Here is a 230,686-nt window from a genome sequence, read left to right as displayed (position 1 = left end):
GCAGGCTTAAAACACGATTTTGAGAGTGGCGTGGAAGCCTCGCTTTCCTATGACCGTGCACTGACGGAGTTCGGTGAAGTGAGCGGTGGTCAATACTATAACGGCTATACATTTAAGCTAAATTATCCCAGTAGCTTTGGCCTATATGGTATTGAGGCGCGCTATATAGAATACGAACGTGATGCTGATGGCTTAGTAGCTGGCCCGAGCGCTATCGATAGTCTGTTGTGCACGATTCCCTTGGTTTGCGAGTTGACAGGTGGTTTGGGCTTAAGTATTGGCGGAGGGACAACTGAGCAGGTCGGGTTGCGTTTGGTTGCTGAGGCAACGACGATTGCTCTTACCGGTGAACAGGTGGTCAGTAGTGATGCGCTGCATCGTTTCACGGTCTCTCAGCGTTTGGAAAAAGTAGATAGCGTGATTGATATAGAGGGGTTCGGCAACGTACTTGATGAGCCCCAAACAAGCCTGGAACTTGGCCTAAAATATAATCAGTTAATTCGTCTGTTTGGCGTGGGCAGTCAAATCACCGCTCAGGGTTTCGTCGAGGCTGGCTTAGAGTCAGATGCTGGAACGCTAAGCACAGATACCCGTGAAGGTGTGGTCGCTACTGGCCGTCGGACCGGTGAGTATTTGTTGTTTAAACCTCGCTTCGGCCTCAAAATGGCGGTGAGTGATTGGGTCACACTGAAGGCAGACGTCATCGCGCAATTCTCGAATGACGAGCAACTGCCCCTGCAGCAACAGTTTTTCTTGGGGGGCGCGGCGGGGCTAAACGCGTATTTGCCCGGTGTATTGGTAGGTGATTCAGGTAGTTATACTAAGTTAGCCTTTGAAAGTAATGGCTTGCCATTATTTGGCATGACCGTTACGCCGGCAGTCTATGTGGAGCATGGCCAAGCATGGTTCGAAAATGCCGCTGGTGAGGCCGGCAATACGCGCGCAATTGCCGATGCTGGACTTAGTGTAAAGGCTGAGCTAGGTAAATATTTTGTCACTGAAATAGTCGCTGCCAAGCCGGTTTATGATGACAATTTGGATGAGGATTCCTTGTCGCAGCTTGAAGTTGATTTTTACTGGCGTCTATCCCTCACTTTCTAAATCTGATTTTTTAATCAGTCCGTGTTTAGAGCTGCTTTCGTAAACCGCTTTTTACGTGTCTCTCTGGTATCTGCGGTCATGGGATTTTGATGGGATACTTTTCCCATACTTACTATCCGCATATTAATTGAGGCTTGCTTATGGCTGTCCAACCACTGGTAGGGAGTAGGTGAATTGCGCTTGAAAGCGCAATTTAAAAACTAATCGTCTAGGCGGGGAATGTAGCATAGATGCTCGCGGTAAATTTGATTATCGTTGAATTCCAAAGCCATCATATTTGATTTTTTATGGCGAATACTTCTTTTGTGTTTGATCTTGAGTATTTGCGTTTTGATGGTATATCTCGGCAAGCAGGTCGCCGACGCGTTCAATCGTTTTAATTTAGAAGCCTAGCGCATCCCGTTCCCTCCATTACGTAAACATCGCACTACAAGGCGACAGTACCCCAAATTCAGCACTCACATCCAAGCTCCTAATATTCGAGGTGTTCATTTGATGCTAACCGCCAGATTCTAACATTTCTCAGAAAACATCATTCCGGCTGTCTCAATTATTGCACTGTTAACAATGTGGGGCGCAGGCATAAAAATGCGCTATTATTGCGGCTTGTTTGTATCGACGTTGCTGGGCAGGGTAATTAGTGAATGTGTAAACGCTTGTTTATGCTATAAAATCAGACACTGTCGATGTTGGATGTCATAGTTATTTTCACGGGTGATGCCTTTGTAAGATCTTGTTGCCGGCATCGTCCAGCGGAATATAAAGAGGTGAGGGTGTGGCAAGGAAAATAAAATCAGCGGAGGACAATACTTTGGTCAAAACACGGGCAAAACGCATGTCGCCAGAGGCGCGGCGTCAACAAATCTTGATGTGTGCGGTCGACGTGTTTGCTAAGCAGGGTATTGAAAAAGCAACTCATGCCGATATCGCCAAACTTGCCGGCGTTGCTAGTCCTACCGTATTCCACTATTTTCCTACTATTGACGATCTTCAGTCGGAAGTGATTAAAGAAGTGCGCCGCTTTTTACTAGAGGGCTTTGTTATAGTCCGCACAGATGTGGAGGCCCCCGTGCATCTGCGTGTTGAAGACATGCTGTCTTCATTTGCCAAGTCGGTCGATACGGATAGGAATTATGTAACAATTTGGCTCGAGTGGAGCGGCTCCACCAAGGGACCTATTTGGGAGCTATACAAAGAGTTTTACACTGCCACGATAGTTGCATTGCGCAAGCTACTTCTGGAAGGACGCGCTGATAATTCCATCAAACCTAGCCTGCAAGCCTCAGACGCAGCGCGTATTATCTTGGGCATGGCGCATACCATCGCTCATATGCGCTTTTGCGGAGCGACGTCAAAAACTGCTCAAAAAACGATTAATTCATTTGTCGCTGAATACATAGCACCTTGAATTTTCGCTTGAGGTAATTCCTGTAATAAATTGATTTTTTAATGGACGCTTATAAGGACGTATTGATGAAGCAAAGTATTCGCAGCCGGCTCCTGAATTTTGTACTGAGGCTAATCCGGCGTCCTATAAGAAACCACGGACAACTGATGGCACTTCGGCGACGTTTTGCAAAGCTTGACGAACGTCTTGTGGGAAATGCGGAGAGGCTTTGCCGTATCAGTCAGGTAGATTTATCTCACTGCCAGACAGATGTTTTACAAACTATCGATTTTAGCGATGATCCTATCAAGGCAAAACACGTTTTGTTATTTCATGGTGGCGCTTACTGCTTGCGTTCGCCAAATACTTATCGGTCGATGCTGGCAGGTATCTGTAACAACCTTGGTGCCATCGGTGTGCTGCCAGACTATCGTTTGGCTCCTGAGCACCCGCATCCAGCGGCCATAGAAGATTGTTTCGAGAGTTACAAAATGCTGCTAGATAAGGGAGTGGCAGCCGATCATATCGCTTTGTTGGGTGATTCAGCAGGTGGCGGGCTGGTATTATCGATTCTTGCCAAAATAAGGGAAGAAAATTTACCCATGCCGACGTCGGCGAGTCTATTTTCACCCGCTGGGGATTGGACTTTGTCGGGGGCGTCCCTTTTTCAAAATGAGGGTCGAGATCCCATGTTCCGTTTAAGTTCGTTTTTGTTTTTTCGGAGTTTATATCTAGACGGACACAATACCACTGACCCTGCTGTGTCGCCCTTACTTGCGTCTTTTAGTGGCTACCCGCCGATGTACTTCACTGCGAGCGAGACCGAGTTGCTGAGAGATGTGGCGATTGTGGGCGCCGAAAAAGCGCGGGAAGCAGGGGTTACAGTAGAAATTGATATTTGGCCTGGGCAATGTCATGACATGCAGCTGATGTCGATTTTGCCTGAAAGCAAAGTTGCACTAAACAAATTGTGCGAGTTTATTGCCAAACATTGGTAGGCGTTTGCCTTATTTAAAAGGCTAATAGGGCTCTTAGGAGCCCGATTGATCGTCACTATCGAATTTTCGCAAAACAAGCGCGCACCTCATTTACAAAAATTTCTGCTTGCTCAAAAGCGGCGAAATGGCCGCCTTTTTCAACATTGTTCCAGTGAATCAAGTTTTGATAAAGTCGCTCAACCCACTGGCGTGCAGGTCTGAATAATTCCTTCGGAAATATTGAAACACCACAAGGCATGGTGATGGGTTCTGCAAGTAGACTGTGGAAGCTTTCCCAGTAGAGTCTGGCAGACGACGCGCCACTGTTTGTGAGCCAGTAGATACTGATGTCGTCGAGCATTTGATCTCTGGAAAGTGCATCCTCAGGCCGGCCTTTGTTGTCTGTCCAGCCATGAAATTTCTCATATATCCACGCTGCTTGTGCGACGGGAGAGTCCGCTAGACCATAGCCTAATGATTGCGGCCGAGATTTTTGAATCATTGCGTAGCCGGAGTCATTGTCGAAATAATGCTTAACATCCGCCAATGCATTTTTGTCGCGCTCTGTCAGCGAAGCCATATCATCGGCGGTTGGCTGTGCTAATGCCATATTGATATGGATTGCTAGGCATTCAGGTGGTTCTATACGAGCGATAGCGGTGGTGACACCGGATCCCCAGTCTCCGCCTTGGGCAACATATTTGGAGTAACCCAAGCGAGCCATAAGCGTGATCCACGCCTGTGCAATGCGTTCTAGTCCCCAGCCTGTCGCGCTGGGTTTACCAGAGAACCCGTAGCCCGGTAGGGAGGGAATCACCAAGTGAAACGCATCTTTGGCACTGCCGCCGTGGGCAGTGGGGTTTGTCAGTGGGCCAATCACCCGCATAAACTCGAGTACGGAACCGGGCCAACCGTGGGTCATGAGCATGGGCAGAGCATTGTCGTGGGGCGAGCGAATATGCAAGAAGTGTATGTCTAATCCGTCTATTTCGGTGGTGAACTGGGGGTGGGCATTTAATTCCTGCTCACATCGGCGCCAGTCATAGCTGTGCTGCCAGTATTGGCATAGCGATTTTACTGCGCTTAACGGTGCTCCTTGGCTCCAATCATCGACGGTCTCAGCGTCGGGCCAGCGGGTGTTGGCAAGTCTGGCCTTTAGGTCGTCTAGTTGTGACTGAGGAATGTCAACTCGAAATGGTTTAATGGCTCGATCCATAGCTAAAGCTCGTCATTGGGACTGGAGATTTCTGTTTTTAGTTAGCTTGTTTATAAGTTATTTAAGCACATCTCACTTGTTATTTGGACTTTGCTTCGGCCGGAAATGCATTGCGGCATCACTCAACTACATCTCTCGGTTAGCGGCCATAGTGTCTTCTATTGCACGGCATACTTGAAGATACTTGCCATTTGTACGGCAGAGCGATCTATTATTAGGCAGGGAGCTCTCATTGCGCTGATGCTATGGGCAAATGGCTGCAGGGCAGAGCGAGCGACATTTTTTACATACCGATAGCGGGGGACTATTCGCTTATATTTGCTGGGATATAGCTGGTTATGTTGGTGTCGTGACAAGACAATCTGAATCTATTTTGCTAGTGAATGGTGCAATGTTTGCCCTCAATGTGGTCACTGCATTCAGGGGAAGTCAAAAAGTGTGAACTGCGGCACGCTTTTGTATAGGTATAAACCCGTACCATCGCAGCTCAGGATAAGCGTCAGTTAATTAAAGTTTAAGACGCTAAATGATAAAAACATTCTACAAGAGCGCGCATATATGATGAACTCACCTTTTAAGAAGACCCTTATGGCTTCGCTGATGGCCACCGCAGGTGCGGTGCAAGCGGGTCCATTTGCGGTCGTTATCTCTCCGCTTGCCGGTGCGGTGGCGGGTACCCCTTTAGACGCAGTCGTTATTCAGTTCGTTGAGATTGATAACCAACTTGGCGCGCTGTCTGGTGGTGGTATTCCTGGCTTGGATTCACTGCCAGGTTTGGATGCATTGCCAATCCCCGGTCTTGACGCTCTGCCAATTCCAGGTGCCGGTGGCGGCGGCGCGGGCGGACTGCCCGGTCTAGACGCATTGCCGATTCCTGGTTTGGATTCCTTGGCTGGCGGTGGATTACCTGGTTTAGACGCATTGCCAATCCCCGGCCTTGACGCACTGCCAATTCCTGGCTTAGGTGGCGGCGGCGCAGGCGGCGGAGTTCCCGGTCTAGATGCATTGCCAATTCCAGGTCTTGATGCTCTGCCGATTCCAGGCTTAAGTGGCGGCGGCGGTGGTGCTCCGGGTGTAGAACAATTAAGCCAATTAACACTCACAGTCGACACGGCATTGAATGATGTTGTTGGTGCGAACGGAGTTACTGACAAAGTAACCGATTTAGTTGTCGCGTTTTCGACTGCTGATATCGACACAATCAATGCAGGGTCATTCTTTGTTGGTGATCAGCTTCGTGCTACTGTCGACCATTTGACTTCTAACCTGACCGCACTCGGTGGCGGCGCTCCTATCCCTGGCTTGGACGCATTGCCTGGTCTAGATATATTGGGCGGTTTGCCAATTCCCGGCGGCGCTGACGGTGGAATTCCAAGCTTTGGCGGCTTACCGATTCCAGGTTTAGACGCACTGCCAATCCCAGGTCTTGATATGCTTGCTGCTGGTGGGCTTCCAGGCTTAGACGCATTGCCAATCCCCGGTTTAGATGCTCTGCCAATTCCTGGTGCTGGCGGCGGTGCGGCTGGTGTTCCTGGTTTAGATGCACTTCCATTTGATTTGGCGGCTGGTGCAGAGAAGCTAGGTCAACTGACCTTCGCAGTGGATACCGCGCTGGATGATCTTGGCGGCTTTGACGGTGTAACTGATAAGTTGACCGATGTTATCGATCTGTTGCCAACTGCTGATCAAGATGCGATTCAGGCTGCTGCGATGTTGATTCCTGGTCAGTTCGAGGTGTTAGCTGGCCATTTGCAGGAAAACTTGATGGCGCTGGCTGACGGCGGACTTCCAGGTCTTGACGCTCTGCCAATTCCTGGCCTAGACGCGCTGCCAATCCCAGGTGCTGGCGGCGGTGCCGGTGGCTTGCCAGGCTTGGATGCGCTTCCAATCCCAGGTCTTGATGCACTGCCAGGTTTGGATGCACTTCCAATCCCAGGTCTTGATGCACTGCCACTACCTATCTAAATGAAGGTGTGGGTTTTCCCCACAATCTCAGATAGCTTAAAGGGCCAGACCGGCAACGGTCTGGCCCTTTTTAGTTTTGCCAAACTTACATTATTCTTTATTAGTGATTTAATGTAAGTTTTACTTATTTGCTCGTAGAAACAAAATAATAAAACGGGAACAAAGCTCTGCGTCAATTCCAATCGCGTTTAACGTTTTTATAATATGTGAAGTCGATGCTTGAATCCTGGCGTTTGAATAAGGAAATAGGTATGTCGTGGCTAAAGTATATGAGTGTAATCCCGCTATTGTTCATTTTTGGCTGCGATGAAGCGTCTCAACTCGATGGTATTAGTGGTTATGTCGAAGCTGAGTATATTTACATTAGCGCTCTAGAGTCAGGTTGGATAGTTGCCAGCAGCGTAAATCAGGGCGATGTTGTTGAAACAGGTCAAGTACTCTTCGAGCTTGATAAAGATCGGCAGCGCTTTGATTTAGATGAAGTGAAAATGCGAGCTGCGCAGGCAGAGGCGCACTACCGTGATTTAGCCACCGGCGCCCGGCCTGACGAAATTAATCGCTTAGATGCACAGCGTAAAGAGGCAGTCGCTGCAAGATCCTTAGCCGATGTGGAGAGGCGTCGTATAGAGTCGCTGCGCAAAAAAGGGCTTACTGCACAGGCGACGGTAGATAAAGCGATTACGGAGTTTAATGCCGCCGACGCGCGGCTCGATAATATTGACGCCCAAATCCGACTCGCGAAATTGGCATCCCGCGAAAACGCTGTGTCGGCCGCACTGGCAGCATTTAAAACGACCCAGGCAAACGTTGATCGCGCACAGTGGCGTTTGGAACAGCGGACGGTGCTTGCGCCTCGAGCTGGCCGTGTTGAACAGGTCTATTTTCGCAAAGGTGAACAAATATCGGCAGGTTCACCTGCCTTAGCCTTACTTCCGAACGATGCCTTAAAAGTACGCTTTTTTGTGCCGCAAAGTGAGTTACCTCGTTTTTCTGCGGGAGTCCAGTTGAGCATAAAGCAGGACGGCGTAGCTGAGCCAGTGAGTGCCACAGTTACCTATGTTGCCAGCCAAACAGAATACACTCCGCCGGTGATTTACAGCGTTGCGTCGCGACAAAAGCTGGTTTTTCTTATTGAAGCTAGATTGCCCTCAGCAAGTGGCTTGCATGCAGGCCAGCCGGTCGATGTGTTTTTGCAGGCAGCGAGTCATGACTGAGCTGGCTATCGATGTGAGCGGTTTGAGTAAGCACTTTGGCAATAAAATAGCGGTAAACAAAGTAGATTTACATCTGCCTAAAGGACAAGTCTGGGGATTTCTTGGCCCGAATGGTTCAGGTAAAACCACCACCATAAGAATGCTTTGCGGACTCCTCAAGGCGACCGAGGGGGAGGGGAACTGTCTAGGGCTTGATTTGCGCAAAGACGCCGAGTTAATTCGTCGCCACACTGGGTATATGACGCAGAGATTCTCGTTTTGGAACGAGTTAACTGTGCGCGAAAATCTTGAGTTCGTGGCCAGAATTTACGAGCTTAAAAATCGTCGTCGCTCTGTTAACGATACATTAGAGGTTTTGGGTTTAGCGCATCGCCAGCATCAATTGGCAGACGCCTTGTCTGGTGGTTGGAAGCAGCGTTTGGCCTTGGCTGCAGTTACGATGCATAAACCAGAATTACTTCTTTTAGATGAGCCTACAGCTGGTGTAGACCCTCAGGCCCGCCGCGATTTTTGGGATCAAATTCACCGGCTGTCAAATAACGGTATGACAGTATTGGTGTCTACGCACTATATGGATGAGGCGGAGCGCTGTGATCACATTGTGTATCTTGCCCATGGCAACTTAATTACCGAAGGCACCGTGCCCGACATTATCGATCAATCTGGTCTGATCAGTTTCCGTGCTGAGGGGGTGGGTGTAAGGGCTTTAGAACCGCGAATTAAAAAATTGCCAGGGGTTGAGTATGCCGCCTATTTTGCCGCCGGTTTACATATTTGCGGGCACGATCGATCGCTGCTGGAGCGGGCGGTGAATTCTGTCGCGATGGATGGCTATCACTGGCAGGAAATTCGTCCGAGCTTAGAAGATGTATTTATTGCCTTGATGGAGCAGACCGGCGCTGATCGGCGGAGTCACACATGAACAGTAAGCGACATCGTAAAAGCCTAAATTTCGCTAGAATAAATGCCGTGTTTATAAAAGAACTTATCCAGATGCGGCGTGATCGACTGACATTTGCGGTGATGTTAGCAATTCCAATTTTGGAGCTGGTGCTATTTGGTTATGCGATAAATACGGATCCAAAACACTTGCCTACCGCGGTGCACGCTGAAGAATTTACACCACAAGTGCGCAGCCTTATTGCGGGTTTAGTTAATTCTGAATATTTCGATGTAAGTACCAATATATCCGATGCGAGAGACGGGGAGCATTTACTTGCCAGCGGTGAGGTGGTATTTGTCATCGAAATTCCCAGCGGATTTACCGAGCGGCTTATCCGCGGAGAACGACCTCAGTTGCTGGTCGCGGCCGATGCAAGTGATCCGGTTGCTGCGTCAAACGCCCTTGCTCGCATGAATACCATCGTAAATAGAGCGCTAATCAAGGATTTTACTGGGGCGCTATCCTATTTAAAGTCGGAGCTTGGATCCGTTGATTTAGTGCTTCACCCGAGATACAACCCCGAGGGTATCACCCAATACAATATTGTCCCCGGTTTGCTCGGCGTTATTTTAACAATGACCTTGGTGATGATTACCGGTGTGGCCATGACGCGGGAAACCGAGCGCGGTACCATGGAAAACCTCCTCGCTATGCCGGGATCACCGTTTGAAGTGATGGTTGGTAAAATCCTACCTTTCTTAGGTGTCGGCGCAGTGCAGACAGTCATAGTGTTATTAGTGGCACATTGGCTATTTGCGGTTCCGTTCGTAGGTAGTATCAGTCTGTTGTTAGTGAGTGTGGCGCTGTTTATTGTTGCCAATTTGGCACTCGGTTTTACTTTTTCAACCATTGCAAAAACGCAAATTCAGGCTATGCAATTAACGGTGTTTTTCTTTTTGCCATCGATGCTGTTGTCGGGTTTTATGTTCCCATTTCGCGGTATGCCCATGTGGGCGCAGGTGATTGGAGAGGTGCTGCCCTTAACGCATTTTTTGCGGGTAGTGCGGGGCATTATGTTAAAAGGCGCGCAGTTTAATGATTTGAGAATCGATTTAGCCGCAATTGCAGCATTTATGGTTGTGGTGGTATTTATCGCCATGCTTCGCTACAAACGCACCCTCGATTAAGTCTCAATTTCTTTGAAAATTGCACCTAGTGCCGTGTAGAGTGGGGCGAGTAATAAACCAGTGCTGCCTACTTTCAGGAATTATAAATTAAGAGTGGAAGCGCTCATCAGGAGTAGCTTATGAACGACGCATTGAGAATTCTACATCGCGCCGCGCCGGTCATGCCGGTCGCGCACTTCCAAAACTTGGATCACGCACAGGCCTGCGCTGAACTGTTTGCCGAAGCGAAAGTGCCTACAGTAGAAGTTACCTTGCGCCACCCTCAGGCGTGGCAAATGGTGAAAATATTTAAAGACATCATGCCCTTCGCCAAAATTGGCGTGGGAACAGTGGTGAATCGGCGGCAAATGTTGCGCGCAGCTGATGAAGCGGATTTTGTCATTAGCCCTGGGTTTTCCGCTGAGTTATCAATTTTAGCGAGAAAAACCCTTACCCCTTACATTCCCGGTATTGCGACAGCCAGCGAATTAATGGCCGCTATGAATGAAGAACATAGGGTGTTTAAGTGCTTTCCCGCGGCTGCCATTGGCGGTGTGGCACTAATAAAAGCTTTGTCGGCGCCTTTTCCTGATGTTACTTTTTGTCCAACTGGCGGTATTTCTCCATCCAATTATCAGGAGTATTTGGCTTTAGAGTCGGTGGCCTGTGTTGGTGGCAGCTGGATTGTTCCCAGCGAAGACGCCTTGAATAAAGACCTCGCCGGATTCTTGGCGATGCTTAAAGATCTTTATGCAAGCTAGTAGGTCAATTTAGGAAGGTGGCAGCACCTTCCTCTGCTGTGCCGACATTGGCGCGCAGTCCGGCGAAAAGGTCGCGGCCGTAATTGTCACTTGCCGGTGCTGGGTGAAAGTCAGCCGCCTCGCGTTGCGACAATTCTTCTACTGACAGTAATATCTCTAGTGTCTCTTTTTCCGCATCTAGAATAAGCATGTCGCCATTTTGAATTTTTGCGATTGGGCCACCAGCTAAGGCTTCAGGGTAGAGGTGGATCGCTGCCGGAATTTTACCCGAGGCGCCAGACATACGACCATCTGTGACCAGAGCCACTTTAAATCCGCGCTCCTGCAAAATGCCAAGGTAAGGTGTCAGTTTGTGTAGCTCTGGCATTCCGTTGGCCTTAGGCCCTTGGAAACGCACTACAGCAACAAAATCTCGCTCTAGCTCACCCTTATCAAAGGCGAGTTTTAAATCTTCTTGATTCTCAAATACCAGGGCGGGGGCCTCAATATATCGATGTTCAGGCTTTACAGCTGACACTTTGATAATACTTCGGCCAAGTTTGCCCGTCAGTAATTTCATCCCACCGTGTGGATCAAAGGGTTTATTGGCTGGGCGCAGAACGTCTAAATCAGCACTGGCGGTTGGGCTTTCTTGCCAGTTAATTGCGCCGCCGTTTAGGCTTGGTGCTTGGCTATAACATTGTAAGCCCTTACCCCACACCGTGTTGACGTCGGCATGTAGCAGGCCAGCAGCAATTAATTCTGCGATCACATATCCCGTGCCGCCGGCGGCGTGAAAATGATTCACGTCGGCTTTGCCGTTTGGATAAATTCGACACAGTAGGGGAGTGGCATCAGACAGCTCGGCATAATCCTGCCAGTCGATAATGATGCCGGCTGCCCTTGCAATCGCGATCCAGTGAATACTGTGATTGGTTGAGCCCCCTGTGGCTAATAATGTGACGATAGCGTTCACCAAACTCCGTTCATCGACAACGTCGCATAGGGGCGTGTAATTCGGTGTTAAGGCGGTGATTTTGCATACTTGTTGGGCGGCAGCGCGGGTAAGTTCTTGTCTTAAAGCACCATTGGGCGGGACAAACGCCGTGCCTGGCACATGCAGTCCCATGGCTTCCATCAGCATTTGATTACTATTTGCCGTACCGTAAAACGTGCACGTCCCCTCTCCATGGTAGGCGCTGGCCTCAGCCTCTAATAATTCTTCACGGCCCACTTTGCCTTCGGCATACAGTTGTCGAATGTTGGCTTTGTCGTCATTGCTTAGTCCCGTGGACATTGGGCCTGCAGGTACCATTATCAGTGGTAAATGACCAAAACTGAGGGCGCCCATTAATAACCCTGGGACAATTTTGTCACATACACCTAAGCAAAGGACGCCATCAAACATATTGTGGGTCAGCGCGATGGCGGTACTCATTGCGATTGTGTCGCGACTAAACAGACTTAATTCCATACCCTCAGCACCTTGGGTGACGCCGTCACACATCGCCGGTGTGCCGCCCGCAAATTGCGCGGTGCAGCCGAGCTCGGTAACCGCTTTGCGGATAATGTCTGGGTAGTTTTCCAGTGGTTTATGGGCCGACAGCATATCGTTGTAGGCGCTGACAATGCCGATATTAGCAGCCTCTTCAAGGCGGATACGCTGTTTATCGTCTTGGCTACAGGCAGCAAAGCCATGTGCTAAATTGCTGCATGAGAGCTGTCCGCGCTGCGTCCCCTTGCGGCGCATGCTTTGGCATTTATCTAGATAGGCTTTGCGGCTAGCGACACTGCGCAGGCGAATACGCTCGGTAACCTTAGCAACAATCGGATGTAAGGGTATTTGCTTGGTAGATGTCATTATGGGGCCCAGTAAATATCGACTGGCACTTGCTGCTGGTGCAAGACCATAGAAATTGGATAATCGGCGTTTTGAGCCAAGGCTTCTTCAAGAACATCGCGCTTGGCTTTGCCGCTAATGTGTATAACTATTTTTTCGCTGTTAAAGACCGCTGACGGAGATAACGTAATTCTGGGGTAGGGCGCGGCGCCAGGATGCACGGCAAAGCAATGCTGGGTGTGCGCTGAGCACAGCTGTTGATATTCGGGGGCATCGTGAAACCATGAGGCGGTGTGGCCGTCGTCACCCATACCAAGGTGCACAATGCTTAGCGGCCAATTTAATTCATCGAGTTGTTCTTCAAGAATAAACTGGCCATCAACCGCGTTATCGGCCTCGTTCTTCAATGGAAGATAATGACACGCAGTGGCTTCCTTTAGCAGCGTACTCCGCAACATGGCGTCATTGCTATTGCTGTGGTCAAGAGCTACCCAGCGTTCGTCCACTAGCAATGCGTGTACGGCTGACCAATCTAGCTCCTCTTTACCTAGTAGGCTCAGCATATTTTTCGGTGTTGACCCACCCGATACCGCCAAGCTCGCATGCCCGTGATTGTGTATGGCAGTGCGCAGCGTATTGGCAATATCGCGGCTAAGTAGCTGGTCCATTTCTTCGCGATTTGGCAGCAAAATTAATTTTGGTTTTTTATTCATGCCAGCTCCTACCATATTTTTCAGGCAGGGCGAGGGACGCATTTGGCCCCATCGTTCCTGCCGAGTAAGGCTTGGTTTTTATACCGGCGTTGTGCCAAGCATCAATAATACTGTCTACCCAGGCCCAGCAGGCTTCGACTTCATCGCGTCGCATAAACAGTGTTTGATCGCCTTCCAGTACATCCAACAGCAATCGTTCGTAGGCTTCATGTGCATGTAATTCATCGTGTAGGTCGGCGTCTAGGTTTAACTCCACCTGTTCTAATTTTAATTGTCTGCCGAGCCCTGGCTTTTTATTCACCTTGTACAGGGTAATGTTTTCCTCTGGTTGTAAGCGTATAACTAATTTATTCGGCAGGTCGTTGGGGTCTCCCTCAAACAGGCTGAATGGATGCTTTTTTAACTCGACAATAATTTCTGAGTAACGCCGCGCTAAACGTTTGCCGGTGCGGAGATAGAAGGGCGTGCCCTCCCATCGCCAGTTGTGAACATCGGCTTGCAAGGCAACAAATGTCTCGGTGTTGTTACTATCTTCAAATCCTGTTTCATCTAAAAATGCCGCTACTGGAGAGGCGTTGACTGCGCCTGCAGTATATTGCCCCCGCACGGTTTTAGCTTTTACATTGTCAGCGGTGATCGGTCGCAGTGCCTGGAGTACTTTTACCTTTTCATCGCGAATGGTATCCGCCCGCAAATTGGCGGGAGGTTCCATGGCAACTAAGCAGAGCAATTGCAGAATGTGGTTTTGCACCATATCTCGCAGCGCACCAGTTTTAGCATAGAAGTCACCGCGGCCCTCAACACCAATATCTTCTGCGACGGTAATTTGAATATTGTCGATATACTGGCTATTCCAGAGCGGGCCAAAGAGGGCGTTGCCGAAACGGAGTACCAGTAAGTTTTGAACGGTTTCTTTGCCTAAGTAGTGATCGATCCGAAAGATGTTCCTCTCAGGGAAGACCTGCAAGACTTCGTGATTAATCTCTGTGCAACTTGCGAGATCGTTGCCAAGGGGTTTTTCCAATACGACCCTTGATTCTGCGCTGACTACACCGATGCTGTGTAAATTACGACAAATGCTGTTGTATAGTGTGGAGGAAGTCGCCAGATAGAAAACGGCCTTGCTATCGGGGTGCCTGTGAATCGCCTCCGCTAAGCTGTGGTAATCCTTTAGGCTGTTTACGTCTAGGCTGATGAAATGTAGCTTGGCAGAGAATATTTGCCAGTGCTGCTCATCCCAAAAATGGGGAGGCAGAAATTCACGCATTTTCTCTTTCACTGCGGCGCGGTATTCTTCGTCGCTGCTTTCGCCACGGCCGAGGGCGATGATGGCGCGCACATCATCTATTAAACCTTCGCGCTGCAGTTTATATAGGGCGGGCTGCAGTTTTCTCAAAGCGAGATCGCCGGTACCGCCAAAGATAATAAGTTGTGAAGATTGAGTGTTGCTCATCGCCATTCTCTATATACGTAAAATGAGGCTGGTGACAAATTTTCTACATTGAATACCGGAGGGCTGTGGCAGTATTTGTTAGAAAATTTGCCTTAGCGTTGTTTGAGCATAGAGGTTTTAGAAAAATTTTAATACCACTGTTCGGTATTTTTTAAGCAGTAGTTGAATATGGGGTTGTGCTAAAAACACGGCGATTCACTAGCAATGGTTAGGGGCAATTTATGGCTATACGAATAGCACAAAGTAGCGACAGCATACAGGCAGGCCCGCTGATATATTCATCGGGGCCAGTCGCTTTTGAATATATATTCAGTCGCAAGCACGGTCCGACGATTGGCGATTTCTTGGTTGCCGAGTTTGCGCACGGTGCAACAATGTTTAGTCACCGCCACCACCATGTATATGAACTTGAAGGTGATGTGGTTGGCAGTATAGCTAGTTTCGATGCGTCCAGTCACGGCGGCACATTTTTGGCGAACGCGCGCGCTATTTTTCGTCACTATGGTTTGCGCGGTATTGTCAAAGGACTGATTTTTGAGCTTCGGCTAGTAAAGGCTCCGCGTAAAGCTTGTTTATACCTTTGTCATATCGCGGTTCGTGAGGATTGTCGCGGCAAAGGCGTTGCTGCGCAAATGATCAACTTTATGGCGGCTAAAGCGCGCGGTGGACATTACCGCTATCTCAGCTTGGATGTGGCCGAGCAAAACAGCAATGCGCTGCGCTTGTATGAGCAGATGGGATTTAAAGTGCGGGTAAGAAATAAGAGCTATAACAAAATTCTGGACAATCATCTGTACATGGAGCTAGATCTCGACGCGGATTAACGCCAAGTAAAATGCGGTATTGCTAAGCTTTGCCCAGAGCCTGTTTGGGGGCGGCATACTGTGCCGCGCCCTTGGCGCTGTATAGAGGCGTGTCACCGTGTGCGCTGCTGCCGAGAATTTCAAGGGCGCGCTGTTTATAGCGAGCTTGCACGGCGATGTCTGCGCCGGTCTGATTATTTAACATTTGGCAGCGAGACAATATGGCAAGTGTCTCTTGCCAGTCAGGTGCACTGCTGTGCTGAGCAGCGCTACTCGATTCTTCGAGTAACTGGCGACGGCGCAGGGCGAGCTGATCCAGTGTTTGAACTAAGTCCATTTTTTGAATGGCAATGGCTTCAATTTGTTCAGCGGAGTTAGCTAGTTTCAAGCTGGCTGCCTCGCTAATTAACAACGATTCTAATGCGCTGGCATTATCGTGAATATGTTGAAGTACATCGCTAAGTTCATTCATCGTTATTAGGCGCCTGTTAGAGTTTCCATATTTACCAAGGCTTCCGCGACTTTTTGGGCGTCGATATTAAATTCGCCGTTGCGAATAGCCGTTTTAATGGCATCTACTTTTTGGCGATCAATGCCGTCGCTGCTATTCACTTCCACGCGGGTGCGCTCCATTAGCGGCGTTTCCGCTATAGATGGCTGATTGCTGGTTACGTTTGCCGCAGTATTTGGCGCTACACTTTCTGATTTACTGCCGCCAGTGCGTCCGCCCTCTAGCTTGCGGAGCTGGCTCAGTGAAGAGCCGTCTAATCGGTCGACCATGTCAGAATCCTCTCATTTAATAGGCTTACGCTACGTATATCGGCAGCCGTGCCAAAAACTTTAGTTAAGCAATACAACATTTTCTGACGCTACCACACCCTCAAGTTGCTTACCCGAATTGAGGTTTTTAACCATTATTCGCGAGCCCAGGGCGCCATTTTGCAGTGCAATTCCCATCATGCTGACGCTTACCGGTCCCGTGTTGCTATTTAACTGTACGCGCTGGCCTTTATTCACGATGCTGCTGGCAGTGACCATATTTGGGGTAAGCACTGCGCCTTGGGCAATACTGCGTCTGCTAGTGTAGCCACCACGATCGCCAAGTGATTGTAAGTAACCATAGCCCAGCGCCGAGATATCGCGCTGGCTCCAGCTTATGTCGCGCTCGCTAATAGTGGTGTTGGGCGCAATAGGGTGACGGGCAACCATCACATTGGCAAAGGCCTCAACCGTCACTGGCAAGTAAATCTTCCATGGCTTGTTGCCATTGCATCGCACGCCAACGGTGGTCCGGCGTTTAATCTTTGCGCCAGTTGATAAAAAAGCCTCAAGTTTGGCCGGGCACTGGGCGAGCTTGGTTCGTGGATCTAACGTTTGCACCGTTATCTTGGTCTTCATTTTCTGCCACGGGTGACGCGCTGCAATATAGGCGCGCGCCGTCTCCGCGATTCGCGCGTGATTCTCGTTCGCGGCGGCGAAAAGCGGCTGACTAGTGAACATCAGTAGAATGTTCGCTAGTAAAAAATAAATGTATTTTCCTTTTTTATTCATAGCCATAAAACACGTCAAAGTTTTGTCGTTTTCCAAAAACTTGCAATGCCTATGCCAGTGTTGTGGTTTTTTTGTGCTTGATAGATAGGGGTTTATACGGAGGATGCCGGCTGCCGGAATTTTGCCTATGCGGGAAAAAGAGCGCCGTTTTTTTGGCAAAGCCGAGTTGTGCAGATTTTAACACTTTGTATTTTAAAGGAAAAAAAATATGGCACGAGCCTTGCCTTGTTCGTTAGTGCGCGGCGTAAAAAGCCGGCAAATGGCAGGCCTACAAACTATATCGACAGCCGCCATAAAAACTTTAGAAAAAGCAGGTTAAAAAAATGTCTATAAATTTTGATAAAGCGCTAGGGATACATGAGCAAGCATTGCAGGTGCGCGATAAGCGCAATGAAGTGCTGGCTACCAATATAGCAAACGCCGATACCCCCGGCTACAAAGCGCAAGACATAGATTTTAAAGCGGTTTTATCGCAATCGGCAGCGAGTGGTAATTCGATGCAGTTAGCAATGCGGACGACAAATAGCGGGCACATGCAAGGTATGGGCGCCGCGACTGACGGTTTGCCAATGGATCTTCAATACCGTGTTCCCACCCAGCCATCGGAAGATGGGAACACGGTTGACACCCATTTAGAACAAGCAGAGTTCGCGGACAACGCGATGCGCTACCAAGCCACGCTGTCGTTCTTGAGCAGCCGCTTTAGTGGCATGAAGTCTGTATTACAAGGAGGACGATAAGTCATGGCTAATCCTTTGAGTGTCGCCGCATCAGCGATGAATGCGCAAATGCTTAGATTGAATACGGTCGCCAGTAATATGGCGAACGCCGAAACTGTCAGTGGCAGCGAAGATACCGCTTACCGCTCTCGGCAACCCATTTTCTCTACCGTTATGAATCAGCAGCGCGAAGTTGCCGGTGTTGCAGTGACGGGTATCGTACAAAGTGACGCGGCGGTGGCAAAACGCTACGAACCTGGTCATCCCCAGGCGGATGCGGATGGCTACATCTACAGTTCCAATGTCAACACGATGGAAGAAATGGCAAACATGATGTCGGCGTCAAGGGCTTATCAAAACAACGCGGAAGTTTTCTCTACCACTAAAACTCTCATGCTGCGCGCTTTGCAGCTCGGTCAGCAGTAGGACGTAAATTATGGAACTTCGCACAATAGAAGACCTGCAACGACAGACTGCGGCAAGCAAGGCCAAGAAAGATGCGTCGTCGCTGGATCAGAATGATTTTATGAAGCTAATGCTTCAGCAATTAAAAAGTCAGGATCCGTTTAAGCCCACCGACAACACCGAGTTTATTAGCCAAATGGCGCAGCTAACCTCGGTTAGTGGCATCAGCGAAATGAACACAAATTTAGCGGGTTTAACTCAGTCTTTATATTCCGCGCAACTGCTAGATGCGTCGTCGTTGATCGGCAAAGACGTGCTGGTAGAAACGGATGTCGCTGCGCTGCCGTCAAGTGGCAATGTACAGGGGCAAGTTAATTTGGCGACCAGTACCACCGCTTTAGATATCGATATTCTGGCGCCGACGGGTGAGGTTATTGGCAAAGTTCCCTTGGGGCCGCAGCGCGCAGGCACTGTTGCCTTTGAATGGAATGGCGTCGGTTTGAATGGTGAGCGTATGCCGCCGGGCACATACCAAATTCGCGCTAATTATTTAAATGGCAATACCTTGGAAGCCGTGTCTACCGAAATGCGCAGCGAAGTGCTGAGTGTGAAGGTGCCGGCATCGGGTGGAACACCACAGGTGCAAGTCCAGGGTTTGGGTAGCGTTAGCATGTCGCAAATTATAGAAATTAGCTGAGCGGTAATAGCATCGTTTCGCAAATAACAGAAGTCATTAGACCAGGAGTAAGCCCATGAGCTTTCGCATTGCACTGAGTGGATTAAACGCCGCATCGGCACACCTTGATGTCACCGCGAACAATATTGCCAACGTCAATACCGCTGGTTTTAAAGGTTCGCGAGCGGCATTCGCTGACGTTTATGCAACGTCAAATAATGACGTCACCAAGACTACGCCAGGGGCAGGTGTTCGCTTGAATACCATTACTCAGGAGTTCTCGCAGGGCAATATCGACTTTACCGATAATAATTTAGATCTCGCGATTTCTGGCGAAGGCTTTTTCACCATGAAAGGGACTAGCGGCGTGACTTACACTCGTGCAGGTTCCTTCAGTGTCGATCGCGACGGTTTCGTCGTTAACAATAATTTAGAGCGCCTGCAGGTGTTTCCGCCTTCTGGTGACGGTAACTTCTCGACTGGCTCTTTGAGTGATTTGCAATTACAGGTTTCTGAAAATGCACCGAAAAGCACAGAGCGCGCCCAGATTGGCGTAAATTTGCCGGCCAATGCTCCTACGCCTGCCGCGACTCCCTTCGACCCGAGTTTGCCCACCAGCTACAACCACGCGACCTCGATGACGGTATACGATTCCTTGGGTACCCAACACACGGCGACCTTGTACTTTGTTAAAGATGCTGCCGCCAACACCTGGAACCAACAATTGTATGTTGATAACAACGCGGTAGGCGGGTTTAACACGGTTAGCTTCAGTAATGCCGGTGAGCTTCAGACGCCAGCATCAGGACTTATTACCTATCCGTCCTATGATCCAGGTACTGGCGCAGCTGCCATGGACCTGAGCTTCGACTTCACCGCCTCTACGCAATACGGCAAAGAGTTTGGGGTAAACAACTTACAGCAAGATGGTTTTACCACAGGGCGCTTAACCGGTATTGAAGTTGATAACACCGGTATTGTCTCTGCGCGTTTCACCAACGGTCAGTCTAAGCAATTGGGCAAAGTCGCAATGGCGAGCTTTTCTAATCCCAATGGTTTGCAGCAGCAAGGCGATACTTCCTGGGCAGAAACGTTTGCCTCCGGCAGCCCGCGAGTTGGTGAGGCCGGGTCATCAAACTTTGGTCTGCTGCAGTCTGGCGCCTTGGAAAGCTCCAACGTCGACCTGACGTCACAGCTGGTTGAGATGATCACTGCGCAGCGCAACTTCCAGGCGAATACGCAAATGATCTCGACCGCAGATGCGATGACACAAGCCATTATCAACATCCGATAGTCGCTAAACGACGCGAACTGAGCGGGAGGATTTATGGATAAGTTACTTTTTGTAGGCATGATGGGTGCTAAAAACACCCAGCAAGCGCAAGCCGTGAACGCCAATAACCTGGCGAACGTCAGCACGGCTGGCTTTCGTGGTGACTTTCAAAATTTACTTTCCCGCCAGGTCGAGGGTCCAGGTTTGGCCACCCGCTTTAATCCCGTGTTAGAAGGGCAGGCGAGTGATTTTTCAACCGGTGTAGTGACAACCACCGGCCGAGATTTAGACGTATCTATTCGCGGTGATAAAGGCTGGTTTGCGGTGCAGGCCAGCGATGGTACAGAAGCCTATAGCCGCCGCGGTGATTTTCGTATTAGCGCGGACGGCATGCTTTTGAATGGCGCCGGTCAGCCGGTGATGGGTGATGGTGGCCCCGTTGCAATTCCAGAGCATGAAAGTTTAATGATAGGCGACGACGGCACGGTATCGATTGTACCGCTTGGCCAAGGCGCTGAGTCAGTGGCCACGGTCGACAGAATTCGTCTGGTAGACGCGGCACCGGCCGACCTTGAAAAAGGTGATGATGGTTTGATGCGTATGCGCAATGGCGGCGTCGCGGAGACCTCTGCAGAGATTCGAATTAGCTCAGGCAGTTTGGAATCATCAAACGTCAATACCGTCGATGCCATGGTAACCATGATCGCATTGGCTAGACAGTTTGAAATGCAAGTAAAGGTCATGAGTGCCGCTGACTCAATGGCAGAAACAGGCAGCCGTTTGCTGCGTTTGGAATAACAGGTACTAGAGGTAGTTATTATGAATTCATCACTTTGGGTTGCTAAAACCGGTCTTGATGCGCAGCAAACTAAAATGCAGGTTGTGAGTAACAACTTAGCTAACGCGAACACCACGGGCTTTAAACGTGACCGTGCGTCGTTCGAAGATTTGCTTTACCAGAATATGCGCCAAGTGGGCGGCCAAACCTCGCAGTCAACGCGCTCGCCAAGTGGCATGCATGTGGGTACTGGGGTGAGGGTGGTGTCTACTGAAAAGATCTTTCAACAAGGCACGATGACGCAAACTAATAACTCCATGGATGTGGCCATTAATGGGCGCGGTTTTTTCCAAATACAAATGCCCGACGGCACCGCAGCCTACACCCGTGATGGTTCATTTCAACTGGATGACCAGGGCCAAATCGTGACCAATACCGGCAATATTGTCGATCCGGGTATCACCGTGCCACAGGGTGCATTGAGCGTCACCGTCGGCTCAGATGGGGTGATCAGCGCGGTATTAGCTGGCAATGCTTCGCCGGTGCAATTGGGCAGCTTCCAGCTCGCGGACTTTGTTAACGCCTCTGGCTTGCAGGCCCGCGGTGAGAACCTATACATGGAGTCCGCCTCAAGCGGCGCACCGCAAACCGGCACGCCAGGCCTTAGTGGTCTAGGTACTATCCAGCAAGGCGCTTTAGAGGGCTCGAATGTTAACGTGGTGGAAGAGCTGGTGAATATGATTGAGACCCAGCGTGCCTATGAAATGAATTCAAAGGCCATAGCCACTAGTGACCAGATGATGCAGTACGTAAACAATAATTTGTAAGAGCGTATCTCTAGGTCATTTTCGAATGGACTGAAGGGATAGTCTTTATTTATAGACATCGCGGAATACTGATATGAGCGAAACGATAGCAATAAACATACAGCACTTAAGCGCCTTGATGATGGTGGCGGTAGTTAGTCTTGTGTCTGCCTGCTCCTCTGCGCCGGCGCGCGACCAAAGTGCTGATTATGAATCTGCGGCACCCGCTGCAGCCGTTGATGACGGCAGCAATATGGGGTCGATCTATCGTTCTGGTTACGGCATGAGTTTGTTTTTGGACCGTCGCGCTCGACAAGTCGGCGACATCATCACCGTGACCCTTGAAGAGAAGACCGATGCGTCTAAATCTTCCAGCACAGCTACCGGTAAAGAGAGCAATATTTCGGTGCCAACCGTGACCTTGTTAGGTCGTGGCGTCACCCACAACGGTGTACCGATTCTTTCCTCCGGCGTGTCATCCGACCAGGATTTTGCGGGTAAGGGCACCAGCAGTCAAAGCAATAGCTTGACGGGCAGTATTACCGTCACCGTGTCTGAAGTACTGCGTAATGGCAGTTTGCGCGTGCGGGGCGAGAAGTGGGTAACGATTAACCAGGGTGAAGAGTTTATCCGCATAAAAGGCATTGTTCGCCCTGAAGATATCGGCGCCGACAATGCAGTGCCATCCTACAAGGTGGCCGATGCGCGTATTACCTACAGCGGCAAAGGCGCCTTGGCAGATGCAAATTCTATGGGCTGGCTGGGACGGGTGTTCCAGTCCGTACTGTCGCCCTTTTGAGGTACACCGTCATGTCGGCATTTATTAAACTAACATCTCTTCGCAACGCATTGATCGCGATCACGGTTGTGCTGTCTTGTCAGATTCCTGCCGCACAGGCTGAGCGCGTAAAAGACCTGGTGAATGTGGCTGGTGTGCGTGAGAACCAGTTAGTGGGTTACGGCTTAGTGGTTGGCTTAAGTGGTACTGGTGACCAAACCAGTCAAGCGCCATTTACCATTCAAAGTATTCGCAATATGTTGACCGGCTTTGGTGTCCGTGTGCCAGACAATGTTAATCCGCAGCTAAAGAACGTAGCGGCCGTGACCGTGCACGCGAGTTTACCCGCGTTTGCCAAACCGGGTCAGACAATTGATGTCACTGTGTCGTCGATCGGCAACGCCGCCAGCTTGCGTGGCGGCAGCCTGCTAATGGCGCCAATGATGGGCGCTGACGGTCAGGTTTACGCGGTGGCGCAGGGTAGTCTTTTAGTCGGTGGTTTAGGTGTTTCTGGCGCAGACGGCTCGCGGGTTACCGTGAATATACCCAGTGCTGGGCGTATACCAAACGGTGCGATTGTCGAGCGCCCAGCGCCGAGTATGATGTCAGCTAACGGTGAGATTATGCTGAATTTGAAAAAATCCGACTTCACCACGGCGCGACGCCTGGCGGAAGAAATAAACGCGAAATTCGGTGAAGGAACCGCCAGCGCCATGGATTCAGCGACGGTAAAAGTACAGGGCCCAAGCAACGCGGATCGCAGTGTTACTTTTATCTCGATGCTTGAAAGCCTGGAAATTACGCCATCCGAAGCGGGCGCGCGTGTGGTCGTTAATTCGCGCACTGGCACCATCGTTATAGGTGGCAATGTGCGGGTTATGCCAGCGGCGGTAAGTCACGGCTCCCTGACGGTATCGATCTCCGAGAGCGTTGAGGTGTCTCAACCTGGCGCATTCTCCCGCGGCGGCGAAACCGTAGCAGCGCAAAAATCAGATATCAACGTACAAGAGAGCGGTTCGCGGATGTTCTTGCTCGATGCAGGCGTCACCCTCGAAGACATCGTTAAGGCAATTAACAATGTTGGCGCTTCGCCAAGCGATTTGGTGGCCATTCTTGAAGCTTTAGATCAGGCCGGCGCACTGCGTGCCGAGCTGCTGGTTATTTGACGTTATATAAAGGCGACGGTGAAATACCATGGACGTTAAGGCAGCGAGTAACTATCACGACTTCTCCGGTTTGGCGTCGCTACGCCGCGATGCTGAGTTATCGCCGGAAGAGGCAGTAAAGCCAGTTGCCAAACAGTTCGAAGCCTTATTCTTGCAAATGATGCTAAAGAGTATGCGCGCCGGCGTTCAGGAAAGCGGATTGTTTAGTGATAGCAGCGTGGGTATGTACGAAGAAATGCTCGATAGCCAGTTGTCGGTAACGCTGTCAGATCAAGGTGGCATTGGTATGGCAGAGGCCATTGTGACCCAATTAGTTGGTCCGGCAGAGCAAGCTCCACAGGCGCTCAGCGGAGAGGGCGCGGCGCTGCGTAGTCGTTTGCAACAGCTCGGTGGTATTGAGAAAAGTATTCAGGATTTTAGTCTGACGGCCGATAAGTCGTTCAGTAAATAAGGGGTAAATCATGGGTGATATGCTAGGTAATGCTTTGTCGGGACTGGTGTCTTACCAGCGCGCCTTGGCAACCACCAGTCACAATATTGCCAACGCCGACACTGAAGGATACAGCCGCCAGAAAGTGGATTTTGCTACCCGTGTGCCTTCCCAGTCCGGAAATTTAACTATTGGCTCCGGTGTCAAAGTGTCGTCGGTAAGCCGTGTTTACAGTAGTTTTACAGTGGATCAGCTACGCAGCTCACAATCTGCTTTCGCGCAGGCCGATGCCTATTACCAATTGACGACCCAGGTAGATAACGCACTGGCAGATACCGAACTTGGTCTGAGTGCGTCTTTATCCCGCTTTTATAATAGCCTGCAGGACGTTGCCGACAATCCTTCATCTATCTCTGCCAGGCAATTGATGTTGGCTGAGGCGCAGGGCTTGGGTGATCGCTTTGCAGATATGTCTTCGCAAATGGACACCTTGGATCGCGAAGTGAATACCCGCATAAATGCGTCGATAAGTGACATTAATGATCTCAGTAAGCAGATAGCTGATATCAATTTAATGATCAGTAAAACACAGGGGCAGTTCGGTACAGATGCCAATGATTTGCTCGATCAACGCGATCAGGCGCTGCTAGAGTTGAATGAACTCATTGGCACGACGTCAGTAGAGCAAGCCGACGGCAGCGTCAGCGTATTTATCGGTAATGGCGAAGCGCTGGTATTAGGTGAACGCGCAATTACGATGCGCGCGGTGACTAACCCCTTCGAGCCTGGGCGCACTGAAATCGCAATGGATGTCGGCGGCAGTACGGCGGTGATTAGCGGCAGTTTGCGCGGCGGTAGTTTGGGTGGAACCTTAAGTTTCCGTGATGGTGTACTCAATGACACGCACAATGAACTCGGTCGAATTACCATCGCAATCGCAGATACGCTAAATTCTATTAATAGCGGCGGTATGGATTTAAAAGGCGCTCAGGGTGGCGCGATATTTTCAGTACCAGATCCTGACGTCTTCCGTAGTAGAAATAATAGCAGCGCTGCGGAAATAACGGCTCAAATAACCGATGTATCTGCGCTCAATGGCAGCAATACCTTGATTCGTTTAGATGGCAGCGGTTGGCGCTTCTTTGACGAAAGTAGTGGTGCCGAATTGACTGGTGTGACCGGCAGCGGCAGCGTGGCAGATCCTTTTGTGGTCGGCGGCGTATCGTTAAGCTTAACGTCGGCGGCCGCAGTGGGAGATCAGTTTTTATTGCGTCCAACACGAGGCGCAGCTGAGAACTTAAAAGTGGTGATGACTGATCCTGCCGGCATTGCCGCAGCAGCAGCAACGCGCAGTACAGCCGATCTTAATAATATTGGCTCAGGTAAAATTTCAGAAACCGATGTGCTTGATAGCAGCCATCCCAACTTGATGGATACGGTCGATATACAGTTTTTATCGGCAACGACCTATCAAATAAACGGTGCCGGTAGCTTTAGCTATGCATCGGGTTCAGACATCACTATCAACGGCAATAAAGTCGTGATAACCGGATCACCACAAGCGGGCGATAGCTTCACGATCGGTGCCAACACAAATGCCCTGGGCGACAACCGCAACCTTTTAAAAATGGCGGAGGCAGAAAGTAGCAAGGTACTTAATGGCGGTAGCGCGAGTATTCAAGATACCGTGAATGGTTTGGTTGGGAATATTGCTGTAGCAACTCGCAGTGCGCAGATTAACCAACAATCTCAAGAAAATTTGCTTAATCAAACTCGCAGTAACCAACAGGCAATATCGGGTGTGAATTTAGACGAAGAGGCGGCTAACTTATTGAAGTTTCAACAGGCCTATCAAGCCGCCGCCCAGGCCGCCGGCGTCGCCAATGATTTGTTTCAGGCCCTGATGGGGGCATTTCGTTAAGTCGTTTTGACACGGCGCGTCTGCACGGCATAGCGTTGTAGCTAAAGAGAGTAATTCGATGAGAATTTCGACAAGTCAAATGTATACCAACAGTGTGAACAGCATGCTGAACCAGCAATCGAAGCTGGCGGCGACGCAGCAGCAGTTGTCGACTGGCAAGCGTATTCTCACTCCATCCGATGACCCGGTCGGTGCGGTGCGGAGTTTGGAGCTAAGCCGCGCGCAGGAACAAACCGAACAATATATGCGCAATTCGGAATTACTAGACAGTCGCCTGCGTCTTGAAGAAAGCGTGGTCGGCAGCAGCATCGACGTCGTCCAGCGAATCCGTGAGCTGACAGTCCAGGCGAATAATGATTCCCAGAGTAACGAATCCCGCCTATCCATAGCCTCTGAGCTGCGCCAGCAATTAGATAATTTACTGGCCTATGCCAATACTAAAGACAGTAGCGGCCATTTCATTTTTGCGGGATACCAGGAGGGCAGTGCACCATTCTCAAAAACCGCTAATGGCTATAGCTACAACGGTGACGATGGCCAGCGCCAATTACAGATTGGACCCTCTCGTCGTATGGCAGATGGTGATCCTGGCTCAGATGTGTATATGGGTATTCTCAATGGTAATGGCCAATTTATCGCCAGTGCCGCTGATGGTAATACCGGAACCGGCATTATTAATGCTGGCAGCGTTGCAAACGTCCAAGCATTCAACTACGACACCGTGAGTGTTCGTTTTAATAGCGAAACCCAATACGATATTTTGGATAGTGGTGGTGCGGTTATCGATTCCGGCGACTACCTCAGTGGTGGCGACATCCAGGTCGCGGGTATGTCGGTAAATATAAAAGGCACGCCGGCAGCCGGAGATGAATTCACGCTTGCGCCCTCAAAGCGGCAAGACCTGTTTTCTATGGTCGAGGCGCTAGCGCTGTCTCTAGAAACGCCACGTAAAAACCCGACTGAAAGAGCCGATCAGCACAATGAAATAAACACTGCCCTTAGCAGTTTTGACCGTGCGATTGACCATCTTATACAGAAGCAGTCCAGTATTGGCGCGAGAATGGAGTCCTTGCAGCGTCAAATCGATATAAATTCAGGTGCCAGTTTGCAAATATCTGAAAATCTGAGTTTGATTAACGATTTAGACTACGCGGAAGCAATCTCGAGATTTAGCCAGCAGCAGGCGGCATTGCAGGCTGCCCAACAGGCATTTGCTAAGACCCAGGGCTTGTCGTTATTTAATTACATCTAAACCATCGATGCTGGTTCGAAGGATTCGAGCTGGCATCAAATACTTCCCTTCCTTTGTACTCTTCCTCAAGCAACTTTTAATAGCACTTTAATTTTAGTTTTAAAATCTTAGGTCGATATTACTAAAGCGTGCGATTTTTCCGGCGAAAACCGCATAAATCCTTGATTTACGAAGGGCATTACGGATCCAAGTGCGTACATCTACTTACTAAATAAACTTAAAGATCTCCCTGAAATCTCCGTTATATGGGGTGAAAGCAAAATACAGCCATTTAGGCTGGTGCTTAATCAAAGACACTTAGTCTTTATACCGCATAGAGTGGAAAGGAGATTTACCATGGCCCTAAGTATCAACACCAATGTTGCGTCACTGAATGCACAGCGTAACCTGCAAAAGTCGCAAGAAACATTGAACACTTCATTGCAGCGCCTTTCTACTGGCCTGCGTATTAATAGCGCAAAAGATGACGCTGCTGGTTTGGCGATCACTACACGCTTCACAACCCAAATTAACGGTTTGAACCAAGCGGTTCGTAATGCCAACGACGGTATCTCACTAGCCCAAACTGGTGAAGCGGCCATCGACGAAATTACTAACAACTTACAGCGTATTCGCGAGCTAGCGGTTCAGTCAGCTAACTCAACATACTCTGCCTCTGACCGCGCGGCACTGGACTCAGAAGTACAGCAACGTCTAGCTGAGATCGACCGTATCGGCAGCCAAACTTCCTTTAACGGAACCAAGCTTCTCGACGGTAGCTTCGGTAGCGCAAGCTTCCAGGTAGGTGCTAACGTCGGTGAAACCATCAGCGTTAACTTAGCCACTGGTGTTAAATCTAACCAGATTGGTCAAATTGCTAGCGCAACTGGTACAGCTACAGCAGCAGCGCTTCCTGCCAATACTTTGAGTATTGCGGTGGGAGATGGTGATGCAGTTGTAATCGACGCGTCTACAGCAGGTAATGGCGCTGGCCAAACCGCAGCGAGCGCATTCGCTAAAGCCGATGCAATTAACTCAGCCGGTGTATTTGGCTTGAGCGCAACGGCAAGCAACGAGAGCACGCTAGCCTTTACCGATATTGGTGGCTCAGCGACTGACACCTACGCGCTAACCATCAACGGTGTAGACGTGTTCGACGCAGCCACTGACGTATCTACCGCTGTTGATATCAACTCCTTTGTTAACACAGTTAACCAGAAATCGGTTGAAACTGGTGTAACGGCGTCGGTATCGGGTACAGATGTTATCTTCACCTCCGCAGATGGTCGTGAAATTGCCCTTGACGAAACTAGTACAGTTGGCGGTGTAGGTGACGACACAAGCTACGGCTCGGTGACCTTGTCATCTTCAGACACCATCACCGTTGTAGGCGGCACTACCATCGGGATAGCTGACGGCACCGTTGCGAAAGACACAACGACTTTGTCTTCGGTATCAGTATCTTCGGTAGCGAACTCGAATGACGCGATACAGCGTATCGACTCAGCGCTTAGTTCGGTCAGTACACTGCGCAGCGAGTTCGGTGCAGTTCAAAACCGCTTTGAATCAACGATCACTAACTTGCAGACAATCTCTGAAAACCTGTCTGCATCACGTGGCCGGATTCTAGACGCTGACTTCGCTGCTGAAACGGCAAACCTGACTAAAGCGCAAATCCTGCAACAGGCTGGCACCGCCATCCTAGCCCAGGCTAACTCGCTTCCACAGGCTGCCTTAAGTCTGCTGCAATAAGCAACAACCCGATGACCTCCCGCGCTCAGTGAGCGCGGGATTTTCGGCCCGGAAAGGGAGTTAAAGGGAGAGACTTAAGGGCCAATAGGCCCTATTCGTGTTTTCCGAATAGCTGTTTGAAAGGGTGAAAGGTTACGTTATGGATACTAGTTTACATACCCAAGCAGTCGCGAGCAGCTTAGTCAAAGCGCCTGTTAGAACCGCGAACAGTGCGATGACTGTTGGTCAGGTAGCGGCCGCGTCTAATCAGTTTCAGGGCGGCAGTTCTTTGCCCAAGGGTGCAGATGTCGGCGCCAAATTGCCGCTCTCTGCTGCTAATAAGCCGACCGCAGATAAAAGTTCCGAGGCGAATCAGCCTGAACAGTTGAGTCGTATGGCGGCTGCCTTGGTGACGGAATTGAGCTCGCCGGGCAATATAGAGCGTACCGAACAAGCGGTAGCAAAGCTCAATGAAATACTTAAAGATCGCGAGCGAGACCTAGAGTTTTCGATAGATGAAGACACTGGACGTACAGTCTTAAAAGTAATTCACGCTGAGTCTGGCGAAGTCATTCGGCAGATACCACCGGAGGAGCTTCTCAATATTGCGCGGGTTTTTATTGAGGGGACGGGCAGCTTAATTGAAGACCAAGCCTGATTGGCGTGATATCTGCATTGTAAAGCCGAATCGGACATGCAGATTTGAGCTTAAGGCTTTTTAAACACAGAGCAGCTTATATTGCATGTTAGTAAGTACATGTGATTATAGCGAAGCGGCAGTATCTCTTCATAATATATTGTTGCTAAAAGCGGGTAGGTAAATGATATGGCATCTTTAACCGCATCGGGAATTGGTTCAGGGCTCGATATTAATAGTATCGTCTCACAGCTTGTTGCTGCCGAACGCAGCCCAGTGGAAACAAGATTAAACTCCAAGGAATCATTAATTCAGGCGCGTCTATCGGCGTTTGGATCCCTTAAATCTGCCCTAACAAACTTCAAAGCTAGCCTCAGTACACTTAAAAACCCTGAAAGCTTTACCAAACGTAGTGCGACCGTTGGCGATCCCACGGTGTTTTCCGCAACGACCACCGCAACAGCAGCGCCTGGCACCTATTCAGTTAAAGTAGAACAATTGGCGACAAGCCATAAAATAGCGTCGCAAGCGTATACCGATAGCACCACCAGTGTCGGCAGTGGGGAGTTAAACTTCACTATCAATGGTGAATCATTTTCAGTCGCTGTCGCCGAGGGGGCGGATAGCCTGGCGGAAATACGTGACGCGGTGAATTCCTCAGCGGCTAACAGTGGTGTAAGCGCGTCAATTATTAATGATCAAGACGGCGCCCACCTGGTTTTTTCTGCAACAAGAACCGGTGTTGAGAATGCCATTAATATTTCTGTCACCGCCGGAGCTAATGGTGACTTGAGCCAGCTCGCATACGATACCAATCTAGGTTCACAACTTAGTTCAATGGTTGAGAAAGCAGAGGCCTTAGATTCCATTGTCATCGTTGACGGTTTCACCAAAACCAGTGCAGATACCAAAATTGAAGGCATGATCGAGGGCGTAAGTTTAGACCTGAAAAAAGCGCTGCCAGGTGAAAGCTTTAGCCTTAAAGTGCAAGTAGATACTAAATCGGTTAAGAGTGCGATCGAGGGTTTTGTAAACAATTATAATACCCTGATGACCACCATAAACGACCTGACTGCCTACAACCCGGAATCTAAAACCGCGGGATTATTGCAGGGCGATTCAGCAACGCGCAGTGTAGCCAATCAATTGCGCCAAGAAATGGGAACGATAGTGAGCGGCTTGGGGACTGAGCTCGACTCGCTAGCGGAAATAGGCATCACCACCGGTGATAAAAACAAATTGGTTATCGACACTACAGTGTTTGCTGATGTCGTAGCCGATGATTTTGATAAATTAAGCGGAATATTTTCTAGCGAATCCGGCTATGCAGTTCGTCTCGATAGCTTAATTGGCGACCTCACCGCAAGCGGCGGTATTTTGACGAATCGCACCGACGGCCTTACCAGTCAAGTCAAGCGGATTAATGAGCAACGAGAAGCCTTGAATGCCCGTATCGTTGGAATCGAAGCTCGCTACCAAGCTCAGTTTAGCGCACTAGATAGCCTGCTGGGGCAGCTTAATTCAACCGGCGACTTTCTCACTCAGCAGCTGGCAAACTTGCCCGGTACCGTGTTTAAAAATGGTAAGTAGAAGGCTTTTATACGTATAAATACCTCGATAAAAGACTAAAGAAATCCGCTGAAAAGTCGTCAATTAGGATAAGCAAAGGGGCTTATCAAGAGGAAAGATTATGAGTTATTCAGCAGGTAGAGCGACTCAAGCATACGCATCAGTAGGGGCCCAATCCAGGGTGTCGGCAGCGAGTCCACACCGCTTAATTCAACTGTTAATGGATGGTGCGCTTGATCGGCTTGCAATTGCCAAAGGTCATATGCAGCGCCATGAAGTGCCTCAGAAGATAAATGCAGTAAACCGCACTATGTCGATAATCGACGGCTTGCGAATGAGCTTAGATCATAATATTGACGCTAAAATGAGCGATAACTTAGAGAGCTTATACGACTATATGAATCGTCGTCTCTTATTGGCAAACATCAATAACGACGTCACCGGTTTAGACGAAGTCTCCTCCTTATTGCGTGAATTGAAAGAAGCATGGGATGCCATTCCCGACGGTTTACAGAACACTGGCAAGGGCGAGAGTTTAGCGGCGCTCACAATGTAACGGTATTTCTTTTAGGTGTAGGTTTTTGCTCTGTCCGCGGTGCGCAGACTGCGGGTGGGGCATCTCTAAGGTGACTAATGAATAATATAAAAAATATAAGCACTGCATTGACCGCTAGACAGCAAAGCCTACAGGCGCTTGTGGAGCTTACCGAGTATATAAGAGAGCTGGCAGAGAGCAATGACTGGCTGGCCGCGCTTAGCGAACAGCGACGGCGCCGAGTGCTTATGGATGAGTTTTTTGCAACGCCTTGCTCCCCTGCAGAGAGCAGTGACGTTGCCAGTGCAATAGAAAATATTCTAGCCGTCGATCAGCTTGTGAGTGAAATGCTGTATCGCCAACGTGGTAGTTTGGCTCACGAGGCCAATCAGTCCTGCCGCAATATCCGCAATGTTGGTCGCTATTTAAGCAATAGCTAAAAGAGGCATGCACAAGCTACTCACTTAGTTTGTGTAGTATCGCGTTATAGAACCTAGGACATTCACGTATTCTCTTCCCTCCCGTAAATTCTGCACAATAGTCCTATTGACGATGTGGCGAGATTTCCTCATCGTTATCTAAGCCGTCACAACAAACGAATACTTAGTTACAACTGTTGTGCGCTACTTTCATTGAATGAGTGAGATTTCAATGCAACAGAATAAAAAATTAATCTCAGATGGCTATGATTTAATTGCCAAAAAGTCCCTGGAGTCAAAAGCAATGCGCGATCTTGATGAGTTGATTTCTCAGGTATCGAGCTTTGACACTTTAGTACTTATTCGCGGCGAATCTGGTAGCGGCAAAGAAGTCGTAGCCCGTCGTATTCATGAAGCATCTTCACGGGCAGCAAAAGCATTTATCCCGGTTAACTGCGGTGCAATTCCGGCTGACTTATTAGAAAGTGAGCTGTTTGGTCACGAAAAGGGGGCTTTCACTGGCGCTATTGCTACACGCCAGGGGCGTTTTGAGCTCGCAGAGGGCGGCACCCTGTTTCTGGATGAAATCGGCGATATGAGCCTACCTATGCAGGTTAAGCTACTGCGGGTATTGCAAGAGCGCTGCTTTGAGCGGGTTGGAAGCAACGAAACCAAAAAATGCAATGTCCGTATATTGGCTGCGACTCACCGCAACCTTGAACAAATGGTCGAGGCGGGCACCTTCCGTCAGGATTTATTTTATCGTTTAGATGTATTCCCCATCGAGGTACCGGCGCTAAGAGAGCACACCGAAGACGTGGCAACATTGATGTCGATCTTTATGGAAAAATTAGAAGCCAAAGGTATGCGTACGCCGCGCTTCTCTTCAAGCGCGATGCGCGCCCTAAAATTGTATGGCTGGCCTGGCAATATTCGCGAGCTCGAGAACTTAATGGAGCGCCTAGCCATTACTCATGCTGGCAAACTGATAGGTATGAATGATCTCCCTAAGCAGTTTCGAACCATGGGAATGATTGATCTAACGGTTGAAGATGAGCGCGAAGATCAAGACGTCTTAATTACGTCACTGATGTCACGCCCCTGCGAGGCGGATTTCGAAGTGGCGCTGTCGGTGGGCGACAGCAGCAAGCCGCCGCTGCCTGCTGAAGGTATTGACCTAAAATCCTATCTACAGGATATCGAACAGTGGTTTATCACTGAAGCACTGCGCAAGGAAGAGGGCGTAATAACCCGCGCAGCACAGCTGCTTGGTTTACAGCGCACTACGCTGGCAGAAAAAATGAAGAAGCTTGGCGTGTTGTAAGCTATCTCCCGAGAATAGTAGCTTAAGACACTTCAATTCTGACCCGACTGAAACGTGCTTTCCGTTCGCTTAACTTTGATTGCGCAGTAATACTATTGCTGGTGCTTAATTTCTTAGCGCTACCCCATAAACTCCACTTTTCGATAGTAAGTCATGGGCTAGAAGTCAGCCTTTGATTAATTTCCCGCCATGCCTTCACCTATTACGGTCACAATGTGCTTTCCGAAGCAGGTTCAGCTTCACCTCGATATTTGATTTACGTTGACAATCCGCTCGATTTGCATAATATGACCCATTGTGGGTCATAAGTCGCTTTTTGAATGCGCTTGCTGACAATGACTCTTTTAAATGATTTTCTCGATTTAGCCTATGGAAGATCAAACAGGAACAAGGGATACATGTCGCAAACGTCATACCAGCCCCATTACTCAACGACCAGTGATTCACGTGTTATTCAAACTCGCGAAGCGATTTACAGTGCATTTCTGCTGTTGCTTGATAGCAAGCCGTTAGATGAGATCACGATCAGAGAGATCGCCGTCAGTGCGGGAATTGGCTATAAAACCTTTTTCCGCCATTACACTGGTAAGGCGGAATTACTCAACGCTATTGCTGCCGATGAGATTAAGCGACTTATTGTTCTGTCTGTTGGTGTGATGAATGCGGCTAACTCGAAAGAGGGGGCGCGCGCCCTTTGTCGCTACGTGGCAGACAATGACGCTACTTGGTCGACACTGCTAAATGGCGGTGCAGCGCACACGATGCGGGATGAATTTGTGCGCCTGTCGCGTGAAGTGGCCGCAGGAAAAAAACAAGAATTGAATTTGGCGGTGGCCGATATTGGGGTTCGACTTTCAGCGGTTGGTACCCTAGAAATGTTGTCGTGGTGGCTTAGTGAAGAAAAGCGTATTAGCGTGGATGAACTAGCCGAGCTTTATAATAAGCTCGTAATTGCTCCTATTATGGATGCCTATTCAAGCTAGGCAGATTCACCTTAAAAAAGCTTAGTTAAGTTATCAATAAAAATAAGTAATACAAAATGAGGTATCAGAATGAAAGTACAACCGGCGGCATTTTTGCGCACGACCCTGCCACTAGATTTTAGCAAAATGGCAGATTTGGATAGCGGGCGATACCACTCTGTTTGGCTGCCGGATCATATGGTCAGTTTTTGGCCAGACTCTATCTGGACGCCAGAGTTTACCGATCTTGCTACCATCTCTCCGTCACCACACCGTCATCTTGATGCCATGGCAGTGGCAGGTGCGACAGCGGCGTTGACCAAAAATGTGCCTATTGCAACGAGTGTTGTCGACACCGTACGACGTCACCCGTCCATGCTTGCACAAACCGCACTGACCTTAGATCACTTATCAAATGGCCGATTCATTCTTGGTTTGGGTAGCGGAGAATTAGAAAATACGGTGCCTTATGGTTTTGACTTTTCTAAACCCGTTGGTCGATTTGAAGAGGCAGTACAGGTAATTCGTTTGTTATGGGAAAGCGAGGGCCTGCTGGATTATGACGGTAAGTTTTTTAAACTTCAGCATGCTCGCATGGATACTGAACTATTCAATGGTCGTTGCCCGCCAATTTGGATAGGTGCAAGTGGCCCTCGCATGCTGGATATTGTAGGGCGCTTTGCAGACGGCTGGTGGCCAGCAGGGGCGTGGACACCAGAGGATTACGCCGCCAAGCTTGCGGTAATTCGCCAGTCTGCAGAACGGGCTGGTCGGGACCCCATGGCAATAGTTCCGGCATTTATCATTACCTGTTTGATTGGCGATGACGATGAGCTGGCAGAAATCTTGGCTGCGCCCCTAATTAAATCCTTGCTCTTGCAAATATCCGCTGCAGAATTGCACAAGCTCGGCCACTCCCACCCAATGGGTGATTCCTGGCGAGGGTTCCAAGATATTGATCCCGCGACGCTAACACGCGAACGGGTGCTCGATTTTCTCGATAAAGTCGATCCAAAGGCGATTTTAGCGATGGTGCCCCACGGCACACCGAAGGAGGTCGCCGCTATAGTTAAATCATACTGTGATGCCGGACTTCGCGTACCTAAAATTCTCGATTACGGCGGTATGGCTGGGCTTAAATTTGGCGCATTGTCTGCGCAGAAAGTTCGCGAAGCGGAAGATGAACTACTTAGATTAACGGGGCAGTAGGCCATGACCATGGTTTTAGATAGCGCTGCCTTGCTGGCTGCTGCGCAGGAAATTACCGGGCTGAGTGATTGGGGTGACGACAGTTTCTGCGAGCGGGTCGATCAAGTTGTGGGAATAATCCGCGACGCCAACTTGGACGAAGCCGGCGTAAAATTAGCTGCGGATAATATCCACTGGCTACTCACTGATCGTCTGCGTTTTTTTGCTGATCATCGCAATTACAAGCTAGATGAAGAGCGCATTGAGCGGCCAATGTTTGTCACTGGCGAGCCTCGTTCTGGCACAACATTGCTGCACGCGCTACTTTCGGTAGACCCCGACGCGCGCGCCCTCCGTTTTTGGGAGTTAATGCACCCGTCACCACCTCCTGGCTTAGCGACAGAAACAGATCCGCGCCGAGCTCAGGCGGATTCAGAATGGCGGGAAATTAATACTCGTCTTCCGACCTGGTTACATAGTCACCCATATAACGACATGTTAGGTAACGGACTACCTGAAGACGAACGCACGTGGGCATTCGACTTTCGGGTGCTGACACCCACCGCGTGGTGGCGAGTGCCAATGGGTATGGTAGTCGGGGGGCTGAAGGCAGATCCGGCGGCCCAGTATCGTTTGCACAAAATGATGTTGCAGGCGATTCAGCACGGTAGACCCAAGAAACCCTGGGTACTTAAGGGCTTTCACGCGCCGCGTTTTTCCGCCTTTTTTGACTGTTATCCAGATGCAACGGTGCTTTATATTCATCGCGATCCGGTTCAGAGTATTGCATCACGTATAAAGATGGCGGCGGACTTAACAGAGGGGCTGACCGGCAGCGTTGACTTGGCGGCGCAATCGCGCCTACATACTCGACTAGGTCGCGCTGGATTTCAGGCAATTCTCGATAACCCAATGATCGACGATCCCCGTATTCACCACGTTCGCTATCAAGATTTTGTCAAAGACCAAATCGGCACCATACGAGGTTTTTACGAATTTTCTGGTTATTCACTTAGTGCCAAAGCCGAGTCTGCAATGCGTGATTACTTGAAGAATAATAAAGGCGATCGACACGGAAAATTTGTGTATTCCACCGATTTGATCGATGGTGACGTTGCACAATTGCACGATGAATTTGCAGCTTATCGCAATCGTTTTGGTATCGATATCGAGGATCGCAGCTAGTATTGCGATTGCTGAGACTTTTGGGAGACCGCCATTTCATGCATGAACGCTTATCAATACACCAGATGTGTTTTGCGGATATGCCTGTTGGTGACTACATACGCCACTGCCATGAACTAGGCGCGCAGCGTGTAGGTTTCATCAGCCCAGCTTTGCAAGTCGCAGATAATGTCACTACGGCGATCGAGGTAATAGCCGATACGGGGCTGACAGTGCAGAGTATTGCTCATGTGTTTCGCAGTGGTCATCTCACACCTGACAAGCAAATCTGGCAGCAAGATCGCGACAAATTATTCCAATTGATTGATATTGCCGCAGAGCTGCGGGCGGATTCAATTTATTTGTTGACCGGCGGCCACGGCGATCTTGAGTGGAGTAGTGCCGCAGATTGTTTTAGTAGCGCTATTGCGCCCTGCGCAGAGCGCGCGAAGTCCTGTGGCATAAAATTAGCGATAGAAAACGCCTCAAGTCTGTACGCTGATTTACATATAGCTCATTCATTAGCTGATACGGTTACTCTCGCTGAAATGGCCAATATCGGTGTCTGTGTTGAATTGTTTTTTTGCTGGGCAGAAGCAAACTTGCCTGTGCTATTGCAGCGAGCCATGCCGCGCTGTCATTTGGTTCAATTATCCGATTACTGTTACGGTGACCGCTCCCTGCCGGCACGCGCCGTGCCTGGTGATGGTGTAATCCCTATAAAGGCGCTAATCGCAGAAATACTTAAGGCGGGTTACTCGGGTGGTTTCGATATAGAACTCTTGGGTCCGCGCATTATTGATGAGGGCGCTTCGCAGGCGGTAGCGCGAAGTGCCAAACATTTGACCTGCTTGCTAAACGACCTGTTAATTCGGTAAACAACGTAATGGAGAGTGGCTAGTGGCAATTGGTGATTGTGCAGATGATCAAGACCTTCGAGCGGCGTGGTCAGTCTTTTGTCAGCAACTTCAAGCAGCCGGCGATTTGACGTTTAAGGATCACAATCCAGCAAACGCAATACAGCGCGCTGATGCCTTTCGCTTTCTTACCCAAAATCTCGGCCAAGCGTTTGACTTAGCTCTTGAAACTCGAGATAGCAAATACCCGATGTTGCATGCGTTTTGCACGCCCAGCAGAAAACTCGGCGGTGACGCCGCGGATTTAACGTATCAGCAAGCGTGGATTGACGGGGAGCAGGTGTACAAAGTCAGTGGCCAGATTGGCAGCGCGCGCTTCTTAAATTTTACCCTCCAGGGGCAACGTCCTGAAATTCAGCCAAACACAGGGTGGCCCAGTCTCCACGAACCGTTTGGCGATATCCCGGAGGTGAACCTATTTGGCCGCGACTTGCAGTTAAACGATGACGGCAGCTTTGTATTATTTATCGGTGGTGAACGACAGGGCCCAAATTGGCTGCCGACCACCTCGGCGACGAGGAAATTATTTATTCGTCAGGGCTTTGACAGCTGGGACGAGACGCCAACAACATTGTCAATCGAACGCCTCGATATGGATGCACCTAGACCCTTGCCGACGCCGCAGCGAATGATTGAATCGATGCAGTGGGCGGGGGATTTTTTGTCTGGAATGATGCGGGACTGGCCGGATCATCCCTATCAATACAGCGGTGGCATTGTCGATCCAGGCTGTATAAATGCGTTTCCGCCAGATCAATCTGCCAATACCCTAGACGATAAAAAGCGCGGCCGATTGGCTGCCCACATGTGCTGGGCGATTGCGGAAGACGAGGCATTGATTGTCGAATTTGATACTCACGATGGCTTTTGGATGGTGTCGCTTGGTGGTGCGTTTATGAACAGCATGGACTTTCTGTATCGCCCGATAAGCTACACGCCAGCGCGAACTAAGGTAGATAGTGATAACAAAGTCCGTTTGATTTTAAGCAGTACAGACCCAAGTTATCACAATTGGCTTGATACACAGGGCTTTGCTGCGGGCAATTTGACGTACCGGAATCTACTTAGTCAGGCGACTACCACGTTCGCTACTAAGCTAGTTAAGAAATCGGAACTGGCTAGTGTTTTACCCGTAGAGAGTTGCGTGGTATCAAGCACGCAAAGAACCGAGGAGCTGTTAGCGCGTTTTAGGGGAGTTCAGCAGCGCTATTTCGGGTGATTCAGCTTTACCTCATGGTCTGTAATCTTTCGGAAAGACACTGCATTCTTGTAAATCATGAACCAAGTGATGCCTTAATTTGTATTGGCTCATTTTAAAATATCCGTTTTAGTTCCCGCCGGATGTTTATACGTATAGACAAATTAGATACTAAAATAATTATAAATTCCGCTAAAATTTATGCCAAAAAACACCCGCCAAAAAACCGTCGTATTTTCTATTAAAGCAAATAAGTTATTGTATTTATTAGTAAAAATATAATGGCATGAGCATTGCTTTAGTCTCTGCAGGTAACTGATGTAGGTCTACGACGATGACAAATGATAAACACAAAAATAAATCTTTTCAGAATAATGGCGATATGCATCAGAGCCGTTGTTTGGAATCCTGTCGTCAAGAATTAGCCTATGCGTCAAGCCGACTTGTTGCTGAGCTTTCAATAGCGAAAAGCCTATCTGCGCATAACAAAATGGAAATGGGAGGTCGTGCTAATGGCTGATTTAATAGTCGCCGATAAGGCCTCGATTGCTGTCAAGGAACTGGCGACTCGCGTTGCCAGAACGGATGCGACGGTATTGATTAGTGGTCAGAGTGGCGCGGGTAAGGAAGTTTACGCGCGCTTTATTCACAGCCAGTCTCGCCGCGCCGAGGCGCCTTTTGTCGCCTTAAACTGTGCGGCAATTCCAGAGAATATGTTAGAAGCCATGTTGTTTGGCTACGAGAAGGGCGCTTTTACAGGTGCGATCAATAGTCACACTGGTAAGTTTGAGCAGGCTCAGGGCGGCACACTGTTGTTGGACGAAATTTCCGAGATGGATCTTGGCTTGCAGAGCAAACTGTTGCGGGTATTACAGGAGCGCGAGCTTGAGCGCTTGGGTAGCCGCAAGACCTTAAAGCTCGATGTGCGGGTTATTGCGACTAGCAACCGCGACGTGCGCTGTGCGGTTCGCGAGGGCGAATTCAGAGAAGATTTGTTCTATCGTTTAAACGTTTTTCCCTTGTTGGTGCCCAGTTTGGCGGAACGTCGCCGCGACATTCTGCCCTTGGCCCATCACTTCTTAAGTCGCGATAGCAGTGTCCGTGATCCCGCTGCGATACTGACAGACGAAGCAATTCAAAAACTATTTGCCTACGCTTGGCCAGGTAATGTCAGGGAGCTTGATAACGTCATTCAGCGTGGCCTGATTCTTCGCCAGCAAGAAATGATTAGTGAACGAGATATACAGTTTGAAACAGGTTTGAGCTTTATCAGTGATTTTGATGAGCGCTTTGAATTAGCTAGTCGCAACATCGCTGATCTTCCGTCTTGCGAAACTAACGGTGTGTTAGATGGGTATATGCGTGATCAGGAGCGTCGTGTGATTAGCGATGCATTGCGCGCAGGTCGCTCAAAGAAGGAAGCGGCGGAGATCCTTGGAATCAGCCCACGCACCTTGCGCTATAAATTGGCGCGTCTGCGTGAACAAAGTTATATCGCCGGTTAAGGAGCCTCGACATGTCAGATATGAGAGTAGATACGATTCTTAACCAAATTCGCTCAATCCGCGATCAAGCCGGTATAGCCAAGCCTGAGTTTGATCCGAGTAATTTGGGCGCGATTAATGTTGGCGCTGCGCCGAAGGTCGATTTTGGTTCTATGCTTAAGCAGTCTATCGAAGCCGTCAATGAGACTCAGAAAACGGCTGGTGCGGCAGCAGCAGCGTTTGAGCGTGGTGATCAAGACGTTAGCTTGACCCAGGTGATGGTCAATATGCAAAAGTCTGAAGTGAGTTTTAAGGCGCTTGTTGAAGTGCGGAATAAGTTTGTGGATGCCTATCAAGAAGTGATGAGGATGTCGATGTAATGACAGTTCTAAGCTTAACAGTGTCGGTGGAGAATCAGTATGGCCGAAGCTAAGGGAAACATGCCCGCAAACTTGCTTGCGCAAATGGCGGGAAACGATGTCCTGCGTCAACTACTTATACTGGTGGGTATTGCCGCCAGTGTTGCCGTTGGGGTCGCGGCGGTGATGTGGTCGCAGGGCGGTGACTACCGCACTTTGTACGCCAATGTAGAGCCTCAGCGCGCTGCTGGGGTAGTGGACGCCCTAAACGCTGCGGGTATCCCTTATAAGATTCAGGACAATACCGGCTCTATTATGGTGCCTTCGACGCAGTTGCACGATGCGCGTATCAAACTGGCTGGACAAGGCGTTATGCGCGATGGATCGGGTATGGCGATGCTAGAGCAAGAGCAGGGCTTTGGCGTTAGCGAATTCATGCAGTCAAAGAAATTCCACTACGCGCTAGAGCAAGAGCTGGCGCGCACCATTGAAAGTATGCATCAGGTCCGCAAAGCGCGTGCGCATTTGGCAATTCCAAAGCAGTCTGTCTTTGTGCGTGATCGCAAAGCCGCCAGTGCGTCAATTATGCTAGATGTATTTCCCGGCAGCGTGATCGATAAACAAAACGTCGCCGCCATTGTAAATCTGGTGGCGTCCAGCATCACCGGTTTATCACCTGAGCAGGTAACGGTGGTTGATCAGCAAGGTCAGCAGCTGTCTTACCAGGGTGAGAAAGATGATCTGGGTCTTAGTTCGCGTCAATTTACTTACCGTCAGCGGATTGAAGAAGCCTACCAGCAAAATATTCAAGAGTTGTTGGGGCCGCTGGCAGATGCCGGTCAAGTGCGAGTAAAGGTAGCGGCGGATATTGATTTTTCTAGCGCTGAAGAGAGTCGTGAGACCTGGAACCCTGAAAGCAAAGTGGTTCGCAGCGAGCAAATTAACGAGCAGATGGATGGCAGTAACGTTAACGCTAACGCCAGCGGTATACCGGGCGCATTGAGCAATCAACCGCCAAGCAGCGGTGGTGTGGAAGAAGCGGCTAAAGCTGATACAGGTAATCGCTCCATTGTGCGTAACTATGAGATCGAACGTATTCTAAACCACTCGTCTACACCGACGGGTATGGTGCGTCGTCTTTCCGTAGCCGTCGTGGTGGCTAATCATCAGCGCACAAATGACGAGGGCGAAACCGTCACGGTAGAGGTGTCACCGACAGAGCTTGAAAAATTGAATTTACTGGTGCGTGACGCCATCGGTTTTGATGCCGCTCGCGGTGATCGTGTGACTGTTGTGTCGGCAGACTTTAGGCCAGTAGAGACAATGGAAATGGACATGACCGCACCGGGCTTTTGGGAGCAGCCATGGTTCGCTAACTTAATTAAGCAGTCACTAATTGGTGTTGGTGTGCTGTTTATTATCTTCGCCATATTGCGCCCAGGTATGCGTACCTTAATGCAGGCACAGGTTAGCGGAGCGCACTCAGCACAGCGCTCTATAGCCAACGGCGGTGACGGCAGCTTAAGCGGTGAGGTATTGCATCCTGCTATTGCTGCGCTAGGTGCGCCTCCAATAGCCGGTCGTATGGGCTTTGAAGACAAGATGACAGAGGTGCGCTCGGTAGTGGATGAAAATCCGCAACGGGTTGCTCAAGTAATGAAAAAATGGGTGGCGGAAGAAAATGGCAAATCCTGAGATGGCAATGAATTCTGGTAGCAAAGGCAGCGAGAAGGCCGCACTATTTTTATTGATGCTTGGTGAAGAGCAGGCTTCTAAAGTACTGAAGTTCGTTGAACCTTATGAGGTAGAGCGAATCGGCACGGCCATGGCCTCAATTCGTAGCGTAGACAATCGCCTGGCGGAAGCTGTCGTCGATGAGTTTAGAACCTCTTTACACCAAGAAACCTCGCTGGGTGTCGGTGTGCAGGGTTATGTGCGGAAGTTGTTCACCTCAACGCTCGGTGATCAAAAAGGCACGACCATGGCTGACCGTGTACTTGGCGACGAAGAAACCCAGGAAATGAGTTCACTGCGCTGGTTAGAGCCAGAAGCCTTGCTGCACATGATGCAAGATGAGCATCCTCAGATTATCGCCATAACAATGGCGCATATGGATCAGGCGCAAGCTGTGGCGGTTTTAAAACAAATGCCGCCTGCTCTTCAAGACGATATTGTATTGCGCATTGCGAATATGCAAACCATTCCCCAGTCCGCTATGCGCCAGTTGCAAACGGTTCTTAAGAAGAAATTATCGGTTACCGCCACATTTAAAAATCGCAAAATCGATGGTGCCATGACCGTTGCCGGCATTATGAACGGTCTTGATCCAGATTCAGAAACCCGTATTTTAGAAGCGGTTGCCAAGGAAAACCAAACTCTGTCGGAGCGTATTCAAGACCTGATGTTTGTGTTCGGCAACCTCGTAAATATTCCGGATAAGGGTATCCAACTACTGTTGCGTGAAGTGGGTTCAGACGTATTACCTCTGGCATTGAAAGGTGCCGACGAACAGGTGCGCGAGAAAATTCTGGGCAATATGTCGAAACGCGCACGAGAGATGTTGCTTGAAGATATGGACTCTCGTGGCCCCATGAAACTGAGCGATGTAGAAGCGGCTCAGAAAGATATTTTGGCGGTGGCGAGAAAGCTCGCGGATGCAGGCCAAATTGATTTGGGTCGCGGCGGCGACGACTACGTTTAGAGCGAATGCCAAGCATAGGCTTGTATATGCCTAAATATAGTCTGCCACGTTAAGTGAATTCGAACGAACTGGCCAAGGGAAAATAGAATGTCAGATGTTTTTCAGGTATTTAGCCCTCGGGTTATCAACGACAGTGCTGCCCCACAGGCGCCTGTTGTTGATTGCACACCTGAAAAACCGGCCTATCAAAGCTGGGTGCCACCTGTGGTGAGTGGCGCAGTGGCAAATACCAGCAAGTCTAAAAGTGAATCTACAGCGAAAGTTGAGCTTGCCAATGAGCTGGAACTTGCCCGCGAAAGCGCAAAAAAGCAGGGCTATCAACAGGGTTTGGCCGAAGGCCAAGCCGAGGCGAAGCGAATCTTGGCAGAGCAAAGCCAGCAATTGCAGTTAGCGATGGCTGCATTGCGCGAGCCGCAAAAATGGGTAGATGGCGAGTTAGAGCGCGAGTTGTTCAACATGACATTGTCTGTGGCCCGTCAGCTATTGCGCCATGAATTGAGCGTTCGGCCTGAGTTAATTGAAAACCTGGTTCATCAAGCGGTCGAAGCCTTGCCGATCAGCAGTGGCGATTTAAATATTTACCTCAATCCCGCCGATGTCGATGTGCTTCGCCAGCTTGCTGAAGAGCGGGGTGAGGCCTTGGATTCTGCGTGGATACTGCTGGAAGACCCAACGGTAAGTCGCGGTGGATGCCGCATTAGTAATGATTGCTCACGTATTGATGAAGAATTAGAAACTCGTATTCAGCGAATTAGCGCAGAAATGCTCGGTGAACAGGGAATGAGTTTGCCGGAGCTTGATCACTAGCGCGGCAAATAGCCAGCGCCAAAACGAAGGATTAACTATGACTACATCGCCACACAGTGAACTGAGCGGAAAGTTCGCCCAGTATCGTCAGCGCTTAAGCGGTGCTGATCGCCCTGTGGTGGAAGGTCAGTTAAAACGCGTTGTAGGCACCATGTTAGAAGCGGTCGGCTGCAAGGCCCCCGTCGGTGGATATTGCTTGGTCGAGGCAGCAGATGGCGAATGGCTGGAAACCGAAGTGGTGGGTTTTGCCACCGATAAAATACTCTTAATGCCGACTGGCGAATTGCGTGGCGTAATGCCCAATGCCCGCGTCATACCCATCGAAAAAGGCTCAGATTTTCCAGTCGGTGACGGCCTGCTTGGCCGCGTGTTAGACGGTGCGGCCAGACCTTTAGACGGCAAAGGCCCGCTGAATTGCACTGAGACCCGGTCTATCTCTGGTGTACCGATAAACCCCTTGCTACGCCAGCCAATACGCGAACCTCTCGATGTCGGAGTGCGTTCAATCAACGCATTGTTAACCGTTGGCCGTGGTCAGCGTTTGGGCTTATTTGCAGGCAGCGGCGTAGGGAAGAGCGTTCTATTAGGCATGATGACGCGGTTTACGGAAGCCGATGTGGTGGTAGTTGGCTTGATTGGTGAGCGTGGCCGAGAAGTTAAAGAATTTATCGATAGCATATTGGGTACCGAAGACATGAAGCGTGCGGTAGTCATAGCGACTCCCGCAGATCACCCGCCATTGATGCGAATGCGAGGCGCGTGGCTGGCAACATCTATTGCTGAGCACTTTCGTGATCAGGGTAAGCAGGTGTTACTACTTATGGATTCTCTTACCCGTTTCGCTCAAGCTCAACGTGAGGTCGCGCTTGCTACGGGCGAGCCGCCAGCGACAAAGGGGTATCCGCCGTCTGTGTTTGCGCGGCTACCTGCCTTAGTCGAACGAGCGGGTAATGGCGCGGCAGGCGGTGGATCAATTACCGCGTTTTATACCGTACTTGCAGAGGGTGACGACCAGAATGATCCGATTGTCGATTCCGCAAGAGCGATACTAGATGGACATGTGGTGTTGTCGCGGGCGCTTGCAGATGCAGGACATTTTCCAGCGATAGATATTGAAAGATCAGTGAGTCGTGCAATGAACGACGTAACCGATAAAAGCCATCAGGATCAGGTTAGGTATTTTCGGCAAATGTATTCGCTGTATCAGCAGAACAAAGATTTAATCACTATTGGCGCCTATCAGCGCGGAAGTGATGCTCGATTAGATGAAGCAGTGTCGGCGTGGCCGAGAATGGTCAAGTTTTTACAGCAGGCTTATGACGAGTCAGAGCGTTTTGATAGTTCATTAGACCAGCTAAGTGTGTTGCTAGACGATTAGCGATTAAGAAAGTAAATAACAAATTCTGTTGTGATGTCCTGAGAGGGCTGAGAATGAAAAAGTCAAAGCGCATGCAAACGGTTAATAGCCTTGCCGAGCGCAATGAGCGTGAACAAGCAGATAAGTTCTCTAGCAGCCAGCGCCACTGCGAAGCACAAAAAAATAAACTCGACGAGTTAAAACAATACTACCAGGAATATGCCGACGCCAGTCGCAAAGTGACGGGTGAGTTTTTAGACTTGCGCCGTTTGCAGGAATCCCGTGCTTTCATGGCTAAGCTGTCTGGCGCGATCGCGCAGCAACGTGAAATTCTCCGCAAGGCAGAGCTCGCCATGAACGCCGATCGTAAACACTGGATGGATAGCCGTCGTCGTGCCATGAGTATGCAAAAGCTCACCGAGCGCTATGTTAAACAAGAATTATATCAAGCAGAAACGACTGAACAACGAGTGGCTGATGACCTAAGTAGCCAGCGATTTGTTTGGTCAATGCGTCAAAGCAACGCAATGGCATAAACATTGCGTATAACAATTGACATTAGTTATTAACTGAAGCGCTATTAACGCGACAGACTAGCGGCATAGAAAACGGTTTATATAGTACTCATTACGCCATAGATATTGAGTTTTAATATTTAATTAGGCAGAAGTTAGTTACATTTATTGACGTAACAAACAGGTCATACACCATGCAGAACAGTATTAGTTTAGCGTCACCTAAAATGGACGGCAGCGCCAAAGCCGGCGTGCAGAATAGCCCTGTAAATGCAGGTTCTGTGGGCGGTCGTGGGGTAGGTGAAACACCGGCGGCAACGCCGTTTAATCTGCTGCTAGGCACGGCGCAAGGTGTGGTGCCCAGTGATAATTTTATGAGTGGCGGGGCATCACAAGTTGATGGCGATGATCCACTCAGCGGCGATATTGATATCTTCTCTGACTCCTTGACGAATATTGGTTTCAGCGGAAAACTGCTGCCGAAAAGCGGAACAGAATTGCCGGTTACTGATCTAGAATCCCTTGAAAATACCGATACACAATTACTGTCTGAAGAAGGCGAAGTCTTAGTAACTTGGCAGCAAACACAGATAGATTGGTCGAGACAAGCAGGCGCTCATGGAACAAATAATGCCAACGCGTCAAATGTCGCCGCTAGTGTGGCAGGGCTTTCGCTGGACGCTAGCGAAGGTCAACTAGCCAACGACAATGAACTCGCAGAGACGATACTTGCAAAAGGCGAGAAGCTTGCTGACGGCAAAGCAAGCCCCAATTCACTACCGAATACCGTAAGCGATTTAGCGAAACCTACAACGGGGTTTGCCAATGCAATGCAGCTTAGCTCTGCTGCAAGTGCTGCACCGCAAGTAAAGTCCGCACTTCAATCAGTTGATCTCAATGCTGAGTCTAGCTCTGGTCTTGAACTATCGGCGGCGCCACAAAGCCGCTCGGCAGAGAGCAGTGCCGCACGGGCGCCTGTCGCCTTAAGTCTTAGCCAAAACGCCTTAACCGACCCGGCCTGGAGCCAGGCGATGTCCGCTAAAATTTCGTGGATGGCGGGTAACGGTGTTCACACCGCGACCATGCAACTTCACCCCGCAGAGTTAGGCAGCATCCATATTCAGCTATCGGTGCAAGGTGATACGACTTCAGTGCAAATTCAAGCCCAGAATAGAGACACCTCTGAGTTAATGGAAAAAATGATGCCGCGCTTGCATAGCGGTATGGAAAACCAAGGTTTGCGCTTAGAAGAAGTAAAAGTGAGCCATAACCCAAACTTGAACGACAATAGTGCGGGGAATAACGGCCAACAGTTTGCCGGTCAATCCGCCGGTGATCGATCTGGCGCTGCCAATGGACGCGGCAATGGCGGTGATGCCGGATCTAGCCAACAAGGTTTAAATGGTGAAGATAACGGTGTTTCATCGGGTGAGTTAAATGCTGAAGTCATATTGCAAAATAGCGGCGTAGACTATTACGCCTAGCGGTTTTTCAAGGTGCTTTGCGATCAGTAGATTTTAGCTAAACATAGTTTCAACAAAAGCCCTCGTTTAACTCAATCGAAAAGAGAAAAGCGGGTGCTTTTTGTTGGGAGTGTTTAGAGCGCGGAATGCAGAATGCTGGATGCAGAACGCAGAACGCAGAACGCAGAACGCAGAACCCAAAACCCAAAACCCAAAACCCAAACTCGAACTCTAACCTCGCTCAGTCATACTCGACTCTGATCGAGTATCCAGATGAGCGCTAGCGAATGCCTTTAACGTCCGACGCCAGACACCTGACGTCTGACGTTAAGAGGTCTGACCTCTGAAGCCAGAAGTACGTCATCCCCGACCCCGATCGGGGATCCATGTGAGCGTAAGCGAATGCCTCTAACGTCAGACGCCAGACACCTGACGTCTGACGTTAAGTGGTCTGACGTCTGAAGCCAGAAGCACGTCATCCCCGAACCCGATCGGGGATCCATGTGAGCGTAAGCGAATGCCTTTAACGTCCGACGCCAGACACCTGACGTCTGACGTTAATAGGTCGGACCTCTGAAGCCAGAATTACGTCATCCCCGAACCCGATCGGAGATCCATGAAAGCGCTAGCGAATGCATTTTTAGATAATGTAATTCGCATTCGCACGTGCAGGTATTTTCTAAGATTAAAACTTAAACGCCATATTCGCATACGCCTGCCTCGGTTATTACTAATGGCCTGAAATCCCTGTGTTGTTACAGTGGCTCAGGGTTTAAGGAAGTTCGCCATTTTTTTGTCAATCCACTGTAACTTTTTTGTAAGTCATTGATATTTAATGTTGTTTTTGATTGGCATAAGGCTTGCTCTAATCACGTAGGAATGCTGATTTTGTGGCGGTATAGGAATTGGGAACAGGTATGAATAAAAAAATTATTATGATTGCGGTGCAGGTCTTGGTGTTAGTGGCCGCAGTGGGTGGTACCTGGTTTTTTATGCACGAGCCTGCGCCGGAGCCGGTTGCCGTTGGCGCCGATGGTAAACCAGCGGCGGCAGAAATGGATCAGAAAAAAGAACCTGAGTACTACAGCTTGTCACCGTCCTTTGTGGTGAATTTGCAGAATGAGCGCGGCATTCGTTTCTTGATGATCGAAATCGATTTAATGACACGCAAAGACGATGTCTTTTCAAAGGTTGAGCAGTACGAACCCCGTATTCGCAATGATTTACTGATGTTGTTTAGCAAACTCGATAGAGAGGCTATTGCGACTGCTGAGCAACGTCAAACACTGCAGAACGAGGCTTTGGCGACCATCAATGGTGTGCTTAAGGCGGAGTCGGGTAAGCCGGGTGTTGAGGCCGTTTATTTTACCAAGTTTGTAGTTCAGTGAGGCTAGCGACGTGAGCGATATTCTCGATCCAGAAGAACTAGAAGCCTTGATGGCGGGCGAGGATGAAAATGATCCCAGCCGCGCTAAATATAATTTAGCGAGACAGGACTATGCGATTCAGCGTTTGATCCCAGCCTTGTCTTTGATCCAAGCCCAGTTTGCCACCGCTACCCGCGATCGTATGCGTGAGTTCGTCTCTACGGTTGAGGGTGTTCGAGTAGACAAAATTACGGTGATGAAATTTGACGAGATGCTGAATACGCTGCCTGCACCTTGCAGTATTTCAGTGATTCGCGGTTTACCCATGAACGCCAATATTCTTTTGGCCTTCGAGTCCGATTTAGTTTTTCAAATGGTCGATCGCTACTTTGGCGGCTCGGGCAGCTCGCAAAAAGGGCAGCGAGAACAACTGTCAGTTTCTGAGTTTAGTTTTATGGAAATGCTAAGTTCGGCCTTATTAAGCGATGTTGGCAGTGCGTGGAAATCGGTTATCAAAACCGAGCCAACCATCGCTGCTCAGGTTAGCGACCCACGTATGTTGGACACTATTGGTGAGGCCGACTCGCTGGTGGCAACTCGCTTTGTCGTTAGCGTCGGAGAGTTTTCCGGCGGGCTTTGGTCGATAGTGCCGTGGAGTGCAATCGACGCAGTACGAGATAGTTTAAGTGATCCCGCTAAGCCGGCCACCAAAGCGTCTAGCGCTGATTGGCGAGATCGTCTGTGTGAAGGCCTGGAAATGGCCCCAATTGAATTGGTGGCGATTTTGGCGCAAACCCGAATGAGTTTAAAACGGGTTTCCTTATTAAAGGTAGGCGATGTGATTGACATCCCCTCTGCCGAAGACGTGGTGTTAATGATCGACGACACGCCATTTATGCACGGTCGGTTTGGCAGTAATGAAGATAAGTTGGCCGTACGCTTGACCGGTAGGTCTGAAACGAATCGACATCAGCACTGAGGATTGACTATGACTGATTCAATAAATGAAGAGCATGGAAACGGTGGCGATGCTACTAATCCCAACACAATGGCCGCCAGCGCGGAGCATAAAAGCGTGAGTGAAAACAATGCAGCACAATCAACATCGGCAACAAAAGGAAACGGGCGCATGAGCAAGGATATGAGTCTGGACATGATTATGGATGTCAACGTCAGCGTTGCCGTTGAAGTGGGCCGAACCAAAATGAGCATCCGCGATTTACGTGATTTAAATCAGGGTGCAATTATTGAACTAGACCGCGCTGCGGGAACCCCATTAGACGTGCTGGTGAATGGCACTTTGGTGGCACGCGGCGAAATCGTGGTAGTGAAAGATAAATACGGCATCATGCTGACTGAGGTAGTTGGTCAGGATGAGCGCGAGCGCCACTAATGAGTAAGCTCGGGACGCACATTCAAGCAGGATGCATGGCGCTATTACTAAGCGTTGCCGGACTGCCATTTTACGCTTATGCGCAAGACGCGCCAGCAGCACCGGCGGCTGCTAAGATGCCAGTTGGTCCTTCCTTCGACGTGACCGGCATGATCGGCAGTTTGCTGTTTGTCATATTATGTATTGTCGGCTTGATGTGGATTTTGCGTCGCACACGTTTAGTTGGTGCTACCGGTCAGAGTGGTGTGAGCTTGGTATCGCAGATACCGCTAAGCATGAAAGAAAAACTATTAGTTGTTCAGGTAGGCGATGAGAAGCTATTGCTAGGTTGCACAAGTACATCTATCAATACGCTGCACACCTGGGCGTCGGCGGCGGATGAGAGCAATGCAAAAATGCCGGAATCGGCATTTGCTAAATTGATGGCAAAGCGCCAGATCGTGACGAAAACATCAAGGTCTTCGCGCGATGGGGAGCAGCAATGAGACTTACTCGCTTTGTAATCTTGATTTGCTTGTGCGCCATGCCTATGTTCGCCAATGCGGCATCCTTGTCATTGCCTGCGGTAACGTCTGTGCCAACACCCGCCGGCGGCCAGGAATATACGGTCTCCTTGCAGCTTTTAGCCGTAATGACGGCGCTGACCTTGCTCCCCGCTATATTGCTGGGTATGACGGCGTTTACCCGCATTATGATTGTCCTGTCGATTCTTCGTCAGGCACTGGGCACGGGCCAAACCCCGTCTAACCAAATTCTATTGAGTCTGTCTCTGTTTCTGACGCTATTTATCATGCACCCAGTTGCCGAGATTGCCTATAACGATGCAATAAAGCCTTATATCGCGGAAGAACTCACATTTGATAAAGCACTCGAAAAAGGCTTTCAGCCGTTTCGCGAATTTATGCTGCGGCAAACCCGTGAAGAAGATATTGGTCGATTTGCAGAGATAGCCGGCATGGCACAAATCGATAAGCCGGAGGATGTGCCGTTTACTATTCTGGTGGCCTCGTTTCTTACAAGCGAACTAAAAACTGCGTTTCAAATTGGCTTCCTGCTCTTTATCCCCTTTGTGGTAATCGATCTTGTGGTAGCCAGTGTATTGATGTCCATGGGTATGATGATGTTGTCGCCCATGATGATTTCGCTACCGTTTAAAATTATGTTGTTTGTCTTGGTTGATGGCTGGAGTCTGGTGATGGGATCATTGGCCGCGAGTTTTTATCAATGACGACATTGACCGCAATATCACGTAATGAGGTCGCGCAATGAACGCCGATACGGTAATCGAGATTGGCCGCCAAGCGATGAACCTTACCGTGCTGCTAGCAGCGCCACTGCTGCTGTCTGCGCTTGCGGCGGGCCTGATGATTGGTATGTTTCAGGCCGCAACCCAAATTCAGGATATGACCTTAAGCTTCATCCCTAAGCTGGTTGTGTTAATCGTTGTACTCGGTGTGACTGGCCCGTGGATGCTGGGTCAACTGATTGACTACACCCGTCAATTATTTGCCATGATTCCAAGCTTGGTTGGCTAGCATGAGTATCATCGCGCCTACTGCAGACCAGCTCAGCGTAATGCTTGCGTCTGCCTGGCTGCCGTTTATGCGGGTGGGTGGGGCGATGATTACTGCCCCCTTATTTAGCGCAGCGTATATTCCCGCCCGCGCACGTATTCTGCTATCCGTCTTCATTACCGCCATTATTTTACCCTTGCTACCGCCCGCGCCGGTGATGAACTTGGTTGGCTATCAGGCGATATTACTGGCTGCCAATGAATTGCTGATTGGCGTGTGTATCGGTTTCATTATTCAACTGGTGTTTGACGCCATTATCCTTGCTGGCCAGATTATCGCCATGGGTATGGGGCTCGGTTTTGCGATGATGGTTGACCCCCAGCGTGGCGCGCAGGTGCCGGTGCTCTCGCAGTTCCTACTTATATTTACCATGCTGATCTTTGTGGCCATGAACGGCCATATCGATTTTTTGGCCTTGCTGGCACGGAGTTTTGAATATTGGCCAGTGGCGGGTGACGGAGTGTCTCCGGGGCAGCTCAACGTGATATGGCTGCGCGGTGGGGAACTATTTACCGGTGCGATTCAAGTAGCGATTCCTGCGGTAGTGGCCTTACTTGTTGTGCAGTTAGCGGTAGGTATTATTAGCCGGGCAGCGCCAACTTTGAACTTGTTTGCGGTGGGTTTCCCTATCGCGATGCTAATTGGTTTTCTGGTGGTAGATCGCTTGCTGCCAAATTTACTTCCCATTTTAACGTCTATGTTGGGCGACGCATTTATTGCCGCCGAACTGTTTCTCGGAGCCTGATGTATGGCTGAGAACGAAGACGGTCAAGAACGCACCGAAGAGGCGTCGGCTAAGAAATTAGCCGACGCCAAAAAGAAAGGGCAGGTAGCGCGCTCTAAAGAATTGACCACAATGATGGTAACAGTGGGTGGGGCGGCGATGTTGCTGTTTACCGGAGGTGGCCTCGCCGTCGCGCTTAAAGATTTGCTGGCCCACAGTTTGTCGCCGGAATTTTTACTGGTGGAACAAAAATCCCTTATTGTGTCCCGTCTTTATCAAACCCTTGTAAGTGGACTGCTTACCATTTGGCCCTTACTAGCGATTGCGCTAGTGGCGGTCATGGTGTCATCGACTATTTTGGGCGGCTGGACCTTTAGCTTGAGCGTAAAGCCTGAGCGTATGGATCCTATAAAAGGCATCGGCAAGATTTTTTCTCTGCGCAGCCTCGGTGAGCTGGCTAAATCGATAATGAAAATGGTATTTATAGGTGTGGCAGCGGTGTGGTTACTGTCGGGAATGGCCGATGATATTTTGGGATTAAGTTTACAAGCCCCCAAAGACGCGATTATCCATAGTGCTGAATTGCTGGTGTGGTTCTTTTTTGTGGTGAGTTTGCCGCTGGTGGCGATAGCCGCGATCGATGTGCCATGGCAGGTATGGAATTTTAATAAAGAACTGAAAATGACTCGTCAAGAAGTGCGGGATGAGCACAAAGAGTCTGACGGTCGCCCAGAGGTCAAAGCCAAATTGCGAGAAATGCAGCAGGCCGCTGCAAATAACCGCATGATGGAAAAAGTCCCGACTGCCGATGTCATCATTACCAACCCCACCCATTTTGCGGTGGCGTTGAAGTACGATGAGGCACGCATGGCGGCGCCTATGTTGTTGGCGAAAGGCGCCGATAATATTGCCGCTAAAATTCGTGAACTCGCCGCTGAACACGATATTCCAATTGTGGAATCGCCCCGTTTAGCGAGGGCCGTATTCGCGAGTACCGATCTAGACGCCGAAATTCCTGGTGGTCTATATCTTGCCGTAGCGCAGATCTTAACCTACATCTACCAGCTGCGTAGCTGGGAAACCATGGGCGGCGACTACCCAGAAACACCACAACCTGACATTGCAGACGAGTACTTAGGTAATCTGCTGTAGTCCTCTCATCCAGAGTCCGTATTTACCCCTACGATTCTTGGCCCCCTTGTTGCAACTCTTGGCTATAACGACAGAAAATTGGCGCAGAATTTATGTGCCTTAGCTGTCAAAAAGACACACGCAAGACCTTATAGCTAAGAGACGTTAGTATGGCGACACAATCCATAGCAATGCCGGTATGGCTTCAAAAGACCGCAGACAGCGGCATTGGAGTATTGCTGTTGCTCGTGGCGTGTTTGGGCATGTTGGTTATCCCCATGCCGCCGTTTCTTCTCGATTTATTATTCACCTTTAACATCACTTTATCGCTGGTCATTATTCTGGCGGTTATTTATGTTGAACGTCCCATCGATTTCTCGGTTTTCCCAACCGTATTACTCTTAGCGACACTGCTGCGTTTAGCACTGAACGTGGCATCTACTCGCGTGGTGTTACTTGAAGGTCACAATGGCCCAGGCGCGGCGGGTAAGGTTATCGAGTCCTTTGGCGAATTTGTTATTGGCGGAAACTACGTCGTTGGTATCGTGGTATTTATTATCCTGGTTGTTATCAACTTTGTGGTGGTAACCAAGGGTGCCGGTCGTGTATCTGAAGTGACGGCGCGGTTTACCTTGGATGCCATGCCCGGCAAACAAATGGCGATAGACTCAGATCTAAACGCCGGTTTGCTGAATCAAGAAGAAGCCAGCCGGCGTCGTGAAGAAGTGCGGACCGAGGCAGATTTCTACGGCTCCATGGACGGTGCCAGCAAGTTTGTTCGCGGTGACGCGGTCGCTGGCATAATGATTTTGTTTATCAACATTATCGGCGGCCTTGGCGTCGGTATGACCCAGCATGGGTTGAGCTTCTCGCAGGCGATGCATAACTATACCTTGCTGACCATCGGTGACGGCCTGGTGGCGCAGTTGCCATCTTTGCTGCTGTCTACTGCGGTTGCGATTATTGTGACGCGGATTTCTCGCTCACAAAACATGGGTAAGCAAATTGTTGGACAAATGTTTGCCAACCCCAATGTGCTTTATATGTCGGCAACCCTATTGGGCTTAATCGGCATCATTCCCGGCATGCCAAATCTTGTATTTTTAATGCTCGCCGGTGCTTGTGCTGGCAGCGGATGGTGGATGCAGAATCAGAAAAAACACGCTCAAGAACTTGTCGACGAAGATGAGAATATCGAAGAGATTCCCGTTGCGCGTGAGCCCAGCGAATTAAATTGGGATGAAGTGACACCGATGGATGTGGTGAGCCTAGAAGTCGGCTACCGCTTAATCCCACTGGTTGACCGCAACCAAGGTGGTGAGTTGATTGCGCGAATTACCGGCGTGCGTAAAAAGCTGTCAAAGGACTTAGGCTTTCTTATTCAGCCAGTGCATATCCGCGACAACCTTGAGCTGTCTCCCAGCAGCTACCGTATTCAACTGCTGGGCGACACCATTGCCCAGGGTGATATTCAGGCCGGCAAAGAATTGGCGATTAATCCAGGCGGCGCGCAGGGACAGTTGCGTGGCTCGCCAACCAAAGATCCCGCTTTCGGTATGGATGCCGTCTGGATCGATTCTAGCCAACGCGATCAAGCGCAAACCATGGGCTACACCGTGGTTGATCCCTGTACGGTTATTGCCACGCATCTCAGCCAAATTATTAAGCAGCACGCCCACGAATTACTCGGCCACGAAGAGGTTCAACAGCTCTTGGATCGTCTTGCCAAGACCGATCCCCGTCTGGTTGAAAACGTGGTGCCCAAGCAATTGCCGCTCAGCATTGTGGTACGGGTTTTACAGAACCTGCTGAAAGAAGGTGTATCAATTCGCAGTATTCGTCTTATCGCCGAAAGTTTGGCGGAGCAAGCGCCGCGTAGCAAAAATCCTGACGAATTATTGGAGGGGGTTCGCGTCGCTTTAGGACGAATGATTGTTCAGGAAATCAATGGCTTAGAAGAAGATTTGCCAGTTTCCGCACTCGACCCAGATCTGGAACAGTTGTTGCAAGACATGCTCAGAGGCAACGCGGGCGCCGCCGGATTAGAACCTGGAATCGCTGAGCGTTTACAGAATGAATTGGCGGATTACAGTCAACGCCAAGAGTTAGCAGGGCAACCTGCGGTAGTACTGGTGTCACCGTCAATACGTTCATGGGTGTCACGTTTTACTCGCCGCAGTGTACCGGGATTAGCGGTGCTGTCGTACAACGAAGTACCTGACAGCAAGCAAGTGAGATTACTGTCTACAATCGGTCAGCAAGGGCGCCTTAATTAGGGTGTTCGCAGTAAAAAAAGATCGCGAGTAGTCATGTTAAATATGACATTTCAAAATAATTGAAATGTGTTGGGAGAAACATATGCAAGTTAAAAAATATCAAGCAGCGGATACACAACAAGCCATGAGATTGGTGCGTGCCGCCCACGGTCCCGACGCCGTTATATTAGACTGTCGTAGCGTCGCGGGCGGTGTCGAGGTGGTCGTAAGCCTTGAAGGCATGCTTGAAACAGCGATGGCAGCGCCACAAGCGCCATCATTTGCCACCCCTCAGCAAACCCGTAGTACGCCGGTAGAGCGTGAACCCACCGCGCTTGACGCCTTATTCAATCGCCGCAAAAAGGCGGAAGAGGAAATTAGTCAAACCGTTCAGGCCGCCGCTAGTGACAGTAAAAGACCGGCTGCCGCAGAACCCCAAATGGTGTGGTCGCAGAATGAAGAGCTGCTTACCATGAAGCAGGAAATGGCCTCGATGAAATCGATGCTAATGGATCAACTAAAGGGTCATAACTGGCAGCAAGCAAGCCATCAGGCGCCAGAGTATCAAGAATTGAATAGTTTTCTATCGGCGATCGATATCGATCCGTCGCTGGGTAAACGACTAAGCGCTGAAATCCCCGCGGATGAGAGCGTCACGGTTCAGCGTGAAATGCTTAAAATGTTGCTGAGCAAAAAGCTATCGGTCAACGCGCCGCCCACCTCCGGCGCAATTTGTTTGGTCGGTCCACAGGGCGCGGGTAAAACCACCACCATCGCCAAAATAGCCGCCCAATATGTGCTGACTCACGGTCGCAGTGGCATCGCGATATTAACTACGGATACCGCCAGAGTCGGCGCACAGGAACAATTGCGCGCTTACGGCCGGATATTACAAGTGCCGGTGCATGTTGCCTCAAATGCGGAAGAGGCGGTAAAAACCTACCGCCTCCTATGTAAAAAGAATTTAGTGTTAATAGACACGGCAGGTATTTCTTTCCGAGATAAACAGGGCATTAGCGAGCTGCAAGCTCTGTTAGCTGGTATGCAGGATGTACAAGTTTTTCTAACCTTGCCAGCCGATGCCGAAAATTACGTGCAAAGCGAAATTATTGACGCTTACTCATCATTAAATGCACAGGGTGCGGTGTTGAGTCGTATCGACGAGGCCATGCGATTGGGCGGTGCGGTATCTAACTTGATCCAACATCGTTTGCCGCTTGTGTGGTGTGCCAATGGTCCCCGTGTTCCACAGAATTTGTCAGCAGCCGATGCCGGTAAATTAATCAATATGGCCGTGCGTATGGCAAAAGCCTTTGAAGTTCGTCGCAATGGTCAGCACAGTGCACCGGAAGAACAGGTAGCTGCGGAGTCAGTGCCTGCGGCAGTTGCCGCGTCGGCTGCCCCTCGGCGCGGATCAGCGCTAAATGTGCGGGTGTAGGCTAGACTGAGTTTAGAGGTTAGTGATATTGCGTAGATCAATTACAGAGCGACAGATTTACCATAGAAAAACGATAGTTTGAGAGTCCGCGTGCCAGTCCGGAGCGGAAAAAAATGTATCGAGAGAGCGATAAAAACAATGAATGCGGTAAAAGTCATAGCAGTCAGCAGTGGTAAAGGCGGTGTAGGTAAAACCAATGTATCAGTAAACTTGGCTTGCCAATTAGCGAGACGAGGTAATCGAGTATTGCTGATGGACGCCGACTTAGGTCTCGCCAATGTCGATATCATGCTGGGCCTCAAGCCCAAATGGAATTTATCCCACGTGCTTGATGGCAAGTGCTCAATCGAAGACATTTTGCTTCCCGGGCCCGACGGTATCTCAATTATTCCCGCCGCCTCTGGTATCAAAAAGATGGCTGAGTTGGGCAATGATCAACACGCGGCGATTGTTCGCTCGCTAAGCGCGCTTAGCGGAGATTACGACGTGATGATCGTCGACACCGCTGCGGGCATCTCAGACAGCGTTATTACATTTAGCCGCGCAAGCCAATATGTCTTGGTGGTGGTAACAGACGAACTAACATCAATGGCCGACGCCTACGCATTGATTAAAGTCATGAATCGCGACGCCGGCATCAAGCGCTTTAAAGTATTGCGCAATATGGTGAATAGCTACGATCAAGCCCGCGACGGCTTTGAGCGCTTAAACGAAGTTACCCAGCGCTTCTTAGACGTGACCTTGGAATACGCTGGCTTTATTCCCCGCGATCCCTACTTAATTAAAGCCGATACTCGCCAAAAAGCCGTCAGTGATTTGTACCCTGGCGCTGAGTCTTCATTGGCCTTCCGGCGTTTAGCTGAAACCGTTGATAAATGGCCAATGCCCACTGGCCCCAGTGGCAATATCGAATTCTTTGTCGACCGGATGTTTCCCCAGGAAGAAACCGCAGGAGCCGCGATGTGAACGGGCATTCCGCCTACCTAAATGTGCAATACGGCAGCCGCGAAGAGCTGGTGACCCGTCATGCGCCTTTGGTTAAGCGAATCGCCTATCACCTCGTGAGCCGCTTACCGGCCAGTGTAGAAGTCGATGACCTTATCCAGGCTGGCATGATTGGTCTGCTGGAAGCGGGAAGTAATTATCAAATGGATAAAGGCGCGAGTTTCGAAACCTTCGCCAGTATTCGTATTCGTGGCGCCATGATTGATCAAATGCGCCACAGCGGCTGGGCGCCGCGTTCGGTTACTCGCCAGCTGCGGGAAATGAGCGAAGCAGTCCGCAAAGTAGAAAGTCGGCTGGGGCGGGAAGCCAGTGGCAATGAAATCGCCGAGGAAATGTCGATTTCCCTAGAGGAATACCATGAGCTTTTGCGCGATACCAGCTCGGTGCGTCTGTTTAGCCTAGATCAAATGAGCGAAGGCGAGCACGACACCATTGAAGTCGGCGGCGGTGATGACCGCTACGCGCCGCTCGAAAATGTATTAGAAGACGATTTTCACAGCGCGTTGGCCAGTCAGATAAATGCCTTGCCAGAGCGAGAGAAATTAGTGATGGCGCTGTACTACGAGAATGGCCTAAACCTAAAGGAAATAGGTGAAGTTATGGAAGTCAGCGAATCACGGGTGTGCCAAATCCACAGCCAAGCCATCGTCCGCCTAAAAGGCAGACTAAGCGAGTGGACTGCGGCATAGAGCTTATAAATGGCGCTGCGAACGGCGAGCTAAGACATAACAGGAAGAAACCAAAATGACGACTTATGACTATCTTGAATTCCCCATGAAGTTTATTGAATGGTGTCAGAATTTATCTGAGGCGTCACTGCTGGGTTTGGTGCTCAGCTTAGTGGGCATTGGCCTGTTAATGTATATGCGTAAAGCGCGCCGTAGCGATCAGGCGAGTAATGAAGCGATACAAACCCAAAACGCAGATGCGGTAGTGATCGCACTTGAACGCAAAATTGAACTCCAGAATTCCGCCATGGCAATACTCGGCGAGCGGGTTTCTGCGCTGGAAGAATATTTAGAAATGCTGGGTGAGCGCCAACAACGCAGCGACGCAGACAAAAAAGACAGGCGTTTCTATCAACAAGTGAGCGTAATGGCCGGGCAGGGCATGGCTGCGCCGGAATTAGCCCAGCGCTGCGGTATTTCTGCCAGCGAAGCGGATTTGATTATGGCCTTGTCTAAGAAAGCGCATTGAGGGTGCGCTGAGCATCTGCGGTGCTATTTTTTTAATTATATTTCTTTTGGTAGCGATTTTTTCGCCCAGCTGGGCGAAATGATAGCTGTATAACGGACTATTGTTTTACTCTGCCCCCGAACTTATGATCGCCATAGTCCGACGGATCAACCGCCACTCAGCGCTTGAAAAATAAATAGAGTTCCGTCTTCGGGCACGCGATCTGAAAGCGTTTTTCGGTCAATCACAATGCTGTCGTTAATGCTTAAATTAACATGGCGGCGCAGGGCGCCGCGCTCATCTAAAATATAGTGACTAAAGCCCGGAGCCATCGACTCTACTGCGTGGATAACATTCGCCACTGATCCGCCGGGCACAGTGATTTTTTGATCCTGCAACTGCGGAAAGAATCGAAATAAATGGCGGGTCATTTCAACGCTAGCCATGGCGATTAAGCAAATCTCACGGAATAGACCGGTGGCAAATTATTGGCGATACATTGCCAGTGCTCGCCACGGTCCTCAGACACATAGACGTTGCCGGTCGTGCTGGCAAAGCACACCGCATCACCGGCCACGTCGAGTCCGTGCCGTAATACAATGTCGTAGGCATTTTGCTGAGGCAGCCCATCACGAAAGGTTTGCCAAGACTCGCCGCCATCTGTCGTTCGCGCCACAAATAAGCCACCATCGATTGCCATGCGTTCGGAGTCGGCGACGGCGGGTACCACCCACGCGGTGCGTCCGTCTTTATCATCCGCCGCAATGGGGAAGCCGAAATGCACGCCCATATCGGGCATGCTGACTTTTTTCCATTGCTTAGCACCATCTGCGCTGTAAAAAACCCCGCAGTGGTTTTGTTGCCAAAGATGATCTGGCTGACCCTTGCAGCGGGCAATAAAGTGAGGGTCGTGTCCCCATTCCGGTTCCGGGTTTGGCATATAGTCGTTGGTCATGCCGCAATTGCGGCCCAGCCATGTTTTGCCACCGTCGCTGGTTTCAATCACGCCAGCTGACGATGCGGCCACATGGATGTGGTCGGGATTGCGAGTGTCGATACTGATAGAATGGATTCCCGGTTCGAAAACCCCATAATCAATACTGGCGGGCGTACCACCCCACTGATTGTCACTGCTGGCATCTCCCGCAAACAAATCGCCACCGCGACTCTCATGGTTCCATAGTGGCCGGTTTAACTCCCAGCTGTCACCGCCGTCGTCACTGATAAATAAGCCGCCGGGAATCGTGCCAGCATAGATTCTGCCCGGCTGTTCATCGCTACCAAACGCGAGATTCCAGATCTTGTAGACCGTTGCATCGGCGTAGGATGGCTCACCGACCGGGGCTTCGGGATCAAAATCCGGCGTTGGCAATACCTGCGCGATATAGCGGGCTCCATCGGGGTAATTCACCGTGAGTACGTCTTCCCACGTTATACCGCCATCGCGAGACCGCGACAGCTTTGGCCCCCAGTGACCGTGATCAAGCGACGCCCACATTGTGCCGTCGCGCGGATCACGAGCGGCGTAGCAAACCGGAATACCGGGATGATTGATCGCCCGCGCCTGCCACGTGCCGTTAATGCGATCAATGATAACGGTGCCTTTGCGGGTGCCCAACATAATCAGATTTGACATATAACTGGCTCCCTAATCAGGGGATCAGAATTCGATGGAAAATTCGTGTTAAGAGCTAGGAGTTTAGCCCTGTACAGCGAATTGGCAAGGTGGTGGACCTTTATGGTATTAGAATTTCCCGCCTTGATTCGGGCAATAAAACCATTTTTGGGAGTCGCTTTCCGACGCGTGTGTCTCATTATTCTTCCTCGCTAATGGATGTCATGACATACCCTGGTCGAACGGCGTTGGCGCAATTCGACACGAGGTTTTATATTTTTGTGAGGGCAGGGTGTAGGGCTCTATTAGCCAGATTTGGATTGCCTCGCTATTTGAGCTTACGGCATGCAGTCAGGTGGTGGGCTTAGGTCTTGTTGCTTGCCACAAATTGGCCTGCGGCATAAAAGGATCTGGGGCCAATCATTAGCGACAAAAGCAAGATTCGGCCCCGATCTGCGTGGCTACGCTTTTAAAATCAAGCGCATATTAGTTTTTGTTTATTGCCCAAATACCAGGACCTTTTGTCGCAATATAGAGAAATGCAAAGCAATAAAAGGCGGTTATTTCACCACCATTGGCGATCGGAAATGGGTGGTTTAGGCCATGTACCAACCAGTATCCAACAGCCATAGTGCCGCTGGCGATAAAGGCAGCATATCGAGAATAGAAGCCAACAATGATTAAGGCGCCAGCAAGGAGCTCAATAATCGCCGCGCTTGTCGTCATCGCATTTAATGGGTAAGGGAACGCAATGGGAAATCCAAATAGCTTTTGTGTGCCATGACAAAGGAAAAGAAACCCTGTGACGATCCTGAAGGCAGCGTAGCTATAGTCTGAGTATTTGTTTAAAAAGCTCATATTATTATCCTTTTTTTGTGGTGAGAAAACGGCTTTTGGCTGACAGATAAACGTAAGTGTTCATAAGCGTGGGTGAACCCAGCTATATGCTGTCACGATCTGGCGGCGGCAGCTAGAGGGCGAACGGGAGCCCAACCATCGTCATTCTTCCGGCAAGTATCTAGTCACCTCACTCCGGGGTATTAGGCGGTTCAGCTATTGTTTCGCAAACCTGCCTGGCTTTTTTTGCGCTACTTATTTACTCAGTAAAACGAGCGCCCCTTGATGGGGCGGAACTCCGCCATTGCCAGAAATTATGTTGCGATCAACAACGAGGTTGCGCGTGTGATGTGCTTATTTCTCAGATTGGTTCTAGCGTCCTGTTAATGCATACAGTCGAGACCGCCCAATTCCAGCCAGTCCCCATATCTGATATAGTCGCATCCGAAAACCTAAGGGGTGGCTGCGGCCTGAGATGCGGCGGACTTGATTAAGTCTGTACTGCAAACCCTTGAACCTGATCCGGTTAATACCGGCGTAGGAATAGGTGCAGTTTCACATCCTCTTCTAGCGCGTGCCGGGTCTCTTATTTTGTTATTTATGAGAGAACCATGAATCCTTTATTTACCTCAAAACCCACTCTTTGGTCTGTTGGCGTTGCCTGCTTAGTCACAGCGAGCGCTGCTCATGCCGCCAGTTCTGATGTCGCCAAACGAGCCATTACACCTGAAGAGGTGGTGGTGACCAGCCAGTTTAGAGATAGCAGTTTGCTGGATTTGGCCGCGACGGTTAGCGTGTTTGATGCTGCCACGATTGAGGCGCGGGGCGCCAATAATATTGAGCAGCTATTAAACCTCGCTCCCAATGTGAATTTTTCTAGCGGCGCCTCGCGCGGGCGTTTCTTTCAGATCCGCGGTATTGGCGAGCGCAGCCAGTTTATTGATCCGGTGAGTCCGTCTGTGGGTTTGATCATCGATGGTATTGATTTTAGTGGTTTGGGCTTGGCTGCTAGCACACTGGATATTGGCCAAGTAGAGGTGTTGCGCGGCCCACAGGGAACGGCCTACGGCGCTAACGCCTTGGCCGGTTTGATCAGTATGAGCAGCAATGCGCCGAGCGCAGAGACCTTGTTGAAAGTGTCGGCCGAGGTCGCCGATTACAACGGTAAAACCCTGGGCTTGGTCGCCAGTGGGCCATTGAGCGAACGTCTTGGCTACCGTGTAGCTCTGCAGAATCAGCAGTCCGATGGCTACATCGAGAACGTATTTTTAAATAAAGACGACGTTAATAATATAGATGAGTCGGTGCTCCGCAGTAAGTTGAGCTTCACTGCCAGCGATACATTGCAGCTAGATTTTAATCTGCTGTATTTGGATGCGGATAATGGCTATGACGCCTTTTCTCTATACCAAAATCGTAAAACCCAATCTGATGAACCAGGCAAAGACAGCCAAGAAACCTTTGCAGGGTCGATTATTACGCAATGGTCTGGTAGTGCATGGTTTAACCTTGAGGCGGTATTGAGTGCGGCTAGCTCTGAATCTGAATACAGCTACGATGAAGACTGGAGCTATGTGGGTTTTCATCCCGACGAGTACGTCTCAACCGATAGCTATCTGCGGGATAAAAACAATATCACTGCCGATGTTCGCTTTATCTCAAACGACGCATCTATGCTGTTTAACGGCAGCACCAGTTGGGTAGTTGGCGCGTATATACGTGAGGAAGAGGAAGATCTGGATCGCAATGCTAACTTCAGCAGCGAATTTAACACTGAGAACCATGCCGTTTATGGCCAGTTGCAAACGGATCTCGATGACAAACTGAGTTTAGTGACGGGCTTACGTTTTGAGCAGCGCAACGCCGATTACAGCGACTCCTTGGCGGTGAGCTCAGATAAAGACGAAGACCTGTGGGGCGGTAACCTGACCTTGGAATACCGTCACACCGACAGCACGCTATTCTATGGAACCATCTCTCGTGGCTATAAGGCGGGCGGGGTTAACGGACGAATTATTTCTGCGTCTGCGAACAACTTGGATATTACTCCTGATTTGTTCGAATTCGATACTGAGAGCATGATCAATTACGAAGTCGGCGTAAAAGGGGCTTGGTTAGACCGCCGCTTGCAAGCTCAGGTGGCGGTGTTTTATCAGGACCGCAGTGATGTGCAGGCAAAACAATCCATTTTTGACCCTGCTAATTTCTCCTTCGATGATTTTCTCGCCAATGCAGCGGGTGGCGAAACCACCGGTCTTGAAGTGGAATTAAATTACCTTGCGAGTGACTCCTTGCGCTTCTTTGCGGCAGCAGGTGTGCTGAGTGCGGAGTTTGAGGATTTTGTCAGCAAATCCCACGTTAACGCCAAAGATGACAACAACGGCGTTCCTTTACCGCCAGTAAACTTAGGTGGCAGGGAAGTGGCCCACGCACCTAATTACCAATTCTTTGCGGGCAGTGAAGTGGCCTTTATGGCCAACCTAGTGTTGCGGCTTGAAGTGGAAGGCAAGGACGAGTTCTATTTCTCTAACAGTCACAATGAGAAATCTAGCCACTATGAATTGTTTAATGCGCGTCTAACGTACTACGCCAGCAACTGGGATGTGTCTCTGTGGGGTCGCAATTTGACAGATAAAGACTACGAAACCCGTGGTTTTTACTTTAGTAATGCCTTTGGCAATAACCCGGCCAATGGTTATGCGCCTGAGGCCTACTATCAGTTTGGCGATCCACGAGTGTTTGGCGTGTCTGCAAACTACACTTTTTAAGGAGGATGACATGAAGCTTTCTGTTGAAATAAGCATGTACCCGCTTAAAGATGAATTTATTCCCGCGATCCAGAATTTTATTGATCGCCTGAATACCCATCCGGCTTTGCAGGTGTTGACCAATACCATGAGCACGCAGGTGTTTGGTGATTACGACGCGGTTATGGATGTATTAAAAAAAGAAATACGTTTGTCTTACGAACAATTTGGCCGCGCTATTTTTGTCTGCAAGTTTATCGATGGCGATTTAAGCCCAGTGGCCAGCGATGTTTGACGAGCAGTTTGCGAGTGCGATAACGGGTGCGCTCGCGGCCATGTCCTGGTGGGAGCTTGGCGCGGTAGCGCTGGCTCTTGCCTATCTGATACTTGCTATGCGGGAAAACAGCCTTTGCTGGTATGCCGCGTTTATTAGCACCTCAATTTACATTTTTCTGTTTTGGGATGTGAGCTTACTAATGGAGTCTGCTCTGCAGATTTTCTATTTGGCGATGGCAGTGTATGGCTGGTGGCAGTGGCGTAAAGGTAGTGAGGAGCACGAGTTGCGAATTCACTGTTGGTCGTTGCGAACCCATCTGCTGGTTTTTAACGCAGTAGGCGTGTTAACGCTGGTGTTTGGTTATGTGCTCGCCAACAACACCCACGCCGAGTTGCCGTATTTGGATTCCTTTACTACCTGGGGCGCTGTGATAACCACCTATATGGTGACACGCAAGGTGTTGGAGAATTGGATTTATTGGATTGTGATTGATGGTGCCTCGGTGTATTTGTATATAGATCGTGGCCTGTACCTTACAGCCTTGCTGTTTGTATTTTACGTTGTTCTAGTGGTTATTGGTTTCTTTCAATGGCGGGCGATATTCGAGCGTGAGCAGGTCGCAACAAGCTAGTTATGACGACGCCAAGGACAGACATCATACCCGCCGATTGGTCGCTATGGAGCGACTCTAAGCCCGAATTAATCCGGCCCTTATTAGGCGGCCTAACCAATAAAAGCTATTTAATATCGGCAGGCGATGCACTGTTCGTACTGCGTAAAAACTCTGCCATCAGCGCGGAATTAAATTTAAATCGCCAGACCGAGGCACAGGTACTTGGTCTTGCCGACAGTGAAGGACTTTGCGCGCCACTCATCCACTACGATGCAGATTACCAGTATATGGTAAGCCACTATGTTGTTGGTAAACACTGGCGTGCGGACGATGCGGGACTGTCCGTGCTGGCGAGATTACTGGCAAGGGTTCATCAGCTTCCGGCCGTCGATAGTTATTTAGATATTGGGCACAAGGCTACAAGTTATTGGCGCGCCATTGATGAAGAGGCGGTATTTTCCTCAGATTTAAGCGCGTTGACAGGGCGCGTTGCCGAACATATTGAGGGCGCCAAGTCCTTTGGCGCTGCTCTCTGTGTTTGTCACAACGATCTGTTGTTGGAAAATCTTATCGCCACTGATGGTGGTCGCTTGTACGCCATCGATTGGGAATACGCCGCGATGGGTGATCCCTTTTATGATCTTGCGGTGATAGTAGAGGGCCATGGCCTTGATGAGCCGCAACAGCACGCATTGTTGGCTGAGTATTTGGCAAGGCCGGTGAGCGCCGATGACTTGCAGCGATTAACCCATTGGCGGGTAATTTACGGTTATTTAACCGTACTATGGTATGCGGTACAGTGGTCAAGTGGGCTAATGAAGACCGCTGAAACGAGTCGAGATATTGCTGAGCAAATTCGGGTTTTGAATACTAGATTTACTTTATAGCAGAATGCTTTCCAAGGATTTGAAAATTCGATGAGAAATGTTTTAGGTGCGTTGCTATTCATTTTGATTTCAATTCATCCTGTTGCTGCGAAAGAGGAACTCCCAGCCCTAAAAATACAGCAACTTAGCGATGGTGTTTACCTTCATACCTCCTTTCAGGTTTACGAAGGATTTGGTTTGGTTGATTCCAATGGGCTTGTCGTTCTTGTCGGGAAAGACGCCTACCTTGTCGATACACCGTGGTCTGCAGAAGACACGGAAAAATTATTAGATTGGATTACCGCCCGTGGTTTTACTGTGAAGGGCAGTATTTCAACTCACTTTCACGTAGACCGTGCGGCGGGGATCGAATTTTTAAATTCGAAATCTATTCCGACCTACGCCTCTACCTTGACTAATCAACTTCTCAAAGCATCTGCTAAACCACAGGCTGTAAACGAATTCGATAGCGATAACTATTGGCTGGTGGAGGACCAAATCCAAATTTTCTACCCTGGAGGAGGGCATTCGCAGGACAACGTAGTTGTTTGGCTGGCAGATCAGCAGATTCTTTTTGGAGGCTGTTTGATACGACCGCAGGAGACAGAGAGTCTTGGCAATACTGGTGATGCGGTGATTAGCGAATGGTCACATTCGGTAGCGAATGTTCAGTCTAAATATGGTGACGCCAAAATTGTGGTACCAGGACACGGCAAGATCGGCGATGCCTCGATGCTGGAACACACGCGAAGAATAACGGCTGCAGCGGTACCGCCGCGCGGTTCGCGTCAGCCAAATTCTAAGGCCTTGGAAGACTGAGATTTTAGCTCGGTGCAAATAAAATAAAAAAATTTATCACCCCACCCTGACATTCCTATCTCCGCTGCGTTTATAGCTATGACAGCAGCAATAAACAACGGAGAGCAACCATGCGTTATATTATCAGCCTTTGCCTTTTTCTCGTCATTGCGGTCTCATTCTATGTGTTTGAGACTTCCGAAAAACTCATATCTACGGAAACAACCAGCACCGGTCTGCCCCAAGGGCATGCCATAAATGAAGTCGATACCACGGCGTCTCAGGATTACGCTAGCCGCCAATCTGTTACCAACCCTCCACACCCTCAGCATAAATTTATCAAGACTGCAGCCCCGAAGGCGGCCGCTGGCGACAGATCGGTCGCTGAGTCAGAGAAGCGCCGAGTGAATGAGCAACGTAAATTTGTTTCAGGCATGGCGGCATCCATGATGATTGCGTCCAGTTTTGCTCCACAGCCCCCGCCGCTTGATCGTGAAAACTATAGCGCTAGGAATGAGAATCGATTTCTATCCGTTGCGCTGTCGCCATTATCGACTTTTGGCTTAGAGGTGGATTCAGCGAGCTATTCAAATGTTCGCCGCCAAATCAATCAAGGTGGCGTGCCGCTACCATCAAGTGTGCGTTTAGAGGAAATGGTCAATTATTTTGACTATAACTTCCCCCAGCCCAGTGATGGCCATCCGATATCTGTTATGTCTGATTACGCCGTTGCGCCCTGGAACCCGAAGCATCGTCTCGCAATGATCGGTGTAAAAGCCAGCGATGTGACCGCAAGCAGTGATAAAGGCGCACGGATTACCTTCTTGTTGGACACATCAGGATCAATGAATAGCAGTGATAAATTGCCGCTGTTGATTCGCAGTTTTCAAACATTACTGGCAAACCTAAAACCCCAGGATCAGGTTGCGATAGTGACTTACGCGGGCAGCGCGGGATTGGTGTTGCCACCAACACCTGTAACGGAGAGTGAGCGAATTCATCAAGCTCTGGCTAGTCTTAGTGCGGGCGGATCTACAGCTGGCGGTGCAGGCATCCAGTTGGCCTATGATGTTGCCCGCAAGCAGTATGATAAAAACGTCACTAATCTCGTTATATTGGCCACCGATGGTGATTTTAACGTCGGAGTGAGCGGCGACGGTGAGCTGAAGTCGATGATTAAAAAACAGCGCGAAAGTGGGGTTTTTCTAAGTGTGATTGGCATGGGCAGCGGCAATTACCAAGACGCTAAGATGCAGGTGCTCGCCGAGGCTGGCAACGGTGTAGCGCATTATTTGGATTCCGACATAGAGGCGCAGCGGCTATTTGAGTCGGAGTTAACTCGGACTCTGCATATTGCGGCCAAAGATGTCAAAGTACAGATTGAATTTAATCCCGCTGCGGTTGCGCAGTATCGTTTGCTGGGCTATGAATCGCGGGTGATGAATGCGGAAGACTTCCGGGACGATAAAAAGGACTCTGGCGAAATTGGCGCCGGACACTCGGTGGTCGCACTTTACGAGATTATCCCCGCAGGCACCAGTGAGACGCCTGATATTGAACGCCGCTATCAAACCAGTGTCCCAGCCGGGAGTAAGGCCATGGAGCTGGCTTATGTGAAGTTGCGCTACAAGCAGCCCGACGGTGACAAAGGAATTGAATTTGATCACCTGATGACCACCAAAGCCAAAGCGATCGAGGCGGCGAGCGCCGACTTACAGTGGGCGTCTGCGGTGGCTGAATTGAGTCTGCTATTATCTGAGTCTGAGCATGTGGGATCGTCAAGTCTGCAAAGTGTTTTGCACCGTGCCAAGGCGGTCACATTTAAACAGGCTGACGCTAAGCGTGCAGAATTTATTCAACTGATTGAACGACTCACTCCTATGGTGCTGGCGCAAGAGTAATGACAGACGATATTGAATATTGGCTAAAGCGGCTGGCGGACCCCGCCGCATGTGAATCCCCAAAAGAGCGGGCGGTTATGGAGGCTGTTCGCTCGGGTTTGCGGGCGGCGGATTCACTTGAACAAACAGACGAGCTCGCCCTTAAGCGATTGCATCAGCGTCTTGCCAGCGAAGGCCTTTACGAAGAAACTGCCACGCCATCCCGGTCGATACCTCGCTCTAAACGCCTGCAATTTGTTGGCTACGCGGCGGTATTGCTTGTTGGTGTCAGTCTGGTTCTGAACTATGCGGTGACTGATAAGCCGCTACATGAAGCGGCACTGCAAGAGTCAGAAGCGCGCTTTAGCAAGGCTGAATCGACTAAAAATGCATCGCCCGCATTTAGCAACGCCATGATCGCCGAGGAGCGCGAAGCGACGATGCAGAGCGACACTGCAGGCCGCGCAGGCGCGGAAGAATCACCCGCTGCAATGGCAGCGCCGGCTAAGCCGCAGGCGCTCTCATCGCGGCCTAAAGAGAAAGACCTAAGCGAATATCGCGCTCAGGGATTTGCGGCAGACATGGCAGAGTCCAGGCTCATAGAGGATATGGCGTCAGAGGCTGAGAATGCAGCGCATCCAGTAAGGCTGACTTTAAATCTAGTTCAATGGCAGGCGTTATTGGAGTTGAATCCAGAGGTGCTTTCTCTAAGCAAAGGCGATGAAGAGGGTTCTTGGATACTTGTTCTTTATGATGAAGCAGCAAAGGAACAATGGTTAGCGAAGCTGCCTGAGGCGTCGAAGGATGGCGAGTGGCCGATAGACGTAGAGCTTAACATTGAGGTCATTATTAGCGATGACTAGTTTAAGCAACGTGGATATCGATGCGCTTATTATTGACCTGCAGCAAGGTGGCGATACCCGCAAACGAGCCGTTACCCAGCTCTACATAGCCTTTGCCGGAAAAATGACCCAATTCCTTACACTTCGGGGCGTGCCATTACACGAGGCTGAAGATGTTCTTCACGACATTTTTATATCCTTAATCGCCCGTGCAGATAACTTTACAGCGATGGGGCAGGGTCGTGGCTGGGTGTGGTCGGTGGTACGATCTAAGCTGGCTGATCGCTATCGCAGTTCAGACAAATCAACAGAGTATGTGGATGGTGATGATGCTGTAGTTGACGCCGGACACTATGACAACGACAGCTACGATGAGGGCAGATTAAAGGCCTGTATTGAAGGGCAAATGTCAGCTTTCAGCCGCGACCATCCAGACGGAGCGCAAGCCTTGTCATGGGTAATGGACGATGAATTAGATCTTCGTGCTGTGTCGGAACTGCTTGGTCGAAGCTACGGTGCGACCCGCGAATTTATGAGCCAAATCAAGCGCAAGTTGCGATTCTATATAGATAAGTGTCTGACAAACTAACTGCCAATTTGCGGTGGTTAGTGATGGCTATAAAAAAAGCCACACTGGAAAATTCAGTGCGGCTTTTTGGTTTTTACAGGGTGAACTAACTTGCTAACCGTTCGGCTTCTGCACTATTAGATGCAGCCTGCACCGAAGCATTGAGCACTGCTTGCAACGAGGCCGAAATTACATCGCGATGTTTTGCTATGCCGATATAGCGTTGGTTGTTAATCGATAAATGAACATAGGCGATAGCCTGGGAATCTGTGCCGCTGCCCAAGGCGTGTTCGCGATAGTCCAAGATCTCAATCTTGTCGCCGTACTCATTTTGCCATGCATCAACCAGTGCGCTGATGGCGCCGTCGCCATGACCTTTTAAAACAGTGCTGCCGGATTGATTCTTAAAGCTGAGACTCAATACATCTTGGCCTGCATTCTCTGTGTTGTCCTGGCTCACAGAAAAGTTTTCAATGCGAATATTTTTGTGCGCTTGTAAATAGTGAGCGTCGAACAATTCCCATATTTGCGCCGACGTCACTTCGCCCGAAATCTCTTCTGCGCGCGCCTGCACCATGCGACTGGCATCGATTTGCAGCCAGCGCGGCAATTGCAGGCCGTAGTCGTTTTCCAGCACCCAGCTTACGCCGCCTTTTCCAGACTGGCTGTTAATGCGAATGACCGCTTCGTAGCTGCGACCCAAATCGGCGGGGTCAATCGGCAGGTAGGCCACTTGCCAATGTTCGTCGTCCTGCTGTTTGCTCAGGCATTTGCGGATGGCGTCCTGGTGGCTGCCAGAGAATGCGGTAAACACCAGCTCGCCCGCATAGGGGTGACGCGGGTGCAGCGGAATGGCTGTGCAGTGTTCGACCACTGCAATGATTTCGTCCATATCCGCCAGATTCAGTCCGGGGTCGACACCTTGGCTGTATAGATTCATTGCCATGGTGACAATATCCATATTGCCGGTGCGTTCGCCATTGCCAAGCAGGGTACCTTCAACTCGGTCTGCGCCGGCCATTACCGCTAATTCACCTGCGGCAACGCCACAGCCGCGATCATTATGGGTGTGTACGCACACGGTAATATCTTTACGGTACCGGGTGTTATTACAGAACCACTCGACTTGGTCGGCGAACACATTGGGGCTGGCACATTCGACAGTAGCTGGCAGATTGATGATGATTTGATTACCGCTGTCTCGCCATTCCGCAATCACTGCGTCGCTAATCTCAACGGCAAATTCAACCTCGGTGCTGCTAAAACTTTCTGGTGAGTACTGAAATGACCAATTTGTCTCTGGCTGATGAGCTGCGTATTCCTTCACCCACTTCGCACCCTGCACCGCGATGTCGACGATGCCCTGTTTGTCTAGACCAAATACTCGCTCGCGCTGCACCGGGCTGGTGGAGTTATAAACGTGCACGATGGCATTCTTTGCGCCTTTCAGCGCTTGGTAGCTGCGTGCAATCAGTTCTTCGCGTGCCTGAGTCAGTACCTGAATAGTGACATTGCTTGGAATGCGGTCGCCGTCGATGAGTGCTCTCACAAAATCAAAGTCGGGCTGTGATGCCGCGGGGAAGCCGACTTCAATTTGGGTGAAACCAAGTTTGACTAGCAGGTCCCACATACGGAGTTTTTGTTGCACGTTCATGGGCTCAACCAAAGCCTGATTGCCATCTCGTAAATCAACCGAACACCACTGCGGGGTTTGGGTGATCGTGTTGTTGGGCCACTGACGGTTAGGCATAGCGATTTGTGGCGCGGGCTGATATTTGCGGTGGTTGAATTCGCCCATGATCTGATATTTCCTCTATTGGTATGTTTGGTTTGTTGTATGTCCAGCGGCGGAGCCCGGTGTGCCGGGCGTTTTGCCGTTTATGCTTAGACGCTTTTTGTAAAAGGGTCTACTGTCGTGCTCGCTGAGAGCGGGGTGTGGCGGTCAGCGGGACGTGTTGTGCGGAGCGGTAACTCCACGGTTCCCAGTATAGGGAATTGGCATTGGCAGAGGATTGCGAAGTTGTGCTTGATTTAAAGAAATAATAGCGACTAATTGCGTATAAAGTTAAATTAGTAGAATATAATGCCTTTAATGTGAGTAAGGTTGAAATTTAATGAATATAGATGCCTATGATAGACGCATTTTAGAAGCCTTGCAGGAAGACGGTCGACTTAGTAACCAGGATTTGGCTGATAGCATCGGTTTGTCGCCGTCGCCGTGCCTTCGGCGTGTGCGACGCTTGGAAGAAGCGGGGCTTATCGGTGCATATCGTGCCGTACTCAATGCACGTGCCCTTGGGCTTAATTTGATGGCGTTTATACAGATTAGTATGGACAGGCATACGCCTGAGCGCTTTGAAAACTTTGAACGTCATGTCGGCGCGTATCCGGAGGTATTAGAATGCCATTTGATTACCGGGCAATCAGCGGATTATCTCCTAAAGGTAATCGTTGCCGACATGGACGGGTTTCAGGCACTGCTGCTAAATAAGATCACTCGAATAGATGGTGTGACCGGCGTACACTCAAGCTTTGTGATGAAGTCGCCGGTGAACAAAACCTCGCTGCCCTTGTTGTCATCCCAGAGCAATTAATACCGTTGACGGAATCGGTTTGTCTAACTAGGGGGATACATGGAAAAAATATTTGTAGCAAATCTAGACGATATTCAAAGTGATGCATTATTAAGTAAAACGGTGAATGGTCAAAAAGTATTGCTGAGCAAGATAAATGGCCAGCTTTGCGCAGTCGAAAATCGCTGTCCTCATTTAGGTTTGCCCTTAGCTAAGGGCAAAGTCTGCGATGGTGCGGTGGTGTGTCCCTTCCATGGTTCCAGTTTTAATTTGCTGACCGGTGAAAACGTCGATTGGACTAACGCCTTTATCGGTATACCCATGCCAGGCTGGACGCACAAATTGATTGCTCTAGGTAAATCGCCACAGGCATTGAATACCTTTAAAGTAGAGTGTGAAGGCGAGCAAGTTTTTATTCATATATAAGTTGTAGTTGTTGTCGCGCGTAACGCGTTAGGGACGTACATGGCAGTTGATATCGAAGTTGTCACCATTACTCATGCAATCCAGCAAGCGGTAGCACCGGTGTTTTTGCTTGCGGGTATTGGTGGTATTTTAAATGTTCTTACAAACCGACTCGCGAGGATTATTGATCGCAGTCGCAATCTTCATCATCGTCTAGAATCTGTCAGCGACACACGCGGCGTGACAATTAGAGATGAGCTGGGGATGTTGACCCGTCGTGCGCGGGTTGTGCACCGAGCTATTGCCTTCAGTACCGCTAGCGCCTTGCTGGTGTGTATGGTCATAGCACTATTGTTTATCAGCGCGGTCATCGGCTGGAATAGCAGCTTGGTAGTAGCGTCTTTATTTGTGTTTGCGATGTGCTTTTTGATCGCTGCATTGACGGGGTTTTTACGTGAAATTCAATTGGCGACACGCATAATGCTGAATGGGCCATAACAGAACTATTTGAACGTAGATTGGGTGATTTGCCACGGAGGCCACGATGATTACCTTGTATGGGTTTAATGAAGCTTTTGGATTGGTAGACGCCAGCCCCTTTGTATTGAAAGTGGATGTGTATCTGCGCATGGCTGGATTAGAATTTGAACGCAAGTCCGCAATTTCTAATTTGCAAAATGCGCCTAAAGGCAAGTTACCCTATATCGTGGATGGCGATAAAACCATCGCTGATTCAGCCTTCATTTTAGATTATTTAAATGCTAAAGCGGACGTGACCATGAGTTCGGCTTTAAGCCCTGAGCAGCGAGCGCAAGCGTATCTCATAGCCAAGTCGCTGGATGAAAATCTGTATTGGTGTTTGCTCTATTCCCGATGGGTCTGTGAAGATACATGGCCGCAAACTAAGGCAGCATTTTTTGGCTCTTTACCTTTTCCTCTAAATCACGGCGCGGCCTGGTGGGTTCGTAAGAACGTTCGTTCGACCATTTATAAGCAGGGGATGGGGCGGCACTCTAAAGATGAAGTCAAACAGATATTTGTTTACACCATGGATAGCTTGTCGATTTTATTAGGGACCAAGCCTTATTTTATGACGGATAAACCGAGTTTTCTCGATGCCTGTGTGTTTGCTTTTTTGGCTGAGTTTGTGCTGGTTACCATCGATAATGAGTTTAATACTATCGCCAAGCGCTACGAGAATTTGACGAGTTACTGTCAGCAAATTCATGCGCGCTATTATGTATAACTCTTATCGTTCAGTGGGAGTGGCTTGATGAACGTCGGAATATACTGCTACGAGAATGCCGAGGTTCTCGATTTTGCCGGACCGTTTGAGGTGTTTTCGACGGCTTCGCGACTATGCGGCGAGTCGCCACCATTTGAGGTTTTTTTAATTTCAGAAGAGCCGGGGCCTGTGTTAGCCAGAGCGGGTTTTTCGGTCAACCCTAATTATCATTTCGCTAATCATCCGACTATTGATCTTCTTATTGTGGTGGGTGGTGTACATGATCTGGAAATGAATAAGCCGGCAGTCCTTTCCTGGATCAAAACTCAGTCTGGGCAGGCGTCTTTGGTCGCTTCGGTGTGTACAGGTGTTTTTTTGTTGGCAGCCGCGGATGTGGTAACAGATCACAAGGTAACAACCCACTGGGAAGATGTTGTCAGCCTGCGTGAACGCTTCCCGAATCTACACGTTTGCGAAGAAACGCGGTGGGTAGATAGCGGTAATATTATTAGCTCCGGCGGTATATCTGCCGGCATTGACATGAGCTTGTATATTGTCGGACGCTTGCAGGGAAGCGAATTAGCCGTTCGTACTGCAAAGCAAATGGAGTTTGATTGGATCTGGCCAGAAGTGTGAGTGCGAGTATTGATTGTATAGTCAATACTGCGGTGGGATTATTTTTGCTTTTAATGTAAGGAAGTGCTGGCGCTAGAATTTGAGTAGCGTTACCCTTGGTATCAATTTTAGATCCCTAATTAAGTGACATCTTGCAGCTAAGCTATAAGCCGATGTGCCTTTACAGGCCCGCTTTTCGCGCATACTTGTCTATGTCTTATTCCACTTTTTAAATCCTCATTTCAAACAGAGAAGTGTTGTTTATGAGCAAACCGAATTATGCCGGTTTCTGGGTGCGCGTAGGTGCGTCGATCATTGATACATTATTAATTTTGCTGTTACTAGGCCCTTTGATAACGGCTATCTCCGGTCGCGCTTATTGGGTAAATGGATCAGGAATGGGCACCGGTTTGGATGTGTTGTTAAATTACCTGTTGCCGCCGCTAGCTGTGATTTTGTTTTGGGTTTACAAGTCGGCAACCCCCGGAAAAATGATGACCGGTTTACTCATAGTAGATGCGCGCACTGGAGCTAAGCCGACGACCACGCAATTTGTACTGCGATATATTGGCTATTACGTGTCTATGATTCCCTTGTTCCTCGGTATTCTTTGGGTGGCCTTAGATCCCAAAAAGCAGGGATGGCACGATAAAATTGCCGGCACTGTAGTAGTGGTAAGTGATGATGAAAGCCAGTCAAGTATCGAAGAGTAAAGGAATATGAATTAATAGTTGTAGAGGTACGAGTATGAATATCGTGGTTGTAGGCGGTGGTGCAGGTGGATTGCCGTTGGTGACAAAGTTGGGCCGCCGATTAGGGAAGCGCGGTAAAGCCAATATAACGCTAGTAGATGCCAGTGCTAGTCATATCTGGAAGCCCCGTTTTCACGAAGTTGCCACAGGAGCTATAGATTCAGACCTAGATGCGGTGGACTACCGCGCCCACGCTCATCATAATCATTATAGCTTTTCTAAGGGACGCATGAGCGGCCTTGATCGTGAGAACAAAGAAATTATTCTAGAGCCTGCCACTGGTCCAAGTGGCAAAGAAATTCTGCCCGAGCGCAGAATTCCCTATGACTATCTGGTGATCACCGTGGGTAGTCTAGGTAACGATTTCAATACGCTGGGCGTTAGGGAGCAATGCTTGTTCCTAGATACCCGCGAGCAAGCTGACCGCTTCCATGAGCGTTTTTTAAATCACTGCTTAAGCGCCGACTTTTATCGTGACACGGTATCGGTAGCGATTGTTGGTGGCGGCGCAACAGGCGTGGAGCTCGCTGCTGAGATTCATCACGCCGTTGCTTTGCTGAAACTCTATGGACATAAAGAGTTGGATCGCAGCCGTTTGCAAGTCCATGTTATTGAGGCGGGTCCTCGTTTGTTGCCTGCACTGAGTGAACAAATTGCTAGTGCTGCACAGGCTGAGCTTGAAAATATGGGGGTTAAGGTACATACCTCTACGATGGTCAAACAAGCGGATGAAAACGGTTTTATCACGGGTGATGGTGAGCGAATTGATGCAGCCTTGCTAGTTTGGGCCGCGGGGATTAAGGCGCCGGATGTACTGAAACAGTGGGGCCTTGAGGTCAATCGTATCAATCAGTTAGTGGTTGATCCAAATTTACAAACGGCAGACCCAGCAATATTTGCGATAGGCGATTGCTGTGCTTGTGAGCTTGTTGAAGGTAAAAATGTGCCACCACGCGCACAATCTGCTCAGCAAATGGCTAATCACACCGCAGCCAATTTACTACGCATTGTAAAAGGTGAACCGCTGAAGCCTTTTAGATATCGCGATCACGGTTCACTGGTGTCACTGTCGGAGTATTCTGCCCTAGGAAATCTGATGGGTAGTGTGCGCGGTGGCAGCTTCTTTATTGAAGGCTGGATGGCGCGCATGATGTACGTCAGTTTGTATCGGCTGCATCAAGCTGCGATCTACGGTTGGCTGCGGACATTGATGTTATTGATGGCGGGGCGGTTTAACCGACTGCTAAGACCACGACTGAAGCTCCACTAAGCTACGGCTTCTAATTTACAAAAACGTCACTAACGGTGGTTGTTTGGTGGTGTGGAGCTAAACTTAGCATTCACACCACCTTGCGAGATATCAAGCAGCCTGTTTTTCGCTGCTACTGACAAGGCTTGTATTGCTGACTTTATTGAGTGCTTGTTTACGTCCCTTTAAGGCGTAGCAATTTAAACCCGCCATATGAATTTTTCGCAAGTAATTTTCCCATCCGATTGCTTTTGAATCTACCGGGAAAAGGTCTTGATCTGCTTTGCCCATGCGTTTTGCTAGATCCATTAGTTTGTCGTTATGGAAAACATATTCTGGTTCGGTATAAAACGAGAAAAGGGTTGATAGTGTCATTGCCGCTTCTAAGTTGCGATGGGCTTTGAGGCCGCGCTTAAACCCTAAACGGATTAGTGTTTGGCTTACCGCCGAGAGGACTGCGCCCAAGCAAAATGCAATGGCATTAAACACGCGTTTATTGACGGCAATGAAAGGCTTGCGGGGTTGTCTCGAAAATAGTTTGTCGTAGCTACCGTGATTCTCCTTCGCTTCGGTCATGAGATGGTCAATAAAATTTCCGAGTGTTAATGGGTTTGCCGAACCACTGCAGCATTGATAGATATGGTGTTTGCCTGGGCTCTTAAATTGTTCTGCCAGAGAAAGAAGGATGCTGTTTGAGACTAAGTCGGCGGGAATCACGTCAATAACGCCGCTGCGTTTGCCAGGAAAGAAGGTCACTTTCTCTTTGGCGTAGGCGAGTAAAATGGCATCGGCTACTTTTACACCTTCTATCCAGCCCGGTGAAGGTTCACGCAATGTGCTTTCTACAATAGATGGTCTTAGCAGTGTTAATGAATATCCTCTAAGTGATTTGAGTAGCAATTGCTCACCCAGCCACTTAGTAAACGTATAGGTATCGTTCCAGCCACAGGTGTGTGCTTCACGGATTCCTAAATCTACGAGTTGTCTTTTTAACTCCGTACCTTCATATTTTTGCTGCGTTTGATTGATTTTCAGTTCGAGCTCTTCGATTAAATTGCCGACTTCAAAATAGCCTTCTCTATGGCGAGGAATGTCTACACGAGCGGGTACAGAGAGGGATTCATGAATATGCCCTTTATTGTAACCGTTGACGTAGCAGGTTGAGACCTGGATGACGGGGATATTACCTGCGAGGTCAGATAATTCGACAATATTGCGCAGACTGTAGGTGTTTATTTTAAGGGCACGATCTAGCTCTTCGCGAAAGTTCACGCTTGCAGCACAGTTCACAACAGCATCAATTTTGGCTGCTAAGTCGCGAAATTCAATCCGCGGCAAACCAAACTGGTATTCTGTTATCTCTCCAGTGATGCAGTGGATTTTGCCGTGACAAAAATCGTTAAAATAGTCTGGTGCGTTTAGTTTCAAAAATTCAAATACAGATGATGAGGTAATTTCATTGGCGAAGCGATTGCCCGCGTTGGCGTATTTTTTAGTGCCTCTAATCAATAGGTAAACACCGCCAATGTCGGGTACGGAACGCATGATTTTTTCCAGCATAACTTTACCGACAAAGCCGGTAGTGCCGGTAATCAAGACATGCTTGCCTTTGAGCTGAAGTAGGGTTTGTGAAACATCATTACTTGTATCCATTTAATTTGACCCCGTTAGCTGCTTCCGTCGCAACCGGTTATATTTCCAGAACGCGTTGTTTTGTATATTAGCGAAACTCTTTGACCCTAATGTGACAGTGCTGAGGCGGTATTTGTTGCAGTGTTTAATAAATGCCTTTGTAATTCCTTCAATGCATCAAGTAGGCCAAGTATTTGCGGCATTGATAAGCACAGTATTTAGTCGGATTGTGGCGTGGAAATATTCGCTCAGGTCGTGATCTCCGTGTACTAAACCGCTTTATTGTTAATTCGGCTTTAAACGACTCACGTTTCAATTAGCTATATGTACGCCACTTGCACCATGTTTAAGCAGTGCCTAAACGCCTGCGTCAAAGTCGTGCATATTTATTCTAAAATTACTTACGCAAAGGTAGTTAGGGCGTTCAGGCTTGATTCAGATAGTGGTATTCATAATGCAAGCATTCTCAGTGCGGAGTAAAAAAATGAAAACGCTACCTTTGTTAAGTCTTGCAGCTGTTTCGTTATTTCCGATGTTTGCCGAAGCAGATCATCTGCGCAGCGGTCAACACTACCGGAGCGGCCCAGCGATGTATGTTTTCGGTGGGCTTGGTGTCTCTTCCTTCGATTTTGATCGTTCTGATTTTCGCTACAGCTTCGGTGATGGCTCCTTGTCGAGCATTACCCTGGACACCGAATCGAGCGGCGGCCGTATTGGTTTTGGCTTTGATTTCAGCCCGGAACTCGGTTTGGAGTTTGGTTATGCGTCGCTAGGTTCCCTTAGCGGGAGTGCGATATCGGATGGCTCTCAGGTGTTGACCAATGGCTTTAGTGCTGGTCGGGTTGATATGGATGCCGATGCTGACGGTGTTTTTCTAGGGATCAATGTTCATACACCCTATAACGAGCCATTCGGCCTATTTGCGCGCTTTGGTGTATATAGTTGGGAGATAGATGGCACGCTGGAGGACAGCAGTCGCAGTGGTCGGTTCACCGTAGAAGGAACGGACCCCTATGCAGGTATTGGCGTCCGCATGGATATTGCGCAGAACGCCAGTTTGACGTTAGCGTACGACCACTACATTTTAGATGACGACGAGTCGATAAAGACGGCAGCTGACACTTTTTCAGTTGATATGGTTCTGCGCTTCTAGCAAAACGTCTTGCGTATTGCGAGTTAAATTCCGCTTATTTACTAGATAGCCCTATTTTCAAAAGAAAGTAGGGCTTTTTGGTATTGTTGTCCATTGGCTTTATGGACAAGATTTAATCAGCATAGTGTCGCTCCTTCGTCATAATTACCTCCCCACAGTAATACCTGACAGGACATTGGTTTTCGGTGTCGGTATAGTGTGCCCATTGCAAGTGTTATCGGAGTAAACATGGCTGAGTTGAGTTTTACATTGAATGGTCAGGCGCAAACACTGACCGTCGATTCTGGCACCCCTCTATTATGGGTTTTGCGCGAGCAGCTGGCGATGACCGGTACTAAATTCGGTTGCGGAATGGGTTTGTGCGGGGCTTGTACTGTGCACTTAGACGGCAGTCCGATCCGCAGCTGTAGCTATCCAGTCGAATTTGTAGATGGCCGAAATATTACGACGATAGAGGGGCTGGCGTCAGCTGACGATGTTTTACATCCAGTGCAACAGGCGTGGCTGGAAATGAGTGTACCGCAATGCGGTTACTGTCAGTCTGGTCAAATCATGTCTGCGGTCGCGCTACTCGAGACGAATCAAACCCCCAGTGACGCCGACATAGATGCCGCAATGTCAGGCAATATTTGCCGCTGTGGCACTTATCCCCGTGTTCGCAAGGCGATTCATCGTGCCGCAGAGTTGAGCGTGCAATATTACCAGCCAGTGGATAAAGAGTCGGAGGCAGCATCATGAGTTTGTCTCGGCGAAATTTTATTAAAAGCACCGCTTTATTGGGTGGCGGAATAGCGATTGGTTTCAACTTAACTGGCTGCTCCAAGTCGCCACCGTTTCCAAATATGAGCTCAACTGCCTTGCAGCCCAATGCCTTTCTACAGGTAACGGCTGAAGGGGATGTTATTCTGCAGCTTCATAAATCCGAAATGGGTCAGGGTGTATTTACTGGATTGACGACCTTGGCCGCCGAAGAACTCAATATGGATCCTGCGCAAATAATTGTGCAGCACGCAGAGTTCCACCCAGACTTTCGCGACCCTGAATTCTACGTGATGATAACCGGCGGAAGCTCCTCAGTTCGATTGAGTTTTGTCTCAATTCGAGAAGCTGCTGCTACGCTCGCCGCGATATTGAAATCAGCGGCAGCGCAGCAACTGAATTTACCGGAGTCGTCTCTCAGTGTCGTAGATGGCAAGGTCGTTCATGCAAGCGGTGACATCCTATTCGCGGACATAGTTGATACCGCTCGCACGATTCCATCGCCAGAAGCGGTGACCTTAACAGCGCCCCAGGATTTCAAATATATCGGTTATTACAATCAGCGTTTAGATGCCAGAGCTAAGGTAACCGGTAGCTCGCAATTTGGCATAGACGTTCAGTATCCTGAAGCCTTAACGGCTGTTTTGATAAGATCACCTGATTTTGGTGGCAGGGCTAAAAGTTTCGATGCAATTGCCGCCTTGGCGAAATCAGGCGTTAGGACTGTGCTAGATGTAGATGGTGCAGTAGCTGTTGTTGCTGACACCTATTGGCAGGCTCGGCAGGCTGCCTCTGCTGTCACGATTGAGTGGGAAAAAGGCCCGTTAAGTGGGGTAAGCAGCGATACATTGCGTAATGAGCGACATACCTTATTAGAAACTGAATCAGGAAAAAATGTTGAAGAGAAGGGCGAGCAAAGCGCTGCCAGTGGTGACGAAGTCACTGCACTCTATAACGTGCCGTATCTTGCCCACGCGACAATGGAGCCAATGAATGCCTTAGCAGTGGTGAGCCCGGAATCCATCGAAATTTGGACAGGAAATCAATCGCCCGACATCGCCTTGTCAGCGATTGCAGATGCAACTGGATACCGCCGTGAGCAAATTCGCATTCACAACCAGATGCTGGGTGGCGGTTTTGGACGGCGGATTTTATCCGATTACTTGGTCGAAGCCGCTCGGGTGGCGCAACTTAGTGGCTTCCCCATTAAGGTCGTTTGGAGCCGTGAAGACGATATGCGCGGTGATTTTTATCGGCCAAACTCCTCAGTCAAAATGTCGGCGACCATCGATAATAATGTGGTGACTAGTCTTCAGGCTAAGGTTGCCGCCCCCAGTATCATGGGGCAGTTTGTAGGGGCAGTTAGTAATACGCTTATGCCGCAGTGGATTCCCGATGGTCTCCACAATAAATTAGCAGGCTTGGCAGCCAGTTCCGATCCGGCGGCGACAGAAGGTTTGGTAGAAAACGACTATCAGTTTCCGTATATGCGGACTGATTATATTATGCAAGAGACGAGCATCCCCATAGGCTATTGGCGTTCAGTGGGTCATTCGCAAAATGCTTTTTTCATGGAGAGCTTTATCGATGAGCTCGCTGCGAGAACCGGGCAAGACCCATTGCAATTCCGCTTAAACCATTTGCCCGCAGATTCACGGCGCAGAAAAGTCATAGAGGAAGCGGCAGCAAGGGCAGACTGGGGTAAGCCTGAAGCGGGGCAGTTCCAGGGCATTGCGGTGCATGAGTCATTCCATACCATGGTAGCCCAGGTTGTATCGGTATCGATAGAAGGGAAGAAAATCAAGGTCCACAAGGTCGTCTGTGTGGTCGAGTGTGGTATCGCGGTTAATCCTGATATTGTGTCGGCGCAGATGGAGGGAGGGATTGTCTTTGCGCTTACCGCAGCACTGAAGGGGGATATTACGGTTGTGGATGGTGCGGTTCAGCAAAGTAATTTCCACAACTACGAAATGCTGCGGATGAATGAAACACCGGAAATTGAAGTCCATATTATGCCCAGCGCTGAATCACCGACGGGCGTCGGCGAGCCAGGTGTGCCACCCTTAGCACCGGCATTGGCAAATGCGGTATTTGCTGCAACCGGACAGCGTTTGCGGCAATTGCCATTAAAGTTAAGTTGACACCAAGCTCTAGCGTGCCCTTAAACTGAGTATGCGTCGATCGAGAGACTTATGCCCATGTGGGCATAAGTTATCGTTGTATCTGTAATAAATAAGTTGGTCTTTTATGAGTAGCAGCACTGATTCTGAGATACGTTATCCTTTTGCCGACCTACCACAGAAAGGAGAGTGGCTCGAGGTGGCTCGCGGTGTTTATTGGTTGCAGATGTCACTGCCAATGGCCTTGGACCATATAAACCTTTATGTATTGGAAGACGATAAGGGCTGGTGGATTGTCGACACCGGGATAAACCTCGGTGATACACGCGAGCGCTGGCAGCTACTGCTGGCAAATCAAATGGCATCTAAACCCGTGCTGGGCGTTATTTGTACTCACATGCACCCGGATCACGTAGGTCAGGCTGGGTGGCTGTGTGGCAGCCTCCGGGTACCGTTGTATATGAGCTTCCGCGAATTTTATTGCGCTCGGGCATTTACCACGCTGCCTCCCGGCGACATGAGCTGGACTGCGGAGCAATATTACCGTCGTGCCGGTGTAGGTAATGATTATTTAGAAAGCGATGGCGCAAAAATGCGCGGTTTTGGTTCTGTAGTAGAACCCTTGCCTACCGCGTTTAATTGTTTGCAAGATGGTCAAGTTTTACAAATAGGAGGCCGGGATTGGCGGATAATGACCGGCGCCGGTCACTCGCCAGAGCACGTGTCGCTATACTGCGCAGCGGACAAATTGATGTTGTCTGGTGACCAGATTATTCCCCGCATTACTTCTAATGTCAGCGTGATGGCGTCTGAGCCAGAAGCGAATCCGTTGCAGGACTGGTTTGACGCCTTGCGTCGTTTTCGACGAGATCTGGACGCCGATACCTTGGTCATGCCAGCACACAATGCACCATTCTATGGTGTTCACGCGCGCCTGGATTACCTTATCGACCATCATGAGGGGCACTTGGCGGCTATCGAAAAGGCCTGTGTTGAGCCTAAAATAGCAATCGATTTATTTAGCGTGTTATTCGCTCGAAAAATAGAAATGTCGCAGTTGGGTTTGGCGCTTGGCGAAGCGATAGCGCATTTGCATTATCTATGTGCAGAGGGCCGAATGACGCGAAAACTAGATGCGAGTGGTGTATACCAGTATCAAACTATCGATGCGGAGCACAGCCCTTATCAGGGTGTTCACGAGTTGGATGCAGGGCCGATGGAGGTGTAAGCGTGCAGGGCGGTTTATTTGGCGACGAGACGGCAGCGGAAAACTGCATCTTTTGTAAAATTATTTCGGGTAAAGCGCCTGGGCATATTATTTATCGCGATGACGAGGTGATGTGTTTTTTGGATATTGCGCCGGTCTCCGCGGGGCACACCCTCGTTATTCCCATTAAGCATCACGACAATATATTCACTCTTAACGAAAAAGAAGTTACTGCATTGGCCATTCAGTCGCGGCGGCTAGCGCCGGTGGTAAAGCGGGTGAGCGGTGCGGACGGCTTAGGCGTTCATCAGCTAAACGGTCGCGCTGCTGGGCAAACTGTATTTCACTACCACACTCATCTCATTCCCTGCTTTCATGGCAAAGCAATGCAAATTCACGGCAGAAAGCCGGCCGCACAGAGCGATCTGGCTGATATGGCTGAGCGCTTGCGTGCGGCGTTGAAATAAGCAAATTCACACATTTCAACTGACCGATTTTGCTTATAGGGATGACGCCAATTGTTATTGTGATTACCCCCTTCATCGTCAAAAATGTCCGCTAGCTGATGCAATCTCGCATCGATACTTACAATACACCTAAGGAGCCGACTGCATGGCAATGCCAAATGATATTAAGGTTATTGATTTGATGCTTAGCGTGCCGGGCGAAGACAATAGCCAGTGGTATGAATTTATGAAGCCACTGCTGATGGACGAAGAAAGCCGCAATATGTTCAAAATGCCGGCGCAGTATATGTTCAAAGATATTCCTGACAGCGGTAAAAAAGAAGATTATATCGCTTACACCATTGAACAAATGGATAAGCACAATATCGAACGCGCTATGCTGGGCATCGACGACCACAACGAGATTGCTAAAGAGGCACTTGCACGTCATCCAGATCGCTTTTTTGCTAGCTTAGAAGTCAATCCTAATAATGGCATGGAAGAAGTCCGTAAGATGGTGCGTCTGCACAAGGATTACGGCATAAAGGCAATTACGGGTTTTGCCTCTGGTCTGTGTCCACAGGTGCCGTATAACGATAAGAAATGGTATCCCATTTACGCAAAATGTGTTGAGTTGGATATCCCGTTTTGCCCCTGCGTTGGTGTTCCTGGTCCGCGTTTACCAATGGCACCACAAAAAGTCGAGTTGCTTGATGAGGTTTGCTGGTTCTTCCCCGAGCTAAAAGTTGTTATGCGCCATGGCGCCGAGCCTTGGGAAAAGTTGGCGTGGAAGTTAATGCTCAAGTATCCCAACTTGTATTATATGACCAGTGCTTTTGCGCCTAAACACTATCCAGAAGAAATTATTAAATTTGCGAATAGCCGTGGTGCGGATAAAGTCATGTACGCCGGTTACTTCCCGATGGGGCTGTCGCTAGATCGTATTTTTAAAGACATGCCAAATGTGCCTTTTAAAGACGAAGTGTGGCCTAAGTTTTTGCGGGAAAATGCACGAAAAGTGTTTAAATTAGATTAATCAGAGGTGCCTTAAGTCTTTCTGCGCGTCGGCCGTTTAAACGACGGCGCGCGAAACCAGCATACTGAGACTTTTGCACGAGCCTGAATTTTGTTTTCTGGCAAAGAAACAGCGCACAGAATAGGGCGGGACTGACCTTCGCGCTTATAGCTATAAATGACGATTGAGTAGCGCCTGCGCCGCGAGCGGAGCGAGTGCTTTGGGTGCGTTTTGCCAACAGTAGGCGCCTTTAAACGACGCCGGCATAGGCAACATAACAATCGTGCAACGTCTCATACTAAATAAAATAATAATGGAGAAGTACAATGGCCTTAAGCCTGCAGGAAATGTCTGATCGCTTTGAAATTCAAGATATGCTGTATCAGTATGCGGACATTATTGATCGCAAAGCGGTGGATGAATTAAATGATATTTTCACTGCCGATGCGCATATCGACTACAGCGCCTTTGGTGGTTCTGTTGGCGATAGGGCGTCGACGTTGGCGTTTTTAAAAGAAGCCTTGCCTGCGTTTAGTGCGTCTCAACACTTAAATGCCAATGTGCAAATTTCCGTTGAGGGAGACACGGCCAGCGGTCGAGTGATGTGTTTTAACCCCATGGAGATGCCGTTGGGGGCGGAAAAGCAGGTCTTTATGCTGGGGCTTTGGTATGTAGATACCTATCGCCGCACATCAGATGGCTGGCGTATAAGCAGTCGCAAAGAAGAAAAGAGTTGGGTATTCAATGTGCCTGACTTTATGGCATTGTAAGTATGGAGCTTGTGCGGCGTCATTGCCGCACAAGCTTAATTCGTATTAAAGCTGATTGGTATCCGCAATAAATTTTAATATCACCTCGACCAATCTCGCACTTTGATCTTCCTGTAAAAAATGCCCGCCATTAATGATAGTGGCGTGGTCTTGTCCCTGTGTACCGGGAATCATCTTGCGAAAAATCGGCTCGCCCGCTGCGGTAATTGGGTCCTTGTCGCTAAAGGCGGTTAAGAAAGGTTTCTCCATTTTACTAAGCACCTGCCAGGCGGCGCGATTTGCCTCAGCCGCTGGGTCGTTTTGGGTGACCGGGACAAGCATTGGAAACTGCCGTGCGCCAGCCTTGAAACTTTCATCAGGGAAGGGGGCGTCGTAGGCTTTTATAGTTTCGGCTGAGACCGGCTTAGCGCAGGCGCCCGCAATGATTTTCCCCACCGTAAACACCGGAATATGTTGAGATAATTTTTGCCACTCAATGAAAGCCTCTCCGGGGTGATGATCTCCGGTGGGTAGCATGGTGTTGGCAGCGATGGCGCGGCTAAAGCGATTGTTCTCTTCGGCAAGTAGCCGCAAGCCAATAAGTCCGCCCCAGTCCTGACAAAAAAGACTGATGTTTTGTAAATCGAGTTGTTCTAATAGTGATCGCACCCAATCTACATGGCGTTGATACGTGTAATCGCGACGCTCGCTGGGCTTGTCGGAGCGACCAAATCCAATTAAATCGGGCACGATGACGCGAAAGCCGGCAGCGGCCAGCGGTGAAATCATATGCCGGTAAAGATAGCTCCAAGTTGGTTCGCCGTGCATTAACAATATCACGGGAGCCGTCTTTGGCCCCTCGTCGATATAATGCATTCGAAGCTCACCCCCTTCGGTATCGTCCAGCTGTATGTAGTGAGGCGAGTAGGGGTAATCCTGCAGATTGTCGAAACAATCGTCTGGAGTGCGGAGTGGTGTCATGTCGTTTGCCTCGTCTAATTATTATCCCGGTAAGGTGGGCGTTGGCTCCAGTTCAACCTCAGATTCGCGTACTTCCGGTGGCACGAAGCTGATAACGGTATCGCCAGATTGCAGCTTGCGAGTCTTTTGATTATGCCATTCCAGTTTGCCGTTTTCAGGGATTATGGCAAGACGGACGGCGTCTTCAGGCAGCTTTGCGAGAAAATCTTTCTCGCTATAGGTCTCGGTTATAACGGTTTTGCGGATAGTCCAGCCCCGTATCATTCGGGTCCACAACTCAGCAAAGGTGGTATTCCCTGAAAACGCGGTTATGCCTCGGCGGGTCTCTGACACTACTCTTTTATTGCGCTCGTAACCGCTATCGTAAGGCTGAAATACACGGTGGCGCCCAATGTGGGGAGCAAAGTGATTGCAGACCATCGAGTTATAGTGATTGTTTCCGGTAGCCGCTAACACGGTGTAGATATTGTCTAGCACCATTGCTTCGTCGGCCATATCAGACAACACCTCCCCAAACCAAGTATCTACACCCTGTTGGCGCGCCGTTTGTAGACGCCCCCATTCAGTATCTGCGATAACCACTTCCTGATTGATTTTTTTCAGGGCACTTGCAAGTTCAATTGTCCACGGTGAGGCGCCGACGATTAAGATTCGCCCCTTACTTGGCGATCCTAACTTCAGTAGTTTAGTTAACGGCCCAAGTGAAAAGCCATGGGCGAGAATGGTGGCGAATATCAGCATGAATACTGCCGGCACGAGGTATTGGGCGTCTTCGAAGCCGGCGTCTATCAATGCCGGTGCAAAGGCGCCAGCTGAGGCGGCGGCAACTACCCCGCGCGGTGCGATCCACGCGATCAGCACTCGATCTTGCCAGCTGCAGTCGGTGCGGATGGTTGCTAAAAATACCGCCAGTGGTCTCACAATAAAGACAAAACTCAGCACCATTGCCACTAGCTCCCAGTGGATCGACTGTATAGAGGCTTTGGTGAGCGATGCGGTGAGCACAACAAACAGGAAGGAGACTAATATGAGGGTGATGTATTCTTTAAAGCGTCGCATTTCGTCTAAACTGCGAAGCCCCATATTTCCCATAACAATTCCCATGAGCGTGGTCGCCAACAAACCCGATTCATGTTGCACGAGGTCCGACAGGGCATAGACTGCGAGTACGCAGGCGATAATGGATGGAGCTTTCAGGTATTCAGGAATCCAGCCTTTGCGAAAGCAGTAGCCCAAGCCATAGGCGATACCGCCGCCTAATATCGCCGATGTGGCTAGTGCCAAGCCTAAGCTGGCAAAAATAGACTGAATGGCAGGGCCTTCGCCAGAATAGAGTAGATATTGATAGACCAGCACCGCAAGTAAGACGCCGATAGGGTCGTTGATAATGCCTTCCCATTTTAAATAGGATGCAGTGCGCCGGTTTAGTTTGGCATGTTTGAGCAGGGGCATTATTACCGTGGGGCCGGTGACAACCAGGATAGCGCCGATTAACGCAGAAACTCCCCAGCCCAAGCCGCCAATGAAATGAGCGGCGGCAGTGCCAATCCCCCATGCCAGTAATACCCCGATGGATGTGAGCCGGCGGGTGACTTGTGCGGTTTCCCGCAGTTCATGGAACTGTAGGTTGAGCCCACCCTCAAACAGTATGATCGCAACAAACAGGGAAGTAACTGCCGTGAGGCCATCCCCGAAGTCTTCGGCGGGCTGAATCCAGCCGGTAATAGGACCGAGTAGTAGTCCGCAAGCTGCGAGTAACACGATTGCGGGTAGGCGAAAGCGCCACGCCAACCATTGGCAGAAAATACCGGCGACTAAAATACTGACTAAAGCGTGTGTCATTAATTGGACTCGTTATGGTTTTAATATCAACGTATTACAAGATGTCATGCTTAATGCATTTAAGGCAACTCTGATTATCACACCGGAGTCTCTGGCGCGCACTGGTAAGTGATGCGGCACTCCGACGCGGCGCGAACGACTGCATGAGTGAGAGACGTAGCGCAACGCAGGAGTAGTTGCCGAGATCAAGGCTGCTTGTCCGTGATGACGGTCCGACGTTTCGGTGTCACAACGCAGTCCAGTGCGCGCAAGAGGCCCGCCCTACGGGGCTGAGTCATTTTTGCTAGCCTGAGGCGTTACCGAATTAATCAGAGGTGTCTTAAGTCAAAGTTGGGAATTAGTTCAATTCAAATCCGCGCGACTAGGGTATGATTGATCGCGCAAAAATAACAAGACTATAAGGAGATAGCAGGGTATGGCGAGTCGACACAACTATACAGCATGGTGGTGTCTATGTGTGTTGCTGTTAAGTGGATGCGCAGGTCACGTAGAAAACAAGCGCTTTGCACTTGACGACCAAGTGGCTCCAATATTCAGTGGAATTTACAAGCGTGATGTATTTCTCGAGGGTAGTGTTGCGTATGAAGATGCAGCTAACAGCCAATTTGACGGGAAATTTAATAGCAAGGGCTATCCGCAGCGCGGTGAGTTACGCCAGTCTTATACGGACGGTAATAATGAGCGTCTTGAGATTAGACTTAACGGTGATTTCAAATTAAACGCCTCGGTGAGCGGTCTGTCCTTTCTTGGCGCTTTTACTATTGTTGATTCACAGCAGCGAGTGCTTGCGGAGGGAAAGCGGAGCCACTGGTTAGCGCACTACCCAGAATTACATCCTTTTCGCGCGCCGCCGCTAATGGCGATGGATGGCAAAAATCAATATCTACAGTACCGGCGAGATATTAGCCCCGAGGGGCGGCCCGAAGCATTTCCTGTAGTGCATCGCAATTTGACCGGCCCCTTCCGCTTAGATGTCAGCTTTCGTGACGGTTTGCCGAGAGGTGTCATAAAAGTCAGCGCGCAGCGCGCAGATAACACGTTTTACACGGTTGAACGGCAATATTTTAATTACCAAATTGTGCAGAACCCCATTCAGTATTTCTATTATGAGCCGGGAAGTTTTTCTAATGTCGAGCTGCTAGGTGAGTGTGAGCGTGCACCCAACCTAACGGTGCCACAGAAGTTATTGCAGGCTTTCGCCTACGATTGTGAGAATGCAAAATATTATGCGCTCAGCGAGGATTACCCCGCGTCAGTCATAGAGATTGCGGCCAAAGACCTTGATAACGGCGGCTTATTTCACCGTCTGCGAATATACCATCACGGTGTTATCACAAAGGCATCGGTAAACGTTGACGCCATTTACGATGGAAAATGGTTATACCACGGGCCAGTGACCGTAATGCACTATGGCCAATTGCAAAGTTACCGAAATTACGAGCTGGGCAAGCCTGTGGGTATTGGTATTCGGGCAGATGAGCAGGGGGCCGAATACCTTGGCTTTGGTCAAGAAAGCACTAGCTTCGATCTACCGGACGACGATTTTCGGGATAAGCTCGATAGCCGCTATGAGTGGTATAAGCATCGTATAAACGCGCAGTTTAATGACGTGCTTGGCGATACTATTTTATCGTCCCGCGAACTCGCCAAGCTTCAGTCGGACTTATTGAAAGATATCGAAGAAAACCAACCTATAGCAAAAGATGGCCAGGTAGCCGGCTTGGCTAATTTGTGGGCGAGCTGGCAGCGTCAGGGCATCGCGCGCTTGGCTACTTGGAATACGGCCAAGCGCGATTCAGCGACGGCAATGAAAGCACAAATTTTAGATGATCTAGATAAGTGGTACGAGCAGAGCGAAGCGCTTTTACTGGATGAGTCAACGCAGCGCTGTGCTCGCGGCGGCAAGAGTTTCAACGAGGGCGATTGGCGCTGTGAACGCAGTCCCGGAGTGGCACTTGAGAAAGTTTGCAAGCGCTACTTCGATGAAGCGCAGTGCGCGGACATGAGTGCAGACTTTGCAAAGCGTGAAGGTTCGTCACCCTAAGTTTGGTAAATTTATTCAAACATCGAGCCGCTTTAGGTAATACAATACACGATCAATTCGATAGCTTCATATACAGCAGTGCAGGCAGACGTTTACATGTGGTTTAAAAATCTTCTTATCTACCGTTTTACCAAACCTTTCACCCTGACCGCCGAAGAGGTCAACGAAAAGCTCGCCGAAAAGTCATTTACACCCTGTAATAGTCAGGATGTATCTAGCTACGGTTGGACAATGCCCTTGGGTAATCAGGGTAGTGAATATATCCACGCCGGCAATGGCTGCATCATGATCTGCGCCCAGAAACAGGATAAAATTTTACCGGCATCGGTGGTGAATGAGGTGCTGGCCGACAAGATCGAAGAAATTAAGTTGGCGGAAGATCGCGTACCCGGCCGTAAAGAGCGTACAGAGTTGAAAGACGAAATTACGTTCTCTTTAATTCCGCGCGCATTTACTCGCTCAAATCGCGTATTTGCCTATATCGCCCCGGAACAAGGTTTATTGATCGTCAACGCGGCTTCACATAACAAGGCGGAAGAGTTACTAAACTTCCTGCGAGAGTCTTTGGGCAGCCTTCCGGTGATACCCGTCAAAGCGAAAAACGTTGCTCAACACCAAATGACTGAATGGTTAATCCAGGGTGCGGCGCCCGTCGGTTTTGAACTGGGTGGGGAGTGCGAACTCAAAGACAAAGCCGATGAAAGTTCAGTGATTCGCTGCAAAAATCAAAATCTTTGCGCTGCGGAAATAGGCAGCCATATTCAGGCCGGTATGTTTGTGAATAAATTAGCCTTGCGCTGGACCGGAGATATTGAATTCGTTGTCGATGACCAACTCACCATCAAGCGGTTAAATTTTGGTGATTTAATTCAAGACAAAATTGGTGATGTGAATACGGAAAGCGCTGCGGAACAGTTTGATGTTGATTTCGCGATTATGACAGCGGAATTTGCCAAGTTTATTCCCGCTGTCTTAGGCGCCTTTGGCGGCGAAGACTTGAGCGAGCAGGGCGAGGTCATTTCCAGCGCAGCTTAATGGCTGGGAGGGATAAATCGAACTCTAGCGAGGGTTCTCACCACCCCACACAGAACAAATAAAAAACCCGGCCATGTGCCGGGTTATTTATTTAATGGCGGTGAGGGAGGGATAAATCAAATCAGCCTAGGGGCTGCTTTGACCCTGCGGGCTGCGCCGCTGTGAAGCGCGGCTTGTTTAAATTGCTGGTCGCAATTTATCGAACCCTGGCGAGGGTTCTCACCGACTCATACAACATAAATAAAAAACCCGGCGCGAGGCCGGGTTATTTATTTTATGGCGGTGAGGGAGGGATTCGAACCCTCGAACAGTTTGACCCGTTACACACTTTCCAGGCGTGCTCCTTCAGCCACTCGGACACCTCACCAATTCTTAAATATCTTGTCGTTGGCCTTAGCTGGTGTTACCAATTAGCGAGCACAAGGTGCTCGTTCCTTCAGCCAATGACTCGCTCTTATCAGAGCTCGGGGCTGCCCCCCGTTGTCGCAAAGCGCCAACGTCCAAGATTGCTAAACAATCTTGTCGGACACCTCACTAAAATCGATTACAGTACATTTTTAGATGGTTTAGCGAGCGTCAGGTTGCACACCTGCGTGCTCGTTATGTCATTACTTCGGGAATCTGCTACAAGCGGTTTACCGATTTTCAAAATGTGGTGTGCACCGCGTTTTGAGGGCGGCTACTCTAACCAAAATCGATGCTAATGGCAATTGGCCTTTTAATTTGATTCTCTTCTATTGCGTTATTGTGGTGCGGCTATTTTTCTAGGCTCTTATTTGGTGCGCAAATTCGCGGTAACTTTACTCAGGTACTCGCTTCGGTGGGCAAAAAACAAGTGGAACACTTATTGCTTCATGACAGACAAGTATGTTGACCTGCGCGCTCAGCACCGCTAGTCGTATCCAGTTTTCGTCGTAAAAGAAGGAGTTCTATGGTGTATTCTCCGGAAATGGTAACGCTGTTACAGCAATTGCGGGCGCGCATTTTTGCTGAGTTTGGGACAAAAATTCGGCTTGCGGATCCGCAGCTTCTCCCTAGCTTGGGCGATATTGGCAAACGTAGCCGAGATCCTTTTACGCGTAAAACGGTGGTGGAAATAATGTCCCTTGCCGGTATTCCATTTCAATTGGAGACTGCCACTAAACCTGTCGCGAAGGACATTAACGCTCGGCAAGCGACGGAGGTCACCTATCGGGGAACCAAGATTTACCGCGATAAAGAACTTCCGGCACAGTCCCAGGTCCCCGCCGAGCGCCAGCAAACCCGTCAGATGTATCGTGGCCAGGTAGTGTATAAGTAGTGAAACTTGGTTTTATAGCCGTTGATCGGTAAACGGCTATCTTTGATTTATGCAGATCCTTTCCGCGCATACCTTCTTCTCCATAGTATTTAATTCCTCTCTCCGCCGTGCAGCTGTTAGGTCCTTGTCCGAGTAATTTTTCGTGGTGCTGTTAACTTGGTCCCTGACTGCTTATCATTGACGTTTTAGCGAATGAATTGCGACGAGTTATGACGATTAAATGCACAATTGTGCCGGTGACGGCGTACCAGCAGAATTGCTCTGTAATGGTGTGTGAAGAAACTGGCAAGGCGGCTATCTTCGACCCAGGTGGCGACATTGAAAATATTGAAGCGGCGATTGAGGAGTTGGGTGGCACCTTAGAGGTGATTTATCTCACTCACGGGCATATGGATCATTGCGCTGCTGCGGATGTTATGCGCAAAAAATATGGTGTAAAGATTATTGGTCCACAGAAAGAGGATGCTTTCTGGATCGATAAACTGCCGGAATGGTGCAAGATGACGGGGTTTCCGCATGCGGAGGCCTTTACTCCAGATCAGTGGCTGGAGGACGAGGACAGCGTTACATTCGGCAAGCAAACCTTGGCGGTTAAATTTTGCCCAGGTCACACCCCTGGTCACGTAGTATTCTTTCATGAGTCTGCGCGTCTAGCGATTGTTGGCGATGTTTTATTTCAGGGCTCAATTGGTCGCACTGATTTTCCAAAAGGCGATTTCGATACGCTGGTTAATTCCATTCAAAACAAACTTTGGCCCCTGGGAGATGATATTACGTTTATTCCCGGCCACGGCCCCACATCAACGTTTGGTCACGAGCGAGAAACAAATCCCTTTGTCGCCGATCATCGCTTCGGTTGAGGTGTTTATGAGCAATGAGTTAACGCACTTCGATAACAAGGGTAATGCCCAGATGGTGGATGTAACCGAGAAAGCGGTTACCCAGCGCGAGGCACATGCCAGCGGTATTGTGACCATGGCTCCAGAAACCCTGTCATTAATTGCTGAGGGCGGGCATAAAAAAGGTGATGTCTTAGCCGTTGCTAGAATTGCAGGGATTCAAGGGGCAAAAAAATGTTCAGATTTGATTCCTTTGTGCCATCCTTTGATGTTGTCGTCGGTAAAGCTGGATTTTACTTTGGATACTGCCAATAGCGCGGTGCATATTCTGGCTCGTTGTAAATTGGCAGGGCAGACCGGCGTCGAAATGGAGGCTTTGACCGCCGTGTCGGTCGCGGCCTTAACGATTTATGATATGTGCAAGGCGGTGGATAAGGGCATGATCGTGTCAGATATTAAGTTGCTGACAAAATCTGGTGGCCGCTCGGGCAATTGGATCGCGGGCGAATCATCGCAATGATAAAGGTTTTGTTTTTTGCTAAATACCGTGAGTTGCTTGGTTTGGGGCAGATGACGGTGGAGCTTCATTCAACAACCACGGTAGCTGATTTAAAAAACCGACTCGTGAAAGAGGGTGGCGACCACTGGGCGCAGGCTTTACTGGCCGACAATACCTTATGCGCCGTTAACCAAACCATTGCGCACGACGGTGATGCTATTGCGGATGGTGATGAAGTTGCGTTTTATCCCCCGGTAACGGGAGGCTGATATGCAGAGTCGCGTCCTTATTCACCAAGCAGATTTTGATGTGAGTGAAGAGTGCCGGGCCCTGGCGAGCAGTAATCGCTGTGGTGCGGTGGCTCAGTTTGTGGGGGTGATGCGGGATTATAATGAGGGCGACAATGTTGTTGCGATGGAGTTAGAGCACTACCCTGGCATGACAGAGCGCAGTATTGAGTCCATTATTGAAAGAGCGAATACACGGTGGCCACTGCTGTCGGTGACCGTCATCCATCGGGTCGGCAAATTGCTGCCTGGCGCCCAGATCGTGTTTGTTGGGGTGGGTGCGATGCATCGTCACGCGGCCTTCGCCGCCTGTGAATTTATTATGGATTACCTAAAGACCGAAGCGCCATTCTGGAAAAAAGAAAAGAAGAGTGACGGCAGTGAGCGCTGGGTGGACGCGCGGGTCTCTGACGCTGAGTCCCTTGGACGGTGGGCCGAGTAGTCCAATCGGAGTAGCTTTCTAGGCTGAACTTGTCGGTTGACGGCGTGTATAATTCGCGCCAGTTAAGAGAGTGTAATAACGCTGGCGCCGTCGGTGACTTACCACATAATGAGTAAAAAACAGGAAACGCTATGAGCCTAGATCCACGTCAATTCCGAAATGCCCTCGGCCAATTTAGCACCGGTGTTTGTGTCATCACCGCAAACCCCGCAGGCTACAATCCCTTTGGTATGACGGTGAATTCCTTCGCCTCGGTGTCCTTAGACCCCGCTTTGGTATTGTGGAGTTTGCGCAACGATTCCGAGTGCCTTGACGCGTTTAACAAATCCAAGACCTTCACAGTGAATGTGCTGGCGAGTGATCAAGTGGCTATGTCTAATCATTATGCAAAGAAGAGCGAGCACGATTTATTAGACGACCACTATCGCATTGGTAAAAGCGGAGCCCCAGTGCTACGCGGTGCCTTAACGAGCTTTGAATGTGAGACTTGGGCACATTATGATGGTGGCGACCATATCATTGTAGTTGGTAAAGTGATTGAAATGGATTGCAAGCCTGGTGCCAAACCGTTGGTATTCCATGCGGGCCAATACCGCGAATTACGCTAGTACGCTGGAGTCGGGAGGGTAATGAAATATTGCAGTGAGTGCGGCGTAGAAGTCGTCAAACAAATCCCGGCTGGTGATGACCGTCTTCGCTCTGTGTGTCCACAGTGCAAGACTATTCATTATCAAAACCCCAAAGTAGTCGTTGGTTGTTTACCTGTTGCTGGGCAGCAGGTTTTACTTTGTCGCCGTGCCATTGAGCCGCGGCTGGGTTATTGGACCATACCCGCCGGGTTTATGGAAAACGGCGAAACCATGCTCGATGGGGCCCTGCGTGAAACGCGAGAAGAAGCTGCCGCTAAAGTTACCGGTGAAACGCTGTATCGCCTGTTTGATATTCCTCATATCAATCAAGTGTATGTTTTTTACCGTGGTGATCTGGATGGCGGCTACGGTATCGGTCCGGAAAGTCTCGAGTCCAGGTTGTTTTCCGAAGATGAGATACCTTGGTCAGAGTTGGCGTTTCCGATAGTCACGGATGTGCTGACTGAGTATTTTGAAGATCGTAAGACTGGTGAATTTCCGATCAGAGTAAGCTCCCCGAGTCCCCTGTGGGCACAGCATGTTGGTTGGAAATCCAAATCAGATGGCGAGCTATAGTCTATCTGGCAGTGCTCTTGACCTCTCCGAATTTAATTATGCGCTTTTTGTCAAAGCGAGCTATTGTTATAGGCAGCTGAAGGGTGCTTAGGCGTATTTTAAGCCCTGTTCTTGAGCTGTCAGCAAACAAAAAATAAGGAGATTACATGGATTACGCTTATCACACTGTAGATGTGTTTACTCAGGCAGCCTACAGCGGCGCTCAAATATCGGTCTTTCCTCAAGCAGCTGGCCTGGACGAGTGCCAAATGCAGCTTATTGCGAAAGAAATGAATCACCCCGAAACCGTATTTATCTTTCCCGGCAGCAGTGATGTCGCTGCCGAGTTGCGTGTTTTCTCTCCCTCTGGGGAGCGCACCGTTGGCAGTCACAGTGTTGTCGCGGCGGCGCGCACTTTAGTTCACAGCAACGCATTACCCGTTGGCGAACGAGATTGCGTCGTGCATTTTTCGCAAGGGTCCAAGATTTTTGATGTGGTACTTTCCCAAAAAGACGGTCGTTTACTTACCCAGCTATCAATGTCTGTCATTCCGCAAATTGATCGCTACGTGCCAGATAATAATGAGCTTCAGCAAGTTTTGGGTTTGAGGCCAAATGATATTGAAACTCGTAAGGCGAAGACCCTCTTCGTCAGTTGTGATACACCGTATTTGATCGTGCCATTGCGCTCGATGGATGCAGTGTACCGGGCTCGTTTTAGCTTAGAAGCCTGGTCGCGCAGCAGTGCGTCCTCAGTGGCCGTGAATGAAATTCTTGTGTACTGCAGTGAAACCGAATCGCTGCAAACTGATTTCCATCTGCGAATTCTCGGTGAGCACATCGCTCATGACGACAGTCCGCCGGTTGGCGCGGCGATTCCCGCGTTTGTTGCCAGTTTGTGTGACACACGGGGTTTGGCAGACGGTACCCACACATTCTGGTTAGAGCGTGGCCACAAAGCCAAGCGTCAGAGCGTATTGCAGGTTGAATTTGTTAAAAAAGCGACCGCTTCCCTAAAGGTCCGCATTGGTGGCGATGCTGTTTTAGTCGCGCAGGGCAGTATAGTCGCTCCGATTACAACGCCTCGTAAAGCTGCTTAAGCTTGTATGCCTTCAGCCCCTTTGCGGGCTGAAGGTGTGTTCTCTACTATCTCAATTTGATGTCAGACTTCGGTATACTGTGCTGTCGATAGCGGACAAATTTGCCGCTTTGCCTATATTTCACATCTTACGATAAGGCTTAATCATTTTTCATGGATACTCCGCTTTTAGTATTGGTCGCTGGTGTTGCCTTTGTCGGTTTGTGTCTCGGCGCAGTGATCGCAACGGTGCTGTCGCGGCGTAGCAATGCGATCCAGATTTGTATGCTGGAAGAAAAGATGGGGGCGCAGCAGTTTGCGTTTGATGAACAAGCTGCAAAGCTTGCCGATGCAATATCGCAGCGAGACGGCGCCAAAGGGCTGGTCGTTGAGCACGCGCAGGAACTTGCCGTCGTTAAGGAGCGTTTGCTTATGCAAAACCAAACGCTCTCAGAAATCCAAGCCTCACTAGCGAGCTCGGAGCAAAAAAACAGGGCGCTAAATGACGCCCTGGCGAGACAGGAAAGTGCATATACCCACTTACAAACATCAACCGCAGAGCAGATCGCCTTGCTAAGCGATGCCAAAAAGCAATTAACTGAACAATTTGAGCAGCTCGCCAACCGCATTTTTGATGAAAAGAGTCAGCGTTTTCAAGTGCACAGTCGCGACGCCCTGGAATTACAGTTAAAGCCATTTAGAGATCAGCTAAAAGAGTTTCGCGGCCGAGTTGATCATATTTACGACAACGAGAATCGCGAGCGGGGAGAGTTGAAGGAACAGCTCAAAAACTTGCAGGAAATGAACAGTAGCATTAGTAAAGAGGCGCAAAATTTAACCCGCGCGTTGAAGGGCGACAATAAGGCGCAGGGAAACTGGGGTGAGGTGATCTTAGAGCGTGTGCTCGAAGAGTCAGGGCTACGCAAAGGCCATGAATACGAAACACAGGTCAGCTTTACTGACGACAGCGGCCGTCGCCGGCAGCCTGATGTAATCGTTCGCTTGCCCGATGACAAAGACATCGTCATCGATGCCAAGGTGTCGTTGATCGCCTACGAGCGATATTGCAGCAGCGATGACGAGGCTGAGCGCCAGGCTTTTTTGCGAGAACACGCGCAATCCGTTAAAGCGCATATCAACGGTTTAAGCATCAAGGGTTACGAACATATCGAAGGCCTTCGCACGCTAGATTTTGTTTTTATTTTTATTCCGGTCGAAGCTGCGTTTATGGCGGCGTTTGAGCATGATCCAGAATTGTTCCGCAATGCGTATGAGAAAAACATTATTGTGGTCGGTCCGACCACCTTACTTGCTACCCTGCGGACGGTGCAGAGTATCTGGCGTTATGAAAGACAAAATCAAAACGCCGAGGAAATTGCACGCCAAGCGGGCGCTTTGCACGATCAGTTTGCCCTTGTTGTGCAGTCATTAGAGGATGTGGGCAAGCACCTGGACCGTGGTCGCGATGCCTATGAAAAGACCCTCAATAGAATGACGCTAGGCAAGGGTAACCTGGTATCGCGGGTGAGCCGACTTGAAGCATTGGGGGCGAAGGTCAAGAAAAGTTTACCGTCTTCACTAATCGATAGAGCCGAGATTGACGGTGTTGATTTCGATCAACGTGACGATAACTCATAGTTAAAAGGAGTATTTTTGTGGCACTACCTAAAATCGGAAATAATGCGCCAGCTTTTTCATTAAAGGATCAAGACGGCAAGACGGTTAGCCTAAAAGATTTTAAGGGCAGCAAAAATGTTGTTCTATATTTTTATCCAAGAGCGAAAACACCTGGTTGCACTGTACAGGCGTGTGGGATTCGTGACAGTAAAAAGGCCTTCGATAAGGCGGATACCGTCGTCTTGGGCGTCAGTCCGGATTCTGTAGCTAAACTGAAAAAGTTTGAAGAAAATCCAAAAAAGGAAGAGGGGGCTTTAAACTTTACCCTGCTCTCCGATGAAGACCACAGTATCGCCGATAAATACGGCGCTTGGGGCCCGAAAAAATTTATGGGCAAGGAGTTCGACGGTATTCTGCGTAGTACCTTTATCATTGGTAAAGACGGCAAGCTCAAACACATCATGGCCAAAGTGAATACTAAGACCCATCATGATGATGTATTAAAACTTATCGGTGAACTGGGCTTGGCGGACTAAATGGTTGTTGAGCTAACATCTAGCTAGTGGCATCTGACTCATCGTGAGCAGATGCCACTTTGTTCATTTTATACTTATCTAAATCTTTCCTGACCATATCCAAGCATAGCTTGAGAACGACGGCGTCATCTAAAAATCCAGCAATGGGGATGATATCTGGCACGGCGTCGAGGGGCATTAAAATATACAGTAATGCCGTTACTACCGAGCCAATCGACCACCACGGAATCTCTCGGTAGCTGCCTTTTACATAATCTTGAAGCAAATTAAACAGGGTTTTCACGTGGCTTAAATAAGGCGTAAGTGATGCGTTGTGAAGCACTTTATTGATTATGCGCTGGCGATTACTTAAGGCGAGATCAATTTTGGAATCGGAAACCTCGGCAGCACCGTCATCAAGAATTTTCTGAGCGCGTTTTTTTGAGAATACTTGCATCATAGTTTTCTCACCCATTAATTCGGTTTGATTCTACGTGCTCGAATGCTCCGGGTAAATGCCGGCCCAAGGGGCCGGCAGAAGGAGTGAGGTATTTAGCGCTCCTTGATTTTTAGCGAATATACTGCCGTTTCAGTTCTGATTTCAGTACTTTACCCGCTGCATTACGCGGCATTTCATCGGTTCGAATCCATACCTGGCTGGGTATTTTGTACGCGGCAAGCTTGTCGCTGAGATACGCGTTGATTTCAGTGACGTTAATTTCGCTATTCGCACGGACACGAATTACTGCACCGGGGGTTTCCCCCAGGCGCTCATCGGGTACGGCAATAATCACAGCCTCGGCAATGCTCGGATGTAAACTTAGGCAGGCTTCAATCTCAGCCGGATAGATATTTTCGCCACCGCGAATAATAAGATCCTTGGCGCGATCAACAAGGTAGACAAAATTTTCTTCGTCCAGGTAACCGATGTCACCCGTGGCCATCCATTTACCATCAAAGGTGGCTTTGTCGGCATCGGGTTTATTCCAGTAGTGTTGAATATTACAGATAGATTTTAACCAAATCTCACCGGTTTCATTTTTAGCGAGCACTTGTCCATTTTCATCGCGGGTCTGCCACTCCACTAACGGCGATAAGGTGCCGGCGCTGGATGACTTGTAAAAATAGGCCTCGCCGGTACAGCTTGCACAAATAGCGTTACTTTCCGTCATGCCGTAGCCGGTGCCGACATAGGCATTATCAAGCGTTGTTTCGATCGTGTCCTTGAACGAAGGAGGGCAGGCAGAGCCGCCGCCACCGAGTGAAAACAGGCTGCTGGTGTCGCTATTTGCAAAGTCTGGATGACGAAGCAGATCGAGCACCATTGATGGTGCCGCGCTAAATATAGTGACTCGTTCCGCGCTGATTAATTTAAGTGCCTCCGCTGGAGACCACTTATACATCATGACCGTTTTTCTGCCACCGCGCAGATTGAGCAAAAATGCTGCGTAACAACCTGATACATGAAACAGCGGAACACTAAGCAAAGTGCATGGCGCAAAGCCGCCAGCAAACATTTTTTCGATTGCGCTGGGGTTTGCCATAGCGGAGCACGTGGCATGAAACTCAAAGCTATACATCGCTTGGCAGATGTTTTGGTGACTGGATACGGCGCCCTTTGGACGGCCGGTGGTGCCCGAGGTGTACATGATTTGTGCAATGTCGTCAGGGTTAATAGCCACCATTGGTAGCGGGTGGCCGCTATTTTTAGCAAGGATATCCTCTAAATACTGTACACCTTGTTCATCGCGTGACTTTTCTCTAGCAACAATCGCTTTGCAATCCATGCTGGCTAGTAGCGGTTTAACTAGCTGCAAGCGTGGAAGGTCACAGATGACGTACTTTGCCCCAGAGTCTTCTAGGCCGTAACACAGTTCGTCAGAGCTGCCCCATGAATTTAAGGGCACAACGATCGCGCCAATGGAAATAATGGCGGTGTAGGCAATCATCCATTCTGGGTAATTTCGCATCGCGATGGCGATACGGTCGCCTTTGAGTAAAGATTCATTATTTAGCAGGTGGTGGCCGAGGGCGTCTACTTTCTCGAAGAACTGCTTGAAGCTCGTGCGCTCCTGTTGGTAAACCAAGAACTCTTGATCACCGTGATTGCGGCCAACGTCTACTAATTCGCGCATATTTGATGGCGCATTTTTATAACGCCGAAACGCGTTGTCGCCGTCCTGCAAAATTTCAAACGGCGCACCGGTTTGGCAGAGTTGCGCTGTGCATGCGTCTAGCCGCGAAGATATATTGCTCATAGTAAAATTGCTGGCCTTATTTTTTTTCAAACATATTATGGGTGAAGCTTAATGTCGAGGGGATGGGCGCGTTGATGGTTTCCAAAATGCGGTCGTATTCGGTGTGACAAATGCGCCACTCGCCCTCGCTAAAGCGGTACTGATCGGTGTAGATGGCGGTGCCAAACAGCATCCAGTTCTGCTCTTTATTAAAAACCAAATCCTGTAGATACCATTTCCCGCTGGCGGTGCTGCCATCAATAATGTCTATTTCTGGATGATGGCAGTTATGCATTGTCAGAACCTGGGGCGAGTCCATATGACCTTTTAGGCCGCTAACGAGTTGCTCGCGGTCGTCAAAACTGTATTTACCACCATCGTAGCGTGCGCTGCAGTCTTCGGTAAGCGTACTTTCCAGCAGCGCCCAGTCGTGGGTGTCTACGGCGCGCAAGTAGATGTACTTCAACTTTTTTATCGCTTCTATGGCGAATAGGGTCTCAAGAGAGTTTTGGCTCATGTGGAATCGTCCTTTGTTATGTTCTGTGTGCGCGAGTTCTTCTGCTTAAGGTTGGCGAAAATGCGGGCAAAATCTTACAGTCACCTGACACATGTCAATTTGATGGGCAAGTTTAGAGCGAACAAGAGATTTGATACATGATCTGAATGGGTGAAGCGAAATGAATGACAATGCGGCACAAATTATTGAACCTTGAACTGTATATTGACGACGATATCTGCCAGAAAGTAATGAGATCGAGGAGGTGATTTCCACTATCGATATCGATTTTTGCTAAGCTGTGCGCGATTTTACAATTCGGAGTATTTTGGATGCGCATAATTACTGCCAATACCAACGGGATTCGCTCGGCGGGGCGTAAAGGCTTTTTTGAGTGGCTGGCGAAGCAAGATGCCGATGTGGTTTGTATTCAGGAAACCAAGGCGCAGCGAGATCAACTAGAAGAGTCCCTATATCATCCTGAGGGCTATACCACGATGTATAGCGATGCGATCAAGAAAGGCTATAGCGGCACGGCGATGTACTGTAAGAAACCGCCTAATAGTTTCACGACTTCTTTAGGATGGGACCCCGCAGATAGCGAGGGTCGCTATATAAGGGCTGATTACGACCACATCAGCGTGATATCGATGTACTTGCCCTCAGGCTCGAGTGGTGATGAGGCGCAGGCAAAAAAAGATGCTTTCCTAGATAAAATTTACCCGCATTTCCTTGAGCTGAAAGCGACAGGGCGTGAACTGGTCATTTGCGCTGATTGGAATATCTGTCACAAGGAGATAGATATCAAAAACTGGAAAGGTAATATGAAAAACTCCGGCTTCCTTCCCCATGAGCGCGCATGGTTAGATAAGGTGTATGAGGAGGGTGGCTTTGTAGACGCATTCCGCGAGATCAACCAAGAGGCTGTTTACACTTGGTGGTCGAACCGCGGGCAGGCGTATGCCAACAATGTGGGGTGGCGTTTGGATTACCATGTAATCACCCCCGGCTTGGTGCCCACGATACGCAGTGCGGAAGTATATAACGACGAGCGTTTCTCCGACCACGCACCCTTTACCATGGATTATGATTACTCGCTTTGAGATTGGCCCTTGTGTACTATTGCAGGCTGATTTTAAGTCTGCGGCTGCTGTAGCGCAGGGTCATTTATTTGAATGTTATCTAAGGATATGTAATGAGCTTTTTCATTTCAGAAGCGCAGGCCCAAACCGCCGGCGCGGGCGCACCTCCGGGTGGCGAAATGTTCCAGATTGGTTTTCTGGTATTGATGTTTGCCCTGTTTTATTTCATCGCTATTCGTCCCCAGCGCAAGCGCCAAAAAGAGCATGCGGCCATGGTCGCGGCCCTAGCCAAGGGTGATGAGGTTGTGACAACCAGCGGAATTTTAGGCAAAGTAAATAAGCTTGATGATGCCTATGTGGTTGTTGGCGTGACGGATAATGTGGAATTAAAGTTTCAGCGTTCGTCAATCCACGCTGTATTGCCAAAAGGGACGTTAAAAGCAATCTAAACAGGGGTTGCGCGCTTCGCCGCATAGCGGAGCGCATATCTTTGGCGAGTGACACATGTCTAATAATGTTAAAAAGCCACATGTTTCTGCACAAACTATCGTTGGACACATTCCGCCCCGACTCAAGCTAGCTCAACTTCCTACGCCTTTGCAGCCTTTGGACCGTTTGAGTCAACAACTTGGCGGGCCGAGAATATGGATTAAACGGGACGATTTAACCGGCAGTGTATTGTCGGGTAATAAAGTGCGTAAATTAGAGTTTAATTTGGCTCAGGCCTTGGCGGAGGGCTGCGATACCATCATCACCTGTGGTGGCTTGCAGTCAAACCACTGCCGCGCAACGGCCTTATTGTGTGCCCAGCTTGGATTGCAATGCCATCTCGTCTTGCGTGGCGCTGAAGTAGATATTCCCGACGGCAATCTCTTACTCGATCGCCTGGCTGGTGCTCATATCAGCTATTTCCAGGCCGCGCAGTATCAACGCGAGCTCGATGATATTCTGGCCGGCATTCAAACAAGCTACCGCGATCAAAATAAAAAAGCCTTTATCATCCCAACCGGTGCTTCTGACGCAATCGGCGTGTGGGGATACGTCGAGGCGTGTGCGGAACTCAAACAAGACTTTATTCACCACAATATATCTCCCAAGCACATTATCTGTGCGACGGGCTCCGGTGGGACACAAGCCGGCTTGACTGCCGGTGTTCATCGTTACGGTGTTAATGCTCAGGTCTGGGGGGTGAATGTGTGTGACGATGAGGCTTGGTTCATTAAAAAAGTGAACCGCGACCTCAAAGATTGGATACAGCGCTATCAAACTGGCACAGACCTTGAATCACTTTCAGTGAAGGTAATTGATGGTTACGTCGGCGCTGGCTATGCCCTGGCAGGAAAACACATTTTTGACTGCATCGCTGAGGTTGCCAGCAGTGAAGGTATCATTTTAGACCCGGTGTACACCGCTAAAGCTTTCTACGGCATGCTCGATCAATTAAAAAAGGGCCGATTTGGCGATTCCGGCGATATCGTATTCATCCATACCGGCGGGGTATTTGGCATGTTTCCGCAGCGCGAACAATTTGAATTTTAAGGCCTTGGGTGATCGTGGTGATGTTCGCTGACTTTAGATCAATTGCCCTAGTTTGGACTGCATTGCTAATAAAGGCTGGAATATAAAACAGCAGGCCTAGTCAGCTGCTTAAATCGCGCAATATCTATATAAAAAGCATGGAAAGGGGCTTTGCATGGAATATGTATCCACGTTTGTGAATACCATAAACGGTATTGTTTGGGGCCCGTTGATGCTGGTGCTCATACTCGGGACCGGAGCCTATCTAATGCTCGGGCTAAGACTTATGCCTTTGCTCAATATTGGCACTGCGTTTCGGCTGATGATGAAAGGCCGCAAATCCGGTAACGATGAAGGCGAGATTAGTCCATTTCAAGCGCTAATGACCTCGCTCAGCGCCACCATTGGCACCGGTAACATTGCCGGTGTCGCTACGGCAATTGCACTGGGTGGGCCGGGTGCACTGTTCTGGATGTGGTGCACCGCGCTGGTCGGTATGGCCACCAAATACGCAGAAGCGGTATGCGCAGTTCATTATCGCGAACAAGACGCCGAGGGCAACTTTAGCGGCGGTCCTATGTATTACATCAAAAATGGACTTAGTCCTAAGTGGCGCTGGTTGGGTGCATGTTTTGCCCTGTTTGGTGCGATGGCGGGTTTCGGAATCGGTAATACGGTGCAAGCCAACTCGGTTGCTGATGCCATGCAAGGCGCATTTGGCGTGCCGGTTTGGTTGAGTGCCCTAGTGATGTTTGTCGGTGTCGCGTCGGTCATCTTAGGTGGAGTGAAGAGGGTGGCTAATGTCGCCGGATTTTTAGTGCCCTTTATGGCAGTAACGTATCTCTTGCTGGGCATTGCTATTCTATTGATGAATTTGAGCGCCTTACCGGCGGTAATTAGTCTCGTGCTTGATTCGGCATTCAATGGTACGGCGGCCGTGGGTGGCTTTGCCGGCGCAGGCGTGGCCGCCGCAATCCGCTTTGGTGTTGCGCGGGGTATTTTTTCTAATGAGGCTGGCTTAGGCAGTGCGCCGATTGCTCACGCCGCGGCAAAAACAAATAGTCCGGTGCGCCAGGGTATGATCGCGATGCTCGGCACCTTCATCGATACTATTTTGGTGTGTTCGGTAACGGGCTTTGTCATTCTGCTATCAGGTGCATGGCAGACTGGAGAGAGCGGTGCCGCCTTATCTACCGTCGCTTTTGAATCACTGATTCCTGGCGGGCATTATATTGTGGCTTTGGGGCTGGCAATATTTGCTTTTACGACCATGCTCGGTTGGTCTTATTACAGCGAGCGCTGTGTGGTGTATTTTTTTGGTCCCCGCGGTGTCATGCCGTTTCGGGTAGCTTGGGTGCTTGCTATTCCACTAGGCGCAATGGCCAATTTGGGGTTTATCTGGTTGCTAGCGGATACCTTGAATGCCTTGATGGCAATTCCTAATCTGATCGCCTTAATATTGTTAAGTCCGGTGGTTTTTAAATTGACGAAAAGCGAATTGGCGCTGGTAAAATCTTCGTCTTAGCTAATCTGTGTGTCGGCCCCTAAACAAGGGCCGGAATGTCTACAGCTTATAAATATACCCGATCGACACGGGCTGTAATGCGTGTAAATAATTCGTAGCTAATGGTATTGCAGTGTTGTCCAACTTCCGCAGCCGGTAAATTGTCGCCCCAGAGGGTGGCGATATCGCCGGCTTTTACGTTGGGTAAATGGCTCACATCGACGGTGAGCAAGTCCATCGATACTCGGCCAGCGAGAGGGGCCCGCGCACCATTAATAAGCACCGGTGTGCCATCCGGTGCTTGCCGGGGATAGCCATCTGCATAGCCTGCTGAGACCGTGGCAATCCGCGATTTACGCGCGGCTTGCCAGCGCCGGTTGTAGCCTACACCATCGCCTATTTCAATGTCTCTAACTGCCAAAACTTTAGCTTTAAAAGTCATTACTGGTGCCAAGGCGTCGGCGGCCGTAAGGCTGATCGTTGGGTCATCGCCAAAGAGCATAATACCTGGGCGTACCCAGTCCAGGTGGGTTTGTGGGTGGCGTATTATCGCGGCCGAGTTAGCCATGCTAATTGGAAGCTCTCCCAGCGAGGTACTAAGCGAATGCAGTAGCTGAAATTGCCGATCCGTTGCTGCGGGGCTGTCAGTTTCCGCGTCACTAAAGTGGGTCATGTGATGAATTGCCGCAACATTCGGTGAACCGCTCAGGACGCGGTGGGCTTCGCAGAAATCCTTGTTGCACATGCCCAGCCGATTCATGCCGGTGTTGAGTTTTAGCCATACGGTTATGGATTGTGGGAGTATTGTATTTGCTAGTAGTTTTGCGGCGCCGAGCTCGTGGATAACTATATCTAGTCTTTGTATAGCGCAGTCCTGCAAAAGTCCATCATCGACTTCAGTACCGAGCAGTAAAATGCGACTGTTAGGCTGCGCGGCACGAAGCGTCAGCGCCTCGCTATGTCGCGCGACAGCAAAGCCATCAACTATGCCACTCAACTGATCTGCCACCCAATCTGCGCCATGTCCATAGCCATTGGCTTTCACCATCGCTAAGATAGCGGATTCAGGCGCAAGTCGACGAACCATGGCGGCATTGTGGCGCAGCGCTTTACTGTTAAATTCAACCCAAGTTGTTCTATGCATAATCACCGACTCATATCATTGCCGAATTCTAGCGGGCTTGCGGCAGTGAGAACAGCGAGTATTGGCTTGGTGTTGATGTTTTTATTATGTAGTCACAAGTCATTTGCAGAATGTGAGGCGCCGCGTTTCCCCGCACCGACGGCAGATAGCTTGCTACCTCTCGTCGATAGCCAGTTTTATATCCCAGAGGGGGTATCTAAATCCTCGGATTGCCAGTATTCCAAGGCAGAGCTAGCTCAGTATTATTTTTGGGGTCTGGGGCTGCCTGCACCGGATATCGAAAAAGCCTTTAAATTTGCTAAGCAGTCCCTGAATTCTGACAAGTGGCCCTATGAGCTAGCCTTGCTTCACGCGGCGTTTGTCATAAAGGGATTGGATAATAGTATTAGTAAGGTCGAAGCGGTTAGACGATTCCAGCGTGAGATTCTTAGCGGTGATGCATTGCGGCGAGATAAAGCACTGGCGACTTTAAATCAGTTGAGTGAATTTTTACCCCGCGTAAAAACGGTAGCCGACGCAGTGTACCTTGATTCCACATTGAAGCAGCCCGCCGCGCTAGTGCCGGCGTCTGGCTTCAAGCTAACTGAGAGCGGAAATAAATTCCTGATTTTGCTTGCCGACGACAACGGCGGGCCCAATTTGTATTGGGCCACGGCGCTTACCGGCGATAGCACATCGCCCCATTTGGTCTTTCAGCGACGAGCATCACATGGCGCACATGGCGCAGAAGATATTCGTCAACAGTTGTGGCGCTTTCCCGCGTCAATGCCGCTCAGTGGCGTATTGCTCAGTCGCTTCATTCAGCCCGACGGCAGTCTTTTCGAATCCCGCTGCACAGCCACCGTGCTCGCCGCAGAGTGGTTGATATCGGCATCACACTGTTTATACACACCGAATGGTGAGGGGCATTTACAGTCCTTACAATTTCGTATCGACTCTTTCTCTGGTTCAATCCCTGTCGCCATTGCTGAAGACAATCACCGTGCGATGGCAATAAGTAGCGTCTGGCAACACCGTCAACATCACCCGCAGGACCAGCACAATGGCCAGCTTGGTCGCTATAGCGGCTCTGATATAGCGCTTTTGAAGATGGCGACGCCAATTCCACTGGCAAAACATCCCAAGCTTGCTGTACCTGATCAACAAAATCGCTGGGTGGAGAGTTTGTCTTACCCCAACGATAAACCTTTAAACACGCTGTGGGCTTCCCTGTGCAGATCCACTTTGTGGCATGAAGGTGTGCAAGCCTTAAGCGATTTATATGTATTGGATTGTTTTAGTCATGCAGGTCAAAGTGGCGCAGTGTTGATCCAGAGAGGGGCAGGAGAGGGGCAAATCGTCGGTGTCTTGTCTGCTCGTATTTATAATGACAGCATAAATCAGCCCGTTTTTGCGGCATTTACAGGAGCGTTGATCAAGGAGATCAGGTCGGTTATCGCCGGCGAGCCCTCGTCAGTGTTTGTTCGCATGCCAATCAATTTGGGACCGAGCTTAGCAGAGGCAAACCCGAGTGACGTTTAAGGCTGTTGTCTTGGTCTCGCCATATTGTATAGTGAGGCTGTTGCTTCACGAAGTGTGCTTATGCCCAAAGGATTTGAGAACAAATTGGTTGTCGCTATTTCATCCAGAGCATTATTTAATCTGGATGAAAGCCATCGGGTTTACGAATCGGAGGGGCTGACAGCGTATCAAAAATATCAGATAGATCATGAGAATGAGATTCTGGAGCCTGGTGAAGCCTTTGGTATAGTTGAGCGCTTACTGCAGTTAAACGACTACCTTGATGACGCCCGCGTCGAAGTTATTTTGCTGTCGCGCAATTCGGCCGATACCGGATTACGCGTTTTTAACTCGATTGAGCATTACAAGCTCAATATTAGTCGCGCAGCCTTTAGTGGTGGTGAAAGTCCTTATCGATACGTATCGGCCTTTGGTTGTCATCTTTTTTTATCGACTAATGCCGAAGATGTGCGGCGCGCCCTAGATAATGGGGTAGCGGCAGCGACGCTGTTACCGCGATCTAAAAAATCCCAACCCTTGAGTAAGCGTGAGCTCCGATTTGCCTTTGATGGTGACGCGGTCATTTTCTCTGATGAGGCGGAGCAGGTTTTCAAGCGCGACGGTTTAGAAGCATTCACGGCCAGTGAAGTTGCCGCAGCCAATACCCCACTAAGCGGTGGACCTTTTAAAAACTTCCTCGCTGCATTGAATACCCTGCAGTGTGAACTTTCAGATGATGATCCACCAATTCGTATCGCTCTGGTGACGGCGCGCTCGGCGCCAACTCACAAGCGAGTAATCCAGACCTTGCGAAATTGGAATATTCGAATTGACGAGTCGCTCTTTTTGGGCGGCTTAGATAAAGGCGAATTCTTGGCCGCCTACGGCGCAGACGTATTTTTTGACGACCAACCCGGTCATTGCGAATCGGCGAGTGAACATGTTTCCACTGGGCATGTCCCACATGGTATCGCCAATAAGGTTGAACAGTGACCAAATGGCGCAGTTAATTAGATAAAAAAACATTGCCGCGAAAATGGTTCGAGCACGTTTGATTTCAGGAGTTACGTCAGGATGAAACTGCAGCAGTTGCGCTATATTTGGGAAGTTGCGCACCATGAAATGAACGTGTCGGCGACAGCTCAGAGTTTATTTACCTCTCAGCCCGGAATCAGTAAACAAATTCGAATGCTGGAAGATGAGCTGGGTGTTGAAATATTTGCGCGCAATGGCAAGCATCTCACTCGTATAACCCCCGCAGGTGAGGCAATCTTAAAGACAGCGGGCGAGATTCTTTACAAGACAGAAAGCATCAAACATATCGCTCAAGAGTTTAAAAATCCGAAAAAGGGTAGTTTGTCGATTGCGACTACCCATACGCAGGCGCGCTACGCCTTACCCAGTGTGATCAAAACCTTTATAGATCGCTATCCGGATGTGTCACTGCATATGCATCAGGGAACACCGATGCAGATTTCTGAGTTAGCGGCAAACTTTGAAGTGGATTTTGCGATAGCAACAGAGGCGCTAGAGCTGTTCAGCGACTTGATCATGATGCCATGCTATCGCTGGAATAGAACGATATTGGTACCAAAAGATCACCCTCTAACTGAGATCGCGGACCTGCAAATCGAGGATGTCGCTCAGCATCCTATTGTGACCTACGTTTTTGGCTTCACTGGCCGTTCAAAACTGGACGAGGCCTTTTTAAACAAAGGACTTGAGCCAAAAGTTGTCTTTACTGCCACCGATGCAGACGTCATCAAAACCTATGTGCGTCTTGGTCTGGGAATTGGCATCGTCGCGGAGATGGCCTACGATCCGGTGGCCGACGCGGACTTGGTGGCGCTCAATGCCAGCCATCTGTTTGAACCCAGCGTGACCAAAGTAGGGTTCCGTCGCGGTACCTATATGCGTAAATTTATGTACGACTTTGTCGAGCTATTTGCACCCCATCTAAGCGCAGAATTAGTCGACAAAGCCTACCAGTGTCAGAGTAAAAATGACCTCGAAGCTTTGTTTGCAGATATTGAATTGCCGATGTATTGAGGGCGCGAAACGCTAAATGGGAGACGGAAGAGGCTGAACTTGCGTTTCCCGTCTCCCATTTAGCGTTTAGCTCGTTTATTGCTTTATTCACCCCAAGCCGTTAGATTGTCGCGGTTTTTTAAGCGCTGAGGCGCAATTTTATTTTAGGAGTAGTGTTGTGGAAATCGCTTGTCTTGACTTGGAAGGGGTATTGATTCCTGAAATTTGGATCGATTTTGCTGAGCGCACTGGTATTGAGGCCCTAAAAGCGACCACCCGAGACATTCCAGATTACGATGTGCTGATGCAACAGCGCCTGCGCTTATTGCATGAGAATGGTTTGGGGCTGCCAGATATTCAAGAAGTGATTGCCGATATGTCGCCGATGGAAGGGGCGCGTGAATTCCTAGATTGGTTGCGTGAGCGTTTCCAGGTCATTATTTTGTCGGATACGTTCTACGAGTTTGCTGCGCCCCTGATGAAACAGTTAGGTTGGCCGACACTCTTGTGCCACAAATTAGAAACAGATAGCTTAGGCAAAGTAGTTGACTACCGGATCCGTCAGGTTAACCCCAAGCGGCAGTCGGTATTGGCACTGAAAACCCTGTACTACCGCATTATCGCCGCCGGCGATTCCTATAATGACACTACGATGTTGGCAGAAGCTGACGCGGGCATTTTGTTTAAAGCGCCCGATAATGTCATTCGCGAATTCCCGCAATTTCCTGCCGTACATGATTACGAGACCTTAAAGCTTGAGTTCATCAAGGCATCGAATCGGAATTTAAGCCTGTAGAGTATGACTATAGATCGGCAAGCGCCTTCAGGAGCTTGCCGATTTTGGTCTTAGTTTCGGTAAATTCTTCCTCTACCTCAGAATCGGCAACGATCCCACCCCCAGCCCAACCAGTAATTACCTTATCTGCACACACAAAGCTGCGGATTGTGATGTTGCTGTCCATTTTGCCGCCGCCCCCCATATAAAACACGCTACCACAGTAGATATTTCTGCGGTGAGGTTCTATCTCCCGAATAATCTCCATGGCTCTTTGCTTGGGTGCGCCGGTGATTGAGCCGCCAGGGAAGCAATTGAGTAAAGCCTTGAACGGTGTGCAGTCTGCGCGCAGCTGGCCGGATACAGTGCTTACCAAGTGGTGTACGGTGCGGAAACTTTGCAGCTCGCAGAGTTGTTCAGTATGAACGCTAGAGGCTTGGCAGCTTTTACTGAAGTCATTGCGAAGTAAATCCACGATCATTACATTCTCGGCGCGGTTTTTAGTGCTTTCTTGCAAGGCCGTAGCGAGGGCTCGATCTATTTCAGGGTCAGGATCGCGAGCCGCGGTCCCTTTAATGGGTTGAGTTTGAAGATGGCCGTCTTGGTCGGCAGAGAGAAGGCGCTCTGGCGAAAAGCTCAGTATTTGGCTGCTACCTAAATCGAGATAGGCCGAAAACGGAGCGGCGGCAGTTTCACGCAGGCCTTGGTAGGCTAACCAGGGGTCGCCTGCAAATTTTGCAGTAAAGCCGCGAGTAAGGTTGATTTGGTAGCAGTCGCCGGCGCGGATATAGTTTTGAATCCTATCAAACGCCTTGCCGTATTGTGTTCGATTTAGTGTTGATCTAAATGGCACGAGCAGCTTAAAAGCCTGCGGTTCTGGGTTTGTGTCCAGCGTCATAGCGATGAGCTTTTGAATATGCGCCAGGGTAGCGTCATTCACACCGGGCTGCGCCACCAGTTCGCACTCCTGATGACCGTGATCAACGATAATGGCCCATGGGTAAATGCCAGCATGGAAGAGTGGGGTAGGCGGGTCGATGCTTGCCCTTTGTTTCCCGCCGATAGACTGGCTTATTTCAGCTAAATCATAGCTAAGATAGCCAATAGCGCCGCCGCAAAATGGCAGTTCCTCATTGTGACTATAGTGGTCGCAGAGCTGATTTAGTCTTTGTTCAGTCTTAATCAAAAATGTATTAATATCGTCGTAATTAATTGTATTTAAAGATATTACTTCCTCCGGTTGCGCGCAAAGAATATCGTAGCGGCCAAATTCACTGAACGGCGCTGCGCTGTCTAAGAAAACCGGGTAGGGAAGGTGCTTAAGTCTTGCAAAGAGGTCGCAGCTGTCCCGATGATACGGTAATGATATGCGACGAAGGCTAGCCATTTGATATTGCTCAGGGTTCAAATAAGCGCTGTGGATTGGGGCCGATTTTACGTGCTATGAGTCTGAAAAATCTAGTGTTTTATTGAATGGAGGCCCTACTTCGAAAAGGCCGTTCGGATTGACAGAGAAGCCCAATCCCAGTAATGTTAGCCGCCGCTTTGAGAAACACCAAACCGTCAACGCACCACACAGAACGGTTATTCTCATTCATCCGCAGTTCAATATGTTAGCTGGCGTAATGCCCCTTTGAGTTTGCTCACAGTAACAGGGATCGTAAGAATCTCGTACTGAATAAACATATCAAAGAGTCAGACGCTTGCGGCATGAGCGCGGGTTACCTATTAATGCAGCTGGAACTGACAGGCATGACAAAAATAGCTACAAAACCCTCACTGGAAAACCCCTTCGAGACCAAAACAGAGCTCGAATTCACCGTTCCTGGACAAATTGATTACGATCCCGGGCTATACGAATCAGCACTTCAAGCGGGTTATGACCTACAGCAGCGGCCTCGTAAAATGGCTGGTGTAAAAGGCATACAAAAGCAGCACGAAAAGAAGCGCATGACCATATGGGAAAGGATAGAAGTCCTGGCGGATGCCGGCACTGAACCTAAAATCCTTTACCAAAACTGGGGTAAAAATTTAGATGGTGCGTCTTTAGTGACTGCCATCGTTAAAGTAGACGGTCGCGATGTAGCAATGTACGGCCATGACTTTACCGTTCGCGCTGGCTCTATGGACGCGACAAATGGTAGTAAATTGGCTAATTTATTTAAATTGGCCGGTAAGCTCGGCATTCCCTTAGTCGGCATGAATGACTCTGCAGGTGCGTACATTCCTGCTGGTGTGGGTGGCCTAGATGGCTACGCTGAAGCTTTTACCGCGTTGCGTCACATAAACGGTGTCGTGCCGTCGATTATGTGTATGTTTGGTTATAACGCGGGTGGTGGTTCATATTTGCCACGTCAAGGTTCTTTCGTTATCCAGCCAAACGAAACCTTCTTTGGTTTGACCGGCCCGGGCGTTGTTAAGTCAGTACTTGGGGAAGACGTAACAGCCGACGAGCTTGGTGGGCCTAGCGTTCACTCAAAGTCAGGGGTTACTGATTTCGTGGTGCCAGACGAAGTGGCGGCCCTGCGTAAAGTAAAAGAGTTACTTAACTACATACCCAACAATAGTGCGGAAGCGCCAGCGTTTCAGCCAACGTCTGACCCAATTACCCGCAAAACGTGGGATGTTGATCTGCTCCTGAAGAAAGCCTTCAACAGCCCCACCGGTTTTAATACCCCATTCGATATCAGCATTATCATTCAGCAGATGTGCGATCACGGCGATTTCTTTGAAATTCAGCCAGAGCGCGCTCGTAATACTGTGTGTGCGCTGGGTCGTATGGGCGGTAATGTGGTTGGTTTTGTGGCCAATAACTCTGCAGTGGCCTCCGGCCAGATTGATATAGATGCCGCTTACAAAAACGCGCGCTTTATTCGTTTCTGCAATGTTTACAACATCCCTGTGATCTTTATGGAAGACACCACGGGCTTCCTGCCTGGTAAAGAGCAAGAGGCGGGCGGTATCGTTCAAGCTGGTCGCGCTATGCTAGATGCGATCATTGATCTTCGTACCCCGCGGTTCCTCATGATTGTTCGCAACGCCTTCGGCGGTGCCTACGCAGCCTTTAACAACTACCCAACAGGTGCCGATTTTGTCTGTGCATTGCCAACAACTCGCTTGGCGGTAATGGGGCCAGCAGGGGTTGAGTACGTTTACAAAGATGAGGTTCGTAAAATTCGCTCATCCGTAAAACCAAAAATTGCGGAATTAACGGCGCAAAACTTGAAAGCGGGCATGCCTGAGTCTGAAGCCCTAAACACGGCAAAAGACGCGGTCGCTGCATGGCAGAAGCAGGAAGAGTTGCTGCTGACTCAACGCTATGAGCGCGAGCTGATGAATCCGAACGAAGCACTGAGCCTGGGATCAATTTCCCAGATCGTCATGCCCTCTGACCTTCGCAAGGTTCTGGGTGAACAGCTGGAACTACATCTCAAGGCTTACAAGCCTGAGCCTATGAGCGGGATGCAACGGGAATTCCATTAATTCCCTGAGCAGAGCCCCATGTTCCGTAATTCATTGACGCAAGACGATTCGCTAACGAGGTTATTCGACGTGCAAGCAAGCAACAATTATTACTTAAACAATCCGATGGTCCACAAAGACCGCCAACTCGCCAAATCAAATACAGCATGGACTCGAAGTTTCGCTTGTAATGATTTGAAACCATTGATAATTTGCCGTGGCCCCATTCGTAAAGAAGCCATGGATGTCTTCGATGAAATGGGCATCAATCACTACGGTATTTTGCTCTCGGAAAAAGATTCTATTACCTACACCAATGCTCTCGCTCCGGAACTGCGCACCTTGACGGATCCGGATCGTGTTCACCGTGTACCGGATTACACTGGCGCAACCAAAGAAGAGCGTATTCGTCGTATTCAGCAAATTATTAGCATTGCTTATGACAACGGATATAACGCGATTTTTGCAGGTTACGGGTTTATGTCGGAAGACGCCGAAATGGTGGAATCCATGGAAAAGGCGGGCCTGAACTTTATTGGTCCATGCTCTTTCACCCAAAAATCAGCGGGTATGAAGGACCAAGCAAAACGCACTGCTTTGGAAACTGGTGTATCTGTTACCCCCGGTGTAAACAACGCAACCAGCTTGGCCCTGTTTGCCAAGTACGGTAAAGACGGTCTAGATAAATGTGCTAAAGACAATAAGCTGAGTGTCGATTTCTCTGCCTGCAAAGACGAAGAAGAAAAGGCCCTCGCACTGTTAGCCGCATCTTACGCCGCTGGTATCGATATTATTAACGCTGCCGACATTGGACTTGCCCTGCAAGTTGAAGCTAAACGTATGTTGGCCGAAAAGCCAAACAACCGTTTCCGCCTTAAAGCGATTGCTGGTGGTGGTGGTAAAGGCCAGCGTATTCTTCAATCAGCCAATTCTTACGAAGGCGCGACCATTGAAGAAAAGCTCGATAAAGCCGTCGCAAAAGTCCCGTCTTTGGTGCAAGAGTGTTTAATTGAGTTAAAAACCAATGGTGTGGGCGACAATAAAAACGTTCTCATCGAAATGAATATCGACACAACCCGTCACCAGGAAATTCAGGTCGTGGGTAATGGCGAGTGGTGCATGACTATGGGCGGCCGCGACTGCTCACTGCAAATGCACGAGCAGAAGCTATTAGAAGTTTCGGTAACCGAAGAAGAGCTAGAAGCGGCGATTACCGTGGCTGAAGCTGCAGGTAAAAAAGAAGAAGCCGAGCAACTTAAGAAAGACCTTGTGATATTGCAACGCATGGAGCAAGAGGGCGCGGTATTCGGCGAAGCGGTTAAACTGGATTCTTTGGGCACCTTTGAATGTATAGTCGACGGTGATTCGCATTACTTCATGGAAATGAACACCCGAATTCAGGTTGAACACCGTGTTACTGAACTGTGCTACAAGCTCAAGTTCACCAACCCTGATGACTCTGGTGATTATTTCATAGCAGAAAGTCTGGTCGAAGTGATGGTGTTGTTGGCGCGTCACGGTAAGAATTTGCCAAAACCTACCCGTATCTTGCGTGAGAAAACCTCGGTAGAGGCGCGTATGAACGCCACTAACCAAGCTTTGCAACCGCATGCCGGTGGCGTGATTGAAAACTGGTCAAACGCGATTCCAGGTGAAATTCGCGACGACCAAGGTATTTCTACCCACAACCCCGATACCGATGTATTCATGAAATACCACCTTGCCGGTGCGTATGACTCGAATATCGCCTTATTGCTTACCACTGGCGACACCCGCTTGAGCAGCTACCAGCGTTTGGCGGAAATTCTCCGTCGCACTGAATTGCGCGGTAAAGACTTGGCGACAAATCTGGAATTCCACTACGGTTTGGTGCATTGGTTTATCGGCAATGGCATCAACGCGCGCCCCTCTACGCGTTTTATCGTGCCGTATTTAACCGCGGTAGGTTTGCTGAAAGAACAAGCTAACCAAATAGATTTAGACGTTGCGTATGCAGAAATTCGCCAGCGCTATGTTAGCGAGGCCGGTGAAAATGCCGCCGCGTGGGCAGAAGCACTAGATGCCAAAAAGTTGCTGATCATTCGTCCGCTTGAGCGTTTGTTCGCTGAACCGCACTACATGGCGGGTTGGTTGAGCATGAACAAGGACAGTCTGAGTATTGAAAACGGCAAAATTAAATGGGCGGTCAATCCCATTGAGCTGTTAGACAAGCTCTACCACTACTTAAATATGGACTATGAAACGGGCAAGCCTGCTCGCTACATGATCTGGGATCACGATCACGAGATTCTAAGTTCAGCGGTGAGTTTCTATAAAACGCTGAACGAGAAAGTGACTGCGGCAGATTTCCCCGCGCTAGAAGCACTGCTGGCGTCTGATAAAGCACCAAAAGGTTTTAGTGCCGACGAGTGGGCAGCGGTGCGCGGTGCACATGCCGGCTACTTTGCGGGCAGCGAAGTTATGTCAGTCTTGGCGTATATCGCTGATAAAACTGGCTTCTGTGAGCTGAGTGTCAATGCAGATCTGAGTATTACTATTCCAGATCGTTTGACTGACGAAGCCCTGCAAAAACGTATGGCTAAAATTCTGGTACCACCACCAGCGGCGAAGTCTGACGAAGTCTTGGCAGCCAGTGGCGGCATGTTCTATCCCCGCGAAGCACCAGGTATGGACGTGTTTGTGAATGCTGGAGACCACTTTGAAGCCGGCGATACGCTATACATTGTTGAAGTGATGAAAATGTTCAACAAAGTAATCGCTCCCTTCGCAGGCACGATCGATAAGGTCTTGATTGACGGTGACGGTGTGATTATTAAGAAAGGTCAGCCTTTGTTCAAAATCATTCCAGACGAAAAGATTGTTATGGAAACCCCTGAGGAAATTGCTGAGGCCCGTCGCGCTAAAACAATCGAGTTTTTAGCGACCCTTAAGTAAATGCCATGAGCCGGCGGCATTGCGCTGCCGGCTACTCAGACAATTAGGAGTATTCAGATGATTACTGGACTTGATCATATTGCCGTCGCGGTTCCCGATTTAGACAAAGCCATCAAGCGCTTTTTAGAAGATTTTGGCCTGACATACGAGGGCACCGAAGACGTTGAAACGGCGAAAACCTCTACCGCATTTTTCCCCCTTAAATCTACCAGCATTGAGTTAGTTAGCCCATTGCGGGGCGAAGGCCCGATAGCCAAATATCTTGAGAAAAAACCCGGTGGCCTACATCATCTGTGTTTTAGTACCGACGATATCGTGGCTGATGTGGCGCGCTTAAAGGCACTTGGCTATCAATTCCTTAGCGACGCGCCTTCCCTTGGCGCGCACAATTGCCAAGTGATCTTTATTCATCCTAAATCCTGTGATGGCGTGCTCATCGAGTTAAGCCAGCCGGGAGATGATCACCACTAATTTAGATAGATGCCACGTATCAGGTGGTGATACATATAAGCGGCACGATAATGTTTTAACAGGGAAGTGTTGAATGAAAACGCTTCCCGAAACACTGACTCTCATTGAAAACTGACAGGTACAAGTATGGCTGATTACAAAGCTCCCGAGACTTCCGTAGACGAGTGGAAGGCAATGGCGAACAAAACCCTCGCCAAAGGCAAGCAGACCCTCGATGATTTAGTGTGGCACACTCCCGAAGGCATTGACGTCAAGCCGTTGTACACCAAGGAAGATATCCAGGATCTGCCATATACAAATACTTTGCCTGGGGTAGAGCCCTTTATTCGCGGCCCGCAACCCACCATGTATGCTGGCCGTCCCTGGACGATCCGTCAGTACGCGGGGTTCTCGACCGCAGAAGAATCCAATGCGTTTTATCGCAAAGCGCTAGCGGCAGGTGGCCAGGGCGTGTCAGTTGCGTTTGACTTGGCAACTCACCGTGGTTACGACTCAGACCATCCGCGTGTTACTGGCGACGTCGGCAAGGCCGGTGTGGCGATCGACTCTGTTGAAGACATGAAAGTGCTATTCAACGAAATCCCGCTGGATAAAGTCTCTGTTTCTATGACCATGAACGGCGCTGTATTACCGGTTCTAGCTGGGTATATCGTAGCTGCAGAAGAGCAGGGCGTGGGTCAGGATCAGCTGTCAGGCACGATCCAAAACGATATCCTGAAAGAATTCATGGTGCGGAATACCTATATTTACCCACCGCTGCCCTCAATGAAAATTATCGGCGATATCATTGCTTACGCCTCTGACAATATGCCGAAATTCAACACTATTTCGATTTCGGGCTACCACATTCAAGAAGCCGGCGCCGATGCCGCGCTTGAGCTGGCGTATACGCTCGCTGACGGTAAAGAGTATATCCGCACGGCGATTGCTGCCGGCTTGGATATCGACAAATTCGCGGGCCGCCTGTCTTTCTTCTGGGGCATTGGCATGAATTTCTATATGGAAATCGCCAAAATGCGTGCCGCGCGTTTGTTGTGGTCTAAAATTGTGAGTGAGTTTGAGCCTAAAAACTCGCGCTCAAAAATGCTGCGTACCCACAGCCAAACCTCGGGCTGGTCGCTGACCGAACAGGACCCCTATAACAACATCGTTCGTACCACGATTGAAGCGATGGCAGCGGTATTTGGCGGTACTCAGTCGCTACACACCAACGCATTGGACGAGGCGATAGCACTGCCAACCCAGTTCTCTTCGCGTATTGCACGTAATACTCAGTTAATCATTCAAGAAGAAACCGGTATCACCAAGGTTGTTGATCCTTGGGGTGGTTCGTACATGATGGAATCGCTAACCAAAGACATCGCCGACCGCGCTTGGGAACTGATCCAAGAAGTAGAAGAAAAGGGCGGCATGGCCAAGGCGATCGAAACCGGTTTGCCTAAGCTGCGTATCGAAGAATCTGCGGCCCGCAAGCAAGCTCGTATTGACCGCGGCGAAGACGTGATCGTCGGCGTAAACAAATACACCTTGGCCGAAGAAGACGACGTCGAGGTTTTAGACATCGACAACAATGCGGTGCGTGAATCGCAAGTCGCGGCGCTAGCGCGGATTCGTGCAGAGCGTGACGAAGCTGCGGTTGAAGATGCCTTGGAAGCTATTTACCAGTGTGCAGTAACGGGTGAGGGCAATTTGCTGGATCTCGCGGTAAAAGCAACCCGATTGCGCGCAACGGTTGGGGAGATTTCCTTCGCGATGGAACGTGAATTCGGCCGCTTTAATGCACAGGCACAAACGGTGTCTGGCGTTTACGGCAGCGCTTATCAGGATGACGAAAACTGGCAGGGCATTACCAAAGATATCGAAGAGTTCAGCGAGAAACACGGTCGTCGCCCACGCATGTTGGTTTGTAAAATGGGCCAAGACGGTCACGATCGCGGCGCCAAAGTTATTGCAACCGCCTTTGCTGACGTCGGCTTTGATATCGACTTATCGCCTATGTTCTCAACACCAGAAGAAGTCGCCAAGCAGGCTGTGGAAAACGACGTGCACGTAGTTGGTGTATCTTCACAGGCGGCGGGTCATAAAACCCTGATTCCAGAATTAATCGCAGAGCTTAAGAAAGTCGGCGCAGATGACATCATCGTTATCGCGGGCGGGGTTATTCCACGTCAAGACTATGACTTCTTAACCCAAGCTGGTGTGAAAGGTATTTTTGGTCCTGGTACCAAAATCCCACTAGCCGCACGGGGTGTGTTGGATGCTGTGAATGAGGCGTATAAGGGCTAATAACGGAAGACGCTTTACGGGAGACGGAAAACGCTACTAGTGCGGTTTTGCGTTTCCCGTCTTCCATTTAGCGTAGTGCAATTATGGCTATAGACATCCAAGCTCTCCAAGCCGGTAACTCCCGCGCTCTCGCCAAGGCCATCACCTTAGTCGAGAGTAAACGCGTGGAACACCGCAGCGAAGCGCAATTACTCTTAGAACAGCTTCTTCCCGCGACCGGGAATAGTATTCGTATTGGCATTACCGGTATCCCTGGGGTGGGTAAATCCACGTTTATAGAAGCCTTTGGTTTGTATTTATTAAGCCAGGGCAAGCGTGTTGCGGTATTGGCAGTTGACCCGAGTTCACCCATCGCGGGTGGATCTATTTTGGGTGATAAAACCCGAATGGAATTGCTATCGCGGAGTAAAGACGCGTTTATTCGTCCGTCGCCATCAGAGGGTTCGCTTGGCGGTGTTGCGCAGAAAACCCGTGAAACCATGTTGCTCTGTGAAGCGGCAGGTTATGACGTGATTTTGGTGGAAACCGTGGGTGTCGGTCAGTCTGAATATGAAGTCGCCAGCATGGTCGATTTCTTTATGGTACTGATGTTGCCCAATGCCGGTGATGAATTGCAGGGCATTAAAAAAGGCATTATTGAACTTGCGGATGCGTTGGTTATTAATAAGGCTGACGGCGAAAGTATCAATCTCGCTCAGCAAACTCGACGTCACTACGAAAATGCCTTGCATCTCCTGCGGCAGAACAGCTTCTGGACGCCACAGGTAATGAGTTGTTCGGCTTTGAAAAACGAAAATATCGAAGCGATATGGGGCATGATTAGTGGCTTTAAAATTGATGCCACTAAAAATGGTTCCTTGCAGGAAAAACGCTCGCGCCAGGCCCGTGAGTGGATGAACAAACTGCTACATGAAATGCTTGATATGAAGCTCAAGCAGAATCCCGAAGTCAAAGTGCTGCTACCTGAACTTAATAAAAAGGTGACGGAAGGTGAAACCACACCGTATCTCGCGGCAATGCAATTGATTAATCTTTTGTTTAAGCCGGAAGCCTGATAAATGAGTGGTAAGGCGCTAGACGATTTTATTGCTAAATACCTGCCAACTGCCCAACACATGCAAATTCGTGTTGAGAACTACGACGGCAGTAGTCTGCGATTACACGCGCCATTGGCGCCCAGCATTAATGACAAACTCACTGCCTTTGGCGGCAGCATTTATGTGGTGGCGGTAATGGCGTGCTGGGGCATGGTCTATATGCGCTGCGTGGATTACGGGCTTGATCCTGACATCGTCGTTGCTGAGGCCTCCATTGAGTACCTTCGTCCGGTGACCGGAGACATTGTCGCCAGCTCAATTGCGACAGATGAAAAGCATTGGGAACATTTTTTCGATCGCTTTGATGAGCGGGGTAAAGCGAAAATAGATCTTCAGTCCGAAATCATCGTCGATGGCGAGGTTGCGGTTCGCTTTAAAGGGCTATACGCCATTGTCGGCGTGAAGTAACTCATTTAGCGGTTCGCTTTTATACCTTCTATCAACGCTATCACTTCGGGTATTTCTTTCGCTGTGTAGATTGGCGTTGAACAGCGTTGGTCATTGCATACAAATGCGGCTGACTTGGCCAATTCTGGATACTCTACATCGTGGTTAATCAATTCGCCCTCGCTGCGATCCCACCATTCAATGCGTCGGTAGCTTTGATAGTTCGCGAGCGCTGCACTGAATAGTGCGGCCGCGTTAGTATCGGATTTTGGGCCAACGATGACGAGGTGAAGCGGATCGCGATTTAGCTCCGCATCAGCTAGTAAAATTCCCGCTTCAGTATAACGACTGGCAATCACTGCACTGTTAGTTAGGTAAGCCATAGCCTTGTCTGCGAGAGTTTTATCTATGGCACGGCCGCTGTAGTGATGCAGTGTATTGAGTACACGGGCCGCTAAAATATTTTCTTCCAAGTCGACGTAGGGCGCCAAAGGATCGCTTTTGTCGATACTGGCTGCAGCTAGACCGGCGAGCTCGCTGGAGAATATATTTTCACGGATAGTGTCCGCCGTGGCGATGGCCTGTTTAAGCCATTTTCTGTCTGCGCTTATCTCATATAAATCAGTCAATGCAGCGACTGCACTAATATTATCAGCCAAGAATAATTTACTGTCAGCATGGCTATTGTTGTCACTATTGCCATGGTTGAAACCACCGTCTTTGCGTTGGCGGCTGGCTAACAACCACTCCCCAATAGCCAGTGCTTCGGTTTTGATGGCTATATTATTTGTGGCGCTGTAAAGCCGCGTTAGCGCCGAAATCAAACTCGCATTTTCCTTTGTGTAGCGATGTTCGTCGACACGTGGAATACCCAAGGCAAGGCGTTGTTTATCTTTCAGTGCAAAGTAATTTGCGCTCTTTTGCCCCTGAATTAAATCGGCATCTTGGCTGGTGTAATAGCCACCATTTGGTGCCTTTAAAAACCGATTCAGATAGATAAGGGTGTTTTCTGCTGCCGTTTTGTACGTTTGGTTTTGGTTAGCTGCGTAAGCTTGCGCATAAAGCCTAATATGGCGGGTTTGGGTGCGCATAATTTTCTCATAATGCGGATGATCCCAATCCCCGTGGGTAGAGTATTGATAAAAACCAAACCATTCCGGGTCTTCTAGCTTTAGCGCTGCGGTTAAGGTTTTATTGGCTCGGGCCAACTCGCTATTATCTCCGGCCATCCCACTCAAAAGGGCGTACTCAACCGAGTCGGGGTCGATAAACTTCATGGCGATAGCAAGACTGCCAGACTTAGCGTCAAAGCTACTTTTGTGCATCGCGATTAGCGTAGCTTTATCATCGACCGTTAAACTGCTGCGCGGATTTGTAATGCTAATCGCACCGACGACTCTCTCTGGCGATGGGTCGCGGACAATGGCTAAAAGCAGTGCGGTCATTGATTCGGGCGGGATATAGCCGGCCCGTTTAACTATTTCTACGCCGTCGCTATTGTAAAAAATGGTGGCGGGCCATCCCCAGGCCCGGTAGCGTGCAGCAATTTCCGGGTTGGCGTCGTGATCAACTTTTATCGCAATGTAGTTTTTAGCAATTGCGGCGGCGACAGCAGGATTGGCGTAGGTCTTTTGATCCATGACGTGACACCAATGGCACCACACGGCTTCTACATTCAAAATGATATGTTTGCCGCTTTTCTTTGCCTCGCTAAAAACCTGCGGGCTCCAGTCTCGCCAAGAAATAATGGCGTTGTCTGCTGCGTGCACCGGAATGGCAAAATGCAGCATTGCTAAGAGAATCAAGCTCGGGATTTTGTAGGTGTACAACATACGAAGCTCCAGTGTCTATAGAGCTTATACGGGGAGTAAGACGCGACAGATGTATTCTATTTACTGCGGTATAAAAACGCCTCTAGTTCTGCCCGCTGGGCGATGCCATCTCGATAGCCAAGATCGATAAGTTTGCCGCAGTACTCGGGGGTGAACAGCAGGTAGGAGGCGATACTCACGCCGCCACCACTATTGCCAGTGCTGCCGGTGCGCCGCAGAAACATTCGCAGGGAGCGGGGGAGTTCATTTACATGTTCGTCGGCAATTCTGTCGATATCTTCACTGGGGCTGATAACCAAGCAGTCGATAGGAAGCAGTTCTTTACCCATCATGCCGCGGTCTTCGTCTGGAATAATTCGAACTAGCTCATTAATTCGCTCTAGCCGCTCGATATCCGTTTCTATGCTATCAATAAAAGCGCTATTTAAAAGATGACCAATGATTTGGCCAAATCCCGGCGATTTAATTGCTTGTGGCAGCTTTGGATATTGTCGTTTATGTCCGTTGGCAGGTATAACCAGTACCCGATTGGCTCCTAAATGGATAACAGGACTTATGGGTGTTAATTGCCGCAAAGCGCCATCACCGTAATAGTTGCGACCCAATTTTGCAGGAGGAAAGATAGTGGGAATAGCGGTTGATGCCATCAAATGTTGTATTTGTATTGGCGTTGCTAGGCCTTGCCGCCGCCAGCGCTGCCAGCCAGCGTATTGCGGGCCGCCCTGGAAAAAAGTCTCAGACACGCCCTGGGTATAATTCATGGCGGTGAGGCACAAGGCGTCCAAATCGCCATTTAAAATATTGCGGCCAATATTTTCAAAGCTGAGATGTTGTTCCAGAATTTCCCGAAGAGGACTGTTGTCTAGCAAGGCAACAGGCTTGGTAGCTGATGAACCCCCACTAAATAGAGAGATGGCAAGTCGTATAGCGTTTCTTAATACCCCTAAAAAATCAGCGCGATAGATTTTATCGGTCGTTAAATCTCGCCATAGTATTTCAAGCTTTTCAACGGTCCCGGCAAAATGGTGAGCGCCGGCAGCCAGTGACACAGCGTTTATACCGCCTGCTGACGTTCCTGCAAGAATTGGAAAGGGGTTACCCGGGCGTCGGCCATGGATTTCAGACAGCGCTTTTAATACCCCGACTTGATACGCTGCACGTGCGCCACCGCCGGGCAAAACCATAGCGGTATTTGAGCGATAACTATACTCAATGTCAGCGTTGTCGGTATTCACAGTTTCATTGATTTCCATTTTACTCACTAGCGCTTGTGCCCGCGCAAACCTGTGTCAAGTAGTACTCGCGTGGCGATTTCTTCGACTGATGCGTGAGTAATATCGAGATAGGGAATGCCAAAACGCTTAAACATGGCTTCTGCTTGTCGCAGCTCATCTTCACATTGCCGAAGCGAGGCGTAGCGGGTATCTGGCCGGCGTTCACTACGGATGGCAGACAGACGCTCAGCCTCAATGGTTAGGCCAAACAGGCGGCTGCGATGATCGAGTAAGGCCTTTGGTAAACGGTCGCTTTCCATATCTTCATCGGTTATTGGATAATTGGCCACAAAGATCCCTGATTGCATGGCGAGGTATAAGCAGGTGGGCGTTTTACCGCTGCGAGATACGCCTATCAAGATCACTTCAGCCTGATCGTAACGATTAAGCCGCGCGCCATCGTCATTGTCTAGTGCGTAGTTAACCGCATCTATTCGGTGTTTATACAGACGGTCTTTGTCTGCATTTTGGACACGACCGACCGTACGCGAGGGCTTTTCACCAAAGGCTGTTTCAAGCTGGCTGATGAAGGTGCCAAGCACATCGACAATAAAGCCCTTGCTGGTGGCAATAATCGCGCGTAGATTTTCATCCACCAAGGTATCGAAGACGATGGGCTGAACGCCACAGTCCTCCGCAGCACGATTGATTTTCTCAACCGCAGAGCGCGCTTTTTCAGCGTTATCAACGTAGGGAACAATGATGTGTTCAAACTGCTGGTTTTCGAATTGCGCTAAAACACTGCTACCGAGGGTCTCGGCGGTAATGCCGGTACTGTCAGATATAAAAAAGGCCGGACGAATCATGTAGTTTTTTTACCTAAAGCACTGAGTTTTTCGACGGGAATTTCCAAGTAACTTACTTTAGTATAGCCCGTGTTAATTTCTTGCACCCTTATAACCGTTATGCGGTCGCTTTGTAAAATGGGAGATTGAACGTGTCTGAATACGTAATCTGGTTTAACGACCTTGGAATGAATGATGTCGACCGTGTTGGCGGCAAAAATGCGTCCCTGGGCGAAATGATAAGCCAGCTCTCGCAAGTCGGCGTGACAGTACCTGGCGGCTTTGCGACCACTGCAGACGCCTTTCGCGATTTTCTCCAACAAAGCGGCTTGAATGATCGTATTATCGCTGAGTTAGATGGTTTTGATATCGATGATGTTAAAAACCTCGCTGTCGTTGGTAAAAAGATCCGTCAGTGGATAGTAGAAACGCCGTTTCCCTCTGCATTAAATGCTGCTGTAGTCGATGCCTACGCGAAACTGGTTGATGGCAATGAAGCCATGTCATTTGCGGTGCGCTCGTCGGCAACCGCTGAGGACTTGCCAGATGCCTCATTTGCCGGACAACAAGAAACCTTCCTAAATATTCGCGGCCTCGACAATATCATGATCGCGATAAAGGAAGTCTTTGCCTCTTTGTACAATGACCGCGCGATTGCCTACCGTGTACACCAGGGGTTTGAGCACGCTGATGTGGCTCTGTCTGCGGGTATCCAGCGCATGGTGCGCTCAGATACCGGCGCTGCCGGTGTCATGTTCTCTATGGATACTGAATCTGGCTTCGACGGCGTAGTATTTATTACCGCGTCTTATGGCTTGGGTGAGACTGTTGTACAAGGTGCTGTTAACCCAGATGAATTTTACGTACACAAAGCAACGTTAGAAAAAGATCGTCGCGGTGTGTTGCGCCGCAATCTCGGTAGCAAGATGATCAAAATGGTTTACGGCAGCGATGCCAGTGCCGGCAAATCCGTCGAAACAGTAGATGTCAGCGAAGATGATCGCAATCGCTTTTGCTTAAATGACGAAGAAGTACTCGGTCTTGCCAAACAGGCGATGACCATCGAAAAACACTATGGCCGTCCTATGGACATCGAGTGGGCCAAAGATGGCGACGACGGCAAATTGTATATCGTTCAGGCGCGTCCAGAGACAGTTAAGAGTCGCGAATCGACGACCTTGATGGAGCGTTACCTCTTAAAAGAAAAGGGCGCAGTATTATGTGAAGGGCGCTCGATTGGGCAGCGTATCGGTGCAGGTCCGGTGCGTGTGATTGGCGACATCAGCGAAATGGATCAGGTACAGCAGGGCGATGTTCTGGTTACTGATATGACTGATCCGGACTGGGAGCCGGTCATGAAGCGCGCTTCTGCGATTGTCACAAATCGCGGCGGTCGTACTTGTCACGCAGCTATCATTGCCCGTGAACTGGGTATTCCTGCTGTCGTTGGCTGTGGCGACGCGACAGAGTTATTGAAAGACGGAACGCCTGTGACGGTATCTTGTGCCGAAGGCGACACCGGCATGGTGTACGAAGGTATTCTGGACTTTGATATTAATCGCAACAAACTGGATGCAATGCCAGAACTACCTTTTAAAGTCATGATGAACGTCGGCAACCCGGATCGCGCGTTTGACTTCCAAGGTTATCCAAACGCCGGAGTCGGTTTAGCGCGTTTGGAATTCATTATCAACCGCATGATTGGCGTTCACCCTAAGGCGCTGATTAATTACGACGATATTCCCCGCGACGTGCAGGCGGCCGTAAAGCGCCGTATTGCAGGCTACGCTAGCCCAGTCGAGTTCTACGTAGAAAAACTGGTAGAGGGTATTTCAACCATCGCCAGTGCTTTCTATCCGAAGCGCGTCATAGTACGGATGTCTGATTTTAAATCAAACGAATACGCTCACCTTATCGGTGGTAGCTTGTATGAGCCATCGGAAGAGAACCCCATGCTGGGTTTCCGCGGTGCATCACGCTATATCTCTGACTCTTTCCGTGAGTGCTTTGAACTGGAGTGCCGCGCGCTTAAAAAAGTCCGCAATGATATGGACCTCACCAATGTGGAAATCATGGTGCCATTCGTGCGTACCGTCGGCGAAGCCAAGCAAGTTATCGAGTTATTGGAAGCCAATGGCTTGAAGCGCGGCGAGAATGGCCTGCGTGTGGTAATGATGTGTGAATTGCCGGCAAATGCATTATTAGCGGAACAATTCCTACAATACTTTGATGGTTTTTCTATCGGCTCAAACGACTTAACCCAGCTTACTCTAGGTCTTGATAGGGATTCAGGTCTGATTGCGCATCTTTTTGATGAGCGCAATGACGCCGTAAAAGCGCTGCTTAAAATGGCCATTGATGCCTGTAAAAAACACGGCAAATATATTGGTATTTGCGGACAGGGCCCGTCAGATCACCCTGATTTTGCGCAGTGGTTAATGGAACAGGGCATAGATAGCGTTTCGCTAAATCCAGACTCGGTATTAGAGACTTGGCTATTCTTGGCGGAAAAGCTAAACGCCTGATATTTAAGTTTTATCGTAAATATCACTCCCGCACTGATTGGGGAGAATACAAAAGGCCGCTTTGCGGCCTTTTTCCCTCTGACGGCTCACCGGGTTATGCTTGTAATAGCGTTTTTAATTGCTTTTCTAATTGCTTAATTCGATTCGACATTTCATCTAGCTGAGTGTAGCGAACAGAGTTCCTGCGCCATTTTTTGACGTCCTGCATCGGTGGAGTAGACGCAAAAACACCGGCTTCTGTATTGCCTTTGGTGACAATGGTGCCTCCATGGAAATGACTATTATCGGCAATGCTGATGTGACCATTGATAGCGACAGCGCCGGCAACAGTGCAGTTTTCACCGATGACCGCGCTACCTGCAATTCCGACGCACCCTGCGATCGCCGAACGCTTACCAATTTTGACGTTGTGGGCGATGTGGACGAGATTGTCGATGATGACGCCGTCTTGAATAATGGTATCGCCCAGCGCGCCGCGGTCAATTGAGCAGTTAGAGCCAATTTCAACATTGTTGCCGATTATGACACCGCCCAATTGGTGGATTTTCCGCCACCCGTCGCGGCTAGGTGCAAAACCAAAACCATCAGAACCAATAACTGTACCGCTGTGAATAATACAGCCGCTACCCACAGTTACGCCGTGATATAGCACTGCATTAGCGTGAATCAAGGTGTTATCGCCAATGCTGGTGCGATCACCCACTGATACTCCCGAATAAACGCGAACGCCGCTTCCTATGCGCACGTGCTCCCCAATGACGCAATTGGCGCCGATGGCGGCAGAGGGATCAATTTCTGCACTTTGGGAGACAACAGCTGAAGGGTGGATACCTAAGGCCAATGTCGATAAAGATTCAAACAAGGCGGATATTTTCGCGTACGCTAGGTAGGTATTGTTAACGACAAGTTTATTGCCTTGGTATTGCTCAGCAAAATCAGCGTTGAGAATAACTGCCCCTGTGGCTGATGTCGCCAAATGTTGCGTGTAAGATTCTTGATTGATAAACGAGAGTTCCGTCGAGGTCGCGCATTGTAAGTCCGCAACGCCGGAGATCATATGATCTGCATTGCCGACTAACTCCGCATCAAGGTAAACCGCTAGCTCAGACAAACTTCTCGGTGTATTGCCCATATTATTTCTCCGTCGATGCCTAGTTTATTAATTAGATTTAGTTTTTAGGTGGGGGACTGCAGGCCTAAATCGCAGTAGTAACTGCGTGCAATTAGGGCATCGAATCCATTAAAAAAACGCGTTAACCGACGATTGGACAACCTTGCTAGCATTTTACGCGTAGCACAGCCTATTTGTACTAAACTATTTTTGTGGAAGTTCTAGTCAGTGTGTACGGCTGACCTGGGTGTAGGGAAATATAAAACCGATTTTGTTCCGTATTGCGCTTCTGCTCATCGCTGAATATATGATTTCGCGGACTAATATACATCGTAAGATAGCCGAGGCACGAACGGTTCAGGGAGTTTATCGTAGGCAGTAACACCGTCAAAATGCTGGGGGCGAGCACGGTGCTAGTTTGGATTCTGAGCTAGCCTGATAAGGCTATTAAACATGGCAGATCTGGAGATCGATTTTTTCCGTGCGCTGTTATTGGCAAGGCGCCAGGAAATTCTGGCACTTAACGATGCACGGCACACGTCACAGCAAACCGTAGCGCTTGATCACTCTAGGGTCGGGCGTTTGTCGCTCATGGATGCCCTGCGCAGGCCATGGAGCACGCCACCCAGTGCAATACCGATCTCATTCTGCTGGAAATTGAAGCTGCGCTACATCGCTGTGACGAGGGGAATTTTAAGCTTTGCTGTGAATGCGATGAACCGATCGGTGAAACGCGTCTGCACATTGGCCCATCCAGCCGCAAGTGCATCGCGTGCGCCCAACATGAGAAATAAGGCCTGGCAATAGGGATCCTGTTTTTAAATCGCCTTGCCAGTCCTGGCGGGTATCACATATCGCGGATTCTGGACTCAGGCATCGTTGCAATAAATTTACCTCACTATTTTGCGCTATATTAATAGAGCCGAAATACAGGTCTTTGATTTAAGTCATACCACTTCGCTAATAGTAGAGTACAGTCTTAGTACTTCTGCAAATTTAAATGACGTGTGATTCTGTAGCTTGGGTTGAGCGGTAGCGACAAATTTGTATGAAACAAAATTGGGCAGCTCTGCTGGCCGTGAGGCCGAGGCGCGGACGCGCCGAGTCATACCCAACAAGCGATGGTAGAGCGTCTCGCCATGTTGGGTTTGATAAACCCCTTCGGGGCGCCCTGACGGGCGTCCAGCGTGAAGGCATGTAGTTCCTCAACCCAAGCTACGAACTTTGGCATTCCGCAACATCAATTTGAAAGAGTCTAAGGGATGTTCGACATGAGAGGTATTTAGATGAGCGATGTTAGCCATATTGTTTGTCCCCACTGCTTTGCTAACAACCGGCTACCCAGCGACCGCCTGGGTAGTTCACCAAGCTGCGGAAAATGCAAAAAGCCATTATTTACTGGTCAGGTGGCAACACTGTCGGCGAATAGCTTTCAAGCAATGATTGAGCGCAATGAAATACCCGTCATTGTCGATTTTTGGGCGCCATGGTGCGGCCCTTGCAAATCGATGGCTCCCGCATTCGAGCAAGCGGCAAAGGTATTGGAGCCGAACGTTCGCTTGGCAAAAATCAATATTGACTCTGAGCAAGCCATCGCCAATCGTTTTAATATTCAGAGTATTCCTACCATGGCATGTTTTTATCAGGGTAAGGAGGTGGCCCGCCAAAGCGGCGCTATGGATACAGCCTCAATTGTACGGTGGGCGCGAAGTGCCAGCGAAGGACTTTAATAGGCGGGAGCGATAACGTTCAGAACTTATCGATTTAGAGCAGAATCATCGCACAGCGTGGAAATCGCAAATAATGGAATTTAAAGACTACTACAAAATTTTGGGTATTGACGCCAGCTCAGATAAAAAAGCGATAAAAGTCGCCTACCGTAAACTTGCCAGGAAATATCACCCGGATGTAAGTGAGCATAAAGACGCCGAAGAAAAGTTTAAGGAAGTCACAGAAGCTTACGAAGTTTTATACGATGAAAAGAAACGTGCAGAGTACGATGAAGTTAGGGAATATGGCAGCAATGACGGCGGATTTAGGCCGCCGCCGGGATGGCGACCGGGCGCAGAACGTCAGGAAGGTTTTTCGAGCAATAGCGATTTTTCTGACTTCTTTTCGTCAATGTTTGGTCACGGTGGTCAGCAATCAGATTTTGGTAGCCGCCGTCGGCAAGCACCCAAAGGCCGGGATATAGAGACCGATCTACCGATTTTTCTGGAAGATACCCTGTCCGCTGAATCTAAAGCCATTTCATACACCATTCCGCAATACACCGCTGATGGTCGTGTTACTGAAATCACCAAGAACCTGAGCGTCAAGATTCCGGCTGGTGTGGAAGCTGGGGAGCGTATCCGCCTCAAGGGGCAGGGCGAGCCTGGCGGGCCAAATGGCGTCGATGGCGATTTGTATCTACGTATCAGGCTGGTGCCCCATCCACTATTCGATGTTGAAGGGCACAACTTGATCATTACTGTTCCTCTAGCGCCATGGGAAGCGGCGTTAGGTAGCAAGTTAGCAATGCCTACCCTCGATGGCAAAATAACCATGTCGATACCACCAAGCAGCCAAACCGGTCAGAGACTGCGAATACGTGGTAAGGGACTGGTGAAAAAGCTCCCTGTGGGTGAACGCGGTGATTTATTTGCGGTATTAAAAGTAGTGATGCCCAAAACGACAAACGATGACATTAAGAAAAAATGGCAAGACCTGGCTGAACAGGCTGCCTTTGATCCACGCTCTGAGTGGAGTGACAAATTATGAATAATACCCAACTGCATATAATGAAATTTGATGAGCTATGTCGTGTTGCGGGCCTGCCGGAACATTTCGTGCTGGAAATTGTGGAGCAGGGTATTGTTGAGCCAGATGGTGATTCCCCCGACCAATGGATATTCACGACCCAGATGGTATCTATCACCAAAAAGGCCGTGCGATTGCACCAAGATCTGGATATAGACTGGCCGGGTATTGCTTTGGCAATAAGCTTACTTGATGACCTAGAGCAACTGCGCGCAGAAAATCATCAATTGAAACAGCGATTAAATCGCTTCACTGCATGCTGAGTCACTTTATGGATAAGCTACTGCACTCATTGATGCTGCTCACGATGAAACAAGGACGTAACAGCAACGATAACAGCGCCGGCGAATAGACCGATAACGCCATTGAACAAATTTTGGCTTAGACCATTGGCAAAGGCGTTGCTGAAAATATGGACGTGAGAAATTGCAAAGCTAAGCTCCATATAGTGATCAAAGCCATGGCTTAATATGCCTCCACCCACCAAAAACATCGCCAAAGTACCAACGACCGTTAAGGTCTTCATTAAAGCGGGTGCCAACCACAGTAAAAAGTTACCGACAGACTGTGCCGCTGTATTTGCATACTTCAACATGTAAAGCCCTAGGTCATCTATCTTCACGATCAACGCGACTAAACCGTAAACCGCCACGGTAATACCAACCGCGACAACAGACAGGACCATTGCTTGCGTGGCGAAAGGTGCTTCTTGTACGGTACTTAGAGCAATTACGATAATTTCTAAGCTCAATATGAAATCAGTACGTATTGCGCCTTTGACTCGACCCTTTTCGAGTGCAAGTAAATCTGCCTCGCTGTCGTTTGCGAGCGCTCTAGCTTGGGAATGATCTTTGGGTTGGCGGTGGGCAATGGCGTGCCAGAGTTTCTCAGCACCCTCGTAGCATAAATACATACCGCCAATCATCAATACCGGTGTAACTAACCAGGGAATAAATAGGCTCGCCAATAATACCAGCGGCACGATGATGACTTTATTTACTAAGGAGCCTTTTGCTACTGCCCATACCACTGGCAATTCACGTTCAGCGCGGACATTGCCGACTTGCTCCGCATTAACCGCTAAATCATCGCCTAAAACGCCAGCCGTCTTTTTAACCGCCACTTTCGACAACACCGAAATATCATCTAATAGCGTGGCAATATCATCGAAAAGGGCTAAAAGTGAGCCTGCGGCCATTGAACATCACCTTATGTAAATAGAGTAGGGCTGATAAATAAGAGTAAAGCATACTACATCTATGAGCAGTACCTTCTCTTGATCCATTGGCCTACGGCAGGTGTCTAGGCGATGTTATGTATCCATAAGCAAATCTGAAAGTGAATGCTCCAAAAAACCAAGATTGCATAAAAAGTACTGCATCTAGTTGATGTTAGTAGCTTGCGCATATATTCACTCAAGGATAACGCTCATCTTATTTAGTTGCACAAGTCGGCTCTAAATTACTTTGGCGACCTTTCAAACGTCTACAAATAATGAAAGCAATCAGACGCTTTTGGCATTGGCGAGTAGTTAAAATTAATTGCGCGGTGGGCAGGGTGTCATGACATTACATCTCTAGATAGTAAAAACATAAAAAAGCCGATTTTGAGAGTCCAGGCTCAAAATCGGCAAGCAGATTTCATTTGTGTTCTTACCAGCGATAGGTTCCCTGCAATGCAAAGGTTCTAGGAGGGTTAGTAAAGCCATGGTGGGTGGTGGTGCCAGCAATAACCTTCTTGGCGACCGGCGTATCTATGGCGTAAAGAACGATTAGTTCGTCAGTTAAATTTTTACCTATAAGTGCTAATTCCCACTCCCCGTCGTTAGACGACAGTGAAATTCGGCCATTATATTGAATGAACGCGTCTTGTTTTACTCGGTCGTCAAGGTTGGGCGAGGGGTGATATTCATCGCTGAATATGGCGTCGAGGTTAGCCCGAACTATGAGTGAATCACTAATTTCACGCTCGTAACCAAGTAATATGTTGCCGGAATAGTCAGCGGCATACTGATTCGTTTTGCCACTGTAATCGCAGTTTATACCGTTTGGATTATCCGGCAGTTGGTCCTGAATACAGGTGCCAAACTTATGGTCCTGGAACTCGAAGTCCAAAAATGCCAGCCCAGCACCAAGAATGATGTGCTCGCTCAGGGCGATACGACCATCGAATTCTACACCTTGAGTAACGGCACCAGCGGCATTACCTACGTTGAAACCTAGCGTGCCATCAAAAACACTGACCTGTAGATTATCAAATTGGGTATAGAAAAGGGCAGAGTTCAGTTCAGCGACGCCATCGAATAGCGATGTTTTTAAGCCAATCTCATAGGAGGTCGCGCGCTCTTCTTCGAATTCAAAGCTACCTATTAACACGCGGGGATTGGCGGATGTTGCGGTCGGGTTTGTGGGTGTGGGGTCCGCACTAGGTGATGCGTTCGATCTAGCATCGTAGCCTCCAGACTTAAACCCGCGTCGCGCGGAAAAATACGCCATCGCCTCGTCGGTGACGTCCCACTGAAGGTTTAGCAGCGGTGCAAATTGAGACTCGGTGCGTTTTCCTGCCAAATCGTGGCGTTCCGCGGCGAAGGTAACGGCTGCAGCTGTGTCGGTTTCACCGATCGGTAAAATTGAGCCATCGGGTAGTCCAAATTCAAGTTTGCGACTGCCACTTTTCTTTTCGTAGGTGTAGCGCATGCCCAGAGTTAACCTCAGTGTATCGGTCATTATCCATGTGCCTTGCACAAATGTAGACGCGATAATTGAATCACTTTTAAAGTCTCGCGGTGATCTTATATCGATGAGTGAGTTGCCGGCATCGCCGATACCCAATAACTCAAATCCGGTGCTGCCATTAGCGCCGGGGTCGATATCGCCACGCGCTCCACCTTCTAAGATGTCTGCTGCGTTTATTAGCTGAGGGATAAGTGTTGATGGCAGTACGATCGAATCAAAAAAGTACAGTTCGTTATATTGGAAATAAGCGCCGGCGATAAGATCGAAGTTTTCTCCCGGTGCTGATACCCAGCGGAACTCCTGGCTGTATTGCTCGTATTCTTCTTCAAATACAACCTGGAATAACGGCGCGCCGGTAAAGTCACAGTCACATTCTTCATCGTACTGGTAGGCCATAAAGCCAGTAATCGATGTGAAGGTATTGCCATTAGAATACCAGTTCATGTTGAGGGTGATATTTTGAGTGTCGTTGTTGCTGAAATCTCCGTTGGAGGAGCGCTTGCGGTCAGCTTTAACATCCAATACCGAGTCATCGGCTTGCATGTTCAATATAGAGCCGTTGGGTTGCAGCTGTATTAGGTTGCGGACACCGGCAGGTAAAGACCCGAGGATATTTCCCAGGGCACCAAAATCAGGAAAAACGGTGTCGTTTAGGATTTCACCGTAGGTGCGGCCCGTGAATAGAAATATATCGGAATCCGAGGGGTTGTCGGTAAGAATTTCTGACTGTCTGCCGACCACGTCAAAACTCCCCATTTCCAGTTTTAATTTGGCGTCAAAATCGTTGCCGGCGTCCCACGCGAATTTTATGCGGTAGGTCGCTTCGTTTCGTTCAGCTTCATCACGATTTAATATTTGGTTTTTGACGAAACCATCAGTGTGCCTTTGGCGCATAGCAAACCGAGCAGTGAGATCGTCATTAATCGGACCGGATGCGACAAAATCGATTACTTGCTCGTTTAGATCTGGCTCGTAAGTGCCGGATACTAGAAATTCCGGCTCATGAGAGGGGGACGCGCTACTTATATTGATGGCACCAGCAATACTGTTTTTACCCAAGAGAATATTTTGCGGACCACGTAATATTTCAACCCGCTCTAAATCGAGAAAAGGTGCGCGAGCTAACTGGGCACGGCCATAGTAAATTCCGTCAACATACATACCAACCGACTGCTCAAAGCCCTGATTTTCTCCTGAGCCAATACCACGAATATAGATGTCTGTTCCGATGCTCGATTCAGTCATTGTAAAGTTTGGCACGTAAGCTTGGAGGTCTTCAATTTTAGAAAGCCCCGCTTCCATCATTTTTTCGCCACTAATGGCACTTACCGATACCGGCACATCTTGAAGGCTTTGAGCCCTTATCTGAGCGGTAACAATCACTTCCTCAAGTTGTGCGCCGTAAACGGCTACGCTGTGGAGTGTGCTGGCGCAAATAACACTTGCTAAAGACGCTTTTTTTATCATTATGAAACCTCTGTGGTGGCGCATGTCGCGGACACTTTGATCTGATTATTAGCTTGATGGCGCGCTTATCTAGACTCTGGCACTGGTATTAAAACCGTTGAAATACGTTCTTAATGTTTCGGCTTTGCGAGGATGAATATTAGCCTTACTAAAATCTCCTCGATGGTGTGCGACCACTCGAGGGTTCATAACTTTGAACCAAAGCGGTGGAAAGTACGCCAGCATCATCATTGATGCATAACCTGAAGGCAGTTGCGGGCTGTCATCAAAGTGCCGCAGTGCTTGGAAGGCGCGATTGGGGTGTGCATGATGGTCTGAATGACGTTGCAGTTGATACAGCACTAAGTTGGTAACGATATGGTTACTGTTCCATGAATGTTTTGGTAGGCAGCGTTCATATTCGCCATTGTCGCCCTGTTGGCGAAGAAGGCCGTAGTGCTCAACGTAGTTAATGACTTCCAATAAAGACGCACCTAGCATGGCTTGAATTACGAGAAACGCGAGTGCCGGCCAACCTAGGAAAAACGTGCATGTACCGAAAAGAACAACCGTCATTGCCCACGCTTGCAGAACATCATTGCGCCAATGCCAAAATCCCAGGCCTTTGCGACTAAGGCGCTTACTTTCAATATCACACGCTGAGCGCAAACTGCCGATCACGGTGCGCGGTAGAAATCGCCAAAAACTTTCACCCATTTTGGAGCTTGCGGGGTCTTCAGGTGTAGCTACTCGGCGGTGATGGCCAAAATTGTGTTCTACATAAAAATGGCCATAGGCAACAGGCGCTAGCGCCAGCTTTGCGAGGAATCGGCTAAGAGGGTCGCGCTTATGGCCCAACTCATGGCCGGTATTTATGCCGATTCCATTTACATAAGCGCAGCTGAATAAGCCGGCAATAATACCTAAGGGGCCAAGCTCCGTGCAGGCGAACCAAACGGTAATTATGGTGCCAGCGTACTGGAGTGGGATGTAGGCGTATACGATATAGCGATAGTAATTATCGTCTTCAAGCTGCTTAACTGCAGATTCCGGTGGGTTGGAGCGATCTGTTCCGATTAAGAAATCAAGTGCAGGAATGAATAAATATACGATAGCGGGTGTTAGCCACCAGCCCCATATCTGGCCAGTTTGCATAAACACAACTGCACCAATAATAGGAAATAGCGGAACCAAGAGCCCCAACGACCATAGATAGCGTTTAGGATCGTGCCATGGTGTATCACGGCTTGTATTCATTTACCATCACCCCTTATTATATTTACAAGTGTTAAGTTGAAATTTAAGGTATAACTTTACGTGTGTCAAGTTACGCTCCGTGTTATTTTTTATACCTTAGTGGTTTGCCCTAATAACGTCGCCTCACCATAATGTGCAGCGCATGTTGGTTTGATTTGAAACTGAGGAAAATATGAGTCCAGTGAAACCCAGACAGAGTCGCAAGGGGAATCGAGAAAAGTTAATGAGTGCCGCTCTCGAGTTGCTCGCAGAAGATCAAAGTGGCTTGTCTGGCATTAGCCTGCGTCGGATTACTAAAGCATGCGATTTGAGCCCGCCAGCATTTTATAGCCATTTTGCGTCAATGGAGGAGTTAGGTTTGGCGCTGGTCAGTGATGTCGGGGCAACGCTTAGAGCCTTGCTAAAAGGTGTTAGAGACGCAGATACAGAAGCATCTGTTGTTGCAGCTTCCGTCGATGCGGCATTTTCATATATTCGTGGCAATGAATCCTTATTTATTTTAATTGCACGAGAGAGAGCAGGGAGCTCGGCTCTAATTCGTGCTGCAATTCGCAATGAGGTGCGGCAGATCGTAGAGGAGATGGCGAGTGACTTTCATGAACGAGGCTTATTTGAACGCTTTTCTTTGCCAGAAAAGAAAGCTGCCGTGGCGGCAGTAGTTTCACTAGGTCTAGCACTGATCCCAGATTTGCTTGATTTGTCGCGGGACTCACCAGCTGAAGGTGACGCTCTATTGTCGCAATTTGAGTATCAAGTACAGTTTATATTGTCATGATAAATACAATACTCTAGCTAATCTGCATGGCCATGACGCAGTTTGCCCAGATAAAACCCTAAAGCGATCAGCTAATACCGTCCGCGCTGAGACACTTTGAGTACCTAGGGGTATGAGCACGTCTTGCGGGACTAATAGGTGATAGCAGTCCATGCCGCGGTGCGATCTACCTCGTTGTGAATAGCGGGCAAGTAAAATATCCGTATTTCAATGAACGATTGCTGAAATTGAGCGAACCCATAAAATGAGTGATCATCGAATTTACGCGGTGATTTTCACGCAGGTAAAAAGGGCGTTACCGGTAGAGCCCGAAAACGGAACAAGTTTTTCGAAGTCGTGCTCAAAAACATGGACTTCAAAGTAAGGGCTGAGTAGCGCAAGCAACTCCTCGAAGCTTACTGCCACCATGCAGTGCTCGTCTTGCCACTTTTCCGTGACATTTAAGGTCGTTTTATGAATGCTAAGCTTTAGAGCTTGTTGTTCGCCACTGCCGCAGTAATACCACCTCGAGCTGAAAACAAACTGATTACCGTCTTGTTCTACGGTATGGCTGGTAAATGAATAGTTGTCGATTTTATTTTTATCTACCGCATTAAAGCAAAATACGCCGCCGGTGGTTAGGGCTTTATGGGCATGGCGAATACATTCTTGAAGCTTGATTACGCTGCTGTTGTAGTGAATGGAGTACAAAAAGCACGTAATGAAATCGACGGGGACATCCACACGGAAATCACACATGTCTTGCTGGCTGAACTGCGCCTCCGGGCAATGATGTTGCGCGATATCCAGCATTGGCTGGTTTATATCCAGTCCGCTACTGTGGTAACCACGGTCAATCAAGTGCCGGATGTGTGGGCCCGTGCCGCAGGCTAAATCCAGGTGTTTTTTGCCCTGGTTGCCGAAAACCTGCCACAGTCTATGGGCGGTGTCGCTTTGAGCCTGATAGTCGATATCGGCGCACATAATGTCGTAGTAAGTCGACAGATCGGTATAGAGAAGATTATCTGACATGGGCAAGGTGCGGCGAATTTTTAAGGTGGCGAAGTATAGCAACTGGCGGGGTTTTGAAAAGAAAAAAGAGAATAAGGTGATTGGAAGTTTTCCTGCTAACCGCCTGTATAAAAAAGTAGCTACTTATTGCGGCCCAATCTGCGTGCTTGGGTCTGCCCACAATGCCGACCAAATATAGTCACCCGACAGAAAATACACCGCGTCGTCGTGAATCACAGAGCGATTCTGGCCGCCGTACCAGTTCTCGGCGGGGGAAGGGCTTGCAATGATATTGCCGATTAAATCTAAGCTTGCAGCAGCAGGATTCGATTTGCCGTTTATCTCCATCAGGTATAAGCGGTTTTCGCTTATATACGTGCCTTGATCGCTGTTGTAAGAAGTCTGAACCGGTACCGTTAAGCGATCAGTGCCGTCTGCTTGTGCTAAATAAGTAAAAGCATGACGATTGTATTGGGCTTCTGAATAGTTCCAGCCGCCGTCTTTGCCGAGGAGGACAGTAGTTAATTCGCTTGGGTTTGAGATGTCGGAGACATTAAATAAACTGAGTTTTACCAAGCCCTGATTTTGTGCTGATTGGCCCACGCCAAGGAGCAAATTGTCATTCACTGGATGTAAAAAGTCAGAGAAGCCTGGTATCTCTAACTCACCCGCAATATAGGGATCTGTAGTGTTGCTAAGGTCCAGAACGTATAAAGGATCGATCTGTTCGAAACTAACGAGGTATAAACGGTCATCTAAAAAGCGCACGCCGTATAGTGATTCATTTGGCTTGCCGAGTTCGGCGGGTCTGCTGCTATTCGGTAGGGTAGACACTTGGTCTAAGCGTAAGTCATCAGTAGCCTCTTGCAGAATAGTTAATTGATGATCACGAAGATCATCGCTGTCGCCGGTGTAACGTGTAGTGACGACACGCAATTGATTGCCTTTTTCAGACATTCTGAAATCAACTTGGCCGCGATTCCATAAACTACCCGCTATATCAGCTGAGCCTCGATAGTCCGGTTTGCCCGCACCGAGTGCAAATTTGTGCACCCGCGTTTGACCTTCGCTACTTCCGTAACGCGCTTGGCTCAAATACAAGGCGTTAGCGGACATGTAAATACCATTGGCGTCTTCGTCATAGCAGGTGGTTTGGGCACTGTTTGGGTTGTTGAGTGGAATTGCGGTAATGCTGGTAATAACCGGATAAGCGTATTCGTCAGCTTTATCGTTCCGGGTGATTAAGCAGTCCTCTGCTGTAAGTAATGGCTTTGTTTGCTCATTTACCGTGATGCGGGGAATGATATCTGCCGATGTTGTGCCCGCGAGGGTTTGCTTGTTGGCATTCGCTTCTTGCTGACTAGCAGGGTAGTAGTAAATATTATCCCAGTAAGGCGTGTGGCGACTGATGAGATAGAGAATGTCGCCAATGCGACGACTGTCTACATAGCCACCTTCGATACTGATGTTCCAAAGCTGTGAAATATTGTCGATGTTGCTAGTGTCGTAAATTTTTACCGCGACTGACTGTTGTCCCCACGGCGCTATTTGTTGCCATGCATCACCGTAGCTGCCATAAAACTGAGTCGTGCCAATACTGATGAGTCGATTATTTTGCACATACAAACCCTGCACATATTCACCGTCAGCCAGCGGAATTGTGGTCACTTCTTGTGCGCTGGCGTCGTCAGGGTTGGTACTTAAAATCCGAATGCTGCCTGGGTTTTGAGGGTTCTGTGGCGCAACGAGAGCATCGCTAGCGAAGGCGGCGTTGCCTTGGCTAATAAAGCAGCAGGTCTGCTGGATGGTCGGTACGATGTAAAGATAGTCTCCGTCGTATTTGAGTACATCAAATTCATCGACATTGTCTTCTAAGGTATAAGTGCTCGAATAACCACTCGGCGATTCGCTATTGTCAGCGGCGGCGCCCTCTGCGGCTAGCGGCGGTTGTTGATCTTGTCGATTCCCGTTTGTTTGAGTGTAGGCAGATTTAAAACGCGCGACGAACTCTTCGTCGCTGCTAACAGAACGCAAAAGGCTATTCGAAGAGTCTTCAACACTTGGGGCAGCGCCACTACCACTAGATCCACCACCACAGGCCGAAAGCACTGCGCAGAGTAGGGCGGTTGTTATTTTACGGATTGTGCCTTTTTCGATATCCATTGCGATACTCCCTTCATATTCCATGCTCGGGGCTTTCTTGGCCTGTCAAAAGTTTGGGATCTTTCGCTATTATTGTTCGGATTTTTGTCTACTAAGCAGTTTAGACCTGCGCTTTCTAAAGTAAATGGGTAGTTGCACGTAAGATGATCAGCTAAGGTTTTAATGTCATTTTGAGACTAGGGATGAAATCTTTACCGTCAAATCGGGCTTTGCGGTAAGCTTTGCGAAACTCTTCAATATATTGCTTATGCGTTACTACAGTCTAGAAAAGTACATTAACTTGTTTGACGGCTATCGTAAGGTTTTCAAGATAGATAGTCACAACCTGATGCTGCTGCAATTAGATGGCGCTCGCTATCTGATTGAAAGCAATTGCCCCCATCGGGAGTATCCCCTAAGTAGCTCTGACGTGTCAGGTATGGAGCTAATTTGCCCTCAACACGCATATCGTTTTGATATTCGAAATGGCGAATTAACGCATTTTAGCGAAGAGCCGTGTCGGAATTTACGTTGTTTTGAGCTGATTGATAGAGACAATGAAGTGGGTGTGATGCTGGACTACTAACTATATTGGCCTACCAAAATTTGAAAGCATAAAAAAAGCCCTGCCAGTGAAAACTGACAGGGCTTTTTGTTTGGCTGAGCTAATTACTTAGCGGCAGCGGCTTTCTTTTCTTTCTCTTTAGCAATAACCGCTTCAGACACATTCATTGGGCATGCTGAATAATGCGAGAACTCCATAGAGAATTGACCGCGACCAGAAGTCATCGTACGCAGAGTACTGATGTAGCCAAACATTTCTGAAAGAGGTACATCTGACTTAATACGAACGCCCGTGGTGTTTGGCTCCTGGCCAGAGATCATGCCGCGACGACGGTTCAAGTCACCGATAACATCACCAACGTGATCTTCGGGGCTGTACACATCAACTTTCATGATAGGTTCTAGAAGCTGTGGACCAGCCTTCGGCATAGACTGACGGAATGCGCCTTTTGCAGCGATTTCGAAAGCGATAGCCGAGGAGTCGACCGCGTGGTATCCACCGTCTACTAGCTCAACTTCTACGTCTAGCACAGGGAAGCCCGCTAATGGACCAATACCCATCATAGATTTAAAGCCTTTCTCGATAGCGGGGAAGAATTCCTTAGGAACGTTACCGCCAACAACAGATGACTTGAAGGTGAAGCCTGTGTTTGGTTCGCCTGGTTTGATTTTGTAGTCGATTTTACCGTATTGACCCGAACCACCAGACTGCTTCTTGTGCGTGTAGCTGTCTTCGATAGGCATGGAAATGGTTTCGCGGTAAGCAACCTGCGGTTGGCCAACTACTAGATCAACGCCGTAAGTACGTCTAAGGATGTCCACTTTGATATCAAGGTGAAGCTCGCCCATCCCTCTAAGAATGGTTTCGCCCGAGTCAATGTCAGTTTCAACGCGGAAGGTTGGATCTTCGGCAACCATTTTGCCGATAGCGATACCCATTTTCTCGGTAGAGCCTTTGTCTTTTGGCGTAACAGAGATCGAGATTACCGGCTCTGGGAATACCATGGCTTCAAGTGTGCAAGGGAATTTAGGATCACATAGAGTGTGACCGGTTTGCACGTTCTTCATACCCACGATTGCGATAATGTCACCAGCCTGCGCGAAGCTTAATTCGTTGCGCTCGTCAGCTTGCATCTCAACCATACGGCCAACACGCTCAGATTTACCTGTGAACGAGTTAAGGACTGTGTCGCCTTTGTTCAATTTACCTGAGTAAATACGAACGAAGGTCAGGGCGCCGAAGCGGTCGTCCATGATTTTGAACGCCAGTGCACGGAAGGGCTCGTCATCGGCAACGATAGCGTACTTGCCGTTTGGATTGCCTTCTTCGTCAGTTAGCGGTTGCGGGTTAACTTCAGTTGGCGTTGGCAAGTAGTCAACAACCGCATCAAGTAACAACTGCATGCCTTTGTTTTTGAAGGCAGATCCACAGTAAGTTGGGAAGAATGCGAGCTCCAAAGTACCTTTGCGGATGCAACGCTTGATGTCGTCATCAGAAGGTTGTTCGCCTTCCATGTACGCCATCATCACGTCGTCGTCCATTTCAACGGCATTTTCGACCAGTTGCTCGCGGTACATTTCAACGTCATCCACCATGTCGGCTGGCACATCTTCAATGGTGTAGTTTTCTGGCTGTCCAGTTTCATCCCAGATGTAAGCTTTGCGGCTTAAAAGATCGACAACACCTTTGAATGTGTCTTCACGACCAATAGGCAGAGTCATGATTAATGGCTTAGCGCCAAGTACTTTTGTCACTTGATCAGTTACGCGGATAAAGTCAGCGCCGATACGGTCAAGCTTGTTTACGAAGATAAGGCGCGAAACTTTTGAGTCGTTCGCGTAGCGCCAGTTGGTTTCTGACTGAGGCTCAACGCCGCCAGAACCACAGAATACGCCGATTCCGCCATCGAGTACTTTCAGCGAGCGATATACTTCAACTGTGAAGTCAACGTGGCCCGGTGTGTCGATAACGTTAAAGCGATGGCCTTTCCAAAAACAGCTTACAGCTGCTGACTGAATGGTAATCCCGCGCTCAGCTTCTTGTTCCATGAAGTCGGTGGTTGACTCGCCTTCATGAACTTCACCGATTTTATGGATTTTACCGGTCAGCTTGAGGATACGCTCGGTAGTTGTGGTTTTACCGGCATCAACGTGGGCGAAAATACCAATATTTCTGTAAAGGGATAGATCAGTCATAGCGCTCTCTAGATAAGCTGGGTTGAAAATAGGCGGGTAATGTACAGCAAATTAGTCAATTTTGCTCGTGTAAAAGTAAAGAAGGGGGACTTTGGCTGGTTTTTTTTATGTAAAAATGACGGGATGGCGCGAAAATACGACTTTCGTCATAAATTTGTCAGGAATATGTCATGTTTTCAGGAGCTTGATGTTTTGAACGGCGCGCTAGATTTTAGCAATTTTAAACTTATTAAGTCGTGAATTGAAAGCTTAATAGAGTCTACGCAAATACCTGAGTTGCTCCCCCCGCGCCCACATTCGGTCAAAGCGCTCCTGGTAGTCACGGACCTTGGGAGGAAGAAAATAGCTACACCAGCTTGTCTCTGGTGCGCTTTCTGAATGCACGAAGATACCGCTGCGGTCGGCAAGTACAAAAAATTCATTTAATTCAGCTTGTGAATCGAAAGGCAGGACTCGCAGGGGTATGGAGGAGGGCAGTCGCTGACATAGCTCAATCAATGGGTGACGCTGCTCTCGCAATGGTGCTTCATCGCATATCAATAGTCTTATTTCACTCTGGCGATGGCGCCTAGCTAGTGCGGATAAAGCGCTAACAATATCTTCCCTAGCGAAAAGCGCGGGCTCAAGTGAGTGGCTAAATATGCGCAGTGTTCGGCGCGCCTGCTGACATAAATCCAGGGCGGTAGCGGCATTATTACTGGGCAAGAATATTACGCTGTCTTGGCCCAGCTTGCGGGACTCGCGCAGTAGCAGTTGCATTGATTGATGGGGAATTCCCGCGTCCATAAACATATCGCCGAAGGCTATAAAGCCTTGTGCGGCATAAAAGTCGATGGCGTGATCTTGGGCGGACAGCGTTAGCGAGCGCCAGTCTTGCACTTTGGCATATTCAATTGCAGCTTGCAGCAGCGCTTTGCCCACCCCTTGTTTGCGAAAGGGTTTCAGCACCGCCATGCGCCCAATTCCGCCGTTATTGAGCATTCTAACGGTGCCAACAGCCTCGTTATTGATATAGGCGAGCCAGTGATGGCAGTGAGAATCGTGATCGTCGATTTCTAGTTCGATGGGAACATGCTGTTCATCGATGAACACCTCGCGACGAATGGCCACAAGTTCAGCTTCACTGGTGTGCCAATCAGTCTTGCGTATCATCGTAAAAACACAGGGTGCCGTTACAGAAAAGGGCGTAAATCATGTCAGGACTTAGGCGGTGCGCTGTATCAATCGTGACGCCACACTCGATTTCGCACAGTGCTCTAACATCGCCGCGCTGCTCGGCTGGATAGGGAAACGCTAGGCCATCCGCAAATAAATACTGATCGTCAAAGGCAAGCCTTGCTCCCAACCGCAATTGCAGCACCGCGCCCTCGGCAAGCTCCAAAAGAAAGGCTTCTGGGCTCAGGGAGTCGTCTACCATGCTTTCTTGATCAGGGATACGAGTCATCATCTCGCCGAACCAGCGCGCAAGGTGCTGGTCATTGTCGATGTGGCGCTGTATCAGCGATTTAACATGCTGGTGCACCTGCGCAGAAATCTCGGCGGGGTGTGCATCAGCGCTGAGCTGCGGATCTTGATAACGTAAAGATTCGTCGAGGTAGCTGGCAATATCGTCGCTAAAGTCGCTGAGCAGTGCGGCTTCCGAGGGGGCTCGAAAACCAACGGAAAGGGTGATGCAGTCGTCGCCTTCAGCAACTCCCCAATGCGCCACTCCAGGCGGCACATAAAGGACATCACCCGCTTCCAGTAGGTATTCCTGTTCTGCGCTGAAATCCTTTAACAAACGCAGTCCAGATGTGTTTGATAGGGCATTGCTCGGCGTGCAGTGGCCACCGATTTTCCAGCGTCGGCGCCCGCTGCCTTGCACTAAAAAGACATCGTATTGGTCGTAATGCGGGCCGACATTGCCTCCGTCGCAGGCGTAACTCACCATGACGTCTTCTGTTCGCCAGCGAGGAATAAAGCGGAAGTGTGCCAGCAGTTCGGCTAATTCGGGTAGATAGTGATCGACACTTTGAACCAATAAGGTCCACTTCGACTCGGGAAGGGTGCCGAAATCGTCCTCTTTAAACGGGCCGTTGCGCAGCTCCCAGCCGCCGTCTTTTTCAAAGATAATTCGGCTGTCGACATCGTCTTCACAGGCTAGACCTGCAAGGTCATTGCCATCTAATGGGCAGTCATAATTGGGTATCGCATTTTTTATAAGCAGGGCATTGCGCTGCCAAACTTGATCTAAAAACGTTTGTGGATCAAAGTTTTGCAGCGCCATTTTGTTAAATCCGTTTAGCTTGGGTAACGGCGTTGCCGATATAGCTTGCCGGCGTCAGTTCCCGCAATTCGGCCTTCGCTGTGTCGGGCATTTCAAGGGTGTCTACAAAGGCTTTTAATATATCAGCCGTAATACGCTGGCCGCGGGTAAGTGCTTTCAATTTTTCGTACGGCTCTTCAATGCCGTAGCGACGCATAACCGTTTGAATAGGTTCGGCAAGTACTTCCCAGCTGTCATCAAGATCCGCCGCTATTCGCGCAACGTTAATTTCTAGCTTGCTCAAGCCCTTCATAGTGGCCTGATACGCCATCAAACTGTAGGCAATGCCCACGCCCATATTGCGCAACACAGTAGAGTCGGTCAGATCGCGCTGCCAGCGTGAGATGGGTAGCTTGACGGCCAGGTGGTGAAGAACGGCATTGGCTATTCCGAGGTTGCCTTCCGAATTTTCAAAATCAATGGGATTCACTTTGTGCGGCATGGTCGACGAGCCCACTTCGCCGGCAATCGTGCGCTGTTTAAAGTAGCCCAGCGAGATATAGCCCCAAATGTCGCGATCAAGGTCAATTAAGATGGTGTTGAAGCGGGCAATGGCATCAAATAATTCGGCGATGTAATCGTGGGGTTCAATTTGGGTGGTGTAGCGATTCCAAGTGATACCGAGCTTACTAATAAAGTCGCCTGCGTTTGCCTCCCAATCAATGTCTGGGTAAGCCGACAGGTGTGCATTGTAGTTGCCTACCGCGCCGTTAATTTTACCTAGCAGTTCAATACTTGCTATGACGTGGCGCTGACGCCGCAGACGCGCAACAACATTGGCAAATTCTTTGCCCATAGTGGTTGGGCTGGCGGTTTGGCCGTGGGTGCGCGACAGCATGGGAATTTCAGCAAATTCGTGGGCTTGGGTGGTGAGCTTGTCGATGATGGCGTCGCATTCGCTAAGCAGTATTTCGCGACCTTCTTTCAGCATGAGCGCGTGGGACAGGTTATTGATATCTTCCGAGGTGCAGGCAAAGTGCACGAACTCAGAGACAGCAGCCAATTCTGCATTGGCGCTAATGGCGTCTTTTATAAAGTACTCAATCGCTTTTACGTCGTGATTGGTGGTGGCCTCAATGTCTTTGACTTTCTGCGCGCCAACTTCATCAAAATTACTAATTAGTGCTTCTAAGACGGCGTTCGCGTCACTGCTAAGAGCTGGTACTTCACCGATGGCTGGGTTGGCAGCAAGTTGCTGGAGCCAGCGCACTTCAACGATGAGGCGATACTTGATCAGACCGAATTCGCTGAAAACAGGGCGCAAGCTAGATGTTTTGTTGCCGTAGCGGCCATCGACGGGGGAGATGGCAGAAAGCGCGGATAAGTCCATAGTAAATACCTTTTCTAAATCGGGGCGGGCAGTGCGGAAAGCGCGCAATAATACATGAATTAACGTCGGATTTCAGTCGCTAACAGTTGTTTGGTTTGGGCGAAAATTCGATTTCGTTGCAGCACCAGCTTCCAGCGACTACCGCCGGCTTGATGCCACAGGTAGGCCGCTCGAATTGCGGCTAACAATAGCGTGCGAATTCGAGCCGCATTATTGGCGTTTTGCAACTCTTGCGCGCTGCCAGTGATTTGGATTCTAAAGTTGTACTTGGAAATTGTATCTTGATAAATAGCTGAAAGAGAATTCGATAAGGTGTTGATATCATTTCCATTAAAAGATTTTTGCTTGGCGGTATGCTGCAGGCGGCTGCGCAATATTGCACTCGTATCCGCGTCGCCGCGCAATTTTTTGTGTAGGTGCAGCACGCCTAGGCAATAGCGCATAACACTTTTGCGCTCGCCGTAGTCATTGCCACTGAGTAAATCCCGCAGTCCGCGCACGCCAATTTCCAAATTCTCTAAGCTGCCATAGGCTTCTTCAACGGTATTAGCAGAAAAGGCGAATAGGCTTTCTATGGTTGCCTCTACCGCTTGCGGCTCAGCTTGGCCGGTACGCGCTATTTGATCGACCAGAACCGCTGCCTGCACAATTGCGGCGAGAGCCAAGATTTGTTGCCTAGCCTGGAAGTCTTTGTCTGTCGGCGTGATTTGTTTGTCGTCACTCATTGATACTGATATCCCGCTTCGATAATACCGCCGCCAAGGCACACGTCGCCGTCGTAGAATACGACTGATTGGCCGGGTGTGATGGCACGCTGTGCTTCGCTGAAATGCACGTCAAAGCCGGTGTCAGTAGGACGTATTTCGCAATGCTGATCGGCTTGGCGGTAGCGGGTCTTGGCTGTGCAATTATGCGGGAGTATTGGTGCTTGCCCGCTAATCCAGTGAATGTCGCTTACCTGTAACGCCTGCTTGAACAAAGAGGGATGTTGGCTACCCTGTGCTACTAATAACACATTGCGCTCAAGGTCCTTATCGATAACGTACCAGGGTTCTTCGCCGCCGCCTTTTACGCCGCCTATGCCAAGGCCTTGGCGCTGACCGATGGTGTGGTACATCAAGCCACTGTGCTGGCCCATATCGATACCATCAAGGGTTTCAATTCTGCCCGGTTTGGCTGGCAAATACTGCTGGAGGAAATCCTTAAAGCGTCGCTCGCCGATAAAACAGATACCGGTGCTGTCCTTTTTGTTGTGGGTGATCAGTCCGTGTTTTTCCGCCAGCGCCCGCACTTCGGGTTTTTCGATTTCACCCACCGGAAATAGGGTTTTGGCCAATTGTTCGCTGCCTACGGCGTGCAGAAAATAGCTTTGATCCTTATTCGGATCTAGTCCTTTTAATAGCTGGCTTGTCCCGTTAATGTCGCGTCGCCGCGTATAGTGGCCGGTCGCGATGTAATCTGCCCCCAAGGCCATGGCGTACTCAAGAAAGGCTTTAAACTTAATTTCGCGATTGCACAGGATATCGGGGTTAGGTGTCCGGCCGGCTTTGTATTCTTCAAGAAAGTGCTCGAATACATTGTCCCAGTATTCGGCGGCGAAATTTGCGGTGTGCAGGTGTATGCCCAGTTTATCGCAAACAGCGCTGGCGTCTGCTAAGTCGTCTTTGGCAGTACAGTATTCCGTGCCGTCATCTTCGTCCCAGTTTTTCATGAACAAGCCTTCAACCTGAAAGCCTTGTTGAATCAAGAGTAGGGCAGATACCGAGGAGTCGACACCGCCGGACATGCCGACGATAACTTTAGTGTCACTGGGGTCTTTCTGAATCATTCATGTATCCGTTACGCGGTGAGTTCGCTGCGCTAGTAAATCATTGATAGTGGGTGGCGCTGACCCTGTAAATATCTTTCTAAACACTCCAGGACCAATGGGCTGCGAAGTTGCCCGCGGCGCTCTCTTAGCTCATCGGGCGTTAACCAAATGGCCTGCTCAATATCTATGTCGAGTTTTTGCTCAGGGCAAAACGCGATGGGACGAGCGAAAAAACTGGTTCGATGGTAGGTCACGCCATTGGCGGGTGCTTTGTAGAGGCCTACGCCAACCACGCCTAAGATCTCTACTCGCCACTGTGTCTCTTCTAATGTTTCTCTGAGAGCAGCCTCTATTAAGCTCTCGTTTTCTTCAAGATGACCGGCTGGCTGGTTTAAGACTCTGCGGCCATGCTTAATTTCTTCGACAAATAAAAACTTACCGTCATTCTCAACCAATGTTGCAACGGTGACATGTGGATGCCATTCCATAAATGTATCCGGCCTTTAAAGTGCGGATTGTAACAGGAGCAGAGGTTTAAGGACTACGCTTGCGCCCTGATGGTTTAGTGGATTTGCGGTAGTTAGGTTTTGGCTTGCGGGTGTTTTGTGGCTTGTAGCGAATAAATTCCGCCCCCAGGGTGGCCGAGGTGTGCTCGCCTGGCGCCAAGCCTTCTATGTTCCAATTGCCAATGCTAGCCCGGATCAGGCGCAGTGTCGGAAAGCCCACGGCAGCCGTCATGCGCCGAACCTGTCTATTGCGACCCTCGCTAATGGTAAGGCTTATCCAACTGGTGGGGATGTTGGCTCGAAATCGCACAGGAGGAGTGCGGGGCCAGAGTGACGCTGGCTCAACAATTTTGTCTGCAATTGCCGGCAGGGTTGGGCCATCATTGAGACCCACGCCGGCTCGCAGTTGTTTTAATGCCTCTTCGTTGATGTCGCCGTCGACCTGCACCCAGTAGGTTTTTGGGAGCTTGTGGCGCGGATGGCTTATCTGGTGCTGAAGTTCACCGTCGCCTGTTAAAATCATCAAGCCTTCTGAGTCATAATCGAGCCTTCCCGCTGGATATATGGCCGGTATCCTGATGTAATCAGACAGGTTGGCTCGCCCATCTGAGTCGGTGAATTGACTCATCACTTGGTAGGGCTTGTTAAAAAGAAAAATATCACACACGATAAAAATAGGCTCATTCATAGAAGAAATCTGGGTATAAAGTGTTATAATGCCGCGCTTTTTGCAGAAGCTGCATTGTAGCAATATGTAGCTGTTTTCATTATTTGAGCGAGCACTAGCACAGATACTAACTCATAAACCATGGAGTCAAAAATGGGATACCAACATATCAAGGTACCTACTGCGGGCGAGAAAATCACCGTTAATGCGGATCTTTCCCTCAATGTACCCGATCGGCCAATTATTCCTTTTATCGAAGGTGATGGCATCGGGGCCGACATTACTCCGGTGATGATCAACGTAGTTGATGCAGCCGTTGAAAAAGCCTACTCAGGCGCCAAGAAAATCAGCTGGATGGAAATTTACACTGGCGAAAAAGCAGCAGAGCTATACGACGGTGACTGGTTCCCGGCAGAAACTCTAGATGCAATTAAAGACTATGTCGTAGGCATAAAAGGTCCTTTGACTACGCCCGTCGGCGGCGGCTTCCGTTCACTGAACGTCGCGTTGCGCCAAGAACTAGATCTTTATGTATGTCAGCGTCCAGTGCGCTGGTTTGAAGGTGTACCTTCTCCGGTTAAAGAGCCGGGCAAAACCAATATGGTTATTTTCCGCGAAAACTCAGAAGACATTTACGCGGGTATTGAGTGGAAAGCGGGCACACCAGAAGCTGATAAAGTCATCGAATTCTTACAGGAAGAGATGGGCGTTACTAAAATCCGCTTCCCGCAAGAATGTGGTATCGGTATCAAGCCGGTATCTAAAGAAGGTACCGAGCGCCTAGTTCGTAAGGCATTGCAATACACCATCGATCAAGATTTGCCGTCACTGACCATCGTACACAAAGGCAATATCATGAAGTTCACCGAAGGTGCTTTCAAGAATTGGGCATACGAACTGGCGGTCAATGAGTTTGGGGCAGAGCTGATTGATGGCGGCCCATGGGTTAAGTTTAACAACCCTAATACCGGCAAAGAAATCGTCGTTAAAGATGTTATTGCTGACGCCATGCTGCAACAGGTTTTACTGCGTCCAGACGAATACAGCGTCATTGCTACCCTTAATTTGAATGGTGACTACTTGTCTGATGCACTTGCCGCCCAGGTTGGTGGTATTGGTATCGCACCGGGTGCAAACTTGAGCGATAACATTGCCTTGTTTGAAGCTACCCACGGTACTGCACCTAAGTACACAGGCCTGGACAAGGTAAACCCAGGTTCCTTGATCCTGTCTGCTGAAATGATGCTGCGTCACATGGGTTGGAATGAAGCTGCTGACCTGATTATTGACGGTATGAACGGCGCAATCCAAGCGAAGACGGTAACCTACGATTTTGAGCGTTTGATGGAAGGTGCAACCTTGCTGAAATGTTCTGAATTCGGTGATGCTATCGTTAAGCACATGGCGTAAAGCCATTTTGCCACCGGCGCTGCCGGTGGCAAAATCTCTAAATTGGAAACTTTCTTCTTTTACTCTTCGTCTGATGCCTGAATGTTGGTCGCATGAAGTCCTTTGGGGCCTGGCTCCGCACTAAACTTCACGCTTTGTCCCGCTTTTAAGGTTTTGTAGCCTTCCATTGTAATAGCCGAATAGTGCGCAAAAACCTCATCTTCACTATTTTCTGAAACAATGAAACCGTAGCCCTTGGCGTTATTGAACCACTTTACAACACCCTGCTGCATAGCTTTTTATCCTTAATTGTCGTTATAGTTATTGTCATATTTACGCAAACTACCTTGTATTTTGCGACTTAGCCCCCATTTTTAAAACAGTCCGGCCTCTTCGTCAAGTGAAGAAGATGTAAGTCGTTAAGTTGGTGAATTTCCCTATTGCGTGGGGTTATAGTGGTGATAAGCTCAGGTAAAGCCAGTGAAAATGAACATTGATATACAAAACTCAGGTAATAAAGCCGACGAAGATCACGGTAATGGCTTAGCAATTCAAGAGGCAAAGCCTGAATTGAAGAAGCCACGCATGTATGCGGTGATCTTGTTGAACGATGATTACACTCCGATGGAGTTTGTTGTCGAAATTTTAGAGGACTTCTTTTATTTGGATCGGCAGCGCGCCACCCAAGTAATGCTTGCAGTACACACCAAAGGTAAAGGGGTGTGCGGCGTGTTTACCAAAGATATCGCGGAAACCAAAGCGGCACAGGTAAACCAGTACGCAAGAGATAATGGCCATCCGCTACTTGCTGAGATAGAAGAAAGCGATGATTGAAGTTTGTAATGTCAAAGGGCGGACGTAGTCTATGTTGAGCAAAGATCTCGAAACAACATTGAGCCAGGCATTTAAATCGGCTCGTAGTCGTCGACATGAGTTTATGACGGTTGAGCACCTGCTACTGGCTTTAGCAGACAATGAGGCTGCTGTTAAGGTGCTGCTAGCCTGCGGTGCTGATTTAACTCAGCTCAAGGGCGAGCTAAAAGAGTTTGTTGAGGCCACCACGCCGCGCATTCCTGAAGACGACGCAGAGCGCGATACGCAGCCCACACTGGGCTTTCAGCGCGTGCTTCAGCGAGCGGTATTCCATGTGCAGTCCTCCGGTAAGCAAGAGGTCACCGGCGCAAATGTGCTGGTTGCCATTTTTAGTGAGCAGGAAAGCCAAGCTGTTTACTTTTTAAAATCCCAAAATGTTAATCGTCTAGACGTCGTGAATTATATTACCCACGGCATCTCAAAAGTATCTGGCGCCGAGGGGCTTGAGCACGATCAACAGCAAGATCAAGAAGGTGAAAATGGCGATCCTGAGCAGCGCCCACTTGAAAATTTTGCCACTAACTTAAATGAAGAGGCCAAGGCGGGGCGGATTGACCCGCTGATTGGGCGTGCTGAAGAAGTCGAGCGCGTTGCGCAGATCCTTACCCGCCGACGCAAAAACAACCCTCTACTCGTTGGTGAGTCCGGCGTTGGTAAAACCGCGATCGCTGAGGGCTTGGCAAAGCGTATCGTCGATGGCGAAGTGCCCGATGTCCTTATCGGCAGCGTGGTTTATTCGTTAGATATGGGCGCATTGCTTGCCGGTACAAAATACCGCGGTGATTTTGAAAAACGCTTAAAAGGCTTACTCGCCGACCTTAAGAAGCGTGAAGGCGCCATTCTGTTCATAGATGAGATTCACACTATCATTGGTGCCGGCGCGGCCTCCGGTGGTGTGATGGATGCGTCCAATCTTTTAAAGCCGCTGCTCAGCTCTGGACAGATGCGGTGTATTGGGTCAACTACCTTCCAAGAGTATCGCGGTATTTTTGATAAGGACCGCGCGTTGAGCCGTCGCTTCCAAAAAGTCGATGTAAACGAGCCGTCAGTGGAAGATACCTTCTTAATATTGAAAGGTCTGCGCTCGCGCTTTGAAAGTCATCACGACCTCAAGTATACCGATGGCGCATTGCGCTCAGCGGCAGAGTTGTCGGCCCGCTATATCAATGATCGCTTTTTGCCTGATAAGGCAATTGATGTGATCGACGAAGCGGGTGCCTACCAGCGTCTGCAAAAACCAGAAAACAGAGTGGAAAAAATTGATATCGCGGAAGTGGAGGCGATTGTCGCTAAGATTGCGCGTATACCCCCTAAAAGCGTGTCGTCAGACGATAAAGCGTCATTGGCCAAGCTCGAAGACAATCTCAAAATGGTGGTCTTCGGTCAAGATCAAGCGGTATCGGAACTCAGTGCATCCATTAAACTTGCGCGCGCAGGTTTGAAGTCAGCAGAGAAGCCAATAGGGAGCTTCTTGCTAGCCGGCCCAACTGGTGTTGGTAAGACCGAGATTTGCCGGCAGCTAGCCAAACTGCTTGGCTTAGAGCTGATTCGTTTCGATATGTCGGAGTATATGGAGCGCCATACCGTATCTCGTCTTATTGGTGCGCCCCCAGGTTATGTTGGTTTTGATCAAGGCGGCTTGCTAACCGATTCCGTCACCAAACATCCCCACTCTGTGGTGCTGTTAGACGAGATTGAAAAGGCCCACCCTGATTTGTTTAATCTGCTCCTACAGGTCATGGATCATGGTTCTCTAACCGACAATAATGGTCGCAAGGCAGATTTCCGCAATGTGATATTTGTCATGACGACCAATGCCGGCGCTGAAAGTATGAGCCGCCGTTCAATCGGTTTTACAGAGCAGGATAATCAAACCGACTCTAGCGAGGCGATCAACCGCTTATTCACACCAGAATTCCGCAATCGCTTGGACAGTGTTATTTCCTTTGCGCCGCTGCAGTCTGACGTTATTTTAACCGTTGTCGACAAGTTCTTGGTTGAATTGCAGGCGCAGTTAGACGACAAAAAAGTGGTGCTGAATGTGGACGATGCTGCACGCCGCTGGTTAGTTGAGAATGGTTATGACAAAACCATGGGGGCGCGGCCAATGGCACGCATCATTCAGCAGCACATCAAGAAACCACTCGCTGAAATGGTTCTATTTGGCAGCCTGGAGAAATGTGGTGGGGTGGTGAGTATCACCGTCAAAGGTGATGGTCTAGCTCTAACCGCAGAAACGGTGGATGAGGAGGAGAGCCAGACCTGCGATTAAGCTAATCGCCCTTAACGGCCGCGGAAGGTAATGCGGCCTTTGGTAAGGTCATAGGGGGTCAGTTCAACCTTGACCTTATCACCCGTTAAAATCCGGATGTAATGCTTGCGCATTTTGCCTGAGATATGGGCTGTCACAACGTGGCCATTTTCTAAGCGCACACGAAAAGTGGTATTGGGCAATGTGTCAATGACTTCGCCTTCCATTTCTATCTGGTCTTCTTTCGCCATTCGGCAACTATCCTCGAAAGTCTTTAAGAATTAATGAGTGAGTAGCACTGAGGCCACTGGGGGCTGTCAAAACTGCGCGCATTTTGCCTGAATTTGCCGAGCTTGGCAATTTACATAGGGTAGTGATAAAGCAGAGTTTCACTTGGCGCTTAGTTGAGTCGAACCCAGCGACTGTTAATTAGTAGTTCTATAGGGCGGTAGTCGGTTTTATAAGCCATTTTTTGGCAGTCACGAATCCAATATCCAAGATAAACATAGGGCAAATTTAAAGATTTCGCGTGGGAAATTTGCCAAAGAATACCGTAAACACCCAGACTTCGCTTGTTTAGATCGGGGTCATAAAAGGTATAAATGGCGGATAAACCATCATCGAGTATATCGGTTACCGCAACGGCGACTAAGGCCGCCTCAGCATAAAAATGGACGTATGCTGTTGTTGCGCTACTTTCGCCTAAAAAGCTGTCGAACTGTTCGCGTGAGGGTGGAAACATATCACCATCGCGGTGGCGGCCATTTATATAACGCTCGTATAGTGGGTATGCTTGCGCTGATGGCGCTGATAAAACCTCTGTAGATAAATCTGCGTTACGATTTATTGTTCTGCGTTGGCTTCGGCTTGCCTCAAATGTCATTACTGGGACTCGACTGGCAATACACTCTTTACAGCGTTTGCAGTCAGGTCGGTAAATATGATTTCCGCTACGTCTAAAACCCCGCCGTGACAATTCGCTGTAGAGCAGGCGCGAGGGCGACATATCTGGATCAATGAATATAGTCTGCGCTTCGCGGTCACCAAAATAACTACAGGGGTGAGGGTGGGTAGCGTAAAGTTTTATTTCCTTCGAGTCGGTCATGCCTATTCCGCTAGCGTTTTTTGCCCGTAACGCCAATTCATAGTCCAGTTTGCCACGGGGTGCCCGGGGAGGTTGGTATATACGCTAAGGTGCTGCCGAAACTTTTCCCGAGAGATTTCCTGTGCGCCCATATTATCAAGGTAGTCATTTCCTACCTGACAATCAATGAGAGGATATCCCCATTCTTGAATTTGGCCGCAGAGATGTACCAGCGCTATTTTAGAGGCATTGGCCTCACGACTAAACATGGATTCGCCAAAAAATACCTGGCCAATACCCATGCCGTATAAGCCGCCTATTAACCGTTCTTCCCGCCAAACTTCTACCGAGTGCGCCCAACCCTGTTGGTGAAGGGCTCGATAGGCAGTGCGCATGTCGTCGGTGATCCAAGTGCCTGGCCGTTTTGGGCTAAGTTCTGCACAGCCATCGAGTACGTCATTAAATGCGCGATTAAAGCTGACGGAATAATCTTCGCGTCGCAAGGCTTTGCGCAAACTGCGATTAATATATACGTCTTCTGGATTTAGCACTGTTCGCGGTTCTGGGGACCACCAAAGAATCGGCTGCGATTCTTCGTACCATGGAAAAATACCCTGATGGTAGGCCGCTAATATACGATCTGTACTGAGATCACCGCCAACGGCTAGCAAGCCGTTGGGGTCATCTAAGGCGCTATCGATATCAGGGAAATCGAGCTTATCGATGTCGAGCCAAGGAATAGTCGGCATTTGATAAGCTGCAGTTTATTACGCTAGATCGTCGAGATAACGTTCAGCGTCGAGCGCCGCCATACAACCGAAACCAGCTGAGGTGACTGCTTGACGATAGATGTGGTCGGCAACATCGCCAGCAGCAAAAACACCTTCTACGCTGGTGCGGGTGGCATTGCCTTCTGTGCCACTGTGAATTTTCAGATAGCCATCTTTCATGTCTAGTTGGCCTTCAAATATATCGGTATTGGGCTTGTGTCCGATAGCTATAAACACACCGGCAAGATCAAGTTGCTGTGTGCTGCCATCTTTGGTGCTTTTGATGCGTATGCCTGTCACACCGCTGTCGTCGCCCAGGACCTCATCTAAGGTGTTATTCCACAAAATATTCACGTTGCCATTGGCTGCGCGCTCAAGCAGCTTATCTTGCAGTATTTTTTCTGAACGAAGACTGTCGCGACGGTGAACCAAGGTGACTTCCGACGCGATATTCGATAAATATAACGCCTCTTCAACAGCGGTATTGCCGCCGCCAATAACAGCAACTTTTTTGCCGCGATAAAAGAAACCGTCGCAGGTCGCACAAGCAGAAACACCTTTACCCATAAACGCTTCTTCAGAGGCGAGGCCAAGGTACTGTGCCGACGCACCTGTTGCGATAATTAAGCCATCACAGGTGTAGGTTTTGCTGCCGGTAAGTGTAAATGGCTTCTTTTTGAGATCGACCGACTCGATGTGATCGAAAATAACCTCGGTATCAAAGCGTTCGGCATGCTCTTGCATCCGCTGCATTAACTCTGGCCCTTGCACACCGTTTTGATCGCCAGGCCAGTTATCAACATCCGTTGTCGTGGTTAGCTGACCACCTTGTTGAATGCCAGTAATAACAACAGGCTTAAGGTTGGCTCGGGCAGCGTACACTGCGGCGGTGTAACCGGCGGGGCCTGAACCGAGAATAATTAGGCGGTGGTGTTGGCTGTCGCTCATAAATTTACTGTATTCCATTCAGGGGGAGTGAACTCAGTTCAATCCAAATTGACTGATATAAGGCGCATATCATAGGGGAATTCGTTATCCGCATCAAAATGTCTTCGCGGCGACAAATGCCCTGACATAGTGATAATATTGGGCCCAAATTACGATATTCAATAGGCTTGTTGCCAGCCTTAGTAAACCATTATGTTTTCTCGCGACGGCATCATAGCTTGTATGGGCTGACCGTTTAAGCGAGAAGTAACAAGGAAAATAATTTCTTTTGCCTAAACCGACAACAAAATCAGCGGCGGATAACCGTCAAATTCTGCATTTACGGCTGCGAGAGGGCCTGTTAATCGGCTTTGTCGCCGTATGCATTTATATCTTCGTATCACTTTTAACCTATAGCGGCAATGACCCCGGCTGGTCTAGAACCGGGAATGGCGATGGCGTCATGAATGCCGGCGGGCCTGTGGGTGCGTGGCTAGCAGATGTGTTTTTTGCGCTGTTTGGCTATATGGCTTATTTGTTTCCGAGCATGCTGGGGTTTAGGGCGTGGCGTTTGTTTAAGTCGCGCTACCGACCGCCGGCATTTGATTCGCTCATTTTCTCGCTGCGTATCATTGGCCTAATACTGGTCATGATATCTAGCACCGGCTTGTCTGCGAACGGCGATTTTGGCAATAGCGGCTTGCCCTTTGGGGCAGGTGGTGTTTTGGGCGACGCCGTTGGCCATGCGACCTTGGCGTCATTCAATGAATTTGGCAGCCGTTTACTGCTAATTGCGATTTTGCTATTTGGCTTAACCGTATTTACCGATTTATCGTGGATAAAACTGATGGATGCCGTGGGTGCGTTAACCCTGCGACTGTTTGATAAGGCTAGCGACGCAATCTACCACTATCGTCAAGCGCGAGCAGAGCGTAAAAAGGCAGCAACCGCAGCCAAGGAGCGTCACGAGGCGTTTACCACCAAGACCGAGATTCAGAAAACGCGTATTCCGCCGCAAATCGCGCCGCCGCCGAAACCGGTGGCGAAATCATCTCGGCCAGAAAAAGAACGTCAAACCTCGTTATTCGATGGGCCGGTAACGGGAACCTTACCGTCGTTAAGCTTGCTCGATAAAGCGATTCATAATCCGGAACGGGGGTTTTCTCCAGAAACGCTCGACGCGATGTCACGTCTACTTGAGATAAAGTTGCTCGATTTTGGGGTGTCTGCAAAGGTTGTAGCCGTGTTCCCAGGCCCCGTTATTACCCGTTTTGAACTCGAGCCAGATGCCGGTGTTAAGGTCAGTAAAATCTCTAATCTGGTGAAAGATCTGGCGCGTTCCTTGGCTGTTGTTAGCGTTCGTGTTGTCGAGGTTATTCCAGGTAAACCTTATGTGGGGATAGAGATTCCCAATGAAGATCGAGAAATTGTTAACTTCCATGATGTACTGTCATCAGAGGTTTTTGATGCCAGCAAATCACCGTTAACGCTTGCTCTGGGTCACGATATATCTGGTGAGCCGGTCTGTGCTGACCTGGGCAAAATGCCGCATCTTTTGGTCGCCGGCACCACCGGCTCGGGTAAATCAGTTGGGGTAAACGCCATGCTGATAAGCCTCCTTTACAAATCAACACCAGAAGAAGTCCGGCTGATGCTGGTCGACCCAAAGATGCTGGAACTGTCGGTATACGACGGTATTCCGCATTTATTGACCCCCGTTATCACCGACATGAAAGATGCCGCCAACGGCTTGCGCTGGTGCGTGGCAGAGATGGAGCGTCGATATAAATTAATGTCGAAAATGGGTGTTCGTAATTTGGCTGGCTTTAACCGCAAGGTCAAAGACGCCATTCTCGCTGGCGAACCGATTAAAGATCCGCTCTGGAAGCCAGAAGAGCATTATCAAGCGGGGCTAGAAGAAGCACAGGCTCCAGATTTAGAGGTTTTGCCTTCAATCGTCGTGGTTATTGACGAATTCGCCGACATGATGATGATCGTCGGTAAGAAGGTAGAAGAATTAATAGCCCGAATCGCACAAAAAGCACGGGCGGCGGGGATTCATTTGTTGCTCGCTACGCAGCGCCCCTCGGTTGACGTTATCACGGGTTTAATCAAAGCCAACGTACCGACGCGTATCGGTTTTCAGGTTTCGTCTAAGATCGACTCGCGAACCATTTTGGATCAAGGCGGCGCGGAGCAGCTTTTGGGCCACGGCGACATGCTGTATTTGCCGCCAGGTGCCGGGATTCCAATGCGGGTTCACGGCGCATTTGTGTCGGACGAAGAAGTGCATCGCGTTGTCGCTGACTGGAAGCGCCGTGGTGAGCCCCAATATATTGATGGCCTCTTAGAAGAGGGCAGCACAACCGACACAATGCCGGGAATGCCACCTGAGGGTGGTGGCGATGATGGCGAAAGTGACTCTTTATATGACGAGGCGGTGCAGTATGTGACCCAAAGCCGACGGGCCTCTATTTCCGCTGTTCAGAGGAAATTACGCATAGGCTATAATCGTGCCGCAAGATTAATTGAAACAATGGAAGCGGCTGGTGTCGTAACTGAAATGGCCAGCAATGGAAGCCGAGAAGTGCTGGCGCCACCACCACGTGATTAGAGTAAAAATGATTACTATGCGTCGATTGTTACTTTTGTTGTGCCTTTCTTTCATTCAGGTTTCTGCTAACGCCGGTGGCGATGTAGCCCAGCTTCATTTACACCTTTCCGGAGCGCAAAGCCTGAGCGCCAAATTCGTTCAGCAGGTAAAAGATGCAAGCGGTGAGTTGCTGCAGGAAAGCAAAGGCACAATTGCATTAAAACGACCTAATAATATTCACTGGGAAAGTCTTGAACCCTTTCGTTATTTGCTCGTCAGCAATGGCAAAACCGTTTGGCGATATGACGCTGATCTCGATCAATTAAACACTGACCCTTTTGACTCAGAGTTGTCGCAGACGCCGGCGATGATTATAGGCGCCTCCATCGACCAGTTAGCGGCAGACTATGACGTCAGCGTGATTAAAGGTGGCAATACGCGGGAATTCATCTTAATTCCCAAGCAGCAGGGCGCTTTTACTGAAATGCGTCTGATGTTTAATATGGGTAAGCTCATCGGTATGCGCCTGACAGATACCCTAGAGCAAACCACTCAAATTAATTTTATAGAGCCTAAATACAACGTTAAATTTGACTCTACACTTTTCGAATTTAACGAAGAAAAGGCGCGGAAGTCTTGAGCGAAGGTTTACCGGCAATACCGCTGGCAGCGCGGATGCGTCCGCAATCACTGGAATACTATCTTGGACAAGAGCACCTATTAGCAGAGGACAAGCCACTGCGCAGGGCCTTAGATTACGGTCAGCTTCACTCAATGATTTTCTGGGGACCGCCAGGCGTAGGTAAAACAACCCTTGCACAATTGATAGCACAACTCTGCGATGCCCATTTCATAAGTATTTCAGCGGTACTAGCTGGTGTAAAAGATATTCGGGCGGCAGTTGAAGAGGCGAAAAAGCAGCAATTTTTTCAACGCCAAACCATTCTGTTTATTGACGAAGTGCATCGCTTTAATAAATCTCAGCAAGATGCATTCTTGCCGTATGTAGAGGATGGCACTGTCATCTTTGTCGGCGCCACCACTGAAAACCCCTCATTTGAAATCAATAATGCGCTTTTATCGCGGGCCCGCGTTTACCAACTGCGAGCTCTCACTGACGACGCCCTTTGCGACATTATTAAACACGCTGCTGGACGCGAAGGCTGGGAGATCGACGCAAGTCAAATCAGCCGCATTGCGGCCCACGCCGACGGCGATGCAAGACGTGCGTTAAATCTCCTTGAATTAGCCGGCGATATGGTTATCAACAACGAAGGCGGCAGGGTGCTTAGCGATGATATTGTCGGCCAGGTACTTTATGGCCAGCCCCGCCGTTTTGATAAGGGCGGTGACCTTTTCTACGAACAGATATCAGCCCTGCATAAATCTGTGCGAGGCAGTTCGGCAGATGGTGCTCTGTACTGGTTTGCGCGCATGCTTGATGGCGGCTGTGAGCCTCTTTATATCGCCCGCCGATTAGTTCGCATGGCAAGTGAAGACATTGGTAATGCGGATCCACGTGCGCTGCGGATTTGCCTTGATGCCTGGGATGTCCAAGAGCGCTTGGGGAGTCCCGAGGGCGAGTTAGCCATGGCGCAGGCGGTGTGTTATTTGGCCGCGGCGCCAAAAAGTAACGCAGTTTATACGGCGTATAATGCAATTCGTCGCGATATTGCGGCTATGCCAAGCCATGACGTGCCAATGCACCTGCGCAATGCACCGACTGGAATGATGAAGACGCAGGGCTTTGGCGATGGCTACCGCTACGCCCACGATGAAGACGACGCCTACGCCGCTGGCGAGAACTACTTGCCAGAAGCTATTAAGGACAAGGTTTACTACCAGCCAGTGGAGCGCGGTTTAGAGAAAAAAATCGCCGAAAAGCTGAGGTATTTGCGTCAACTGGATGCAGCGTCACCTCAGACACGCTATCGTTGAGCCGAATGCGGTAGAATAGCGCGCGACAATTCGGAGACAACATTCGTGCAGATCTATTTCTTAATTGCCCTAGGGGGTGCCTGCGGCGCCTTAAGTCGCTACGGTGTGGGCCGCGCGGTAAATATTTATTTGGCCCAAGTGCACTGGCCATTAGGCACATTTGCGGTCAATATTGTCGGCTCTTTTACAATCGGTGCGCTCTATATTCTGATCACTGAAAAGTCGAGTTTGCACGCCGATTGGCGCTACGTTCTTATGGTGGGGTTTCTGGGAGCCTTCACCACATTCTCGACCTTTTCTTTAGAATCCGTCGCGATGTTGGAGGCTGGGAAGATCGCGATGGCATTGTTTTATATGCTCGCAACACTGACAAGCTGCGTTGTAGGTTGCTGGTTAGGCATGAGCTTGACTAGGTAGAAATATATTTAAATACAGTATGTTGGAGATTTATTTTAATGTTAGATATTAAGCAGGTCCGGCTCGACCCACAGGCAGTTGCCGGCGCGCTGAACAAAAAATATTTTGTTTTAAATATTGAGCAATTCGAGGCACTAGATGCCGTTCGCAAACAGGCAGATATCAATAGTCAAAACCTGTTGGCCGAGCGTAAAAAGGCCTCAAAACAAATTGGCGAACTAATAAAATCCGGCTTGAATATCGACGATGCCAAGGCGCAAGTGAACGACACCTTAGCGAAAATCGAAGCTGAATTGGAAGCGCTTAAACTGCAGGCGAAAGAGGCGAATGATGCCCTCGACCAGTTGCTGATGACGGTGCCAAATCTACCCGCAGACGATGTGCCAGAAGGCAAAGACGAATCAAGTAATATTGAAGTGCTTCGCTGGGGAGAGCCTAGAAATTTCGACTTTGAGATTAAAGATCATGTCGATGTAGGCGAGAATATTGGCGGCCTGGATTTTGAATCGGCCACAAAAATAACTGGCAGCCGGTTCGCGGTAATGCGCGGCGGCTTGGCTCGCATGCATCGCGCTTTAATACAGCTGATGCTAGATACCCACACCCGCGAGCACGGCTATCAAGAAGTGTATGTACCCTATATGGTCAATGCCGACTCACTGCGCGGTACGGGCCAGCTTCCCAAGTTTGAAGCCGACTTGTTTAAACTAAATGGCGACTCAGAATATTACTTGATTCCGACGGCCGAAGTTCCCGTTACCAATTTGTATCGAGACACCATTGTCGAAGCTGCGGAACTAGGAAGAGGATTGCGTTTTACCTGCCATACGCCTTGCTTTAGAAGCGAAGCTGGCAGCTACGGCCGAGATACACGGGGCATGATTCGTCAGCACCAATTTGAAAAAGTAGAACTGGTGCAACTTGTTCGTCCCGATGAGTCCGATGCGGCGCTCGAGGAACTGACCGGTCACGCCGAAGCAATTCTACAGAAGCTTAATTTGCCCTATCGTAAAGTGATCCTCTGTGGCGGTGACCTCGGTTTCTCAGCGCGTAAAACATACGATTTAGAAGTGTGGCTGCCGGGGCAAAGTGCTTACCGGGAGATTTCTTCTTGCAGTAATGTCGGCGATTTTCAGGCGCGAAGAATGTTAGCGCGCTGGCGCAATCCTGAGACCGGTAAAACTGAGTTACTACACACGTTGAATGGATCTGGTCTCGCGGTAGGCAGAACCTTAGTGGCCATACTCGAAAACTACCAACAAGCCGACGGCTCGGTCACAGTACCTGAGGCGCTGCGAGCTTATATGGGCGGAATAGAGCAGCTGCGAGCCGGTGAGCTCTGAGTAATGGAATTTCTGCCACTGTTTACAGATGTTCGAAATAAGCCCTGTTTGTTAATTGGTGGTGGTCAAGTTGCCTTGCGAAAAGCCCGTCTATTGTGTAAGGCGGGTGCAAAGTTGCGTCTTGTTGCCCACGATATATTGCCTGAGCTGTCCACCCTCTGTCTGAATACCGGTGGTGAATGTATTCGCGGCGACTACGCAGATCATCTATTAGATGATGTTTTTTTAGTCGTTGCTGCTACCGATGATCACGCGCTAAATAGCCAGGTTTCCGCCGACTGTCATCAACGCCATATTCCAGTAAATGTCGTTGATAGTCCCGATTTATGTAGTGTCATTCTGCCCGCCATCATTGACCGCTCGCCCTTAATGATCGCAGTGAGCAGCGGCGGCAAAAGTCCCGTACTTGCCCGTATGATGCGCTCGCGATTAGAGGCAAGTATTCCCGCGTCTTATGGGCGACTAACCCAATTGGTAGGTCAGTTCCGCGACGCAGTAAAAGCCCGTTTCGAGGATATTGAAGACCGCCGACATTTTTGGGAGCAAACCCTGCAGGGACCGATTGCCGAAATGGTATTTGCCGGAAATGATAAGGCTGCGGCAAATATGCTGGATGAAGCCATTAAAAAAGGCACCATCGACCCGGGTGGGGAAGTCTATTTAATTGGGGCAGGGCCGGGAGATCCCGACCTGATGACATTTAAAGCGCTGCGCTTACTGCAGCGCGCAGACGTGGTTTTATATGATCGTTTGGTTGCGCCGGCCATTGTCGATATGTGCCGCAAAGACGCCGAGCGTGTCTATGTGGGCAAGGCACGAGCAGACCACGCTGTGCCACAAAATGATATTAATAGCTTACTAGTGAAATACGCGAAAGAGGGCAAAAAAGTCGCTCGCTTAAAAGGCGGTGACCCCTTCATATTTGGCCGCGGCGGTGAAGAAATTGAAGAGCTCGCTGAGCACAAAATTCCGTTTCAAGTTGTCCCCGGCATAACCGCGGCTGCGGGTTGCGCAAGTTATGCGGGTATTCCACTTACACACCGTGACTACGCGCAATCGGTACGGTTTGTTACTGGCCATCTCAAAGATCACAGCATTAATTTGCCCTGGGAAGAATTGGTAAGGCCGTCGCAAACTGTCGTCTTTTATATGGGACTAGTTGGTTTACCGAGTATCTGCGAAAAACTCATTGAATTTGGGCGACCGCAAGACACCCCAATTGCCGTTGTGCAACAGGGAACGACACCAGATCAAAAGGTAGTGGTCGCTACGTTGGCGACGATAGTCGACGCATTAAAAAAAGAGCCGGTGCGGGCTCCGACGCTCATTATTGTGGGTGAGGTGGTCAAACTGCGTGAAAAACTCGCTTGGTATGAAAAGTACGACCTAGCCTCGCCCTCAGTTTAGCGGTACAAATTTTAAATCCTAAATAGCAAGGAGAAGGCGTGAGCGACACAATCTACGACCTATTCGTTATAGGTGCGGGTTCCGGAGGGGTTAGGGCAGCAAGGATGTCGGCGGGATTTGGTGCAAAAGTCGCCATCGCAGAGTCGCGCTACTTGGGTGGCACCTGTGTAAACGTCGGCTGCGTACCCAAAAAACTGTTTAGTTATGCAGCCCATTACGGCGAGGACTTTGCCGACGCTCGCGGCTTTGGCTGGGACAGCGTTGTGAGCGATTTAGATTGGCCGCGTCTACGGGATAACAAAACCAAGGAAATTGAACGTCTTAACGGTATTTATGGCAATTTATTGCGCAATGCCGGCGTCGAGCTCATTAATGGCCACGCCCGTTTTGTCGACGCCAATACAATCGAAGTTGACGGTGTTAGATATACCGCTAAAAACATTCTGATCGCGGTAGGCGGTTGGCCGTTTATTCCTAATATTCCCGGTCGCGAATTCGCAATCAGTTCTAATGAATTATTCTATCTAGACAAATTGCCCAAACACGCTGTTGTTGTCGGCGGCGGTTATATTGCTACCGAGTTTGCCGGCATTCTCCACGGTCTTGGTGTCGAAGTTGAACAAATCTATCGTCGCGACTTATTTCTACGTGGCTTTGATACCGAGATACGCGAGCAATTAGCCATAGAGATGAAGCAAAAAGGCATTGCGCTGCGTTTCAACGACAATGTCACTGCAATTTCTGAGCAGGGCGGTCAATATCTTCTAAGTTTAGAAAGTGGTGCGACGCTGCTTACCGATCAGGTTTTGTATGCGACGGGACGTAAACCCTTGCTTGAGGGCCTCGGTCTGGAAAATACCAAGGTTAGTCTCAACGAGCAGGGTTATATTGACGTGGATACCGGTTTTCAAACAGCGGAGCCCTCAATTTACGCCGTCGGTGATGTCACTGGTGGTATGGAATTAACCCCAGTAGCGCTCGCTGAAGGTATGAATTTGGCGAAGCGATTGTTTAAAGGGGATAACACGGTTCTCGATTACAGTTTTATCCCCACCGCTATTTTTTCACAGCCCAATCTTGCCACGGTCGGTTTTAGTGAAGAAGAGGCCCGAGAGCGCTATAGCGAGATAGCGGTGTTTACCTCGCGTTTTACCCACCTCAAACATACATTGAGCGGCAATAGCAGCAAGACGTTTTTAAAGCTTATTGTTGATAAGAAAAGTGACAAGGTCGTTGGGGCTCATATGATGGGAGACGACGCCGGTGAGATCATTCAAGGCTTGGCAGTGGCAATTAAAGCGGGGGCGACTAAAGCCGACTTCGATTCCACTATTGGTATACACCCAACAGTGGCGGAAGAGTTCGTGACGATGAGGGAAGCGACCCGCTAAACAAGGTATGCCGCTAGAAGAATTTAAATAGTCTTGCTAGCGGCATACCTCGTTTGAACACCTAGACCGCAGGGTGTGATTGCAAGTCGTATTACGGGCGTCTTGCTAAACGCTCGGGTAGAAAATACGGTAGTGCATCGACCAGTATGTGACTTGCCTCAGTCATTAGGGGGTCGGGCTCTTTGTCCTTGTCCTCGTCGTCTTTATCAGTTTCTGCTTTTGCCTCAACCTCTTCGTCGCTCATCGCGAGCTCGTCGGCAGAGTCTTCTTCGAGAGACTCAAGCGGTTCCTCGCCCTTGGCAACACGGCGGCGATTTTCCATTGCCAACTGTTGAACCTTTTGCGTGTCGCGCTCCTTTTTCCTCAAATCTATATTCAAAGATAAATGGGTTTTATTACGCAAACCCTCGACTATTGAAATCTGCTCTTGCAAGAAAAGGAAATCTGGATCTTTTGCTATGCGCTTCTCGTGTTTGCGCTGTAAGGTGTCGATACTCGCTTTTAAATCAAAATAATAATTGTGATTTGTCTGCGGAATTCTGTCCCAGTGCAGCGCATTGTCGAGCACGCTTTCGCCGATGTCTTCCTTGTTGTAGAGGGGAGGAAAGGCTATGTCGGGAATAACTCCTCGGTTTTGGGTGCTGTCACCTGAAATTCGGTAGAACTTAGACTCTGTTAACTTCAATTGGCCGTGGCCAAGCGCGTTTACCGACTGCACAGTACCCTTGCCAAAGGACTGGGTTCCAATCACTAAACCGCGTTGGTAATCCTGAATGGCACCTGCAAAAATCTCCGACGCAGAAGCGCTCATACGGTTAATAAGTACCGCTAAGGGGCCGGTGTAGTAGGGTGAACTGCGACGTTTGCCTTCTCGTAAAACTCGGGCATTTGCTTGGCGAATTTGCACAGTAGGGCCAGATTCAATGAACAAACCAACCATGCCATTTGCTTCTGCCAATGAGCCGCCACCATTGTCGCGAAGATCGATAACAATGCCTTCGGCGCCCTGACTAAGTAGTTCGCCTAAAATACGATGCACGTCACGGGTTGTGCTACGGAATTCAGTATCACCCATTCGATAGGCTTCAAAATCCAGGTAAAATGTAGGCACATGGATGACGCCAACTTGATGGACTTCGCCGTCGCTGTCGGTGATATCGATCATTTCACCCTTAGCGCTTTGATCTTCGAGCTTTACCTCGTTGCGCTCGATAATAATCTCATGATGGGTTTCGTCACTTTTGGCGATGGCGGGAATAACTTCCAAGCGTACAAACGAACCCGCCGTTCCACGGATAAGATCGACGACATCGTCTAATCGCCAGCCGATAACATCCTGCATCTCACCCTTTTTACCCTGTGCCACGCCAATAATTCTATCGGCGGGCTGCAATTGTCCCTGTTTGTCAGCGGGGCCTGCGGGTACCAGGCGCACGACTTTGGTGTAGTCGTCTTCCATTTGTAACACCGCGCCAATCCCTTCTAGCTTGAGGCTCATATTAATCTGAAAATTTTCAGAAATACGCGGTGAAAAGTAATCGGTGTGCGGGTCGTAAAGTGACGCAAAGGCATTGGCGTAAATCTGGAAGGCGTCTTCGGCCTCCAACTGCTTCATGCGCTTAATTTGGTTCTTAAACCGCTTTGTAAGTAATTCGATTATCGCTTTGTCATCTTTTTTGGCCAAGCGTAAGCCTAAAACACGATTTTTAATTTGCTTGCGCCAAATTTCATTTGCTTCTGCTTGATCTGCGGGCCATTCCGCATCGGTGCGATCAAGTTCAATGTCTTCATTAACATTGAAATCCATTGCGGGGACGGTTTTAGCCAACGAATCCTGGATGTATTGAAGGCGGACAATCATGCGCTCGCGGTAGCGATTAAATATATAAAAACCGGCGCTGAGGTCTGATTTTTTGAGCTCGTCATCGAGTCGGGTGCGATATTTTTGAAATTCATCAATATCACTTTTGAGTAAGAATAGGCGGTTAGGATCTAAATCATCGATAAAGGCATCGAGCAATTTGCCAGAAAAATCATCATTCAAGGTCAGTTTTACGTAGTGGCGGCGATTAAGCTGATCAACCATATCGTGAATCGCTGTCTTGTGCGTCTTTTCAGCAGTCAGGGGCTTGAGAGCCTCTTCGGCAATACTCGCCAGACTGACTATTGAAAGGAGCAGGGCGACTATTAACGCGCTGGTGAATTTGCCGTTGCGAGAGGATTTTATCGTTAACATTGAATACCGCATCTCAAAGCCTAGGTGGACGTTACTATGGTACACCGCCAGCCTGCCAAATGCAGGTATGACGGACATTTCAAACGAAGTCCGGCGTTACACGCTCTAATTCCCTGTTGCTTTTCTTCGAATATAATTTATCAAATCGACATATTCCTTGATGTTTTCCCGCGTTACACTGCTATATACGCCAATAAGTTTGTATATGGAGCACATTACGTGAGCAAAAATCCAAAACTAGCCGCTGTTGAACAATATATCAGCGCCTTATCTAGCCACGATATGGCGGTTATCACTGATTTATACGACGACGATGCTGTCCTTGAAGATCCAGTTGGTTCAGACCCGCTTGTCGGCAAGGCCGCTATTGTACGATTCTATGAAGTCGCATTTAGTTCCGGAATATCTGCTCGCTTGGACGGGCCAGTGCGACTTGTCGCTAATCACGCGGTGTTTCCGTTTGTGGTTGAACTGAATCCCGGTAACGGTGAAATGCGCATCGATGTAATCGACCAATTTACCTTCAACGACGACAACAAGATTGTCGCTATGAAGGCATTTTGGGGCGAGGCGAATATGACAACCGCGTAGGCGCCTGCCCGCCATGTGGAATAGCACGGGTTTTTAGCGATTAAAACCAATCCGCCTGCATTTTAAAGGGCACATCGTCAAACCGGCATAGCAAGTCCGCTTGGGGGCCAATCTCTGGAAGCTCCCATTGAATATAAAAACGTGTGGCTTGGAGTTTCCCCATATAGAAGTTTTTATCCGCCTCATGGACGCTGGTATTCTCAAGCCCCCGCGCTGCACACACCGCCTGCTTTAGCCATATCCACGACATCAGAACTCGCCCAAATAGGTCAAGATAGATTGTCGCGTTGGCCAGACTGAGATCGGTGTGTTCCGCCATATTGCCAAGCAATGTTGTGGTGACCGTGTTTAAAGTCTGCACGCCGTCAGCCACGGGCTGAATCAAGTCTTTAAGGTCTTGGTAGGTACTGGCGTCTGATAAGGTTGCCGACACGGCCTCGTTGAATAATATGAGGCCTGCACTGTTATTCAATAGTACCTTGCGGCACAATATATCAATGCCGTGGATTGCCTCAGTACCCTCATGTATAGGATTTAACCGGTTGTCGCGGTAATACTGTTCGACTGGATACTCGCGGATATAACCGGCGCCGCCCAGGACTTGAATTGCTAATTCATTGGCTTTTAAACCGTATTTAGATGGCCATGATTTTACAATTGGAGTAATCAAATCCAGCAGCAAAAAAGCCTGCTGCCGTTGATTCTCAGTATCCGCGGTACGCGAGTCTTCGTATAACGAAGTCGCGTACAGGCAGAGGGCCAGCGCGCCTTCAGCATAGGATTTTTGCGCCAGCAGCATTCGTCTAACATCAGCGTGTTCAATAATATTGATTTGGGCTGATTTAGGGTCTTTATTCGAAGGCAGGCGGCCCTGTGGCCGTTCTTTTGCGTAATTTAAGGAATAAATATAGCCCTGATAGCCCAGCACAGCGGCGCCTAAGCCCACACCGATACGTGCCTCATTCATCATCTGAAACATATACTGCAGGCCTTTATGAGGCTCGCCAACCAGAAAGGCTTTGGCTCCCCCGTTCTCACCAAAATTCAGTACCGTCGAGGTGGTGTTGCGGTAGCCCATTTTATGCAGCAAACCGGCGAGGGCAACGTCGTTGCGCTCGCCCAGAGAACCGTCGGGGTTGACAAGGAATTTAGGGCAGATAAATAAAGAGATGCCCTTGGTTCCCATTGGCGCGCCGTCTATGCGCGCGAGAACCATATGCACGATATTTTCAGTGATGTTCTGATCACCACCGGAAATATACATTTTTTGCCCGCTGATTAGATAACTACCATCGGCGCAGGGCTTTGCCGTGGTGGTAATATCTGCCAGTGCTGAGCCCTGGTTCGGTTCAGTTAACGCCATCGTGCCGGCAAAGCGACCTTCGCGCATAGGGGGTAAAAAAAGGGCTTTTTGTTCAGCACTGCCAAAGGAGTGGATCAGGTTTGCCGCACCAATGCTTAAAAACGGGTAGCCAGAACTGGCGATATTGCCGGCGTTGAAATACGCCATTGAGGCCCTTAGGACTATCTCTGGTAGTTGCAAGCCGTCTTCGTCAGCGTCGTAGTGGGCGGACAAAAAGCCAGCTTCTGCTAATGCGTCCCATGCGATTTTGGTCTCGGGAATGATGTGGATGTCTTTACCGTCAAAATGCGGTTCATTGGCATCACCCTTCGCGTTGTGATTGGCAAAGTAACGCTCAGAAATTGTTTTTGCGGTGTCGAGCGTCGCGTTAAACACTTCTCGAGAATGATCTTGATATCGCGGTCTATTTAGCAGGGCTTCAGTATCAAGCAGCTCATAGAGCAAAAATTCAAGATCGCGACTGTTCAACAGGGTAGTACTCATAGCATTTGCCTAAATTATTATCGGGTTTTGAAATCGCTTACTGCGCTTTTATTCGTAGGCCAGCTAGCTATGCCATTTGGCCTTAATATTTTATATAGCTTTTGTTGCTAATATTAGCTGCATTCACATAAGATTGAGGTCATATGTATTCTCTGCTTACATGCATTGCTTCGCAAGGCTTGCACGGCAATTCTACTTTATAAAAAAGGACACATAATAATGACACCGATGATGAACACCCAGTTGACAATCACCTCCCTAATGAAGCACGCGGAGCAAATCAACGGTGCTGTGGAGGTGGTGTCTGTCACTGCCGACAACCCTTGTCATCGATACACCTACCGTGAGGCCTTTGGCAGAGTTAGGCAGCTTGCTAATGTCCTCGCTGAGCTCGGCTTAGAGCCTGGTGATACGATCGCGACCTTCGCCTGGAATGATTATCGTCATTTAGAGATTTACTACGCAGTTTCATGTAGTGGCATGATTTGTCACACCATAAACCCGCGTTTATTCCCCGAGCAAATTGAATATATTGTCAATCACGGCAGAGATAAGTGGATATTTCTAGACCTCACGATGGTGCCATTGCTTGAATCACTGCAGCATCTGATGCCTGACGTTAAAGGCTTTGTGGTGATGACAGATGAAGCTCATATGCCTGAATCTAAACTCAATAATGCCCATTGTTACGAAACCTTAGTTGCAGCTCAGCCCGCTGAATTTGACTGGCCGGAGTTAGACGAGAATACACCTTCAGCGCTTTGCTATACCTCGGGCACAACCGGCAACCCTAAAGGGGTTTTGTATACTCATCGATCTACCTTGCTGCATTGCTACGCAAGTATTGCCCCGGATGTGTTTGGCTTGTCCATCAAAGATGTGGCACTGCCCATCGTACCAATGTTCCATGTGAACGGCTGGGGCTTAGTGTATTCAGCGCCCATGGTAGGTGCGAAATTAGTGATGCCTGGGCCTAAAATGGGTTGTGGTGAAACCCTTTGTAAATTAATAAACGAAGAAAAAGTCACGGTCTCCGCGGGTGTGCCAACTGTGTGGCTCGCATTATTAAACTACCTTAAAAAATCGGGTAATTCGGTTGAAAGTCTCAATCGCTTCACCGTCGGCGGCGCCGCATGTCCGTTTATGATTTTCGACGAATTCCGTCAAAAATACGGCGTTGACGTCCAGCAGGGCTGGGGAATGACCGAAATGAATCCGCTGGGAACCTTCAATGGTAATGCGAGTTCAACAGTTAATGCTTTGCCTGCAGATCAATACGACAAAATGCGCTTAAAACAGGGTCGACCCGTTTTTGGCGTTGAAATGAAAATTGTCGATGCCGATGGCAAATCATTACCCTGGGACGGCAAAAGTGCCGGTGCGGTTAAGGTACGCGGGCCGTGGATAATAAACGAATATTATCGCTATGACGGTCAAACACTAGATAACGATGGCTGGTTTGAAACGGGAGATGTCGCCAGTATTGACGAATACGGCTATATGCAAATTACCGATCGCGTAAAAGATGTCATTAAATCTGGTGGCGAATGGATCAGCTCAATTGAACTGGAGAATTGCGCGGTAAATCACCCGAAAGTGGCCGAAGCTGCCGTTGTTGGTATGCCGCACCCAACTTGGAGCGAGCGCCCGCTGTTATTGGTTATCTTGCACGAGGGTGAAAGCCTCAGCCGAGAAGAAATGCTGTCGTGGTTTGACGGCAAGGTCGCGAAATGGTGGATTCCTGAAGAGTGCCTATTTGTCACTTCGCTTCCCCATACCGCTACAGGTAAACTCAGTAAAAAAGATATTAGAGCGGAATATGCAGATTTCCGCTGGCCTGAGCAATAAATACAGGTCCGAGATTTCTGATTTTCAGGAAACACGCGAGTCACAGACTCGCGCTGCAGAGGATAGAGAATGAAGGATTTTAAGACGCTGCTGAGCAGCGTCCGCGCTACAGAAAACAACAATGAATACACTGTGGATATAGAAGAAACGTGGTTACAGGGCAGAACGGCATTTGGTGGTTTGAGTGCAGCCGTGATCGTAAAAGCGATGCTAAATCAGCTCCCTTACGATAGGCGCTTGCGCTCTTTAGCGGTTATGTTTGTGGGTCCCGTGGCAGCCGGAGAGCACCGCATAGTCCTGCGTGAATTGCGCGCAGGCGGCTCGGTCACCCATATTCAGGGTGAAATCATTTGCAACGGTGAGGTTGGTGCCACGGTGAGCGCTGCGTTTGGAAAGGACCGTCCTTCATCGACAAGCTTAGCCAGCCCCATTATGCCGCAGGTCGCCCAGCCAGAGACCTTTGATGCATTTCCCTTTATCGAAGGAATAACACCCACCTTCACACAGCATTTTGATATGCGCTTATGCTCCGGCAGCCTGCCATTCAGTCAAGCGGACTCGGCAGATTTTTCGATGTGGCTGCGCTTCAAAGAGAAGGGAGAGCTCGATGTACCCGCCTTAATCGCCATCGCCGATGTGCCGCCCATGCCGGGTCTAAACATGATTAAGCACCCTGGTGTTGGTAGCTCGCTGAGTTGGTATTTGGAGTTTCCAAGCCAATCAGTAAATACCCAAATGTCAGACTGGTGGTTTTATGATTACCGCAGTCAAGCTGCTGGAAATGGCTATTTCAATAACTACGCAACAATCTGGGACTCAAATGGCCAGGCAGTCATGTTTAGCCGACAAGTTGCCACCGTGTTTGAAAAATAGCGAGTCATCCGCATATGTCGAAGTTCGATCGCGGCTAATCCGTATTGCTAGCAAGGGGGCGACGGGTTTAGATAGTTTTAAATAAAACTAAGGAAACTTAATGGCTATCGACCTAAGCCCCTTTGCCGACAATACTGCTCGCTTGCCATCGATTCCCCGCGTTATGACAAAAATAGTCGAATTAGCGCGATCCGGTGATGTCGACATTCAAAGCTTGTCTGTACTGATTGCCAGCGACCCAGCCTTGGCGGCAAAAACACTGCAGTTCGCAAATTCCCCCATGTACGCCAATGAGCAAAAAATAGAGACGCTGCGCCGTGCGATTGTTCTGCTGGGTTTAGATACAACCGTCAATTTGGCCCTAAGTTTCTCTTTAACCTCTTCGTTAAAAGAACAATCTCACACCGGCTTGCACTATCCGTTGTTGTGGCGGCGCTCATTATTAGCGGCGGCGGCAGCGCGAGAATTGGGCAGATCTCTGAAAGAGCGCGCCCTGGAGGAGCTCTTCCTGGCTGGGCTCCTCCAAGACATTGGCATGATCGCAATAGATCGCTTATACCCGGATTTTTATACCGATTTGCGCAGTGATCAGGTCTTTCATCAGCGCGTCCGAGAATACGAGATTGAGCGTATTGGAGGTGACCATGCAGAGGCGGGCGCATGGCTGTGCAAGCACTGGGGTTTGGCTGACAGAACAACTCTTGCTGTAGCTACAAGTCACAGGCCGGCCACCTTTGCTCAAAGCGACGTCGATGGCCAATTTGTGCGTTGCGTTTGTTTATCGGGTATTGCCGCCGACTATATTATTCTTGGCGAACCGGTGGACGCTCGTAAACAGCTTTATTTACAGGCTCAGCGCGTACTCAGTATGGCGCCAACACAAGTGGATGACCTAATCGCGTTTCTGCATGAACAAATCCCCGAAATGGAATCCTTATTCGATATCAAACTCACGGAGAGCGCCAGTCAATCGGAATTACTAGAGCAGGCGAATGAAACCTTAGCAGAATTGAATTTGCAGAATCTTAAAAAATCGCGGGCGCAAAACCGCAACGCAATTTCTTTAGATAAAGAGAACCGCATGGATTCAGTAAGCGGGGCCTTTTCTCGAGAGTTTATGAATAGCTATCTACCTGACGACTTCAATTTGGCTTGTCGAGCAGGGCGGGTGCTAAGTATTTTATTGCTCGAAATTAAAAACATAAAAACCCTGCGAAAAATTTTAGGTGACGAAACGGATGCCTTTCTATGCGCTCAATTGAAGGCGATCAAAACTAAGCTGCGCGCTGGTGATATGGTTTTTCGCTACAACGACAATAGCTTTCTATTTCTACTTCACGACACCCTAGAAGATGAAGCCACGCAAATCGCTTTACGACTTGCGGATGCGAGCAGGACACTGGCGGTAGGAAGTCGCAAAGGGCCATTATTTGCAGAGCCGGCAACGGGGATCGCTACACATGGCAATAAAAGCGAATTCAAAAATGTCGATGAATGGATAGATGAAGCTAATCGGGCGTTATACGCATAGCTAAATTTAACATCCACATTCTCTGGCACATGAGCTAAGCATGATTATCGGATCCTAATCGATATTCTCTGTCATTTCAGTGAACCGAAAATCGGAATATGACATTCCAAAGCTATTTTCAGTAGTTCAATGACATCGCCGAAACTCCTGTTATCTAACTACGCTGTAATGGCGACTTAGCGCGCACCATTTTGAGGCGTAGCTCGTAGGTTGGATTGAGGAACGACATGCCCTCTCGCTGGTCGCCCGTCAGGGCGCCCCTAAGCGGTTTATCAAACCCAACATTTGTGTGACGCCTGAACACGGTTTATTGAGTATGACTCGGTGCATCCGCCCCTCGGCCTTGCGGTCAGCATAGCTGCCCAAATTTGTTATACACAAATTTGTCGCAACCGCTCAACTCAACTTACAGTGTCACACCTCTTTTTCAAGTTGTAGAAGTACTAGGTTGAGCAATTTTTGATCAGTAGACACAAAGAGCTTTATGCATTTGCTTTTTGTTAGGTTTTTGTCACACAATTGGGGGAATTTGTCATAAAACTCGAAACAGCCACCATGAATAAAAACAACAAAGCGGCAGCTTTCGTCAGACGATTAGGTGATCAAGCATTAGCGTCCACGGCTGTGTCACACCCGTATTTACAGGCACTAGAGACAGGCGATTTCCCGAATGTTGATATTGCGCTAAAGGATTTCGCTTTCCAGTACGGTTTATATAGCTCGCAATTTACTCTCTATTTAAAAGCCTTGATCTCATGCTTATCGGATAGATCGCACAGGCAAATACTGCTTTCTAATTTAGCGGAAGAGAAGGGGCATATTGCTGAGGACGAGCTGCCACCCGAGATTATAGCTAGTGCAGAAGGGCAATCCCATGCGCAGTTATTTACACGTTTTCAATGCGCTTTAGGGGTGAATTCCGAATATCGTGAAAGGCAAACCGACGAGCACGCCGGTAATTTGTGGAGCCAGCAGTTTTTAAGGCTTTGCAGTACTAATGAGCATGTGGGCGTTGGCGCGATCGGCATTGGCACTGAGTTGATAGTATCTAAAATTTATCAAAAAATACTTTCAGGCCTTATAAATTGCAGCACGCTAACCATGCAAGAAAGGGTCTTTTTTGATTTGCATAGCACCTGCGATGACGATCACGCGGCACAGATGTTGTTGATAACCACCGATCTTGCAACAGATGAAGAAGCCTGCGCGAAAATAGAGTTCGGGGTGAAATCCGCGCTATCATTGCGAACCACATTCTGGGACGCCCTATTACAGCGTGCGCAGTATGTTGGCACAACAAATCAATCGGCTATTCAAGAGGCGTCCGACCTTGGATACTAAACAAGTTTATAATGACAACGCCAAAAAATGGCTGCGCTTAAGCCCCAGCTCGCTATCCGACTTCACTGCACGTCCATTTGTGTTCGACGCATGTGGAGAACTTAATAACCGTTCAGTGTTAGATATCGGATGTGGTGAAGGGTACTGCGCAAGGGAGTTGAAACTGCGAGGGGCGGGTGATTATCTAGGCGTGGATTTATCGACACAGATGATTGAAGCCGCGCAGGTTCAAGAAGCGAAAGATCAACTGGGTATAGAGTACCGCGCGCTTAATGTGCTGGAGTTCGTCCCTGAACGAAAGTTCGATCTAAGTGTAGCGGTATTTCTGTTTAACTACCTTCGGGTAGATGAAATGCAGCTTGTATTTTCAATGGTGTACCAGTCCTTGGAAGAGGGAGGACAATTCATTTTTAGCGTACCCCATCCGTTTTTTCCCTTTGCGCGCAACAAGCAATCAGCGCCGTTTTACTTTAATTCCACGGGCAAGAATTATTTTGCCGACGTGGATCAAAAGTTTGAAGGGGAGATTTGGAAGCGAAGCGGGGAGCCCTTACACGTACAATGTGTGCACAAAACCTTTAGTGATTATTTCGATTGTTTGCGGGATGCGGGCTTTAACACCATGCCCGAAATAAAAGAATTAACCGTGACACCAGAACTTATCGCCATTGATGAGGCATTTTTTTCGCCGCTGAAAAATGAACCCTTGCACGTGTTGTTTAAGGTCACAAAGTGACGTTAGCCGCTCAAACTAAGGAATATCACTCATTAATTGGCCGACTCTTCTACCACGCAAAAATGCATCCCGACCAGGACGCCATTGTTAGTCTGGACGTTACGCTGTCATACGCCAAACTCGCTTCACTTGTGCAGCTTCAGGCTTACAAATTCTATGAGGCAGGAATTTCATCTAGTTCACTGCTCGGAATTAAATGCGCCGACGACACACAACATCTCACTTTCTGCCTTGCCGCTGCCTATGTAGGGGCAACATCTTGCACTATACCCTTATACGAATCTGAAGATACTCAGCAGGCAATCAATAAGAATTGCGGTGTTAGTCATGTTATTGATGAAAGCTACGCTGTCGGTAATAAAAGCGCTATCGTTTCGCAAGTAAATACCGACGGTCTAAACGCAGCTACAACAGCCAAGCTATTGTTTTCAACGTCGGGGACCACTGGTACGCCAAAGCTGGTCGTGCATCATGACAGTGATATTGTTGCACAGGCCCATCGGCACATCGTTTCCGCCCACGAGCGATTTGTCTGTTTGGCCTCAATGGAACACAATTTTGCTAAGCGCCATCGCCTCTATTGCGTGGCGATGGGCGCCACCAACGTTTTTATCGATACTAGAGATAACTCGCTGCTCAGTCAGTGCCAATCTCTCAACGTCAACGTTATGCATGTGTCGGCGTTTCAAGCCCAAGAGTTACTAGCAATACCCCGCATTCAGGACTTGTCAAATATTCAATTAAAACTCGGTGGTTCTCACGTCTCAACGACGCTTCGTACAGCATTGCGAAATAATATTACGCCCAATTTACGGGCGGGCTACGGAACAACAGAAACCGGTGCTATCGCCTTTACTGACCCAGATGATGCCGGCTCAGATAATAGTGTTGGACGAGCGTTGCCGGGAATAGAAATACAAGTGCGCAGCGCAAGCGGAAAGCTACTAACTAACCGCGAGGCGGGGGAGTTGTTTGTACGCTGTGACGGCATGTTTCGCGGCTACTTGGGCAAGCCTGAATTGACCGCGAGCCGACTGATTGATGGCTGGTTCCACACGGGTGATATCGCGTATCTTGATAAAGCAGCGCGCATTCATTTATGCGGCCGCAGCGACGATATGTTCGTCTTCAATAGTATAAATATTTACCCGCAAGATATTGAGTCTGAAATTAGCCAATTTCCAAATATCGTAGACACCGCAGTCTTATCCAAACCGTCCACTGTACACGGCAATATTCCGGTTGCCCTTGTGGTATTTTCAAAAGAGGTGAGACCTAGACTGAAAGACTTAGAAAAATTTTTAAAGCAACGACTTGGCTTAAGAGCACCGCGGCAACTTATTATTGTCGACGAGATCCCTAGAAATGCGTCGGGAAAAATCGTTCGTCAAGATGCAGTGACACTTTCCGCGAAAGCTGGCTCAATACGTAAAACTATTATTCAAGCCTTAAGTTCCAAGGCAAAAAAAACACTAAGAGCTTCGCAAATCGCTGAATTCGAGCTTGGTAACACAGATATTCCGCTTCGAAAAATTGACTTAGATTCAATCGGCCGCATGGAATTATTAGTGGTCTTGGAGCTGGCCTATGACGTTGTCATTCATCCCAACGAGTATGCTAGTTTTCGCTACCTTGGCAATCTTGTCGCGCGGGTATTAACACTGCAATCACAGCCGCCTGGTATCGGCGCTAAGGTAGCCCATTTCACTGACAACGATGTCATCACAGAGGAATTACCTTATGTAGTACGTTTTTTTCGCCGCATCGTTAGGGTCTGTCCGACTGTCGCCCATTTAAATCGAGCGCTAACGACGCTTGAATACCGCCTGACACCGCTTGATATTGACCTTTTACATAGCCGAAATCGTCAATGCCAACTCGTCTCGGCAAACCAGAATCAGAAGTATCAGGTAGCCATCGATAGCTGGTTAGACACGCTGCAGAAACAATTGTCTGAGTCCCTCAAGCTAAAGCCGGAAGCCTTTGTATTAAAACGAATCGCGCCCACCGCCACGTTATTTATTGGCGTCGGAGTGCCAAGCGAAAAAGGCCTTTTGATATGTTTTCCGGGAAGAGGTGATCGCAGCATGATGATTTCAAACCCCGTTTTACTTCAGCATACTAATTCCGCGGACTACGATGTATTAATTCTCACGGAGCCCAGAAATCAATCTTACCGGCAGGGTATTCCATTTCTAGGAGACAAGGTCAGCGATGTTATTAACTGGCTGGTGAATCATAAGCAGTTAAGCCAGTACGGCACATACCGAACGATGGGCTGTAGCGCAGGAAGTTATCCTGCCTTATTGGCGGCTTATCAATTACGAGCAGAGCTGGTCTTATGTATCGGCGGTCGCTTCCACAAAAATAAACGTGTCATCAAAATCTTAGAGCGAATTTATACAATTTGGCGCGCCCAATTAAATGGTCATCGTCCGCAAGTGCTACTAAGTTATTCTAGACTGGTCGAAAAAGACCGGCAGTATGCGCGTGTTATTTCTAGATTATTTGGTGGCAATACAGTCGAGATAACATTGAGTTCGGGAAAGCTGGGGCACCGTATACTCGCAGATTTACTAAATAACGGTGGGCTAAACGTGTTTTTGACACGCAGCATATTTGCGAACACAGATAATGAACTTTACGCCAACAATAGCGCGAATATCATTCTGAGCATCCCTGAAAACACTGTTCGCAAACATGAATAAAGACGTCGTTCCTAAGACAATTCTCAGGGACGACGTTAACATTAAAACCAGAAACGTAGGCCAATAAGCCAACTCATTGTCTCGGTATCTGTTCCAGAATCTCGACTGTACTCCGCCGTCTGGCCGTATTCCTTGTGGTAGTTTACACCAACATACGGCGCAAATTTCCTAGTGAATTCGTAACGTAGCCTGAGTCCCGTCTCTATATCGGACAAACCTTGTCCGGCGCCATTTTGACGATCGTTTCGACCGTGGATATTTACTTCAAACTCTGGCGAAAGTATCAGCTTTTGGGTAAATAAAAGCTCATATTCAGTGTCGAGTTTTAGTGCAGTTTGCCCCCGTTCACCAACATAGAAGGTTAGTTCAGTTTCGAAGAAATAGGGCGTTAGGCCCTGCAGCCCGAAAGCGAACCACTGACGATTTTCAGCGTCATTAAAATCCCCCCGCCAACCCGTTTGTATGTCCCAGTACGTCGATACTGCGTGGCTGTACAAGACCTCAACGCTACTGTCCTGTCGTTTCCCATCGCTATATTCACCACTGGTTTTAATCCAAAGCTTGTCGAAATCTCTGCCTACCCAAGCATCTACATTCCAAATTGCTGCGGTGTCATCTCCTATTTTGCTTTGCTCGAACTGTTTGAAAGACAGCATGCTGACAATCGGATCAGCTTCTGAATGAGCCCATGCATAGGGAGTAACGCTTGTAAGTAGACAGGCTAAAACGGGAGTCAAGAAACCGTATTTCATGATAGGTCTCCTTGTTCGGTAATGTGTACTTCTCGCATCATTCCCGGCATATGGTAGAGCAGGTGGCAGTGGTAGGCCCAGCGACCAACGGCGTCGGCGCTCACCAAGTAGCTTATTTTTGAGCCCGGTTGAACTATGACGGTATGTTTTTTAGGAATATGCATAGGATCGCCAGTTTCTAACTCACTCCACACCCCGTGCATATGTATAGGATGCGTCATCATAGAGTCATTAACCAAAACGATACGCAGCCGCTCCCCGTATTTAAATTGCAATGGCTCGGCATCGGCAAAGGGTATGCCGTTCATGGACCACATATAGCGTTCCATATTGCCTGTTAGATGCAATTGAATTTCCCGCTCGGGATCACGACGATCTTCGGTTTGATATAAATTGCGCAAATCGGAATAACGCAGTACTCGACGTCCGTAACGTTCTTGGTGATCTCGAAGACCGATGCCTGGGTCGCTTAAACCGTCCATTGGCGACTGTGAACGCATATCAACCTGCGGCCCAAATTCGGTGTTTACATGCGCTATTTTCCGCTGACTTCCCATACCCGCCGGGGCTGGTTTTTCGACAGGCATTTTGTGCATAGCATGCTGCATGTTCATGTCGCTATGCTGCCCCATGTGCATATTGTGTGTCATGCCAGACATATCATGGCCGCTATGATCCATACCTTGCATTGCACCTGCGCCCATATCGTGTCCAGACATAGCCATTCCCATATCTCTATGAGCGAGCAGGGGAGAATAGTCCATAGCTGGTACTTCGGCTTGCCAATCTAGATTCGGAGTTAAGGTGCCACGACAGTAACCACTCCGATCAATACTTTGCGCAAACACGCAATAGGCTCTGTCGTCACTCGGCTCCACGACAACGTCATAGGTTTCCGCGACACCTATACGAAATTCATCAACGCTAACTGGTTCGATATTTTGTCCGTCAGCGGCGACAACGGTCATTTTTAATCCGGGAATACGCACATCGAAGATAGTCATTGCAGCGCTATTTATAAATCGCAGCCTGACTTTTTCGCCGCGTTTAAATAGCCCCTGCCATCCCTGTTCAGGCGTATTCCCGTTCATAAGATAGGTATAGGTGTAGCCGGTGACATCGGCGATATCGGAACGACTCATGCGCATCTCATTCCACATGCGGCGGTCTGCCCAGCTTTGCGCTATGCCTTTATTCTTTATGTCTTGCCATAGGTCACTGACGGTAGCGTGTTTAAAATTGTAATAATCGCCGCGCTGCTTAAGGGTGGAGTAGATGTCTTCAGGTCGCTGATCTGACCAGTCCGAAAGTTGCACAACATAATCTCGGTCATAGCTTACCGGATCTGGATTTGCTGGTTCTATAACGATAGCGCCATAGACGCCCGTTTGTTCCTGAAATCCGGAGTGACTGTGATACCAATAGGTTCCGTTCTGCTGGACTTGGAAGGCATAGTCGAAATAACTTCCGGGCTTTATTCCGGCAAAGCTCATTCCCGGCACCCCATCCATACCCGAGGGCAGTATCATCCCGTGCCAGTGGAGGGAGCTATCGTGATGAAGGTGATTATGTACTCTAAGGGTAATATGTTCACCTTCCTTCCAGTGCAAAATCGGGCCGGGCACACTACCATTTATTGCGGTAGCTATGCGGTTGCTGCCGGTGAAATTTACCGCTTGATAGCCAATATTGAGATCGAAGTGACGTCCTCGCATGACCTCAGGTGATTTCATTTTCGGCGTATTCTCAGCGCCAATCGTCAATGGCACGCCGCCAATTCCAATTAAGGCACTCGCGCCGGCGGCACCTTTAACAAAGCGTCGGCGAGAAGGACTGTAGTGTGTTGTTTTCATAATAATTCCTAGAAAAGCTGTCGACCAAAGCAGCGGGTGACGAGCCTCAGATATGCTCGCTAAACGCTCCAAAGCGAATGCAGTTTTTGCAATACCCAAATAACGGGCGCAATAATGCTGTATTAGCCCAGAATTGGCGGCCTGAACAAGTAGGAGGAGAGTGATATAGTTTGTGAGGAGCGCAGCTGATCGCCGGCTTGTTGTAGAAACTTATCAGAATAAGTTAATGGGCTGATAAACAGCGCAGGGGCGGTGCAGTGACCAATACAGCAATCGCATTTTACATCGCAATTTGAATTGTGATCGCGCTCATGTGAGGACACGCCACTATCTTGATTATGTTTGCAATGACTGTTCATCGACAACGTCGGGTTATGCTCTTGTTGGCCAATATGCTGGTGTGAAAAAGGTGCCTCTGACGATATTGCTGAAGTTGAGACTGCCGACAAAGGCTGGACAATAGCAAATGTGACCTTGCTGAAAAATATCAGCAAAATCCAAAACGCGACTTTTTTACTACTGTATCTGCTCATGGCAATTTTTCTTTATGCCCAGTACATTGGCCATCGCGTTCTAGTCCAGAAAGAATAGGGCAATCGGCACGATTGTCGCCGTGGCAAGTCGAGGCTAATTCAGCCAGTAAATCTCGCATTGCAGTCAATTCGTGTATTTTAACATCTAATTCTTCAATATGTTCTGTTGCCAGCGCTTTAACATCGGCGCTGGCTCGATCACGATCGGCCCAAAGAGATAGCAACTGTTCTATTTTCGCAAGAGAGAAACCCAAAGATCGAGCGCTTTTTATAAAGCTCAGGCTATGGATGTCGCTCTGTGAATAAACCCGATACCCAGACGTAGTGCGCTCGGCCTCTTTAATTAGACCAAGCGATTCATAATGACGAATCATTTTTACAGATATGCCGCTGGCCCTCGCAGCGTCGCCAATATTCATAGTAAATTTACCTCTGTGTACCCTATTTCATCACAACCGTACAGTATTTGACCAATCTCAAGCCTTCGGTTTCCAACGTTTTAACAATAGTGCATTGCTAATGACACTTACGCTACTAAACGCCATGGCTGCGCCTGCAATGACTGGGCTGAGTAATCCACTTGCGGCCAAGGGAATTCCTAACAAATTATAGATAAATGCCCAGAATAAATTTTGGCGAATTTTTTGATAACTTCTTTTTGAAATATCTATCGCGTCTGCAATGAGTGCAGGGTCACCGCGCATTAACGTAATTCCCGCAGTATGGATCGCTACGTCTGTACCGGTTGCCATTGCTATGCCGACATCAGCGGCGGCTAAAGCAGGGGCATCATTGATACCGTCGCCCACCATGGCAACAATATTGTTTGCGTTACGCAAATCCCGAATGGCATCGGCTTTGCCCTCGGGGAGAACGTTGGCAATATAGTCTTGCAAACCCAGTTTTGCGGCAACCGCGCGGGCGCTACCTTCATTATCACCAGTGATCATCACCGTTTTTATACCCTTATTGTTAAGGCGTTCAATCGCTAACTTCGCAGAGGGCTTTATTTCATCGCCGAACGCAAGCAAACCGATCAAGCTAGGTGTGTCGCCACCTTCTGCAAGCCACGATATAGTACTGCCTTCATTCTCCAGTTCCTTGGCTTTCGCCTCTAAGTCAGTCAAAGACACTTTGGATTCTTGCATTAGGCGAGTATTGCCGAGTAAAAAAAACTTACCGTTCACAGTGGCCGATACTCCGCGTCCGGCAAGGGCTTTCGATTCCCTTGCGGATGCAATAGAAAGCGCTTTGTCGGCAGCCTCGTTAAGAATCGCCTGAGCCAATGGGTGATCACTGCCTTTTTGGATTGAGGCAGCGATGCTTAGCAGTCTGTCAGTATCGCCGTCGCTAGCAATGTACTCTCGTAAGCTGGGCTTGCCGATGGTCAGCGTGCCAGTTTTATCGAACACCACGGTGTTGACGTTATGGGCATATTCCAAGGCTTGTGCGTCTTTAATGAGAATGCCATGTTTAGCGGCAACCCCAGTACCGGTCATGATCGCTGCCGGTGTCGCGAGACCTAGTGCGCAGGGACATGCGATAACCAACACCGCCACTGAATTGATGATGGCACTTTGAATATCGCCGTTATACAAAAACCAGCTCACTAAGGTGGCAATGGCGATGGCTATGACCACCGGCACAAATACCATACTCACTTTATCTACAAGGCTTTGAATGGGCGCTTTCGCAGCTTGCGCGCTCTCTACTAAGTGAATAATGCGCGAAAGCGTTGTTTCTGCTCCTATCGATGTCGTTTTAATGAGGAGTAATGCATCCGTATTGATGACGCCGCCAGCCACAGAATCACCTTGGGATTTATGCACTGGCATACTCTCGCCGGTAATCATCGACTCGTCTAGATAGCCACTGCCTTCCACTATTGAGCCATCGACGGGAACACTTTCACCAGGTTTTACAACGACAATATCACCGACGCGTATTTGCTCTATAGGCGTGTCGGTGTCTACCTCATTTTGACGAAGTCGCGCGGTGTTGGGGCGCAGGGATTGCAATGCTTTTATCGCTTCGGTGGTTTGCTGTTTAGCGCGCCGTTCCAACCATTTACCAAGAAGTATTAAAGTGATGACAACGGCTGAGGCTTCAAAATAATAGTGCCCCATCGTGTGACTCGGTTGAATGACATACTGTTTGAACAATTCGAATACACTCAGGCCGTAGCTTGCACTCGTACCGATGGCAACTAGCAAATCCATATTCCCGGTACGTGCCTTTAGTGCAAACCATGCCGCGCGATAGAAGCGGGCACCAAGCCAAAACTGGATTGGTGTGGCAATCAAAAATTGCAACCAAGGCGGGGGCATAAAATCGAAGCCCACGCTACTTGCCAGCATTCCTAGAACCAGGGGCGCAGATAAGCAGGCTGCAATCAATAAATGGCGAGTTTCCTTGTTCTGCTCGGTTTCTGAGTTTTGACTCTGATTATTAACCCCGTTATTACGTTCGTTACTTGGTATTTCAGCGGCTGTCGCCGTATAGCCGGATTCGGCGACGGCTGAAACAAGGTCTGACATCGTAACGCGGCCTTGCAGGACCTGCACATATGCGGATTCTGTCGCTAAGTTAACACTCGCATTTACGACACCAGCCATTTTATATATTGATTTTTCTACTCGCCCGACGCAAGACGCGCAGCTCATACCACTTATACGAATTTGAAATTCCTCGGTAGCTACCGAGTAACCTGCATTATTTACCGTCGTGCATAGAGTCTGCAGCGAAACGTCTTTATTCGCTGAGACATACGCAGATTCCGTTGCAAGATTCACCTGCACTGAAACAACACCATCCGTCGCCCTAAGCGACTTTTCAACTCGCCCCACGCATGAAGAGCAGCTCATACCCAATATGGGAAGCTCTATATCCGGCAATTCCATATTTTGTGCTGACATGTTGTACTCCATAAACCAAAGTTTGATTCAATGATATGGAGGGTAATGCCTCCCATCATGGGAGGGTCAAGCGTCATAAAACGTGTCATTATGTTTTTGACACTTGCACTAGATCGAGTGATGGACAAACATTACGCCCTTGTAAGGTCTGCTGCACGATACTTTTTAATCTTGCCAATACTGAATGAAACTTGTTTCCTCTATGATGTATCGAATGCAAGACGTATTAGCTAACAAAAATTTCGACAAGGAAAAAAAATGGGGGCTGCTCGTCAGTTACTAGTTTGTTTAAATTTAATGTGTATCACTATCATTAGTCATGCAGACCAACTTTCTGTTGCTGTTGCATCGAACTTCACCGCCGCGATGCGACAGCTCGGCGACGAATTTGGAGAGACAACTGGTCACTCCCTCAATGTATCCTATGGTTCTTCCGGAAAATTTTATGCGCAAATACGCCACGGTGCGCCATTTCAGGTTTTTCTGTCTGCCGACCAAACAAAACCAGAGGCGTTAATAAAGGCCGGGTTAGTTACCCCTAAAAATCGATTTACCTACGCTGTTGGCGCCTTAGCGCTTTGGTCATCTAAATCGGACTTTGTGGATGAAAATGGCGAGGTTTTGCGTTTAGGACACTTTAATAAATTAGCCTTGGCTAACCCCTTACTGGCACCATACGGCACCGCTGCGCTCGATGTGTTACGTCATTTATCTCTTGAAAACTCAACTCGTAATTCCTGGGTAACGGGCGAAAACATTGCCCAAACGTACCAATTTGTTAGTACGGGTAACGCTGATATTGGCTTTGTCGCGGTGTCTCAGATTATGAAAAACAGCGTGCTGAAAAGTGGTTCTGCTTGGATTGTGCCCCCAAAACTTTATCGTCCAATCAAGCAAGACGCAGTACTGCTTAAAGCGGGAGAAAATAGTATTGCGGCTAAGGAATTTATCGCTTTTTTAAAATCGGAAAAAGCTAAGACCATTATTCGCTCTTTTGGCTATGGACTTGTGGAATAGTCTGTTTGAGCGGATCTGCTAGACGCCACAATATTTATTTTTACCGTTTACGACATTTAATGATGATGTTGGGATAGTTCAGATTGGTGGTCATCACGACAAGATTCATCGGGGAATTCAAACTCGATGGTTGTGTGGCTTAGGGGGAGGCCTTTCATCGCGCTGGCTATCAATGTTTTTAAGCGCAGTAATTCGGTTTGCTGGTAATGTTGTTTTAATAGCAAGTGCGCCGTTAACACATGTTGCTCGCCATCGAGTGACCAAAGGTGCAGGTGGTGTATATCACTGACGTGCTCCAGCTCGGCTAAATTTTCTAGAATCTGCTCACGCAATTGATGATCCGGCGTTGCCTGTAAAAATAAGCGCAGGGTTTCTGTTAGGTTTTTGGCTACGTTAAATAAAATAAAAAGCGTAAAGCCTATTGATAAAACCGGGTCTAAAATCGGTAATTCAATAAACATCAACACAATAGACACAAGGAATATCGCCAGCCAACCTAAAACATCTTCAAGCAAATGCCAATTTAGCATTCGCTCATTTAGGGTTTTACCGTCATTTAGTTTGTATGCTGCGAAGCCATTCACCGCAATACCCAATACTGACAAACCGAGCATACCCGCTGCGTCCGGCATTTGGGGATTCATCAGCCGCGGTATTGCTTCACTTAGCACCCACAAAGAACCCAATACTAAAATTACACCATTAATTAAAGCGCCCAATAAGGAAAGGCGACTAAAGCCATAACTGAAGCGCTTATTGGCTTCTTTGGTGCCAAGTTTGTTTAGCCACCACGCCATGCCTATGGCTAGACAATCGCCGAGATCATGTACCGCATCTGCCATAATCGCGGTGCTATTCGTTAAGCAGCCACCGATAAATTCAATGATGGTAAAGCAGAAGTTAAGGGCAAAAGCCCATCCTATGCGTTCAGAAGCGGTATGATGATGGTGATGGTCGTGCATTGACTTCGCCTTCCCAGAACTGGTTTTTACAATTATCTACTGCTCTTGAGGTTAAGCGCTTTGCTCAAAGTAGGGAAGTTTTTTACGCCCTAGATTTGCTCAGGGTATACCCAAGTAACGACGGCGTTAGCGAGTTGCTGCCAGTGAACGGTGACGGTATATCCTCTTAAAAGGTGCATTGAAAGATCATGGCGTAAGGTAAATGCCAAACTGTTGTCGTCAAGATTAATGCTTGAAAGACGAACATCAAGAAAATCAAAATAGCGTCCAACAGCGGGGCAAAGCGCTTTAAATAGCGACTCTTTTGCAGAGAAAATCAAGGTCAGGGCGAATTCTGGCTGTTCAAAATAAGTCGACGTTAAGCTAATTTCAGCTGACGACATAATATTTTCTCCCATTATATCTACGTCATCATTGCCAATAAGCGATTCTACATCTATCCCTAGTCTGACTGGCGAATGCAGGTTTGCTGGTCGCGGCATCATCAAACAATAAGCATGTCCGTTGTGGTGACTTATGGAGCCAAGGACTGAATTGGGCCAAAGCGGTTCGCGAAGATTGCCTATAGCTATTGTTTGTGGTTTTAGGCCTAAGTCGATAAACGCCTGCTCTGCGGCGATACGGCCCGCAATAAACTCCGCCTTGCGCAGCGCCGATGCGGAATGAAATGCGCGGGGAAAGGGCACTTGATGGTGGATATATAGATCGTCGCTATACCGGTTTACATCGAAGCGATAATGGGTACAAATGCCCTGAAATTTAGGCATCGCGATATTATCAGCCCTATGTGCGAAGTTTACCGCTGGTGTTATCGCGCTCAATGTTAAACAGTTGATGTTGTAGTTTCTGAGCCATCGGTGATTTTACTTGTGCCCCCACTATTCATTCCGCAAGGTTTACCAATGTCACTTGTGCTACCGCGATCAGTTCTAGCCGGCTCAGAAGTAGGTTGGCTAGCAGATGGTCCGAGCAATTCCCACTGGCGAAGCAATTCAATTGCGGTTCTAACGCCATCTTCTCTTGCGATTTCCTGCGCGAGCTTACGCGCGCTATTTTGCATAGAAAGGGCGCTTGCCTCTGCAATAGCGTCGACGAAGCCTGCGGCGCTAAGTGATTTGCGTTTAAGCATTTTGGGCGCGACGCCATTTTGAGCAAGGCGCCATGCCCAGAAAGGCTGGTCGCCAAAAAAGGGGATGACCACTGACGGTATCCCGGCCCTAATTGCCGCGGCTGTCGTACCTGCGCCCCCATGATGTACCGCTAAGGCCATTTGAGGAAACAGCCAGTCGTGCGGCGCCGCGTCGATAACAATGATATTTTCATTGTCTTGAACTTGTGCCGCGAGTCCGCCCCAGCCTGTGGCAATAATGGCTCGGCGGCCGCTTCTCGCAATGGCCTCGTATATTATTGCACTTAGATTATCAGTGTCGTCACTTAGCATACTGCCAAAGCCCAAGTAGATTGGTTTCTCGCCGGCAGCTAAAAAACCCAGTAATTCCTCTGACGCTCGCCATTGCGACTCACCGCTCAAAAACCAGTTTCCACATACCTGTACGCCAGTAGGCCAGCTTGACGAGGGCGGCAGTAAAGCGGGGCTGAAGCCGTAAAGAATGCGTCGATCTTGCTTTTTCTGGCGGTAATAAGGGCCATACCAGGGCAAGGCGCTAAGTTTTAAAGATTTGCGAACAGGCCCATAGGCTGCGCTCAGCATTCGCCAGGTAACCGCGCGCAAAAAGTGGTAAAGCAGCTCGTTGATAGCGCCGTTGCGGGGGTTGTCCGGCGGGGTGAGCATCATCGGCGGAATGTCAGGGCAGGGCGTTACTGGCTGCAAATGCGTCTCGACAGCGGGGATATTCAGGGCCTCGCCAAGAGAGTTAGCCAGCACAGCCATCATACCATTGCCGAGTAATAGCTCAGCCCCCTCTGCAGCGGCTAAGCCTTCTTCCGCCCAGTGCTGTGCCATCTCTTTCAGATGAGCGCGGGCGGTATTCATTAATTTTAGCGGATTCAATCCGCGTTGAATTGCACGCGGATCCTTGGCCATTACTTCAAGAAAGTCAGCGCTTAATGGCGAATAACTAAGACCGTGATTTTTTACCAAGGCTTCACAGGTTTTACCGCTGGCAATACAGACTTTGTGGCCCTCGGCCTGCAAGCCGATTCCTAATGCAATAAAAGGTCGTACGTCACCCTGGGTGCCAATACTAAAAATCGTGATATTCATTATTACTTTGGTTTCCGCGTAAAACGCTTTACTTAAACTACATCTCTATACGAAACGTATTCCCAGGCGTGTATTTTTAAAAACACTCGTGTAATCAGGCTTTGATAGATTGCGCTATTAATGGGCCTATGATCTCTAAAGGCTGGGCGTCAAACATCTGCTGGTGATGACAGTCCACAGAGTGCACGCTCAACTTAGCTACGTGCTCGCGCCAAACCTCGGCATTATTGTGCAACACGCTATTCATATCCGTTTCTGCTGTTTGTGATGCCGCAATAAATAGCATGTCGGCATTGATCTTTCCGGGCACAAACTCTCTTGAAATAGCGAGGTTGTTCTCGATGATCTGTTTGACCTCGTCAATAATATCGCCGTTGCTTTGCTTCATTTCTTTCACAAAAGGCAAATTATAAATATCGTACTCGCGACAAAGTAAGTCGGTGAGTGCGGCCATAGTTTCCGATCCAGACGGCAGTGATGTGGTTGGCAGTCCCATGAAGTTTAGAGCACTACAAACAAGCTGAGCCTCACTGCTAGGAGTTTGGTTCTGAATATACGGATAAGCATCTAGCACAGTCAGATGGCTTACCTGCTCGCCGTCCTCTTCTAAGCGCCTAGTAATTTCGTGTGCTAACAAGCCGCCTAGGGACCAGCCCAATAATTTATAAGGGCCTGCTGGCTGCACGTGGCGGATATGCTCAATGTAATCAGCGGCCATTTCGCCAATGCTTTGCGGTAAACCAATAGCATCACTACTATGAAATTCCTCACTTAAGCCTCTGGCCTGTATACCGTAAAGCAGCTGCTCACTAGCTAAATATTTGCCAAGGCCGCTATAGGCCCAACTCAAACCTATCACTGGGTGAATACAAAACAGTGGGTTTGTTGTGCCGGTGGTTTTAAGCGGAAGCACGATACCTAGTGGATCGACGTTTTGCTGGTTCTCCAGCTGCTCACTTAGCTCGGCGATGGTACTGGCTTCAAATATTGCGGCAAGCGGGATATCGCGTTTGGTCAGTTCTCGTAATTTTGACACCATCTTTGCCGCGGTAAGGGAGTCACCGCCGAGATCGAAAAAGCTATCGTGGACACCGATGCGTTCTATATTAAAGACCTCACACCAGAGCTTAGCGAGCTGAGCTTCTAACTCGTTACGCGGAGCGATATATTCATGACTTACTTGCCACTGGGGGGCTGGAAGTGCGTTGCGGTCTAATTTGCCATTAACATTGGTAGGCAAAGAATCAACGCACATAAATATCGATGGAATCATATAATCTGGCAGCGCTTGTTCCAATCGCTTGCGCAGTACCGTCGTGTCTATTTCTGCTAAAAGATTGTTGTCCAATTGCACTGGCACAATGTGCGCGACAAGTTTTTTCTCACCATGTGGGTTTTCACGAAGCGTAACGACGGCTTGTTGGACACCGTCGCAACGTTGGATCTTAGCTTCTACTTCTTCGGCTTCAACACGGAAGCCGCGAATTTTGATTTGAAAATCATTTCGGCCAAGGTATTCGAGTACACCGTCTGATCGCCACCGCGCAAGGTCTCCGGTTTTATAGAGGCGGCCATCGCCAAAGGGATTGGCGAGGAAGCGCTCGGCAGTAAGCTCTGGCCGATGTAAATAGCCCTTTGCTACACCAGCACCGCCGATGAACAGTTCACCAATAGCACCCAGTGGCACAGGCTGCATGGCTTGATCTAACACATAGACTTTGGTATTTAAAATTGGCCGACCAATCGGTGGCGAGTCTAAATCGTCACCATCCAGGCGCATAATGGTTGACCAAATAGTGGTCTCAGTTGGTCCGTAAAGATTCACAATAGGGTGACCAAGCTTACGCATTTTATGTGCGAGTTGCGCCGGGAGAGCCTCACCGCCAACCAGTGCGCGGATGTTTCCCAATTGATCGGCATGATCGACAATTAAAGCCTGCCAGTGCGACGGTGTCGCTTGCATCACGGTAATACATTCTTTACTAATTAAGCTCGCTAATTTCGCAGGGTCTTTGGCGTGCTCCCGACTTGCAATAACCACTTCGGCGCCGGTTATTAAGGGCAAATAAAGCTCCAGTGCAGCAATATCAAAAGCTACAGTGGTGAGCGCAAGCAATTTATCAGTTGGCAGAACTTGCAGCTCATCTTGCATTGCCAGTAAAAAATTAAGTAAGCCTCGATGGCTGATCTCAACGCCTTTAGGGCGGCCGGTAGAACCCGATGTGTAGATTACATAGGCACTGGAGTCACCGTCTATCTCACGTGCCTTTGGCAGGTTCTGGGTAGAGCCTGATGGAGAGGGATTTAAATCCTTCGAAACATCTAAATTTAACACCGCGGTAGTGTTGCCAAGCAGTGTTTCACTAATTGTTGAATTTGAAATGAGAAGACTGGGCTTAGCTTCCTCTAAAATCATTTCCAGGCGCTCGGCAGGCGCAGTGGGATCGAGGGGAAGATAAGCCGCACCGGATTTCATGATAGCGAGCAAGCTAGTGGGCATTGAAATATCGCGAGGAAGGGCTATCGCCACTATATCACTAGTGCCTATACCGAGTTCTAACAAGGTTTGACTTAGTTCACATACATTGGCTTCTAGACGCTGATACGTGATTTTATCATCGCCGTAGGTGATAGCCGTGGCGTCTGGCGTTTTTGCAACCTGCTGTTCAAATAACGCCAATAAATTCGTGTTCGGTAGCGCTCTGTCTGTTGCATTCCAAGTATTCAGTAATTGATACGCTTCTTCGTCTGACAATAGATTTACTTTACCAATGGGCGTAGCCGAATCGCTCAGAATCGCGTTAATCAAGCGGACAAAACGATCGCGATGCACATCTAGTTCAAGTTGGGAATACAGTGCCGGGTTGGCGTCTAAGTCGATACGCAGGCCGTCGTACTCACCGCGATCGTATACAAAAATAGTGAGATCTTCGACCGTCCCATTGCTGACGTTGTGCGCGAGGCATTTGTGACCGCCAAACCTTAAGTCGTAATCAAAAGGTTCTATGTTCACGCCAACCCAAGAAATTTGCTGCCCTTGGCCCAATAAGCCTAATTCACGACGTAGATCTTCATAGCGAAATTGTTGATGCCGCAAAGAGCCGCGCACAGTTTTAGAAACTTGCTTGGCTAGGTCCGACAGGGTTAAATCAGACTCCATGGTTAATCGAATAGACACTGCATTGGCCATCATGGATGGAATACAGCGCATCTCTCTGTTGGCGCGCGCTGTGACCGGCATGCCGAATACTAAATCGTTAGCACCGGTCATACGGTATATGTACGCCGCAAAAAGGCTAATCAAAATCTGAGGCAAACTTGCCTTCGCTTGCAATCCTAGTGAACGTAGGGCTTTACTTGAATCTGGAGTGAGGCGAGCAGTGCTGCGCCGTAAACCACCGGCGCGAATGGCGTTGCGTCTCGTTAAGGACACTGGGTCTGGAAGCGATTTTAGTTGTTCCAACCAGTAGTTGCGGTCCCGATCATGGCGCGAAGATTCGCGATAGGATCGTTCTTGTTCTAGTTGTGCCGCCAAGGGTAAAAATGGACTAGCACCAATATCTCGCTCTTCCATCAAGGCGTTGTAGATGTCGGCGCAACGCCGTGAAATTATCCCTGCGCCGAAGCCGTCGAGTACTACATGGTGGCTGCGTTGATACCAGAAAAAGCACTGTTCATTGATCTTAAGTAGGGCGCAAAACCAAAGCGGATCACAGGCGAGATCAACGGGCTTACACAATTCCTCCATCATCCACGCTTCTGCCGATGCCCGCGGATCTTCAAAGGCACTCATGTCGATAAACGGAAATTCGCCTTTATAACTATCTAGTATTATCTGTTTTGGCCCAGCTTCGGTGTCGTGAATTTCTACCCGGGTCGTTTCGGCTTCTTTGGTGATTTGCTTTAGAGCAGCGATGAAAACAACGGGATTAATGTCGCCGAGAATTTCGCAGTATTCAGCGATATTGTATATCGCGTCTTTGGGTCCAATTTTTTCGCCAAACCACAGGCCGCGTTGAGACTGCGCCAGTGGCAAAAATCGAGGCTCCGGTGATACCAGTGGGCGACCCGTCGACCGGTTGGGTTTAAGATCGTTAAAGGCCAGAGCGTCGATGGCTACGTAGTTAGCATCTTTGCCGGATCTACTCTGTGAAGTAGTAGTTGATTTTGCGGCTATGCTTTCGGTCATTTTACTAGTCTCAATTTAGGCGTATTACATATAAATAAGTTGATGCAGGTTACGCATTTATTTTCTTATAAATTTCCGACAGCAGGAAAAAGGGGCTGGCTCAAATCTGAGAAAAGCGCTGAAATACTGGCGTTTTACGGTGTAACCCTTAGTTATAAAACCCTTAAACCAAGGTGTTTTAGAGGTGAAATTACACCTAACAGCCGCTAGCACGCTTTTCGCTCTTTATTCCATTCCTGCTTCTGGTTGCCGCTACATAATACGTATTAATACTTGCATCATAGTGTGACATAGTGCTCATGAATAGATTTTAATGACAAGGAAATCAGAGGTTAAACGCTGCAATTACACATATTTACGCCCGTGTGAAGTGCTCATATTATTATTATGTGTCATAGTGGCGTGAGACATAGTTATTTTTAATTGAGTCATTTTGCATTGCGCTACTGATATTCAAGCGGGCTTTTCTACTAAGTAGTAAGAAGCAGCAAGGCCCAAGTTCGGCGAATTGAAAACAGGGAAATCAAACATTGGGCTATCGTAGCGCGCGATTGAATGACGCCTTGGCGAGAGGGGACTTCGAAAGAATCGCTTAGCAGCGATATGACTATTCCTGGGCTAAGATGCTGCCGTATCAACTAATTGGTTTAATTTTTCTTCATAGTTCATTAAGGCTGGATTTAGATTACTTCTTTGTGTGACCTTAATGTTTTGCTCGCTATCGCTATGAGGTAAATTTACAAGCGACGCGATTGTTTTCATTACGGCTGACGGGTTGTCAATGAGCGCTGAATACTCAACCTCAATCGCTCGGTTAGCTGGCAGATCGCGCAGCTCCTGGCGATAGACTGTGACTTGATGCGCGACATTCTTGGCAAGCAGCCCCCGCGCAAGTCTGGCTGTGATTTTAGGGCCAACTAGTTTACGAAGTCCTCTTAGCGCCATCCATAATATATAGCCGCTACGGTAACTACTGCGTCCATTGCCATCGTTTAACAGTATTTCAAGATAATCTTGCGGACCTTCAAGATAGGAAAGGAATGCATTTAACATGCTGTTGAGTACTGCAATAGGTTCACGGGAAATGTAAATAAACCGGGCATCTGGGTAGTAGCTTAAAATTCTTTTGGCATTACCTGTGTCCCACGGATTCTTCATTAAAACTGCCATTGTTTCATCTTGGACAGCTAGTAATTTTTGACACAAGAGTGCAAAGAAATCAGCATTGTGATCATTAAGTTTGAATGAACCCGACTTCTTTCTTAACAAAAAACCATATTCTTCAACGGCATCTGCATTAATATGCGTGCCATCAATATTTCTATCGCTAATGCCTTTATCTGCAAAGTAGCGGTTGAGTAAATCTCTATCTTGTTGCTCGCTGCCACGCTCTTTGTTGACAAGTAGGCGGTCAAAATACAGAAGGTGATAAAGACTTAGATGAGCTACCGGAAATGACTTCGCAATACAGTCATATAGAAAAGTCGTTCCCGAACGGTGAAGGCCCATAATAAAAACAGGTCTTACCGGCAGGGCACGGATGGCTTCTAATTGACTTGCGTCTTCATTCGTCGACGGAAAATTAGGCTCTGTAATACACGTCATGTACTAACTCGATATAAGCCTGTAGGCCAAGATGAAAAGGGAGTATAAAATCCCGAGCAAGTGTACGAAATTCCACGAGCAAAAACCGGACCGCGTTAACATTCCCGAGACTTGCTGTCAGTTGCTAGCGGTGATACGCAAATCAGTTTAATAATGGCGATGGCTTTTGGAGGCGCTATAGGAGAAAGAATATCGGTTTGAACTTTCACCAGCTTCTTATACACTAACACCGAATTAGCCCAGTATCGGAACGAGGCGCAGGTGCAAGGTACGTCAATACGCTTATTTTTAGCCATAGCGATATTGCTGCAATCTTTTGCGGCAATCGCTGACGTGCATCGTTTTCACCAAACGACTAGTCAACACGAAGCTATTACTCAACATGAGGACGTAGCTCCGCACGGTGTAAACACTGAGCTTACACATGTGCCGGTTCAAAGTGGTTTAGCAGAACCGCTTACTAACTCTCTCGATTGCCAACATTGCTGTCACTGCCACGGCGTCACTACCTCTGTATTACCGCCATCTGATTTGAATTTTGGCGTATCACTACAATCCACAACTAAATTCAACGCTGTCATCCAGCAACCAAGGAAAGTCAGCAGTTCATTGCATCGTCCTCCCATAGCTTAGTTCTTGTCGTATGAAACTACCGATATGTATCGGTAACAGATTCTATTGCACAGGAAATTACTGCTATGTCTTCCTCATACCGCCTAGGTGAGCGTGCGCGCCGCCTAGTACCACTTTGCTTGATTGTATTCGGCTTGTTTAATGCGCCGATTTGTGCGCACGCTACTAATCGAAATATAAGCTTAGCAACAGCGATTACAAAAACCCTCGCGCAGAATCCTCAACTCCACCAGTATGATCTTAAGCAATCAGGTCTAGCGTCGCAGCTTGCAACGCAAAAATTACGACCGCGCGTGAGCGCCAGTGTTGAAGTAGAAAACTTTGCTGGTAGTGGCGACTACGCATCAAGTAAATCGGCGGAGACAACATTAGCCTTATCATCCGTCATGGAACTAGGCGATAAACGCAGTGCTCGAGTTTCTCTTGCTTCTACTCGCTTGCAGCTATTAGAAGATGAGCGAAAAATTTTTACCCTCGATATTCTCGGTGCGCTTACCTCAAACTTTATAAAGGCGATTAAAGCGCAGGAAATGATAGCCGTTGCGAAGGAGGGGCTCGATCTCGCCAAGCACACACTCACCGTAGTTAAGAAGCGGGCAGTGCAAGGTGCTGTCGCTGACTTAGAGGTGAAACGGGCTGCCGCGGCACTAGCTCAAGCCGAGTTGCGCTTAAGTGGATTACAGCAAAGCCATCAGCGTTTAGTGATGAAGCTCGCTTCCTTTTGGCGGGAGACCTCACCAGCTTGGGACGGTGTCGATGGCAGTCTTTACAACTTTACTTCACCGCCAAGCTATAGCGATCTTTACCAGCGTGCCAGCCGTTCCCCCTTCATCACCCGATATGCCAGTGATGCGCGTTTGAAAAAAGCCGAGTTGGCCTTGGCACAAACCCAATCTTCCACGGATATTAGTTGGCAAGTCGGTGTGCGACGATTTGAGGAGACTGGCGACAACGCATTGATAGCCGGTATATCTATCCCCCTATTTAGCGACCGACGCAACGCTAGTGAGACGAATTCGGCACGGGCAGCGTACGACGAGGTTGAATATTCAAAGCAGTACGGACTCGCCAAATTCCATGTGCAGCTATATGAAGCGTACTCGCAGTATCAGCAGCATGCTAAATCGGTCAGGGTTTATCAGCAGACCATTATTCCCGCCTTGGTCTCGATTCTCAGCGATACAGAGAAAGCCTATCAGGCCGGCCGCTATCGCTATCAAGATTGGATTATCGCGCAAGAAGAACTACTCACTGCCAAGCGGGCACTTATCGATAATGCGGCAGCAGCCTCGTTAAATCAGGCCATTATCGAACAATTAATCGCAGAGCCACTTTAGTTTCGACACGGGTCTTAATGAAAGAAATTGACCCGCTGTCAGCGTATGGATAAAGCATTTTCAGGACATCAATATGAAGAACGCATTGTGTTTACTTTTTTCTATCTTTTTCCTATTTCCACAGCTCACATTGGCGAGCGCCACCCATGCGCAAGGAGCGCAGGAAGGCGACGCGACACCACATCATGAAGAAAGTGGTACTCAAATCAAAGAGGCTATGGCAGCGGAACTCGGAATCAGAACCTCTACAGTCGGGCCTCAGACATTGCAGAAGTCTGTACTGAGTTTTGGCAGATTAATGAGCTCTGCTGAGCAGAGCAGTCATATTCGGGCGCGCTTTCCAGGCGTAATCCGGAGTGTCGCTATCAACATAGGTGACACTGTCAATACCGGTGATCTACTTGCCTTGGTCGAGTCCAATGAAAGCCTGAAGACATACGAAATAAAAGCGCCGATAAACGGTATTATCGTCCAACGCCATGCCAACGCCGGAGAAATGACGCAAGACCAAATACTTTTTTCAATTCTAAGTACGGAGTCTCTTTGGGCAGAGTTGCGCATTTTCCCTTCGCAGCTATTGCACGTTCGGCATGGCCAAGCGGTGAGTATTCAGCTTGGTGAAAGACAAGTGAACACCCTTATATCGCAATTATTGCCGGCCGATGATGGAGAGCCATATATTTTAGCCCGCGCCAAAGTCGACAATCAAAATGGTAACTGGCTACCGGGCATGATGGTGGAAGGAGAAATTGTTATTGCCGATTTCATGGCCGAGCTGGCAGTTAATAAATCTGCCTTACAGATAATAAATGGGGAAACTGGCATCTTTGTAAAAGAACATGAGGGCTACCTTTTTACTCCGGTTCACCTGGGGGAAAGCGATCGGCAATACACTGAGATACGCTCTGGTGTCGAGGCAGGTGCTGAATATGTATTTGAAAATAGTTATTTAATAAAAGCAGATATTGAAAAAACTGAATCTACGCACGAGCACTGAGGGGTAATAGAATGATTGATACCATTTTACGCCTCGCTATAGCGCGGCGTGTCGTTTTTATATGCGGTATTTTGATTATAGTGGCGGCGGGAATTTGGAATTTTCAAAAACTCGCTATCGATGCGGTTCCTGACATCACCAATGTGCAGGTACAGATCAATACATCCGCACCCGCTTATTCGCCACTTGAAGTAGAGCAGCGTATTACCTACCCAGTGGAGAAAGCGCTAGCAGGGCTGCCTGGGCTAGAGTATACGCGTTCCGTATCCCGCTATGGATTATCCCAAGTAACCGCGGTATTTACCGATTCAACTGACATTTATTTCGCAAGAAATGTAATAAACAGCAAACTCTCAGCGATAAAAAGTAGTTTGCCGGCCGGCATCGAACCGGAGATGGGGCCGATCTCCACCGGCCTTGGCGAAATATTTATGTACACCGTGCGGGCCTTACCCGATGCCGTGCGGGCAAACGGCCAACCCTACGACGCAATGGCGTTGCGAGAAATACAGGACTGGATAATCAAACCTCAGCTGAGCTTGGTTAAAGGCGTTGTTGAGATCAACAGTATTGGCGGCTATAACAAGCAATATCACATAGCGCCAAATGTTCAGCTGCTACTGCAATTCAACTTAGCCATGGCCGACATTGTCGAGGCCCTGAAACGCAATAACTCTAATCGCGGTGCAGGCTATATTGAGCGAGAAGGGCAGCAGTTGGTCGTGCGATCACCGGGCCAATTATCATCAATAGATGATATTGCCAGCATTATTGTTGATCAGCATGATGGTATCCCGATTAAAATCAGTGATATCGCCAGCATTGCCATTGGCAAAGAATTACGTACCGGTGCGGCCACCCAAGATGGTGTAGAAACTGTGCTTGGTACGGCTATGATGTTGATTGGCGAAAACTCGCGAACCGTCGCTAAGCGTGTTGCTAGTCGACTTGAGCGTATTCAGGAGTCTCTGCCTGAAGGTGTCGTCGCTAGCCCTGTTTATGATCGCACCGCGCTGGTTGATAAAGCGATTGCCACAGTCAGTAAAAACTTGCTTGAAGGCTCCTTACTTGTCATCGCGGTGTTACTCCTCTTATTGGGAAATATACGAGCAGCGTTAATTACCGCGGCGATCATTCCACTGGCAATGTTAATGACCATCACCGGCATGGTGAAGGCGGGTGTCTCCGCTAACTTAATGAGTTTAGGCGCCTTGGACTTTGGTTTAATAGTTGATGGTGCGGTCATTATTGTTGAAAACTGCATTCGACGTCTTGCCCATGCTCAAACTTCCGGTCAGCTAGCCCTGCGTGAACGTTTAAATGTTGTGTATGAAGCAAGTTCAGAAGTAATTCGTCCCAGCCTCTTTGGCGTGGCTATTATTACGATTGTGTACATTCCCTTGTTTTCATTGACCGGTGTAGAAGGGAAAATGTTTCACCCAATGGCCGCTACCGTCGTGATGGCCTTGCTATCAGCGATGTTGCTGTCTATTACCGTCGTGCCAGCAGCCGTAGCAATATTTTTAAAAGGCCACATTAGTGAAAAAGAGGGTGCGGCTATTCGGATTGCAAAAAGCAACTACAAACCGCTGTTACAGCTTGCACTCAAATTTCCGCGCACCGTTGTAATCACCGCTTTTGGCATAGTGCTAGGTAGTCTTTATCTGGCAAGTCAATTGGGAAGGGAATTTGTTCCTCAGCTTAATGAAGGAGATATTGCCTTGCACGCTATGCGAATTCCTGGAACGGGGTTGGAGCAAGCGATAAAGATGCAAGAATCCCTAGAACTGCGAATAAAATCCTTTCCGGAAGTCGATAAAGTATTCGCTCGTATCGGAGCGGCTGAGTTGGCGACTGACCCCATGCCCCCCAATGTGGCAGACAATTATATTATTTTGAAACCCCGTAATCAGTGGCCGGACTCAAGCAAAACAAAACAACAACTTCTAGATGAAATGCGCTTGGCGCTCGCCGAGTTGCCGGGCAATAACTACGAGTTTACTCAACCAATACAAATGCGCTTTAACGAGCTTATTTCAGGTGTTCGCGCAGATTTAGGCATAAAGATCTTTGGTGATGATCTGGAACAGTTACTAGCAAGTGGCAACGATGTGCTCGCCGTAGTTCAGGCAGTGAGTGGCGCAGCAGACGTTCGCTTAGAGCAAGTAACTGGATTGCCGACCTTGTCGATTATTCCTATACGCACTGCCTTAGGCCGCTACGGACTTAATGTGGGTGATCTGCAAGATTGGCTAGCAACCGCAATTGGCGGTGAAAACGCCGGCGTGCTCTTTGAGGGAGACCGTCGATTCGATATCGTAGTACGGCTACCCGACACCGTAAGAGACGATATCGAAAGATTGGCGTTTTTGCCGGTGCCTTTACCCAGTGGTGGCTTTGTGCCCATGTCTGAAATTGCGATATTGGATGTATCGCCTGGCCCCGCACAAATTAGCCGTGAAAATGGCAAACGCCGCCTCGTGGTAACCGCCAATGTGCAGGGCCGTGACCTTGGCAGTTTTGTAGAGGAAGTACAGCAAAAAATTGAAAGCGAGGTAAATATACCCGCCGGCTATTGGCTTGATTATGGCGGTACGTTTGAGCAATTAGCATCGGCGAGTGAGCGTCTCACTATTGTTGTACCGCTTACCCTCGCACTGATTCTTGCGCTGTTAGCGATGGCATTTGGTTCTTTAAAGGACGCGCTAATAATCTTTACCGGCGTACCACTAGCCCTAAGCGGCGGCGTTTTTGCGCTTGCCCTACGTGATATGCCCATGTCGATCTCAGCAGGTGTCGGCTTCATTGCACTTTCTGGAGTTGCCGTGCTGAACGGCTTGGTAATGCTCTCCTTTATTAAAGATCTTTGGCGGGAAAAAGGGGATTTAATACTTGCCGTTACCGAGGGTGCGATAACACGACTTCGCCCAGTGTTAATGACCGCGCTGGTCGCAAGTTTAGGCTTTGTTCCTATGGCCCTAAACACAGGTACGGGTGCAGAGGTTCAGCGGCCCTTAGCCACGGTGGTCATTGGCGGGATATTGTCGTCCACACTACTCACCTTATTTGTGCTACCGGTGCTGTATCGCTGGGTTCATCGGAAAGATGAATTAAGCAATTTATTGATAAAGGAATAGATAGAAGATGGGCGGGGTAGGGGGAGGCCTCTACCCAACCCCAATTTAAGTCTTCTGCCAGTTCGCAAATTACGTACAGTTTTGGGGTGTAGTAACGCACTTTCAGTTATTTGATTGCAATTGAACACAGGTTTAGCCTGTCTTGCTATTGATAGCCGTGTATTCAGATGGTTCTGTGCTTGAGAATCGCTGTGTACATAAGGCGACGATATTCACCATTAACCAGCACAGTACCATTGTGATCAGTGTGTGGCTGATAAAGTGGTGGCCAAGCAGCATTTTGTAAGTGCCCATCGCCATACCAGCACCTAGGGCTAAAGCAAGGAATTGATTTTTCCGCTTTTGGGTCTTTGGCAAGTAATACAGCGCCAAGAGTGCAAATCCAGCACTCGCGTGCCCCGCCGGGAAGCAACGCTGTTGTTTTTGAGGGCGCAGACCGACAGGGTAAAGATCAAAAATGCGGACATAGGGGATATCCCCGCCGTAATGGGATAAAGCGTATGGGCAGGCGATATTGGTCGAATTTTTAAGGGCTGACACCAAGCCTGCCGACAGGGGGATGGCAATTAAAACGATAGTGATTCCCTGTCTATACGCATTCACGATTGGTTTCTTTCTGAAAAAGATCAGCGCAATAAGCAGTAGTATCTCCCAGCAAATAACGGCCGCCTTGGCACCGTCATATAAAAGAAAGTGCAGTACTGGGTGCGAGGTATCTAAAATCCATTGTTGAGCGCTGTCGTTATAAAAGTAGTCTTGGACAAGGAGGTCGAGATTCGTATTCTCAAAACAAAGCAACAGCACGAACAGCGCGAGAATAGACCACAATATTTGCTTTAAGGGGCTCATTAGTCTCACTCGTCTTCATCTGACAAAACAATGAGCTTGTCTTTTGCGGATGGTAAAAGGTCGGTGTTTACTTCAAAAACAGTCAATAGGGTGTCAAATACTTCGTCGTGGGTATTGTCCAGTTCTTTCAGTCGCTTAGATTCTTCGTAATCGATGTCGGAGGACTCTCCAATCCACGCAATTACGGGCACATGCGTTTGGGCATCAGGAGCAAAACGATAGGGCATGCCGTGAAGATAGATTCCCGATTCTCCTAAGGACTCGCCATGGTCACTGACATAGAACATTGCGGTTTCGTATTTTGGGGTATTTACTTTAAGGAATTCGATCACCTTCGATAAAAAATAATCGGTATACACAATTGTGTTGTCATAGGCATTGATGATTTCCTCTTGGCTGCATTCAGAAAGCTCAGCGGATTGACATGCTGGGGTGAATCGCTCGAACTCTGGTGGGTAGCGCTGAAAATAGGCGGGGCCGTGGCTCCCCATTTGGTGGAGAACAATGAGAATGTCACTGTTTTGATTATGGATATACTGCTGTAAACCATCGAGCATCCCTTCATCGCGGCATTCTGGGTTGCAAATAGGGTTTTTGTCTGGCGTCCGATAATTTTCGAATGGGATACGATCAGCCACACCCTTGGAGTCCGAGTTATTGTCTCGCCATAAAACCTTCACACCAGCCTTTTGGATTAAATCTAAGCCATTTTCGGTGTTTCGAGCGCTTTCTACGTCAAAGCCGTCATGGCCCGAATAAGAGAACATACAGGGTACTGAAATCGCGGTGGACGTACCGCAGGATTGGATGCGGCTATAGCTGATGATACGACTTTCTTTCGCTAATAAAGGGTTGGTTCCGCGCGAATATCCATTCAAGGAAAAGTGGTCTGCGCGAGCAGTTTCCCCAACGACGAGGATAATAAGTTCTTTGTGTTCAGCTTCGTCTTCCAGAATACTAGATATGGCGTCGAGTGACGTCAAAGGTCGGTCTGTGTCGATATGGGTGAAACTCGCTGCAAATTGCAAAGCCGAATAAATTGGATAGGCGGGCGTGACGTAATATCGAACAGATTTATGTTCTCTGAAGAAACTAGCGTACTGGCTGCTAGAGCTGAGTACGCACGCCGCGGCCACACATAGCGACACGCCGATGACTAAGGCGTGCACAGCTAAGTAGCGCCGGAGCTTCACTTTCTGGGGGCGGAGACGAAAGACAATAATGGCAGGCAGCAAGCCTAGTAAAAAGACTCTCGACATCAATCCCCAGGTAATCAAATCGACGGTTTCTGACATGTCGGTCTCGATTATATTGCGTATCATTTCACCGTCAATAACCGTACCGTATCGGTCGGAAAAGTAGGCGCTGAACGCAGCAACACTGATAAAGAGGATGGCCACATATTTACTCGGCATGATCAAACTGAACAGCGAGAGCATAAATAAAAGGGCACAAAAAAGCAGAATGAACACTGACAGAAGAAAGCCAGTATTGTCCTGCAAAGGGTATATCTGCAGCATGTTCTGAAAGAACGTGGTGTTTGCGCTTAGCGCTAGAAATAAGGCGACGGTAATCAATAGCTGATGTGAAGTTAGGCGGCGGCCAAAGTGCATTGTTATAGCTTCTCTTTAATGAGAGTCGGCAAAAACGATTTTGCGAGACCACATTCGGTCAAGATACGTAACGTTAGACTTTGATTCTTAAGGTACCCTTAAGAAAACTTGGTGAAGAATCCTAAATGCACCCTTTGCAGGTTATCGGTATCTTTACCGTAAGCTGAATCTGGGAATAGTGACGCCTTGATTTCGCGGGAGGGTGAATGTTTACAATTTCGGGTGGGAATAGGTCTAACGAAATAGGGCCGAGCCGTTTAGGCGGGAAGCGTTTCATCACCTATACTATTTCCGATACTGTGACGTATTGGAATTAGAGGGAAGGGCTGTTATAGTGGGTATTCGACTAAACACACTGATATCCATACTTCAGGACACATCATGGCTATTCCTAGACCGGTTCCTCTTTATCCAATATACAAGGATCTTAAAGCTGTACGTATTGACGAGTTTCCCGATCTTGCCGCATTGTTAACCGATACCAATCAATGGAAATTTAAAGCGTGGCGCTGGGGTCAGGAATTTCTATCCTATATCGGCCGAAACAAATCCGAACACACATACACACGATTTCGATCAGAAACAGAGAAGTTTTTACTCTGGGCGTTTCTCATCAAGGATAAGCCCATAGATGAATACCGAAAAACTGACATCCTCGAATATGCGGATTTTTGCTGGCAGCCACCCTTATCTTGGATATGGGGTGCTAGCCACTTCTTACCACATTATTCCGTGAAACATATTCGTGGAACATGGTCATGCTTTAGGATCATCTGTTTAGATACGCTTTGCTACACTCGATATTAGGAGGCATCGGCCCGCGCCCCGCGGATTGGGAGGCAACGAAGTGATGACGTCAGCCGAGCTTTGCCTGATTATCATGCACTCGTAGAATTGACCAAATCCCTAACTTCCTGTTTTTCTTGATATTTTGTCGTGCTTATAACCTCCCTACCTGTCTTTTTCTCGATTGCTTTATACAATTGCTGCTTGATAAGTAATCATGACTCAAGTTCTCTCTGGTATGTGTGTCCCAAAATTTTTTAGGTTGTATTGTTATGAAGATATTAACAGAAGAAGAAATCGTCGAGTATCACGCCTCGCCAGCTATCAGTGCAGAGAGCCAAGATTACGAATTTTCGCTAGATGACAAAGAACTTTCTTTCATAAAAAAGCGAGAGTCAGTTGATATCCAAGTCTATTATCGGCTCTTACTTGGCTATTTCAGATTAAAACCTATAAAAATTCAGTTTGATCCAACAAGATCAGAGCCCGATTTGAAACATATAGTTAAAAAGTACTATCCAGGATTGGCGAGAGAGCTTGTACCTTTATCGGCAGCTAGAAAATCTAACATCTATAGCAGAATTTTTTCTGCCGTTGGAATAAATTCATTTGATTTGAGTGAAAAAGAAAAATTACAGACATACCTTGCCCAAGAGGTAAGAACTAAGCTGGATCCGCGAGAGTTACTTGACCAAGCATTAGATTGGCTTGCTCACCAAAACATTGAACGACCATCTTACCGTATAATTAATATGGTTATCTCGGATGTTACTAATTTAGAAAAATCCAGAATTAAAGAGCTGGTTAAAAATCATCTAACCGAAAATACAAAGAGTATATTTCTAAGATTACTCAACGATCCAAATTCCAAAGATGTATTTGATGCAATTCGATATCAGGCAACCGACTTTAGACCATCTCAGATTAACAAGGAAGCAAGAGCATATGATTGTCTAAGAGAAATATATGAAGACGTTAAAATGCTGGTTTCCGTGCTGAAATTATCGAAGCCAGCCATTGAACACTATGCTGCATTATTCAACTACCACGATGCATGGGAACACAAAAGGTCTGATCAGTTAAATTTTTATCTATATTTTTCATGCTTTGTATGTCAAAGATTTATGGATATAACTGATTATTTCGTGTCAGCTTTCTACTTTCATTACACAACCACTCACTCATCCGCGAGGGAATATGTAAAAAAAAGGATAATCAGTGAACGTGAAGGTATGGCCGACCTAATGATTAAAGTTGGTGGAGTTTTAGATCTCCACGGTGATGAATCAGTAACTAACAATGACCTAAGAAACAAAGCAGAAGTGATTTTGCCATCAAATCAGAGAGAAATTGTCGCAAAATACCTCAAGTCTATAGACGTTGATGAAGAAATGTATTATTGGGAATACATTGATTCAATACAAGGGAAAAGCCTTAGAATTATTAGGAAATTATTTACTTTCTTAAAGTTCGTTGAGCCCTCCAGCAAGCTGGCTTTGTTCAATCAAACCCTGAAGTTAAAATTCGACTTGGAAACCGAAAATAGATGCATTACGTTTGATGATAGGTTGATCTATAAGAAGAATAGAGTGCATATATATAATGATGATAAAACGCTTATTCCACACAGAGCGGAGTATTATACCTATCGTTTAATTGCTAGTCGCCTCTATAAATCACATTGGGGAGTAGAAAACAGCTCCGAATTTTCCCCCTTAGTGGAATCTCTTGTTGATATTGATTTGTTCGAAAATGACGGCGATACCATGATTGAGGCAATCAACTCAGCGAATCTCGATATGCCAATAGAAGAACTGCTTGCTATGAAGCGTGAACAATTTAATACGCTAAAAAGGAGGGTGGTTGAGCGAATCAATAGCAGAGAGAATGAGTCAGTTATTTTAACCACAGCAAGCGGTAAAAAAACGTGGACTGTAAAACAACTGAAAGGTAGAAATGAGGTCAATGATCGGATTTTTTCAAATCTACCAAAACAAGGAATTTCGTCTGTTATCGCAATCGTCGCACGCGAAACTGGTTTCTACGATAGAATAAAGCACATGAAGTACCGCCATAAGGACTCAGATTTTTCCGGAAAATTTATATCTTGTTTAATTGCAAATGCGACTCGACTTGGTGTTCATAAAATGGCGGATCTTTGTCCATTTTCATACGATGAACTCAAAAATTTCGAAGCAAATTATTTTAGGGAGCCAGCATTAGGAAATGCGGCAGATTGTATAAGTGACGAAATATCAAAGTTGGAAATATTTAAATATTACAACTTTCGACCCGATGTTCTTCATGGGAGTATTGATGGTCAAAAATTTGGATCTAAGAGGAATACAGTTCGAACACGCTATTCAAGCAAAGATTTTGGGAAAGGAAAAGGACTGTCAGCACTTACACTATCGATAAACCACGTCCCAGTAAACATTGAGATCATGCCTCTGAATCATCACGAGTCTCACTATACCTTTGATCTTCTTTATAATAATGCTAGTCAGCTACAACCAGATGTTCTCTCTACGGACACACATGGAACAAACAAATGTAACTTCGCACTGTTAGATTTATTTGGCTGGACTTTTGCCCCGCGCTACAAAGATGTTGGTAGTGAACTTGATAAACTGTTCTCCGTTAGCGAAACAGAAAATGGATTCTCCATTGAATTAGCGAAGCCGATTGATGATAAAAAGATCATAGAAGGCTGGAAGCATACTCAACGAATATGCATTTCATTACATCAAAAAGAAGTTCGTCAATATGAAATTGTTAAAAAAATATCTCGATCAACAGAATCTGATCGGATGCTGGATGCCTTACGAGAATATGACAGGTTAGTCAAAGCTATTTACCTTTTAGAGTACATTGACGACGATAATTTAAAGCGATATGTACAGAAAGCGTTGAACAGGGGAGAAGCGTATCATCAATTACAAAGGGCAATTTCGAAAGTGAATGGGCAATCTAATTTTCGCGGACAAGGTGACAGAGAAATTGATATTTGGTATTCATGCGCTCGGCTGCTTGCAAATTGTATTATTTTTTATAATTCTGCTCTCTTGTCCAACGCGCTTACGAGATTCGAAAGGGAGAAAAAGGAGCTTTACATAGAGATGTTAAAAAAGATCTCACCGGTTGCCTGGGGGCATTTAGTCTTTAATGGCGAGTACTCTCTGGACGATATAATTAAGCTGCCGTCTATTTTGGATTTGTCGCTTAATATATTGAATGCATGATGGGTTTTAGTTACGTATCTTGTATATATGGTTTAATGCAAGTGCCGCAAACAATATTTAGCCCTGATTTTCCCCAAACCTGAGAAAAACAATTCGTACAATAGTACTTAGTCTTACTTGAAGCTTTTTTTGGCCGGGACGTCACGATTTCGCAGGGGAGATCGCTGAGTAAAGACTGTTCTATGGCTGTTGTAAAAGCATCCATATCCACGCCCAAGTCAATTTCTTTCACATGATTTGAACTTACACTCAATGTATCCGCCGCCACGGAAGATAGAGATACATTTTTTGAAGCCGTTTGTGATGGGGGTTTTGGGATAATTGAAACGGTATCAAACCAAATCAGTTCAAAACCTTCTCGGATTATATCTTTTACGGCGCTTTCAAAAAGTCCACCTTCGATGACATAGTCTAGCATTCCTTGGCCAACCGTCTTTCCGCCAGGTTTGCCTGTTGATGATGGCATTAAACCAAGTGAAATCATCTTTCTTGACCACTCTTGGTTGTGGTATCCATTTCTCGTGGGCGACCCAAAGTGGGCTTGCCATACGTGGGTCATTTCGTGGCATAATGTCTGAAGGATTTCCGTTAACGGAAAATTGGCGAAATATTCTGGGTTTATCGCAAGTTCATCGATGGATTCATGTTGCTTATTTTTCCATCGATTAAAGGAAACATAGCCCATAAGTCGGCTTTGCCTTTGGAAGGTAATAAGGCATTTCGGCAAAGCACCTTCAAAAAGCCTAGCATTAAAGAACGCGTAGGCAGTCTCAAAAATCTTATATGTTTCTTCGCTGATTTCAGCCATTGGTTAAAATTTGTGCGTATCGTACTTTACACAAAATCCTATTTTTGGTTATTAAAACAAGATGAATTATTCCTTCTAGGAATACCTTTCTTCTACCTTGAGTACGATTATACATAAAAGTTTAAACTTGGTGTTTTGAACCTTTGCCAGCGAAGTATCGTACCGTTAATAAGCTGAGGGTACTGAATAGTTTAGCCCACCATCATATTTTGGAATCCTGGTTATCTCATTGAATTATAAGGGGGTAATCGAGATTAGGTTCTCCAAGGATGTTTAGGAAAACTTTTTTCGCAGTGCCATAAAATACATACGGCTTTAATCTGACAAGGTGCCCTCCATGAATCGTGGCAAAAATCAGACTCATAATCAGACAACGACCGATAATCCTGACGAAAATGGTCCATGGGATTCGTTTTTCAACTCCACAGACCTAGTTACGGACGATTTTGGTCTCAGCGATGAAGAGCAGAGTTGGCTAAACCAAGAGCCAGTTGGCAGAGAGAGTTTCGATTAACCAAAGGTCAGGTTACTGCATGCGTACCTTTATTAAATTAATTTAGCGCCTTACCCTGAGTCCGCTTAGCGCAGCACAGCTAAACTTTCCGCTCTTTACCACTAGCTGCACGCTTTTTGTCATCTGCCTGAACATACACGGTGTCAGTCGTAGACATGCTCGCATGGCCCAAATCCTCGGATACATCTTTAAGTGAGCGGCCGCGCTCAATCTCTAAACTCGCACCTGTATGCCGCAACCAATGTGACGTCGCTTCTTTAAAATTACTAGCATTGTCTTCACCATAGCGTGCCTTCATTTGTTCGTACGCTTGGTCGAATACTTCCTGCACTAATCTTGATAATTGTCGCGCCGTCATTCCCCCACGGCCTCGGAGTTTTTCAATAATAGGGTGGTTTTCACCAGGTACAGGCAGCTTATTTAAGCCTCGGTAGAGCCGGTAGCGCGTTAAATACCTTAGAAAGCTCGGTGGAACCGTAATATCTCGGACTTTTCGACCCTTACCATAGATCTTCAACCACCAATTATTGTCATTATCCTTCCAAAAGTGACTCATGGTGGGCGACCATTCTGCGCGATCTGAGTACTCAGAAATGCGCAGAAAAAGGGTTTTTAATGATGCAATGAGAAACAGGTTTCGTTCATATCGCGAGTCGTCATCGGCCATGGTATGAGCAACCTCCAGCAGGAAATTCCACTGGTCTTCGGTTAAGCGTTTTACGTCCTTGACCTGTGCATCTTTGATCAAATATCGACAATCCTTCTTGGCTAATTGAACAGGGTTGCCGTAGCAGTATTCTTCATCAGTTAGATGTTTATAGAAGGCATTAACGGCGGTAAACGTCGCTTGTAAGGTTTCTTGCGAGGGACGGTATTTTTTCTTGTCCGGCTTTGATATGTCGCCTTTGGCAATCATCAGCCGGAATGGTGCCCATTCAGAGTTACTTATGTACAGGCCGCCTTTAATCAGAAACTTCTCAACATTCGATAAACATATCCACGTTAATGGCGGTCGCCAGCAAAAATCTGCATATTCTAAAATGTCGGCTTTTCGGTATTGGTCGATAGGCTTATCCTTGACGAGAAATGCCCAGAGCAGAAATTTCTCGACTTCAGAACGAAATCGCGTGAATGTGTGTTCTGATTTGTTGCGACCAATATAAGATAGAAATTCCTGACCCCATAGCCACGCTTTAGATTTCCATTGATCGGTATCGGCTAACACGGCTGCGAGGTCGGGAAACTCTTCAAGCTTTACAGCTTTGAGGTCTTTGTATGTCGGGTACAGCGGGACAGGTTTAGGAATAGCCATGGATTTTCCTGATATCTACAGATAAGAGTATATAATCGACTATCTGTATTCTAGCACCCCTCACGCCCTATTTCCAATACGTCACCGTATCGGATATGTTATAGCTATGACCTCCTCATGGTAATTCTAAAAAGCCATCTGAAATGAACGTCTTGCAGCTCAAGCAGGGAAAGAATAAAATCATCGAATGAAAAAGCGCCTCACCTACATACTTATCCTTTCGCTGATGTTGTTTACTACATCGGGCTGGGGCAGCGTATTACAGGCCGCCTATTGTGATCCAACAACGTCCGTTACGGCTGAACACATGGCGCCGAACATGCAAGCCAGCGATATGCAGGCTGATTGCGATTCGCCAGCAAACTGTTGTTGTGTGGATAGCAATAATAGCTGTGAAAACATCGATTGTGGCATTGGTGGACTAACAGCAAGTTTTCTACCACCCCTCCCTATCGCTGCACTTGAAAAAAAACCAACGATGCAGACAATCACCCTCCCGCCGCCACCCAATCCAGCGTTTCAGCGCGTACTGCTCAGACCCCCAAAATTTTCATAATTTACTAGTAGGCACCGGATAACGGTGCGTGGCTTGGCCTATTTATAGCGCCAAGCAAAAGGTATTTTATGAGGATTGATTATGTTCGCCCAATATTGGTGGTGTATCGCCGCCCTGTCCCGACGTTTTGTTGTTGCGGTCGGCGCCGTGTTGTCCCTGATTTTTGCCCAAGCACTGTATGCAGCTGAGGAATACACCCACTCGGTAACGCTTTCATCGTCATGGGGGTCAGTAATGTCTGCCCAAGCGCTCGTTGACGAAGCGCTGCGTGCCAACCCTGGAATAACTGCCCTTGAAGCTGCGATTCAGGGGGCTGAAGCACGAATTGTTCAGTCTACTGCCTTGCCCGATCCACAACTCTTTACTGCGGTTGCCCCCGACACCATTGGCGGTTACAACTCGCCGAACGGGCGCGGTAGCAATGTTCGAATGGAATTAACGCAAACGCTCCCATGGCCGGGAAAGCTTCGTTTGCGCGGCGACGCTGCGACTAAAACAGCGGAGGCGGAGCGTGGTAATCTCGCGCTGCGGCGGCTAGAGCTACGTACAGTGGCGCTCAGCTACTATGCGCAGTGGAACTACATTCATCAGGCCATTACCATTAATGAGCGCAATAGCACCTTAGTTGATGAACTTCGTCGCGTGGCAGAAGCGCGTTACGCCGCGGGGATAACCAATCAACCAGACGTGCTGCTCGCAGAGGTAGAGCTTCAGCATATTCGTCACCGAAGTGTTCAATTGCGACGGCAAATGGCGACCCTGCGTGCGCAAATAAACACCTTGCTCAATCGCAGTACAACCGCCGACATTGCGCTTTCAAACGCTCTCCCGCCGCCAACGGCAATCCCTGATTTCGATACGCTTCGGCTTATCGCCCTGAGTCAGCACCCAGGTCTAGCAGCTGCCAAGCAACAAATAGCAGCAAGTCGCGACAGGGAAAAACTGGCCGATAAAGATTTCTATCCAGATTTTAAATTATTCACTGGCTATAACAGCCTTTGGGATGAAACGGCCAAACGCTGGGTAGTCGGTATTGGTATTAACTTACCACTAGGGCGGGATAAATATCGCGCGGCTAGGGATGAGTCCCGGGCGAACACCGTTGGCCGGCAATCTGAATTAGATGAGCTGCGCTCGCAGGTGCTGGGAGATTTAGAAGAAGCCCGTGTCCTCGTCAACGAAGCACTGCATACCATAGCCCTCTATGAGCACGATTTATTACCGAGAACAGCCGAGAATCTTAGCGCGACGCGGGCTGCCTATGGCGCAGGCGGCGGCCGTTTTAGTGAATTGATAAGCGCCGAGCAAGTTCATCTTGATGCCGAATTGAGCTTAGAGCGTGCTCGCGCTGATTACCTAATTGCAAAAGCCGCACTTGAGAACGCGCTCGGCGGACCGTTGGCCTTACCCAAAACTAGCCAGCATCACGCCAACATGGCGACGAGTCAAAATAGCGCTACCGCAAAAATCAAACCAAATACCACCTCGGAGCACGCCCAATGAAACAGCGATTGCTTGTCAGTATCATTATTATTTTAGCCGTGATTTTAAGCTATTTTAGCTATGTCTATCGTTCATCTACCAATGCCTTCACTCAGCAAATGAGTGATGCAAAGGAATATCGCACGGACGATTATCGCATCGCCATTGCATTCGAAGATGGCGTTCCCGCAGTGGGTAACAACACGGCCATTTTGCAATTGCGAGACGCCAAGGGAAATGCTGTTTCGGAGGCTAAAATTCGCGGGCAGGCAGAGATGGCCGCAATGGGCAGCATGCCATCAATGCGGGCTCCCGTGATATTTAATGAGATTTCCCCAGGCTTTTACACTGCCGAATTCGACCTCGCTATGCGCGGTGAATGGCCATTAAAATTACAGATCAGCAAAGACAATACGTCAGCCGATCTCAGTTTTGATATGGCGACTGGACGCTCAAGCCTCACAATCAGTGGCGGCGGAGTATCAATGGCTAGTGAAATGCCCGTCAACGACAACCAAGCCACATTTCCCTCTACGCCAGGTGTCGACCTTAGTTCAAATAAGCAAGGTTTCTATACCGTTGGCAAATACCTTATCAAAGTGGCGTTATTAGAAAATGCCAAACTCCGCCAAGGTGATAATCCGCTGATCATTACTGTGCAGGACAGCCAGAATAATGCGCTGAACAATATTGATATTCGCCTGCTAGTCACGCAGTCGATGACAAACCCCGGTGCCGAGGACACTCCAGCGCAAGACAATGCCGCCCTTGTGACGTTACTGCCAAGTACGGATGGCCGTTACCGCGGCACTATTGTCCTGCCACAAGCAGGGGATTACGACTTTGCTATCGACGTATCCAGTGAATTACTGGGCCACGGTGATTTAATTCTGACCGGTCAAACTGGCAGCAGTGAGTTACATGCTGCAACAGCAACACCTGCGGGAATTTCGCATTACACCTGTTCAATGCACACCTCAGTTCGCGCGGCCGCCCCGGGATCTTGCCCTATCTGCGGCATGGATTTAGTGCCGGTCAGCAAACAACAAACGCAGTCTGGAGTCATTAGTATTGATGCTCGCAGAAGACAATTAATCGGCGTAAAAACGGCGACAGCAGAATATCGAGAGCTCAGTAAATCGATCACGGCGGTGGGACGTATTGCCTACGACCAGCACAGTGCTAGCGAAATAAATTTAAAATTCGATACCTGGATTGGTGAGTTAAAAGCCGATTTTATTGGCGCCCGTGTCAAGCGTGGCCAAGTACTGTTTACGGTTTACAGTCCAGAACTGCTATCAGCACAACAAGAATATTTAGAAACTCGAGGTCGATTAGCAAGTCGTGGATCAGACGACAGCTTGCTAAAGGCCGCCCGCTCCCGCTTAAGTCTATGGAATATTTCAAGTGCTGACATACGCGCACTAGAACAGCGCGGTAGGCCAATCGAGTTTCTGCCAATTTACGCCGAGAAAAATGGCGTCGTGGTGAATAAATCCATCGTGAGTGGCAGTTATGCAAAAGCGGGCAGTACGCTGCTGCAATTGGCTGATCTCTCGACTGTTTGGGTTGAGGCGGAGGTCTATGAAGCGGATTTGTCGTTACTGGAAAAGGGGATGTCTGCGACTGTTAACATGCGAAACCTCAGTGAGCGAGAGTACCCCGCAAAAATCGATTACATTTACCCAAGCGTCAACCCCCTCACCCGCACCACTCGCATTCGTTTAGTTCTCGACAACAGCGATGGCGAGCTCAGGCCGGATATGTACGCTCAGGTTCACTTCAACAAGGAATTAGGTAAACGCCTTTGGGTACCCGAAGAGGGAGTCATGATTGCGGGAGAAACTCGTGTTGTCTTTGTGGATTTAGGTAGCGAGGGGAAAATAAAACCCGTTTTAGTCAACACTGGCCAAAGAACAAAAGGCTGGATAGAAATTACAGAGGGCTTATCCGGCGGTGAACAGGTAATCACGTCTGGTAATTTCTTAATTGCCGCCGAAGCGAAACTGAAAACGGGGATTGCGCAATGGTAAACCCCCAAAGTAAGCATCCGCAGGGTTTTCTTGCGTCGCTAATTAGCTTTTGTGCCCGTAACTGGCTACTCACAATACTGCTGTGTGTGGGAGCATCACTCTGGGGTTGGCGCTCTCTCATGGCCGCGCCGCTCGACGCCATTCCCGATATGTCAGACACCCAAGTCATTGTTTTTACCGACTGGCCGGGGCGCAGTCCCGATTTAATGGAAGATCAAATCACCTACCCGTTAAGCACTACCCTACTCGCAGCACCTGAAGTGAAATTTGTGCGTGGCCAAAGCTTTATGGGGCTGTCGTTTGTCTACGTCATCTTTGAAGATGGCACCGATATTTATTGGGCGCGTTCGCGCGTATTGGAGTACCTCAATAGTGCCAGTGCCGATTTGCCAGACGGCGTTACCCCGACCTTAGGGCCGGATGCGACTGGGGTTGGCTGGGTCTATCAATATGCCCTTAGTGACAAAACGGGGAACACTAGCCTCTCGGAATTGCGCAGTCTGCAAGACTTCAATTTACGCTATGCGTTGGAGGCAGTACAAGGTGTTGCGGAAGTGGCATCCGTTGGCGGATATGAAAAAGAATATCAGGTTAATATCGACCCTGACCGTTTGGCCGCCTATAACATTCCGCTACAAAACGTCGCCGCTGCACTACGACGCTCAAATAATGATGTGGGTGGCAGGGTTCTGGAGATTTCAGGCCACGAACATTTTATTCGCGGTAGAGGCTACATCACCTCAACGGCAGATCTAGAAGGCGTCGTTCTTAGCACTACCGGCGATGGTATTCCTGTAAAGGTGTCTGACATTGCGACCGTGTCACTAAGACCCGCAATGCAGCGCGGCAGTGCCGAGCTTAATGGCGAAGGCTTAGCCGTCGGCGGCATCGTGGTCATGCGCTTTGGCGAAAATGCCTTAGACGTCATAAATCGAGTTAAAGCTCGCTTGGATGAGGTTAAGACATCTTTGCCTGATGGAGTTGAAATTATCCCCGTGTATGACCGCTCCGGCCTGATTGAACGGTCTATCGATACCTTAAGCCGAACCCTGAGTGAAGAGATCCTCATCGTCTCGCTCGTTATTATTGTATTTTTGCTGCATCTGCGTTCGGCGCTAGTCGCTATCATCACCCTGCCTATCGCCATATTATTAGCGTTTATTCCTATGTATTACCAAGGATTAACTGCCAATATCATGTCACTCGGCGGAATTGCGGTTGCCATTGGCGCGATGGTCGATGCGGCGATCGCCATTGTAGAAAACATACACCGCCGTCTCGCGCTGTGGCGAGAGCAAACTGATAGCTCGCAGAACCGCACAGACGTCATTATTGCCGCGATGCAAGAAGTGGGGCCATCCATTTTCTTCGCATTACTAATTATTGCCGTGTCATTTTTGCCGGTGTTTGCCCTTGAAGGCAGTGAAGGACGGCTTTTTAAACCCTTGGCTTACACCAAAACCTACTCCATGTTTTTTGCAGCCCTGCTGTCCGTTACTCTGATACCCGCTCTAGCAGTTTTACTTATTCGCGGGCGTATTCGCGGCGAATACAGTTGGTTAAATCGCAGTTTGATTGCGCTATATGCGCCCGTGGTACGCTGGGTGGTAGATAGGCGCTGGCTGGTGGTGGGTGTCAGTGTTCTTGTGCTGCTGTCCGCGATCATCCCCTTCCGTGGACTTGGCAGTGAATTTATGCCGCCATTGAATGAGGGTAGTATTTTGTATATGCCCACAGCCCTACCCGGAATGTCGATCAGTGAAGCTCAAAAGACGCTCCACACAATGAACCGGGAACTAATGACCTTCCCGGAAGTAAAAACGGTGTTTGGAAAAGTGGGGCGTTCAACGAGTGCTACTGACTCCGCACCACTATCGATGATTGAAACCAATATCACCCTCAAGCCGAAAAGCGAATGGCGCGAAGGAATGGATTGGGATAGCTTAATCGCCGAGATGGATCAAAAGTTACGCTTCCCCGGCATGCCCAATATTTGGTGGATGCCCATTCAGACACGGACACAAATGCTCGCTACGGGGATTCGCTCGGCATTGGGCATAAAAGTGTTTGGGCCGGATCTCGCGACGATTGAAAGCACCGCGACCGCGATCGAACGTGCACTTCAAAGTGATAGTCGTACCACTGCCTTTACGCGAAGCGCATTTGCCGAGCGCACCACGGGTGGCTACTTCTTAGATTTTGATATTGACCGAGACGCTGCGTCGAGATATGGATTGAATGTTGCTGATATTCAAGATGTTATTGAGATGGCCATCGGCGGTAAAGTAGTCTCTCAGACAGTTGAAGGACGTGAGCGATACAATATTTTAATGCGCTATAACCGTGACTATCGCGACTCGATAGCAGCTATAGAACGTACTTACGTCACTACCAGCCATGGCGGCCAAATCCCGATAAGCCAAGTCGCGACGTTACAGTATCGCAAAGGCCCGCCAATGATTCGCAATGAAGACGGCCAGTTAGTCGGCTTTGTTTTTGTCGACGTTGCCGACAATATCGGCATTCCGGACTACGTCGCGTTAGCCAAAAAAGTGGTCGCTGAAAATGTCGACATCCCCACTGGTTATCGCCTCGCCTGGGCTGGGCAGTTCGAAAATTACGAGCGTGCAAAATCGCGTCTAGAAATTCTCGTACCGATGACCCTAGGGCTGATTTTTATGATGCTGTACTTTCATCGAAAATCGCTAGTCGAAACGCTCATTGTCATGCTCGCGCTGCCTTTTTCTCTGGTTGGTAGCTTGTGGTTTTTGTGGATGCTCGAATACAAGATATCAGTCGCCGTGGCCGTGGGTATGATCGCCGTGGCAGGTTTAGCGGTAGAGCTTGGTCTACTGATGATGCTGTATTTAGATATATCTTGGCGACAACGTCGTGATGACGGCCTACTCAACTCCTTTAATGACCTTACTGAGGCAGTAGTCGACGGTGCAGCCAAACGACTACGCCCAAAATTAATGACTGGACTCGCATTAATTTTGGGCTTAGTACCGATCATGCTAAGTAATGGCAGCGGCGCCGATCTAATGAAACGGGTCGCTGCGCCAATGCTGGGTGGGGTTGTGACCTCGCTCATTATGGTTCTAGTGGTGTTTCCGGCATTGTTCGTGATCTGGAAGCAACGCTCTAAAAAAGTAGTACCGGCAATCAAATCCTCATAAAACTACTGCTTAACGCTGGCCGGGGAGCTAAGGCTACCCGGCATTATTATAAATTCGCAGCAAGTCTCCCTCCGATATATAGCGCCGTATTACAATGGAGCCTAGGTGAATCTCAATTTACAGTCGGCCAGCGTAATTGAATTGGAGTGAGTTTCAAATATTCAGGTTTGCTGATCCATTAGAATTATTCTGGAAAAGGTGCATGCTAGCGTATAGATAAATTTAGGCTGACTTTTCCTTAACGACTTTATATAAGATATCAAAGCGAAATAGTTGATCCAAGATAGACCCTGAGGACTCGATAAAATGCATCATAATCAATTGTTATCACAGCCTTGGCTAGGGTCGGCGGCCATAACAGCAGGCATGGGGGTATTTCTTGGCGCCTCGGGCGACAACAAACCTCACCGGCATTGGGCTCATCAAATCGCTATTGGCCTAGAAGAACCAATAGCGCTGCTATCTGACAAAACACGATATTTCGAACGCGGGCTATGGATACCTGCAGGTACCGCTCATCAACTAGAAACCGCACATGTATTATGCATCTATATCGACCCAACACATGATTTTTGTAAAACACTGCTACCGCAGGTAGCCGTAGAGGAATGGTCTATATCCTTGCTGAATGAAGAAATTTCATCCGCGTATGTAACGCGCTTTGCCAAAGTAAAAAACCTCCACGCAGCGTTGATTAGCTTCGACAAACAATGTCGCTGTCAATTCAGTGACACTCCAGACGAGCGATTGAATGTCATTTTGGCAGCACTTAACGATGATATTAGTAGCGGCAGCAATACTACGCAGAAAACCTTATCGAGTTTGGTAAATCTCTCACCCAGCAGGTTCTCTCATTGGTTTACAGAGCAAACAGGCATGCCATTACGCAGTTACAGGAAGTGGCTTAAACTGCTGGTCGGATTTGAACTATCGCGACGAATGCCTCTCACCGATGCAGCACTTTTATCTGGTTTTTCTGATCAGGCCCACTTCTGCCGAGCAGTAACGCAGGCCTTCGGCGTTAGCGCTACAACCATTAAGCAACTGCTGCTACAAAAATAGCTTTTTCGTTCAATGCGCCGCCATTGAAAAATGACAAACTAAGCACTCTGTAGCTCTGGAAGCTTTTGCATATGAAAAGCACATTGGAAATATTTGTCAAAGCCCTGTATTTGCCTTTCTTTCTGATCGTAGGAAATGGCATCGCTATTTATATGGCAGAACAAGATTATTCAAAATTTGCCTTGGCGGCATGGGTCGGCTTACTCATCGCAGTGTCGTTCTTAATTGAACAATGGATGCCATTTAGTCCCGAATTCAACAAGCCTCAAGCAGACTCGGGGCGTGATGTTATTCATGCCTTAGTCAATGAATCACTGAGTATTGTCGGCGTATTAAGTGTGCCAATCATTGCTAGTTTTATCCCATTTAATTCAATTTGGCCCTCCTACGCACCGCTGTGGTTGCAAGTGTTGTTGGCGGTGATCATCGCCGATATAGGCATTACACTGGCACATTACGCCAGTCATAGGTACAGCGCGCTGTGGCAGCTACATGCAGTACATCATAGTGTGAAACGTATGTATGGGTTTAACGGTCTTATGAAACACCCATTGCATCAAACCATTGAAACCCTTGCAGGTACTGCCCCACTACTCTTGATGGGCGCTCCACAAGAAGTCTTACTGCTGCTGGTTGTTGCGGTGGTTATTCAGCTGTTACTGCAACATTCCAATGTTGCCTATTTCGCAGGGCCGCTCAGATATGTTCTGGCTATCAATCAAGTTCATCGCTTCCACCACCTGAATACGGCAAAAGAAGGCGATGTCAACTTTGGTCTATTCACAACGTTAACGGATCATCTATTAGGCACTGCGTACTATGACAACAGGAGAGTTATCTGTTCGGAAGATCTGGGCATTGCGACCGCCCCAGATTATCCCACGGCATATTTCCCACAAATGCTAGCACCGTTCAAGCGCCTTCGCTGAACCGCCGACCCGCAGCACTTATCTATACTATGTGAAAATGGGGAACTACCCATTATTTTTTCAGATGCCTCCACACACGGACAATCGATACACTTAGGCGCCTATGTCTGTAGTAACTAGGGGCAGGCGAATTGAGAAACACGTGACATCGTCATCTGAGAATGCATCGATGTGGCCGCCATGAGCCTCAACAATTGATTTAACAATTGCCAAGCCCAGGCCGGCTCCCTCACTCAGACGCTGACGCGAAGGATCAACGCGATAGAATCGATCAAATATTTTTGGTAGATGTTCTGGGGGGATCTTTAAACCGGGGTTTTCAACACGGAGCTCTACCCATGCATCATCTGTTTTTTTTAGTTTCACGTTAATTGTTTGCCCGGCCGGTGTATATCGCAATGCATTTGATAGCAAATTAGATATGGCGCGCCTCAACATAGCCCGATCGCCACTCAGCATGGGTGTGCTTCCGTCTAAAGTCAGAACAATCTGTTTCTCCTCTGCCAAAGCCTCAAAAAAGTCAAATAACTCCCGCACTTCATGCCCGAGATCCAGCCACTCACGTACTGGATTACGTAAACCGTGTTCGCTTTGAGCCAACCACAGCATGTCGTTGACCATTTTCGCTAAGCGCTCCTGTTCTTCTAAATTTGAGTATAGTAACTCTTGGTATTCCTCCAAGCTTCTGGCCCGATTAAGCGCGACTTGGGTTTGGGTAATGGAATTTGTTAAGGGTGTACGCAGTTCGTGGGCGATATCAGCAGAAAAGTGCGAAAGTCGAGCAAAGCTGTCTTCCAAACGACCGATCATGTAATTGAATGAGTCAACAAGCCCTCGCAGCTCACCCGGTACAATATTTGGGTCTATTCGCACATGCAGGCGATCGGCTTGGACATCGCGCATAGTGTCGCTTAAGCCGCGCAGCGGCGCATGCCCCTGATGTACGCCAAACCAAGCGGCCAACAACGTGACGACGCCAGCTAAAGTCATAATAAGCCACAGGCTGCGCCTAAAATTATCAAGAAAGAGGATATGGAAGTTCATATCCATGGCCGCGACAATACGATAATTACGTCCACTAATTAGAGTTTGGGTAATGGCACCTCGATAAGCATTTCCCCCTGCGCCCCAGCTATGTAAATTAGCTGCTAAAATACGAGAGACGGGCGTATAGAGAGTCACTGGCGTGAGCAGTTCGTCATCACTCGGCCCGTATATGAGTTGTCCGTCTGGGCTCCAAACTTGGAAATATACGCCATGATGTCCTGAAACCGCGTGGGATAGCACTTCAGGTAGCCGCGGGATGTCGTCTGCGCCTGCCCGTAACGCCCGTTCCACGGCTTGAGTAATAACAATGAGCTCATCGGCATCCTGCTCAGCAAAGTGACGTTTTACGGCTTGTTGAACAAGGTGTGCAGTCATCAGTAGGCTTAGGCCGATGGCAAGGGCAACGAAGACCATCACTCTTGTCGTTAGCGATAAAGGACGACGCTTAACTCGACTAAGCCACATCATTATCGTCTTCGATCTCCAGCTTGTAGCCCATGCCACGCACAGTGTGAATCAACTTTGCTGGGAAATCGTCGTCGATTTTGGCACGCAGACGGCGAATCGCCACGTCAATAACGTTTGTATCGGAATCAAAGTTCATATCCCAAACTTGGGAGGCTATCAGGGATCGTGGTAATACCTCGCCCTCTCTACGCGCTAAAAGCTCCAACAGGCAGAACTCCTTGTGGCTAAGACTAATTTTTTTACCTCCACGGCTAGCGCGGCGGCGCGGAAGATCTAAGGTGAGGTCTGCAACAGTAATTTGATCTGAAAGCACAGGCGCTGCACTTCTGCGCAGCAAGGTGCGAACTCTAGCTAGTAGCTCAGCAAAGGCAAATGGCTTAACCAAATAATCATCTGCGCCAAGCTCAAGTCCTTTAACCCGGTCTTCGACGCTATCTCGGGCGGTAAGAAAAAGTACTGGAGTTTGCCGACCAGCTTCCCGAAGGGACTGCATAATTCGCCAGCCATCAACATCGGGTAACATGACATCTAACACCATCAGGTCAAAAACTTCCGTCATTGCAAGATGGTGGCCATCGAGGCCGTTACGCGCCAGCGTGACCATAAATCCTGCCTCAGAAAGCCCCTGGCGCAAGTAATCGCCGGTCTTGAGTTCATCTTCCACTACCAATATCCGCAAAATTGCGTCGCTCCGTCGTTTGGCTTAAGTCAGTTTGATAAACATTATGGATGAGGCCTTCCAACACCAAGATGACTTAAAGATTACAGATTTGTAATCTTTAAGTCATGCGAGTGACAGGTGTAGGTCTCTAGTATTACGAACACAAATCACTGAATGTATGAGGTAGTTGCCCGTGAGCCAATGGCTTCCCCAACAAAAAAGATCTTTGCAACCAAACCGCCGTCGCTTTGTGCAAGGCCTTGCGGCTGGCGGCGTACTGGCGGCAACACCCACTTGGTTACAGGCAGCAATGAGCAGCAAAGTGGCACAGGGGCAAACGCCTGTTCTAAGTGGGCGTGAAATCAATCTTGTTATAGCCGAAAGTCCCGTCAACTTTACCGGCGTGACACGTATGGCAACAACGATCAACGGTTCCATACCCGCTCCTACTTTGCGTCTGCGCGAAGGCGATGAAGTGACGATTCGCGTCACCAATCACCTAGCAGTTGCCACCTCCATCCACTGGCATGGCATTCTTCTACCCTACCAAATGGATGGCGTGCCTGGCATCAGTTTCAAAGGCATAGCGCCGGGCGAGACCTTTACGTATCGATTTACCCTACAGCAAAGCGGTACCTACTGGTATCACAGCCATTCCGGTTTTCAAGAAATGACGGGGATGTATGGCGCACTAATCATTGAGCCTAGAGCAGGCGAAAGACACCGTTCTGACCAGGATTATGTGGTGCAACTTTCAGATTGGACTGACGAAGATCCTATGCGCGCTTTCAGTAAATTGAAAATGCAGAGCGATGTCTACAATTTCAATCAGCCCACCTTCTTTGACTTTAGCGAAGATGTTTCAAAGGTCGGTTTACAGGGCGCACTGGAAAAGCGTCAGATGTGGAACCAGATGCGCATGAATCCCACCGACTTAAACGATCTATCGGCGGCCACGCTGACCTTCCTCATGAACGGTACAGCGCCTAATGGTAATTGGACGGGACTGTTCCAAAGAGGGCAACGCATACGCCTGCGCTTTATTAATGCGGCAAGCAATAGCTTTTATGATGTGCGTATTCCCGGCTTAAAATTGACGGTCATTCAGGCCGACGGCCAAGATGTCGAACCGGTTTCCGTCGATGAATTTCGCTTTGGCCCCGGCGAAACCTACGATGTATTGGTTGAACCTGCAGACGATGCCTACACCATCTTTGCCCAGAGTATGGATCGCACCGGTTATACCCGAGGCACATTAGCATTGCAGCAAGGTCTATCTGCGCCAGTCCCTGCGCTTGATCCGGCAGAGTGGCTGACGATGTCAGATATGATGGGTGCAATGGGCAGCATGGCCGGCATGAATCATGATTCCATGAAAGGTATGGAAGGAATGAATCATGGCTCGATGAAGGGCATGCAGGGAATGGGCAGCATGGACGGTATGAAGGGCATGGCAGGAATGAAGGGTATGGATCATTCCGCCATGAATCACCAGCCAAAGAATCCTTTGGCCAAGCCCTCTAGCACTGTCAACCACGCCAGTAGTGAATACGGCGCGTCTGTCGATATGCGAGTGGATACACCGCGCACCAATCTTGATGATCCAGGTATCGGTTTACGTAACAACGGCCGACGAGTATTGACCCTAGCCGACCTGAAATCAATTAACGGGCTGCTGGATGATCGTCGCACACCAACCAAGGAACTTGAACTACACCTCACAGGCAATATGGAGCGCTACAGCTGGTCATTCGACGGTTTGGAGTTTGGTAAAAGCACACCGGTGTCGTTGAAACACGGTGAGCGCGTTAGAGTTATTCTGCAAAATGACACCATGATGACGCATCCAATGCATTTACACGGCATGTGGAGTGAACTCGAAACCGACCAGGGAGAGTTGCGAGTTCGGCGCCACACCATTCCCGTTCAGCCATCGCAACGCATCAGCTTTTTAACAACCCCCAATGACCTTGGTCGCTGGGCGTGGCATTGCCACCTATTATTTCATATGGATGCGGGGATGTTCCGCGAAGTGGTGGTGTCATGAGTAATATGAAACATATCGTCGGCTTCGCGGTGATTAGCGCAGCTTTTAATGCCTCGACCTCATGGGCGCAAATGGATCATGGCGAAATGCAAATGCAAGGTGGTAGTGCACCAGATAACGCTCGCGACCCACATGCCTATTCAGATGGCTACACGCTTACAGACGGCCCATATGCCCAACAAGGCCCGAGGCAACTAAAGCTGGCTGATGAACATGCGTTCCTTTCTGTATTAGGCGACCGCCTTGAATACAGCGAGGATAGTGGCGATACGACCTTCGACCTTTTAGCTCGGTATGGTACTACTTACGATAGTCTCGTTGTAAAAGCTGAAGGTGATACTAAGGGTAGTCAATTGGAAGAAAGTCAGACAGATCTACTCTGGAGTCACGCTATCAGCGTCTTCTTTGATACTCAGCTGGGTGTGCGGCTGGATCAGTACAAAGAAGGTAGCGATCGCCAATGGCTCGCTGCGGGCATCCAAGGTTTAGCGCCGTATTGGTTTGAGCTAGACGCTACCGCTTATCTCGGTGACGATGGACGTACGGCGCTTACCTTCGAAGCGGAATACGAGCTATTACTAACCCAAAAGTTAGTATTACAGCCTCGAGCCGAGCTTAACCTTTACGGTAAAGATGACCCGAGTAATGGCCTTGGCAGCGGTCTATCAGATCTATCTATAGGCTTGCGACTGCGCTATGAAATCAGCCGTCAATTCGCCCCCTATGTCGGCGTGGAGTGGTCGGACGCATATGGCGGTACCGCTGATTATCGACAAGCTGCAGGACAGGACATTAACGATACGCAATTAGTAGCAGGCCTGCGGTTCTGGTTTTAATTAAATTATCGATTGCTCATATTCCCAACTCAAAGATTAAGGATTATTCCAATGCGCTCAAAATTTATAACAATGTCAATTGCAATCTCTACGCTGGCTTTTACTTTATCAGCCCAGGCTCATGATCCCAAAGAGCACATGAACAACGCAGAAAAGCCAGATTGCGCGGCCATGGAAAATATGGATCACAGCAAAATGGATATGAACGACCCTGTCATGCAAGCCATGATGAAACAGTGCATGGGCGACATGGAAGGTATGGAAGGTATGAGTGGCAGTGAAGCGCCTCAAGGCGCTAAACCGGCGCAACACGGAAATGAAAGTAGCACGGAACAGACTGGCCATAATCACTGATATAACTATTTCGAGTCACCCAGCAAGACTTCATTAACTCTTTAGACGATTTGGAAATATTATGGCCGCAAACAAATTTCTACGCTGTGGTAAATGTTTGATGATTACCGCCGTTGTCGCGATGTTGGGCGGTCTAGCATTTCTTTACTCTGGTCTCTACCCGATGGGAGCTGATGTGCCGCACAATGGCCTAACATATTGGGGGCTCGAAACGATGCGGGAACGCTCCATTTCCCGAGCGGCAAGTACGATTGAGGTTCCCAATGATCTAGCCTCATCAGAGCGACTGCTAAAAGGTGCTGCTGACTACAATGCGATGTGCGCGAGCTGCCACCTGAAACCTGGTAAAAACCAAAGCGACTTTACTTTGGGCCTCTACCCTGCCCCACCCAATCTCGCACAGAAGGGTGATGATCATGGCCATGATGGCGGCCACGATGACAACACCTATGCTTTACAACGCCAATTCTGGATTATTAAACACGGTATCAAAGCATCTGGCATGCCATCATGGGCACCTGGGCATGACGATGAGCGTATATGGAATATGGTGTCATTTTTACAACGATTACCTGAACTAAGTACTGGGCAGTACCAGGTTCTCACTGCACGTAGTGACAACACCAAAAAACAGGAACATTGATTACTGCCTAATCAATGTTCCAATTAACGCTATACACTCGATAATTCAATATGAATACCGCACTACCCTTCTGTGATGACATTTAAAAACTCTACTAACAACCAGAGAAATAGCCATGGCAAGCGCTAATTATACTTTGAAATATATGCTGGCAGTATTCATCCTTAGCCCCCTTTTCGCCGCAGCCCACTCAGCACATGACCCTGTTAAGGAAATTCACAAAAAAGATCAGACGATTGCGACCCGACAGTCCGAATTTGATCAATTACAGTACTCAGGGCAAAAAATAGAAAATCTCCAAGACCAAATTACCGCCATGGAAAGTAAAATACTTATGATACGAAATTTGATGGCTAGCGATTATCCTCATATCAAGGAAAAAATGAGCAAGTACTCTTTCGACTACATTAAAAGTGTAGAAGAATCACTAGCGCAGTTAAAAAACACATTACAGCAAACTGATACATTACTTAATCAATAGTGATGGTTCGTAAATTGCGTCGAGCGCAGTCAACAAGCTCTAGTAGGAAGCTTCAAACGACTCTCTGTATTTTGTACGCACTAATCTAATCGGCTAAATACAATTTTCTCGATCGCTACCGCTGTCACAATTCGGCGGTCGCTTCCATATCACCTGGCATGGACAAGCTTTTAATAGTGGAGTGAGTGTATTACTAATAAGGCGGAAATAATCAATACGCTGTGTTAGACTACCGTGCATGGAAATTGACGCAAGAAAACTAAGCACAGAAGAGCAGCACCTCCTCCGACGGTTGGCGGTGCAGCGGGTATTTGATGGTGAATCTGCCGCGGAGGTGACTCGAAGTTTTGGGCTAGGTGCTCGAACGATTTACCCATGGTTAAAATTAGCCCGAGAAAAGGGAATTAGCGCCCTAGCACCTAAAGCGAGGACGGGGCGTAATCGAAAACTGTCTCCTATTGAAGAGCAAGAGGTTAAGCGCTGGATTATTGGAAATGATCCACGTCAGTTTGGTTTTGACTTTGGTTTGTGGACCCGTGAAATCGTATCGAATTTAATTAAAGACCGATTTGATGTTGCGCTAAGCTTGACCAGTACAGGGGAGCTACTCCACCGGCTAGGCTTAACACCTCAGAAGCCATTGCGAAGAGCCTACGAGCGAGATGAGGCGGCGGTTCAAGCGTGGATTAATGAAGTTTATCCGCGAGTAAAGAAACACGCTAAAAGCAAGGGTGCTGAGATATTTTGGTTGGATGAGGCATCAATACGATCCGATGATCCACTACAACGAACTTGGGGGGCCAAAGGACAAACACCGGTTGTTAAAACCAGTGGTCAACGGCAATCAATTAATGCCATTTCAGCCTTGTCTAACAAAGGCGGGTTTTGGTATCACGTGTACGAAGGGAAATTTAACGCAGACAAATACGTTGAGTGTTTAAAGCACTTTTTGAAAGGTCGACGAGCGCCAGTCATCCTGATTGTTGATGGCCATCCCGTCCACAAATCAAAAAAGGTAATGGCGCATATTGATTCTTTGGAGGGAATGATCGAAATCGTTTTTCTTCCTGCCTATGCGCCTGATTTAAACCCAGATGAACTGGTTTGGAACCAGATGAGAAATATGGGTACATCGAAAAAGCCTCTTAAGAAAGGCGAGTCGCTTAAAAATCGAGCGATAGTGGATTTAGAGAAAATTCGACGAAACAAGAAGCTCGTAAAATCCTTTTTTAAAGAAGCGACTGTATCCTTTGCTGTAGTAGCTCAGACTTGATCTGACAGTTACCCGTTTTTTACCGGTGTCTGCCAGTTTAGATCTGAGCTAAATTTTTCTCAGCCCAGATCGTTTTACCATCAAGTAAAGTTGCCATTGGCGT

The 230,686-nt window shown here is 48.7% G+C and carries 198 protein-coding genes, 1 tRNA gene, 1 pseudogene and 1 riboswitch (1 of these 201 cut by a window edge); of the genes and pseudogenes, 141 read left to right on the top strand and 59 right to left on the bottom strand.

Going from position 1 to position 230,686, the window contains the following annotated elements:
- The 3 genes from KXJ70_RS12655 to KXJ70_RS12645 all read left to right on the top strand — a co-directional run.
- Nucleotides 1-1,101 carry the 3' portion of a ShlB/FhaC/HecB family protein gene (locus KXJ70_RS12655; protein WP_219043877.1) on the top strand. The gene continues 585 nt to the left of window position 1, outside the view, so only the last 1,101 of its 1,686 coding nucleotides appear in the window; its start codon lies beyond the left edge, outside the window; the stop codon is at nucleotides 1,099-1,101.
- A 775-nt stretch (nucleotides 1,102-1,876) separates the two neighbouring features.
- Nucleotides 1,877-2,509 carry a TetR/AcrR family transcriptional regulator gene (locus tag KXJ70_RS12650; protein ID WP_369409786.1) on the top strand — a complete coding sequence of 211 codons (633 nt, stop codon included), beginning with the start codon at nucleotides 1,877-1,879 and terminating at the stop codon, nucleotides 2,507-2,509.
- 41 nt (nucleotides 2,510-2,550) lie between these two features.
- The gene (locus tag KXJ70_RS12645) at nucleotides 2,551-3,486 is read left to right on the top strand and encodes an alpha/beta hydrolase (RefSeq protein WP_369409785.1); all 936 of its coding nucleotides are present in this window, start codon (nucleotides 2,551-2,553) and stop codon (nucleotides 3,484-3,486) included.
- 55 nt (nucleotides 3,487-3,541) lie between these two features.
- Here the strand turns inward: KXJ70_RS12645 and KXJ70_RS12640 are convergent, their stop codons facing one another.
- Nucleotides 3,542-4,681 (bottom strand): epoxide hydrolase family protein, encoded by a 1,140-nt coding sequence (locus tag KXJ70_RS12640; RefSeq protein WP_219043875.1) that lies wholly within the window; start codon nucleotides 4,679-4,681, stop codon nucleotides 3,542-3,544.
- A gap of 558 nt (nucleotides 4,682-5,239) precedes the next feature.
- Here KXJ70_RS12640 and KXJ70_RS12635 point away from each other — a divergent pair.
- From KXJ70_RS12635 to eda, 5 genes are all read left to right on the top strand, one after another.
- Nucleotides 5,240-6,646, top strand: a complete 1,407-nt coding sequence (locus KXJ70_RS12635; RefSeq protein WP_219043874.1) for a hypothetical protein — start codon at nucleotides 5,240-5,242, stop codon at nucleotides 6,644-6,646.
- Between the two features lie 251 nt (nucleotides 6,647-6,897).
- Complete coding sequence (locus KXJ70_RS12630) at nucleotides 6,898-7,860, top strand: HlyD family secretion protein (RefSeq protein WP_219043873.1); 963 nt, start codon at nucleotides 6,898-6,900, stop codon at nucleotides 7,858-7,860.
- Entirely contained in the window at nucleotides 7,853-8,782 is a 930-nt protein-coding gene (locus KXJ70_RS12625; RefSeq protein ID WP_219043872.1) for an ABC transporter ATP-binding protein, read from the top strand. The genes KXJ70_RS12630 and KXJ70_RS12625 overlap by 8 nt, the downstream gene beginning before the upstream one ends.
- Nucleotides 8,779-9,930, top strand: coding sequence for an ABC transporter permease (locus KXJ70_RS12620; protein WP_219043871.1), 1,152 nt, complete (start codon nucleotides 8,779-8,781; stop codon nucleotides 9,928-9,930). The genes KXJ70_RS12625 and KXJ70_RS12620 overlap by 4 nt, the downstream gene beginning before the upstream one ends.
- A gap of 119 nt (nucleotides 9,931-10,049) precedes the next feature.
- Complete coding sequence (eda, locus tag KXJ70_RS12615) at nucleotides 10,050-10,670, top strand: bifunctional 4-hydroxy-2-oxoglutarate aldolase/2-dehydro-3-deoxy-phosphogluconate aldolase (RefSeq protein WP_219043870.1); 621 nt, start codon at nucleotides 10,050-10,052, stop codon at nucleotides 10,668-10,670.
- A 4-nt stretch (nucleotides 10,671-10,674) separates the two neighbouring features.
- Here eda and edd read toward each other — a convergent pair whose 3' ends face one another.
- Genes edd through zwf form a run of 3 tightly spaced genes read right to left on the bottom strand, consistent with a single transcriptional unit; the run spans nucleotide 10,675 to nucleotide 14,655 of the window.
- Nucleotides 10,675-12,510 (bottom strand): phosphogluconate dehydratase, encoded by a 1,836-nt coding sequence (edd, locus tag KXJ70_RS12610; protein WP_219043869.1) that lies wholly within the window; start codon nucleotides 12,508-12,510, stop codon nucleotides 10,675-10,677.
- On the bottom strand, nucleotides 12,510-13,202 hold the full coding sequence (pgl, locus tag KXJ70_RS12605; protein WP_219043868.1) for a 6-phosphogluconolactonase: 693 nt from the start codon (nucleotides 13,200-13,202) through the stop codon (nucleotides 12,510-12,512). Before pgl ends, edd begins: the two co-directional genes overlap by 1 nt.
- Nucleotides 13,195-14,655, bottom strand: coding sequence for a glucose-6-phosphate dehydrogenase (gene zwf, locus KXJ70_RS12600; RefSeq protein ID WP_219043867.1), 1,461 nt, complete (start codon nucleotides 14,653-14,655; stop codon nucleotides 13,195-13,197). The genes pgl and zwf overlap by 8 nt, the downstream gene beginning before the upstream one ends.
- Nucleotides 14,656-14,876: 221 nt before the next feature.
- Between zwf and KXJ70_RS12595 the strand changes: the two genes are divergently transcribed.
- The gene (locus KXJ70_RS12595) at nucleotides 14,877-15,479 is read left to right on the top strand and encodes a GNAT family N-acetyltransferase (protein WP_219043866.1); all 603 of its coding nucleotides are present in this window, start codon (nucleotides 14,877-14,879) and stop codon (nucleotides 15,477-15,479) included.
- Between the two features lie 22 nt (nucleotides 15,480-15,501).
- On the opposite strand, the gene flgN is transcribed toward KXJ70_RS12595, so the two are convergent.
- Genes flgN through flgA form a run of 3 tightly spaced genes read right to left on the bottom strand, consistent with a single transcriptional unit; the run spans nucleotide 15,502 to nucleotide 17,009 of the window.
- Nucleotides 15,502-15,930, bottom strand: a complete 429-nt coding sequence (gene flgN / locus KXJ70_RS12590) for a flagellar export chaperone FlgN (protein ID WP_219043865.1) — start codon at nucleotides 15,928-15,930, stop codon at nucleotides 15,502-15,504.
- Between the two features lie 5 nt (nucleotides 15,931-15,935).
- Nucleotides 15,936-16,238, bottom strand: coding sequence for a flagellar biosynthesis anti-sigma factor FlgM (gene flgM, locus KXJ70_RS12585; protein WP_219043864.1), 303 nt, complete (start codon nucleotides 16,236-16,238; stop codon nucleotides 15,936-15,938).
- 60 nt (nucleotides 16,239-16,298) lie between these two features.
- A complete protein-coding gene (gene flgA, locus KXJ70_RS12580; RefSeq protein WP_219043863.1) occupies nucleotides 16,299-17,009 on the bottom strand; it encodes a flagellar basal body P-ring formation chaperone FlgA in 711 nt (236 codons plus the stop codon).
- A 323-nt stretch (nucleotides 17,010-17,332) separates the two neighbouring features.
- Here flgA and flgB point away from each other — a divergent pair, with 323 nt between their 5' ends.
- The 44 genes and pseudogenes from flgB (at nucleotide 17,333) to KXJ70_RS12365 (ending at nucleotide 59,606) form a co-directional block, all read left to right on the top strand.
- Nucleotides 17,333-17,749, top strand: a complete 417-nt coding sequence (gene flgB / locus KXJ70_RS12575) for a flagellar basal body rod protein FlgB (RefSeq protein WP_219043862.1) — start codon at nucleotides 17,333-17,335, stop codon at nucleotides 17,747-17,749.
- A 3-nt stretch (nucleotides 17,750-17,752) separates the two neighbouring features.
- Nucleotides 17,753-18,154 (top strand): flagellar basal body rod protein FlgC, encoded by a 402-nt coding sequence (gene flgC, locus KXJ70_RS12570; protein WP_219043861.1) that lies wholly within the window; start codon nucleotides 17,753-17,755, stop codon nucleotides 18,152-18,154.
- A gap of 10 nt (nucleotides 18,155-18,164) precedes the next feature.
- A complete protein-coding gene (locus KXJ70_RS12565; protein ID WP_219043860.1) occupies nucleotides 18,165-18,830 on the top strand; it encodes a flagellar hook assembly protein FlgD in 666 nt (221 codons plus the stop codon).
- 55 nt (nucleotides 18,831-18,885) lie between these two features.
- Nucleotides 18,886-20,103: a flagellar hook protein FlgE gene (gene flgE, locus KXJ70_RS12560; RefSeq protein ID WP_219043859.1), complete on the top strand. Its 1,218-nt coding sequence runs from the start codon at nucleotides 18,886-18,888 to the stop codon at nucleotides 20,101-20,103.
- 33 nt (nucleotides 20,104-20,136) lie between these two features.
- The gene (locus tag KXJ70_RS12555; protein ID WP_219043858.1) at nucleotides 20,137-20,880 is read left to right on the top strand and encodes a flagellar basal body rod protein FlgF; all 744 of its coding nucleotides are present in this window, start codon (nucleotides 20,137-20,139) and stop codon (nucleotides 20,878-20,880) included.
- Nucleotides 20,881-20,901: 21 nt separating this feature from the next.
- Nucleotides 20,902-21,687, top strand: a complete 786-nt coding sequence (flgG, locus tag KXJ70_RS12550; protein WP_219043857.1) for a flagellar basal-body rod protein FlgG — start codon at nucleotides 20,902-20,904, stop codon at nucleotides 21,685-21,687.
- 73 nt (nucleotides 21,688-21,760) lie between these two features.
- A complete protein-coding gene (gene flgH, locus KXJ70_RS12545) occupies nucleotides 21,761-22,465 on the top strand; it encodes a flagellar basal body L-ring protein FlgH (protein ID WP_219043856.1) in 705 nt (234 codons plus the stop codon).
- 11 nt (nucleotides 22,466-22,476) lie between these two features.
- Entirely contained in the window at nucleotides 22,477-23,610 is a 1,134-nt protein-coding gene (locus KXJ70_RS12540) for a flagellar basal body P-ring protein FlgI (protein ID WP_255558451.1), read from the top strand.
- Between the two features lie 28 nt (nucleotides 23,611-23,638).
- The gene (locus KXJ70_RS12535; protein WP_219043855.1) at nucleotides 23,639-24,061 is read left to right on the top strand and encodes a rod-binding protein; all 423 of its coding nucleotides are present in this window, start codon (nucleotides 23,639-23,641) and stop codon (nucleotides 24,059-24,061) included.
- Nucleotides 24,062-24,071: 10 nt separating this feature from the next.
- A complete protein-coding gene (gene flgK / locus KXJ70_RS12530; RefSeq protein ID WP_219043854.1) occupies nucleotides 24,072-25,961 on the top strand; it encodes a flagellar hook-associated protein FlgK in 1,890 nt (629 codons plus the stop codon).
- A 58-nt stretch (nucleotides 25,962-26,019) separates the two neighbouring features.
- Nucleotides 26,020-27,213, top strand: a complete 1,194-nt coding sequence (gene flgL, locus KXJ70_RS12525; RefSeq protein WP_219043853.1) for a flagellar hook-associated protein FlgL — start codon at nucleotides 26,020-26,022, stop codon at nucleotides 27,211-27,213.
- A gap of 336 nt (nucleotides 27,214-27,549) precedes the next feature.
- Nucleotides 27,550-27,960 (top strand): annotated as a pseudogene (locus KXJ70_RS19655) (flagellin N-terminal helical domain-containing protein); the annotation flags it as partial.
- A 168-nt stretch (nucleotides 27,961-28,128) separates the two neighbouring features.
- A complete protein-coding gene (locus KXJ70_RS19650) occupies nucleotides 28,129-28,944 on the top strand; it encodes a flagellin (RefSeq protein WP_439655081.1) in 816 nt (271 codons plus the stop codon).
- Between the two features lie 139 nt (nucleotides 28,945-29,083).
- Nucleotides 29,084-29,581 carry a flagellar protein FlaG gene (locus KXJ70_RS12515; protein WP_219043851.1) on the top strand — a complete coding sequence of 166 codons (498 nt, stop codon included), beginning with the start codon at nucleotides 29,084-29,086 and terminating at the stop codon, nucleotides 29,579-29,581.
- 168 nt (nucleotides 29,582-29,749) lie between these two features.
- On the top strand, nucleotides 29,750-31,150 hold the full coding sequence (gene fliD, locus KXJ70_RS12510) for a flagellar filament capping protein FliD (RefSeq protein ID WP_219043850.1): 1,401 nt from the start codon (nucleotides 29,750-29,752) through the stop codon (nucleotides 31,148-31,150).
- 100 nt (nucleotides 31,151-31,250) lie between these two features.
- The gene (gene fliS, locus KXJ70_RS12505) at nucleotides 31,251-31,685 is read left to right on the top strand and encodes a flagellar export chaperone FliS (protein ID WP_219043849.1); all 435 of its coding nucleotides are present in this window, start codon (nucleotides 31,251-31,253) and stop codon (nucleotides 31,683-31,685) included.
- A 77-nt stretch (nucleotides 31,686-31,762) separates the two neighbouring features.
- Nucleotides 31,763-32,104, top strand: a complete 342-nt coding sequence (fliT, locus tag KXJ70_RS12500; RefSeq protein ID WP_219043848.1) for a flagellar protein FliT — start codon at nucleotides 31,763-31,765, stop codon at nucleotides 32,102-32,104.
- A gap of 211 nt (nucleotides 32,105-32,315) precedes the next feature.
- Nucleotides 32,316-33,407, top strand: a complete 1,092-nt coding sequence (locus tag KXJ70_RS12495) for a sigma-54 interaction domain-containing protein (RefSeq protein WP_255558450.1) — start codon at nucleotides 32,316-32,318, stop codon at nucleotides 33,405-33,407.
- Between the two features lie 398 nt (nucleotides 33,408-33,805).
- On the top strand, nucleotides 33,806-34,390 hold the full coding sequence (locus KXJ70_RS12490) for a TetR/AcrR family transcriptional regulator (protein ID WP_219043847.1): 585 nt from the start codon (nucleotides 33,806-33,808) through the stop codon (nucleotides 34,388-34,390).
- Nucleotides 34,391-34,459: 69 nt separating this feature from the next.
- Entirely contained in the window at nucleotides 34,460-35,578 is a 1,119-nt protein-coding gene (locus tag KXJ70_RS12485; protein WP_219043846.1) for an LLM class flavin-dependent oxidoreductase, read from the top strand.
- Nucleotides 35,579-35,581: 3 nt separating this feature from the next.
- Nucleotides 35,582-36,742: a sulfotransferase family protein gene (locus KXJ70_RS12480; protein ID WP_219043845.1), complete on the top strand. Its 1,161-nt coding sequence runs from the start codon at nucleotides 35,582-35,584 to the stop codon at nucleotides 36,740-36,742.
- A gap of 38 nt (nucleotides 36,743-36,780) precedes the next feature.
- Nucleotides 36,781-37,599: a sugar phosphate isomerase/epimerase family protein gene (locus KXJ70_RS12475; RefSeq protein WP_219043844.1), complete on the top strand. Its 819-nt coding sequence runs from the start codon at nucleotides 36,781-36,783 to the stop codon at nucleotides 37,597-37,599.
- A gap of 22 nt (nucleotides 37,600-37,621) precedes the next feature.
- Nucleotides 37,622-38,857, top strand: coding sequence for a hypothetical protein (locus tag KXJ70_RS12470; RefSeq protein WP_219043843.1), 1,236 nt, complete (start codon nucleotides 37,622-37,624; stop codon nucleotides 38,855-38,857).
- 491 nt (nucleotides 38,858-39,348) lie between these two features.
- A complete protein-coding gene (locus KXJ70_RS12465) occupies nucleotides 39,349-40,341 on the top strand; it encodes a sigma-54 interaction domain-containing protein (protein ID WP_219043842.1) in 993 nt (330 codons plus the stop codon).
- 11 nt (nucleotides 40,342-40,352) lie between these two features.
- A complete protein-coding gene (fliE, locus tag KXJ70_RS12460; protein ID WP_219043841.1) occupies nucleotides 40,353-40,700 on the top strand; it encodes a flagellar hook-basal body complex protein FliE in 348 nt (115 codons plus the stop codon).
- A gap of 39 nt (nucleotides 40,701-40,739) precedes the next feature.
- Entirely contained in the window at nucleotides 40,740-42,374 is a 1,635-nt protein-coding gene (gene fliF / locus KXJ70_RS12455) for a flagellar basal-body MS-ring/collar protein FliF (protein WP_219043840.1), read from the top strand.
- A complete protein-coding gene (gene fliG / locus KXJ70_RS12450) occupies nucleotides 42,361-43,380 on the top strand; it encodes a flagellar motor switch protein FliG (protein ID WP_219043839.1) in 1,020 nt (339 codons plus the stop codon). The genes fliF and fliG overlap by 14 nt, the downstream gene beginning before the upstream one ends.
- 87 nt (nucleotides 43,381-43,467) lie before the next feature.
- Entirely contained in the window at nucleotides 43,468-44,187 is a 720-nt protein-coding gene (locus tag KXJ70_RS12445; RefSeq protein ID WP_219043838.1) for a FliH/SctL family protein, read from the top strand.
- A gap of 37 nt (nucleotides 44,188-44,224) precedes the next feature.
- Nucleotides 44,225-45,565, top strand: a complete 1,341-nt coding sequence (fliI, locus tag KXJ70_RS12440; protein WP_219043837.1) for a flagellar protein export ATPase FliI — start codon at nucleotides 44,225-44,227, stop codon at nucleotides 45,563-45,565.
- Between the two features lie 53 nt (nucleotides 45,566-45,618).
- Nucleotides 45,619-46,080: a flagellar export protein FliJ gene (gene fliJ / locus KXJ70_RS12435; RefSeq protein WP_219043836.1), complete on the top strand. Its 462-nt coding sequence runs from the start codon at nucleotides 45,619-45,621 to the stop codon at nucleotides 46,078-46,080.
- A gap of 173 nt (nucleotides 46,081-46,253) precedes the next feature.
- Nucleotides 46,254-47,543: a flagellar hook-length control protein FliK gene (locus KXJ70_RS12430; protein ID WP_219043835.1), complete on the top strand. Its 1,290-nt coding sequence runs from the start codon at nucleotides 46,254-46,256 to the stop codon at nucleotides 47,541-47,543.
- An 896-nt stretch (nucleotides 47,544-48,439) separates the two neighbouring features.
- Nucleotides 48,440-48,910 carry a flagellar basal body-associated FliL family protein gene (locus KXJ70_RS12425; protein WP_219043834.1) on the top strand — a complete coding sequence of 157 codons (471 nt, stop codon included), beginning with the start codon at nucleotides 48,440-48,442 and terminating at the stop codon, nucleotides 48,908-48,910.
- Nucleotides 48,911-48,920: 10 nt separating this feature from the next.
- Nucleotides 48,921-49,868 carry a flagellar motor switch protein FliM gene (locus tag KXJ70_RS12420; RefSeq protein WP_219043833.1) on the top strand — a complete coding sequence of 316 codons (948 nt, stop codon included), beginning with the start codon at nucleotides 48,921-48,923 and terminating at the stop codon, nucleotides 49,866-49,868.
- A 9-nt stretch (nucleotides 49,869-49,877) separates the two neighbouring features.
- On the top strand, nucleotides 49,878-50,282 hold the full coding sequence (gene fliN, locus KXJ70_RS12415; protein ID WP_219043832.1) for a flagellar motor switch protein FliN: 405 nt from the start codon (nucleotides 49,878-49,880) through the stop codon (nucleotides 50,280-50,282).
- Nucleotides 50,282-50,767, top strand: a complete 486-nt coding sequence (gene fliO, locus KXJ70_RS12410; RefSeq protein WP_219043831.1) for a flagellar biosynthetic protein FliO — start codon at nucleotides 50,282-50,284, stop codon at nucleotides 50,765-50,767. Before fliN ends, fliO begins: the two co-directional genes overlap by 1 nt.
- On the top strand, nucleotides 50,764-51,510 hold the full coding sequence (fliP, locus tag KXJ70_RS12405; protein ID WP_219043830.1) for a flagellar type III secretion system pore protein FliP: 747 nt from the start codon (nucleotides 50,764-50,766) through the stop codon (nucleotides 51,508-51,510). The genes fliO and fliP overlap by 4 nt, the downstream gene beginning before the upstream one ends.
- A 37-nt stretch (nucleotides 51,511-51,547) precedes the next feature.
- Nucleotides 51,548-51,817, top strand: coding sequence for a flagellar biosynthesis protein FliQ (fliQ, locus tag KXJ70_RS12400; RefSeq protein WP_219043829.1), 270 nt, complete (start codon nucleotides 51,548-51,550; stop codon nucleotides 51,815-51,817).
- Nucleotide 51,818: 1 nt separating this feature from the next.
- Nucleotides 51,819-52,601 carry a flagellar biosynthetic protein FliR gene (gene fliR / locus KXJ70_RS12395; RefSeq protein WP_219043828.1) on the top strand — a complete coding sequence of 261 codons (783 nt, stop codon included), beginning with the start codon at nucleotides 51,819-51,821 and terminating at the stop codon, nucleotides 52,599-52,601.
- Nucleotides 52,602-52,604: 3 nt separating this feature from the next.
- Entirely contained in the window at nucleotides 52,605-53,732 is a 1,128-nt protein-coding gene (gene flhB, locus KXJ70_RS12390) for a flagellar biosynthesis protein FlhB (RefSeq protein WP_219043827.1), read from the top strand.
- Nucleotides 53,733-53,881: 149 nt separating this feature from the next.
- On the top strand, nucleotides 53,882-55,987 hold the full coding sequence (gene flhA, locus KXJ70_RS12385; RefSeq protein WP_219043826.1) for a flagellar biosynthesis protein FlhA: 2,106 nt from the start codon (nucleotides 53,882-53,884) through the stop codon (nucleotides 55,985-55,987).
- 82 nt (nucleotides 55,988-56,069) lie between these two features.
- Nucleotides 56,070-57,404 carry a flagellar biosynthesis GTPase FlhF gene (flhF, locus tag KXJ70_RS12380; protein WP_219043825.1) on the top strand — a complete coding sequence of 445 codons (1,335 nt, stop codon included), beginning with the start codon at nucleotides 56,070-56,072 and terminating at the stop codon, nucleotides 57,402-57,404.
- Between the two features lie 138 nt (nucleotides 57,405-57,542).
- The gene (locus KXJ70_RS12375) at nucleotides 57,543-58,370 is read left to right on the top strand and encodes a MinD/ParA family protein (RefSeq protein WP_219043824.1); all 828 of its coding nucleotides are present in this window, start codon (nucleotides 57,543-57,545) and stop codon (nucleotides 58,368-58,370) included.
- Complete coding sequence (locus KXJ70_RS12370) at nucleotides 58,367-59,098, top strand: RNA polymerase sigma factor FliA (RefSeq protein ID WP_369409781.1); 732 nt, start codon at nucleotides 58,367-58,369, stop codon at nucleotides 59,096-59,098. Before KXJ70_RS12375 ends, KXJ70_RS12370 begins: the two co-directional genes overlap by 4 nt.
- A 55-nt stretch (nucleotides 59,099-59,153) precedes the next feature.
- Nucleotides 59,154-59,606, top strand: coding sequence for a DUF2802 domain-containing protein (locus tag KXJ70_RS12365; RefSeq protein WP_219043822.1), 453 nt, complete (start codon nucleotides 59,154-59,156; stop codon nucleotides 59,604-59,606).
- Nucleotides 59,607-59,752: 146 nt separating this feature from the next.
- Here the strand turns inward: KXJ70_RS12365 and KXJ70_RS12360 are convergent, their stop codons facing one another.
- From KXJ70_RS12360 to KXJ70_RS12350, 3 genes are all read right to left on the bottom strand, one after another.
- Nucleotides 59,753-60,016, bottom strand: a complete 264-nt coding sequence (locus tag KXJ70_RS12360; protein ID WP_219043821.1) for a ubiquitin family protein — start codon at nucleotides 60,014-60,016, stop codon at nucleotides 59,753-59,755.
- Nucleotides 60,017-60,036: 20 nt separating this feature from the next.
- Nucleotides 60,037-61,221 (bottom strand): WD40/YVTN/BNR-like repeat-containing protein, encoded by a 1,185-nt coding sequence (locus KXJ70_RS12355; RefSeq protein ID WP_219043820.1) that lies wholly within the window; start codon nucleotides 61,219-61,221, stop codon nucleotides 60,037-60,039.
- Between the two features lie 465 nt (nucleotides 61,222-61,686).
- A complete protein-coding gene (locus KXJ70_RS12350; protein WP_219043819.1) occupies nucleotides 61,687-62,058 on the bottom strand; it encodes a DoxX family protein in 372 nt (123 codons plus the stop codon).
- 424 nt (nucleotides 62,059-62,482) lie between these two features.
- A riboswitch (TPP riboswitch) is annotated at nucleotides 62,483-62,598 on the top strand.
- Between the two features lie 50 nt (nucleotides 62,599-62,648).
- On the opposite strand from KXJ70_RS12350, the gene KXJ70_RS12345 reads away from it, so the two are divergent.
- The 8 genes from KXJ70_RS12345 to KXJ70_RS12310 all read left to right on the top strand — a co-directional run bounded on the left by KXJ70_RS12345 (nucleotide 62,649) and on the right by KXJ70_RS12310 (nucleotide 70,649).
- On the top strand, nucleotides 62,649-64,805 hold the full coding sequence (locus tag KXJ70_RS12345; RefSeq protein ID WP_219043818.1) for a TonB-dependent receptor: 2,157 nt from the start codon (nucleotides 62,649-62,651) through the stop codon (nucleotides 64,803-64,805).
- A 10-nt stretch (nucleotides 64,806-64,815) separates the two neighbouring features.
- Nucleotides 64,816-65,079: a YkoF family thiamine/hydroxymethylpyrimidine-binding protein gene (locus tag KXJ70_RS12340; protein WP_219043817.1), complete on the top strand. Its 264-nt coding sequence runs from the start codon at nucleotides 64,816-64,818 to the stop codon at nucleotides 65,077-65,079.
- Nucleotides 65,072-65,692 carry a nicotinamide riboside transporter PnuC gene (gene pnuC / locus KXJ70_RS12335; protein WP_219043816.1) on the top strand — a complete coding sequence of 207 codons (621 nt, stop codon included), beginning with the start codon at nucleotides 65,072-65,074 and terminating at the stop codon, nucleotides 65,690-65,692. Before KXJ70_RS12340 ends, pnuC begins: the two co-directional genes overlap by 8 nt.
- Nucleotides 65,693-65,694: 2 nt before the next feature.
- Complete coding sequence (locus tag KXJ70_RS12330; RefSeq protein ID WP_219043815.1) at nucleotides 65,695-66,561, top strand: choline kinase family protein; 867 nt, start codon at nucleotides 65,695-65,697, stop codon at nucleotides 66,559-66,561.
- Between the two features lie 30 nt (nucleotides 66,562-66,591).
- Nucleotides 66,592-67,359 (top strand): DIM/SIM/IMP family subclass B1 metallo-beta-lactamase, encoded by a 768-nt coding sequence (blaDIM, locus tag KXJ70_RS12325; RefSeq protein ID WP_219043814.1) that lies wholly within the window; start codon nucleotides 66,592-66,594, stop codon nucleotides 67,357-67,359.
- Between the two features lie 110 nt (nucleotides 67,360-67,469).
- Nucleotides 67,470-69,239 (top strand): vWA domain-containing protein, encoded by a 1,770-nt coding sequence (locus KXJ70_RS12320; protein ID WP_219043813.1) that lies wholly within the window; start codon nucleotides 67,470-67,472, stop codon nucleotides 69,237-69,239.
- Nucleotides 69,239-70,081 carry a hypothetical protein gene (locus KXJ70_RS12315; RefSeq protein WP_219043812.1) on the top strand — a complete coding sequence of 281 codons (843 nt, stop codon included), beginning with the start codon at nucleotides 69,239-69,241 and terminating at the stop codon, nucleotides 70,079-70,081. Before KXJ70_RS12320 ends, KXJ70_RS12315 begins: the two co-directional genes overlap by 1 nt.
- Nucleotides 70,074-70,649 carry an RNA polymerase sigma factor gene (locus tag KXJ70_RS12310; RefSeq protein WP_219043811.1) on the top strand — a complete coding sequence of 192 codons (576 nt, stop codon included), beginning with the start codon at nucleotides 70,074-70,076 and terminating at the stop codon, nucleotides 70,647-70,649. Before KXJ70_RS12315 ends, KXJ70_RS12310 begins: the two co-directional genes overlap by 8 nt.
- A gap of 85 nt (nucleotides 70,650-70,734) precedes the next feature.
- Here the strand turns inward: KXJ70_RS12310 and leuA are convergent, their stop codons facing one another.
- Entirely contained in the window at nucleotides 70,735-72,426 is a 1,692-nt protein-coding gene (gene leuA, locus KXJ70_RS12305; RefSeq protein WP_219043810.1) for a 2-isopropylmalate synthase, read from the bottom strand.
- A 316-nt stretch (nucleotides 72,427-72,742) separates the two neighbouring features.
- Here leuA and KXJ70_RS12300 point away from each other — a divergent pair, with 316 nt between their 5' ends.
- The 7 genes from KXJ70_RS12300 to KXJ70_RS12270 all read left to right on the top strand — a co-directional run bounded on the left by KXJ70_RS12300 (nucleotide 72,743) and on the right by KXJ70_RS12270 (nucleotide 77,468).
- On the top strand, nucleotides 72,743-73,222 hold the full coding sequence (locus tag KXJ70_RS12300; RefSeq protein WP_219043809.1) for an Lrp/AsnC family transcriptional regulator: 480 nt from the start codon (nucleotides 72,743-72,745) through the stop codon (nucleotides 73,220-73,222).
- 39 nt (nucleotides 73,223-73,261) lie between these two features.
- Nucleotides 73,262-73,627 carry a Rieske (2Fe-2S) protein gene (locus tag KXJ70_RS12295; protein ID WP_219043808.1) on the top strand — a complete coding sequence of 122 codons (366 nt, stop codon included), beginning with the start codon at nucleotides 73,262-73,264 and terminating at the stop codon, nucleotides 73,625-73,627.
- A 39-nt stretch (nucleotides 73,628-73,666) separates the two neighbouring features.
- Nucleotides 73,667-74,104, top strand: a complete 438-nt coding sequence (locus tag KXJ70_RS12290; protein WP_219043807.1) for a DUF2721 domain-containing protein — start codon at nucleotides 73,667-73,669, stop codon at nucleotides 74,102-74,104.
- A gap of 46 nt (nucleotides 74,105-74,150) precedes the next feature.
- Nucleotides 74,151-74,852, top strand: a complete 702-nt coding sequence (locus KXJ70_RS12285) for a glutathione S-transferase family protein (protein WP_219043806.1) — start codon at nucleotides 74,151-74,153, stop codon at nucleotides 74,850-74,852.
- Between the two features lie 27 nt (nucleotides 74,853-74,879).
- The gene (locus KXJ70_RS12280; RefSeq protein WP_219043805.1) at nucleotides 74,880-75,467 is read left to right on the top strand and encodes a DJ-1/PfpI family protein; all 588 of its coding nucleotides are present in this window, start codon (nucleotides 74,880-74,882) and stop codon (nucleotides 75,465-75,467) included.
- Between the two features lie 242 nt (nucleotides 75,468-75,709).
- Nucleotides 75,710-76,159 carry an RDD family protein gene (locus tag KXJ70_RS12275; RefSeq protein WP_219043804.1) on the top strand — a complete coding sequence of 150 codons (450 nt, stop codon included), beginning with the start codon at nucleotides 75,710-75,712 and terminating at the stop codon, nucleotides 76,157-76,159.
- Between the two features lie 34 nt (nucleotides 76,160-76,193).
- Nucleotides 76,194-77,468 (top strand): NAD(P)/FAD-dependent oxidoreductase, encoded by a 1,275-nt coding sequence (locus tag KXJ70_RS12270; protein WP_219043803.1) that lies wholly within the window; start codon nucleotides 76,194-76,196, stop codon nucleotides 77,466-77,468.
- Nucleotides 77,469-77,558: 90 nt separating this feature from the next.
- Here KXJ70_RS12270 and KXJ70_RS12265 read toward each other — a convergent pair whose 3' ends face one another.
- Nucleotides 77,559-79,100 carry a fatty acyl-CoA reductase gene (locus KXJ70_RS12265; RefSeq protein WP_219043802.1) on the bottom strand — a complete coding sequence of 514 codons (1,542 nt, stop codon included), beginning with the start codon at nucleotides 79,098-79,100 and terminating at the stop codon, nucleotides 77,559-77,561.
- 463 nt (nucleotides 79,101-79,563) lie between these two features.
- Here KXJ70_RS12265 and KXJ70_RS12260 point away from each other — a divergent pair, with 463 nt between their 5' ends.
- From KXJ70_RS12260 to KXJ70_RS12230, 7 genes are all read left to right on the top strand, one after another.
- On the top strand, nucleotides 79,564-80,232 hold the full coding sequence (locus KXJ70_RS12260) for an outer membrane beta-barrel protein (protein WP_219043801.1): 669 nt from the start codon (nucleotides 79,564-79,566) through the stop codon (nucleotides 80,230-80,232).
- Between the two features lie 228 nt (nucleotides 80,233-80,460).
- Complete coding sequence (locus KXJ70_RS12255) at nucleotides 80,461-80,970, top strand: (2Fe-2S)-binding protein (protein WP_219043800.1); 510 nt, start codon at nucleotides 80,461-80,463, stop codon at nucleotides 80,968-80,970.
- Nucleotides 80,967-83,132 (top strand): xanthine dehydrogenase family protein molybdopterin-binding subunit, encoded by a 2,166-nt coding sequence (locus tag KXJ70_RS12250; protein ID WP_219043799.1) that lies wholly within the window; start codon nucleotides 80,967-80,969, stop codon nucleotides 83,130-83,132. Before KXJ70_RS12255 ends, KXJ70_RS12250 begins: the two co-directional genes overlap by 4 nt.
- Before the next feature lie 106 nt (nucleotides 83,133-83,238).
- Nucleotides 83,239-84,339 carry an MBL fold metallo-hydrolase gene (locus KXJ70_RS12245; protein WP_219043798.1) on the top strand — a complete coding sequence of 367 codons (1,101 nt, stop codon included), beginning with the start codon at nucleotides 83,239-83,241 and terminating at the stop codon, nucleotides 84,337-84,339.
- Between the two features lie 2 nt (nucleotides 84,340-84,341).
- A complete protein-coding gene (locus tag KXJ70_RS12240) occupies nucleotides 84,342-84,785 on the top strand; it encodes an HIT family protein (RefSeq protein ID WP_219043797.1) in 444 nt (147 codons plus the stop codon).
- A gap of 145 nt (nucleotides 84,786-84,930) precedes the next feature.
- Complete coding sequence (locus KXJ70_RS12235; protein WP_219043796.1) at nucleotides 84,931-85,800, top strand: amidohydrolase family protein; 870 nt, start codon at nucleotides 84,931-84,933, stop codon at nucleotides 85,798-85,800.
- A gap of 305 nt (nucleotides 85,801-86,105) precedes the next feature.
- On the top strand, nucleotides 86,106-86,549 hold the full coding sequence (locus tag KXJ70_RS12230) for a nuclear transport factor 2 family protein (protein ID WP_219043795.1): 444 nt from the start codon (nucleotides 86,106-86,108) through the stop codon (nucleotides 86,547-86,549).
- Between the two features lie 45 nt (nucleotides 86,550-86,594).
- On the opposite strand, the gene KXJ70_RS12225 is transcribed toward KXJ70_RS12230, so the two are convergent.
- Nucleotides 86,595-87,509, bottom strand: a complete 915-nt coding sequence (locus KXJ70_RS12225; RefSeq protein ID WP_219043794.1) for a haloalkane dehalogenase — start codon at nucleotides 87,507-87,509, stop codon at nucleotides 86,595-86,597.
- 21 nt (nucleotides 87,510-87,530) lie between these two features.
- On the bottom strand, nucleotides 87,531-89,351 hold the full coding sequence (locus KXJ70_RS12220) for a cation:proton antiporter (protein ID WP_219043793.1): 1,821 nt from the start codon (nucleotides 89,349-89,351) through the stop codon (nucleotides 87,531-87,533).
- A 415-nt stretch (nucleotides 89,352-89,766) separates the two neighbouring features.
- On the opposite strand from KXJ70_RS12220, the gene KXJ70_RS12215 reads away from it, so the two are divergent.
- Together KXJ70_RS12215 and rdgC are read left to right on the top strand one after the other, a co-directional pair.
- Nucleotides 89,767-91,395, top strand: a complete 1,629-nt coding sequence (locus tag KXJ70_RS12215) for a hypothetical protein (protein WP_219043792.1) — start codon at nucleotides 89,767-89,769, stop codon at nucleotides 91,393-91,395.
- Between the two features lie 96 nt (nucleotides 91,396-91,491).
- On the top strand, nucleotides 91,492-92,430 hold the full coding sequence (gene rdgC / locus KXJ70_RS12210; protein ID WP_219043791.1) for a recombination-associated protein RdgC: 939 nt from the start codon (nucleotides 91,492-91,494) through the stop codon (nucleotides 92,428-92,430).
- Nucleotides 92,431-92,707: 277 nt separating this feature from the next.
- Here rdgC and KXJ70_RS12205 read toward each other — a convergent pair.
- Nucleotides 92,708-92,797, bottom strand: a tRNA-Ser gene (locus tag KXJ70_RS12205).
- A 564-nt stretch (nucleotides 92,798-93,361) separates the two neighbouring features.
- Here KXJ70_RS12205 and KXJ70_RS12200 point away from each other — a divergent pair.
- The 10 genes from KXJ70_RS12200 (at nucleotide 93,362) to bcp (ending at nucleotide 100,212) form a co-directional block, all read left to right on the top strand.
- Nucleotides 93,362-93,730, top strand: a complete 369-nt coding sequence (locus KXJ70_RS12200) for a hypothetical protein (RefSeq protein ID WP_219043790.1) — start codon at nucleotides 93,362-93,364, stop codon at nucleotides 93,728-93,730.
- A 209-nt stretch (nucleotides 93,731-93,939) separates the two neighbouring features.
- Complete coding sequence (locus tag KXJ70_RS12195) at nucleotides 93,940-94,590, top strand: MBL fold metallo-hydrolase (protein WP_255558449.1); 651 nt, start codon at nucleotides 93,940-93,942, stop codon at nucleotides 94,588-94,590.
- Nucleotides 94,591-94,597: 7 nt separating this feature from the next.
- Complete coding sequence (gene moaC, locus KXJ70_RS12190; protein WP_219043789.1) at nucleotides 94,598-95,089, top strand: cyclic pyranopterin monophosphate synthase MoaC; 492 nt, start codon at nucleotides 94,598-94,600, stop codon at nucleotides 95,087-95,089.
- Nucleotides 95,086-95,337 carry a molybdopterin converting factor subunit 1 gene (gene moaD, locus KXJ70_RS12185; RefSeq protein ID WP_219043788.1) on the top strand — a complete coding sequence of 84 codons (252 nt, stop codon included), beginning with the start codon at nucleotides 95,086-95,088 and terminating at the stop codon, nucleotides 95,335-95,337. Before moaC ends, moaD begins: the two co-directional genes overlap by 4 nt.
- A 1-nt stretch (nucleotide 95,338) precedes the next feature.
- Entirely contained in the window at nucleotides 95,339-95,797 is a 459-nt protein-coding gene (moaE, locus tag KXJ70_RS12180; protein ID WP_219043787.1) for a molybdopterin synthase catalytic subunit MoaE, read from the top strand.
- A gap of 131 nt (nucleotides 95,798-95,928) precedes the next feature.
- Complete coding sequence (locus KXJ70_RS12175) at nucleotides 95,929-96,405, top strand: flavin reductase family protein (protein WP_219043786.1); 477 nt, start codon at nucleotides 95,929-95,931, stop codon at nucleotides 96,403-96,405.
- A gap of 21 nt (nucleotides 96,406-96,426) precedes the next feature.
- Complete coding sequence (locus KXJ70_RS12170; protein ID WP_219043785.1) at nucleotides 96,427-97,002, top strand: NUDIX hydrolase; 576 nt, start codon at nucleotides 96,427-96,429, stop codon at nucleotides 97,000-97,002.
- A gap of 146 nt (nucleotides 97,003-97,148) precedes the next feature.
- On the top strand, nucleotides 97,149-98,081 hold the full coding sequence (locus KXJ70_RS12165; RefSeq protein ID WP_219043784.1) for a PhzF family phenazine biosynthesis protein: 933 nt from the start codon (nucleotides 97,149-97,151) through the stop codon (nucleotides 98,079-98,081).
- 152 nt (nucleotides 98,082-98,233) lie between these two features.
- On the top strand, nucleotides 98,234-99,697 hold the full coding sequence (locus KXJ70_RS12160) for a DNA recombination protein RmuC (protein WP_219043783.1): 1,464 nt from the start codon (nucleotides 98,234-98,236) through the stop codon (nucleotides 99,695-99,697).
- A gap of 17 nt (nucleotides 99,698-99,714) precedes the next feature.
- Nucleotides 99,715-100,212 (top strand): thioredoxin-dependent thiol peroxidase, encoded by a 498-nt coding sequence (bcp, locus tag KXJ70_RS12155; RefSeq protein WP_219043782.1) that lies wholly within the window; start codon nucleotides 99,715-99,717, stop codon nucleotides 100,210-100,212.
- A 19-nt stretch (nucleotides 100,213-100,231) separates the two neighbouring features.
- Here bcp and KXJ70_RS12150 read toward each other — a convergent pair whose 3' ends face one another.
- From KXJ70_RS12150 to KXJ70_RS12140, 3 genes are all read right to left on the bottom strand, one after another.
- Nucleotides 100,232-100,651, bottom strand: a complete 420-nt coding sequence (locus tag KXJ70_RS12150) for a YkvA family protein (protein WP_219043781.1) — start codon at nucleotides 100,649-100,651, stop codon at nucleotides 100,232-100,234.
- Between the two features lie 109 nt (nucleotides 100,652-100,760).
- Nucleotides 100,761-102,449, bottom strand: a complete 1,689-nt coding sequence (locus KXJ70_RS12145; protein WP_219043780.1) for a class I adenylate-forming enzyme family protein — start codon at nucleotides 102,447-102,449, stop codon at nucleotides 100,761-100,763.
- A 16-nt stretch (nucleotides 102,450-102,465) separates the two neighbouring features.
- A complete protein-coding gene (locus KXJ70_RS12140) occupies nucleotides 102,466-102,945 on the bottom strand; it encodes a nuclear transport factor 2 family protein (protein ID WP_219043779.1) in 480 nt (159 codons plus the stop codon).
- A gap of 311 nt (nucleotides 102,946-103,256) precedes the next feature.
- Between KXJ70_RS12140 and KXJ70_RS12135 the strand changes: the two genes are divergently transcribed.
- From KXJ70_RS12135 to KXJ70_RS12120, 4 genes are all read left to right on the top strand, one after another.
- Nucleotides 103,257-104,027, top strand: coding sequence for an exodeoxyribonuclease III (locus KXJ70_RS12135; protein ID WP_219043778.1), 771 nt, complete (start codon nucleotides 103,257-103,259; stop codon nucleotides 104,025-104,027).
- Between the two features lie 92 nt (nucleotides 104,028-104,119).
- Nucleotides 104,120-104,455: a preprotein translocase subunit YajC gene (yajC, locus tag KXJ70_RS12130; protein ID WP_219043777.1), complete on the top strand. Its 336-nt coding sequence runs from the start codon at nucleotides 104,120-104,122 to the stop codon at nucleotides 104,453-104,455.
- A 55-nt stretch (nucleotides 104,456-104,510) separates the two neighbouring features.
- The gene (locus KXJ70_RS12125; protein WP_219043776.1) at nucleotides 104,511-105,545 is read left to right on the top strand and encodes a 1-aminocyclopropane-1-carboxylate deaminase/D-cysteine desulfhydrase; all 1,035 of its coding nucleotides are present in this window, start codon (nucleotides 104,511-104,513) and stop codon (nucleotides 105,543-105,545) included.
- 154 nt (nucleotides 105,546-105,699) lie between these two features.
- Nucleotides 105,700-107,049, top strand: coding sequence for an alanine/glycine:cation symporter family protein (locus tag KXJ70_RS12120; protein WP_219043775.1), 1,350 nt, complete (start codon nucleotides 105,700-105,702; stop codon nucleotides 107,047-107,049).
- Between the two features lie 46 nt (nucleotides 107,050-107,095).
- On the opposite strand, the gene alr is transcribed toward KXJ70_RS12120, so the two are convergent.
- Nucleotides 107,096-108,172 (bottom strand): alanine racemase, encoded by a 1,077-nt coding sequence (alr, locus tag KXJ70_RS12115; RefSeq protein WP_219043774.1) that lies wholly within the window; start codon nucleotides 108,170-108,172, stop codon nucleotides 107,096-107,098.
- Nucleotides 108,173-108,217: 45 nt separating this feature from the next.
- Here alr and KXJ70_RS12110 point away from each other — a divergent pair, with 45 nt between their 5' ends.
- From KXJ70_RS12110 to thrH, 4 genes are all read left to right on the top strand, one after another.
- Complete coding sequence (locus tag KXJ70_RS12110) at nucleotides 108,218-109,693, top strand: trypsin-like serine peptidase (protein WP_219043773.1); 1,476 nt, start codon at nucleotides 108,218-108,220, stop codon at nucleotides 109,691-109,693.
- A 60-nt stretch (nucleotides 109,694-109,753) separates the two neighbouring features.
- Nucleotides 109,754-110,665, top strand: a complete 912-nt coding sequence (locus KXJ70_RS12105; RefSeq protein ID WP_219043772.1) for a 5'-nucleotidase — start codon at nucleotides 109,754-109,756, stop codon at nucleotides 110,663-110,665.
- 81 nt (nucleotides 110,666-110,746) lie between these two features.
- Complete coding sequence (gene cysB, locus KXJ70_RS12100; protein ID WP_219043771.1) at nucleotides 110,747-111,721, top strand: HTH-type transcriptional regulator CysB; 975 nt, start codon at nucleotides 110,747-110,749, stop codon at nucleotides 111,719-111,721.
- A 157-nt stretch (nucleotides 111,722-111,878) separates the two neighbouring features.
- Complete coding sequence (gene thrH / locus KXJ70_RS12095; RefSeq protein WP_219043770.1) at nucleotides 111,879-112,496, top strand: bifunctional phosphoserine phosphatase/homoserine phosphotransferase ThrH; 618 nt, start codon at nucleotides 111,879-111,881, stop codon at nucleotides 112,494-112,496.
- 7 nt (nucleotides 112,497-112,503) lie between these two features.
- On the opposite strand, the gene pabB is transcribed toward thrH, so the two are convergent.
- Nucleotides 112,504-113,862 (bottom strand): aminodeoxychorismate synthase component I, encoded by a 1,359-nt coding sequence (gene pabB / locus KXJ70_RS12090; RefSeq protein WP_219043769.1) that lies wholly within the window; start codon nucleotides 113,860-113,862, stop codon nucleotides 112,504-112,506.
- A gap of 365 nt (nucleotides 113,863-114,227) precedes the next feature.
- Here pabB and KXJ70_RS12085 point away from each other — a divergent pair, with 365 nt between their 5' ends.
- The 6 genes from KXJ70_RS12085 (at nucleotide 114,228) to KXJ70_RS12060 (ending at nucleotide 123,133) form a co-directional block, all read left to right on the top strand.
- On the top strand, nucleotides 114,228-115,958 hold the full coding sequence (locus tag KXJ70_RS12085; protein ID WP_219043768.1) for an acyl-CoA carboxylase subunit beta: 1,731 nt from the start codon (nucleotides 114,228-114,230) through the stop codon (nucleotides 115,956-115,958).
- Between the two features lie 18 nt (nucleotides 115,959-115,976).
- The gene (locus KXJ70_RS12080) at nucleotides 115,977-118,871 is read left to right on the top strand and encodes an ATP-binding protein (RefSeq protein WP_255558448.1); all 2,895 of its coding nucleotides are present in this window, start codon (nucleotides 115,977-115,979) and stop codon (nucleotides 118,869-118,871) included.
- Between the two features lie 57 nt (nucleotides 118,872-118,928).
- On the top strand, nucleotides 118,929-119,342 hold the full coding sequence (mce, locus tag KXJ70_RS12075; RefSeq protein ID WP_219043767.1) for a methylmalonyl-CoA epimerase: 414 nt from the start codon (nucleotides 118,929-118,931) through the stop codon (nucleotides 119,340-119,342).
- A gap of 126 nt (nucleotides 119,343-119,468) precedes the next feature.
- Nucleotides 119,469-121,628 (top strand): methylmalonyl-CoA mutase, encoded by a 2,160-nt coding sequence (scpA, locus tag KXJ70_RS12070; RefSeq protein ID WP_219043766.1) that lies wholly within the window; start codon nucleotides 119,469-119,471, stop codon nucleotides 121,626-121,628.
- Between the two features lie 83 nt (nucleotides 121,629-121,711).
- Nucleotides 121,712-122,683 (top strand): methylmalonyl Co-A mutase-associated GTPase MeaB, encoded by a 972-nt coding sequence (meaB, locus tag KXJ70_RS12065; protein ID WP_219043765.1) that lies wholly within the window; start codon nucleotides 121,712-121,714, stop codon nucleotides 122,681-122,683.
- Between the two features lie 3 nt (nucleotides 122,684-122,686).
- Nucleotides 122,687-123,133: a YiiD C-terminal domain-containing protein gene (locus tag KXJ70_RS12060; RefSeq protein WP_219043764.1), complete on the top strand. Its 447-nt coding sequence runs from the start codon at nucleotides 122,687-122,689 to the stop codon at nucleotides 123,131-123,133.
- Between the two features lie 5 nt (nucleotides 123,134-123,138).
- Here the strand turns inward: KXJ70_RS12060 and KXJ70_RS12055 are convergent, their stop codons facing one another.
- Genes KXJ70_RS12055 through ppsR form a run of 3 tightly spaced genes read right to left on the bottom strand, consistent with a single transcriptional unit; the run spans nucleotide 123,139 to nucleotide 127,024 of the window.
- The gene (locus tag KXJ70_RS12055) at nucleotides 123,139-124,944 is read right to left on the bottom strand and encodes a DUF255 domain-containing protein (RefSeq protein WP_219043763.1); all 1,806 of its coding nucleotides are present in this window, start codon (nucleotides 124,942-124,944) and stop codon (nucleotides 123,139-123,141) included.
- A 56-nt stretch (nucleotides 124,945-125,000) separates the two neighbouring features.
- On the bottom strand, nucleotides 125,001-126,197 hold the full coding sequence (locus tag KXJ70_RS12050; protein WP_219043762.1) for a patatin-like phospholipase family protein: 1,197 nt from the start codon (nucleotides 126,195-126,197) through the stop codon (nucleotides 125,001-125,003).
- Nucleotides 126,198-126,205: 8 nt separating this feature from the next.
- Entirely contained in the window at nucleotides 126,206-127,024 is an 819-nt protein-coding gene (gene ppsR / locus KXJ70_RS12045; protein WP_219043761.1) for a posphoenolpyruvate synthetase regulatory kinase/phosphorylase PpsR, read from the bottom strand.
- Between the two features lie 131 nt (nucleotides 127,025-127,155).
- Between ppsR and ppsA the strand changes: the two genes are divergently transcribed.
- Complete coding sequence (gene ppsA / locus KXJ70_RS12040) at nucleotides 127,156-129,528, top strand: phosphoenolpyruvate synthase (RefSeq protein ID WP_219043760.1); 2,373 nt, start codon at nucleotides 127,156-127,158, stop codon at nucleotides 129,526-129,528.
- 94 nt (nucleotides 129,529-129,622) lie between these two features.
- On the opposite strand, the gene lpxD is transcribed toward ppsA, so the two are convergent.
- Complete coding sequence (gene lpxD / locus KXJ70_RS12035; RefSeq protein WP_219043759.1) at nucleotides 129,623-130,660, bottom strand: UDP-3-O-(3-hydroxymyristoyl)glucosamine N-acyltransferase; 1,038 nt, start codon at nucleotides 130,658-130,660, stop codon at nucleotides 129,623-129,625.
- 432 nt (nucleotides 130,661-131,092) lie between these two features.
- Here lpxD and KXJ70_RS19645 point away from each other — a divergent pair, with 432 nt between their 5' ends.
- The 4 genes from KXJ70_RS19645 (at nucleotide 131,093) to KXJ70_RS12015 (ending at nucleotide 133,701) form a co-directional block, all read left to right on the top strand.
- Nucleotides 131,093-131,446 carry a hypothetical protein gene (locus KXJ70_RS19645; protein WP_255558446.1) on the top strand — a complete coding sequence of 118 codons (354 nt, stop codon included), beginning with the start codon at nucleotides 131,093-131,095 and terminating at the stop codon, nucleotides 131,444-131,446.
- Nucleotides 131,447-131,925: 479 nt separating this feature from the next.
- Entirely contained in the window at nucleotides 131,926-132,369 is a 444-nt protein-coding gene (trxC, locus tag KXJ70_RS12025; protein WP_219043757.1) for a thioredoxin TrxC, read from the top strand.
- A gap of 73 nt (nucleotides 132,370-132,442) precedes the next feature.
- Nucleotides 132,443-133,399, top strand: coding sequence for a DnaJ C-terminal domain-containing protein (locus KXJ70_RS12020; protein WP_219043756.1), 957 nt, complete (start codon nucleotides 132,443-132,445; stop codon nucleotides 133,397-133,399).
- Nucleotides 133,396-133,701: a chaperone modulator CbpM gene (locus KXJ70_RS12015; RefSeq protein ID WP_219043755.1), complete on the top strand. Its 306-nt coding sequence runs from the start codon at nucleotides 133,396-133,398 to the stop codon at nucleotides 133,699-133,701. The genes KXJ70_RS12020 and KXJ70_RS12015 overlap by 4 nt, the downstream gene beginning before the upstream one ends.
- A gap of 26 nt (nucleotides 133,702-133,727) precedes the next feature.
- Here KXJ70_RS12015 and KXJ70_RS12010 read toward each other — a convergent pair whose 3' ends face one another.
- The 3 genes from KXJ70_RS12010 to KXJ70_RS12000 form a co-directional block, all read right to left on the bottom strand.
- Complete coding sequence (locus KXJ70_RS12010; RefSeq protein WP_219043754.1) at nucleotides 133,728-134,636, bottom strand: DUF808 domain-containing protein; 909 nt, start codon at nucleotides 134,634-134,636, stop codon at nucleotides 133,728-133,730.
- 454 nt (nucleotides 134,637-135,090) lie between these two features.
- Nucleotides 135,091-137,640 carry a TonB-dependent receptor gene (locus tag KXJ70_RS12005; protein WP_219043753.1) on the bottom strand — a complete coding sequence of 850 codons (2,550 nt, stop codon included), beginning with the start codon at nucleotides 137,638-137,640 and terminating at the stop codon, nucleotides 135,091-135,093.
- A 69-nt stretch (nucleotides 137,641-137,709) separates the two neighbouring features.
- Nucleotides 137,710-138,876 (bottom strand): alkane 1-monooxygenase, encoded by a 1,167-nt coding sequence (locus tag KXJ70_RS12000; RefSeq protein ID WP_219043752.1) that lies wholly within the window; start codon nucleotides 138,874-138,876, stop codon nucleotides 137,710-137,712.
- A 223-nt stretch (nucleotides 138,877-139,099) separates the two neighbouring features.
- On the opposite strand from KXJ70_RS12000, the gene KXJ70_RS11995 reads away from it, so the two are divergent.
- A complete protein-coding gene (locus KXJ70_RS11995; protein WP_219043751.1) occupies nucleotides 139,100-139,651 on the top strand; it encodes a TetR family transcriptional regulator in 552 nt (183 codons plus the stop codon).
- 261 nt (nucleotides 139,652-139,912) lie between these two features.
- On the opposite strand, the gene KXJ70_RS11990 is transcribed toward KXJ70_RS11995, so the two are convergent.
- Both KXJ70_RS11990 and KXJ70_RS11985 read right to left on the bottom strand, forming a co-directional pair.
- The gene (locus KXJ70_RS11990; protein ID WP_219043750.1) at nucleotides 139,913-140,662 is read right to left on the bottom strand and encodes a class I SAM-dependent DNA methyltransferase; all 750 of its coding nucleotides are present in this window, start codon (nucleotides 140,660-140,662) and stop codon (nucleotides 139,913-139,915) included.
- 123 nt (nucleotides 140,663-140,785) lie between these two features.
- On the bottom strand, nucleotides 140,786-142,804 hold the full coding sequence (locus KXJ70_RS11985; protein WP_219043749.1) for a beta-propeller domain-containing protein: 2,019 nt from the start codon (nucleotides 142,802-142,804) through the stop codon (nucleotides 140,786-140,788).
- 247 nt (nucleotides 142,805-143,051) lie between these two features.
- Here KXJ70_RS11985 and KXJ70_RS11980 point away from each other — a divergent pair, with 247 nt between their 5' ends.
- Nucleotides 143,052-143,369 (top strand): Rieske (2Fe-2S) protein, encoded by a 318-nt coding sequence (locus KXJ70_RS11980; protein ID WP_219043748.1) that lies wholly within the window; start codon nucleotides 143,052-143,054, stop codon nucleotides 143,367-143,369.
- An 83-nt stretch (nucleotides 143,370-143,452) separates the two neighbouring features.
- On the opposite strand, the gene fusA is transcribed toward KXJ70_RS11980, so the two are convergent.
- From fusA to KXJ70_RS11940, 8 genes are all read right to left on the bottom strand, one after another.
- Nucleotides 143,453-145,543 carry an elongation factor G gene (gene fusA, locus KXJ70_RS11975; RefSeq protein ID WP_219043747.1) on the bottom strand — a complete coding sequence of 697 codons (2,091 nt, stop codon included), beginning with the start codon at nucleotides 145,541-145,543 and terminating at the stop codon, nucleotides 143,453-143,455.
- A 249-nt stretch (nucleotides 145,544-145,792) separates the two neighbouring features.
- Nucleotides 145,793-146,695, bottom strand: coding sequence for a GNAT family N-acetyltransferase (locus KXJ70_RS11970; RefSeq protein ID WP_219043746.1), 903 nt, complete (start codon nucleotides 146,693-146,695; stop codon nucleotides 145,793-145,795).
- Nucleotides 146,679-147,809, bottom strand: coding sequence for a cupin domain-containing protein (locus tag KXJ70_RS11965; protein ID WP_219043745.1), 1,131 nt, complete (start codon nucleotides 147,807-147,809; stop codon nucleotides 146,679-146,681). The genes KXJ70_RS11970 and KXJ70_RS11965 overlap by 17 nt, the downstream gene beginning before the upstream one ends.
- A gap of 4 nt (nucleotides 147,810-147,813) precedes the next feature.
- Nucleotides 147,814-149,178, bottom strand: a complete 1,365-nt coding sequence (gene purB, locus KXJ70_RS11960) for an adenylosuccinate lyase (protein WP_219043744.1) — start codon at nucleotides 149,176-149,178, stop codon at nucleotides 147,814-147,816.
- A 59-nt stretch (nucleotides 149,179-149,237) separates the two neighbouring features.
- Nucleotides 149,238-149,903, bottom strand: coding sequence for a high frequency lysogenization protein HflD (hflD, locus tag KXJ70_RS11955; RefSeq protein WP_219043743.1), 666 nt, complete (start codon nucleotides 149,901-149,903; stop codon nucleotides 149,238-149,240).
- The gene (mnmA, locus tag KXJ70_RS11950) at nucleotides 149,900-151,006 is read right to left on the bottom strand and encodes a tRNA 2-thiouridine(34) synthase MnmA (protein WP_255558445.1); all 1,107 of its coding nucleotides are present in this window, start codon (nucleotides 151,004-151,006) and stop codon (nucleotides 149,900-149,902) included. The genes hflD and mnmA overlap by 4 nt, the downstream gene beginning before the upstream one ends.
- 32 nt (nucleotides 151,007-151,038) lie before the next feature.
- The gene (locus KXJ70_RS11945; RefSeq protein ID WP_219043742.1) at nucleotides 151,039-151,476 is read right to left on the bottom strand and encodes an NUDIX hydrolase; all 438 of its coding nucleotides are present in this window, start codon (nucleotides 151,474-151,476) and stop codon (nucleotides 151,039-151,041) included.
- 46 nt (nucleotides 151,477-151,522) lie between these two features.
- Nucleotides 151,523-152,182, bottom strand: a complete 660-nt coding sequence (locus KXJ70_RS11940; protein ID WP_255558444.1) for an rRNA large subunit pseudouridine synthase E — start codon at nucleotides 152,180-152,182, stop codon at nucleotides 151,523-151,525.
- Between the two features lie 132 nt (nucleotides 152,183-152,314).
- Between KXJ70_RS11940 and icd the strand changes: the two genes are divergently transcribed.
- Complete coding sequence (icd, locus tag KXJ70_RS11935; protein ID WP_219043741.1) at nucleotides 152,315-153,571, top strand: NADP-dependent isocitrate dehydrogenase; 1,257 nt, start codon at nucleotides 152,315-152,317, stop codon at nucleotides 153,569-153,571.
- 59 nt (nucleotides 153,572-153,630) lie between these two features.
- Here the strand turns inward: icd and KXJ70_RS11930 are convergent, their stop codons facing one another.
- Complete coding sequence (locus tag KXJ70_RS11930; RefSeq protein ID WP_219043740.1) at nucleotides 153,631-153,843, bottom strand: cold-shock protein; 213 nt, start codon at nucleotides 153,841-153,843, stop codon at nucleotides 153,631-153,633.
- 193 nt (nucleotides 153,844-154,036) lie between these two features.
- On the opposite strand from KXJ70_RS11930, the gene clpS reads away from it, so the two are divergent.
- Together clpS and clpA are read left to right on the top strand one after the other, a co-directional pair.
- Nucleotides 154,037-154,384, top strand: a complete 348-nt coding sequence (gene clpS / locus KXJ70_RS11925) for an ATP-dependent Clp protease adapter ClpS (protein ID WP_219044218.1) — start codon at nucleotides 154,037-154,039, stop codon at nucleotides 154,382-154,384.
- 31 nt (nucleotides 154,385-154,415) lie between these two features.
- Nucleotides 154,416-156,695 carry an ATP-dependent Clp protease ATP-binding subunit ClpA gene (clpA, locus tag KXJ70_RS11920; RefSeq protein WP_219043739.1) on the top strand — a complete coding sequence of 760 codons (2,280 nt, stop codon included), beginning with the start codon at nucleotides 154,416-154,418 and terminating at the stop codon, nucleotides 156,693-156,695.
- An 11-nt stretch (nucleotides 156,696-156,706) separates the two neighbouring features.
- Here the strand turns inward: clpA and infA are convergent, their stop codons facing one another.
- From infA to trxB, 4 genes are all read right to left on the bottom strand, one after another.
- A complete protein-coding gene (infA, locus tag KXJ70_RS11915; RefSeq protein WP_022957154.1) occupies nucleotides 156,707-156,925 on the bottom strand; it encodes a translation initiation factor IF-1 in 219 nt (72 codons plus the stop codon).
- A gap of 149 nt (nucleotides 156,926-157,074) precedes the next feature.
- Entirely contained in the window at nucleotides 157,075-157,779 is a 705-nt protein-coding gene (locus KXJ70_RS11910) for an arginyltransferase (RefSeq protein WP_219043738.1), read from the bottom strand.
- A gap of 2 nt (nucleotides 157,780-157,781) precedes the next feature.
- Nucleotides 157,782-158,507 (bottom strand): leucyl/phenylalanyl-tRNA--protein transferase, encoded by a 726-nt coding sequence (gene aat / locus KXJ70_RS11905; protein WP_219043737.1) that lies wholly within the window; start codon nucleotides 158,505-158,507, stop codon nucleotides 157,782-157,784.
- An 18-nt stretch (nucleotides 158,508-158,525) separates the two neighbouring features.
- Nucleotides 158,526-159,476 carry a thioredoxin-disulfide reductase gene (gene trxB / locus KXJ70_RS11900; RefSeq protein WP_219043736.1) on the bottom strand — a complete coding sequence of 317 codons (951 nt, stop codon included), beginning with the start codon at nucleotides 159,474-159,476 and terminating at the stop codon, nucleotides 158,526-158,528.
- A 268-nt stretch (nucleotides 159,477-159,744) separates the two neighbouring features.
- Between trxB and KXJ70_RS11895 the strand changes: the two genes are divergently transcribed.
- From KXJ70_RS11895 to gorA, 7 genes are read left to right on the top strand one after another with little or no spacing between them, the layout of a single operon-like run.
- The gene (locus KXJ70_RS11895; RefSeq protein WP_219043735.1) at nucleotides 159,745-162,069 is read left to right on the top strand and encodes a DNA translocase FtsK; all 2,325 of its coding nucleotides are present in this window, start codon (nucleotides 159,745-159,747) and stop codon (nucleotides 162,067-162,069) included.
- A 7-nt stretch (nucleotides 162,070-162,076) separates the two neighbouring features.
- On the top strand, nucleotides 162,077-162,688 hold the full coding sequence (gene lolA / locus KXJ70_RS11890; protein ID WP_219043734.1) for an outer membrane lipoprotein periplasmic chaperone LolA: 612 nt from the start codon (nucleotides 162,077-162,079) through the stop codon (nucleotides 162,686-162,688).
- 35 nt (nucleotides 162,689-162,723) lie between these two features.
- Entirely contained in the window at nucleotides 162,724-163,986 is a 1,263-nt protein-coding gene (locus KXJ70_RS11885; protein ID WP_219044217.1) for a replication-associated recombination protein A, read from the top strand.
- A 45-nt stretch (nucleotides 163,987-164,031) separates the two neighbouring features.
- Nucleotides 164,032-164,403, top strand: a complete 372-nt coding sequence (crcB, locus tag KXJ70_RS11880; RefSeq protein ID WP_219043733.1) for a fluoride efflux transporter CrcB — start codon at nucleotides 164,032-164,034, stop codon at nucleotides 164,401-164,403.
- Nucleotides 164,404-164,441: 38 nt separating this feature from the next.
- Nucleotides 164,442-165,746: a serine--tRNA ligase gene (gene serS / locus KXJ70_RS11875; protein ID WP_219043732.1), complete on the top strand. Its 1,305-nt coding sequence runs from the start codon at nucleotides 164,442-164,444 to the stop codon at nucleotides 165,744-165,746.
- 3 nt (nucleotides 165,747-165,749) lie between these two features.
- A complete protein-coding gene (cysG, locus tag KXJ70_RS11870; RefSeq protein WP_219043731.1) occupies nucleotides 165,750-167,153 on the top strand; it encodes a siroheme synthase CysG in 1,404 nt (467 codons plus the stop codon).
- Nucleotides 167,154-167,191: 38 nt separating this feature from the next.
- The gene (gene gorA, locus KXJ70_RS11865; protein ID WP_219043730.1) at nucleotides 167,192-168,544 is read left to right on the top strand and encodes a glutathione-disulfide reductase; all 1,353 of its coding nucleotides are present in this window, start codon (nucleotides 167,192-167,194) and stop codon (nucleotides 168,542-168,544) included.
- A 91-nt stretch (nucleotides 168,545-168,635) separates the two neighbouring features.
- On the opposite strand, the gene KXJ70_RS11860 is transcribed toward gorA, so the two are convergent.
- On the bottom strand, nucleotides 168,636-170,780 hold the full coding sequence (locus KXJ70_RS11860) for a carboxy terminal-processing peptidase (protein WP_255558443.1): 2,145 nt from the start codon (nucleotides 170,778-170,780) through the stop codon (nucleotides 168,636-168,638).
- Nucleotides 170,781-170,999: 219 nt separating this feature from the next.
- Between KXJ70_RS11860 and KXJ70_RS11855 the strand changes: the two genes are divergently transcribed.
- The gene (locus tag KXJ70_RS11855; protein WP_369409778.1) at nucleotides 171,000-171,371 is read left to right on the top strand and encodes a nuclear transport factor 2 family protein; all 372 of its coding nucleotides are present in this window, start codon (nucleotides 171,000-171,002) and stop codon (nucleotides 171,369-171,371) included.
- A gap of 40 nt (nucleotides 171,372-171,411) precedes the next feature.
- Here KXJ70_RS11855 and KXJ70_RS11850 read toward each other — a convergent pair whose 3' ends face one another.
- Nucleotides 171,412-173,217, bottom strand: coding sequence for an acyl-CoA dehydrogenase (locus KXJ70_RS11850; RefSeq protein WP_219043727.1), 1,806 nt, complete (start codon nucleotides 173,215-173,217; stop codon nucleotides 171,412-171,414).
- Between the two features lie 219 nt (nucleotides 173,218-173,436).
- On the opposite strand from KXJ70_RS11850, the gene KXJ70_RS11845 reads away from it, so the two are divergent.
- The 6 genes from KXJ70_RS11845 to KXJ70_RS11820 all read left to right on the top strand — a co-directional run bounded on the left by KXJ70_RS11845 (nucleotide 173,437) and on the right by KXJ70_RS11820 (nucleotide 182,254).
- On the top strand, nucleotides 173,437-175,065 hold the full coding sequence (locus KXJ70_RS11845) for a long-chain-fatty-acid--CoA ligase (protein ID WP_255558442.1): 1,629 nt from the start codon (nucleotides 173,437-173,439) through the stop codon (nucleotides 175,063-175,065).
- A gap of 69 nt (nucleotides 175,066-175,134) precedes the next feature.
- A complete protein-coding gene (locus KXJ70_RS11840) occupies nucleotides 175,135-175,938 on the top strand; it encodes an acyl-CoA thioesterase (protein ID WP_219043726.1) in 804 nt (267 codons plus the stop codon).
- A 100-nt stretch (nucleotides 175,939-176,038) separates the two neighbouring features.
- Nucleotides 176,039-177,469 carry a sensor domain-containing diguanylate cyclase gene (locus KXJ70_RS11835; RefSeq protein WP_219043725.1) on the top strand — a complete coding sequence of 477 codons (1,431 nt, stop codon included), beginning with the start codon at nucleotides 176,039-176,041 and terminating at the stop codon, nucleotides 177,467-177,469.
- A gap of 555 nt (nucleotides 177,470-178,024) precedes the next feature.
- The gene (locus KXJ70_RS11830) at nucleotides 178,025-178,810 is read left to right on the top strand and encodes an iron-containing redox enzyme family protein (protein WP_219043724.1); all 786 of its coding nucleotides are present in this window, start codon (nucleotides 178,025-178,027) and stop codon (nucleotides 178,808-178,810) included.
- Nucleotides 178,800-179,546, top strand: a complete 747-nt coding sequence (locus tag KXJ70_RS11825; protein ID WP_219043723.1) for a class I SAM-dependent methyltransferase — start codon at nucleotides 178,800-178,802, stop codon at nucleotides 179,544-179,546. The genes KXJ70_RS11830 and KXJ70_RS11825 overlap by 11 nt, the downstream gene beginning before the upstream one ends.
- Nucleotides 179,543-182,254 (top strand): class I adenylate-forming enzyme family protein, encoded by a 2,712-nt coding sequence (locus tag KXJ70_RS11820; RefSeq protein ID WP_219043722.1) that lies wholly within the window; start codon nucleotides 179,543-179,545, stop codon nucleotides 182,252-182,254. Before KXJ70_RS11825 ends, KXJ70_RS11820 begins: the two co-directional genes overlap by 4 nt.
- Before the next feature lie 41 nt (nucleotides 182,255-182,295).
- Here KXJ70_RS11820 and KXJ70_RS11815 read toward each other — a convergent pair whose 3' ends face one another.
- The 4 genes from KXJ70_RS11815 to KXJ70_RS11800 form a co-directional block, all read right to left on the bottom strand.
- Nucleotides 182,296-183,006: a copper resistance protein B gene (locus KXJ70_RS11815; RefSeq protein ID WP_219043721.1), complete on the bottom strand. Its 711-nt coding sequence runs from the start codon at nucleotides 183,004-183,006 to the stop codon at nucleotides 182,296-182,298.
- Nucleotides 183,003-184,859: a copper resistance system multicopper oxidase gene (locus KXJ70_RS11810; protein WP_255558441.1), complete on the bottom strand. Its 1,857-nt coding sequence runs from the start codon at nucleotides 184,857-184,859 to the stop codon at nucleotides 183,003-183,005. Before KXJ70_RS11810 ends, KXJ70_RS11815 begins: the two co-directional genes overlap by 4 nt.
- 529 nt (nucleotides 184,860-185,388) lie before the next feature.
- A complete protein-coding gene (gene cueR / locus KXJ70_RS11805; RefSeq protein WP_219043720.1) occupies nucleotides 185,389-185,811 on the bottom strand; it encodes a Cu(I)-responsive transcriptional regulator in 423 nt (140 codons plus the stop codon).
- Between the two features lie 57 nt (nucleotides 185,812-185,868).
- Complete coding sequence (locus KXJ70_RS11800; RefSeq protein WP_255558440.1) at nucleotides 185,869-188,307, bottom strand: heavy metal translocating P-type ATPase; 2,439 nt, start codon at nucleotides 188,305-188,307, stop codon at nucleotides 185,869-185,871.
- A 258-nt stretch (nucleotides 188,308-188,565) separates the two neighbouring features.
- Between KXJ70_RS11800 and modA the strand changes: the two genes are divergently transcribed.
- Nucleotides 188,566-189,324 carry a molybdate ABC transporter substrate-binding protein gene (gene modA / locus KXJ70_RS11795; protein WP_255558439.1) on the top strand — a complete coding sequence of 253 codons (759 nt, stop codon included), beginning with the start codon at nucleotides 188,566-188,568 and terminating at the stop codon, nucleotides 189,322-189,324.
- 56 nt (nucleotides 189,325-189,380) lie between these two features.
- Here modA and KXJ70_RS11790 read toward each other — a convergent pair whose 3' ends face one another.
- The 5 genes from KXJ70_RS11790 to KXJ70_RS11770 all read right to left on the bottom strand — a co-directional run bounded on the left by KXJ70_RS11790 (nucleotide 189,381) and on the right by KXJ70_RS11770 (nucleotide 198,304).
- Nucleotides 189,381-190,286, bottom strand: a complete 906-nt coding sequence (locus tag KXJ70_RS11790) for a cation diffusion facilitator family transporter (RefSeq protein WP_219043719.1) — start codon at nucleotides 190,284-190,286, stop codon at nucleotides 189,381-189,383.
- Between the two features lie 89 nt (nucleotides 190,287-190,375).
- Nucleotides 190,376-191,053, bottom strand: a complete 678-nt coding sequence (locus tag KXJ70_RS11785; RefSeq protein WP_219043718.1) for a 4'-phosphopantetheinyl transferase family protein — start codon at nucleotides 191,051-191,053, stop codon at nucleotides 190,376-190,378.
- 56 nt (nucleotides 191,054-191,109) lie between these two features.
- Nucleotides 191,110-192,510: a glycosyltransferase gene (locus KXJ70_RS11780; protein WP_219043717.1), complete on the bottom strand. Its 1,401-nt coding sequence runs from the start codon at nucleotides 192,508-192,510 to the stop codon at nucleotides 191,110-191,112.
- 94 nt (nucleotides 192,511-192,604) lie between these two features.
- Nucleotides 192,605-196,699: a non-ribosomal peptide synthetase gene (locus KXJ70_RS11775; protein ID WP_219043716.1), complete on the bottom strand. Its 4,095-nt coding sequence runs from the start codon at nucleotides 196,697-196,699 to the stop codon at nucleotides 192,605-192,607.
- A 618-nt stretch (nucleotides 196,700-197,317) separates the two neighbouring features.
- Nucleotides 197,318-198,304 carry a sulfotransferase gene (locus tag KXJ70_RS11770; protein ID WP_219043715.1) on the bottom strand — a complete coding sequence of 329 codons (987 nt, stop codon included), beginning with the start codon at nucleotides 198,302-198,304 and terminating at the stop codon, nucleotides 197,318-197,320.
- A 698-nt stretch (nucleotides 198,305-199,002) separates the two neighbouring features.
- On the opposite strand from KXJ70_RS11770, the gene KXJ70_RS11765 reads away from it, so the two are divergent.
- The 3 genes from KXJ70_RS11765 to KXJ70_RS11755 all read left to right on the top strand — a co-directional run bounded on the left by KXJ70_RS11765 (nucleotide 199,003) and on the right by KXJ70_RS11755 (nucleotide 204,408).
- The gene (locus KXJ70_RS11765; protein ID WP_219043714.1) at nucleotides 199,003-200,274 is read left to right on the top strand and encodes a TolC family protein; all 1,272 of its coding nucleotides are present in this window, start codon (nucleotides 199,003-199,005) and stop codon (nucleotides 200,272-200,274) included.
- Between the two features lie 73 nt (nucleotides 200,275-200,347).
- The gene (locus tag KXJ70_RS11760) at nucleotides 200,348-201,271 is read left to right on the top strand and encodes an efflux RND transporter periplasmic adaptor subunit (protein WP_219043713.1); all 924 of its coding nucleotides are present in this window, start codon (nucleotides 200,348-200,350) and stop codon (nucleotides 201,269-201,271) included.
- Nucleotides 201,272-201,282: 11 nt separating this feature from the next.
- The gene (locus tag KXJ70_RS11755; RefSeq protein ID WP_219043712.1) at nucleotides 201,283-204,408 is read left to right on the top strand and encodes an efflux RND transporter permease subunit; all 3,126 of its coding nucleotides are present in this window, start codon (nucleotides 201,283-201,285) and stop codon (nucleotides 204,406-204,408) included.
- A 132-nt stretch (nucleotides 204,409-204,540) separates the two neighbouring features.
- Here KXJ70_RS11755 and KXJ70_RS11750 read toward each other — a convergent pair whose 3' ends face one another.
- Together KXJ70_RS11750 and KXJ70_RS11745 are read right to left on the bottom strand one after the other, a co-directional pair.
- Nucleotides 204,541-205,257: a phosphatase PAP2 family protein gene (locus KXJ70_RS11750; RefSeq protein WP_219043711.1), complete on the bottom strand. Its 717-nt coding sequence runs from the start codon at nucleotides 205,255-205,257 to the stop codon at nucleotides 204,541-204,543.
- A gap of 5 nt (nucleotides 205,258-205,262) precedes the next feature.
- The gene (locus KXJ70_RS11745) at nucleotides 205,263-206,870 is read right to left on the bottom strand and encodes a phosphoethanolamine transferase (RefSeq protein ID WP_219043710.1); all 1,608 of its coding nucleotides are present in this window, start codon (nucleotides 206,868-206,870) and stop codon (nucleotides 205,263-205,265) included.
- Between the two features lie 1,058 nt (nucleotides 206,871-207,928).
- On the opposite strand from KXJ70_RS11745, the gene KXJ70_RS11740 reads away from it, so the two are divergent.
- Entirely contained in the window at nucleotides 207,929-210,898 is a 2,970-nt protein-coding gene (locus KXJ70_RS11740; RefSeq protein WP_219043709.1) for a Tn3 family transposase, read from the top strand.
- Nucleotides 210,899-210,908: 10 nt separating this feature from the next.
- Here KXJ70_RS11740 and KXJ70_RS11735 read toward each other — a convergent pair whose 3' ends face one another.
- Both KXJ70_RS11735 and KXJ70_RS11730 read right to left on the bottom strand, forming a co-directional pair.
- Nucleotides 210,909-211,706: a SprT-like domain-containing protein gene (locus KXJ70_RS11735; protein WP_219043708.1), complete on the bottom strand. Its 798-nt coding sequence runs from the start codon at nucleotides 211,704-211,706 to the stop codon at nucleotides 210,909-210,911.
- Nucleotides 211,707-212,299: 593 nt separating this feature from the next.
- Complete coding sequence (locus KXJ70_RS11730) at nucleotides 212,300-213,532, bottom strand: tyrosine-type recombinase/integrase (protein ID WP_219043707.1); 1,233 nt, start codon at nucleotides 213,530-213,532, stop codon at nucleotides 212,300-212,302.
- A gap of 637 nt (nucleotides 213,533-214,169) precedes the next feature.
- On the opposite strand from KXJ70_RS11730, the gene KXJ70_RS11725 reads away from it, so the two are divergent.
- The 5 genes from KXJ70_RS11725 (at nucleotide 214,170) to KXJ70_RS11705 (ending at nucleotide 222,773) form a co-directional block, all read left to right on the top strand.
- Nucleotides 214,170-215,591, top strand: coding sequence for a TolC family protein (locus KXJ70_RS11725; RefSeq protein WP_159237994.1), 1,422 nt, complete (start codon nucleotides 214,170-214,172; stop codon nucleotides 215,589-215,591).
- On the top strand, nucleotides 215,588-217,603 hold the full coding sequence (locus KXJ70_RS11720; protein WP_219043706.1) for an efflux RND transporter periplasmic adaptor subunit: 2,016 nt from the start codon (nucleotides 215,588-215,590) through the stop codon (nucleotides 217,601-217,603). Before KXJ70_RS11725 ends, KXJ70_RS11720 begins: the two co-directional genes overlap by 4 nt.
- Nucleotides 217,597-220,782: an efflux RND transporter permease subunit gene (locus KXJ70_RS11715; protein ID WP_219043705.1), complete on the top strand. Its 3,186-nt coding sequence runs from the start codon at nucleotides 217,597-217,599 to the stop codon at nucleotides 220,780-220,782. Before KXJ70_RS11720 ends, KXJ70_RS11715 begins: the two co-directional genes overlap by 7 nt.
- A 306-nt stretch (nucleotides 220,783-221,088) precedes the next feature.
- A complete protein-coding gene (locus KXJ70_RS11710) occupies nucleotides 221,089-221,844 on the top strand; it encodes a helix-turn-helix domain-containing protein (RefSeq protein ID WP_219043704.1) in 756 nt (251 codons plus the stop codon).
- Between the two features lie 71 nt (nucleotides 221,845-221,915).
- A complete protein-coding gene (locus KXJ70_RS11705) occupies nucleotides 221,916-222,773 on the top strand; it encodes a sterol desaturase family protein (protein WP_219043703.1) in 858 nt (285 codons plus the stop codon).
- Nucleotides 222,774-222,866: 93 nt separating this feature from the next.
- On the opposite strand, the gene KXJ70_RS11700 is transcribed toward KXJ70_RS11705, so the two are convergent.
- Nucleotides 222,867-224,288: a heavy metal sensor histidine kinase gene (locus tag KXJ70_RS11700; RefSeq protein ID WP_439655079.1), complete on the bottom strand. Its 1,422-nt coding sequence runs from the start codon at nucleotides 224,286-224,288 to the stop codon at nucleotides 222,867-222,869.
- A complete protein-coding gene (locus tag KXJ70_RS11695) occupies nucleotides 224,275-224,967 on the bottom strand; it encodes a heavy metal response regulator transcription factor (protein WP_219043702.1) in 693 nt (230 codons plus the stop codon). Before KXJ70_RS11695 ends, KXJ70_RS11700 begins: the two co-directional genes overlap by 14 nt.
- A gap of 175 nt (nucleotides 224,968-225,142) precedes the next feature.
- On the opposite strand from KXJ70_RS11695, the gene KXJ70_RS11690 reads away from it, so the two are divergent.
- The 6 genes from KXJ70_RS11690 to KXJ70_RS11665 all read left to right on the top strand — a co-directional run bounded on the left by KXJ70_RS11690 (nucleotide 225,143) and on the right by KXJ70_RS11665 (nucleotide 230,583).
- The gene (locus KXJ70_RS11690; protein ID WP_219043701.1) at nucleotides 225,143-226,996 is read left to right on the top strand and encodes a copper resistance system multicopper oxidase; all 1,854 of its coding nucleotides are present in this window, start codon (nucleotides 225,143-225,145) and stop codon (nucleotides 226,994-226,996) included.
- The gene (locus KXJ70_RS11685; RefSeq protein WP_159268317.1) at nucleotides 226,993-227,832 is read left to right on the top strand and encodes a copper resistance protein B; all 840 of its coding nucleotides are present in this window, start codon (nucleotides 226,993-226,995) and stop codon (nucleotides 227,830-227,832) included. The genes KXJ70_RS11690 and KXJ70_RS11685 overlap by 4 nt, the downstream gene beginning before the upstream one ends.
- 51 nt (nucleotides 227,833-227,883) lie before the next feature.
- The gene (locus KXJ70_RS11680; protein ID WP_200842626.1) at nucleotides 227,884-228,186 is read left to right on the top strand and encodes a hypothetical protein; all 303 of its coding nucleotides are present in this window, start codon (nucleotides 227,884-227,886) and stop codon (nucleotides 228,184-228,186) included.
- Nucleotides 228,187-228,247: 61 nt separating this feature from the next.
- Nucleotides 228,248-228,829 carry a c-type cytochrome gene (locus tag KXJ70_RS11675; protein ID WP_200842625.1) on the top strand — a complete coding sequence of 194 codons (582 nt, stop codon included), beginning with the start codon at nucleotides 228,248-228,250 and terminating at the stop codon, nucleotides 228,827-228,829.
- A gap of 115 nt (nucleotides 228,830-228,944) precedes the next feature.
- Nucleotides 228,945-229,310, top strand: coding sequence for a hypothetical protein (locus tag KXJ70_RS11670; protein ID WP_123181029.1), 366 nt, complete (start codon nucleotides 228,945-228,947; stop codon nucleotides 229,308-229,310).
- 238 nt (nucleotides 229,311-229,548) lie between these two features.
- Complete coding sequence (locus tag KXJ70_RS11665; RefSeq protein ID WP_219043700.1) at nucleotides 229,549-230,583, top strand: IS630 family transposase; 1,035 nt, start codon at nucleotides 229,549-229,551, stop codon at nucleotides 230,581-230,583.
- The last annotated feature ends 103 nt before the right edge of the window (nucleotides 230,584-230,686 follow it).

It is taken from the genome of Zhongshania aquimaris, from assembly GCF_019312595.1.
GTDB classification, from domain to species: Bacteria; Pseudomonadota; Gammaproteobacteria; order Pseudomonadales; family Spongiibacteraceae; genus Spongiibacter; species Spongiibacter aquimaris.
Note: the sequence above shows the minus strand (reverse complement) of the source record. Positions and strands in the feature narration are given on the sequence as shown.

Bases quoted from the DNA above. Each gene is read 5' to 3' on its own strand.
- KXJ70_RS12645 (WP_369409785.1), top strand. From the start codon at position 2,551: ATGGACGCTTATAAGGACGTATTGATGAAGCAAAGTATTCGCAGCCGG.
- KXJ70_RS12640 (WP_219043875.1), bottom strand. From the start codon at position 4,681: ATGGATCGAGCCATTAAACCATTTCGAGTTGACATTCCTCAGTCACAA.
- KXJ70_RS12635 (WP_219043874.1), top strand. From the start codon at position 5,240: ATGATGAACTCACCTTTTAAGAAGACCCTTATGGCTTCGCTGATGGCC.
- KXJ70_RS12630 (WP_219043873.1), top strand. From the start codon at position 6,898: ATGTCGTGGCTAAAGTATATGAGTGTAATCCCGCTATTGTTCATTTTT.
- KXJ70_RS12625 (WP_219043872.1), top strand. From the start codon at position 7,853: ATGACTGAGCTGGCTATCGATGTGAGCGGTTTGAGTAAGCACTTTGGC.
- KXJ70_RS12620 (WP_219043871.1), top strand. From the start codon at position 8,779: ATGAACAGTAAGCGACATCGTAAAAGCCTAAATTTCGCTAGAATAAAT.
- eda (WP_219043870.1), top strand. From the start codon at position 10,050: ATGAACGACGCATTGAGAATTCTACATCGCGCCGCGCCGGTCATGCCG.
- edd (WP_219043869.1), bottom strand. From the start codon at position 12,510: ATGACATCTACCAAGCAAATACCCTTACATCCGATTGTTGCTAAGGTT.
- pgl (WP_219043868.1), bottom strand. From the start codon at position 13,202: ATGAATAAAAAACCAAAATTAATTTTGCTGCCAAATCGCGAAGAAATG.
- zwf (WP_219043867.1), bottom strand. From the start codon at position 14,655: ATGAGCAACACTCAATCTTCACAACTTATTATCTTTGGCGGTACCGGC.
- KXJ70_RS12595 (WP_219043866.1), top strand. From the start codon at position 14,877: ATGGCTATACGAATAGCACAAAGTAGCGACAGCATACAGGCAGGCCCG.
- flgN (WP_219043865.1), bottom strand. From the start codon at position 15,930: ATGAATGAACTTAGCGATGTACTTCAACATATTCACGATAATGCCAGC.
- flgM (WP_219043864.1), bottom strand. From the start codon at position 16,238: ATGGTCGACCGATTAGACGGCTCTTCACTGAGCCAGCTCCGCAAGCTA.
- flgA (WP_219043863.1), bottom strand. From the start codon at position 17,009: ATGAATAAAAAAGGAAAATACATTTATTTTTTACTAGCGAACATTCTA.
- flgB (WP_219043862.1), top strand. From the start codon at position 17,333: ATGTCTATAAATTTTGATAAAGCGCTAGGGATACATGAGCAAGCATTG.
- flgC (WP_219043861.1), top strand. From the start codon at position 17,753: ATGGCTAATCCTTTGAGTGTCGCCGCATCAGCGATGAATGCGCAAATG.
- KXJ70_RS12565 (WP_219043860.1), top strand. From the start codon at position 18,165: ATGGAACTTCGCACAATAGAAGACCTGCAACGACAGACTGCGGCAAGC.
- flgE (WP_219043859.1), top strand. From the start codon at position 18,886: ATGAGCTTTCGCATTGCACTGAGTGGATTAAACGCCGCATCGGCACAC.
- KXJ70_RS12555 (WP_219043858.1), top strand. From the start codon at position 20,137: ATGGATAAGTTACTTTTTGTAGGCATGATGGGTGCTAAAAACACCCAG.
- flgG (WP_219043857.1), top strand. From the start codon at position 20,902: ATGAATTCATCACTTTGGGTTGCTAAAACCGGTCTTGATGCGCAGCAA.
- flgH (WP_219043856.1), top strand. From the start codon at position 21,761: ATGAGCGAAACGATAGCAATAAACATACAGCACTTAAGCGCCTTGATG.
- KXJ70_RS12540 (WP_255558451.1), top strand. From the start codon at position 22,477: ATGTCGGCATTTATTAAACTAACATCTCTTCGCAACGCATTGATCGCG.
- KXJ70_RS12535 (WP_219043855.1), top strand. From the start codon at position 23,639: ATGGACGTTAAGGCAGCGAGTAACTATCACGACTTCTCCGGTTTGGCG.
- flgK (WP_219043854.1), top strand. From the start codon at position 24,072: ATGGGTGATATGCTAGGTAATGCTTTGTCGGGACTGGTGTCTTACCAG.
- flgL (WP_219043853.1), top strand. From the start codon at position 26,020: ATGAGAATTTCGACAAGTCAAATGTATACCAACAGTGTGAACAGCATG.
- KXJ70_RS12515 (WP_219043851.1), top strand. From the start codon at position 29,084: ATGGATACTAGTTTACATACCCAAGCAGTCGCGAGCAGCTTAGTCAAA.
- fliD (WP_219043850.1), top strand. From the start codon at position 29,750: ATGGCATCTTTAACCGCATCGGGAATTGGTTCAGGGCTCGATATTAAT.
- fliS (WP_219043849.1), top strand. From the start codon at position 31,251: ATGAGTTATTCAGCAGGTAGAGCGACTCAAGCATACGCATCAGTAGGG.
- fliT (WP_219043848.1), top strand. From the start codon at position 31,763: ATGAATAATATAAAAAATATAAGCACTGCATTGACCGCTAGACAGCAA.
- KXJ70_RS12495 (WP_255558450.1), top strand. From the start codon at position 32,316: ATGCAACAGAATAAAAAATTAATCTCAGATGGCTATGATTTAATTGCC.
- KXJ70_RS12490 (WP_219043847.1), top strand. From the start codon at position 33,806: ATGTCGCAAACGTCATACCAGCCCCATTACTCAACGACCAGTGATTCA.
- KXJ70_RS12485 (WP_219043846.1), top strand. From the start codon at position 34,460: ATGAAAGTACAACCGGCGGCATTTTTGCGCACGACCCTGCCACTAGAT.
- KXJ70_RS12480 (WP_219043845.1), top strand. From the start codon at position 35,582: ATGACCATGGTTTTAGATAGCGCTGCCTTGCTGGCTGCTGCGCAGGAA.
- KXJ70_RS12475 (WP_219043844.1), top strand. From the start codon at position 36,781: ATGCATGAACGCTTATCAATACACCAGATGTGTTTTGCGGATATGCCT.
- KXJ70_RS12465 (WP_219043842.1), top strand. From the start codon at position 39,349: ATGGCTGATTTAATAGTCGCCGATAAGGCCTCGATTGCTGTCAAGGAA.
- fliE (WP_219043841.1), top strand. From the start codon at position 40,353: ATGTCAGATATGAGAGTAGATACGATTCTTAACCAAATTCGCTCAATC.
- fliF (WP_219043840.1), top strand. From the start codon at position 40,740: ATGGCCGAAGCTAAGGGAAACATGCCCGCAAACTTGCTTGCGCAAATG.
- fliG (WP_219043839.1), top strand. From the start codon at position 42,361: ATGGCAAATCCTGAGATGGCAATGAATTCTGGTAGCAAAGGCAGCGAG.
- KXJ70_RS12445 (WP_219043838.1), top strand. From the start codon at position 43,468: ATGTCAGATGTTTTTCAGGTATTTAGCCCTCGGGTTATCAACGACAGT.
- fliI (WP_219043837.1), top strand. From the start codon at position 44,225: ATGACTACATCGCCACACAGTGAACTGAGCGGAAAGTTCGCCCAGTAT.
- fliJ (WP_219043836.1), top strand. From the start codon at position 45,619: ATGAAAAAGTCAAAGCGCATGCAAACGGTTAATAGCCTTGCCGAGCGC.
- KXJ70_RS12430 (WP_219043835.1), top strand. From the start codon at position 46,254: ATGCAGAACAGTATTAGTTTAGCGTCACCTAAAATGGACGGCAGCGCC.
- KXJ70_RS12425 (WP_219043834.1), top strand. From the start codon at position 48,440: ATGAATAAAAAAATTATTATGATTGCGGTGCAGGTCTTGGTGTTAGTG.
- fliN (WP_219043832.1), top strand. From the start codon at position 49,878: ATGACTGATTCAATAAATGAAGAGCATGGAAACGGTGGCGATGCTACT.
- fliO (WP_219043831.1), top strand. From the start codon at position 50,282: ATGAGTAAGCTCGGGACGCACATTCAAGCAGGATGCATGGCGCTATTA.
- fliP (WP_219043830.1), top strand. From the start codon at position 50,764: ATGAGACTTACTCGCTTTGTAATCTTGATTTGCTTGTGCGCCATGCCT.
- fliQ (WP_219043829.1), top strand. From the start codon at position 51,548: ATGAACGCCGATACGGTAATCGAGATTGGCCGCCAAGCGATGAACCTT.
- fliR (WP_219043828.1), top strand. From the start codon at position 51,819: ATGAGTATCATCGCGCCTACTGCAGACCAGCTCAGCGTAATGCTTGCG.
- flhB (WP_219043827.1), top strand. From the start codon at position 52,605: ATGGCTGAGAACGAAGACGGTCAAGAACGCACCGAAGAGGCGTCGGCT.
- flhA (WP_219043826.1), top strand. From the start codon at position 53,882: ATGGCGACACAATCCATAGCAATGCCGGTATGGCTTCAAAAGACCGCA.
- flhF (WP_219043825.1), top strand. From the start codon at position 56,070: ATGCAAGTTAAAAAATATCAAGCAGCGGATACACAACAAGCCATGAGA.
- KXJ70_RS12375 (WP_219043824.1), top strand. From the start codon at position 57,543: ATGAATGCGGTAAAAGTCATAGCAGTCAGCAGTGGTAAAGGCGGTGTA.
- KXJ70_RS12365 (WP_219043822.1), top strand. From the start codon at position 59,154: ATGACGACTTATGACTATCTTGAATTCCCCATGAAGTTTATTGAATGG.
- KXJ70_RS12360 (WP_219043821.1), bottom strand. From the start codon at position 60,016: ATGACCCGCCATTTATTTCGATTCTTTCCGCAGTTGCAGGATCAAAAA.
- KXJ70_RS12355 (WP_219043820.1), bottom strand. From the start codon at position 61,221: ATGTCAAATCTGATTATGTTGGGCACCCGCAAAGGCACCGTTATCATT.
- KXJ70_RS12350 (WP_219043819.1), bottom strand. From the start codon at position 62,058: ATGAGCTTTTTAAACAAATACTCAGACTATAGCTACGCTGCCTTCAGG.
- KXJ70_RS12345 (WP_219043818.1), top strand. From the start codon at position 62,649: ATGAATCCTTTATTTACCTCAAAACCCACTCTTTGGTCTGTTGGCGTT.
- KXJ70_RS12340 (WP_219043817.1), top strand. From the start codon at position 64,816: ATGAAGCTTTCTGTTGAAATAAGCATGTACCCGCTTAAAGATGAATTT.
- pnuC (WP_219043816.1), top strand. From the start codon at position 65,072: ATGTTTGACGAGCAGTTTGCGAGTGCGATAACGGGTGCGCTCGCGGCC.
- KXJ70_RS12330 (WP_219043815.1), top strand. From the start codon at position 65,695: ATGACGACGCCAAGGACAGACATCATACCCGCCGATTGGTCGCTATGG.
- blaDIM (WP_219043814.1), top strand. From the start codon at position 66,592: ATGAGAAATGTTTTAGGTGCGTTGCTATTCATTTTGATTTCAATTCAT.
- KXJ70_RS12320 (WP_219043813.1), top strand. From the start codon at position 67,470: ATGCGTTATATTATCAGCCTTTGCCTTTTTCTCGTCATTGCGGTCTCA.
- KXJ70_RS12315 (WP_219043812.1), top strand. From the start codon at position 69,239: ATGACAGACGATATTGAATATTGGCTAAAGCGGCTGGCGGACCCCGCC.
- KXJ70_RS12310 (WP_219043811.1), top strand. From the start codon at position 70,074: ATGACTAGTTTAAGCAACGTGGATATCGATGCGCTTATTATTGACCTG.
- leuA (WP_219043810.1), bottom strand. From the start codon at position 72,426: ATGGGCGAATTCAACCACCGCAAATATCAGCCCGCGCCACAAATCGCT.
- KXJ70_RS12300 (WP_219043809.1), top strand. From the start codon at position 72,743: ATGAATATAGATGCCTATGATAGACGCATTTTAGAAGCCTTGCAGGAA.
- KXJ70_RS12295 (WP_219043808.1), top strand. From the start codon at position 73,262: ATGGAAAAAATATTTGTAGCAAATCTAGACGATATTCAAAGTGATGCA.
- KXJ70_RS12290 (WP_219043807.1), top strand. From the start codon at position 73,667: ATGGCAGTTGATATCGAAGTTGTCACCATTACTCATGCAATCCAGCAA.
- KXJ70_RS12285 (WP_219043806.1), top strand. From the start codon at position 74,151: ATGATTACCTTGTATGGGTTTAATGAAGCTTTTGGATTGGTAGACGCC.
- KXJ70_RS12280 (WP_219043805.1), top strand. From the start codon at position 74,880: ATGAACGTCGGAATATACTGCTACGAGAATGCCGAGGTTCTCGATTTT.
- KXJ70_RS12275 (WP_219043804.1), top strand. From the start codon at position 75,710: ATGAGCAAACCGAATTATGCCGGTTTCTGGGTGCGCGTAGGTGCGTCG.
- KXJ70_RS12270 (WP_219043803.1), top strand. From the start codon at position 76,194: ATGAATATCGTGGTTGTAGGCGGTGGTGCAGGTGGATTGCCGTTGGTG.
- KXJ70_RS12265 (WP_219043802.1), bottom strand. From the start codon at position 79,100: ATGGATACAAGTAATGATGTTTCACAAACCCTACTTCAGCTCAAAGGC.
- KXJ70_RS12260 (WP_219043801.1), top strand. From the start codon at position 79,564: ATGAAAACGCTACCTTTGTTAAGTCTTGCAGCTGTTTCGTTATTTCCG.
- KXJ70_RS12255 (WP_219043800.1), top strand. From the start codon at position 80,461: ATGGCTGAGTTGAGTTTTACATTGAATGGTCAGGCGCAAACACTGACC.
- KXJ70_RS12250 (WP_219043799.1), top strand. From the start codon at position 80,967: ATGAGTTTGTCTCGGCGAAATTTTATTAAAAGCACCGCTTTATTGGGT.
- KXJ70_RS12245 (WP_219043798.1), top strand. From the start codon at position 83,239: ATGAGTAGCAGCACTGATTCTGAGATACGTTATCCTTTTGCCGACCTA.
- KXJ70_RS12235 (WP_219043796.1), top strand. From the start codon at position 84,931: ATGGCAATGCCAAATGATATTAAGGTTATTGATTTGATGCTTAGCGTG.
- KXJ70_RS12230 (WP_219043795.1), top strand. From the start codon at position 86,106: ATGGCCTTAAGCCTGCAGGAAATGTCTGATCGCTTTGAAATTCAAGAT.
- KXJ70_RS12225 (WP_219043794.1), bottom strand. From the start codon at position 87,509: ATGACACCACTCCGCACTCCAGACGATTGTTTCGACAATCTGCAGGAT.
- KXJ70_RS12220 (WP_219043793.1), bottom strand. From the start codon at position 89,351: ATGACACACGCTTTAGTCAGTATTTTAGTCGCCGGTATTTTCTGCCAA.
- KXJ70_RS12215 (WP_219043792.1), top strand. From the start codon at position 89,767: ATGGCGAGTCGACACAACTATACAGCATGGTGGTGTCTATGTGTGTTG.
- rdgC (WP_219043791.1), top strand. From the start codon at position 91,492: ATGTGGTTTAAAAATCTTCTTATCTACCGTTTTACCAAACCTTTCACC.
- KXJ70_RS12200 (WP_219043790.1), top strand. From the start codon at position 93,362: ATGGTGTATTCTCCGGAAATGGTAACGCTGTTACAGCAATTGCGGGCG.
- KXJ70_RS12195 (WP_255558449.1), top strand. From the start codon at position 93,940: ATGACGATTAAATGCACAATTGTGCCGGTGACGGCGTACCAGCAGAAT.
- moaC (WP_219043789.1), top strand. From the start codon at position 94,598: ATGAGCAATGAGTTAACGCACTTCGATAACAAGGGTAATGCCCAGATG.
- moaD (WP_219043788.1), top strand. From the start codon at position 95,086: ATGATAAAGGTTTTGTTTTTTGCTAAATACCGTGAGTTGCTTGGTTTG.
- moaE (WP_219043787.1), top strand. From the start codon at position 95,339: ATGCAGAGTCGCGTCCTTATTCACCAAGCAGATTTTGATGTGAGTGAA.
- KXJ70_RS12175 (WP_219043786.1), top strand. From the start codon at position 95,929: ATGAGCCTAGATCCACGTCAATTCCGAAATGCCCTCGGCCAATTTAGC.
- KXJ70_RS12170 (WP_219043785.1), top strand. From the start codon at position 96,427: ATGAAATATTGCAGTGAGTGCGGCGTAGAAGTCGTCAAACAAATCCCG.
- KXJ70_RS12165 (WP_219043784.1), top strand. From the start codon at position 97,149: ATGGATTACGCTTATCACACTGTAGATGTGTTTACTCAGGCAGCCTAC.
- KXJ70_RS12160 (WP_219043783.1), top strand. From the start codon at position 98,234: ATGGATACTCCGCTTTTAGTATTGGTCGCTGGTGTTGCCTTTGTCGGT.
- KXJ70_RS12150 (WP_219043781.1), bottom strand. From the start codon at position 100,651: ATGATGCAAGTATTCTCAAAAAAACGCGCTCAGAAAATTCTTGATGAC.
- KXJ70_RS12145 (WP_219043780.1), bottom strand. From the start codon at position 102,449: ATGAGCAATATATCTTCGCGGCTAGACGCATGCACAGCGCAACTCTGC.
- KXJ70_RS12140 (WP_219043779.1), bottom strand. From the start codon at position 102,945: ATGAGCCAAAACTCTCTTGAGACCCTATTCGCCATAGAAGCGATAAAA.
- KXJ70_RS12135 (WP_219043778.1), top strand. From the start codon at position 103,257: ATGCGCATAATTACTGCCAATACCAACGGGATTCGCTCGGCGGGGCGT.
- yajC (WP_219043777.1), top strand. From the start codon at position 104,120: ATGAGCTTTTTCATTTCAGAAGCGCAGGCCCAAACCGCCGGCGCGGGC.
- KXJ70_RS12125 (WP_219043776.1), top strand. From the start codon at position 104,511: ATGTCTAATAATGTTAAAAAGCCACATGTTTCTGCACAAACTATCGTT.
- KXJ70_RS12120 (WP_219043775.1), top strand. From the start codon at position 105,700: ATGGAATATGTATCCACGTTTGTGAATACCATAAACGGTATTGTTTGG.
- alr (WP_219043774.1), bottom strand. From the start codon at position 108,172: ATGCATAGAACAACTTGGGTTGAATTTAACAGTAAAGCGCTGCGCCAC.
- KXJ70_RS12105 (WP_219043772.1), top strand. From the start codon at position 109,754: ATGCCCAAAGGATTTGAGAACAAATTGGTTGTCGCTATTTCATCCAGA.
- cysB (WP_219043771.1), top strand. From the start codon at position 110,747: ATGAAACTGCAGCAGTTGCGCTATATTTGGGAAGTTGCGCACCATGAA.
- pabB (WP_219043769.1), bottom strand. From the start codon at position 113,862: ATGGCTAGCCTTCGTCGCATATCATTACCGTATCATCGGGACAGCTGC.
- KXJ70_RS12085 (WP_219043768.1), top strand. From the start codon at position 114,228: ATGACAAAAATAGCTACAAAACCCTCACTGGAAAACCCCTTCGAGACC.
- KXJ70_RS12080 (WP_255558448.1), top strand. From the start codon at position 115,977: ATGTTCCGTAATTCATTGACGCAAGACGATTCGCTAACGAGGTTATTC.
- mce (WP_219043767.1), top strand. From the start codon at position 118,929: ATGATTACTGGACTTGATCATATTGCCGTCGCGGTTCCCGATTTAGAC.
- scpA (WP_219043766.1), top strand. From the start codon at position 119,469: ATGGCTGATTACAAAGCTCCCGAGACTTCCGTAGACGAGTGGAAGGCA.
- meaB (WP_219043765.1), top strand. From the start codon at position 121,712: ATGGCTATAGACATCCAAGCTCTCCAAGCCGGTAACTCCCGCGCTCTC.
- KXJ70_RS12060 (WP_219043764.1), top strand. From the start codon at position 122,687: ATGAGTGGTAAGGCGCTAGACGATTTTATTGCTAAATACCTGCCAACT.
- KXJ70_RS12055 (WP_219043763.1), bottom strand. From the start codon at position 124,944: ATGTTGTACACCTACAAAATCCCGAGCTTGATTCTCTTAGCAATGCTG.
- KXJ70_RS12050 (WP_219043762.1), bottom strand. From the start codon at position 126,197: ATGGAAATCAATGAAACTGTGAATACCGACAACGCTGACATTGAGTAT.
- ppsR (WP_219043761.1), bottom strand. From the start codon at position 127,024: ATGATTCGTCCGGCCTTTTTTATATCTGACAGTACCGGCATTACCGCC.
- lpxD (WP_219043759.1), bottom strand. From the start codon at position 130,660: ATGGGCAATACACCGAGAAGTTTGTCTGAGCTAGCGGTTTACCTTGAT.
- KXJ70_RS19645 (WP_255558446.1), top strand. From the start codon at position 131,093: ATGGCAGATCTGGAGATCGATTTTTTCCGTGCGCTGTTATTGGCAAGG.
- trxC (WP_219043757.1), top strand. From the start codon at position 131,926: ATGAGCGATGTTAGCCATATTGTTTGTCCCCACTGCTTTGCTAACAAC.
- KXJ70_RS12020 (WP_219043756.1), top strand. From the start codon at position 132,443: ATGGAATTTAAAGACTACTACAAAATTTTGGGTATTGACGCCAGCTCA.
- KXJ70_RS12015 (WP_219043755.1), top strand. From the start codon at position 133,396: ATGAATAATACCCAACTGCATATAATGAAATTTGATGAGCTATGTCGT.
- KXJ70_RS12010 (WP_219043754.1), bottom strand. From the start codon at position 134,636: ATGGCCGCAGGCTCACTTTTAGCCCTTTTCGATGATATTGCCACGCTA.
- KXJ70_RS12005 (WP_219043753.1), bottom strand. From the start codon at position 137,640: ATGATAAAAAAAGCGTCTTTAGCAAGTGTTATTTGCGCCAGCACACTC.
- KXJ70_RS12000 (WP_219043752.1), bottom strand. From the start codon at position 138,876: ATGAATACAAGCCGTGATACACCATGGCACGATCCTAAACGCTATCTA.
- KXJ70_RS11995 (WP_219043751.1), top strand. From the start codon at position 139,100: ATGAGTGCCGCTCTCGAGTTGCTCGCAGAAGATCAAAGTGGCTTGTCT.
- KXJ70_RS11990 (WP_219043750.1), bottom strand. From the start codon at position 140,662: ATGTCAGATAATCTTCTCTATACCGATCTGTCGACTTACTACGACATT.
- KXJ70_RS11985 (WP_219043749.1), bottom strand. From the start codon at position 142,804: ATGGATATCGAAAAAGGCACAATCCGTAAAATAACAACCGCCCTACTC.
- KXJ70_RS11980 (WP_219043748.1), top strand. From the start codon at position 143,052: ATGCGTTACTACAGTCTAGAAAAGTACATTAACTTGTTTGACGGCTAT.
- fusA (WP_219043747.1), bottom strand. From the start codon at position 145,543: ATGACTGATCTATCCCTTTACAGAAATATTGGTATTTTCGCCCACGTT.
- KXJ70_RS11970 (WP_219043746.1), bottom strand. From the start codon at position 146,695: ATGATACGCAAGACTGATTGGCACACCAGTGAAGCTGAACTTGTGGCC.
- KXJ70_RS11965 (WP_219043745.1), bottom strand. From the start codon at position 147,809: ATGGCGCTGCAAAACTTTGATCCACAAACGTTTTTAGATCAAGTTTGG.
- purB (WP_219043744.1), bottom strand. From the start codon at position 149,178: ATGGACTTATCCGCGCTTTCTGCCATCTCCCCCGTCGATGGCCGCTAC.
- hflD (WP_219043743.1), bottom strand. From the start codon at position 149,903: ATGAGTGACGACAAACAAATCACGCCGACAGACAAAGACTTCCAGGCT.
- mnmA (WP_255558445.1), bottom strand. From the start codon at position 151,006: ATGATTCAGAAAGACCCCAGTGACACTAAAGTTATCGTCGGCATGTCC.
- KXJ70_RS11945 (WP_219043742.1), bottom strand. From the start codon at position 151,476: ATGGAATGGCATCCACATGTCACCGTTGCAACATTGGTTGAGAATGAC.
- KXJ70_RS11940 (WP_255558444.1), bottom strand. From the start codon at position 152,182: ATGAATGAGCCTATTTTTATCGTGTGTGATATTTTTCTTTTTAACAAG.
- icd (WP_219043741.1), top strand. From the start codon at position 152,315: ATGGGATACCAACATATCAAGGTACCTACTGCGGGCGAGAAAATCACC.
- KXJ70_RS11930 (WP_219043740.1), bottom strand. From the start codon at position 153,843: ATGCAGCAGGGTGTTGTAAAGTGGTTCAATAACGCCAAGGGCTACGGT.
- clpS (WP_219044218.1), top strand. From the start codon at position 154,037: ATGAACATTGATATACAAAACTCAGGTAATAAAGCCGACGAAGATCAC.
- clpA (WP_219043739.1), top strand. From the start codon at position 154,416: ATGTTGAGCAAAGATCTCGAAACAACATTGAGCCAGGCATTTAAATCG.
- infA (WP_022957154.1), bottom strand. From the start codon at position 156,925: ATGGCGAAAGAAGACCAGATAGAAATGGAAGGCGAAGTCATTGACACA.
- KXJ70_RS11910 (WP_219043738.1), bottom strand. From the start codon at position 157,779: ATGACCGACTCGAAGGAAATAAAACTTTACGCTACCCACCCTCACCCC.
- aat (WP_219043737.1), bottom strand. From the start codon at position 158,507: ATGCCGACTATTCCTTGGCTCGACATCGATAAGCTCGATTTCCCTGAT.
- trxB (WP_219043736.1), bottom strand. From the start codon at position 159,476: ATGAGCGACAGCCAACACCACCGCCTAATTATTCTCGGTTCAGGCCCC.
- lolA (WP_219043734.1), top strand. From the start codon at position 162,077: ATGATTACTATGCGTCGATTGTTACTTTTGTTGTGCCTTTCTTTCATT.
- KXJ70_RS11885 (WP_219044217.1), top strand. From the start codon at position 162,724: ATGCGTCCGCAATCACTGGAATACTATCTTGGACAAGAGCACCTATTA.
- serS (WP_219043732.1), top strand. From the start codon at position 164,442: ATGTTAGATATTAAGCAGGTCCGGCTCGACCCACAGGCAGTTGCCGGC.
- cysG (WP_219043731.1), top strand. From the start codon at position 165,750: ATGGAATTTCTGCCACTGTTTACAGATGTTCGAAATAAGCCCTGTTTG.
- KXJ70_RS11860 (WP_255558443.1), bottom strand. From the start codon at position 170,780: ATGTTAACGATAAAATCCTCTCGCAACGGCAAATTCACCAGCGCGTTA.
- KXJ70_RS11850 (WP_219043727.1), bottom strand. From the start codon at position 173,217: ATGAGTACTACCCTGTTGAACAGTCGCGATCTTGAATTTTTGCTCTAT.
- KXJ70_RS11845 (WP_255558442.1), top strand. From the start codon at position 173,437: ATGACACCGATGATGAACACCCAGTTGACAATCACCTCCCTAATGAAG.
- KXJ70_RS11840 (WP_219043726.1), top strand. From the start codon at position 175,135: ATGAAGGATTTTAAGACGCTGCTGAGCAGCGTCCGCGCTACAGAAAAC.
- KXJ70_RS11835 (WP_219043725.1), top strand. From the start codon at position 176,039: ATGGCTATCGACCTAAGCCCCTTTGCCGACAATACTGCTCGCTTGCCA.
- KXJ70_RS11830 (WP_219043724.1), top strand. From the start codon at position 178,025: ATGAATAAAAACAACAAAGCGGCAGCTTTCGTCAGACGATTAGGTGAT.
- KXJ70_RS11815 (WP_219043721.1), bottom strand. From the start codon at position 183,006: ATGAAATACGGTTTCTTGACTCCCGTTTTAGCCTGTCTACTTACAAGC.
- KXJ70_RS11810 (WP_255558441.1), bottom strand. From the start codon at position 184,859: ATGAAAACAACACACTACAGTCCTTCTCGCCGACGCTTTGTTAAAGGT.
- cueR (WP_219043720.1), bottom strand. From the start codon at position 185,811: ATGAATATTGGCGACGCTGCGAGGGCCAGCGGCATATCTGTAAAAATG.
- KXJ70_RS11800 (WP_255558440.1), bottom strand. From the start codon at position 188,307: ATGTCAGCACAAAATATGGAATTGCCGGATATAGAGCTTCCCATATTG.
- modA (WP_255558439.1), top strand. From the start codon at position 188,566: ATGGGGGCTGCTCGTCAGTTACTAGTTTGTTTAAATTTAATGTGTATC.
- KXJ70_RS11790 (WP_219043719.1), bottom strand. From the start codon at position 190,286: ATGCACGACCATCACCATCATCATACCGCTTCTGAACGCATAGGATGG.
- KXJ70_RS11785 (WP_219043718.1), bottom strand. From the start codon at position 191,053: ATGCCTAAATTTCAGGGCATTTGTACCCATTATCGCTTCGATGTAAAC.
- KXJ70_RS11780 (WP_219043717.1), bottom strand. From the start codon at position 192,510: ATGAATATCACGATTTTTAGTATTGGCACCCAGGGTGACGTACGACCT.
- KXJ70_RS11775 (WP_219043716.1), bottom strand. From the start codon at position 196,699: ATGACCGAAAGCATAGCCGCAAAATCAACTACTACTTCACAGAGTAGA.
- KXJ70_RS11770 (WP_219043715.1), bottom strand. From the start codon at position 198,304: ATGACGTGTATTACAGAGCCTAATTTTCCGTCGACGAATGAAGACGCA.
- KXJ70_RS11765 (WP_219043714.1), top strand. From the start codon at position 199,003: ATGTCTTCCTCATACCGCCTAGGTGAGCGTGCGCGCCGCCTAGTACCA.
- KXJ70_RS11760 (WP_219043713.1), top strand. From the start codon at position 200,348: ATGAAGAACGCATTGTGTTTACTTTTTTCTATCTTTTTCCTATTTCCA.
- KXJ70_RS11755 (WP_219043712.1), top strand. From the start codon at position 201,283: ATGATTGATACCATTTTACGCCTCGCTATAGCGCGGCGTGTCGTTTTT.
- KXJ70_RS11750 (WP_219043711.1), bottom strand. From the start codon at position 205,257: ATGAGCCCCTTAAAGCAAATATTGTGGTCTATTCTCGCGCTGTTCGTG.
- KXJ70_RS11745 (WP_219043710.1), bottom strand. From the start codon at position 206,870: ATGCACTTTGGCCGCCGCCTAACTTCACATCAGCTATTGATTACCGTC.
- KXJ70_RS11740 (WP_219043709.1), top strand. From the start codon at position 207,929: ATGAAGATATTAACAGAAGAAGAAATCGTCGAGTATCACGCCTCGCCA.
- KXJ70_RS11735 (WP_219043708.1), bottom strand. From the start codon at position 211,706: ATGGCTGAAATCAGCGAAGAAACATATAAGATTTTTGAGACTGCCTAC.
- KXJ70_RS11730 (WP_219043707.1), bottom strand. From the start codon at position 213,532: ATGGCTATTCCTAAACCTGTCCCGCTGTACCCGACATACAAAGACCTC.
- KXJ70_RS11725 (WP_159237994.1), top strand. From the start codon at position 214,170: ATGTTCGCCCAATATTGGTGGTGTATCGCCGCCCTGTCCCGACGTTTT.
- KXJ70_RS11720 (WP_219043706.1), top strand. From the start codon at position 215,588: ATGAAACAGCGATTGCTTGTCAGTATCATTATTATTTTAGCCGTGATT.
- KXJ70_RS11715 (WP_219043705.1), top strand. From the start codon at position 217,597: ATGGTAAACCCCCAAAGTAAGCATCCGCAGGGTTTTCTTGCGTCGCTA.
- KXJ70_RS11710 (WP_219043704.1), top strand. From the start codon at position 221,089: ATGCATCATAATCAATTGTTATCACAGCCTTGGCTAGGGTCGGCGGCC.
- KXJ70_RS11705 (WP_219043703.1), top strand. From the start codon at position 221,916: ATGAAAAGCACATTGGAAATATTTGTCAAAGCCCTGTATTTGCCTTTC.
- KXJ70_RS11700 (WP_439655079.1), bottom strand. From the start codon at position 224,288: ATGATGTGGCTTAGTCGAGTTAAGCGTCGTCCTTTATCGCTAACGACA.
- KXJ70_RS11685 (WP_159268317.1), top strand. From the start codon at position 226,993: ATGAGTAATATGAAACATATCGTCGGCTTCGCGGTGATTAGCGCAGCT.
- KXJ70_RS11680 (WP_200842626.1), top strand. From the start codon at position 227,884: ATGCGCTCAAAATTTATAACAATGTCAATTGCAATCTCTACGCTGGCT.
- KXJ70_RS11675 (WP_200842625.1), top strand. From the start codon at position 228,248: ATGGCCGCAAACAAATTTCTACGCTGTGGTAAATGTTTGATGATTACC.
- KXJ70_RS11670 (WP_123181029.1), top strand. From the start codon at position 228,945: ATGGCAAGCGCTAATTATACTTTGAAATATATGCTGGCAGTATTCATC.
- KXJ70_RS11665 (WP_219043700.1), top strand. From the start codon at position 229,549: ATGGAAATTGACGCAAGAAAACTAAGCACAGAAGAGCAGCACCTCCTC.